Source organism: Bacillus sp. FJAT-26390, from assembly GCF_001682865.1.
Taxonomy (GTDB): domain Bacteria; phylum Bacillota; class Bacilli; order Paenibacillales; family Paenibacillaceae; genus Pristimantibacillus.
Genome location: NZ_MAQX01000001.1, coordinates 574,561 through 805,246 on the forward strand (window position 1 = coordinate 574,561; position 230,686 = coordinate 805,246).

Below are 230,686 nucleotides of genomic sequence, written 5' to 3' on the forward strand. Positions count from 1 at the left end.
CAGTTTTTTTGGTAAAGCGCCATATCTTTGAGCCATCTATCGATTTCGGAGTTGGTCAAATTCCAGTCGTTATAATCGGTGAATTGATAATGATGGGTTTGATACATGACATTGCTCCAGCCATAAGCAGAAGGAGGGGAGGCAGCAAACCAGTCGAAGAAGGCTGCGATGATGATGACATGGTTAGGGTCCTTAGCGCGAACGGCTTGGTACAGCCTATTGAAGAAATCCATCTTTTGCTTGATTTGAGCCGCGTTCTCGCCCGCTCCCATCGTGACGAGCGGCTCGTTAAGCAGGTCATAGGCGGCGACGGTCGGGTTATTGTTATAACGGGTTGCAAGCCGCTCCCAAATTTGAACGGTCCAGTTCTGATACGTGGCGTTTGTCCACATTTGGTTCGAGTTTTCTTGGCCGCAGGAATGCCAAGGGCATGCCGCGCCTGGAGCTCCATGGAGGTCTAAAATGACGTAAAGGTTGCGGTTGCCAGCCTGCGTAATAATCCAGTCCAGCTTGCGGAACGTAATCGAATCCGGCTTCATCGTCCCGTTCGTATACATAAAGTCCTCCCAGTAGAGAGGGACGCGGACGACGTTCATGCCCATATTTTTAATCATATCAAGGTCGTTTGCTTGAATCCATGTGTCTTGGTAGCCGTTAATCAACGTTTGAGCGTCCGCTTCACCGAACCGGTTAATGAGTGTCCGCCGAATCGTGTATTCATCGACAGCGCCAGCAGGCGTCATCCAATCCTCCTGCAGCAGCCAACCGCCGAGATTCGTTCCCCGCAGATTAATGACGGAGCCGGCTCCCCAATTATTTTTAAGCACAGTGCCGCTTGTTTTCAGAAAATCTCCCGATCCAAATGCCGCATTAGCAACAGTTGGCCTCGATACCGAAAACAATAAGCCAAGCAAAAGCGTACTGCAAAGCATGAGAAGCAAACTTTTTTTCAAAATCATCACGCCTCCTCGTTTTTTGTACATCGAAGTCATAAGCATCGTCGTTAGCCGCTTATCTGAAAGCGTTTGCAATTTTCGTCAGACTGTTTATCCACTCCTCTTCATACGATCATCATCCCCTCCCAAAGAATAGCATTGTAAACTTTTGCAAAAAAGTACTCATTTTTTCGATTATGTATTCAAATTATGGAAGTTTAATGGAATACGCATAAAATTGATTCCCATTGCTCGCATAGATTTTTTGAGCTTGAGACAAAATAAAATGCACGAAATAATAAGACAAAGGGGACGAGTACATGAAGAAGTTTTGGACGGTTTTTGCTGTAGTTGCATGCTTAACATTCGTAATGGCTGTACCCGCTTTTGCAGATAACATGAAGTCTGGTGCAGTGGAGAATTACAGCAATAAAGGCATGGGCAATTCCGTGCCTGATGCTGGTATGCGATACGATATCGATAGAGGTGTCGATAATACGACACGCGCACTCGATGTTAACGACCATTCCAACATACGAGACAACCAGTACCGCACAACAGCTACGGCAACAAAAAAACCGATTAATTGGAGCTGGCTTGGCTTACTCGGCTTGTTTGGATTGATGGGCTTAAGAAGCCGTGACCGCGAGCGTACTTGACGAAGGCTTTCATTAAAGCTGAATGGGAAACGCGTAGAACCCCTGCCACCCAAGGCAGGGGTTTTATTTGTTGGATGCCGCTTTTATTTTCACTGCACATAACGGCCATGCTCAGGTACGGCGATCTCTTTGAATTTTTTCGCAAGCAGCGATAAATTATCTTTGAGCGACTCGCCAAACATCGGTTCCCCGTGCCCGGTAATAGCTAAATTGGGATTGAGATCAGCCAGCTTCTTTACGGATTTCTCAGCGGCTATCCAGTCTGTCGTAAAATATTTTGGCGGACCGCTAATTTCCTGCTCCTGCGTCATCACTTTATAAAGCGATTCCTGCTTAACCGTCACAAATGCGTCTCCGGCAATTAAAGTGCCGTCCTCCTCGCGAAAGAGCGAGATATGGCCGGGCGTGTGACCGGGCGTATGGATGTATTTCCAATCGGGGAGCCCCGGCACAACCCCTTTATCAGGCAGCGCCTTTACGCGGTCATCCAGATTAATGCCGTCATGGGGGAAGTAGGAGGACATCTCCGAAATGAGCCCGCCATGAACCGAGGGGTCTGCGGGAGGATAGTCAGCTTCACCGGTCAAGTAAGGAAGCTCCAGCTTATGTGCGTATACGGGAACGCTCCAGCGCTCAATTAGCTCAATGATCGCACCAACATGATCAAAATGCCCATGCGTCAAAATAATGGCTTTAGGCGGACAGTCAAAACGTTCCTCTGCCTCTTTTATAATTTTTTTCGCCGATCTAGGCATGCCGGCATCTACGAGAAACCAGCCGTCTTGTTTTTTATTCGGATCGCCTATAAAACACACATTGACGATTTGAATGGGATAGCAATAAATATCAGGCCGATAAGCAAGACCTTCTCCACTAGCAAAAGTGGTTATCGGCAAAAAAGATTGCTCGAATGAGCTCTCCAAGCAAAGCGCCTCCTTTGTCAGTAATGTCCTCTATAAACTGTCCTAATATATGGCGCTTATTCTACTCCCGAGTCGCGGTACGATTCGTATTTATTGGTTTGCTTCGGATTCGCATGGACAAAGAATGAAACATAATCAAATGGCACAAATTAAGGTGCTATATAGACAAGGAGGAGATCAGCAATGTCAAAAAAGGATCAGTTGCCCAAATACCCGGAATCCTACTGGATTGAAACTTCATCCGAGCTTTCATCTTATCCCGCGCTTGAACAAAATCTCGAAACCGATGTTGTTGTCGTCGGCGGCGGTATCTCAGGCATAACAACGGCGTACTTGCTTGCTATAGAGGGACTTCGCGTCGTGCTCATCGAAGCGGGACGGCTTCTAAACGGAACGACGGCACATACGACGGCTAAAATAACGGCACAGCATGATTTGATCTATGATGAGCTTATCCAGCGCGAAGGAGAAGAGAAAGCAGCCTTATATTACAAAGCTAATCATGAGGCCCTTCAATTCATGAAGCAAACGATTGAGCAAAACGATATCGATTGCGGATTTTCGGTACAAGACGCCTATGTTTATACAAACTCCAACGAATACATAAATAAGCTCGAGAAGGAAATGTCCGCATACGCCGCGCTAGGGATACCAGGAGCTTATTTGGATCAAACTCCGCTGGAATTGCCTGCTAGAGCAGCAGTCGTTATGCATAATCAAGCACAGTTCCATCCGCTGCAATATTTGTCCGCCCTCGTGCTTAAGTTTGTAGAAGCGGGAGGGACGATTTACGAAAATACAACTGCCGTGGATGTCGAGCCTGGCGCGCATCCACAGGTTATAACCAGCAAAGGGCGTCGTATGACATGCAAGCATGTTGTGTCCTGCACGCACTTTCCGTTTTATGACGGGCTTGGTTTTTATTTTGCGAGAATGCATGCGGACCGCTCATACGTGCTTGGCGTCCATGTGGAAGACAAATGGTCAGAGGGCATGTATTTGAGCGCGGAGGACCCGAAACGATCCATTCGATATGTCAAAACGGCGAAGCACGAGAAATTGCTGCTTATAGGCGGCCAAAGCCATAAGACGGGGCAAGGGGTCTGTACGATCAATCACTACGAGGAGCTGCGGAAATTCGCGACAAGCCATTTTCGGCTGAAGGAAATTGCGTACCGTTGGTCTGCCCAGGATCTTGCTACAGGCGACAACATACCTTATATCGGCCGAATAACCGCTTCTTCCCCAAATGTTTTCCTCGCAACCGGTTATCGGAAGTGGGGGATGACGAATGGTACGGCGGCTGCGCTGCTCATCAGGGATTTAATCATGGAGAAGGAAAATGTTTATGAGGGTTTATATGCACCATCACGCCCCACTACGTTGGGAGCCCTTAAAAATCTAATCGTAGATAACGCAGATGTAGCCAAGCATCTCATTGCCGGCAAGCTTGAATTGGTGCACAAGCATCCCGAGGATTTGGCTGTGGATGAAGGAAGCGTCGTTAAGCTTCATGGCAAAAGAGCTGGAGCATATAAGGATTCAGAAGGGAAGCTGTTCCTCGTGGATACGACCTGCACCCATATGGGATGCGAGGTGGAATGGAATAACGGGGATCGCACATGGGATTGTCCATGCCATGGCTCCAGATTTTCATACCGCGGCGAAGTCGTTGATGGGCCTGCTGAAGAACCTTTGAAAACATTGCAGCTCTGAGTGCTGTTAAGTGCTGCTTATTTATGCGCGCAAGAACGAGAAAGGGGAGCCTTTGTGAAAAAAAAGTGGGACTTAGCCGCTTTAGCATCTATTCCTTTAATAATGACGCTCGCTAACTCCATGCTGATTCCTGTACTGCCGCTTATGCAAAAAAAACTACACATTACTTCTGTGCAATCGAGCTTGATCATTACCGTATACGCGGCAGTTTCTATCCTTTGTATCCCAATCGCAGGGTATTTGTCGGATCGTTTTGGCCGGAAAATCATTATTATAACCGGCCTCTCCATTGCGGCTATCGGAGGATTGGTCTCAGGACTCGCTGCCTGGTTAATGGAGTCGCATGTGTATGCGGTCATCTTAGCCGGCAGGTTTATTCAAGGGGTTGGGGCGGCAGGCGCATTTCCGATCGTTCTTCCTTTAGTAGGAGACATGTTTGAAAGCGAGGAGGAGGTAAGCAGTGGGCTAGGGATGATTGAGACGTCCAATACGTTTGGAAAAGTACTCAGCCCCGTATTAGGCTCGGCGCTCGCGCTGGTCTATTGGTTTCTTCCATTAGCCGTTATTCCGCTGATATCGTTGATTTCCATCATTGGCGTTATTTTTCTTGTGAAGGAGCCTAAGAAAGGCCAGAAGGATAAAGGGGATAATAGCCTCAAAAGTTTTTTCCAATCCATCAAGCGGATACTCGCCGAGAAGGGTCGCTGGCTTTATGCAACGTTTGCGATTGGCGGTATCGCGATGTTTATTATGTTCGGATTCCTATATGAGCTGTCGTCAGTCCTTGAGGACCATTATCAGATCGATGGCATACAAAAAGGACTGCTGCTTGCTATTCCATTAAGCGCCATTTGCCTAGCCTCGTTCATTACTGGGAAAATCGTCGGTGAAAACAAGGGAAGAATGAAGTGGTTTATCGTCATTGGGATGGCCGCTTTAGCGGTCATGATGTTCATTTGCGGGGTTATGAATACGAAAGGGCTTGTTTTTTTGCTTGCCTTCATGTTTGTCAGCGGCGCAGGCATCGGCCTCGCGCTTCCTAGCTTAGACGCGCTAATTACAGAGGGGATCGAAAAGAAAGAGCGAGGCACGATCACCTCGCTCTACAGCAGCACTCGCTTTATAGGGGTAGCAGTTGGTCCTCCGGTGGCGTCGCTGCTTCTGAATAAGGAAGCTTGGTTATTTTATTTGTTTGCCGCGTTTGCCGTTTTTTGCTGTGCGCTAGCTTTGTTTGTCATTAAACCGAGCAAGGAGCAATCGGCCGATTAATCGGTTTGCTTACTTGTTTTAACTGCATGCGACGCCATCTTTATCCCGGTCCAGCTTCACGCTATAACCAGGGTCGCCTTTATGTAAGGGTGCTGCGCCTGCTTCTTTTGCGGCAGCGCAATTCGCATAATAAACCGTTTCTTCCTTCACCGGCGGCTGATCAGTTGCTGCGGGTACCGCAGCAGCTGCCGAATCGCCGACTACAAATAATACCCGTGTGCCGTCCTTCAGTTCTGCGAGTTGATTGCCGATCCAGGAACCTGCTCCGCGATTATCCTTTGGCGAAACGTAAGCGATATGTGCGCCGTTCCCGCCTTCCTTGCACATAGCCATCGGCCATTCATCACGATCAAAGCCTTTTTTGGTAGCAATACCGTTTAATGATGCATCCCGATTAGCATCTGCTCCGTTTCTGTCGATCGTACAGATAGCCGATGCGCCTGCCTTAATCGCTGCTGCAATATGAGCCACCGTCTCCGGGTAACGGTCGGTGGGCAGATGAATCGTTGCATCCACATTTAAATCGTTTTTAGCAGCGTTTGGTTCTAGATTGACTGATAAGGCTCCGCAGCCAGAGAGGATAAGAGATAAGGTCAGCAATGCGGTTAATAACGATTTCATGATGATTCTCCATTTCTTGTGATTTGAAGCCATCATACTACATCTTTAAAAGTTTGGCGAAGGGAATGTGCTTTGTAGAAAGCAGCTTTGCGTAGAAGAAAATACAAAAGGCCCATATGCCGGGCCTCTTGACAAGCTATTTGGAGTAAATCAACTTTGCGCTTGTTTGGAATGTGCATGGAGATAATTTAAGGAGCTATTAATAGCCGCCGCCGAAGACCCCGCAGCTACACGCGATAATGACCAACAAAATGAAAAGGACCAGGATTGTACCAGTATTTGTGAAAACACCGCCAACATGACCGGACATTTTTCATTGCACCTCCTCGTGTGTTGAGTACACTGTAGGTTATGCACCGGTAAGATGTTCTGATTGGGTGTTTGTCACTTAGCCAAACATAATGATCAGAGAAACGCAGCGCAAAGGAAAGAGGGCCAGCAAAAGAAGGCTCTTTCCTTTGCGGTGCGTCTTACATCCGCTAGTTAGCCGCGTTGCAAAAGGATAAAACCGGATACATCTGTCGTTTTTTTGCTGACCACAATAACAAAGCCGTTCTTTTTCAAACATTTTATTGCAGGGACTAATAGCGAGTTTGGGACCAGCTTGCAACTACAAGGCCGAGCGCTTCCAATTACGCGAGCAGCGGTTACTCGACGGGCGGAGCCGGGCACAAGCGGGTTTCTTGTCCAAGAAACTAACACTAAATCTGGTTGAAGCGGAATACCTACACGAGACATATCGATCACCTCACTTTCAAGAAGCTCTCTATATCAAATGCAGAGAGGGACCGATTTGCTATAAGCTAAATGCCTTTTTAATAGAGAAAGGGTTAATTAAATAGAGACAAGGATAGATATGCAAAAGAAAAAGCCCATGTTATGGGCTGCTGGTGGAATTAAGAAACAATATTTCAATGGCTTAGTTCGTTTTTTGAACCATTGCGCTCGCTGTTTTTGAAGAGTCATCAGCTGAATCATGGCCCGGTCCAAACAGGTTCAGTACGATCACCCCAATGACGATCAGGCCAATTCCGACCATGCTTCCGGCATTGATTTTCTCTTTCCAAATGAATACAGAAATAAGAACGGTAGCGACAGCGCCAACGCCAGACCAAATCGCATAAGCAGTATTTAGCGGAATTGTCTTCATGGCTAAAGATAAAAAGTAAAATGATATCGTGAAGCTTATTAACGTTGCGATGACTGGATAAAGCTTTGTAAATCCCTGTGAGGCTTTAATCATCGAAGTTCCAATAAGCTCGCCCAAAATGGATATAGCTAAAAATAGGTATGCCATTATGTATGATCCTCCTTCGTCCATGCCATCAATTCATTAAAAATAAGCTCTCTGGCATCCTTCTCTAATGGAGCTAATCCGAACATTTCCGAGAACCATAAGCCATCCGCCGCAAGCCGGGCAATCGTAGAACGAATCGGGTTCAATCCGTCATTCTCGATATTTTTTTGCCAAACCGCATACTGCTCTTGCATCTGTTGCAGTAATTCAGGGTTTGTAAAGAGGGCTGCTGAAAGAATGGAGCTCATCTCCAATCCATCTTCAAAACCTCTGAAGGTCGATTCCACGTAGGCTCTGCTCCATCTGCCATTTGGTTGAAGATCACGGTGCACTCTGTCTTGAATATCTTCTACGAATGCGTTAGTTAAATCTTCGACCATCCCGTTTATAAGGGCATCTTTGCTTGGAAAATGGTAGAGTAAGCCGCCTTTGCTGACTCCAGCGGCTTTCGCAACCGCTTCTAGCGTTAGATGCTCTACGCCTTGCTCTCTAACAATTATCGAAGCAGCTACTAATAAACGCTTGCGTTTAGGTACTAGATTGTCGATTGCCATTGGGATTCACCTCCATCATTACTGTACCGTCTGGACGGTTTTTTTGTCAAGACGAAAAAGGTGAAGGAACGGCTGCAAGCAAGCATTATGTAAAAGGAGTGGTTATGGATGTAGGCTGGCCGACTGGGGAGCCTTTAGTGACCAAAAGGCTCATAAAATGAGCCTCTTGGTAAGCTTAAGGAATGAACGGTTAACGCATGGAGGGGTTGCATTTAGAGTGTAGATTACTATTCTTAGTAACCGCCGAAGCCGCCAAATCCACAACTACAAGCGATAATGACCAATAAGATGAATAGTACAAGAATAAAACCGATACTGTTGTGAGCACCACCAACGAATCCAGACATTAAACATTCACCTCCCAGCATCTTAAGTACCATGTAGGTTATGCGCTATTGCAGCTGAGTGATTGGATGTTTGTCACGGTGGCATTTTATCGAGGCGATAAGCCCAAATGGAAAGAATAAGAAGGGAGGCAAGAAGCGCCCCCCCGTTACCTTGCCAAACTTAACGATGTTCAACTAAATCGATTGCTCCAAGAATTACATGGGCAAGACCAAAGCCAAGGACACCGACACCAACAAGTTTGTACTTGCTATTAAGCATTTTAGCACCAGATGCAGAAACTACAGTTCCAAGAACGGCAGGAATCAAACCTTCGCGCATAAAAAGCACTCCTTTTTGGTTTCGTTTAGCAAGACATCTTATTGTGCTTCAAAATTATTTTCATATTCCTTCGTTTAGGGTGCAAATGAAACGTTGCGAACGATATACCATAATCCAATAAAACCTACATAATAAAGAAAAATAAAAACGCCAAACAAAATGATGGTTACTTTCAGTAATTTCCGCATAGGGGGTCACACCTTTTTACAATGATCATATAGCTATTTTTTGCTGGGAGAGAGTACTAACATTATGTAGTACCATGAAGATCGATTGAGGCTCACCGCAATCCATTTAATGTAAAGCATAGAAATAAGTTATTAGGAGCACCATATTATTGGTCATTAAAGAACGAAATCAATCATTATTGGAGGTTCGCTTAATGGTAAATCAAAAACAATGGGCTGCAGATCAACAGGAGATGCAGCAACTACAACAAGCGCAGCAAGAAGTCCAAGCAGCGCATCAACTGTTGCAGCTCGAAAATCAAGAATTGCTCGAAGCGGAGCAGCAGCTGCAAAGCGAGACTCAGCAAGTGTTGCAAGCGCAGCAGCAAGTCAGGCAGGAGCAGCAGGATGTTCAGCTGGCGCAGCAAATTCTTCAACAAGCACAAGCTGTTGCGTTGAATCTTCAGAACAACCCGCTTCAAGGTTCAAATGAGGTAGAAGAGTAGATTTAGCTCAAATTAAACGAATAGCTGATGATGAAAAATCCGATAGTATGGACGATCATGTCACAGAAAAAGACCTTAATCCTCTAAATCAATAGAGAATTAAGGTCTTTTTCTGCGACTGCAAGGGCGTTTATTTGAAATTGGTTTCAAATAAACGTCATTTTCTTCAACAGGGAAAGAGGAAAAGCCTGCTTTTTGGCGAAATGTGTAAAAAAGGGGCGACTTAGATGAAAATATGGATAGGCATAAAGGTTTTTTTTGCATTAATTATTGCGTTAATATTGTATGATAATTCCAAAAACCCTAATCCTCATACTAATTTTATTGCATTAAAGTTATCTAACTGGGCGGAGAGACAGTTACCGAAAAAAACATGGAAGTTTTGGACGTGGAGAAGGTAATTGTTGTCATTGATCATTCGCTTAACCTTTTGCCGTGACATACGGTTCTATGTGGATGTGGACATGAGAGATGTTGTATTTATCGAAAATCAGTTTTTCGATCTTTTCAGTAATTTCATGGCCTTCAATGATATTGAGCTGTTGATCGACGCCTATCGTTACATCGACCAATTTGTTGTTGCCATGGACACGAGCCTTTATATCAATAATTTTTTCGACGCCGTCTACTTTGTGGATGGTTTTTTTTATGGTTTGCAGCTCAGAGTCATCAAAGCCATCCGTTAGTGAATGCGTGGAATCGCTAAAAATATCAAAGGCTGTTTTACAAATGGTAAAACCAACTAGGATAGCCGTTAGTGGATCTAACCAAGGAAGGCCAAATTGTGCGCCTACAATGCCGATAAAAGCACCAATGCTTACAAACGCATCGGACCGGTTATCTTGGGCTGCTGCCATCATGGCATGACTGTTTGTTCTTTTGGCTAGTCGAATATTGTAGATGTAAACCAAATATATAATAGCTGCACAGAAGAGGGCAGTCCATGCCGCGATCATATCAGGGGATTCCGTTATGGGGGCTTTAAACTTTAATATGGATTGGTATAGTACCTGGAGTCCAACGGCAAACATAATAAATGAGGCTATAAGCGCAGCAATCGTTTCAGCTCTATAATGGCCGTATCGATGATCCTTATCCGGCGGCTTTCTAGAGATTCTCAATCCAATTAATATGGCTATGGATGCAATAATATCAGTCGAGTTATTTAACCCATCCGCTGATAAAGCTTCCGAGTGAGTAAAATAGCCAATAATTAATTTTAAGGCTGATAAAAAAACGTATGCAAAAATACTTAGTAATGCGCCTTTTTCTCCTTGTCTAATTTCATTGTAAGAGTTTTTCATTTCGTTACCTCAATTCCTTAACAAGATAAATAAAATGATAGCCGAGAAAACAGGTGTGGGTCTAGAGAAACAGTGTTGTTATCGGCCTCAAAAATAACGGAAGGCAAACTCTATTGCGCGTATCCAAAAAAGTTGTTCTGGAGAAAGCCGGGGGCTTTCTGAACGGTTCAAAACACAAAAGACCCATAAAATGGGCCTTTTGACGAGGATTTTTGTAACGGAGCCAAAAGCTGGCATTAAAATTAGTAACCGAATCCACATCTGTTGTTATGGCTGCAGATATTACTTCTGTTATTGATTCTGTCATGGTTTCTCTCATCTTTTCTATCATCTTTTCTTTCGTCGTTTCTTTCGTCTCTGCGATCATTGTGTCCCAATACGCCGCAGCTGCAAACAACAATCACTAGTAGGATGAAAAGCACCAGAATCAAACCAATTTTATTGTGCATGATTTATATGACCTCCAAATAATTTAAATACGCTAGATGTTAATAATTTAGCCAAATACGCGGCAACTGCATGCGACAATAACTAACAATATGAACAGTACCAGAATAAAACCAAGACTGTTTTTAGAACCGCATTCACTTCCAGACATCAATAACACCTCCCTATCTTGACTACCATGTAGAATATGAGTTGATAGAGCTATGTGATTGTATGTTTGTTCCGATAGGATACTAGCCTTATATGGATAACTGACACCTAAGGCGGAATGAGAGAGCAGGGTGGAGCAAAAAAGAAGAGGTTGCCCTCTTCTTGTCATTGCGCTGTCATTCATTTGCGGGGAGAGAATTATAATAAGAAACGAAGGAAAACAAAGAAAAATACGATCAGTATAATGATACTGCTGATCCTACTCATTAGAATGTAAGCATCGCTAGGCTCGGAATTACCTTTTACCATCCAACCATATCTCATATGCATCCGAATTTAGAAAAGAAAATATTAAGTGCGGCAATCAAGACAAAAAGAATAGCAAATAGCACCATAATGAACATCTCCTTAGAACGGTATGCAGCGGTGCATGATCCGGCTTTGCATCGCTTATGGTTCGGGCTGAGCGCTTCGATACGAAGCAGAGGTAGATAAAATAGTAGAAAAATAAGCATATTAAATACATAAAGATGGCATGAATTACTGGTAAGATAAGAGATGAAATGATAAAAAATATAAATATTAGTTTTGCATCCATGTAAAACCTAATAATGTAGGAGACAATCATGCCCAAGATCACGAGTGTAGAAGCTCAAAAGCGGAACAAAGATCGTGTTAATGTATATGTAGATGATCAATTTCTTGTAGGTGTTTCTGCCTATGCAGTCGCTAAACATAAGCTCCAGGTGGATCAGGAAGTGGACCCTGCAAAATTGGAGTCGGTTTTGTTTGAAGACGAGCTCGAGAAGGCAAAAGGCTATATTACGAGCTACTTGATGAATAAAACGCAGCATATCCTTATTGAGAAATTGACCAAAAAGGGATATGAAGAAGGTGTTGTGCAGAAGGCACTAGAATGGGCCAGACATTATAAATTCGTGGATGATGAAGATTACGCGCGCAAGTTTGCAAAAGACGGCTCGAACCTAAAGAAAAATGGCAAACGAATGATTGCCCAAAAACTAAAACAAAAAGGCGTTGAACAAACGAGCATTGATATGGCACTCAGCGCAATATCAGAGTCGGATGAGCTAGAGTCAGCCGCGAAAGCGCTCAAAAGTAAAATCGAAACCTACAAAAGAAAAACAAAATCAGAACGAGAGTGGAAACAAAAATGCATTCAGTTTTTGATGGGCAGGGGTTATGGGTTTGACATCGCAAAAAAAACGATGGAAATGACTGCTTATGAGGAGGAGTGATTTTTTTGGGGATTGCTTTATTGAGAGATTGGACAAGTATATAGAATGTATAATAAAAAACTTATTATATTTAAGCTTTAAACAAAAAATCGGGCGCCCCTTTCGGAGCGCCCTTTTCATGGGAGAGGAGAAACCGGACGAAGAGCTTATGGGGAAACGTAAGTCTTCTCCGCGGTTGTCTACGACATCTTGCGACGCCGATGAGTTTATCATGTCCGGTTTGCTGGGGAAATATACATCATTTGTTAGTCCGTTTTTTTGATAGGCTCTGCTTTATTGTGAAAGGGGTTCTATGGTACGATAGGCTGGAATGAGATAGAAGGGGGCAATTGGAGTGAGAGTCATTGCGGGCGAGGCCAAGGGCCGCACGCTGAAGGCTGTGCCTGGCATGAATACGAGGCCGACAACGGATAAGGTAAAGGAAGCTATTTTCAGCATGATTGGACCTTACTTCGACGGAGGACTGGCGCTGGACCTTTTTGCAGGGACAGGCGGTTTGGGCATAGAGGCTTGGAGCAGAGGGATTGAGCGTACGGTGTTTGTTGATCGGGAAAATATAAGCATCGATGTTATTCGTCAAAATGTGCAAACGGCGAAGATGGGAAGCGCTGCTGAAATTTATAGGAATGATGCGGAGCGCGCATTGAAAGCGCTAGCGAAGCGGGGGCAGAAGTTCCGGCTTGTTTTTCTTGATCCGCCATACAAAATGATTACGATGGATAGCTTGATGGCACAGCTCGTAGAGAAACAAATGCTGGAGCCGGATGCGATTATAGTCGTCGAGCATGACGCCGCTCACCGGTATTCGGAGCAGATGGAGCATTTTGAGCAGCTGAAGCATGCGAAATACGGGGATACCGCCGTGTCCATTTATCAATATACCAACAAAGAGAGTCACGACGGGAGTGTAACAGATGTCAACGAATAAACAAGAGCGAGTAGCGGTGTACCCAGGTACCTTTGATCCTGTAACTTATGGTCATTTAGACATTATTCGCAGATCCGCCAAACAATTTGATCGGCTTATTGTAGCCGTTTTGAATAATTCAAGCAAAAATCCGCTGTTCAGCGTCGAAGAACGCAAAGCGCTGCTTGCGGAAGTTACGCGGGATATTCCGAATGTAGAGATAGACAGCTTCCGTGATCTGCTCGTCCGATTTATGAAATCACGCCAAGCTAACGTTATTATTAGAGGGATTCGTTCGGTAACCGATTTTGAATACGAGCTTCAGCTCGCTTCGACGAACCATCTGCTCGATGCCGAAATCGATACGATGTTTATGATGACTAATCCTAAGTACTCTTATTTGAGCTCCAGCATTGTAAAAGAAATCGCCCAATTCCACGGGGCTGTCCATGAACTGGTTCCGCCTGTCGTGGAGACGCAATTACGCGAGAAATACAAACCGAAGAGCTGAGCAGCTTTGTGAAAACAGCCATCATTTGATCCATTGTATATCATGTTTTGCCAGCTCGGCGATATGGCAGCAATATGGCGGAAACTAGCAAGCCGATTAGGGCGAGCAGGATGCAGGCTGGCAGTGAGAACTGCCATAAAAACGGAAGATCACCGGCTTTGACCGCAACGATAGCGGAGCTGTCTGGCATGATGGAGCCGTCAGCGAATGTTGGCACGGCGCCTGGGGCAAGCAAAGGACGCAGCAGCGTCGTGAGCGGCTTCCATAGCAGCAGCATAAACAGAAGGGCGTGCAAGGCGTGAGCAATTCTCCATGCGACAAACGGGAGCAGCTTGATGTCGGTGCCGGTAATGGAATAGCCCGCCTGCAAAATGCCGCACAGACCGCTCCATGCGAGAACCGCAGCGATAGCGGCGGCGTTGCCGAGCGTTCCCGCTCCCGGTGCATTCCATATAGCAGCGGAGTAGGCGCCTAAATGACCTTCAAAAAAGGCTTGGCTGATGAAGCTAAGCCCAGCTTTGTCCAGAAGCGGGGCAATCAGCGGCTCGGACAATTTAGCGAGCACAGCGGCGAAAATCATAAAGCCGCCGATCATCATAAGCTTCTGAACGCTTGCAGTGACGGAATCGCCCAGCGCTTTGCCGAAGCTGCGGCCGTCCTGCTCCCTGCCGATGCGAAGCGCTTCGGCTGCTCGCTGAAGCATGCCGCGTGGTTGCTCGTCATCGCTCGCAGTTGGAGCGGCAGCTTTAGCGGTCTGTTCTTTACGGCTTATAATTGTCATTAGAAGCATCACCCATAGCGCGGATAACCATACAACTACAGCTATGATGGCTCCAACAATGGGCTTATGCAGAAATCCTGCGCCAACGACGACGAGCATGAACAAGGGGTTGGGCATATGCGCCAGGGCTAGCATTCGCTGGCCCTGTTGCTTTGACACGACATTCTTTTTGCGCAAGGAAGCAACCGCCTCTGCACCTGCAGGGTAGCCGCCCATCCAGCCTAGAAAGATTGCGGGCGCGGCTTCTCCTGGCAGCTTAAGCCATTTGCTCATCATCGGCTGGAGCAGTGATCCCATCGCATTTGCAAGCCCGAAGGCGGTTATCAGCTCAAATAATACGAGAAACGGCAGCAAGCCGGGAAATACGATATTCCACCATACGGTGAGTCCTTGCAGCGAGGATTGAAAGGAAGCATCCGGCTGAACAATAATAGCTGCGACAAGCAATATGGACAGGAACGCTAATAGAACCGTTTTAGCCAATGCTACTCAACTCCTTTAAGACGCTGGGGCAAAGCGTGGTCGGACTTGGCAATAAGCTTGCTGCTGTCATGAAGAAATGGACAATCCTATACGTTAAATAGTACGCATGTGCAGCGCTTGATAGACCACATGGGTTGGCGTGTACAGCCATAGAGCGTTTTTTGGTATGTCTGGTATGCAAAATGGAAGTTTGAATGGAAGTGGGGAGTGGCGGGTGAAAAAGCAACGGTCGGATATGCGGAGAATAGCTATCATTGTGCTATCGACCGCAGCATTTATGTGGATATTATTGTATGCTCCTACACCTTATGTCGTATATGAACCAGGAATTGCTGTTCCGGTTAAGCCGATGGTTAAGATAGAAGCGGGGGATCGGCTGGGCAAAGGGGAGTTTTTGCTGACGGCGGTCAAGTTGACGGAGCCGAACTTTTTGCATGCCTTCTCGTCAATGCTGAACGCAAACATGGAGGTTCATCTCAAAAAAGACGTGCTTCGGGGCTATACGAAGGAACAGTATGCAGAACGTCTGAATGTCATCATGCAGGGGTCGCAAAATAACGCCATCGAGGCTGCTTATCGCTACGCCGGTTTGCCCTATGAGCGCAGAACGGATGGCCTAATCGTATCCGACGTTCTTATGGCGGAGCATGCCGATCCAAATGCCTTCCAAGCGGGAGACAAGCTTCTTGGCATGACAAGCAAACAGCCGTTAGGCAGTATAGATGAGATGCTGGAGACGCTGCAAGCGAGCAGCAAAGATAAGCCGATTCAGTTTGACATCGACCGCGGCGGCAAACGCCTTAGCGTAATCTTTCCTGCAAACGCATTTGAATCGGATAAGACAAATGAGCAATTTTTAAAGACGCTTGGCATTGTTGGCTTAACCGAGCTTCGCAGCTTGGTCCCGACCGATCTCGATAATCAACTGACTATAACGGCTGGAGAGATCGGGGGACCGTCTGCTGGACTCGTTTTTGCCCTTCAATCACTGGATCTGCTCACGAATGGTGATTTATCCGGCGGACATCGCATTGCGGCGACTGGGACGATTACCGTAGACGGGAAGGTCGGTGCGATCGGCGGCATCAAGCAAAAAATTATTATTGCAAGCAAAAAAGGCGCTCAGCTCTTTCTGGCGCCTGCCGATAATTTCGAGGATGCAAGCGCCAAAGCCAAATCACTAGGCACCTCGATGAAGGTCGTCAGCGTTAGCACGCTGGATGAAGCGATCGATCAAATAAAAACGTTCCATGCTGCAAGTGCCAATTAACTTATAAATTTAATTTTGTTCAATCGTAATCGGCTTGTCCGTAAAGTCTCGGAACAGCGGCTGCGGAGACGCTGCCCTAGAAACACCAAGCATGTAAACGCTGCTTGCCTGCGTATCCAGCTCTAGGTAGCGGAACGGTTTTGGCGGCCTAGCTGCGCTATTTAGTACGGGCAGCGATGCGGAGCTGCGCATGCGGCGCAATAAATGCTTGCCTTTTTCCGTAAAACCGAGCACTCTTATATATTCAACACCCGAAGCGAGCTTTTGTTGCGTAAGATCAGCTTTGCTGTGTCCGAGCAGAATGGCAAGAAGCGCGCGTTGAAGCTTCGTTCGCGTGTAGCGCTTCGTTTTCAATGCTTCCAAGATGTCTTCGAATTCTCGTGACTTGAGCTTCGGAAGGGCGTTCAGCAGTCGATGCTCCAGTCCCTCTGATAGTTCATGCATGTGTGCAAGCTCCGCTGGCGAACGGGTGACGACTGCATGCAGCAACGTGTCTGTAAAGGATGCCCAGCTAATCGGGCATCTGCCAGCCGACCATTCTTGCTGCAGGATGCGATAGGTTGACTCGGGAACATATGCGCGAGCTTCATCGAGCGAGCGCTGCTCAAGCAGCAGCTTGCGAATCGCGGTCGCACTTGCGATCTGGCTGTCGGTTGCCGTATCCTGATTATATTGGGCTTTTTCACGCGTGATGGTGAAAGGCTCCATTTTGCCGCCGAGTCGTTTTAAAGCGAGCAGGTAATGGAGCGCTAAAGTATGATTTGGCAGCGAGAAAGGGAACTTCGCTGCGGAAGCATAACCTTGGTCCGATAAATAAGCGGTTATTGCGCTGCTGTAAGCGCTTGGGTAGCTCATTCCCGTTTGAAGCTGCTGCTTTAAAAGCAATTTGAACGCCTGAGGCTCATGTGCGACGATCTCGGCAGCTTGCAGCAGCGGCTCAAGTTCGCCGTTCTCGGTGCCGAAGCAGAAGCTGTCGACGACGCCAGTCGCCTCCAGCAGGGATACTGCGCCGTAGGCGAACCATTCGGCAGCTTGCGTCGCGTATGCGACCGGCAGCTCGATAACGAGATCGCAGCCGCCCTCGAGCGCCATGCGCGTTCTTGCCCACTTATCGAGCAGGGCGGGCTCGCCGCGCTGGAGGAAATGGCCGCTCATGACGGCAACGACGGCGTCTGCCTGCGTTATTTTGCGCGATTGTTGCAAATGATACAAATGTCCGTTATGAAACGGGTTGTATTCGACGATAAGTCCGACTGTGCGCATTCGCTTGGGTCCTCTCTCTGTTAAATGTTGGTCGTTTCACTATAGCATAGTGAAGGCGCTCAATCACGGGCTGCTCAAAGACTTAAGGAAAAGCAGTGTGAAAATGTTGACAAAACGGTATTCTGATAGATATAATAATCTTTGTTTGTTTGGGGTGATCTGATGCAGTTTCATATTCAAGAAACAATGTCCAAAGGGTTGAAATTGACAGTTGACGAACAGTTGGATGTCAGTGACCTGTTTAAAGGACGCCAAGATGTTTATCGTACGGGACCGCTCCATGTATCGCTTCAGGTAACTGGGCATGAAGGATTCATTGAAGTTGATGGCAAGCTGGCCATTGATCTCGAGCTTCCTTGCTCACGTTGTCTCGAACCGGTGAAGGACCATACGGTTATTCGTTTCTCGGAAGTATTCAAGCGTCCTGCGGCTGACGAAGAACGCGATGAGGATATGGAAGAGGAAGAGAATGACTTCATTGAGGTGAATGGAGAAAGACTGGACTTGAGGCCTTATGTGGAAGAAGCGCTTCAGCTGTTCATGCCTTTTGCACCGCTTTGTAGCAATGACTGTAAAGGTCTCTGTCAGACTTGCGGACAGAACTTAAATGAGCACAAATGCAGCTGCTCCAACGAAAAGATTGACGTTCGTTTTGCGGCGCTAAAGGATCTATTTAAGGAATAAGCGTAATGCTGATTGAATTTTTGAAGGAGGTGTTAAATATGGCAGTACCTCAGCGTAGAACATCCAAGACTCGCCGTGATAAACGTCGTACGCATTTCAAACTTGCAGTACCGGGCATGGTGAAGTGTGAGCAATGCGGAGAGTTGAAATTGGCTCACCACGTATGCAAAGTTTGTGGATATTACAAAACAAAAGAGATCATTTCCCAATAGTGGATTGATGTCAGAAATAGCACTTCATCTCGCGATGAGGTGCTATTTTTTGCTGTAATAGAGCATTAAGTAAGCTGTTTAACAATGTTATAAACTGTAAATTTACATGCTGGATTGCGCTCGGGCGTATTTTTTTATATACTTAATTAGTACCAGGTGATAATATCAAGCAGCATACATATACTAATCGTACCGGTTTCATGCGAGGCTGAGGCGCGATTAGAATCGTTTATGTTACTATACGGTAAAAGGTGGTGCCGAACATCGAACGAATGCCCAAACGGCAGCGGCATCAGCAGCTTGCCCGACATATTGATGAAAATCCTTTTATAACCGATCGGGAGCTCACGCGACTGCTGAAAGTAAGCATCCAAACGATTCGGCTTGACCGAATGGAGCTAGGTATTCCGGAGCTTAGAGAAAGACTTAAGCTGATGGCTGAGCGTTCTTATGATTCGGTTCGATCGTTGCCATTGCATGAGGTGATCGGTGACATCGTCGATCTGGAATTGGACAAGAGCGGCATCTCGGTGTTCGAGATTCGCGAGGAGCATGTATTCTCCAGAACCGGAATCGCCAGGGGCCATCACGTGTTTGCACAAGCGAATTCACTGGCAGTTGCTATTATAGATGATGAAATTGCGCTAACCGTAACAGCGGACATTAGGTTCATTCGTCCCGTTAAGCTTGGGGAGAAATGTATTGCCAAAGCTTATGTTCGTTCCATCTCGGGCGAGCGGAGCAAGGCAAAGGTCGAGCTGTTCACGTATGTTGGCGATGAAATGGTGTTCCAAGGTAACTTTGTTATTTTTCGGTCCGCGGGAGACACAGATACTGAAGGAGGAGACGAACGTGCGGATCGCTATTGATGCTATGGGCGGGGATAACGCTCCAAGCTTAATTGTGCAAGGAGCGCTTGATGCGGCGGCGCAGTGGCCGGATACGGAGCTGCTGCTCGTCGGCGATACGTCTGTTATCGAACCGCTCATGAAGGGGCAGAAGCCTTCTAACATAACCATATGCCATGCGGATGAGGTTATCGGAGCCGATGATGAGCCGGTTAGAGCGGTGCGCCGCAAAAAAGGAGCGTCCATGGTCGTTGCCGGACAGCTCGTACGCGAGAAGCAAGCGGATGCGATGCTCTCTGCCGGCAACACGGGCGCTTTGATGGCGACGGGACTTCTCGTTGTCGGAAGAATGGATGGCATTGAACGGCCGGCGCTTGCGCCTATGATGCCAACGATGGATGATGTAGGGATTTTGACGCTTGATCTTGGAGCGAACATGGATGCAAAGCCGGAGCATTTGCTCCAATATGCGATCATGGGCAGCATCTACCGTGCCAAGGTTCATGGCTTGGATAAACCAAGAGTAGGCCTTCTGAACGTAGGTACGGAAGCGATGAAGGGAAACGAGATGACCAAAGCGGCTTACGCTTTGCTTCAGCAAGCGCCGATTCATTTTATTGGCAATGTCGAAGCTAGGGACGTTCTCAACCGTAATTGCGATGTGCTTGTTTGCGACGGCTTTGCCGGCAACATTATGCTAAAAGCGATGGAAGGCGCGGCGGGTACGATTTTCACATCGCTTAAGGATGCTTTCGGCAAATCGTTATTAACGAAGCTTGCAGCGGCTATCATGATGCCTAACCTTCGCTCGTTGAAAAAAAGAATGGACTATAAGGAACATGGCGGCGCTCCGCTGCTTGGCCTGAACGGTCTGGTCGTGAAGTGTCACGGCTCATCGGACGCGCTTGCCGTTAAGAATGCGGTAAGGCAGGCAAGAAGCGCGATCCAGGGCCAATTGATCGAAACCATTGCAGCAGAAATAAACGGGAAGTGAGTGTGCGAAATGAGTTTACATCCTGTAGGCATTATCGGAACAGGCAAATATGTTCCCGAACGCATTTTAACGAATAAAGAGCTAGAAACTATGGTAGAAACAAACGATGAGTGGATCGTTACACGCACGGGCATCAAAGAACGCCGTCTGGCGTCCGCTCAGGAAGCAACATCAGATCTTGCGCTGCATGCTTCGCTAAAAGCTATTGCTGCTGCTGGATTAACGCCGGAAGATATTGATCTTATTATCGTTGCTACGATTACGCCGGATATGTTTTTTCCATCGACTGCATGCTTGCTGCAAGATAAGCTGGGCGCTAAGAAAGCTGCTGCCTTTGATCTGTCGGCTGCTTGCTCGGGCTTTATTTATGGGCTCGCGACAGGCTCCAGCATGGTGGCTAACGGCATGTACAAGCATGTGCTTGTCGTAGGTGCCGAGACTTTATCCCGCATTACGGATTACACTGACCGCAACACATGCATTTTGTTTGGTGACGGTGCAGGCGCCGTTGTGCTTGGGCAAGTTGAAGAGGGCCGCGGCTTCCTCTCCTTCCAGCTTGGCGCTGACGGCAGCGGCGGGGAACTGCTTAAAGTCTCTGGAGGAGGCTCCCGCACTCCGGCATCGGAGGAGAGCATTCTGACGAAGCAGCACTTTATTCATATGGCCGGCAATGATGTTTTCAAATTTGCCGTTCGAATTATGGGAAGTGTAGCTGAGGAAGCCTTGCAGAAGGCAGGGCTTGAGAAGGACGATATCGATCTTCTGGTGCCGCATCAGGCGAACATCCGCATTATTCAGTCTGCTTTGAACCGGCTTAACCTGTCGGAGGATAAAGCGATGATTAACCTCGATAAGTACGGCAACATGTCATCGGCTTCCATTCCGGTTGCGCTTGCCGAAGCGGTGGAGCAAGGCCGTTTGAATGAAGGCGACAAGCTGGTGCTCGTTGGTTTTGGCGGCGGCTTGACTTGGGGCGCTTCGGTGCTTGTCTGGTAGTATATCTGCATTTGGAACTCATTTCTATAAAATAAGTACAGATAAGCTTTTCTCTTACGGCCGGCTTATATTTTAAAGCGCGATGCGGGCTTTGGCCGCTCTTAAGCGGAGCAAACCGTTAATGTGCGCAAGGGGGAACATACTTGAGTAAAACAGCATTTGTTTTTCCGGGACAAGGCGCCCAGGCAGTTGGAATGGGCAAAGATGTCTACGAGGCATTTGACCGCTCGCGTTCGATTTTTGCGCAAGCGGATGAAGCGCTAGGCTTCTCCCTAAGCAGCATTATATTTGAAGGGCCGGATGACGTGCTTAAGCAGACGGCTAACACTCAGCCTGCTTTGCTTACCGTCAGCGTTGCTCTACTCGAGGCGCTTGAGGGACGCGGCTTGAAGCCTGATTATGTTGCGGGCCACAGCCTAGGCGAATACAGTGCGCTTGTTGCTGCCGGCGTATTGTCCTTCGAGGACGCCGTTCGTACCGTTCGCGCTCGCGGACAGTTTATGGAGCAAGCCGTTCCGAGCGGCCTTGGCGCAATGGCGGCAGTGCTTGGCGCGGAGCGCGAGACGCTCGCAGCGCTATGCGCGGCTATTACTGCCGAAGGCTCGGCTGTTGAGCTTGCAAACGTGAACTGCCCAGGACAAATCGTAGTATCAGGCACGGCAGCAGGCGTACAAGCCGTTGTTGAACGCGGCAAGGAAGAAGCCGGCGCGAAGCGGGTCATTCCGCTCGAAGTCAGCGGTCCTTTCCATTCGTCTCTGATGAAGCCTGCGGCAGCTAATCTTCAAGAGACGCTCGCTGGTCTTGTGATGAAGGATGCGTCTGTTCCCGTTGTGGCAAACGTGACAGCAAATGTTGTTACGGCCGCTGATGAGATTCGTTCGCTTCTAGTCGAGCAGGTTTATTCACCTGTGCTCTGGGAGGATAGCGTACGCTATCTAATCGATCAGGGCGTGGATACATTTGTAGAAATCGGATCAGGAACGGTGCTTGCCGGCTTGATCAAAAAAATCGACAAAAACGTTCGTGTCATTTCGATAAACAGCATCTCCGCGCTTGAAGCGCTGTAGATATTGATCATGAGGGTGGAGGGATTAGAATGTTTGCAAGCTTGGAAGGGAAGAAAGCGCTCGTAACCGGGGCGTCGCGCGGAATCGGGAGATCGATAGCCATTGCACTTGCCGAGGCAGGCGCAGATGTTGCGATTAACTACTCCGGCAGCGAGGCTGCGGCAGCTGAAACGGCACAAGCCGTCGAAGCTCTTGGTAGACGCGCATTAGTCATCAAAGCTAATGTCGGCAAAGTGGACGAATTTGAAGCGATGGTGAAGGAAGTCATCGAGCAATTCGGAGCTGTGGACATTTTGGTGAATAATGCGGGTATTACTAGAGATAATTTAATCATGCGTATGAAGGAGGACGAGTTCGACCAAGTCATTGAAACGAACCTCAAGGGCGTTTTCAATGGCATTAAAGCGGTCACTCGTTCTATGATGAAGCAGCGTTCCGGCCGCATCATTAACATTTCTTCGGTCGTTGGTGTGCTCGGAAATCCAGGGCAGGCGAACTATGTTGCGGCGAAGGCTGGCGTCATTGGCCTAACTAAGGCTAGCGCCCGCGAGCTTGCGTCACGCGGCATTACCGTTAACTGTGTTGCTCCTGGATTTATTCAAACCGAAATGACGGATAAGCTTCCGGAAGAAATGCGCCAATCCTTATCCGGCCAAATCCCGCTTGCCCGTCTCGGTGATCCGAGCGACATCGCAAACGCGGTTCGTTTTCTTGCTTCGGATGCTTCAGCCTATATGACTGGACAGACGATTCACGTAGACGGCGGCATGTATATGTAACACCAAATAATTCCGTTGTTCGGAATTAAAACGGTTACGTATGGCATTTTATCTTTAATTCTCGTATAATACCATGGAGGAGGTGAACCGGATGTCCGAAGTAGTAGATCGCGTAAAACGTATCGTCATCGACCGTCTAGGCGTAGACGAAGCGGAAGTTACACTAGAAGCTTCATTTAAAGATGACCTCGGCGCTGACTCTCTTGATGTCGTTGAATTGGTCATGGAGCTAGAAGACGAGTTTGATATGGAAATTTCTGATGAAGATGCTGAGACAATCACCACTGTGGGAGAAGTAGTTAAATACATACAATCTCATACGTAAGTTGGACAAGTCCCGTTTATTAACAAACGGGACTTCTCTCCATCTAGGTGATTTTCAATCATTACGATTGTGTACGACTATCGACTTTATACCTCCTTATATTTCGAGTGTAAAGGCTCACCCCGTTTACGAACGGCATAGCTTGGATTTACCGAGAAATATAAGCAGGGTATACGCATCACAGTAACATCGATTAGATTGGACAAGATGATGCAGCATGCACATCTATTTTGCTGGACATAGAGGTGAATCGAATGAAACAAAGAGTTGTAGTTACGGGTATGGGGGTTATTACCTCGCTCGGTTCCGATTTGGAGCAATTCTGGGGTAACCTGTTAGAAGGAAAATCTGGGGTATCGGTTGTTGAGGCTTTCGATTTCTCCGAATACCCGACACGTATTGCCGCAGAAATCAAAAATTTTAATCCCGAAGATTATGGTTTAGATAAAAAAGAAGCTCGCAGAATGGACCGTTTCGTGCAGTTTGCAGCTGTAGCAAGCCAACTAGCGGTTAAAGATGCGGATTTGCAAATAGGTCAAAATGCGGACGCTGAACGCGTTGGCGTTATGGTCGGTTCCGGTATCGGCGGACTTGGCACATGGGAAGACCAGCATAACATTTTGCTGGAAAAAGGCCCTAAGCGCGTTAGCCCATTCTTTATTCCGATGATGATCGCAAACATGGCGTCTGGCCAGGTATCGATGCTCACTGGCGCAAAAGGTCCGAACAGCACGGCTGTAACAGCATGTGCAACGGGAACGCATTCGATCGGCGATTCATTCAAGCTGATTCAGCGCGGCGATGCCGACGTGATGATCGCAGGCGGAGCGGAAGCAACGATCAGACCTACGGGCATGGCAGGCTTTTGTTCGATGCGCGCGATGTCCGTTCGCAATGAGGAGCCTGAAAAGGCAAGCCGTCCGTTCGATACGGACCGCGATGGTTTCGTAATGGGTGAGGGCGCCGGCGTACTGGTGCTGGAATCGCTAGAGCATGCGCAAGCACGCGGAGCAAAAATTTACGCGGAAGTCATTGGCTACGGCATGAGCGGAGACGCTCATCATATGACTGAGCCTGATCCAGATGGTGCTGCTCGCTGTATGGTAAAAGCTTTGAAGGATGCTGGAATTGAGCCTTCAGAGATCGATTACATCAATGCGCATGGCACATCGACTCCGGTTGGTGATCGTTCGGAAACGAAGGCGATCAAGAAAGCGCTCGGAGATCATGCTTACAAAGTCGCAGTAAGCTCAACAAAATCGATGACAGGTCACTTGCTTGGTGCGGCTGGCGGCGTTGAAGCCGTTATTCTTGGCCTAACGCTTAAAAACGGCATCATTGCTCCGACTATTAATTTGGACAATCAAGATCCAGAGTGCGACCTTGATTACGTTCCGAATAAACCGCGCGAAGCGAATGTGAAGACAGCTTTGTCTAACTCATTTGGCTTTGGCGGCCACAATGCATCGATCGTGATGAAAGTTTATGAAGCGTGATTCCTTCTATGAGCTGCAGCAGCGGCTGCAGCTCAGCTTTAAGCGGACGAAGCTGCTCAGACAGGCCTTTACCCATACCTCTTATGTGAATGAACACAAGCGCGGTTCTGCTCAGGATAATGAGCGATTAGAGTTTCTCGGAGATGCTGTCCTGCAGCTCCTTGTGTCGGAATATTTGTTCGCAACTTATCCGCAGCGTCCGGAAGGTGAGCTCACGAGAATGCGTGCATCGATCGTGTGCGAGCCTTCCTTGGCCCAATTCGCGGAACGTTTAGAGCTTGGCTCTCACGTGCTGCTAGGGCGCGGTGAAGAGCAGCTCGGCGGCAGGCAGCGTCAAGCGCTGCTTGCTGACTTGTTTGAGTCATTTGTTGGTGCGATCTTCCTTGATGCAGGCATTGAGCAGACGAGGGCATTTTTGAATGAGCACATGTTCCCATTCGTTGAGTCTAACGATTACGGCCTGCTAGTGAAGGATTCCAAGTCGAAGCTTCAGGAGCGCTCGCAGCATCATGGGCTTGGCGCCGTTGAATATCGCATCATTGAGGAACGTGGACCTGCGCATGACCGTGAATTTGTCGTTGAGGTATATCTCGGGGAAGAACGTTTTGGCGTTGGAAGCGGGAGAACGAAGAAGGAAGCGGAGCAGCGCGCAGCGGCTGAAGCATGGCGTACGCTATCGCAGGAGCAAGTCTAATCAGCGAAGAGAGTGTCCAAAGCAGGCCATACGGCCCTCTGGACGCTCTCTCTTTTTTTGCAGAAAGAAGAATGAACAAGTGTGGCGCGAGCAAGGCGAAAGCAGACGCGCAGTGGTTGTTTTTAGCCGCCATAATGGTTATCAAGGCCCATAAGATGTGGTACAATGAGGGGTGAGGTGAAAACCAAGACATGTTTCTGAAACGGATTGAATTATCAGGCTTTAAGTCTTTCGCAGATCGGACGGAAATGGAGTTTGTAACCGGGATCACTGCGGTGGTTGGGCCAAACGGCAGCGGTAAAAGCAACATTTCGGACGGCATACGCTGGGTGTTGGGCGAACAAAGCGCGAAGAGTCTGCGCGGCGGCAAGATGGAGGATATTATTTTTGCCGGAAGCGACGCTCGTAAAGCTGTTAACTACAGCGAGGTTTCGCTGACCCTAGACAATGCCGACGGTGCGCTTCCCCTTGAGTACAACGAGGTGACCGTGACGCGCCGTGTGCACCGAAGCGGCGACAGCGAATATTTAATTAACAAGCAGCCATGCAGGCTAAAAGATATTACCGAGCTGTTCATGGATACCGGTATCGGTAAAGAGGCTTATTCCATCATTGGACAAGGCCGAATTGAAGAGATTTTAAGTACGCGCTCCGAGGATCGGCGCGGTATTTTTGAGGAAGCCTCCGGCATTGTCAAGTACAAGTCGCGTAAGCGCGAGGCACAGAGGAAGCTCGACGAAACCGAGACGAATTTGCTGCGCATCCACGATCTTGTCACGGAGCTTGAGGATCAGGTTGGCCCGCTGCGCAAGCAGTCCGAGAAAGCTATCCATTTCAAGGCGCTTAAGGAGCAGCTCAAAACGAAAGAAATCTCGATGTACGTACATAACATTGAACAAATCCACGGCACATGGACGGAAGCAAACGGCAAGCTTGAGCGGTTGACGCAGGAGCAGCTTCAGCTTTCCACCGTTGTCAGCAAGCATGATGCGCATTTGGAGAAGGATCGCCAGCAGCTGCGGGAACTTGAGCAGGCGCTCGATCAGCTTCATGAAGCGATGCTGCAAATTAGCGAGGATTTTGAGAAATGCGAAGGCTACGGCGAGGTTTTGAAAGAACGCAAACGCAATTTGGAGCAAAATAAGCGGCAATTGGAGGAATCCATTGCATCGCAGGATGCCAGAATTGGCACGATGACGCAGGAGGAAGCGGAATTCCGCAGCCGTGCAGCAGCGCTTCAATTGCAGCTTGCCGATCTTCGCTCGAAAATATCCGAAGAGGAAGCTCGTTTGCTTGGCGTTGCAGGCGGCGCGGTTGCTGATGCTGAGGAGACGCTTAAGAGCGAACTGCTCGAGGTGCTCAGCGCTATGGCTCAGCATCGCAATGAAATCAGATATGCGGCGCAGCAACAGGATACATTGCAGCGGCGTATGGAGCGGATTAGCGAGGACGAGACCAAGTGGCTGGAGCAGCAAGAGAAGTTGGATGCGAGGCGTTCGGAGCTAGCGGAGGCGCTTGAGTCTACGCTTGCGCGGCTTGAGCAGGCAAGAAGCAAGACGCTTACCGAATCCGAGCAAACGAGAGCGATTTCGCAAAGCTTGGAAGAAGTAACGCTAGCGATTCGCAAGTGGGAGCAAAAGCTCGACAGCCATGTATCGAGGCGCGACACGATGAAGGAAATGCAGGATGCGCTCGACGGCTTTATGCAAGGGGTTAAAGAAGTGCTCAAAGCTTCAAGGCGCGGCAACGGCGGAATCAGCGGTGTCCATGGCGCGGTGGCAGAGCTTGTCCGTGTTCCGGAACGGATCGAAACCGCAGTTGAGACAGCGCTTGGCGGTGCCTTGCAGCATATTGTCATGGAGGACGAGAAAACAGCTCGTACCGCGATTGCTTTCTTGAAGCAGCGCCAGCTTGGACGGGCAACCTTCCTTCCGCTTGACGTCATTCGCGGCAGGCAAGTGCCCGAACATGACAAACGGACTGCGGAATCCGTAGAGGGCTTTGTTGGGGTAGCGGCAGATTTGGTCAGCTCGGATTCTCGTTACGCCGCAATCGTCAACAATTTGCTCGGCAACGTCCTGCTTGCCGAAACGCTTGAGCAAGCGAACCGGATCGCCTCAAAATGCCAATACCGCTATCGCGTCGTGACGCTTGAAGGCGATATCGTCAACGCGGGCGGCTCGATGACGGGCGGCAGCTTGCAGAAGAAGGGCGCAAGCTTGCTTGGACGTCAACGCCAGATCGACGGGCTTGATCAAGAGATTGCCGATGCACGCCGGATGGTTGAGCAGCTGCGCAGCAAGCTTAGCGATTTGCGCAAGGAGCATTCGATAAGAACTCATAATATCGAGGAGCTTCGTGCGGAAGGCGAGAAAAGCCGCATTGAAGAGCAGCAAATTAGGGCTGAGCTTCAGCAGCTTCATAATGAAGCCAAACATCTGGATGAGCAGCGGCAGCTGTATTCGGCAGACCGCAATACGCATTTATCCGAGCAAAAGGATGTGCAGGCAGCTGCAGCAGCGGCTGAGCTTCGTTTGGAGCAGCTTGTTCTCGATGAAGTAAGGCTGCAGGAAGCAATCCGCATGGCGGAGGAGCGCCGCAAAGCGAGCGAATCCGCTAAGGAAGAGCTGCAAGGCCAGCTTACCGATATTAAAATCGCAGCAGCCAAGACGGATCAGGAGAAGCTTTCGTTCGAGGATCAATCGGCGCGCGTGCGGGCTGACATTCAGCGGGCGAAGCAGGAGCTGGAAGGGCTGCGCTCGTTATCTGTTCAGCAAGAGGAAGAGATAGAAAGACATGCGAACGAGACGGTTCAGCAGATCGAGCAGCTCAATCACCTCCGAATAAAGAAGCAAGAATGCGCAGAACAGACGGATCTGAAGCGATCCGCGCGTGCACAGCGTATTGCCGAGCTTGATTTGGGCGAGAGTGAGACGAAGGAGCAGCGCGCGCAGCTCAGGCAGGTTGAGGAGCAAATGCGGCAAACCGAAATCGCCGCTAACCGGCTCGACGTTGAGCTCGATAACTTGCTTCGCAAGCTTAGCGAGGAATATGAGCTTAGCTACGAGCTGGCTAAGGAGCAGTATCCAGTGCCGGAGGATGTTCTTGGGACACAGAACGAGGTACGGGACATCAAACGCCAAATTACGTCGCTCGGCGAGGTTAACCTTGGCGCGATTGAGGAATATGAGCGGGTAAGCGAACGGTTTCAGTTTTTATCGGAGCAGAAGGATGATCTTATAGACGCGAAGACAACGCTGTATCAGGTTATCCGTGAGATGGATGAGGAGATGTCGAAGCGGTTTAAAACGACTTTTGAAGCGATTCGCGGCCATTTTGTCGTCGTATTCGCGAAGTTGTTCGGAGGAGGCAGGGCAGATCTAGTGCTCGTTGAGCCGGATCGCGTGCTTGATACCGGCATCGACATCGTTGCGCAGCCGCCGGGCAAGAAGCTGCAAAACCTGCAGCTTCTCTCGGGCGGTGAGCGCGCACTGACGGCAATAGCATTGCTGTTTGCCATTTTGCAGGTGAAGCCGGTTCCGTTCTGCGTGCTTGACGAAGTTGAAGCCGCGCTCGATGAGGCAAACGTATCCAGGTTCGCGCAATATTTGCGCGAGTTTTCGGAGCTGACGCAATTCATAGTCGTTACGCATCGCAAAGGTACGATGGAAGAGGCGGATGTGCTGTACGGCGTTACGATGGAGGAAGGCGGGGTATCGAAGCTGGTATCCGTACGCTTAGAGGATGAGGAAGAGCCGGTATCCGCATAAATAAAGACAAACCGGCAATGTGAGGATGGGGAGTTGAACCGATGAGTTTTTTTAAGAAGCTGAAGGAAAGTATCGCAACGAAGACCGAAGCGGTAACGAATATTTTTAAAGAGGGCTTGTCGAAGACGCGCACTGCGTTCGTTGAGAAGGTCGAGGAGCTCATTACGCGCCGCAAGAAGATCGACGAGCTGTTTTATGAGGAGCTTGAAGAAATTCTAATCGGCGCGGATGTCGGCGTTAATACCGTCATGCAGCTGATTGACGAGCTTCGCGTCGAGGTGAAGAAGCGCAAGATCGAGGACGCTGCCGATTTGCAGCCTATTTTGTCCGAGAAGCTGATTCAGCTAATGAAGGGTGACGATCAATCCGGCTTGCGCATGGCGCCAAGCGGAATCACCGTTATTTTGTTCGTAGGCGTTAACGGCGTCGGCAAAACGACAACGATCGGAAAGCTGGCGCATAAGTTCAAGAGCGAGGGCAAAAGCGTACTGATGGCAGCAGGCGATACGTTCCGTGCAGGAGCGATCGAGCAGCTTGAGGTATGGGGCCAGCGCGTTGGCGTTGACGTGATCAAGCAGCAATCGGGATCAGACCCGGCAGCCGTAATGTTCGATGCGGTGCAAGCTGCCAAGCAGCGCGGCGTAGATGTGCTCTTATGCGACACGGCAGGCAGGCTGCAAAATAAAACGAATTTGATGGAAGAGCTGAACAAAATTTTCCGCGTCATTCAGCGCGAGTTGCCGGATGCTCCGCATGAGGTGTTGCTCGTTCTTGACGCAACGACTGGTCAAAACGCGCTCAGCCAAGCGAAGCTGTTCGGCGAGAAGAGCGGCGTTACCGGCCTAGTGCTGACGAAGCTTGACGGGACGGCAAAAGGGGGCATCGTCATCGCGATCCGTAATGAGCTCAGCTTACCAGTGAAGCTTGTTGGACTGGGCGAGAAGATGGGCGACCTGCAGCAATTTGATTCGGAGCAGTTCATTCATGCGTTGTTCGCTGGATTAATTCAGCGCGAGGAATTGCAGGACGAGGAAAAAACAGCTGAATAAGCTGGTTTTAAGTCATGTGGAGCGGTTGTTAATGCGGCTTTTAAAGGTGACAAGGGGAAATGCTTGACAGCTGCCTATGACGTCATGTATGATAAAAGACGTTGTCAGGTGTAAAGGTATTTACCTTGTCGGTGACACAAGCTTAATAACAGGAGGGGCTGACGGGATGAAAGCAAATGAACCAGATGCCTTATCCAAAACGACCCGTATAAACTTGTTGTTCGACTTTTACGAGCCGCTCTTGACAGAGAAGCAGCGGACGTTTCTCAAATATTATTTTCACGACGACTTCTCACTTGGAGAAATCTCAGCCGAATTCGGCATAAGCAGACAAGCGGTATACGAGCATATCAAGCGTGCCGAACAGGTGCTTGAGAGCTATGAGAGCAAGCTCGGCTTGCTTGTCCGGCATGAATCGCTTCTACAATTAACCGTGCAGCTCGTGAACAGCGTGAATGAGCTTTCGATTGCCGAGCAGGACAGGCAGGCGCTCATGAGCATGATTGCACAATTTCAAATAACCGATTAAAACATAATGAGTGGAGGTGACGGTACATGGCAGCATTTGAGAGCTTATCAAGTCGGCTTCAAAATGTGTTCAGCAAGCTGAGGGGCAAAGGTAAGGTTTCCGAGGAAGATGTTAGCGAAGCAATGCGTGAGGTGCGATTGGCGCTTCTCGAGGCGGACGTTAACTTCAAGGTCGTGAAGGACTTTATCGCGAAGGTGAAGGAACGGGCTATCGGCCTCGATGTGTCAAAGAGCTTTACACCCGGCATGGTCGTCATCGATATCGTAAATAAAGAGCTGACCGAGCTGATGGGCGGCACGCAAAGCAAGCTTGCGAAGGCGAACAAGCCTCCAACCGTCATTATGATGGCGGGCTTGCAGGGTGCCGGTAAGACAACGACGACGGGCAAGCTGGCTAAGCTCCTACAGAAGAGCAATAATAAGCCGCTTCTTATCGCGTGTGATATCTATCGTCCCGCGGCAATCAAGCAGCTTCAAGTGCTCGGCGATCAAATCAATGCGCCGGTTTTCTCCTTGGGTGATCAAACCTCGCCTGTAGAAATTGCGCGTGCCGGACTCCAGCATGCCAAAGAGAACGGCAATGATTATGTCATCATCGATACCGCCGGCCGCTTGCATATCGACGAAGAGCTGATGGAAGAGCTGAAGCAAATCCATCAGGTTACGAAGCCGGATGAAGTGCTGCTCGTTGTTGATGCGATGACAGGGCAAGATGCAGTTAACGTTGCACAAAGCTTTCATGAACAGCTCGCTTTAACGGGTGTTGTGCTGACGAAGCTCGATGGCGATACCCGCGGTGGCGCGGCGCTTTCGGTTAAAGCCGTAACAGGCTGCCCGATTAAATTCGCGGCGATGGGTGAGAAGATCGACTCCTTGGAGCCGTTCCACCCGGAGCGTATGGCTTCCCGGATTCTCGGAATGGGCGATATGCTCTCCTTGATCGAGAAGGCGCAGTCGAACATCGATGCGGAGAAAGCGAAGGAAATGGAACGTAAAATGCGTACAGCAGAATTTACGTTCGACGATTTCCTGGAGCAGATGGAGCAGGTTCGCAACCTTGGGCCGCTCGATCAAATTATGGATATGCTGCCCGGCATGAACAAGATGAAGGGCATGAAGGATATGAAGGTCGATGAGAAACAAATCGGCCGAGTCGAGGCGATTGTCCGCTCCATGACGAAAGAGGAGAAGCAAAAGCCGGAGCTGCTTAATCACAGCCGTCGCAAACGTGTAGCTGCAGGCAGCGGCACGACGATCGTCGAGGTTAACCGCCTCATTAAGCAGTTTGACGACATGAAAAAAATGATGAAGCAATTCTCATCGATGATGGGGCCGAAAGGTCCGAAGGGCGGCAAGAAAGGCCTAAAGGGCATGCTCGGCAAAAATATGAAGTTCCCGTTTTAATCGCTGTTTACTCTTTGAAGGAGGTGAATTTTCATGGCAGTACGTATTCGTTTGAAAAGAATTGGTGCTCATAAAGCTCCTTTCTACCGCGTAGTAGTATCGGATTCCCGTTCGCCGCGTGACGGACGTTTTATCGAAGAGATCGGCACTTATAACCCGGTTGCACAACCGGCTCAAGTAAAGATCGATGAAGAAAAAGCGTTGAAATGGCTGCAAACAGGAGCGCAAGCTTCTGATACAGTTCGTGACTTGCTTTCCAAAGCAGGTGTTCTTAAAAAGTTCCATGAGCTTAAGCAACAGAAATAACTGTTGAATAGCGGAGGGCCTTGAGATGAAAGAATTGATTCTTGTCATAGCGAAGGCATTGGTTGATCATCCTGATCAGGTGCAAATCAATGTGAAGGATGATGACCGTGGCACGATATACGAGCTTTCGGTTCACCCCGAGGATATCGGTAAAATCATCGGTAAACAGGGACGCATTGCGAAAGCGATGCGTACGGTAGTGACTTCTGCTTCCGTCAAATCGCAAAAGCGCGTCATCGTCGACATTATGTCATGATGCACGTAATGGAGGGAAGGTTAGGATGTATGTCCTAGCCTTTTTTTAATATGCAGCTATTTTAAACACTGCGCATATCCAAACGGCTTCGTCTCCAACGTGGAACGATGCCGTTTTTGCATGTATAATAGAGGGATACACATATGAAGGGCTGGTTGTAATGAGCGAAAAATGGTTTACGGTCGGAAAGGTAGTTAATACGCACGGTATTCGCGGAGAGCTGAAAATATTGTCGCAAACGGATTTTGCGGATGTTCGCTTCGCACCCGGGAGCAAGCTGCTCATGCTGAACGAGGAAAGCGGAGCATCGCTTGAAGTGAAGGTCATTAGCGCACGGGAGAACAAAACCGTATACATACTGAAGCTTGAGGGCTTCACTGATATTAATCAGGTAGAGAAATATAAGGGCTGGGTGCTTAAGGTGTCCGAAGCCAATCTGGTTGATTTGGACGACGGCGAATATTATTATCATGAAATTATAGGCTGCCGCGTCGTGACGGAAGAAGGCGAGGAGCTTGGCACCATATCGGAAATACTAAGCCCTGGCGCAAATGACGTATGGGTCGTTGATCGTCCGAAGGGCTCCGGCAAGCAGCTGCTATTGCCTGTCATCGATGATGTTTTGATCAGCGTGAATACGAAAGAGAAAGTCGTAACGGTCCGGTTGATGGAAGGATTGATTTAAACCGATGAAAATTGATGTGCTAACGTTGTTTCCTGAAATGTTCGACGGTGTATTTAACGCCAGCATTTTAGGAAAAGCGAAGGAGAAAGGGATCGTTACGCCACAAGCGATCAACTTTAGAGCTTATTCGGGCAATAAACATAATACGGTCGACGATTATCCGTATGGCGGCGGAGGCGGCATGGTGCTTAAGCCTGAGCCGGTATTTGCAGCTGTTGAGGATCTTAAGCTCGATGACAACATTAAGCCGCGCGTCATCCTGCTGTGTCCGCAGGGCGCTCAGTTTACGCAGCAGAAGGCGGAGGAGCTTGCAAAGGAGCAGCATCTCGTGCTGATTTGCGGCCACTATGAGGGCTATGACGAGCGTATTCGCGAGCATCTCGTAACGGACGAGCTATCCATTGGCGACTACGTGCTGACTGGCGGTGAAATTCCGGCGATGGTGCTTATTGATAGCGTGGTAAGGCTGCTCCCCGGCGTGCTCGGCAATGAGACATCTGCGGTAACGGACTCGTACAGCACGGGCTTGCTGGAGCATCCGCATTATACCCGTCCGGCTGAATTCCGCGGCTGGCCGGTGCCGGATGTCCTTATTTCTGGCCATCATGCGAATATTGAGGTGTGGCGGCGCCAGCAATCGCTGCTGCGGACGCTGCAGCGCCGTCCTGACCTGCTGAAGAGTGCGGCGCTTACCGACAAGGAACGGAAGTGGATCGCTGCACAATTGAAGCAGGAGCCTAATAAAGCAGGCAAATAGAATATCGATGTTAACAAACAAAGTGGTTGAGTAAAAACCACTACATTTTCTCGGAGCAAGCAGACATCGACGAAAAAGAAAAATAGCGGTACAGGAATTGCCTCCTGCACCGCTATTTTTTATGGTTTTTAACCGATCTGTTCAAATTTTGAAAACCCTCTTTATTATAATAGAAGAAACTGACTTATTATGGCGTATAAAAGTTTTGGGTATAATATACATTATAGGTTCCCCCGACTGCGACGCCTGTACCAAGCCGCTTAAGCTTGCTGTTCAGCAGCGTCTCGCGGTGACCGTCTTTGGAATTGAGCCATCCATAGTGAGTAAAGATGCTGCTTTGGTAACCAGCGGCGATATTCTCAGCTGCAGAGTGGTATTTGACGCCCTTCGCTTTCATGCGATCAAAGGGGGAAGAGCCATCCGGGTTCGTGTGATTAAAGAAGCTTCGTTTACTCATATCGCCGCTGTGTCCATGGGCTGAAGCGGCAGCGAGCTTGTCCCATTCGAGGATTGGAATGCCGCGAACAGCTCTTTCTGCATTCGCCAGATCAAAAAGCTGCAATTCAAAAGCTGCTTCGAGTTTGGTTGTATAGGATGTTTTGATTGGTTTGGAGACAGCCTGATTCATCCGAATGATGCCGGTTATTTTGCTTCCGTCCTGCCGGTCAATAAAAAGGATGGTACGCTCGTTTCCTATTGTATAGGCATAATAGTTCTCGTTCGCCTCGGCGTTAGTAGGGCGGATAATAAGCTTTTTGGCCGCAGTGATCGTTTGGCCGATATGGATTCCGGAAGTGCTTTTCCAGCTGTCGCTGTCGTTGGAGAAAAGCGCCGTAACGCGGTCGTTTTGGACGCCAAACATCATGTAGTGGTTATAGTCGCTGTTGTAAATATGCCAGGAGAATCCATATTCGCTTGGATCGATGCGTGCCGGCTTGCCAAGCGCTTTTTGGAGCTTCTGAATAGTATCGTTTAATGCGACTCCGCCTAGCGCATTTGTTGCTTTCGGAATTTGCGCTTTTGACAACGAGCTGGAATGCTTCTTGAGATTGTAGAAAAAAGTGAGCGCCTCCGCGCGGGTAAGCTTGCCGTCAGTGGCGAAGCCGCTAACCGTTGCAGATGTTCGGCCATTTGATATTTTCTCATTCAACAGCCATTGAACAGCGCTTTGCTCCGTAAAAGCTTCGCCGCTGGCAGCCGAGGCAAGAAGCAGAGCAGCTTCTCCGCGCCGAAATTCGCTATTTTGCTGCGCGCTGCTTACCGGCCAACCTAGGTGTTCGGCATAATCGTAGTATGGCTGGAACCATGCGCTGCCGCTTGCGGGCGATTCGGTTGCTAAGCCGTAAGCACGGAGCATCATGGCTAGAAATTCTGCTTCATTAACAAGATTGTTAGGCTTAAAGGAGCCGTCGCCATACCCTTGCGTCAACTTTTGCTCGATCGCCCATGTTATGTAAGTGCCAGCCCAGTGATCCTTCGTATCCTTGAAGTTCAAGGACTCAGCGGCCGCATAGCTAGGAGCTGTAAGGGTCAATAACAAGAGTGCGGCAAACATTCCTCCTTTTTTTATGGAAAAATATTGTTTTTTATCTGGAATCAAATGTTCCACCTCGTTTTGTCGGCGTATGTCATTATTTAGTATACAATAATAATGAATAAAAAAAGCATATTGTATTATTGGGCTGGCTGTGGTAAAATTTCTAATGTTGTTCGTAAAGTCGGACGGTCCGCTATCAGCGATGAACCGGTTCATAGGAATTCGGTGAGCTTATAAGAACGTCTATGGTGGAAGGAGTGAATCAAATGAATCTTTTGCAAACTATTGCGCAAGAAAACCTGCGCCAAGGTCTACCGAACTTTCGTCCTGGTGACACGCTAAAAGTTCATGTAAAAGTTATCGAGGGAACTCGTGAGCGTATCCAATTGTTCGAAGGCGTTGTAATCAAACGTCGCGGCGGTGGAATCAGCGAAACTTTTACAGTGCGTAAAATTTCCTACGGTGTTGGTGTGGAAAGAACTTTCCCGCTTAACTCGCCTAAAATCGAAAAAATCGAAGTGGCTCGCCGTGGTAAAGTACGTCGCGCGAAATTGTACTACCTACGTAGTCTTCGCGGAAAAGCTGCTCGTATTAAAGAAATTCGTTAAGAACAAACGACAAGAGGGGCTTGCGCAAACAAGCTCCTTTTCGTTTTTTCTCAAAGGTCATTTACATATTACAGTATATGGGAAGAAGGCGAACAGAGTGGACTCACAGCAGCGTAATGATGGTCTGAACAACGATAATGATAAAGAAGTGAACGATACGTCAAACCAATCCGATTTTCAGCAAAAATTACCAGACCGTGCCGTGGCCCATGCATCCGGCTCAGGCAAGAAGGGCGGTGCTTACAAGGAAATCGTAGAATGGATCAAAGCTTTAGTCATTGCGGTCGTTCTCGTATTTCTTATTCGCCAATTTTTATTTTCACCATTTATCGTAGACGGCCCATCCATGAAGCCTAACTTCGAGACGGGCGAGCGTTTGATCGTCAATAAAATTTTATATACGTTCCGCGAACCGAAGTTTGGAGAGGTAGTTGTATTTGACGTTCCGGAGCAAGGGCGAAAATTCATTAAACGGGTAATTGGCGTGCCGGGCGATACGATCAAAGTTGAAGGCGACGACCTTTATATTAATGATAAAAAAATCGATGAGCCTTATATAAAGGAAGCGATCGAAGAAGCGCATGCGAAAGGCGAGCTGTACAATGGCGGAGGGCCAAATTTCCCGAATGCCGAAGTGCCTGAAATGACGGTTCCGGAAGGCACGATTTTTGCGCTTGGCGATAACCGCAGCGATAGTACGGATAGCCGTGTGATCGGCTTTGTAAAAGATAAGGAAGTCGTTGGCCGCGCCGATATTATTTTTTGGCCGCTGGACAAGCTAGAGTTTATAAAGCACTGGACAAAATGAGGTGAGTAAGTAAATGGCCATTCAATGGTTTCCGGGTCATATGACCCGGGCGAAGCGGCAAATACAAGACAAGCTCAAACTAATCGATCTTGCCATCGAACTATTGGATGCTCGGGTACCGCTTTCGAGCCGCAATCCGATGATAGAAGAAATTTTGAACGGCAAGCCAAGACTGATCGTGTTGAACAAATCCGATTTGGCAGATCCGAAGACGACCGAGCAATGGATGGCTTATTTCAAAAATGAGGGCCATGAATCGATAGCGATCGACTCCTCGACGGGTACGCGTGTCAATGAGGTGCCGCAAAAGGCGAAGCAGATTCTGCAAGAGAAAATTGCGCGCCAAATTGCCAAAGGGATAAATCCGCGTGCAATCCGGGGACTTATCGTTGGCATACCGAACGTTGGGAAGTCTACGCTGATCAATAAGCTGGCAGGAAGAGCAATTGCTTTAACCGGCGACCGTCCGGGTGTCACAAAGGGACAGCAGTGGATTAAGATTGGTACGGAGATGGAGCTGCTTGATACGCCTGGTATTTTGTGGCCGAAGTTTGAGGACGAATTGGTCGGCTACCGGCTAGCGATGACAGGCGCCATAAGAGAGCAAATATTGAACGTTGACGATATTGCCTTTTTTGCGATGCGTGAGCTCGTGGACCGGTACTGGCCGAACATGAAGGAGCGTTACGAGCTCGAGACGCCGCCGAAGGATGTATCCGATTCGGATGAGATCGTACGAGTGATGGAGGATATCGGACGTCGGAGAGGGTGCCTGCTTAGCGGCGGACGCGTCGATCTGGAGAAGACGTCAGGAATCATTTTGCGTGATTTGCGTTCAGGCAAGCTAGGTCGCATCACGCTGGAAGCTCCACCTTATTGATGTGAAACGGGGGAACGTAACGTGCTGCAATATGAACAGTCGTTATGGCAAGATGGCTACAAAGCGATTGCCGGCGTGGATGAGGTAGGCCGCGGCTGCTTGTTCGGAGACGTTGTGGCCGCAGCTGTCATTTTGCCGCCGGGACTCGTGATTGAGGGAGTCAATGACTCTAAGAAGCTGTCCGAGAAAAAGCGGGATCAGCTGTATGAGATTATTTTGCAGGAATGCGTTGCTTGGTCGGCTGCTCGCGTTGACGCTGAAACGATCGACCGCATCAATATTAAGCAGGCAGCTAGACTCGCAATGAAGCATGCGGTGGAATCTTTGCAGGTGCCATCGGATTATTTGCTTATCGACGCGGAGAAGGTGGATGTGTCACTGCCTCAGCAGTCGATCATCAAAGGGGACGCAACCAGCCAGTCCATCGCGGCTGCATCCATTGTCGCTAAAGTTACCCGCGATAGACTGTGTACTGGCGAGTGGGAGCAGGAATACCCTGACTATGGGCTTGCTATTCATAAAGGCTACGCAACGAAGCTGCATCGCGAGCGATTGCTGGCGACAGGGCCAAGTCCCCTGCATCGCAGATCGTTTCTCGGCAACTTGTTTACAGAGGAGCAGCTTCTGCTCTTCTAGACTTTATTGCAAAACAAACAGCATGACGCTTGATTGATTGTACGAGGCAGAGGAATGCTTCGTGTGATGATCAGGCGTTTTTTTGTTTAAATATCTTTTTGGGCAGTATCGCTTCATGCTTGGCTTACTTCGACCGATATATGGTTTATAGGTTTAACGGAGTCGAAAAAGTATAACGTATAGAGAGCGATAAGCGCATAAGAAGAAACTCGCAGATAGGCGCTGGAGCAGCGGAGGCGGATGAGCAGATGAATATTAGTCAAATGATGCGGAGTTTCCTAGGGGAATCTTCAGGAACGGATACACGGGCGATGGAACTCAAGGTTGGCCAAGTTGTACGGGGCGTCGTACTGCAGGTGATGGAAAATAACGAGGCGCTCGTTCAGATTAACGGGGTGCAGGTGCGTGCGAAGCTGGAAGCCCCGCTTCAAGTGGGGCAAACAGCCATGCTGCAGGTACAGCCGCAATCAAGCGGAGCGCTTGTGACGCTGAAGCAGGTTGAACCGGGCGCTGTAGGGCTGCCGGAGGATACCTTTAAAGAATGGGCTAAGCAGCTCGCATTGCCTGAACAGAAATGGGCGGCGCATATTGTAAAGGATTTGCGCAAAGAAGGCGTCATTCTGAACCGTGAGGTTGCGCAAGCCTTTCAACAAGCCGCAGCGGCGATGCCGGCGGGCGGCGATGCGGAGCAGTGGATGCAGGCCGCAGCTGCAACTTTTAAACGGGGGTTGCCGATGACGGGCGCAACGGTTGGTGCCATGCAGCAGGTTATGTTCGGCCGCAGCGCCCATGAACTCATTGAAACGATGCAGCAGCAGCTTTCTGCGCTCGCAACCGGTGATCCAGACGGCGCTTCGGCAGAAGCAAAGCCATTGCCGCAGGCGGCAGCTCGGGTGCAAGCGTTGCTGGTAGAAGGGATGGAACTGTTGCGCGCGGCATCGTCGCCTAATGAGCCATCCAAGGCGGCAGAGATGGGAACGAAAGAAGCTGCAATTGCAAAAGCGCAGCTCGCACAAACAGCAAAAATAGAACAGCCTCTGGGGCAGGCGAGCGCAAGTACGCTTGCAACTGCTGAAGAGGGTGCGGCTGAGCAGGCGGCGCCCCAGACAGCAAGAGTCGCGCAGTCTCAGCCCAACTGGCTCGGGCAGATGATGAAATGGATGGGCGTAGACCACGAGCTTCAGCTTGCCAAGGCGGTTGCAGGAGCACCGGATACTTCCGGAAGCCAGCCTGCGCCAGCGCCGCAAGCGGCTGAAGCAGAGACTGCTGCTTCTGCTGCTGCGAAGCCTTTGCCTGCGCAAACAGCCGCAGCTTCGACGCAGCCCGCTCCACAGGCTGGCCAAGCGGTGGAGTTGACTAGAAAAGAGGCTCCTCAGACGAATGTACACGCGCAAGGGAATGCGGAAGAGCAGGAAGAGCCGCTGCCAATAAGAATCCAAGACACAAGGCATGGCATCGAGCGAGCGGCAGCAGCAATCATTTCATCCATTGCGGATAGTGTTCCCGTTGCAGAGCCAGCTTTGCCGGCACACCAAGAGTCGCTAAAAAGCGCGCTGCTGGCGTTAGTTTCTTCCGATCAGACACCGCCCGCGATCAAAGAAACAGCGCAGCAGCTCGTTCAGCAAATTACGGGACAGCAGCTTCTGCTGACGCCAGAGCGCAACAGCTCCGTGCTAACCCATGTTACGATGTTTATTCCGCTTAATAGTCCCGATGGCAAGCAGACCGCTTCCGTTCATATCCAGACGAGAAGAGGGCGCAAAGGAGAGCTGGACTCATCCAACTGCAGGCTGCTGTTCAATTTGTCTATGAATACGCTGGGGGACACGATGGTGGACGTTAATGTGATGGACAAAATCGTCAGCTTAAATCTGTGGAATGATCACCCTGCTATCTCCATGCTGGCAGAGTCATCCCGGAATGAAATAGCAAGCAGCCTGCAGCAAGCCGGATTCCAGCTGCTATCGCTTCGAACAACGCCGCTGCCAAAGGCCGGGGCTCAGGCGGCTGAAGCGACGGCTGCTGCCGCAAAAAGCCTGCAAGTGCCGGAAATGACCGCTTTTTCCTCCAATCGCTACAAAGGAGTCGATTATCGCATATGAGCAGCGAACAAGTGAATGATCAGCCCAAATCAAAAATCAAAAAGGCTGTTGCGTTAAAATATGAGCCTGGCGAGCGCACGGCCCCGGTTATGGTTGCCAAAGGCAAAGGGCATATGGCCGACCTAATACTTGAAAAAGCTAAGGAAAACGGCATTCCAGTCCAAGAAGATTCTTCACTTGTCGAAGTGCTCTCCAAGCTTGATGTCGATCAAGAGATTCCGCCAGAGCTTTATACGCTAGTTGCCGAAATATTAAGCTTTGTTTATCGTTCTGATCGCAAAGCAAGGGACATGAAGAATGGTTGAGCGCAAGAGCTTGGCGGATGATAGAGATAAACGAGACAACAGAAAGCAAACGGGCATGTTTGGCGAAGCGGCCGCATGTGACTATTTGTTAAGCAAAAACTATTCGGTTCTCGAGCGCAACTGGCGCTGCCGCAGCGGAGAAATCGATATTATCGCGGAGCATGAAGGAAGACTTGTTTTTATCGAGGTGCGCGCGAGGAAGCAAAATGGCAGATTTGGCACAGCGGCTGAATCGGTCGATCGCCGAAAACAGCAAAAGGTAAGGGAAACGGCTCAGGTTTATTTGCGAAGCGCTGGCCGTTCAAATGCTTCCGTTCGGTTTGATGTCATAGCAATCACGATTAACCGCACGGACGAGACGATCGTGGAATGCAAGCATTACGAGGGTGCTTTTTGAATCCATACATATAACAAAGGGCTTTTGCCTAGGTTAAGAACCTAACCTAAGGTGAAAGCCCTTTAGTTATTCGATTAGGAGTGCTGCCTCTCAAGACCGCGATATTGTATCGCTTCCGCTACATGCTCCTCTATTATAGACTCGCTGGATGCAAGGTCAGCTATGGTGCGGGACAGCTTTAACATACGATCATAAGCGCGCATGCTGATACCGAGTGCCTCAAAAGCATGCTCCAGCAAGCCGATCGCATCGGGTTTAATATTTACCGCTTTGCGAAGGGAAGCTCCTGTTAATTCACCTTTGCTTTTGGATCTGTTATTAGCGTTTCTTTCCTTCTGAAAATCCACTGCATTTCTAACGAGCGCCTTCATTTGAGCAGTGTTTAAAGATGGGGAAGCGGCGGCATGATCCAAAGATATCGGTCGCGGCACCTCAAGCTGCAAATCGATTCGGTCGAGCAGAGGTCCGGATATTTTGGAACGGTAACGGCTAATGATGGATGAGCTGCAGGTGCAGCGCTTATCCCCATATTCATGACCATAATAGCCGCAGGGACAAGGGTTGTACGAAGCAGCAAGCATGATGCTGGCGGGGAACTGGAATACGGCTTTGGAGCGGGATATGGTGACGATGCGGTCCTCTAGCGGCTGGCGCAAAACCTCAAGCACCTGCCTTGGAAATTCCGGCAATTCATCTAAGAACAGCACGCCGCGATGCGCAAGCGTAACTTCCCCGGGCTTCGGGATAGAGCCGCCGCCAATTAGGCCGCCAGCGGAAACGGTATGGTGCGGGGCGCGGAAGGGAGGCTGCGCAAGCAATCCATGGGAGCTTCCGGGCAGCTTGCCTGCCACGCTGTATATCTTGGTGACCTCCAGCGCTTCTTGCTCGCTAAGGGGCGGCAAAATGCCCGGCAGCCTGCGAATCATCATCGTTTTTCCTGTGCCTGGCGGGCCGCTCAGCAAAAGATTATGTTTGCCGGCTGCGGCAATCAGCATCGCTCGCTTAGCTTGATGCTGACCGATAACATCGCCAAAATCGCCGGGATCATCGCCTGCTGTTTCCGCGAGTGTTGAGGAACTATTTTTAAAGGAAATGGATTCATGAGCTTGATCGGCGCGGATATGCTCCCAGCCGTCTTGTTCTTGCTTCTGTAAATCCAGTTCGTTAAGATGGCTGAGCGCGAACAACTCTAGGCCGGAGATCCAGCTTGCTTCCTTCACGTTGCCGATGGGCAGCAATACTCTCTGAACCCCTACCTTTTTTGCTTGCTCAAGCATTGCCAGCACGCCGGCTACCGGCCGAACGCTGCCGTTTAGCGAAAGCTCGCCCAGCAGGAGGGTGTTCTCAAAATGTACTGCACTAATTTGGCCGCTTGCCGTCAGAATGCCTGCTGCGATCGCTAGATCAAAAGACGTTCCCTCCTTGCGCAGGTCGGCCGGAGCCAAATTAACGGTAATGCGGTCCATCGGGAAGGTGAAGCCGCTGTTTTTGAGAGCAGCCCTTACCCGCTCGACAGACTCGCGGACGGCGGGGTCGGGCAATCCTACAATGTTAATCTGCGGCAACCCGCTCGCAATATCTACTTCAACCGATATCCCTTTGCCGTCAACGCCATATACGCTCGCACTCTTGATTAAACTAAACAAAACAAAAAGCACCCCCATTTTGATGGATGAAGGTGCTTCCTTACGATTCCGCATCAGTATTATGAATTTGCAAATATCATAGAGGAGGCTGCTACATATTGTCAATGTTTAAAATGATTCGGGTATTGAAAAGCAGTTTTGGTCATACTAGATGGCATAGTTCACAACACCGATAAATGGCGGCCCCATCAGGTTTTAATCCTTTAATCTCAAATTGAGATGAAACCCATATCAAAAAAGCCGTATTAATTATGTATGAAAGTAAGGTAACGGATGGGGAAAGGTGCTACAATAATAGAGGTTTGTGTACATATGACTGATTTCAGTCTGTGAAATGGAGGATTTCAACAATGAATATCCATGAGTATCAAGGGAAAGCGGTCCTTAAACAGTATGGTGTCGTCGTACCAGAAGGTAAAGTAGCCTTCTCCGTAGACGAAGCTGTTGAAGCGGCTAAAGCGCTCGGAACACCGGTAGTTGTCGTGAAGGCACAAATTCACGCAGGTGGCCGTGGTAAAGCGGGCGGAGTTAAAGTAGCAAAAAGTATCGACGAGGTACGTGCATACGCTAGCGAAATTTTAGGCAAAGTGCTCGTTACCCACCAAACAGGACCAGAAGGCAAAGAAGTTAAACGTCTTCTGATTGAACAAGGCTGCGACATTAAAAAAGAATATTATATCGGCGTTGTATTAGACCGCGGTACAGGTCGTGTCGTTATGATGGCTTCGGAAGAGGGCGGCACTGAGATTGAAGAAGTTGCTGAACACTCCCCGGAGAAAATTTTCAAAGAGATCGTTGATCCAGCTGTTGGTTTGCAAGCTTTCCAAGCACGCAAATTGGCTTATGCCATCAACATCCCTAACGAGCTGGTTAACAAAACCGTTAAGTTCATGATCTCGCTCTACACAGCTTTCGTAGAGAAAGACGCTTCCATTGCCGAAATCAACCCGCTTGTCGTAACTGGCGACGGACAAGTTATCGCGCTTGATGCGAAACTTAACTTTGATTCCAATGCTCTTTACCGTCACAAAGATATCGTTGAGCTTCGCGACTTGGAAGAAGAGGACGCAAAAGAAATCGAAGCGTCCAAATTCGACCTTAGCTACATCGCACTTGACGGCAACATCGGTTGCTTGGTTAACGGTGCAGGCCTTGCGATGGCGACAATGGATATTATCAAATATTACGGCGGCGACCCTGCCAACTTCCTAGACGTAGGGGGCGGTGCTACAGCTGAGAAGGTAACAGAAGCATTCAAAATCATTTTGTCCGATGAGAAGGTTAAAGGTATTTTCGTTAACATTTTCGGCGGCATCATGCGTTGCGACGTTATTGCTAATGGTGTTGTCGAAGCAGCGAAGCAAGTCGGTCTTGACCGTCCGCTCGTTGTTCGTCTAGAAGGTACGAACGTAGACCTCGGCAAAAACATTTTGAAAGAATCGGGATTGAACATCGTGGCTGCGGATTCCATGGCGGACGGCGCGCAGAAGATTGTCGCTCTCGTGAAATAAGATAACTTGCTGTGCGGCCTGCGGCTGCATACGAATTCATTCAGGGGATGTGAGTTAAGAGTGAGCATTTTGGTCAATAAAGATACAAAAGTCATTACCCAAGGTATTACAGGCGCTACTGGCTTGTTCCATACCAAAGGCGGATTGGAATACGGTACGCAAATGGTTGGCGGCGTAACACCTGGCAAAGGTGGCACGAACGTTGACATTACACTTGATAACGGCACGCTCGTATCATTGCCTGTATTCAACACGGTTGCACAAGCTAAAGCGGCTACTGGAGCTAACGCTTCGGTAATCTACGTTCCACCAGCATTTGCTGCTGATGCGATCATGGAAGCTGTTGACGCTGAGCTTGATCTTGTCATCTGTATTACAGAAGGCATTCCAGTGCTTGATATGGTTAAAGTAAAACGTTACATGGACGGCAGCAAAACCGTTCTTATCGGACCTAACTGCCCAGGCGTTATTACACCTGATGAGTGCAAAATCGGCATTATGCCTGGTTACATTCATACAGCTGGACATGTTGGCGTTATCTCCCGCTCAGGCACATTGACTTATGAAGCGGTTCATCAATTGACGACTCGCGGCATTGGACAATCATCTGCAGTAGGAATCGGCGGCGACCCTGTTAAAGGTTCCGAGTTCATCGACATCTTGAACCTCTTCAACGAAGATCCTGACACCTACGCGGTAATCATGATTGGTGAAATCGGCGGTACAGCAGAGGAAGAAGCTGCAGAGTGGATTAAAGCCAACATGAAAAAACCGGTTGTCGGCTTCATCGGCGGCGCTACAGCGCCTCCAGGCAAACGTATGGGACATGCAGGCGCAATCATTTCTGGCGGTAAAGGAACAGCTGCTGAAAAAATCGCAACGCTTGAAGCTTGCGGCATTAAAGTAGCTCCGACACCATCGGAAATGGGTTCAACGCTTGTTAGCGTTCTTGAAGAGCAAGGCTTGCTCGAAAAATGTATTACACGTAAATAATTCAATAGTTCGATATAAGGTAAGCAACCTTTCAACGACCCGAAAACGGGAGTTGGAAGGTTGCTTTTTTATTTGCCTGTAGCCATTATTTTATGGGTTGACTTGCAATCTTATGCTGTGTAACGCACAATAGATAAGAATGCAGGCCAGCCCAAGCCAAGAAAGGGTTGGACGAGGATGGAACAAAATAAAGATATTCGCAGGCAAATGATTATTGCTTTACACGAGATTCCCGGCATTGGATGGTTTGCCATCCAGAAGGCCGTTAAGCATCAATTTTGGAATAAGCAACTATGGAGTATAGAGGATTTACTTGCGATAGGCTTGCGCCGCGACCAAGCGCAATCAGCAGCCGAGCGTTACGCTAAGCAATCATGGATGACGGCCAATGGCCGAGCAGAAGAAGTTGCAAGAGCAAATGCAGTTGAGATTACTCCCTATGATCCCGACTATCCGAACCTTCTGAGGGAAATCGCACAGCCGCCTTGGGTCATTTATGCCAAAGGCAGGTTGGAATTGCTGAAGCGACCTGCTATTGCCATTGTTGGTACGAGAGTGCCAACCGCATATGGCAGGCATTCGGCAGCTGCGCTTGCGCAGGAGCTGTCCTCTGCGGGCTTAACGGTCGTCAGCGGACTAGCGAGAGGGATCGATAGCAAAGCCCATGAAGCGGCTTTGTACGAAGCGGGAGGGACTATTGCCGTTCTGCCGACACCAATTGATAAGTGTTATCCGCCAGAGAATTTATCCTTATTTCACAAAATTGCGGAGCACGGCTTGCTGGTCTCCGAAACTCCGATCGGTACGCCGCTGCATCCTGGGCAATTTCCTCAGCGCAATCGCATCATCGCCGCCTTATCTGTTGGAACGGTCGTTGTGGAAGGCGCTACAAAGAGCGGCTCGCTCATAACTGCGCAGCATGCATCTGACATGTCGCGTGAGCTGTTCGCCATACCCGGTCCGATTTCATCGCCTAAGAGCGAAGGCCCCAATGAACTGATTAAGCGGGGTGAAGCAAAGCTGATAAGCGGCATTCATGACATTATCGATGAGCTGAAGTGGCTGCCAGCTGCATTAGAAGCCTATAGGGAAGCAGACAATTCGGACAACGCCAAGCAGAAGACAGAAGCGGCCCAGCTAACGCTGGAAGAGAGCAAATTGATCGCCTTTTTGAGGGATCAACCGTTATCTATTAATGAATTGCATGAGCTCTCCGCCATTCCGTTTGGACATTTGAACGCACTTCTGCTAAATTTATGTATAAAACGCAAAATAGAATTGCAGCCCGGATCAATATATATTGCTTTATAGCTTGCAATGGAGAGAGGAGGCGCCTTACATGGCAGATTCTTTAGTTATCGTCGAATCACCCGCAAAAGCCAAAACGATTGGTAAATATCTAGGCAGCAAATATATCGTAAAAGCTTCCATGGGACATATTCGCGATTTGCCCAAAAGCCAGATCGGCGTCGAGGTAGATAATGATTTTAATCCCAAATACATAACGATACGCGGCAAAGGCAGCGTCCTCAAGGAATTGAAGGATGCCAGCAAAAAAGTGAAACATGTCTTTCTAGCAGCCGATCCGGATCGCGAAGGTGAAGCGATTGCTTGGCATTTGGCGCACTATCTGGAGCTTGATGAGACGGACACATGTCGCGTAGTATTTAATGAGATAACGAAACAAGCGGTTAAGGATGCTTTCAAAACGCCGCGTAAAATTAATATGGATCTAGTAAACGCGCAGCAGGCTAGACGCATTTTGGATCGGCTTGTCGGTTACAAAATTAGTCCGCTTCTATGGAAGAAAGTGAAAAAAGGTTTGTCGGCCGGACGGGTACAATCGGTTGCGGTTAAGCTGATCATCGATCGCGAAAATGAAATCGATGCATTCGTTCCTGAAGAATACTGGTCGATCACGGCTAAGCTTAGCCATTCCGGCATTCCTTTTGACGCGAAGTATTATTCCATTAACGGAGATAAGCGGGAGCTTGGCAAGGAAGCGGAAGTTGAAGAAGTGCTCAGCGCGATGAAGGGCAGCAAGTTTACTGTATCTGACGTGCGGGAGAAGGAGCGCCTGCGCAATCCTGCGCCTCCTTTCATAACGAGTTCGCTTCAACAGGAAGCGGCAAGGAAGCTGGGCTTCCGGGCGTCTAAGACGATGTCAGTCGCTCAACAGCTTTATGAAGGTGTCGAGCTTGGCAAAGAAGGAACCGTCGGTTTAATTACTTATATGAGAACGGACTCCACGCGGATTTCACCAATTGCGCAAGAGGAAGCCAAGGAATACATTACGGAAAAGTACGGCGCGACGTTCGTACCTGAGCAACCGCGGGTTTATACGAAGAAAAACAGCAATGCTCAGGATGCGCATGAAGCGATTCGCCCGACATCGATCTTGCGTGATCCAGAAACGATGAAGCCATTCCTTAGCCGCGATCAATTCCGTCTATACAAGCTTGTGTGGGAGCGTTTCGTATCCAGCCAGATGCAATCAGCGGTGTTAGATACGATGACGGTAGATCTGCAAGCAGGCGAAACGGTCTTTAGAGCTACCGGCTCTAAAGTGAAGTTTGCGGGCTTTATGAAGGTATATGTGGAAGGCAATGATGACGGCACGGTAGAAGAGCATAAATTTTTGCCGCCGCTTGCTGCGGGCGATGTGATCAACTCAGAGTCCGTTGATCCCAAGCAGCATTTCACACAGCCGCCGCCAAGGTTTACGGAGGCACGGCTTGTGAAGACGCTGGAGGAGCTGGGTATAGGCCGTCCGAGTACGTACGCACCGACGCTCGAGACGATTCAAAAGCGCGGTTATATCGCAATGGAAGAGAAAAAGTTTATGCCAACCGAGCTAGGCGATCTCGTCATACAGCTTATGGAGGAGTTTTTCCCGGAAATTCTTGATGCCGAATTTACGGCCAACATGGAAGGAAACCTTGACCATGTGGAGGAAGGTACGGAGGACTGGGTGAAGGTTCTCGCGAATTTTTATGAATCCTTCGAGAAGCGGCTAGAGGTAGCCGAAGATGAAATGAAGGAAATTGAAATTCAAGATGAGGTTTCTGACGAGCTATGTGAGAAATGCGGACGCCATTTGGTTTACAAGATGGGTCGCTTCGGTAAATTTTTAGCATGCTCCGGCTTCCCGGAATGCCGCAATACGAAACCTATCGTCAAAGATATCGGCGTCACTTGCCCGAAATGCGCCGAAGGCAAAATTATTGAGCGACGCAGCAAAAAAGGCCGTATTTTCTACGGCTGCGACCAATACCCTGGATGCGATTATGTATCATGGGACAAACCGACGAACAAACCGTGCCCGCAGTGCGATTCTAAGCTCGTAGAGAAGCGCAACCGCAGCGGCGTGAAGCTGCTCTGTCCAACGTGCGACTATTCCGAAGAGGTGCTGGACGAAGACGAGCAAGGCACAGATACTGATTAAATTTAGCTAAAGACCAACATAATCTGCAGACGAATGTTAACGATGTAGCCGTCCTCCCTCCAAACAGGGAGGACACCGTTGTTAAACGGGCAGTTAATTCACATTAAACCCTCCTGTACAGGAGGGTTTAACCAGCGTTTATGTGAAGCTGACGACTAGATAACCATTGGGCCATTAGGCAGCACGATCGAAAATAGCAGGGGATTTGCTAGCGGTATAGACTTATGGATAATTGATAATAAAGCTAACAAACGATGAAACGAATCGATAGGGTAAGCTTGTTTAAGAAGATCATATAAAGTTAGGTTATCCTACTTGTTCTTGTAGGGCTGCGGTTGTCGAGCGGAGTCTCGCTATTGCAGAAAGTGCTGCAAAAACCTCACATGACTCTATGAATGTTAGGCTGCGTTGCAGTAAGTGCAGCTTAGATGAGTGTTGCCGTTTGCGAATTCGGCTTGGCAAGTTGATTTTTTTTGAAAAAGGCATTAGGGTTTTGTAAAAGCCTTTAACGTTTTTCCATTGTTTTTTTGCATCGTGAATTATATTTTGAAAGGATTGAATACATTTTGTCACAACCACAAAAAGTAACCGTCATCGGAGCTGGTCTAGCAGGAAGCGAGGCAGCATGGCAAATCGCATCGCAGGGAGTGCCAGTCGTTCTCTATGAAATGCGCCCAGTTACGAAAACGCCGGCTCATCATACCAATCAATTCGCAGAGCTTGTCTGCAGCAACAGCCTAAGAGCAAATGGACTAACCAATGCCGTAGGCGTCCTAAAGGAAGAAATGCGCCAGCTGAACTCGCTTATTTTGAGCTGTGCGGACCAGCATGCTGTCCCGGCAGGCGGAGCGCTTGCCGTTGACCGCGATGGTTTCTCGGGCGAGGTTACGCGCAGGCTGCATGAGCATCCATTAGTCGAGGTCCGCAATGAGGAAGTTACGGAAATCCCGACAGATGGGATCGTTGTTATAGCAACAGGCCCTCTAACGGCTCCAGGCTTATCCTCTCAGATTCAAGAGCTGCTGGGCGAGGAATATTTTTATTTCTATGATGCTGCTGCTCCAATCGTAGAAAAAGATTCTATCGATATGAATAAAGTTTATTTAGCATCAAGGTATGACAAAGGGGAAGCTGCCTACTTGAACTGTCCGATGACGGAAGAGGAGTTTGAAATCTTCCACGAGGCGCTGACGACGGCTGAGAAAGCTGAAGTTAAAGATTTCGAGAAGGAAGTTTATTTTGAAGGCTGCATGCCGATCGAAGTTATGGCAAGCAGAGGCAAGCAAACCGTATTGTTTGGACCAATGAAGCCCGTAGGCCTTGTCAATCCGCATACAGGCAAGCTGCCGCATGCGGTTATTCAGCTTCGCCAAGATAATGCAGCGGGTACCTTGTACAATTTGGTTGGCTTCCAGACCCACCTCAAGTGGGGCGAACAGAAGCGTGTATTCTCGCTCATTCCAGGGCTTGAGAATGCGGAGTTCGTTCGCTTCGGAGTTATGCACCGCAATACGTTTATCAATTCCCCTCGACTGCTTAAGCCTACTTATCAGCTTAACAATCGCGACACGTTGTTCTTCGCCGGTCAAATGACCGGAGTAGAAGGTTATGTGGAGTCGGCAGCATCAGGATTGATTGCCGGTATTAACGCTGCTAAGCTAGCACGCGGCTTAGAGCCGGTTGTGCTGCCAGAACAAACGACACTAGGAAGCATGGCTAACTATATTACGACTGCCGATTTCAAGCATTTTCAGCCAATGAATGCAAACTTCGGTTTATTCCCGCCTCTGGAGAAAAAGATTCGCAGCAAAAAAGAAAAGAATGAAATGATTGCTAATCGGGCACTTGAAGGCATCGAGCAATTTAAACGGGAACATTTGCAGTAATATTTCGTAATGATGGCATGGCATTCTATTTTCAATATGGAACCTTGAGGAGGCAACGCAATGGAAATGCAATTTCACGCAACGACCATTTGTGCAGTTCGTCATGAAGGGAAAGGCGCGATTGCCGGAGACGGGCAGGTAACTTTCGGGAACAGCATGGTCATGAAAAACACAGCCAAAAAAGTAAGAAGGTTGTACCGTGGCCAAGTAGTCGCAGGATTTGCAGGATCGGTTGCTGACGCGATAACGTTATTCGAGAAGTTCGAGGCAAAGCTGGAGGAGCATCACGGCAATTTGCAGCGTTCGGCTGTCGAGCTTGCAAAGGAATGGCGCTCGGACCGTGTCCTGCGCAGGCTTGAGGCGATGATGCTCGTTATGGACAAAACCGGTTTGCTGCTTATTTCGGGCAACGGAGAGATTATAGAGCCGGATGACGGCATTTTAGCTATAGGTTCAGGCGGAAGCTTCGCTTTATCTGCTGCTAGAGCGCTTCAGCGACATGCCCCGCAGATGGAAGCGAAGGATATCGCACGCTCGTCACTTGAGATTGCTGCTGAAATTTGTGTGTTCACGAATCAAAATATTATCGTAGAAGTAATCGAATAGTGACTGTAATAAACGAATTAGCTTCGGAATGCCATAGCGAAGAATAGAAATCGGAGGGATTTTATAATGGGAAATGATGCACTGACGCCGCGCCAGATCGTAGCGGAGCTTGATAAGTATATCGTTGGACAAAAGCCGGCTAAACGTTCGGTAGCTATTGCTCTTCGCAATCGTTACCGCAGAAGTTTGCTCGATGAAACGCTGCGCGATGAAATCGTTCCGAAAAATATTTTGATGATTGGACCTACCGGAGTCGGTAAAACAGAAATCGCTCGCCGCTTGGCGAAGCTGGTCAAAGCTCCTTTTGTCAAGCTTGAGGCGACGAAATTTACCGAGGTGGGCTATGTTGGCCGCGATGTTGAATCGATGGTCCGCGACCTCATTGAAACGGCAATTCGTATGGTGAAAACCGAAAAAACCGAAAAAGTTAAAGACCGTGCCGAAAAACTAGCTAATGAGCGGATCGTAACGCTGCTGGCGCCGTCTGCCACAAAAGCCAAATCCTCAAAAAATCCATTTGAGATGCTCTTTGGCAACCAACAGCAAGCAGATGAGCCGAAGGAAGCGCCTGAGGTAGAGAATGAGCTTTATCAAAAACGGTCACAAATCAAGGAGCAGCTCGCTGCTGGCAAGCTAGAAAACGAAGTGATTGAAATCGAGGTCGAGGATTCCTCGCCTAATATGATGGATATGCTGTCCGGTCAGGGACCTGAAGGCATGGGCATGAATATGCAGGAGCTGTTCGGCCAGCTTATGCCGAAGAAACCCAAAAAACGCAAGCTGCCGGTTAAGGAAGCGCGCAAGGTGCTGACGCAAGAGGAAGCGAACAAGCTAATTGACATGGACGATGTCATATCGGAATCGATTACACGTGCTGAGCAGTCAGGCATTATTTTCATAGATGAGATTGACAAGATTGCGAGCCCATCGCGCGGTTCAGGCCCTGATGTATCCAGAGAGGGCGTTCAGCGCGACATTTTGCCAATTGTAGAAGGTTCTACGGTTATGACCAAGTATGGTCCAGTAAAAACGGATTATGTGTTGTTTATTGCAGCCGGCGCATTCCATGTAGCCAAACCTTCGGATTTGATTCCCGAGCTGCAAGGTAGGTTCCCGATTCGGGTGGAGCTGACGAGCCTAAGCTTAGATGATTTTGTAAGCATTTTGAAGGAGCCTAAAAATGCTTTAACGAAGCAATATGCAGCCTTGCTTGAGACGGAGGGCATCCAAATCGAGTTTTCGGATGAGGCGATTCATGAGCTGGCATCGATTGCTGCCGATGTAAATCGCAATACCGAAAATATTGGCGCGCGCCGCTTGCATACGATTTTGGAGAAGCTGCTGGAAGATTTATCGTTTGAAGCGCCTGAGCTCTCACTCGAGAAAATGACGATAACCCCGGAATACGTACGGGAAAAACTGGGAAGCATTGCACAAAACCGCGATTTGAGTCAATATATACTGTAGTTGTTATGAGTTTTGGGAGGCATTAGAATGACTTTACTAACAAAGACAAGAACGCTGAACCGATTGCTGCAGCGTGCGGCCGGCAAAGCGCTCAGCTTTAGGGAAATGGCGGAGGTGCTATGCACGACGATTCAAACGAATGTGTTTGTCGTTAGTCGCAGAGGGAAAATACTTGGCTGCGCGGCTGTAGATGCGTATGATCATGATTTTATGCGCTCCTTATCCGCAGATGAGCTTCGTTTCCCGCAAGAAACCAACGGCCGTTTTCTTGATATGCAGGAGTCGATGACAAACGTTAAGCCTGATTCCGGCATTTACGAAACATTTCCTAGGCTTGGCGATCAAGAAATTATGACGGTAGTTCCGATCATTGGCGGAGGAGACCGTCTAGGCACTTTGGTTCTGACTCGTTTGTCGGGTACGTTTGACGATGATGATCTTATTTTAGCTGAATATGGATCTACGATTGTAGGTATGGAGATTCTGCGTGAGCGGACAGAGGAGATCGAGCAGGAGGTACGCAGCCGTGCTGTCGTTGCCGTAGCGGTTGGTTCTTTGTCGTTCAGCGAACTTGAGGCAGTCGAACATATCTTCGAAGAGCTGGATGGCAAGGAAGGTTTGCTGGTAGCTTCAAAAATCGCAGATCGGGTAGGCATTACACGTTCAGTTATTGTAAATGCGCTTCGCAAGCTGGAAAGTGCCGGCGTGATCGAAACTAGATCTTTAGGGATGAAAGGCACATACATTAAAATATTAAATCACCAACTCTTACAAGAATTGGATAAAATTAAGTCTTAATTATAGGACGTTCAGACCATATTGGCCCTATCTTATTTCAAAGATAGGGCTTTTTTCTTATTGTAATAATTTAGGAAATTGTTGAATATTATCATGTCGGCAAAAATCGACACACGATCTCATTTTTTTAATTTTTACTGTCGAACAAAGAAGGATTGAGCATTAATCTGTTGAATACGTTAAGAAGATCTCCTATGTGAAAGTGGTGAAACTACGTGAATTTGTTGAATGGCGCAGCATTTGGAAGATTGGAAGGTGCGCTACAAGCAGCTGAAATGCGGCAGCGCGTCATTTCTAACAATGTGGCAAACGGTGATACGCCGCATTTCAAACGGTCTGAGGTTTTGTTTGAGGAATTATTAGAGCAATCGATGGGAAATCAGCAAGGGCATTTGGTTGGCAAACGAACGAATCAAAAGCATATTCCGATCGGATCAGGCTCATCTACTCTACCAGTACCCAAACTTGTTACCGATGAAACAACTTCGATGAACAACAATGAAAATAATGTTGATATCGACCGTGAAATGTCGTTGCTTGCGAAAAATCAATTAAGCTATAACTTTTATATCCAACAAATTAATCATGACGTAAGAATGATGCGCGCAGCGATTGAAGGGAGAGTCTAAACGTGAAGCTGTCAACAGGATTTGATATTAGTGCTTCTGCATTATCTGCACAGCGGCTGCGCATGGATGTTATTTCCTCCAATATCGCCAATGCAGAAACGACTCGAGGCAGTTTCGTTAACGGACAATTTCAGCCTTACAAGCGGAAGATGGTCGTCATGGAGCCGATGCAGCAGTCGTTTTCCAGCATGCTCTCTCAACAGCTAAACGGCAACTCAGCTGCGCAAGGCGTAAAAGTTACGAGAATTAAAGAAGATCAATCGCCGAACAAGCTCATTTATAACCCCACACATCCTGATGCGGATGCAAAAGGTTACGTAAATATGCCCAATGTGGATGTTACGAAGGAAATGGTTGATATGATCGCGGCAACGCGTTCCTATGAAGCCAACGTAACGGCACTCAACGCAACAAAATCCATGTTCGTAAAGGCGCTGGAAATAGGGAAATAAAAGTAATCAAACCATATAAGATGCAATGGAGGAATAATGATGATTCAATCGATGTCGCTCGGTCCGGTTCAGCCTGTCAAGCTCATTGAAACTAAATCGGTGCAAGAAGCGACTCCGGCACAATTAACTGAAACGTTTGGACAATATTTGCAAACAGCCATCGATAACGTAAGCAACCAAGAACAAAACGTTCACAAGCTGAATGACAAGTACTTGGTGGGTCAAGTGGATGTTACGAAAGTACTAATTGCTTCTGAGCAATCGCAGTTGAGCTTGCAGCTCACCTCACAAATCCGCAACAAAGTAGTCGAGGCTTATCAAGAAATGATGCGGATGCAAATTTAATCCAACTTTTGACCTAGCATAGTATTTGGGTGAGGTGACAATGTGAACGAGAGAATCGCCCAACTTAGAGGCAGGCTTGCGCAGTTCTGGGGCCAAATGGGCAGAAAACAAAAAATATGGTTGGGGGCATCCATCAGTGGAATCTTGTTGACAATAATCTTGTTGACAATCGTATTTACGAGAACGGAATACGAAATTGCTTTTCAAAATTTGGATACCACCGATGCAGCAGCCATAATGACTTACTTAGACGGAAGCGGAATTCCTTATCAACTTAGCGGCAATGGCAAAAGCATTTCAGTACCCAGCACGGAAGCATCACGAATTAAAGTGGATGTTGGCTCTCAAGGGCTAGTTCAAAATGGGTCCATCGGCTTTGAAGCTTTTAACTCTAGCTCCAGTCAGTTTGGAACGACTGAGAATGAGTTCAATGTTAAATACCTTAATGCTTTGAACGGAGAAATCCAGCAACTGCTCAATGCGATGCAGGGAGTAGACAGTTCAAAGGTTCTAGTTAATTTGCCGAAGGAAAGCGTGTTTTTGTCTCCGGAAGACGCGGAGCAAGCATCGGCTTCCATCATGATGAAGTTCATGTCAGGCTATCGGCCTAGTCAAAAGGAAATCGACGGTTATTACAACCTCGTAAAAACGTCTGTCCCTAATTTAGCGATGAAGGACATCACGATTTCCAGCCCGCAGGGAGAACTTACATATTCTGAAGTGGACGGCGGTATATCGAACAGCACGGATGCTGTGGAATCGCAATTCATTATTCAGCGGAAATATGAAACGGAGCTAAAGAAAAACATTCAACAATTTCTTGGGCCGATCGTTGGCGCCGACAATCTAGTCATTCAAATCTCGAGCAGCATGAACTTCGACAAGAAGACATCGCAAGAGTCAGTGGTGAAGCCGCTTGATAACAACAACAACAACGGTATCATCATTAGTGAACAGATCGATAACAGTACTTCAACTGGAAGTGCTGGTCAGGCCGGCGGTGTTGCAGGTACCGGGGAGACTGATGTGCCAGGCTATGAAGCTTCATCGGCAGGTCAAGGTTCTTCGGAGACAAACTCGCAAATCAGAAATTATGAAGTTACTCGGATAAACAATAATATCGTTTCGGGACCGTTTGTTTTGAAAGACCTTTCTATTAGTATCGGCATCGAGCAGTCACAAATGAATGATGAAGCTAGTAGAACAGCTATTATGACTTATTTGACAGCTTTGGTAAGAGCTCAGCTTGCAGATTCCGGACAAGATGTTAATGATGACGCATTAATGGCTAAAAAAGTTGCGGTCATCGCGAGAACATTCTCTGGAAGCAGCACTGCTAATCAAGCGAACGCGCTATCCATGCCTTGGATTATTGGTATTGGCGTCGCAGCTCTAGCAATCATCGGCGGATTAATTTATGTAATTGCCCGCAGACGCAAAAAAGCAGTAGAAGAAGAAATAGAGTTAGCTGCTCCTGCTAAGGTAGAATATCCAACGCTTGATTTGGAAAGTGTCAATAATGACAGTCAAGCCCGTAAAAATCTTGAAACACTGGCCAAACGGAAACCGGATGAGTTCGTTAATCTTCTTCGCACATGGCTTGTGGATGAATAGAGGTGGTTCAATTGTCAAAATCAATGCAAGGCTTATCAGGTCGTCAGAAAGCAGCCATTTTGCTTATTACGCTTGGACCTGAAGTTTCGGCGCAAATATTTAAACATTTACGCGATGAAGAAATTGAGCAGTTGACGCTTGAGATCGCCAACGTCCGTAAAGTAGACAGTCTGGACCGCGAAACGATATTAAGCGAATTCCATCAAATTTGCATGGCTCAAGAATATATTACGCAAGGCGGTATTTCTTACGCCAAAGATATTTTGGAGAAAGCGCTCGGCGAAGCAAAAGCGCTTGAGGTCATTAACCGGTTGACAGCTACGCTGCAGGTGAGACCATTCGATTTTGCCAGAAAAGCGGAACCTACTCAAATATTGAACTTTATCCAAAATGAGAATTCGCAGACGATTGCTTTGGTATTATCCTATTTGCAATCCGAACAATCCTCTCATATTCTATCCTCGCTTCCGCAAGAGAAGCAGGCAGAGGTTGCAAGGCGTATCGCATTGATGGATAGTACGTCGCCTGAAGTTATTTCACAGGTAGAACGTGTTCTCGAGCAAAAGCTGTCCGCAACGGTTACCCAGGATTACACGAATGCCGGCGGTATCGATTCGATCGTACAAATTTTGAACGGTGTCGACCGAGGTACGGAGCGCACCATTCTCGACGCGCTTGAAATTCAAGATCCAGAGCTTGCAGAAGAAATCAAGAAACGTATGTTTGTATTCGAGGATATTGTCAATATCGACAATCGCTCTATTCAACGGATCATTCGCGATATCGAGAATTCAGATCTTCAGCTTGCACTCAAAGTGGCGAGCGAAGAGGTTCGAGAAGCTATATTCCGCAACATGTCGAAGCGCATGGCCGAGACCTTCAAGGAAGAAATGGAGTTCATGGGCCCCGTACGCTTACGCGACGTGGAAGAAGCACAAACTCGTATCGTTGCTACCATTCGCCGTCTAGAAGAGTCAGGTGAAATCATCATCGCCCGCGGTGGAGGAGACGATATCATTGTCTAATTTGATAAAATCTTCGAGCGTGATTACTCTTGAGCAATTGAAGCAGCTGGAATGGCTGCATCAACGGAATTTTGAAATCAACGAGCCTCAAGAACAGGAAGAAGATACCGAGCCTGTTCCTGATGAAGAGACGATCACGCTGCGAGATCAAATTTTGAATGATGCTCAGCTTTATGCAGAAGAACGTCTTCGTGAAGCGGCGCTTGAGAGCGAAAAGCTGCTCGCCGAGACGCAGCAGCAAATCGATGTTTGGTGGCTGCAAAAGCGGACCGATGACGAAGCGGCTTCCGAAGCTTCACGGCAATCGGGCTATGAGCTTGGTTATGCGGAAGGTGCTGCAAACTCGGAAGCGGAGCTGCGTCAAACTTGGGAGCAGAAGCTTGCCGAAGCATCGGATGTGCTAAAAACTGCTTTCCAAATGAGAGAACAAATCATTCAGGAAGCCGAACCTTTTCTTGTTGAACTGAGCTGTGCAATTGCTGAAAAGATTATTGGCCAGCAGTTGACGTTAGCTCCAGAGATGGCGATTGAATTAATTCGCAAATCATTGTCACGTCGAAGAGAGCAGGGCGTCATTACGCTTTGCGTCGCACCTGGCCAACTCGCTTTTGTACAAGCTGCTAGAGAAGAGCTTCATTTTGCGATTGACTCGCAAGCGGAGCTGCAAATTTTGCCAGACTCGACGGTGAAGGACAATGGTTGTGTTATTCGTTCATCCTTTGGCAGCATCGACGCTCGCATCGATACGCAGTTGGCTGAGATTAAACGTGAGTTAATCCATCTTGCTCATCACAGCGGCGAAGAGCGAGGTTATTCCAATGATAGTGAATAATTTGGATGTACTGAAGTACATCGAGCATCTGCAGCCTCTCGATCCGGTAAGGATAAACGGTAAAGTGACGCAGGTTATCGGCTTAACAGTCGAATCAGAAGGTCCGGACGCAAGCATCGGCGACGTATGCTTTATCTATCCATCCAAAGGCGCGAAGCCGATTAAAGCGGAAGTCGTCGGATTTCGAGATAACAAAGTTATTCTGATGCCGCTTGGCGATCTTCATGCGATAAGCCCTGGCTGCGATGTCGTTGGTACCGGCAAGCCCTTAACCGTTCAAGTCGGATCCGAGCTGCTAGGAAAAGTGCTTGACGGCTTAGGCAATCCGCTCGACGGTTCTTTTCTGCCAAGCCGGATGCCTCATTATTCGACTCATAATGAACCCAGCAATCCGCTCATGCGCCCGCGTGTCGTTGAACCGCTTGGCATTGGCGTGAGAGCGATCGATGGTCTGCTAACGGTTGGCCGCGGCCAACGCGTAGGCATCTTCGCAGGCTCCGGCGTAGGGAAGAGCACGCTGCTTGGCATGATTGCCCGGAACACGTCCGCCGATGTTAACGTGATCGCCTTAATCGGCGAGCGCGGACGCGAAGTGCTGGAATTTATGGAAAAGGATCTTGGGCCCGAAGGCTTAGCGCGTTCCGTCGTTATTGTAGCTACATCCGATCAGCCGGCCCTAATTCGTATGAAAGGCGCGTTGATTGCGACTTCGATTGCCGAATATTTTCGCGACCGCGGCTTGAACGTCATGTTGATGATGGATTCCGTAACGCGTTATGCGATGGCGCTGCGTGAAGTAGGGCTTGCCATCGGCGAGCCTCCTGCAACACGCGGTTATACGCCTTCCGTATTCGCAGCGCTGCCTAAATTGTTAGAAAGAGCAGGGACGGGTCCTACTGGCTCCATCACCGCTTTCTACACGGTGCTCGTTGACGGCGACGATATGAACGAGCCGATTGCTGACGCTGTCCGCGGAATACTCGACGGTCATATCGTGCTAAGCCGCCATTTGGCGCATAAAGGTCATTTTCCAGCAATCGATGTTCTTGCTTCTGTCAGTCGCGTTATGAAAGAAATTGTGACCGAAGAGCAACAGGATGCCGCCAATGAATTAAAGAAAATGCTAGCTATATATAAAGATTCGGAAGACTTGATCAATATTGGGGCGTACCAACGAGGATCAAATGCAGAAATTGATAAAGCACTCCAATTTATTGAGCCCATTCAGAGCTATACGAAGCAGAAGACCAATGAAAAGGTGAGCTTAGAGGAAGCGCAAAATCGTTTAATTACCGATTTCTACAGGAGTTGAATCGATAAATGGCATCGTTTCGGTATTCATTTCAAAAGGTCATTGATTTGAAGTCGAGTGAAAAGACACAAGCAGAGTGGATGCTATCAACGGCGATCGGAGCTCTTGCGGCTGAGGAACTGTCGCTTGAGGAGCTGCGCGCGAAGCAGCATGAATGGGAAGGCAAGCTTCATGAAGCTTCAAGCATTGCTGTCTCCTTGTCGGAATTGCAGGTTATCCAGCAGTACTTGGATTATTTAGTAGCTTGCATCACCAGCAAATTGAAAGATGTGTTGCATGCACAGAAAGCGGTTGAGCAAAGCAGGCTTAAACTTTCAGATAAAATGAAGGATGAAAAAGTTTGGCTGAAAGCAAAGGACCATGCGCGTGACCGGTTTCAATATGCGATGCAAATCAAGGAGCAGAACGAATTAGATGAGCTGGCAAGCGTCCGTTTCATGATACCAACCCCATAAATTGATGCGTTATACCGGCTAGAGGGAGTGAGTGGAATTGGCGGGTACGGAAAATGAAAAGCAAGGCTACAGCACACTTGAACGAATTATGTTCTTGATGACGCCGATTTTATTCGCCATCGTGTTGCTTGGCGTATTGTACACCTTGTTCAATATTGACTTTCGCAATAAAGTGCTGGAGGCCGGAAACTCGGTTCCATTCTTAAAAGACGTGCTTCCTGAACCAAAGGTTGCAGGCGGAGCCGTTAATGACGATGTTTTGAAAACAGCGAACATGTCATCTAAGATTGCGGACCTGCAAGCACAGCTTACTGCGATTGAAAGCGAGCTGGCGGCAGCCAATCAAACGAAGTCGGCGCTGGAGCAAGAGGTTAAGGATTTGGAGAACGATAACTCCCAGCTCAAAAGCTCCAATGACGAGCAATTGCTTGAGGATGAGCAGTACCAAGCGAAAATTCAAGAATTAGCGGGCATGTTCTCCAAAATTACGCCTAGTAAAGCAGCACCTATTCTGCAAAGCATGACTTTAGATGAAATGGTGCTCGTATTTGCGAATATGCGTCCTGACGACAGAGTGCGCATTATGGAGAAGATGAATCCTCAGACTGCTGCTGACGCAGCTATGAAGCTCAAAGACAACGTGAAGGTTAAGGATCTGCAAATCGCGGCGCTGCAAGCGAAGCTGGATGCGCAGAAAACACCGCAAAAAACACAGGCTTCCTCTGTGCTTGATGAAACGCAGTTAAGCGCAACTTTCACAGCGATGGCTCCTAAAAGCGCTGCTGAGCTGCTTGTCAAGATGGTGGATGTCAGTCCAAGCAAAGTGCTTCGCATCTTGAATGCGGTTGGCGACGCGCCGAGATCAACGATTTTGTCAGAAATGTCAGCAATCAATGAAACGGTAGCCGCCCAGCTCGTAGCTAAGCTAATGTCTGGAAGTTAAGAGTTGTACCCGTAACTTTTTTAGCCCCCTATTAGAGAGGAGGTGAGAAAAATGGAAATGATGGTATCACAAACCGCTGCTCCCCAGCAGCAAGCGCAACCGACTGCGGGTGGACAAGCAAGCAAAAGTGCAGGCGGGGCGGAATTCCAAAAAACGTTAGTTCAACAAATTAACGGGGAAGCGGCTAGCAGTTCTGGCAAAACGCAGGCCGTTCAGCTTGTAGCGAATGTAGCAAAGGACGCTGCGATTGAAGGAGAGGCTGCTGCCGCTGCGCCTGCTTTATCTGATCTAATGTCGATCATTGATGGCTTGCTTGAGCAGCTTGAAGTGCCGAAAACGGAAGACGGCGAAGTGAAGGTTGAAGACGAGCAGCAGCTGAAGCAGCTAGAGGCCGTCCTTGATCAAATGAATGCGCTGCTTGCGCTTCTAGGCATTCCAGTGCCAGTCATTCAGCAGCCAAAGAACCAACTGTCTGCGGAAAATGAAAGCCTGCCTATTAATGAAGCGGCTGTAAATGTCGCAAACGTAAAGACAAGCTTGCAGGATACGCTTCTTCAATTGCAAAACATGCTGCAGGAAGGTACGACAAAGCTCATTCAACAGCAAGAGCCAACTAAGCTGGTAGCGGAGCAGCTACAAGCGCTAACAGCGATTTTGGAAGGCGAGCCGGTGGATACGAATAAGTCTCAAACGAAATCGTCAGCCTTCACACAACAACTGTTTGCCGCGCAAAATGCACCGCAAGCTGATGTCAGCACTTTGTTGCAGCGTCTATCGCAGCAAACGGTTCATCCAGCCCTATTGTCTACGGCCATTCAGAACATGGAGCAAGCGGTCGACACAGAAGCGGGAGCTCTGCCAATCGAAACGAATTCTCAGGTGCATCTCGGCACAAGCCAATCGGAAACACTTCGCGGACTTACGCCGCTTGTCGCTAATGCGGCAGCTGCCACATCATTTGTTGTTGCCGACGATTTTGCCAAGTCGATGACAGGAATGATCGTGCAGAAGTTTGATTTAACGACTATGAACGGTGTATCAGAAGCAAAGATCATGCTTTTCCCTGAGCATCTAGGTCAAGTGGACGTTAAAATCACGATGCAAAATGGCTTGTTGACAGCAATTTTCCAAACGGATACAGCGATGGCCAAGGACATGCTCGATAACCAAATGGCGCAGCTTCGATCCGCGCTACAAGCGCAAGGCTTAATGGTTGATAAGCTTGAAGTATCACAAGGACAGTCGACTGCACAGCTTTCTCAGCAGCATCAAGGGCAAGGAAGCAGAGAACAGCAATCGTCCAACCGCCATACCTTTAATGGCGATGAAGGCTCGGGCGAAGCCCATTTTGAGACCGAAATGATTGAACAAGCCGCTATTCAAGGACTTGGCTTCGGCAGAGGGATTAATGTAAAGGCTTAGCAGGGCGGTTTTATCGTTAGAGTGAACGGAGGTGATCGGATATGTCTAACAGCATTCCTTCTCGCGTGGTTTGGCCGAATTACAGCCAAGAAAACGTGCGAGCTGCAGCAAATAAAGAAAAAGACACACTCGGCAAAGATCAATTTCTAAGTATTCTAGTCACGCAGCTGCGAAACCAAGATCCTATGCAGCCGCTGCAGGACAAAGATTTTATCGCTCAAATGGCACAGTTCACCTCAGTAGAGCAGCTAATGAATATGGCGACCGAGCTAACCTTAATGCGTCAGAGCATAGGCTCCGCTTCGACTTTGATTGGTAAAACGATCGAATGGAACGAGTATAACGAAGCTGGGGAAGTCACTAAAGCAAGCGGTGTTGTGGATTCGATTATATCGAAGGATGGCATCCTGCACGCAAGAGTTGGCGGCGCAGAGGTTGCGCTGGAATATGTCACTTCGGTTTCGGAGACAAACGGAGACACGAAGCCGCCGGACGAATCGGATGATAAACCTTCTGATAAAGCGAATGCTGAGGAGGGGGCTGAGGTCTAGTGAATGATGGCGTGAAAATCGGTCATATTTTTCCGGTTAAGTCCACACCTCTGCAGCCAAGCAAATCAGCAGTCAGCCGTTCATCGCAGCCAACTCCATTTCAAGAGATGCTTGATGCAAAGGTGCTTAAGTTCAGTCACCACGCAGAGGTTCGCATGCAGCAGAGAGGCATCAAGCTGCAGCCGGAATCTTTGACGAAAATTATGAATGCCGTTGAAGAGGCCGCATCCAAAGGCGCTCAAGACTCATTAATCGTTTTTCGCGATATTGCGATGATTGTCAACGTGCCAAGCCGCACGGTTGTGACGGCGATGGATGGCGGGCAAATGAGAAGCAATGTGTTTACTCAGATAGACAGCGCTATTATTTTATCGTAAGGCTGGACCTATCAGGAAGCCTCAAGCTGCGGACCGATTGAAGCAGTTTAATGATAGTGCGTACATCCTTTTTAAGCCAAGTGAGACTAATCCATATTCCAGGAGGAATAACGAACAATGCTAAGATCGATGTATTCGGGCGTATCCGGTATGCGCGGCTTTCAAACAAAGCTTGACGTAATTGGTAACAATATTGCGAACGTCAATACGGTTGGATTTAAAGCTGGCCGCGTGATGTTTAAAGATATTCTAAGCCAGACGGTTTCGGGCGTAACCGCGCCTGAGGACGGCGTGCGCGGCGGCGTAAACGCAAAACAAATCGGTTTGGGAGTATCCATCGGTTCCATCGATACGGTACATACCGCAGGGAGCGCAATGACGACGAACCAACCGGCAGATCTTCGGCTCGACGGTGACGGCTTCTTCGTAGTAAGAGCGAACGATGATTCCGAAATGCTGCTTACACGCGCGGGCAACTTTACGTTGGATTCCAATAGGCAGCTTGTTACGGGCGATGGATACTTTGTACTAAGCGTTGACCAAGAGCCAATCGTGCTTGACGAAGCGGTCACTGCTTATTCCATCGGGCAAGATGGAACGATTATGGGCGTTACCGCTGACGGAACAGAAGCAGTTGCACAGATTGGCGTAGCCAAGGTCATTAACCCTAGCGGCCTTGAGAAGCTAGGCGGCAATATGTACCGTGTCACAGCAAATGCTAACCCTGACGCTTCGATCGAAGACTTTATGTCCTTCGCAGGTGATCCGGAGCTAGGTACTGGTGCCATCATTGCAGGCCAGCTTGAAATGTCTAACGTTGATCTAACAGCTGAGTTTACGGAAATGATCGTGGCGCAGCGCGGCTTCCAAGCCAACTCGCGTATTATTACGACTTCAGATGAAATATTGCAAGAGGTCGTTAACTTAAAACGATAGGTAAGTCATAATGAGCGGGAGGCTTAGTGCCTCCCCCTGTGTGAGGGGGTAACTGATGATTACCGTAACGCGTTTGAATGGAACAAAAGTCACGATTAATGCATTACTCATTGAAGTGATTGAAGAATCTGCGGATACTGTCATAACGCTTACGACAGGAAAAAAGCTGGTAGTAAAAGAAAAGACAGCTGATCTGTTGCTGCTTAATCAACAGTATCTTCGAACAATCGGCCTCGTTGCGGCGGCCCAGAAGAGTGAGCAAACGGAGGGTCCCTCAACATGAAAAAAATGCTACCTTGGCTAATAACCATTTTATTATCCATAACGTTAATCGCAATCGTTGCTATTATTTTATTTAAGTCCTTTTTTACTGATCCCAAGGAAACGGCGACAGAGACCAAAACGATTGAAGTGAAAGTGCTGTCGGCTGATGAACGGGTGGAAGTTACATCCGAATTAAAGGATTTCAGAAGAAACCTTAAAGACCCTGAATATGTTGTGGTGCTCAGCTTTGCTTTCCAGCTTGACAGCAAGAAAACAAAGGAACAGTTCGACAAGCTGCTAGAGATTGAAGTCCGTCCTATCATTAACCGCACGTTAGCTGATATGACTGCACAGGAGTTTCAAGGGTCTCAAGGCGAAGATGCGCTTGAATCCAAGCTGCTTAACCTAATCAATCCGATTATCCCAAAAGGTAAATTGGTTAAGGTAGAAATTACGAACTTTCTTATTACAGAGCTTTAACTGACTACGCAGACATTCCTCGAAGGAGGTGAGATATTTGGTTGATGTTTTATCGCAGAATGAAATTGATGCGCTACTCGCTGCCCTCGATTCCGGTGAAATGGATGCAGAGGATTTAAAAAAGGAAGAAACGACACGAAAAGTCAGCCTGTATGATTTTAAACGCGCCGTTCGTTTCTCCAAGGATCATATTCGAAGCTTAACTCGGATCCATGAAAACTTTGCGCGATATCTGACAACCTATTTCTCAGCGCAACTTCGCACTTTTGTTCAAATTAATGTCGTGCAGGTCGAGCAATTGCCTTATGACGAATTCATTCGTTCGATTCCTAAGATGACGATCTTGAACATATTTGAAGCGGAGCCGCTGGAAGGGCGAATGGTGCTTGAGGTACATCCGAACGTAGCCTACGCTATGCTTGATCGTATGTTGGGCGGCCAAGGCATTGCGCCTTCTAAAATTAATAATTTAACGGAAATCGAAACGATCATTATGGAGCGTATCTTTAGCCGGACATTCGAAAGCTTGCAGGAAGCATGGAGAACGATCATTGATATCTCTCCTAGGCTGGAAGCTTTGGAGACGAATCCGCAATTTATGCAAATTGTTTCACCCAATGAGACGATAGCCCTCATCTCATTCAGCACTAAAATTGGGGATACGACAGGCATGATTAATCTTTGTATTCCGCATGTCGTCATCGAACCGATCATGTCCAGACTTTCCGTTCATCATTGGTTCGTATCGCAGAAGAAAGCGCGCGCGCCTGAAGAGGTTGAAATTTTGGAACAGCGCGTTAACAAAGCAAAGCTGCCGATCGTAGCAGAGCTTGGCGAATCCTCGCTTACTATTAAAGAGTTTCTAGGACTCAACATTGGCGATGTTATCTCATTGAATAAGTCCGTCGATGATGGTCTGAAAATTAAAGTTGGAGACAAGCTTAAATTCATTGGCAGTCCAGGTTCCGTTAAGGATCGACTGGCTGTACAAGTAGATGAGATCGTCAGCGAAGGAGTGGAAGAAGATTATGACGAGTAAGGACTATTTGTCGCAAGAGGAAATTGATGCATTGCTTCGTCAATCCTCCAATGAGCCGGATCCGGTGCAGTCCTCTGATACCGGTACCCAGCTTTCAGACTTCTTATCCGAAATGGAGCAGTCTGCACTCGGCGAAATTGGAAATATCACCTTTGGCAGCGCCGCTACCGCATTGTCAACGCTGCTTGGCAAAAAAGTAGACATTACGACGCCGCAAGTTACCATTGTTAGAAAAGATGAGCTTCCGGACATTTTCCCTAAGCCTCATGTAGCGGTTAGCGTGCAATACGTCGATGGTTTCCAAGGCATTAACTCTCTCGTCATTAAGACGAAGGACGCCCAAATCATCGCTGATCTCATGCTTGGCGGCGATGGGAACAACATTACGGTAGAAGAGCTGAATGAAATCCACATTAGCGCGGTGCAAGAAGCGATGAATCAAATGATGGGTTCCTCCGCGACTTCCATGTCGACGATCTTTAATCGTTTTGTCAATATTTCGCCACCGGGAATCGATATTTTAGACGTAAACAACGGTGACGGCATGGAGCATTTGCCGCCGGTAGACATGTTTATCAAAATCTCTTTCCGACTGACGATTGGCGATTTAATTGACTCGACGATCATGCAGCTTCTCCCAATTCCTTTTGCGAAGCAGATGGTTGATATTTTGATGGGGGTAGTGGAAGAGGAACCAGCTCAGCCTGTAGCAGCGACGCCTCCAGCGGCTCCTGCAGCGCCGGCAGCGCAGCAAGCTATGGCAATGCAAGAAACGGCTGCGACGGCTCAGATGGACGCTGTGGCGCCGCAAATGCATATGGCACCGCCTATGCAGCAAATGCCGCCTATGCAGTATCAAACGCCAGCCGCTGGATACGACATGCCGATGCAGCCGCCTGGACCGCATACATATGGTCAATCAGCAAATCGAAACGTAAACGTACAGCCTGTGCAATTTGCTAATTTTGGTAATGCACCGTTTATTCAACCTGATGAAACAAACCTCAATTTACTTCTCGACATACCGCTTAAGGTCACGGTAGAATTAGGGAGGACCCAAAAGCAGATAAAGGATATTTTGGAGCTGTCGCAAGGCTCAATTATCGAGCTGGACAAGCTTGCTGGCGAACCAGTCGACATTCTGGTGAACAACAAGCTAATAGCCAAAGGCGAGGTTGTTGTTATCGATGAAAACTTTGGTGTACGCGTAACCGATATCGTGAGCCAATGGGACCGCATTCAAAAATTACAATAGCATCCTAGGAGGATAAAAAGATGGCAAACCGCATTCTAATCGTAGACGACGCAGCTTTCATGCGCATGATGATCCGAGACATTTTATCAAAGAACGGCTACGAAGTCGTCGGTGAAGCACAAGATGGCGCTCAGGCGGTTGAGAAGTACAAGGAACTAAAACCGGATTTGACAACGATGGATATTACGATGCCGGAGATGGATGGCATCTCTGCACTGAAAGAAATCAAAAAGCTAGACGGCAATGCAAAAGTTATTATGTGTTCAGCAATGGGTCAGCAAGCAATGGTTATTGATGCGATTCAAGCAGGCGCAAAGGACTTCATCGTTAAACCGTTCCAAGCTGATCGCGTTATTGAAGCGATTAAGAAAACGCTCGGATAACGGTTAGACATTATGTTTAACATACCTTCGCGCATTTCAATGGTGTCTGCTCTTGGGATGGCGATATGGCCTGGTTTTGCGGCTGCTGCTGCAACAGACGGCAGCAGCGCAAATCAAGATGGGCAGATGGTGTTTACCGGATCTAAGGATCTAGCTGGCAGCTTGGTTTGGGTCATCATCTCGCTTGCCATCGTTATCACGCTGATTATTTTCGTCATTAAATGGCTGTCTCAGCGCAACCGTACGTGGGGAACGAATCGATCGCTTCGTTCGCTCGGCGGCATTGCGCTTGGACAAAACAACTCGCTTCAAATCGTTGAAATCGCTGGCCGGATATACATCGTTGGCGTAGGAGAGAACATAACGCTGCTAGATAAGCTGGATGATCCTGAGCAAGTCAGAGCGGTTATAACCGCGCTTGAACGCCAGCAGGAGTCCGCTTGGTCAAAGGATCTTATCTCCCAATTGGTTGGCAAGCTGCGCAGCCGCAACGAGAAGACAGGTCCAGAGCCTTCCAACGAGCAATGGAATAAGGAGTCATCCTTTTCAGATCTGCTGCAAACCAAGTTAAGTGAGCAAGCAGGAAGAAAGCAACAGCTGGAATCTCTGCTGCATAACTCTAAAACAAATGAACGGTTGATGGATGATGAAAAATAAATGGTGGATATCAATCGTTGCTGTACAGCTGCTTGCACTACTCATACATAACCAAGCATTTGCGGAGCCGCTTCCTGACCTATCCATCAACATTGGCGACGGGAATGGCGATACGCCCAGTACTAGCGCATTATCCATACTTCTATTAATTACAGTATTAAGCATCGCTCCTGCGATTATGGTTCTTATGACCAGCTTTACTCGTATCGTTATCGTTCTAGGCTTTGTAAGAACATCACTCGGAACGCAGCAAATGCCTCCCAACCAAGTGCTCATTGGACTTGCGATGTTCTTAACCTTTTTCATCATGGCTCCGACATTCTCGCAAGTAAATGATGTTGCGCTTCAGCCTTATTTAAAAGGTCAAATCTCGCAAACCGAAGCTTTTAAAGAAGCTTCCGTCCCGATGAAGAAGTTCATGTTCTCTCATACGAGGGAAAAGGACCTGATGCTCTTCATGAATTACACAAAAACGGAGAAGCCTGCGTCCTTCGAGGATATCCCGATTACGGTATTAATACCTGCTTACGCAATAAGCGAGCTTAAAACCGCTTTTCAAATGGGCTTTATGATCTTTATTCCGTTTCTGGTCATCGACATGATCGTGGCAAGCACCTTGATGGCGATGGGGATGATGATGCTTCCTCCCGTCATGATATCGTTACCGTTTAAGCTGCTTCTGTTTGTATTGGTAGACGGATGGTACTTAATCGTAAAATCTTTATTGTTAAGCTTCAACACGTGATACTAGCAGGGAGGGACGTCGATGAGTACTGATTTCATTATCGGATTGGCTGGTGAAGCCGTATTCGTAGTTTTGAAAGCCAGTGCGCCAATGCTCGTTCTTGCTTTGGTTGTAGGGTTAATTGTCAGCATATTTCAAGCAACAACTCAGATTCAGGAGCAGACGCTTGCTTTTGTTCCGAAAATTGTAGCGGTCTTCGTGTCCATCATCATATTTGGCCCATGGATTCTAAATACGGTTATCGACTTCACTTACAATCTGCTGAACAATCTTCATAATTACATCGGTTAGGTTGTGAGTGGATGAACGCGATCGTACAAGGCTTTCCTATTTTTTTGCTAATCTTTTGTCGAATTACAGCGTTTTTCGTCGTAGCGCCTGTCTTTTCTTCGCGAGGCGTGCCGAATGTATTTAAAATCGGGCTTGGCTTTTTCATTTCGTTTATCGTTTTTTTAACTTATGGAATGAATCAGACGATCGTCCCGGACGCGGAGTATGTGCTCGTCGTATTGCGGGAGATTTTGGTCGGAGTTCTGATGGGTTATGTGGTCTATTTGTTTTTTACAGTCGTGCAAACCGCTGGCGCCTTTATGGATTTGCAGGTTGGGTTTGCAATGGCAAACATAGTAGACCCTCATACGGGTACGTCAGCTCCATTGCTCGGCAATTTTAAGTACATGCTTATTATCGTCATTTTCCTATTGATGAACGGCCATCACTTCTTATTGACTGGTCTCATGGATAGCTACAAATGGATGCCACTGTCAAATGATTTATTTAGCAGATTGATGAGCGGAGGCGTGACCGACTTTTTGACGAGGTTGGTTGGCAATACGTTCTTGCTGGCAATTCAAGTTGCTGCACCGTTGATCGTTGCGATGTTTTTGACGGATGTCGGCTTAGGCTTCTTGACCAAAACAGCTCCTCAATTCAACGTGTTTGTTATCGGTATCCCGCTTAAGCTGATCATTGGCATGTTTTTGCTTATCTTGCTAATGCCAAGTCTTGCCGGCATATTCGAAAGATTGTTTTCCATCATGTTTGATGCTTTGGAGCAGTTATTCGGAATCGTGCAAGGACCGCCGCCTGAGGGACAATAGGAGGATGCTGCCCATGCGTAATTACCGTTTAAAGCTTGATCTTCAGCTTTTCAGTCAGGAGAAGACTGAAGAAGCAACTCCGAAGAAAAGAGATGAAGCTAGAAAGAAAGGTCAAATTGCTAGATCCTCTGACCTTCCTGGCTCATTAATCTTGATGTTTACCTTTATGGGCTTTATCATGCTCGGCGGTTTTTATAAAGAGCATATTATGATGCTGTTTGGAAATCTGTTTGAGGACTGGTTGTTGATGGAAGTGACGACTGGAAACGTGATGTCGCTTTTCACCGATATAACCATTCAATTGCTGCTCATTTTAATGCCGATATTTGCGATAACGATCATTATCGGAATTTTAGGAAACATCATTCAGTTTGGTTTTTTGCTGACCGGCGAGCCTCTTCAAATGAAATTAAACAAGTTAAACCCAATTAACGGCTTTAAACAAATTTTTTCCGCAAAAACGATCGTTGAATTTCTGAAAAGCGTACTGAAGCTGCTTATTATAGGTGTTCTCGTATATATGGCCATTTCCAAAGAGTGGGACCGCATATTGGTATTAGCAAGCTTGCCTATTCAGCAGATCTTTAGCTTTACAGCCGGATTGACGGTTAGGTTAGGCATTGAAATTGGTGCGGTGCTTACCGTACTCGCATTCGCAGATTTTTTCTATCAACGTTATGAGCATAACAAGAGTCTCAGAATGTCCAAGCAAGATATTAAAGACGAATATAAGAAATCGGAGGGTGATCCGATCATCAAGGGCAAAATTCGTGAGCGTCAACGCAGAATGGCGCTGCAGCGAATGATGCAAGAGGTTCCTAAAGCGGATGTCATCATCACCAACCCTACACACTTTGCTATCGCATTAAAATATGATGCAACGAAGATGGAGGCGCCTAAGATTATTGCCAAAGGCATGGATCATGTCGCGCTTCGAATCAGGGAGATAGCCAAAGAGAACGGTGTTGTAACTATGGAAAATAAACCACTGGCCAGAGCGCTTTATGAACGTGCTGAGATAGGGGATGTTATTCCTCCAGACCTGTTCCAAGCTGTGGCTGAGGTGCTCGCATACGTATATAAGATGAAGGGCCGAGTAAAATCATCATAACACTACGGGAGGAGACGGCATCATGAAAGCAAAGGACTTTGTAGTACTATTTGGCGTAATTGGTATTGTGCTCATGATGATTATCCCGATCCCAGTCCTATTACTAGATATCCTAATTATTTTAAACATATCGATCGCATTGATGATTTTGCTAATCGCCATGAATACGAGGGAAGCGTTGGACTTCTCGATCTTTCCGGCCATTCTATTGATCACGACCCTATTTCGCCTAGCGCTAAACGTATCTACAACCAGAAACATTTTGTCGCATGCGGAAGCAGGGGAAGTTGTTGCCACATTCGGAAGCTGGGTTGGCGGAGGACAAATCGCAATCGGGTTTATCGTCTTCCTCATCCTCGTAGTCGTTCAGTTTATCGTAATTACGAAAGGTTCCGAGCGGGTAGCGGAAGTTGCAGCAAGATTTACGCTAGACGCGATGCCTGGTAAACAAATGAGTATCGACGCGGATCTGAACGCAGGGTTGATTAATGAGCAGCAAGCGAAAGACCGCCGGTCCAAAATCGAACGAGAAGCAGATTTCTACGGAGCGATGGATGGTGCCAGCAAATTCGTAAAAGGTGATGCGATTGCATCAATCATCATTCTAGTAATCAACTTGGTCGGCGGCTTCATCATCGGGATGGCTATCCATGATTTGAGCTTTGGCGAGTCGCTTTCAACTTTCTCTATCCTAACGATCGGTGACGGTCTAGTCAGTCAAATTCCTGCTTTGCTTATTTCAACGGCTGCTGGTTTGATCGTAACGAGAGCGGCATCCGACGGCAACTTGGCCGAGGATGTTACCTCGCAGCTGTTCAAATATCCAAAGCTATTATTTATCGCAGCTGGAACGATCGGTTTGCTAGGCTTGACGCCGATCGGACCGATTCGGACTTGGCCTTTCGCCATTATGCTCGCATTTGGCGGCTGGTATATGCAGAAGGCGATTAACAAGCAGCAGGAGCAAGAGGAAATGCTTGTTGAAGAGCAGCAGATTGAAGAGGTTCGCAGTCCTGAGAGTGTTATCAGCCTCCTGCAGGTTGATCCGATTGAATTCGAGTTTGGCTACGGGTTGATCCCGCTGGCGGATACACAGCAGGGCGGAGATTTGCTTGACCGCATTATTATGATTCGCAGGCAGTGCGCTCTGGAGCTGGGGCTTGTTGTGCCTGTCATTCGGATTAGGGATAACATCCAGCTGAAGCCTAATGAATATGTGATCAAAATTAAAGGCAATACCGTCGCTCGCGGCGATTTGCTGCTCAATCATTATTTGGCCATGAGCCCGGGTTTTGAAGACGATTCGGTTGTTGGGATTGAAACGACGGAGCCTGCCTTCGGCTTGCCGGCAATATGGATCGATGAGCAGATGAAGGAGCGCGCCGAGCTGTCAGGCTACACGGTCGTTGATCCGCCTTCTGTCGTTGCTACCCATTTAACGGAGATTGTAAAGCGCCATGCGCATGAGCTTATTGGACGCCAAGAAACGAAGCAGCTTGTGGAAAATGTCAAAGAATCCTACCCAGCTCTCGTTGATGAATTGATTCCTTCTATCCTTACGATCGGCGATGTACAGAAGGTACTAGCTAAGTTATTGCGTGAGAAGGTATCCATTCGTGATCTTGTAACGATCTTTGAAGCTTTGGCAGACCATGGAAACTATACGAAGGATCCCGATATTTTGACAGAGTATGTACGCCAATCCTTATCCAGACAAATTACACAGCAGTTTTCTTCCGGCGGCGATACGTTAAAGGTCATTACGGTTGGTCCGCAGCTTGAGAAAAAAATTGCAGAGTCCGTGCAGCAATCGGATCAAGGCAGCTATATCGCGCTCGATCCGGTGTCCACGCAGCAAATTTACCAGAAGCTAAATGAGCATGTTAATCGTCAAATCCAGTCCGGCCAACAGCCTGTCGTTCTTGCTTCGCCCACCATTCGGATGTATTTGAGACAAATTGTGGAGAGAACGATGCAAGATTTGCCCGTTCTTTCTTACAGTGAGCTTGAGCCGAACATCGAAGTTCAAAGCGTAGGGGTGGTGAACCTATGAGAGTAAAACGTTATGTCGTAAATGCGCTGCCTGAGGCTGTTTCGATGATTCGCAGCGAGCTTGGGAAAGACGCCGTTATTTTGAATACGAAGGAAATCAAGGTTGGCGGGTTTATGGGGATGTTCCGCAAGAAGAAGATGGAGGTTATTGCCGCTATCGAATCTAATCAAGCGAACGTCCCGACGCCTCAGCAGCGAACAGCTAACCCCCAAGTGGATGCGGCTGTTGAGCAGATTTTGCAGACGGCGCAGCGTACCGCTACTGCTGTAATGGAGCCGCCTGTACCGGCACCTGCGCCGGTGCCGGTGAAAGAATCAAATGATCGAAAAGAACGAGAACAGTTCATTATTGACGAGATACGCGATTTAAGGGAATACATGGTCAAGCTCTCAAAGCAGCAGCATAATCTTGCGGCTATGTCCGAGCCGTTGATTCAGCTCAAGGAGCATTTGCTTGAACAGGAAATGGACCCGGCTTGGGTCGAGCGGCTTCTGCAAGGCATTGAAGAGAAACAGCATGAAGTTGAAGGCGAATTCAGCAAAGATCAGGTTTGGGAGCTTGCTGCAGCACAAATTGACGAGTGGCTGCGGCCTTATAGCGGCAGTGGAATTAGCAGCCATGTGCGAGTCGTTCATTTTGTCGGACCAACCGGCGTAGGAAAGACGACTACGATCGCGAAGCTGGCAGCGGAGCAAACGTTAAAAAAAGGCCGGAAGGTCGGCTTTATCACTTCGGACACGTACCGTATTGCGGCGGTGGACCAGCTTAGAACATATGCTACCATTTTGAACGTGCCGCTTGAGGTTGTTTTCTCGCAAATGGATCTAACTCGTGCCTTCAAGCAGCTTGAAGAGCAGGAATTGATTTATATGGATACAGCTGGCCGGAATTTCCGCAGCGAGCTTCACGTATCCGAAGTAAACAGCTTGCTCCAAACCACCGAGCCTAGCGAAACGGTGCTTGTGCTCAGCTTGACAGGCAAGACGCGTGATATGGCGGCGGTTGCGGACCATTTTAGCAAATATGGCGTTCGAAAAGTGTTGTTTACAAAATTAGATGAAACCTCGGTTTATGGAGCGATCTTCAATCTCATTATGAATTTTGAATTTCTGCCTACATACATGGCAAGCGGACAGACCGTACCCGATGATATCGAGTTGTTTCAAATCGATGTTTACATTAACAAGCTGCTCGGGAGCAATGGCCCATGATGGATCAAGCAGAAGCATTACGTAATTTAGTGAAGCAGCAAGAGCTTCAAGAAGAAGGCCGAACGACCCGCGTTGTAACGGTTACGAGCGGGAAGGGCGGCGTCGGCAAATCGAATTTCAGCCTTAACTTTGCTTTATCGCTTCAGCGGTTGGGCAAAAAAGTGCTCGTATTCGATGCTGATATCGGAATGGCGAATATTGATGTGCTTATGGGCATCTCGTCGACCTACAATTTATATCATTTGCTTAAGCAGGAAAAAACGATATGGGAAATCGTTCAGGAAGGTCCTGAAGGGCTTAACTTTATCGCAGGGGGCTCCGGCTTTCGCGACCTGATGGATTTATCGCAGGAGCAGCTTGACCGCTTTGAAATGGAGATCAGTAAGCTGCATGGGAAGTATGACGTTATTTTGTTTGATACGGGGGCAGGGCTTTCGAAGGAAACGGTCAAGTTTATTACGGCGGCTCAAGAAACGATCGTTGTCACAACGCCGGAGCCGACTTCGATTACGGATGCGTACGCATTGATTAAGATGGTTAAATCAATGGAAGTGGACGTTCATTTCAAATTAATCGTCAATCGCGCCGCCGATCCTCGCGAAGGAAAACAAACGGCAGAAAAAATTGCCATGGTAGCACAGCGATTTCTGCAATCCGAGCTGCCGCATCTCGGCATATTGCCAGATGACCCGAATGTGTCAAAGGCGGTAAAGCGCCAAATCCCGTTTACGGTGGCGTATCCGGGAAGCGAAGCGTCCGTAGCCATCGATCGGATTGCAAGGCAATTTCTAGAGATCCCACAGAGTTCTACAGCTAACGGCGGAGTCAAAGGATTTTTGCATAAAATGTTCAGACTCTCAAGATAATCCTTTGGAAGTGAGGAGGAAATGGAATGGCTCCTTATCGCATACTTGTTGTTGACGATTCCGGATTTATGCGGAAGATTATCAGTGACCTAATCATTCGGGACCCGCAATTTACGATCGTAGCTACTGCCAGAAATGGTCAAGAAGCGATTGAAGCGGTCCGCGAATGGAAGCCGGACGCCGTCACCTTGGATTTGGAAATGCCTCTAATGAACGGAATAGAAGCATTGCAAATCATTATGAAGGACAATCCGACACCGGTCATCATGCTCTCTGGAATAAGCGAAGATAACACGAGAGAGACGATTAAAGCATTGCAATTTGGCGCGTTCGACTTTATTCGAAAGCCTTCAAGCGCCATCTCGAATGACATTCATCAGGTCGGCGAGTTTCTGCTTGAAAAATTGCGCATAGCCGTTCTGACGAAGCGCTATCAGCCCATAATTACGATCAGCGAGAAACAGGAACCGGCCGTAAATGATTCTGAACAAGCAAAGCCAGTCATAGAGGCAGCAAGAAATAAGCCTTCACAACAAGAGGAGCCGATAGCAACGCCGCTGCCTACCCCTTTCAAGGATCGGAGCAACACGGTTATTCCGAAAACGGAGGAGAAGCAGCCGCTGAAGCAAGCGGCACCCCCTTTACATACAAAACAAAAAAACAAGCTTGAGGAAGCTGCGCCAAGCAAAGCTAAATCAACGATTGTTACGCGCAAAACCGTACTTAGAGAACCGCAGCTTGAGGCTAAGCCGGTTCATGTAGAGCCACCCTCTACAAGAAAAGAAAAGGCTGGCAGTCCGATTGCAGCGTTCAAACATATCGTAGCCATCGGCACTTCAACCGGAGGACCGAGAGCGCTTCATGAGGTTATTACTTCTTTGCCGGCTGACTTTCCGGCACCTGTGCTTATCGTGCAGCATATGCCTCCTAAATTTACGAAGTCGCTTGCTCAGCGGCTGGATAGCTTTAGTGAATTGCATGTCGTGGAAGCTGAACAGGGAGAGAGAGTAACGGCAGGGGTTGTCTATATTGCGCCTGGCGGCTTCCATATGGAGCTTGCAAAGGATGCAGCCGGTTATTCGATTTTGCTGACAGAGCAGCCGCAGCGCAATGGCCATCGTCCATCTGTCGATGTTTTATTTGAATCATTGGCAACGTTTCGCGAATTAAAGCGGCACGCTGTCATCATGACCGGAATGGGCAGCGATGGTGCAAAAGGGATGAAGCTGCTGCAAGGCTGCGGCATCGAAACAACGATCGCAGAAGCAGAAGAAACCTGCGTCGTTTACGGCATGCCAAGATCTGCGATTGAGGCTGGCTGCGTAGGTCATGTATTGCCTCTTCAACTCATTGCCTCGCAACTTGTAAAGGCAGTGCTGAAATAAATAGATAGCAAACGCTTAAACATACTAACAGGAGGTGCTAGGAAATGGATATGAATGCCTATTTATCGATGTTTATCGATGAATCTAATGATCACCTGCAGTCCCTGAATGAAAATTTGCTGCGGCTGGAAAGCGAGCCTGAGGAGCTTAGTATCGTTCAAAATATATTCCGCTCAGCTCATACGCTGAAAGGGATGTCAGCTACGATGGGCTTTGAGGATTTGGCGGCGCTGACTCATGAAATGGAGAACGTGCTGGACCTGGTTCGCAACAGCAAGCTAAAGATGGACAGCTTTATTTTTGACACCTTGTTCAAAGGGCTGGACGCTCTGGAAGCGATGGTTCAGGATATTGTTGGCGGAGGGACAGGCAAGGCAGATGTCACTTCAATCGTAGTGTCCTTGCAAATTATTTTGAAAAGCGATTATAGCGCAAGCAGTGCGGCTGCCGCTCCAACAGTGGCAGCAAATGCAGCAGGCGCTTCATCCTCAAGCGCATCAGGGGCGATGCTGCTTGATGAATTCCAATCCTCTATCTTGCTACAATCGATAGAGTCAGGGCACAGCGTCTATCACATCCAAATCGCGATTCGCGATAATTGCTTGCTGAAAGCCGTTCGTGCCTATATGGTATTTGATTTGCTAGAGCGCAACGGTGAAGTCATTAAATCCGATCCTCCTGCACAGGATATCGAGCAGGAAAAATTCGATTTCAGCTTCACTGTATTTACGATTTCACAATTGGGACAGGAAGATCTCCAAACACAGTTGCTAAACATATCCGAAATTGAGACTGCAATCGTGACGTTGCTTGATGCTGAGTCGCTAGCTGTACTTAGTCAATCTAACGCCGCAGCAGCCGTAGAGGTTGTTGAAGCAGCTCCAGTTACTCCAGCAGCGCCGGTTGTAAAAGAAGAGGCAGCTGTTAAAACACAGGCACCGGCAGCGCAACCCGCAGCAGGAGCACCCGCAAATGTAGCAAGAACGATTCGTGTAGACATCGAGAGATTGGATACGCTGATGAACTTGTTCAGCGAGCTCCTCATCGACCGCGTTCGACTTGAGCAGCTTTCCAGCGAAATTAAGCGCAACGATCTGACGGAGACGGTCGAGCATATGACGCGTGTCAGCTCGGACTTGCAAAGCATCGTGCTGAAGCTGAGGATGGTTCCTGTCGACTCGGTATTCAACCGTTTCCCTCGCATGATCAGAGATTTAGCGAAATCGCTGGACAAAAAAATCGATCTAGTCATTACAGGAGCGGACACTGAGCTTGACCGAACAGTAATTGACGAAATTGGCGATCCGCTCGTTCACTTGCTTCGCAACTCCGTTGACCACGGCATTGAAACCGTAGAGGAGCGTATCGCAGCCGGCAAGCCGGAGACGGGTACGATTAACTTGCGTGCCTTCCATAGCGGAAACCATGTTTTTATCGAAGTGGAAGAGGATGGCCGCGGCATTCACCACGAGCGTGTTCTGAAGACTGCGATTAAAAATGGCGTTGTAACGGAAGAGCAAGCGAAGCTGCTGTCGCCGGACGAAATTAATATGCTTATTTTTGCAGCTGGCTTTAGTACTGCTGACAAAATTTCGGATATCTCTGGAAGAGGCGTCGGACTTGACGTCGTTCGTTCCAAAATTACATCATTAGGCGGAAACGTAACGATTGATTCTGCATTTGGCAGAGGCACTAAATTTTCCGTTCAACTGCCGCTCACCCTTTCTATTATTTCGGCGATGCTTATTAAGCTGGGCTCTGAGAAATACGCTATTCCATTATCCTCTATCGTAGAAACCGGCATCATTCGCAAGGAAAATATATTGCATGTCCACGGCAACAAAATGATTGAGTTCAGAAATTCGATCATTCCGCTAGTATCGCTTAGCAAAGTGCTCGATTCTCCTGACTTTGATGAAAATCAAGAGGAAGAAACCGAAATTGTTGTCGTTCGCAAAGGCGAGAAATGGGCTGCTGTAATGGTCGATGAGTTTATCGGCCAAAGTGAAATCGTCCTAAAATCGTTAGGCAAATATTTAACCAATATCGAAGCCATTTCAGGTGCAACGATACTTGGCGATGGTTACGTAGCATTAATTATTGATCCGAATGCACTAATTAAATAAGGGGGTTTTTACGATGGGAGAAGAATTAAAGGTTATCGTGTTCGCATTAGGCAACGAAGAGTACGGAATTGAAGTAGATAAGGTTCGCACGATCGAAAGATTATCTCCAATTACACGCGTCCCAAAAACAGCAACGTTTATTAAAGGGGTTATTAATCTGCGCGGCGTGGTCGTTCCCGTAATTGACCTGCGCGGCCGTTTTAACCTATCAGAGACGACTGCAACCGAAAATTCAAGAATTATCGTTGTAGCAGTAGCAGATCTCGAGGTTGGCTTTATCGTAGATTCCGCGAATGACGTTATTGATATCGATACCGACACGATTGATTTGCCGCCTGAAATTGTTGGAGGCATTAAAGCTAAATACTTAAGAGGCATTGCAAAGCTTGGTGAAGGTCGACTTCTCATCATGCTGAATTTGTCCGAGGTATTGAACAAGAGCGAAATCATTCAGTTAGAGCAGCTAGAGGTATAACGAGTGAGTTTATTCAATCGTTTAGAAGCGTTTGAGCTGGATGTATTAAAAGAAGTCGGCAATATCGGTGCAGGAAACGCTGCGACTGCGCTATCGCGCTTGTTGGACAAACCCGTAGATATGGCTGTTCCAAAAGTAAGCCTACTGCCCTTTGAAGAAATCGCGGAGCGAGTTGGCGGTTCTGAACAAATCGTCCTTGCCGTATTCCTTCGGGTGGAAGGCGAAGCGCCTGGCAATATGTTTTTCATTATAGAAGAAGCATCGGCTAAGCGGATTTTACGCCAGCTGCTGGCGATGAATATTGAAGAGCAGGAGGGCTATTCTGAGATGGAGCTGTCTGCGCTTTGCGAGATCGGGAACATTTTGGCAGGCTCATATCTATCCTCGCTTGCAGACTTTACCCATTTAACGATGGCCCCATCCGTTCCTGCCATAGCAGTTGATATGGCAGGAGCCGTACTAAGCTACGGTCTCATGCAATACGGAGAGATGGGAGACTCGGCCCTACTTATCGAAACGACGTTTTTGGAAGATTGTCAATCGCTAGAAGGACATTTTTTCCTTATACCTGACCCAGAGTCGTTTGAAAAAATATTTAGGGCTTTGGGAGTCGTTACCGAATGATACAACAAAACTTGGTCAAAGTAGGCATGGCTGATTTAAATATTGCAACAGATGGAGCGATACTCAAAACGACCGGCTTAGGATCATGTGTAGGTCTCACGTTGTATGACCCGATCCGAAAAATCGCCGGTATGGCACATGTGATGCTGCCGTCTTCAGAGATTGCCCGCGAGACCAAAATAAACTTGGCTAAATATGCCGATACCGCCATTCCCGAGCTGTTGGACCGAATGATAGCAGCCGGTGCTTACGTTGAGAGAATGAGAGCAAAGATGGCAGGCGGAGCACAAATGTTTGCTATGTCCGGACATACCGATTCATTAAGAATCGGTCCCCGCAACGTAGAATCCTGCACGGCGATGCTGCTAAGATTTAAAATTCCGATTATTTCGCAAGACACGGGTGGCAGCTTTGGACGCACGATAGAGTTTAATAGTGATAATGGAATGTTAAATATAAGAAGCGTGCAGTTTGGTACAAAGGAGATTTGATATGCTAGGAACATGGCGATGGAATGTCGTATTTGGAGTTTTCGGCACCGTGCTTACGGTAGCTTTCTCGATCGGAAACAATCCGATTTCTGTAATGCTGCTTAGAAGCATGTATGCTTTCATCGCTTTTTTTGTTCTTGCGTATGCAGTACGTGCAATATTGGCATACATTCTTCAGCCCCCTACTCTAGTAGGCGAGCAGATCGAGGACGATGAGAGCAAGGGCACACAGCTTGACATGCAAACCCCGGACGAGTCTGCGGACATTAACCAATTGTTAAAATCGCAGCTGATGGATGGCGCGGCGAACTCCTCTGCTGATGCACAATCTAATGAAGCAACTGGATTTCGACCGCTTACTCCACCTCAATTGTTATCTACTAAAAATACACAGCCTGAAGAATTGGTCAAAGCCATTCGTCACCTGACAGGAGAGTGAGTCGATGATTGAGCAGAAAACCCCTCATCTGACAAACTTGCAGATGTGGCAAGCATGGAGAGAACAGGGCGAGCTGGAAGCAAAGAAAAAGCTGATTGAGCAATATTTGCCGCTTGTTGATTATGTTACAAATCGTATGGCGATTGGTCTTCCGAAAAACGTCATTAAGGATGATTTGGCAAGCAACGGCGTTATGGGGCTTATCGATGCCATCGAAAAATTTGATTATTGCCGCGGCTTGCAATTCGAGACTTATGCTTCTTGGCGCATTCGCGGCGCTATTATTGATGGTTTGCGGCAAGGCGACTGGGTGCCTCGCTCCGTAAGGGAGAAAGCGAAGCGAGTGGAAGAAGCCTATCAGCATTTGGAGCAGCAGTATTTGCGCACCGTTACCGATGCTGAGATTAGCCGTTACCTGGACGTGTCGGAGAAAGAATTTACGAATATGCTTCAAGATATCGCAGTTACGACGATATGCTCGTTAGAGGATCCCATTCGAGAAGAGGAATCGGAGACCAGAATGTCATTGTTAGTAGATGACAAAGCAAAAAATCCAGATCACAAGGTACACGAGTTTTACTTAAAGGAATCGCTAGTTAAAGGAATTGAGCGCCTCACGGAAAAGGAACGCACCGTCGTTTCTCTGTTTTACTACGAGGAATTATCATTAAGTGAAATTGCTGAAGTAATGTCACTGTCACCTTCGAGAATTTCCCAGCTCCACTCGAAAGCTATTTTGCGATTGCGGGGAGCTTTGGCTAAGCATAAAGATCAACTCATGCAACATTAGGAAGGAGGGGAAAAGGTGGATAATCTACAATTAGACTCATACCTTAGCATCCAGATCTCAGCCGATAAACTATCTGCCTTCTTGACATTTAGCCGGATTACGGATGAGTTTGGATGCAGCGGCGATGATCTAGAACGTTTTGTTCGAAGCAAAGGGGTCGTCTTTGGCGTGCGGGCTGAAGTTCTGAAACAAATTGGTACGAATCCGCTTGCGTACTATAAGGATCAGACTTTGATTGCGCAAGGCGTTTCGCCCGTACCGGGCAAGGATGGTTTCATACGATTAGTATATGACATGGAGAAAAGAAACAGCGCTCCTGCCGAGCTGGAAGACGGAAAGGTCGACTTCAAAGAAGTCGTCCAGCTAAAAAATGTTAAACGGGGTCAACTGATTGCAGAACGATTTGATCCACAGCCTGGTCCATCCGGCCAAACGGTAACGGGGGAAGAGATTCCCTCTAAGCTTGGGAAGCATGTAAGATTTAAGGTCGGCAAAAATGTCGTGCTTAATGACGAGCAAACGGCTATGTACAGTGCGATTGACGGCCTTATTTCGCTGACGGAAAAAGAGAAAATTAATGTTTTCCCGGTGTATGAAGTGAACGGCGACGTTGACTACAGCGTTGGAAATATTGATTTTGTCGGCACTGTCGTTATCAGGGGCAACGTGCTCAGCGGCTTTCGCGTTAAGGCATCTGGCGATATCCGGGTAATCGGCGGCGTTGAAGGAGCAGAAATCGAATCAGATGGCTCTGTTGAAATTACAGGCGGCATCCTTGGCAGCAACAAAGGTTTCGTTAAGGCAGGGCATAATGTTCGCAGCTCCTTCATTCAAGAAGGCAATGTCATCGCCGGAGAAGAGGTGCTCGTATCCCAGAGCATCATGCACTCGCATGTAAAGGCTGGCAGAAATGTCATATGCTCCGGTGCCAAGGGATTGATCGTGGGCGGCATCGTGCAAGCGGGCGATTTGGTAAGCGCACGAACGGTCGGCAATTCCATGTCAACCGCAACAACGATTGAGGTAGGCGTTAAGCCGGAATATCGCACGGAGCTGCTTGAGCTTAGAGGACGGCTCAAACAGAATATGGAAAGCTTGGACAAGTCGGAGAAAGCATTGACCATTTTGGATCAGCTGGCGGCTACAGGCAACCTTTCGCCGGAGAAGATGGCGCTTCGCATTAAATTGACGGCAACGAAACGTCAAACGCTGCTCGAGAACGATCAAACGAAAAGCCGAATTCTTGCTATCGAGAAATCGCTTGAGGATACTGATCGTTCGAGAGTCGATGTCAGCAACATCGTGTTTGGCGGCACAAAAATTGTAATTGGCAGATACACCAAATTCGTCAAAGATTCTTCGCAGCGCGTTACCTTCCGATATTCGGAGGGGGATATCGTCTTAGTTCCTTACACAAAGTAACGGCTGCAAAAGAATTGCGCAAAGGGGGAAGCTGCAATGACATTCAAATCAATGGATTTGCAAATGTCGGTTCCGCGCACGCAGGAATTTAGCGGCATGCATGGACAAGCGATTCATAAACCTGTAGCGGATCAAAATATGCTGGCTGCCCAGACTACGAAAGATACGGAGCTTGCCAGAGGGAAAAATTCGGCGGTAGAGCAAACGAACGGCCTTAACGTACGCAGCGAGAAAGATGGCCGGCAGGAAGATGCGAACCAGCAGGGCAGGCGTAAACGTTCAGAAATAGGCGCTGCGGAAAGCGAGCAGGAGCATCCTCCAACCCACCCCTTTAAAGGGCATAGGCTCGATATAAAGCTATAAGATTTAGGCGAACATTAGAAAGGCAGGCTATGAACGATGCAGCCATACTTGCAATATATTGTATTACTCGGAGCGGTTGTCATTGTTGGCGCCTTTGTAATGCCGAGAAAGAAGCAGGAGCATTCGCTTCCTTCGCAATCGATGCAAAACATGGAAACGGCGCTGGAGCAGTTCATGGAGAACATGGAGAAGGATAATGAAGAGCTTGTTCAGTTGGTTAGAGATGCACAGCAGGAGACAAAGGTTGATGCGGAGCGTCAGGAGCAAAGGATTGCGGAGCTAGAGAGAAAGTGTGAGCAGCTTGCAGAGCAGCTGCAAATGGCGCGATCTGCTACCGCAACAATTACGCTTCAGACTGCTTCTCCTCAGCCTCTTTCGATTGATGCGGGCAAAAGCGAAGCAGCTTTTGCGAAGCTCCCAGAGCCAGTTGAAGAGGAAGCTCCACGCGCAAATACGATTCATTCCCGTTATGCGGAGCTTTTTTCACTTTATGAACAAGGCAAATCCATTGAAATGATCTCCAAGAAGCTTGGCATGAATAAGGGAGAGGTACAGCTCATTATTCAGCTCGCGAAGCAGGAGGAGGCCGCTCATGCTTAAAAACCGCTTATTTTTGATCGGTCTCGGTGCTGGCATCATTATAGGCGCATTATTATTCCAGCTCATGCTCTCAGGCGAGCAGAGCAGGCAAAAGCTAGGTCAAATGGGCACGGAGCCAAGCGGGAAGCTCTACACGCAAGTGGAGGTCGACGCATTACTTGAGGCTGAACGCGACTCGTTTAAGCTTGACCAAGAAGCGAAGGCGGGAACAAAGACGCAGGCGGAGCCTAAAACCGAGCCAGCCAAAGAAGAGCAGCCTGCTGCTACTATGGATGCTCCCTCTCCTACCGCGGAGCCCGTAAAGGAAGAAGCGGCAATTAAGCATGTCATTCGGATCGAGGCGGGATCAAACTTAACCAAAACAGCAGAGCTGCTCGCCGCTAATCACATTATAGACAACAAAACGGCGTTTATTAGCCAGATGAAGAAATCAAAAAAACTGGTACGCGCCGGTTATTTTCTGTTTCAAGAGAAGATGACGGTAGCTGAAGCGATTGTAGTTGTAACGGGTGAGCCGATTACGAAAAAAGAAGCTGATGCGATTACTTCTAGCAAAAAAGCAGGTTAACCTATCTTTTCAGAATCATTGTTGCACGAGATATATATTTATGGTATATTAATTCACGGTGTTAAAAACGCACGCAGGTCAATTTTGCCAAACGGTGCTTCCGCCCGGCGGAAGTTTTGGTGAAAGATGCGACTAGCGGAGGAGCACTAAAAAAACCATTATAGGAGGTGTTGAAGAAATGGCGGTTATTTCCATGAAACAGCTACTAGAAGCTGGGGTACACTTCGGTCATCAGACTCGTCGTTGGAACCCGAAGATGGATCGTTATATCTTCACAGAAAGAAACGGGATTTACATTATCGATTTGCAAAAAACGGTTAAGAAAGTTGATGAAGCATACAACTTTGTTAAATCGATCGCTGCAGACGGCGGCACTATGCTGTTCGTAGGTACAAAAAAACAAGCACAAGATTCCGTGAAAGAAGAAGCAGAACGTTGCGGTAACTTCTACATCAACCAACGTTGGCTCGGCGGAACTTTGACTAACTTCCAAACGATTCAAAAACGTATCGACCGTTTGAAACAGCTTGAGAAGTGGGAAGAGGACGGCACTTTCGAAGTTCTTCCGAAGAAAGAAGTTATCATTCTTCGCAAAGAAAAAGACCGTTTGGAAAAATTCCTTGGCGGTATCAAAGGAATGAAAGGTTTGCCAAGCGCGTTGTTCATCATTGACCCACGCAAAGAGCGCATTGCTGTAGCAGAAGCTCGCAAACTTGGTATCCCAATCGTTGGTATCGTTGATACGAACTGTGATCCAGACGAAATCGACTACGTAATTCCAGGTAACGATGATGCAATTCGTGCCGTTAAGTTGTTGACGTCGAAAATGGCTGATGCAATCGTTGAAGCTAACCAAGGCGAACAAACAACGGCTTAATTTAGAGGCTTTAGTTAGTCAACAAAGGGTGGTCAGATGGTGATAAACCTCTCACTGCCCTTTTTTCGAATGTAAATGACTAGAACCAACAGTATATCATTACGGGGCTACATAGGCTTCGTATAATTTATAGGAGGGCTTACAATGGCAGTTAGTGCTAGCGCGGTAAAAGAACTACGGGAAAGAACTGGGGCAGGGATGCTCGATTGCAAGAAAGCTTTGGACGAAACAAACAACGATATCGAAAAAGCGATTGCGTTCCTTCGTGAAAAAGGTTTGGCAGCTGCAGCTAACAAAGCAGGCCGTATCGCAACTGAAGGCGTAGTTGAATCGTACATTCACGCTGGCGGCCGTATCGGCGTAATCGTTGAAGTTAACTGCGAAACAGACTTCGTTGCAAAAACGGATCAATTCCGTGAGTTTGCAAGAGACGTTGCTATGCAAATCGCAGCAGCTAACCCTAAATTTGTTAGCCGTGAAGAGGTTTCTTCCGAAGAACTTGAAAAAGAGCGCGAAATTTTGAAAGCTCAAGCGCTTAACGAAGGCAAACCAGAAAAAATCGTTGAGAAAATGGTTGAAGGCCGTATCTCGAAGTACTACGAAGAGTTCTGTCTTCTTGAGCAATCGTTCATTAAAGACCCAGACAAAACGATCTCCACTTTGCTTAACGAAAAAATCAGCAAAATTGGTGAAAATATTTCCATCCGTCGCTTCGTTCGTTACGAGCTTGGTGAAGGCCTAGAGAAAAAAGTAGACAATTTCGTTGAAGAAGTAATGGCACAAGTTAAACATTAATCCGAACGCACAGGCGGGGCGGGGCGTCCGCCCCGCCTGCTTGTATGATTAGAACATATTTGAGGGACCTCATCTAATGAGGTGCATGATGGAGGTATTAACGTTGGAGCATCCTGTGTATAAACGTATCGTTCTGAAGGTTAGCGGTGAATCATTGTCTGGACAGGAAGGTTATGGCATTGAAGCAACTGTCATATCTTCGATTGCTGATCAGGTGAAAGAAGTTGTTGCACTTGGCATAGAAGTCGCTATTGTCGTCGGCGGCGGCAACATTTGGCGCGGTATTGCCGGTTCTGCAAAAGGGATCGACCGTGCAACTGCCGATTATATGGGTATGCTGGCTACTCTGATGAATTCACTCGCACTTCAAGATGCATTGGAACAAATCGATGTGCCAACTCGCGTACAAACATCAATCGCGATGCAGCAAATCGCTGAACCGTACATCAGACGTCGTGCCATTCGTCATTTGGAGAAGGGTCGCGTCGTCATTTTTGCTGCTGGAACAGGAAATCCGTTCTTCTCAACAGACACGACAGCGGCGCTGCGTGCAGCTGAGATTGAAGCAGAAGTGATACTAATGGCGAAAAATAAAGTGGATGGCGTATATTCTGCGGATCCATTTAAGGATAGCACGGCTGAGAAATTTGAGGAGCTTACATACCTCGACATGTTAAACCGCAATTTAGGTGTAATGGATTCAACTGCAGCCTCACTTTGCATGGACAATAATATTCCGCTTATCGTATTTGCAATTACGGAGAAAGGGAATATTAAACGCGTCGTACTGGGTGAGAAAATCGGAACGATAGTGAGAGGAAGTGCGAAATAATGCCACAAGAGCTGAAGAAAAACGCAGAAGAACGTATGGATAAAGCGATCTCCGCGCTTAAACGTGATTTGTCGTCTTTGCGCGCTGGCAAAGCGAACCCTTCTTTGCTGGACCGTATTCAAGTGGAATATTACGGAGCGATGACGCCTGTCAACCAACTGGCTAACATAAACACGCCTGACTCCCGCACGTTGTTTATTCAACCGTGGGACAAATCGTCGATTTCGGCGATTGAAAAAGCGATTATGAAATCCGATCTTGGCCTTACGCCTTCGAATGATGGCGTAGCGATTCGCATTTCGATTCCGCCGCTAACGGAGGAACGTCGTGCTGATCTGGTAAAAACTTCGAAAAAGTTTGGTGAAGAAGCGAAGGTAGCTATCCGCAACATTCGCCGCGACGCTAACGATGGCATTAAAAAACTTGAGAAAACGACGATCTCTGAAGACGAGTCGCGTGGACATCAAGAGGATATTCAAAAAGCAACTGACAAGTTTATTGCAGAAGTAGATAAAGTGCTGGTTGCTAAAGAAAAAGAAATTATGGAAGTATAATAATCTCTGGGCCCCTCCGCTAGGTGGGGTTTGGTTTTGATTTCGGTTGGGAGGAAGTAAGATGATCGAGCGACTTTGGGCCAAACTAGGCAAATCGTCCTTACAGCCGACTGATTCTGTGGCCTTAGAAAATGTGCCTGAGCATGTTGCGATTATAATGGACGGGAATGGTCGCTGGGCTAAAGATCGTGGATTGCCACGAATGGCAGGTCATCATTCCGGCATGAAAGCGGTCAAACGTATTACAATTGCAGCAGACCGGTTAGGCGTCAAGTATTTGACGTTATATGCGTTTTCAACGGAAAACTGGAAGAGACCGAAAGCTGAAGTGGATTTTCTCATGAAGCTGCCCCAGCAATTTCTTGAAATTGAATTAGAAGAGCTGATTGCAAACAACGTACAGGTTCGTATGATGGGCCATAAAGAGGATTTGCCATCATTTACTATAAGCGCAGTTGAAGAAGCGATTGTGAAAACTGCAAACAATACTGGACTTGTTTTGAATTTTGCTCTGAATTACGGAAGCCGTAAGGAAATGCTTGAAGCCATAAAAAGTATCGCTTCAGAAGTTCAGGAAGGGAGTTTATCCCTGGATGAAATTGATGATAAAGTGATGGCAGATCGATTGCTTACAAGCGGATTGCCCGATCCGGATTTACTCATTCGTACTAGCGGAGAGCTGCGTCTAAGCAATTTTATGATGTGGCAGCTAGCTTACAGTGAGTTATGGTTTACGGATGTGTACTGGCCGGAATTTACGGAAGCGCATTTTCAAGAGGCGATTTTGGAATATCAGCGCCGTGCACGTCGATATGGTGGATTGTAGCTTCAAGCAACGGAGTGTGACTTTTCATTGAGACAACGAATTATTACCGGAGTTGTAGCAGGTGCTGGGTTCATCGGCCTTACGATCGTAGGCGGATGGCTATATACTAGTCTACTCGTATTACTAGCAATTATCGGCTTTACTGAATATGCGCGCATGAATGGTGTAGCATGGTCGCATCCGTCTTCTTTGTTCGGATATGCGGGTGTGCTACTGTTCGTGCTTCCTTGGTCAGATTGGGGAATAACGATTCCTTCGCCGTTAGCCATTCTTTGGGTGCTTGCCTTCTTATTGCTTGCAATAACCGTAATTACAAAAAATAAAACTACAATTGACGGCGCCGCACTTATGTTGCTAGGCGCTTTATATGTAGGCTATGGCTTTTCCGCTATGGTCGAGGCACGTCAAATTGAGCAACATGGTTTAATATGGACGTTTTTGGCCTTTGGCTGTATTTGGGCATCGGATATCGGCGCATATTTTATGGGACGAGCCTTTGGGAAAACAAAGCTCTGGCCCTCGATCAGTCCAAATAAAACGATTGAAGGCGCCCTGGGAGGCGTTTTATTTTCCTTAATCGTATCTGCGGTTTTCGCTTTGGCGATTCCTGATTTTATCGATTTGCCAAAAGCGCTGCTTATAGGCTTAGTTGCCGCTGTAGCAGGGCAATTTGGGGATTTGATTCAATCAGCCTATAAAAGGGTCAGAGATATTAAGGATACCGGCACGTTGTTGCCGGGACATGGCGGCGTGCTTGACCGATGCGACAGCTGGCTGATCGTATTTCCGCTGTTGGTGCTGACCGAGCTGCTGCCCGTATAAGTCAGGAGGATTTTTGGCATGAAAAAAATAAGCATATTAGGTTCAACTGGCTCAATCGGAACACAAACGCTGGACATTATAGCCCATGATCCTGATCGGTACACGGTTGTCGGCTTATCGGCTGGCGCTAACGTTGATCTGATTATCGAGCAGGCGAATCGATTCAAGCCGTCAATCGTCAGCTTGGCTTCCAAGTCTGACGCTGACGCTGCACGGCCTCATATGCCGGCAGGAACGAAGGTCGTATTTGGCGAGGAAGGCCTTATCGAAGTAGCGGCTGGTGTGGACGCTGACGTCGTTGTAACGGCAATTATGGGCAGCAGAGGCTTGCCTGCAACACTAGCAGCCATTGACGCAGGCAGAACGATCGGTTTAGCCAACAAAGAGACACTCGTTACTGCAGGTCATATCGTCATGGAGCGCGCACGCCAGCGCGGCGTAAGCATTTTCCCGATTGATAGCGAGCATTCAGCTATATTTCAATGCTTGAACGGCGAAGATCGTAAATCGATCAAGCAAATTACGCTGACAGCCTCGGGCGGTTCCTTTCGTGACCGGACAAGAGAAGAGCTTGAAGGCGTAACCGTCGCAGAGGCGCTTAATCACCCGAACTGGTCAATGGGCGCAAAGATTACGATTGATTCCGCGACGATGGTTAATAAAGGTCTTGAGGTCATTGAGGCAAAATGGCTTTTTGACGTTACATACGATCAGATAGATGTCATTATTCATCCGGAGAGCATCATTCATTCTTATGTAGAGTTTTCCGATCACAGCGTCATCGCGCAGCTTGGGATGCCTGATATGCGCGTGCCGATCCAATACGCATTATCTTATCCGGAGCGGAACGCTACTCCAACGAATAGGCTGAATCTAGCTCAAATCGGAAGGCTGAATTTCCGTGAGATGGATTTTGACAGATACCCATGCTTAAGGCTTGCTTTTGCATGCGGCCGTATGGGCGAATCCGCGCCGTCTGTCTTTAATGCAGCCAACGAGGTCGCAGTGGCACGCTTTTTGAAAGGTGAAATTACGTTTTTGGACATTGAGCGGATATTGGAGACGGTAGTTGAACGTCACGAGGTGTCTGCTATTAATGACTTGCAAATGATTGCAGAAGTGGACGCTTGGGCGCGCCAGCTGGCAGAATCCGTATAATATCGGTCAAATTCCGGTTCTCTTGTATCGGACGGGAGAATAATGATAATCTATGTACAGGCCGTAACGAACAGGAGGCTTCAGCTTTATGCACATGATTCAGGTCGTCTTTTTGACTATACTCGTCTTTTTCGTTATCGTAACGATCCACGAATGGGGTCATTACTATTTCGCTAAACGTGCGGGCATATTGGTTCGGGAATTTGCAATTGGCTTCGGGCCGAAGCTCTTTTCGGTAAAACGCGGCGAGACTAGATATACGCTTAGGCTGGTGCCGGCAGGCGGATTTGTTCGAATGGCAGGAGAGGACCCTGAAATAGTTGATGTTCAACCAGGCCAAACGATAGCGGTTCGGCTGAAGGACAATCAAATTACTCGTTTGTATTTAGATCGTCTTGACGAGAGAAGCGGCGTTATTCGCGGCGAGATCGTTAAAATTGATTTGGAGAAGAGCCTTTCTGTAACGCTAGACGTTGAAGGAGAGAATGAGAGCTTCTCGGTACATCCACAGGCTTTGATGATCGCCAAAGGCAAGGATACGCAAATTGCGCCGCTCGACAGACAATTCGGCAGCAAGACGGTGCGGCAGCGTGCGCTTGCGATTTTTGCAGGTCCACTCATGAATTTTGTGCTCGCATTCGTATTGTTTGCGACGTATATTCAGATGGTTGGCATTCCCGTTGAATCGCCGGATAAGCTGCTTGTCAGCGATATTTCGGAAGGCATGCCTGCCGATAAGGTTGACCTAAGAAAAGGTGACGTTATCGATGCGGTTAACGGAATCAAAATCGGCGCTGATTTCGATAAAATGATCGGGATTATCGGCAAATCACCGAATGTGCCAGTCAAGATGGACATCATTCGGGACGGCAAAGCCCAGCAGATTGTCATTACGCCTGAAGCAAATGAAGCAGGGGTAGGCAAGGTGGGCATAAGCGCAGCATTGCCTACACGGCCTGCGTCATTTTCAGAGACGTTTACCGGTGCGGGCAAGCTGATGAAAAATATGACCATAAGCATCTTCGAAGGATTCAAGAAGCTTATTTTCGGAGAGTTCAAGCTTGATGATCTTGGCGGACCGGTGCGTACCGCTGAGGTAACGAGTCAAATTGCGAAGCAAGGCATTGCGCAGTTAACTTCGTGGACCGCTTTGCTCAGCTTGTATCTTGGCATATTCAATTTGCTTCCGATTCCGGCTCTGGACGGCAGCCGTCTCATTTTCCTCGGAATCGAAGCGGTTAGAAGAAAGCCAATTGATCCAAACCGTGAAAGCATGGTGCATTTTGTGGGCTTCGCGCTCATTATGCTGCTGATGCTTGTAGTAACCTATAATGATATTTTACGATTGGTAAGAGGGGAGTAAGTTGTCGCTCATGTCTAAAGATAAACAGTTTGTTACAGAAATTACGCCGCAGAGCGAAGATTTCTCCAGATGGTATATAGATGTTATTAAAAAAGCCGAGCTTATGGACTACTCACCGGTGCGGGGCTGTATCGTGTTCCGTCCTGAGGGTTATGAGCTTTGGGAAAATATTCAGCGTGACCTCGACCGTCGCTTTAAAGAAACGGGTCATCGCAATGCTTATTTCCCGTTATTTATTCCAGAGAGCTTCTTTCAAAAAGAGAAGGAGCACGTGGAAGGCTTTAATCCGGAGCTGCCATGGGTAACGGAAGCTGCCGGCGAGAAGCTGGAAGAGCGGCTTGCTATTCGTCCAACATCGGAGACGATGTTTGGCCATATGTATTCGAAGTGGATTCAATCGTACCGTGATCTTCCGTTGCTTATTAACCAGTGGGCTAACGTAGTCCGCTGGGAGAAGCGCACGATGCCGTTCCTGCGCACAAGCGAGTTTTTGTGGCAGGAAGGCCATACCGCTCATGAGACGGAAGAGGAAGCTCGTCAAGAGACGATGCAGATGCTTGATGTGTACACTCAGTTTGTCGAAGAGTTCCTCGCTATTCCGGTTATCAAGGGCGAGAAAACGCCTTCCGAGCGTTTTGCGGGTGCTGTAGATACGTACTCCATCGAAGCGATGATGAAGGACGGCAAGGCTGTTCAAGCTGGAACCTCCCATTACCTCGGCACGAAGTTTGCAGTCGCATTTGATATCAAATTCCTTGATCGTGAAAATACATTGCAATTCGCGCATACGACTTCTTGGGGCGTAAGCACAAGGCTGATCGGCGCGCTTATTATGGTTCATGGCGATGATCGCGGTCTGGCGCTGCCGCCTAAGGTAGCTCCAACCCAAGTGATCATGATTCCAATCGGACCGGCGAAAATGCGCGAGCAGGTTGTTGGCCGTGTAGACGAGTTGTATGCCGAGCTCAAAAAAGCAGGCGTTCGCGTGCGTGTAGACGACCGTGCAGACGTTAGTCCAGGCTGGAAATTCAACGAATACGAGATGCGCGGCGTTCCGCTTCGTTTAGAGCTTGGGCCTCGTGATATGGAAAACGGACAAGTTGTACTCGTTTCTCGCATTACAGGAGAGAAGCGCGTTGTTCAACAAGCGAATCTCGTTGCTGAAGTTGAAGCGATGCTGGAAGAAACCCATCATGAAATGTTCAACCGCGCGAAGCAGTTCCGTATCGATAACTCGCGTTCGGTGGATACGCTTGATGAAATGAAAAGTTTTCTCGAGGAGCAGCGCGGTTTCGTAGAAGCTGGCTGGTGCGGATCTGCTGCTTGCGAGAAGCAGGTTAAGGAAGAAACAGGAGCAACAAGCCGGAATATCCCATTTGAACCGTCTACGCATAAGAGCACATGTCTCGTTTGCGGCGATGAAGCAAAACATACTGTCGTATTTGCACGTGCTTATTAAGAACTGAAGAAGCTCGGTTCGGATCTTAAGGAGTGGAGTTTTATGAGCCAAACCGCGGACAAGCGGCAGCGTTTCGAAATGCTTTTACAGCAAACGGAGCTGCCGCAGGAACTTATACAAACTTATTTTCAAGATGGTTACATCGATCAAGTTATCGTCAGCAACAGCAATCGGGAATGGACGTTTTGCATACGCAAAACGTCCATGGTGCCTTTACAGGCCTATAATGGCCTATGCCAAGCAGCTCGAATGAAGTTCGAGCATATCGCTGCGGTCTCTTTTATTTTCATATACGACCCTATTGTCGAGACCGAATCGATTGTTTTGCAATACTGGGGTTTATTTATGGAGTGGGCACAGCGCGAGATCGCATCCGTTAACGGATGGCTTCAGAAAGCCAGCATTTCGGTCGAAGGTGACGTGCTTACGCTATCGTTGCTCGATAACACAGGGCTGGAGCTTGCTCGCAAAAAACGGTTGGATGAGGAAATCATCCGCTTTTACAATCAATATTTTCAGCGCGCATGCAAGGTGAAGATGATCATGAGCGAGTCACGGCAAGAAATCCTGGACGAGTACGCCCTTCGGATCGTGCAGGAAGAGCGTGAGTACGTGCAGGAGCTGATGGCTAACTCGCAATCGGAATCGGAGCTTGTTGATGAAGCTGAAATTAGGCTTGCCGTCGGATATGATATCCGCGAAGAGCCCGTGCCTCTAATGAATATCATCGAGGAAGAAAAGAAAATAACGGTCCAAGGCGCCGTATTTGGCCTCGACGTGAAGGAGCTTCGCAACGGAAGCACGCTCTTTACGTTTAATGTGACTGATTTCTCGGATTCCATTGCGATGAAGATGTTCGCCAAAACAAAGGACGACGTCAAAATATTAAGCCAGCTTGCCAACGGCAAATGGGTCAAAGCGCGCGGACGGGTCGAATATGACCGCTTTATGCAGGAACCGGAGCTAGTGATGATGCCAAATGATTTGCATGAGGTTAAGTCACCTCCAGATCGTATGGACAAGGCGGAGGAGAAGCGCGTCGAGTTCCACCTCCACACAACGATGAGCGCGATGGATGCGGTAACGCCGGTTGACGTATATATCAAAACGGCTGCCAAATGGGGACATAAGGCAATTGCCGTAACCGATCATAGCAATGTGCAATGTTATCCCGATGCGAATAAAGCAGCCAAAAAACATGGCATCAAAGTGCTGTTCGGCGTAGAAGCCAACGTCGTTAACGATGCCGTTCCAATGGTGCTCCAGTCGAGGCCGGAGCCGCTTGCGACAGCGACTTATATCGTATTTGATATAGAGACGACAGGTTTGTCGGTTATCAATAACAAAATCATCGAGCTTGCAGGCGTCAAGATGCGCGACGGCAAAGAAATCGATCGTTTCTCGACGCTTATCGATCCGCATGAGAAGATACCTTATCATATTCAGCAGCTGACCAATATCAATGATGACATGGTAAAAGGACAGCCCGAGATTGAGCCGAAGCTTCGTGAATTTATCGAGTTTATTGGCGACGATATTCTTGTAGCGCATAATGCGCGGTTCGATATCGGCTTCATTCAAGCGAACTGCAAAGCGTTTGGGATGCCTGAGGTGAAAAACCCGGTACTCGATACGCTCGAACTGGCTCGGTTTATTTTTCCGTCGCTCAAAAATCACCGTTTGAATACTTTGGCGGATAAATACAAGGTCAGCCTTGAAAACCATCACCGCGCGGTTGACGATTCACTTGCGCTTGGCGGTGTGCTTTACGGCTTAATCGGGGATGCTGCGGAGCGTAATATTACGGACCTGAATCAGTTGAACGACTATGTCGGCATTGACTTATCGAACTCCAGACCTTTCCATAGCAATATTTACGCCTTAAATGCAGTCGGCAAGAAAAACTTGTTTAAGCTGATTTCGTTATCGCATACGCAGCATTTTAAACGGGTCGCGACGATTCCTAAGACAAAGCTCGTCGAGCACCGTGAAGGCTTGCTCGTTATATCCGGTTGTGAGAAGGGCGAGTTTTTCGAGACGGTATTGAACAAATCGTACGAGGAAGCGCTCGAGGTTGCGCGTTTCTACGACGTTCTTGAGATTCAACCGATCGATTTTTATATGCATTTAGTCGAAAAAGGTCTTGTAGGCAGCCGGGCTGAGATTGAGCAGGCGCATCGCCGCATCTGCCAAATCGGAGACGAGCTTGGCAAGCCAGTCATCGCGACGGGGAATGTTCATTATTTGAATCCGCGTGACAAAATGTACCGGGATATTACGATTCACGGCATTACGGGCTTTAGCCCGCTGAAGAGCATTCGCAAGCCAGACGCTCATTTCCGCACGACGGAAGAAATGCTGGAGGAGTTTGCTTTTCTCGGTGAAGCAAGAGCGAAGGAAGTCGTCATTACGAATACGGTGGAGCTTGCCGAACGCTTTGAACCGTATGATATGTTCCCGACAGGCCTATTTGCGCCTAACATCGAGGGAGCGGACGAAGAAATACGCAACACTTGTTATGACACCGCAAAATCGATGTATGGCGAGGATTTGCCTCAGGTCGTTATCGACCGATTGGAGAAGGAACTTATTCCGATCATTAAATTTAAATTTTCCGCCAACTATTTGATATCGGAGAAGCTCGTTAAAAAATCGAATGCGGACGGTTATTTGGTCGGCTCAAGGGGATCGGTTGGATCGTCGGTCGTAGCTACCTTTCTCGGCATATCCGAGGTTAATCCGCTGCCAGCCCATTACTTGTGCAAAAATCCGGATTGCCGCCATAGCGAGTGGTTTTTGGACGGAAGCATTCCGAGCGGATTCGATTTGCCTGATAAGCTTTGTCCAAAATGCGAGAAGCCGATGAAGGGCGAAGGACAGGATATCCCGTTCGAGACGTTCCTTGGCTTTAAAGGCGATAAAGTTCCCGATATCGATCTTAACTTCTCGGGCGATTATCAACCGATTGCCCATAACTATACGAAGGTATTGTTTGGCGACAAGAGCGTGTTCCGTGCAGGAACAATCGGTACGGTCGCCGAGAAAACGGCTTATGGCTTCGCTAAGAAATTTGAGGAAGAGCATAGCAAAAAATGGCGCGGAGCGGAGCTAGCAAGGCTTGCGAGCGGGTGTACCGGCGTGAAGCGGAGCACAGGCCAGCATCCAGGCGGTATAGTGGTCGTTCCCGATTATATTGAAGTAGAAGACATAACGCCCGTACAATTTCCTGCAGATGATGTCAATGCGGAGTGGAAGACGACCCACTTCGATTACCATGCATTTGATGAAAACTTGCTGAAGCTCGATATTCTCGGTCATGATGATCCGACGATGATGCGGATGCTGCAGGATTTGACCGGCGTTGACCCAACTAGCATTCCGATGAATGATCCTAAAGTGATGAGCATGTTCAACTCGACGAATGCGCTCAACATACCGGGCGAGAAAATACGTTCCTCGGTAGCGACGTACGGCGTTCCCGAGATGGGAACCAAATTCGTACGGCAGATGCTTCAGGAAACGCAGCCGTCTTCCTTTGCCGATTTGCTGCAAATTTCCGGGCTGTCGCATGGTACGGGCGTTTGGCTCGGCAATGCGCAGGAGCTTATCAAGAACGGAACGTGCAACATTAAAACCGTAATCGGCTGCCGGGATGACATTATGCTTTTCTTGATTTACAAAGCGGGCATGGATGCGGGGTTGGCTTTTAAAATTACGGAGAGCGTGCGTAAAGGTAAAGGTCTGACGCCGGAGTGGATCGAAGAGATGAAGCGGTGCAAGGTACCTCAGTGGTATATCGATTCTTGCCTCCGCATCGAGTATATGTTCCCGAAAGCCCATGCTGCTGCCTACGTCATCTCCGCTGTTCGGACGGCCTTTTTCAAGCTTTATTATCCGATTGAATACTATGCGACTTACTTTACAGTCCGCGCGGACGACTTTGATTTGGAACTGCTGTGCCAAGGGTACGATGCAATCTTGCGCAAGCTGATCGAAATTGAAGCAAAAGGGTTTAACGCGCTGCCTAAAGAGAAAAACATGGTATCCCAGCTGGAAATGTCGCTTGAAATGACAGCTCGCGGATTCTCCTTTAAGCCGATTGACCTCTATCGCTCCGATGCGACGAAGTTCCTTGTAGACGGCGATTCGCTAATTCCGCCATTTGCTGCAATTGCAGGTATCGGCGATAATGCGGCACGCAATATTGCGGCTTCGAGAGACGATGGCGAGTACTTGTCGATCGAGGATTTCCAGATGAAATCGAAGGCGACGAAGACGATTGTAGAGGTGCTTGGCAACATGGGATGCTTCCGTGGATTGCCTGAATCCAACCAGCTTTCCCTGTTTTAGAAAGAGGGCTGTTAGAAAAGATTTCTTGTCACTATAGTGCGGTTATGTTATAATTTTTCTGGCAATGATGATGATAAAGACTTTGATGCAGAAGAGTGGGGAAACCCACTCTTTACGTTTTGTATTTGGCAAAATGGCATAGTGCGTATAAACAGGAGGTCAACTGAATTTGAGTATTTCCAAAATCAAAGCTGCCGTCCAGGAAATGGTTCTACCATACCTCAGCAGTAATGGATTTGAACTAGTTGATATTGAGTATGTCAAAGAGGGAAGCAATTATTTCCTTCGTATATTCGTGGATAAAGAAGGCGGCATCGATATCGACGATTGCGGCCGTATCAGCGAATTTATGAGCGAGCAGCTGGATAAGAACGATCCGGTAACTGACGCTTATTTTCTAGAAGTATCTTCTCCGGGAGCAGAAAGACCGCTTAAAAAGGAAGAGGACGTAGTTAAAGCAATCGGTAAACACGTTTACATAACGACATATGAACCGATTAGCGGCGCTAAAGAATTTGAAGGGCTGCTACTTTCATTTGACGGGGAAAATGCGGTTGTACGTACTGGCAAGAAGGAGTACACCATTCCTTATGTCAAGGTAGCCAGTGCTAGACTCGCTATCGTGTTCTAATATTCGTTTTTTATATTGAAAGGGGGAAATCCAGTCCAATGAGCATGGATTTTATTGAAGCGTTACAGGAAATAGAAAGAGACAAGGGCATTACGAAGGATGTCCTGCTGGAAGCCATTGAGGCAGCGCTTATCTCCAGCTACAAAAGAAATTTCAACACAGCGCAAAACGTTCGTGTCGATATTAACCGCCATACTGGCGTTATTAAAGTATATGCCCGTAAGACCGTCGTTGATGAGGTGCTTGACCCGCGTCTCGAAATTACAGTAGAGGCATCACGGGAAATCAACCCTCATTATCAGCTGGACGATATTGCGGATATTGAAGTAACGCCGCGCGACTTCGGCCGTATTGCTGCACAAACAGCGAAGCAGGTCGTAACACAGCGCATTCGCGAAGCAGAGCGCGGATTGATCTATAACGCTTTTATCGATAAAGAGGAAGATATCGTTAACGGTATCGTTCAGCGTCAAGATGTTCGCAATCTATTTGTAGACCTTGGCAAAGTAGAGGCTGTATTGCCGCTTACAGAGCTAATGCCTACCGATAAGTTCAAGCATGGCGACCGCGTGAAGTCTTATATCACCAAAGTCGAAAATACGACTAAGGGTCCGCAAATCATCCTGTCCCGTACGCATCCAGGTCTATTAAAAAGACTGTTCGAGCTTGAAGTTCCTGAAATCTATGACGGCGTCGTGGAAATCCGCTCGGTTGCGCGCGAAGCCGGCTTCCGCTCGAAAATTGCTGTACATTCCCGAAATTCCGAGGTTGATCCAGTCGGATCATGCGTTGGGCAAAAGGGACTGCGCGTTCAGACGATCGTAAACGAGCTTAAAGGCGAAAAAATCGATATCGTTCGTTGGTCTGAAAGCGTGGATGAATATGTTGCGAATGCGCTTAGCCCATCCAAGGTGCTAGAGGTAATCGTATTCGAACAAGAGAAGATGGCACGAGTTATCGTTCCAGACTACCAATTGTCGCTCGCGATCGGTATTAAAGGTCAGAATGCTAGGCTTGCTGCCAAGCTGACAGGCTGGAAAATCGATATTAAAAGCGAGACTCAAGCGGAGCAGGAGTATGGCCGTCCGAAATCTTTGACGACGATCATGCACCAGGATTCGGTTTCCATCGATTAATCTCTATTAGGAAAGCGTCAATTCAGCTGGCAGAGGAGGGGTGTACAATGAGACCGAGAAAAGTACCGCTTCGCAAATGCGTCGCTTGTCAGGAGATGATGCCGAAGAAGGAACTCATTCGGATTGTGCGGACACCGGCCGAAGAGGTGCAAATTGACCTGACAGGCAAAAAAGCGGGCCGCGGCGCGTATTTGTGCGGTAAAGTGAGCTGCTTTAAATTAGCAAAGAAATCCAAGGCACTTGATCGAGCGCTGAAGCAGCATGTTGGAGATCATATTTATGATCAGCTCGAGCAGGATTTTGTAGCGGTTGAGGAGCAGTTTATCGCCGGCAAGGAGCTGATAAGCGATGAAGCAGAATAAGAGCTTATCACAGCTGGGCATGGCTATGCGAGCAGGCAAGCTGATTACAGGCGATGAGATTGTTCTCAAGGCTGTAAGAAACAAAAAAGTGCATCTCGTGATCCTTGCAGGAGATGCTTCAGAAAATACGAAGAAAAAATTTCGTGACAAATGCAACACCTACGGAATACAACTCGCCGAAGCATTCGACCGTGAGCAACTAGGAAAGGCGATTGGTAAGCCAGAACGGGTTGTACTAGCGGTAACCGATGCGCAATTCGGAAAAATGATTGCGAGTCATCTGAGCCATAATACGGAGGTGGATCATATTGGACAATAAACAAGACAGCAAGGACAATAAAGATAAGCTGCGCGTTTACGAGTATGCCAAGTCACTTAATATGAGCAGCAAAGAAATCATTACAATTCTTAAACGGCTTGATTTACCTGTCAATAACCATATGAGTGTCATGGAAAACGAGATGGTAAACAAGGTCGAAGGATTTTTCCGGAATATTAAACAAAATGCTGCAGCTAAGCGGGCACAGGAAACGACAAGCGTGTCTGTATCCTCCGCTCAAACTTCCGCAAGCCGGCCGCAATCGCAGCAGCCGCAACAGCAGCAGGAACGAAAGCTTGCACCCGTACAAGAAAACAAAAATACGAATCAAGACAGACAGGGGCCTATGAATTCTATTAATACGAAACCACAAACCAACCAAACCGAACAACGACCAGCAGGACAACAATCAACGAATCGTCCTGCGCAACAGTCCAGCAACAACCGTCCTTCACAAGGAAGCTCTAACGCAAGCCGCCCAAGCCAAGGGCAAGGCGGACAAGGAAGTCGCCCAAGCTCTAGCGCGGGTTCAAGCCGTCCAGGTCAAGGCCAAGGCGGCCAAAGCAGCCGTCCGGCATCATCAGGGCAAAATCGTCCAGCACAAGGCGGCCAAGGCAATTCAGCGAGCCGTCCTAGCTCTGCTGCAAGCAGCAGCCGTCCAGCACCATCCGGACAAAGCCGCTTTGATTCCAAGCCAGCTCAAGGGCAATCGCGCGGAAATGACAACAAAAATGCAAGACCAGGCCAAAAGCGTTTTGAAGACGGCAAGCCAGGCGGCGGCTACAGAGGAAATAACAACCGGGGCCAAAAAGGCCGCGGCGGCAAATTCCAACAACAACCACCGCGCGAGAAAATCGACAATACGCCTAAAAAGATTATCGTTCGCGGTACAATGACTGTCGGCGAATTGGCTAAATTGCTTCACAAGGATGCATCAGAAGTTATCAAAAAACTGATTTTCTTAGGCGTTATGGCTACAATCAACCAAGAAATCGATATGGATGCTATCCATTTGATCGCTACGGATTACGGCGTAGAGGTTGAAGTGAAAATTCCTGTAGAGGAAGATTCCTTCGAGACGGTTGAAGAATCAGACGAAGATGAAGATTTGGTATCACGTCCTCCAGTTGTTACAATCATGGGTCACGTTGACCACGGTAAAACGACTTTGCTTGACGCGATTCGCAAAACGAACGTAACTGGCGGAGAAGCTGGCGGGATTACGCAGCACATCGGTGCTTACCAAGTTGAAATTAACCATAAAAAAATTACGTTCCTAGATACGCCAGGTCACGAAGCGTTTACGCTTATGCGTGCTCGCGGTGCGCAGGTAACGGATATTACGATTATCGTTGTAGCAGCCGATGACGGCATTATGCCACAAACGGTAGAAGCGATTAACCATGCGAAAGCTGCCGGCGTTCCCATTATCGTTGCTGTCAACAAAATCGATAAGCCAGAAGCAAATGCGGACAAAATTAAACAAGAAATGACTGAATATGAACTGGTTCCGGAAGAGTGGGGCGGCGATACCATTTTCGTTGAAGTTTCTGCTAAGCAAAGAATCGGTCTTGAAGGCCTTCTTGAAATGATCTTGCTCGTAGCAGAAGTTAATGACTACAAAGCAAACCCTAACAAACGCGCTCGCGCTACAGTAATTGAAGCTGAGCTTGATAAAGGTAAAGGTCCGGTTGCACGAATTCTCGTTCAACATGGCACGCTAAAAATCGGCGATGCTTTCGTTGCAGGCAACTGCTTCGGCCGTATCAGAGCAATGGTGAATGACAAAGGCCGCCGTTTAAAAGAAGCAGGTCCTTCTACGCCGGTAGAAATTACTGGTTTAACGGAAGTGCCGCAAGCCGGAGATCCGTTCATGGTATTCGAGGATGAGCGCAAAGCACGTGCGATCGCTGACCGCCGTTCCATTAAACAGCGCCAATCGGATATGGGTGCCAATACACGCGTAACGCTTGATGATCTGTATAACCATATCAAAGATGGTGAAATTAAAGACCTGAACGTTATTATTAAATCCGACGTTCAAGGCTCTTCTGAGGCACTTAAAGGATCGCTTGCTAAAATCGACATCGAAGGCGTACGCGTAAAAATCATCCATAGCGGTGTAGGCGCGATTACGGAATCCGACATCATTTTGGCTTCGGCATCCAATGCTATCGTAATCGGATTTAACGTTCGTCCAGATCCGCAAGCTGAAGCAACCATTGCCCAAGAAAAAGTTGACGTTCGTATGCACCGCGTCATTTACAATGTTATCGATGAAATTGAACAAGCGATGAAAGGCATGCTTGATCCAATCTTCAAAGAAGTTGTTATCGGTCACGCTGAGGTTCGTAACGTATTTAAAGTTACGAAGGTTGGCGCAATTGCAGGCTGCATGATCACTTCCGGTAAAATTACTCGTAACGCAGAAGCTCGTCTTATCCGTGGCGGCATTGTTGTCTTCACAGGTAAGATCGAATCCCTCAAGCGCTTCAAGGATGATGCCAAAGAAGTGGCACAAGGCTACGAGTGCGGTATTACACTTGACCGTTACAACGATGTTCGTGAAGGAGATACGATCGAAGCGTTTGTCATGGAATCGGTAGAGAGGTGATTATAGCATGGCAAAAATTCGCGTAGGACGGGTTGGCGAGCAGATTAAAAAAGAGCTCAGCCAAATTATACAAACAGAGCTTAAAGATCCTAGAATCGGATTCATCACCGTAACTGGCGTTGAAACGTCGAGCGATCTGTCACAAGCTAAGGTATACCTAAGCGTGCTTGGCAGTGAAGAACAGAAGGAAGCGACGCTCAAAGCACTTGCAAGCGGAACGGGCTTTATCCGCACAGAGCTTGGCAAGCGTATGCGCCTTCGTCACACGCCCGTACTGCTGTTCAAGTTCGATAGCAGTATCGAATACGGCAGCCGCATTGAATCATTGCTTGAGAATATCAATAGCGGGAATGCAAGTCAATGAAGGCACAAGGTAGCTATGTGAAGCAGCTAGATGATGCGCTGGCTTTCATGAACGAATCCGACCATTTTCTGGTCGTGTCTCATGTCCAGCCTGACGGAGATGCCATAAGCTCTACTGTTGTCATAGGCTGGCTGCTTCAAAAGCTTGGTAAATCGGCCGTTCTGATTAATGAAAGTGAATTGCCGTCGAGACTTAGCTACTTGCATCAATTTGATTCGATCGTCAACTATAAGCAAGCTGTACCGCAGCAAAAGTTCGACGCCATTATTTCGGTCGATTGCGCTGATTTCAAGCGTATAGGGGAGGTTGCGAGCAGCTTTGCTTCTGAAGCAAAGCTGCTCAATATCGACCACCATCCGACGAACAACGGATTTGGTGCCGTGAATGTCATTCGTGCCGAAGCTGCCGCAACAGTGGAAATCTTATATGACTTAATCGAAAGAGCAGAAATTTCACTTGACCTGAATTGCGCAACAGCCATTTATACCGGTTTACTAACCGATACGGGCGGCTTCCGTTATTCTAATACTAGCCCGCGTGTTTTGGAGATTGCTTCCCATTTGCTTGCCTTAGGCGTGCATGGCAACGAACTTGCTGATCATTTGCTTGAGAAGATGACGATGGCTAAACTCAAGCTGCTCCAAATCGCGTTAAACCGACTCACCTTCTCAGATAATTTGGAGATCGGGTGGGTTTTTATTGGAAAAGACGATTTGCGGGATACAGGTGCGGTACCCGAGGATCTCGAAGGTATCGTAAATTATGCTCTTAATGTTGATGGAGTAGAGGTCGGCATATTATTTAAAGAAGCAGAAGACGGTTCTGTCAAAGCAAGCTTGCGTTCGGCGGGCAAAGCCAATGTAGCTGCAATCGCTCAGGATTTTGGCGGTGGCGGACATGTTAGGGCAGCTGGCTGTCGGCTTGAAGGCTCATTAACAGATTCGATTGACAAGCTTGTGGAAGCAGTTAGAAAGGCGTTGGTTTAAACGATGGACGGCATTTTGGCAGTCTGGAAGCCTGAAGGCTGGACTTCTCATGATGTGGTTGCAAAGGTTCGCCGCATTTTGAAAATGAAGCGGATCGGACATACGGGTACACTTGATCCTATGGTGACAGGTGTATTGCCTTTATGTTTAGGGCGGGCAACCAGAGTGGTTGAATATGTACAAGAGCGGCCTAAGTCTTATGAAGCCGTTTTGCAGCTTGGTATAGCAACGGACACGGAGGACTTAACCGGTACGGTCATTGAGCAGCAATCAACAGTGACAGTTACTGAGGAAGCGATACGTGAAGTATTAAGACGTTTTACAGGCGAAATTGAACAAGTTCCGCCTATGTTCTCCGCAGTCAAGATTGATGGCAAGCGACTTTATGAGCTGGCTAGAGAAGGCAAAACGGTTGAGCGCAAATCGAGAAAAGTTACGATTCATCAGATTGATCTCATTGACGCGCAGCTTGAGCTTGAGCAGCCCAAAATTACGTTTTCCGTCGTTTGTTCTAAAGGTACATACATCCGTACTTTATGCGTAGATATTGGCAAAGCACTTGGCGTTCCTGCTGCGATGGCACATCTGACGAGAACGATGTCTGGCGGCATCACACAGGAAAACTGCTTGACGTTAGAGCAAATCGAGGAACTGCAAAATGCTGGTGAGTTAGAGGGCCATTTAATAGCCGCTGACGAAGCCATCACCCATTTGGAGCGTGCAATCGTTCCGGAAGCATTCGGCAAGCTTGCGCTGCTGGGGCAGAAGATTAATTTGTCCCATGCGGATAACCAAGCTGCAACCTTTGAAGATGGACAACTTGTACGTCTTTATAACGATAATCTTTTGTTTCTTGGTATTTTTCAGATCGATCTGGGAGCAGCTGTTTTCAGACCAGTCAAAGTATTTTCAGCTTAAATTATCGATGTAGAAAGTTAACAGGAAATGCAGGTGTTTCAGCGTTGGAAATTATACCATTAAGTTTTCCTTTAAACGGTTTGTCCACGTTATCGCTGGACAAACCGCTTTCCATAGCAATCGGTCATTTTGATGGTGTTCATCGCGGACATCAAAACGTCATTCGCCAAGCGGTGCTTGAAGCGAAGAAAGCCGAAATGCTATCAGCGGTCTTGACCTTCGATCCCCATCCGAAGGAAGTGCTCGGTCAAGGAGATCAATATTATCGTTGCCTTACTCCTCTTCAGGATAAGACTGCTTTGTTCGCAGAGCTCGGAGTCGATCTTGTGTTCATTATGAGATTTGATACGGAGTTTTCTTCCGTATCACCTGAACGCTTTGTGGATGAGGTGTTGCGGACACTGCGCGCCAAGCAGGTAGTGGTGGGCTTCGACTTCAATTTTGGACATAAAGGTTTAGGCAATACGGAAGCTCTTAAGCAGCTTGGCCAGCCCGATATTGCCGTACATGTCATTGAGCCTTTATATGAAAATGGAATAAAAGTAAGCAGCACCTATATTCGTGAAGCGCTCGAGCAGGGTGACACGGAATTGGCTGAACGGCTGCTTGGACGCCCGTATGAGGTGAAAGGCATCGTCGTTCATGGGGATAAGAGAGGCCGCACCATTGGCTTCCCAACGGCGAACCTCCAAATTAATGCTCCGTATATTTCGCCAAGATTAGGCGTCTATGCGATAACGGCTTGGACGGGAGATAAAGCTTACTCTGGTGTATTGAACTATGGCTTAAAGCCAACATTCAACCAGAAGGAGCCTCAGCCCGTTATGGAAGCACATTTGTTTGACTTCAACGGCGATATCTACGGTGAACCATTGCGTTTGCAATTTGTTTCGTTTATCCGCTCGGAGAAGAAATTCAATTCCATTGATGAGCTTATCAGCCAAATCGGCACCGATGCTCTTCGGGCTAAGGAAATACTCGGTTACAACTAAAGCGGATGTTTTTATAATCTATTACGGATCGTGATATCATACAATTTATGTGCTTGGGAGATAAACTCGACAAGCGTATATCTTATATGTTATACTATACAACGTTGTGAGTAGGCATACATCTCGTATGTCATTCTCTAAACTTAACCTTAGCTTGGGTGTCCGATCTCACCGACGGCAGCGAGGCTAATGGCGATTATCAAGAAGGAGGTGAATTAGGATGGCAATTACACAAGTACGTAAAAACGAACTGATTGAGACGCATAAGACACATGCAACTGATACCGGTTCTCCGGAGGTTCAAGTGGCTATCCTGACTGAAAACATCGTTAACTTGACTCAACATTTGCGGGAGCACAAGAAAGATCATCATTCCCGTCGTGGTTTGCTCAAGATGGTAGGTCAGCGCCGTAAGCTGCTTGCATACCTTAAAAACAATGATGTTAGACGTTACAGCGCATTGATCGAAAAACTCGGCCTACGCCGTTAAAACATGCGTAATGAGAAGCAACCTGGTTGTCCAGCCGTCCGGGAATACCGGATAAGCGGATTCGGGTTGCTTTTTGTAATAGGGAAACACTGGGAAAAACCTGTATATTACAGTGAAATAGACTAAAAAAATAACCTTTAGGAGGGATAAGATGGTACAACGAATTGAGATGATGGTAGGCGGAAGACCGCTATCCATTGAAACAGGACGACTTGCTAAGCAAGCAAATGCTGCAGTAACCGTGCAATATGGCGATACTGTCGTATTGTGTACGGTAACAGCATCCGCAGGTCCGAAGGATTTGGATTTCTTCCCGCTTACAGTTAACTATGAAGAGCGTTTGTATGCCGTTGGTAAAATTCCAGGCGGATTCATTAAACGTGAAGGCCGTCCAAGCGAGAAGGCGATTTTGTCCAGCCGACTTACGGACAGGCCTATTCGTCCGTTATTCCCGGAAGGCTTCCGCAATGACGTACAAGTGATGAATATCGTGATGAGCGTGGATCAGGACTGCCCGCCGGAAATCGCGGCAATGATCGGTACTTCTGCTGCTTTATCGATTTCCGACGTTCCTTTTGATGGTCCAATCGGCGGCGTAAGCGTTGGCCGGGTAAACGGTCAATTCGTCATTAATCCGACAGTTGAGCAAGAGCAGCAAACGGATTTGTTTGTTGTTGTAGCGGGTACGAAGGATGCTATTATGATGGTTGAAGCCGAAGCGAACGAAGTAACTGAAGAAGTTATGCTCGAAGCCATTATGTTCGGACATGATGAAATCAAAAACATCGTCGCTAAAATCGAAGAGTTGCAAGCCATTGCCGGCAAGCCGAAAATGGAAGTTAAGCTACATACGGTTAATGCACAAGTGAATGCTGATGTTCGTGCTTATGCTTCCGCTCAGTTAGTTGAAGCTATTAAAGTAGAAGAGAAGCATGCTCGTCAAGAAGCCATTGACGCGGTTAACAGCGCGGCTGTCGCACATTTTGAAGAGCAATATATCGAAACGCCAGAGCTGCTTTCCGATGTGAAGGAAGTTCTTTATGATATCGTGAAGGAAGAGGTTCGCCGCCTTATTTCTCATGACAAGGTTCGTCCTGACGGCCGTTCGCTTGAAGAAATCCGTCCGATTGACTGCGACGTCGCTCTTCTGCCTCGTACGCACGGTTCGGGCTTGTTCACTCGTGGACAAACGCAAGCGCTAAGCATTTGTACGCTTGGAGCGATGGGTGACGTTCAAATTTTGGACGGCATTTCGCCTGAGGAAACAAAACGCTTTATGCATCATTACAATTTCCCGCCGTTCAGCGTAGGTGAGGCTCGTCCTCTTCGTCCGCCAGGACGCCGTGAAATTGGGCATGGAGCACTTGGCGAGCGCGCGCTTTCCAAAGTCATTCCATCCGAAGCTGATTTCCCGTACACGATCCGCCTTGTTTCCGAAGTTTTGGAATCGAACGGTTCATCCTCACAAGCAAGTATTTGCGCAAGCACACTAGCTATGATGGATGCAGGCGTGCCGATCAAAGCTCCTGTAGCCGGTATCGCAATGGGTCTAATCAAGGATGGCGACCATTTTGCTATTCTATCTGATATCCAAGGCATGGAAGATCATCTTGGCGACATGGACTTCAAGGTTGCTGGTACGGCTGAAGGCGTAACGGCTATTCAAATGGACATCAAAATTGCCGGCATCAACCGTGCGATTTTGCAGCAAGCACTTGAACAAGCACGTCAAGGACGTATTTTCATCCTCGGTAAAATGCTTGAAAGCCTGCCGACTACTCGGACAAGCTTATCGAAATATGCACCGAAAATTTTGACGCTTCGCATTAACCCGGACAAAATCCGTGACGTTATTGGCGCAGGCGGTAAAATTATTAACAAGATCATCGAAGAAACAGGCGTTAAAATCGATATCGAGCAAGACGGTATGGTATTCATTGCTTCCTCTAACGAAGAGATGAACCAGAAAGCAAAATCGATCATCGAAGGCATCGTGAAGGAAGTTGTTGTTGGCGAGATTTATGTAGGTACAGTTAAGCGCGTAGAAAAATTCGGCGCATTCGTTGAGATTTTGCCGAACAAGGATGGACTTGTCCATATTTCGCAGCTGTCTACTGAACGTGTTGCCAAAACGGAGGATGTCGTGAACATTGGCGACCAAATCAAAGTTAAAGTAACCGAAATCGATCAACAAGGCCGAATTAACTTGTCAGCGAAAGTTCTTATGACGCCGGAAGTATCGTCGCAATAAGCGTTCAACGCTTAGGCTACAATAATAGAAAAAAAGTAGAAAAGAGCCAGATTTGATCTGTCTCTTTTTGTTTTTTTAATGGCTGCTTGGATGCATTCGCTACCGCTTGCATAATCTTGTCCCTTTTTTCATAAACATGGATTAACATGCCTCTTTAAGGTCAAGCTTAGAAGGCATGTCAGGCTGTTTATAGGAGTGGGAAATATGACGGTGAGAAAAGCTGCCACGATTGCAGCGAGTATGCTCATGGTGCTTGTATTCGTGAGCATAAATGGTGATGTGTCGCAATATCTTGCCTCATTGAAATATGGCGACGCTAAAGCTGCGTCTGCGGATATAACGTATTCCGCGGAGGAACGCCAAAGACTGCTCACGATTATTTCCGAGGAAGCCGAAAAACGCAAAATCACCCCTGAAGATGCGCGGATTGACCGCGTCTGGAAGGCGATTCCCGGTTATAATGGGGTGGAGGTTGATATAGAGAAAACGCTGGATGCGGCATTGCTTGCGCCTTCCGCAAATGCGATTCCTTATGTCTTCAAGGAAGTAGAGCCGAATATAAAGCTTAACGATCTTGGGCCTCACCCGATCTACAGAGGCAATTCGAATAAAAAAATGATCTCGTTTATGATTAATGTGGCATGGGGCAATGAATACATAGATTCCATATTAAATACGCTTAAACGAGAAAATGTGAAAGCTACTTTTTTTCTGGATGGCAGCTGGCTTAAAAAAAATGCGGACATTGCCAAAAAAATTCAAGCAGACGGACACGAGATGTCCAATCACGCCTATACGCATCCGGATATGAGGGCGCTAAGCAGGCAGGACCAGTACAATCAAATTGCAAAAACCGAGGCGCTGCTGAAATCCACTTTAAACGTCGATAACAAATGGTTCGCTCCGCCGTCCGGCTCCTTTAATCAAGCTACCGTTCAAATCGCAGAGGAGCAGGGACTCAAAACGGTGCTTTGGACGATCGACACGGTTGATTGGCAGAAGCCGCCGGCTGATTCGATTGTTCGCAAAATATCGTCGAAGCTCGAGCCGGGCGCATTAATTTTGATGCATCCGACCGCATCTTCGCGAGACGCGCTTCCAGGCATGATCGCCGCTGCCAAGGCAAAGGGCTATGCGGTCGGAACGGTCAGCGAGACGCTTTCTTCCAAGCGCCTGCCGGCTGCTGTTGAGGGGGCCGACTGATTCTGCTATAGTAAAAACATTCATGTTTAAATACGCATGCAAAAGAAGGTAGTTATGTTCGGCAAAACTTATCATCGAACCGTAATTGATTCGCTTTGCCGTACAGAACATAAGGAGGAATACCGTTGAACAAATATACTCTAAGCAATGGACTGCGTGTTGTTGTTGAATACATTCCGACCGTAAGATCCGTATCGTTTGGGATCTGGGTCAAAACGGGCTCGCGCAATGAGACGCCGGAAAATAACGGGATCTCGCATTTTATCGAACATATGCTGTTCAAAGGGACAGAAAGCCGTACATCGAAGGATATTGCTGATTTATTTGACGGCATTGGCGGCAATGTCAATGCATTTACTTCAAAGGAGTACACCTGCTATTTTGCAAAGGTGCTTGATGAGCATTTGCCGCTTGCTGTGGATGCGCTCTCTGATATGTTTTTCAACTCCCAGCTCGATCCGGAGGAGCTAGCCAAAGAGAAAAACGTGATTCTCGAGGAAATTTCGATGTACGAGGATACGCCGGATGATAAGGTGCATGATGAAGCATCGCGTGCCGCTTTCGGAGATCATCCGTTAGCCTATTCGATTTTGGGGCTTGAGGATCGCTTGACAGCAATGACCTCGGATACGCTTCGCGGATATATGAACGATACGTATACGCTTGAGAATACAGTGATCAGCGTAGCCGGTAATGTAGAAGAGCAAGGCTTGCTCGCTTTATTGGAAAAACATTTTGGAGGCTTTACGAACAGCAAGCCGGCTTCCGCAATCGTTACTCCGCCTACATTCCATGGGGACTATTTGTTCTACAAAAAGAAAACCGAACAAAATCACCTCTGTATCTCATTTCCTGGCTGCTCCATCACCGACTCGCATTTGTATGCTATGATTTTGCTTAATAATGCGCTTGGCGGCGGCATGAGCTCCAGACTGTTCCAAGAAATTCGGGAGAAGCGCGGATTAGCTTATTCCGTGTATTCCTATCATACTTCCTATGCGGATACGGGATTGTTCACGCTGTATGCGGGAACGGCGCCTAAGCAAACGAAAGAAGTGCTCGATTTGACGATGGAGCAGCTAAACGAGCTGTCCGTCAAAGGACTAGGCGAGGATGAGCTGCACCGCGGCAAAGAGCAACTCAAGGGAAGCTTGATTCTTAGCTTGGAGAGCACAAGCAGCAGGATGAATCGTTTAGGCAAAAACGAGCTGATGCTCGGTCAGCATTATACGCTGGATGAGCTTCTAAAACGTATTGATTCTGTAGATATGTCGCATGTTGTTGAAGTGACGAAGCGTATGCTATCCGTACCTTTCTCCGTTGCGATGGTTGGCTCTAACGACAAAGCAGCAGCGCAATTGGGGAGGAATCAGTTTGTATCAAGTACAGTTTAAACGATTAGAAGGCAATGAAGATATCGCAGTGCCGCGCAAAATGTCCGAATGGGCAGCGGGCTTTGATTTGCAGGCTGCCGTAGGCGAGCCTGTCATACTGGCTCCGGGCGAACGCCAGCTTATTCCTACCGGATTTGCTATGGCTATGCCAGGCGAGCTGGAAGCGCAAATTAGACCAAGAAGCGGGCTTGCATATAAGCATGGCATAACCTGCTTGAACTCGCCTGGAACGATTGATGCGGACTACCGCGGTGAAGTTAAGGTGCTTCTTATTAATTTGGGACAGCAGCCCTTTACGATTACACGCGGAGAGCGGATCGCTCAAATGGTGTTCCAGCTGGTACCGGCTGTTACGATTGTAGAAGCGGCAGAATTGCCAGAAACGGTGCGAGGCGCAGGCGGCTTTGGCCACACAGGCGTATAGCAATAATAGAAACGAAAAGATCGGGCATTTGCCCGATCTTTTTTTCTTTTTCACCCCGCTCTGGGCGCAAGCATAAGATGATCATGAGCTATTAGCAAGAAAGGAGTGAAGCTTAATGCTAACAGGCATTCAAGTGCTGTTGCTTGGCGGCGATGCAAGGCAGCTTGAGGTCATACGTAAGCTGACGGAGCTTGATGCTGCCGTTACGGTCTCAGGCTTCGACGGACTACATTCGTCATTAGACGGCGCTGTGCAGGCGGAGTTCGAAGAACAGTTGTTTGAAAATGTCGATGCGCTGCTGCTGCCGGCGGTAGGCACCGATGATCAAGGTCTAATCCACGCTGTCTTCAGCGACCGTCAAATGCAGCTGACAGATAGCCATATGGCAAAGCTGCCAAAGCACTGCACCGTTTATACGGGAATGGCCAAACCTTATTTGCGCCAGCTATGCGAGCAGCAATCACTATCGCTCGTTGAGCTATTCGACCGTGATGATGTCGCTATTTACAATTCGATACCGACAGCGGAAGGCGCGCTAATGATGGCGATTCAGAATACGGATATTACGATTCACGGTTCGTCCTCCATGGTGCTCGGATTCGGCAGAACCGGCTTCACGATGGCGCGCACGCTTCAAGGTTTAGGGTCAAAAGTGAAGGTTGGCGTAAGGCGTTCGGAGCAGTTTGCAAGGGCTTCGGAAATGGGGTTTGAGCCTTTCTACATCAGTGGTTTGTTGCAGCATGTGAGCAATATTGACTTGCTTTTTAATACAATTCCGACTATGATAGTCACAGCACAAATTATCGCAAATTTACCTTCGCGGGCCGTAATAATCGACCTCGCATCGAAGCCTGGCGGCACTGATTTCCGCTTTGCTGAGAAGCGGGGAATCAAAGCGATGCTCGCACCCGGACTACCCGGTATCGTCGCACCCAAAACAGCTGGACGTATCATGGCGGATTGCTTAACACAGTTGATTTTGGACGATTTGATTAAGCGGGGGAATGGGATATGAATTGGTCTGGTATTACAGTAGGATATGCTTTATCTGGATCGCACTGTACGTTTGCTGAGGTTATGCCTGAAATTAAGCGGTTCGTCGATGCGGGTGCCAATGTGGTGCCGATCGTTTCAAATACGCTTATGACCACGGATACTAGATTCGGAAAGTCCGAGGATTGGCAAGCGCAGCTTAAGGCGATTACAGGCAATGAGCTTATATCAACGATTGTGCAGGCAGAGCCCCTTGGGCCTTCCAAGCTGCTTGACGTTCTAGTCATAGCGCCTTGCACAGGCAACACAACGAGCAGATTGGCAAATGCGATCACGGATAGCGCAGTGCTTATGGCTGCCAAGGCGCAAATGCGTAACGGTCGTCCGCTTGTGCTTGCTATTTCAACTAACGATGGACTTGGTTTAAATGCCGCTAACATAGCGAAGCTTCTAGTGGCTAAACATATTTATTTCGTGCCGTTCGGCCAAGATAACCCTGTGCAAAAGCCTAATTCGCTGGTTGCCAGAATGGATTTAGTCTTGGAAGCATGCGAAGCGGCCCTTCAAGGCAAACAGCTGCAGCCTCTGCTTGTCGAACGTCATTCATGACACACGTTTGAGGGGGAGACGACAACAAATGTCGAATCAGAAGTCGTTTAATGTTGCTGTAGTCGGAGCAACAGGCGCAGTAGGAGAACAAATACTCAAATTACTCGATTCCAGAAACTTCCCTATTAAAGAGCTCAAGCTGTTATCGTCTGCTCGTTCGGCAGGCACAAAATTGGCGTTCAAGGGCCAAGAACTGACGGTAGAGGAAGCAACGCCGGATAGCTTTAAGGGCATTGAGATTGCTTTGTTCAGCGCCGGCGGCGACGTAACGAAGGCACTTGCTCCCCATGCGGTCGAGCATGGCGCCATTTGTATCGATAATACGAATGCGTACCGTATGGATGAGAACACACCCCTCGTCGTTCCCGAGGTGAATATCGAGAAGGTTAGCGAGCATAAGGGCATAATCGCTAACCCGAATTGTTCGACTATTCAGATGGTTGCAGCGCTTAAGCCGCTTCAAGACCGTTATGGCATTTCCCGTATTATCGTTTCCACGTAGCAAGCTGTGTCAGGTGCAGGAAGCCGGGCAATCGATGAAATGCTGCGTCAAACGCAAGCCGTGCTTAGCGGTGATGAGGTAAATCCTGCCATTCTTCCGGTAGGGGCTTTGCCTGTCAAGCATCAAATCGCGTTTAATGCGATTCCACAAATCGACAAATTCCAAGAGAATGGCTATACGCTCGAGGAAATGAAAATGGTCCGCGAGACCAAAAAAATTATGGGTGACGAATCCATTCAGGTTACCGCTACTTGCGTACGTATCCCTGTCGTTTACGGTCACTCGGAATCTCTGTATGTTGAGCTTAAAAACGACTACGATTTGGAAGAGGTTAAGCAGCTGCTGGCAGACGCGCCGGGCATTACGCTCGTTGATGATCCTGCTAATCAGCAGTACCCGCTTGCGACTGATGCTGCCGGCAAGCCGGATGTATTCGTCGGTCGCTTGAGACGCGATCTTGGCTTCGAACGCGGACTTAATATGTGGATCGTCTCAGACAACCTACTCAAAGGCGCAGCATGGAATGCTGTACAAATCGCAGAGCATATCGCAGCAGGTTCATTTATTAAGTAAGGGTATCGGCTGCTCCTTCTTGGGATCGATCACGGAGGATAATTATATGCGCATCCTGATTCAAAAATTCGGGGGCACCTCTCTATCAACCGATCATGCCAGAGAACACGTTATCCATCACATTAGCAGAGAACGCAGTAATGGCTTCGCTGTTGTCGTTGTTGTATCGGCAATGGGTCGAAAGGGTGATCCATATGCCACGGATACGCTGCTTCAGCTTATTCGTGACAATGGCGACAGATTGCCGGCTCGCGAGCGGGATATGCTGTTAGGCTGCGGAGAAATTATTTCCGCAGCCGCTTTATGCAGCTTACTCATCGCAAGCGGCATACCTTCCGTCGTTTTAACCGGCGGACAGGCGGGCATGATTACTGACGAGCAATATGGGCAAGCCCGAATTAAAGAAATTCGTCCAGATAAGGTCATAAGCCATTTACATGCAGGCACGGTCGTTATTGTGACAGGCTTTCAAGGAAGCACGGCGCATGGCGATACGACTACGCTTGGCCGCGGCGGAAGCGATACATCTGCGACTGCCCTTGGCGCTGCGCTGCGCGCTGAAATGGTTGATATCTATACAGACGTAAATGGCATATTGACAGCAGATCCGCGCATTGTCGAAGAGGCAAAGCCGCTTCCTGTCGTCAGCTACGCTGAAATTTGCAACATGGCAAGGCAAGGAGCCAAGGTGATACATCCCCGTGCGGTTGAGATTGCTCAGCAAGCTCGCATACCGCTGCGAGTGCGTTCTACCTTTTCTAACGAAACAGGCACGCTTGTAACTGATTCGGCCGAGCTAAGGGCAGCTCTATCCGTTAAGGATCGGCATGTCACAGGCATTGCTCATGTTTCTGGCATCACTCAAATATCGGTCAAGGCGATCGAAGGCCGAAATGATGTGCAGCTTCAAGTATTCCAATCGATGGCTAAGCATCGCATTAGCGTCGACTTTATTAATGTAACGCCTAGCGGCGCAATTTATACCGTATTTGATCATGATGCTGAACGTGCGGTCGATGTGTTGAAGGAGGGAGGATTTGCTCCTTCAGCCATAAACGGCTGTGCTAAAGTATCCGTAATCGGCGGTGGAATGAATGGAGAACCTGGCGTTATGGCGCGTATCGTGGAAGCGCTGACGGAACAAGGGATTTCCATCATGCAATCGGCCGATTCCAATACAACGATATGGGTGCTCGTACGTGAAGCGGATATGGCGGAGGCACTGCGTTCTCTCCACGCAAAGTTCGAGCTTCATCGATAGAGAGCAACACTTTTGGGAGGAATTCAGATGGAATTTGGAAGATTAATTACCGCAATGGTAACCCCATTCGATGCGGACGGTCACATTGATTGGCAAACGACTGGCCAATTGATTGATTATTTGATTGAGGATCAGCAAAGCGATAGTCTTGTCGTTTCAGGCACTACTGGCGAATCGCCTACGCTGTCCGATGAAGAGAAGTTAGAGCTGTTCCGATTTGCTGTTAAGCATGCGAATGGTCGTTGCAAAATTATTGCAGGTACAGGGAGCAATAACACGGCCCATTCCATCCATTTGACAAAAGAGGCAGAAGCTGCGGGTGTTGATGCCGTATTGCTTGTTGCTCCTTACTACAACCGTCCTAACCAAGAGGGACTATTCCAGCATTTTAAGGCTATTGCGGAAGCAACCGCTTTGCCTGTCATTTTGTACAACGTTGAGGGTCGCACTGGTGTGAACCTTTCTGTAGAAACGACGCTTCGTTTAGCACAAATCGACAACGTTGTCGCTACTAAGGATTGTGCATCTACCGATCAATTGACGCAAATTATTAGCGGGGCACCGGCTGATTTTAAAGTGTATACCGGTGATGACAGCGCGACTCTGCCTGCTCTGGCGATTGGCGGATATGGCACGATAAGCGTAGCAAGCCATATTATCGGAGCCGAAATGAAAGAGCTGATCCAAGCATACACAAGCGGCAACGTTCAGGAAGCTGCACGTATGAATGGACGCTTATTTCCGATTTTCAAAGGTTTATTCCAATGTCCTCATCCTGTTCCTAATCCTGTTGCAGTAAAATATGCACTTGGTTTAAAAGCATTTTCCGTAGGCGGAGTAAGGCTCCCGCTTGTTACAGTGAATGAGGCTGAAGCCGCATTCTTACGCAATTTGCTCGTATAAATAGACGTTTTCTTTGATTGCAGCCGGTGCGTCCAGCATCGGTTTTATTTTTTTGGGAAGCATATTGGAAAATAGCTTTATCGGGTTTCACTTGTATTCCAGCTTTTTCTTCATGTATAATGATTGCAAGTGACTGGGTGCGGCAAATATTTGGAAATGAACTTAACGTCAGAGCGGCATCTGACGATAACAGGGCATAGGTTTAAAAAGGTTCGGCTTCACTACACCAGGTGGGACTGTACGAAGCTATTCTGCTTTTCCATATTCAGACCATACTTACGAAGCCTATTCGCTTCGCAACAATTAAATATTACGAAGCTTTTCTGCTTCGCAAAATTTCACAAACATGTTCACGAAGCCTTTGTGCTTCGCAAAAATTTAAGAAAATGATTACGAAGCAAAAGCTGCTTCGCAAAATTTTAAGGAGGAAAGATACACTTGTCTAAGAAGAACAACCAGGATAAACTGCTCATTTTTGCACTAGGCGGAGTAGGCGAAATCGGAAAAAATATGTATGTCATTCAATATAACAACGACATTGTAGTTGTTGACTCAGGCTTGAAGTTTCCAGAAGAGGACATGCTCGGTATAGATATCGTCATACCGGATATTTCATACTTAACGGAAAATCGCGACAAAGTTCGCGGCATCATTATTACTCATGGTCACGAGGATCACATCGGCGGACTGCCATATGTATTGAAGAGCTTAAATGTTCCTTTATATGCAACTAAACTAACACTCGGACTTATTGAAGGCAAATTGAAGGAAGCGGGTTTGCTTGGAGAAACTAAACGTATTCTCATCAACGCAGACAGCGAAATTCAGCTAGGCACCATCCGTGCTTCCTTCTTTAGAACAAACCACAGTATTCCTGATTCCGTTGGCGTCAGCTTGGATACACCGGAAGGCACTGTCGTTCATACGGGTGACTTTAAATTCGATCATACGCCGGTTAACGAGCAATTCGCTGATTTGCAGCGTATCGCTGAAATCGGGAAACGCGGCGTTTTGGCGTTATTGTCGGATAGTACAAATGCAGAACGTCCTGGATACACGCCGTCTGAAGCTCAGGTAGGCGATAATCTTGAAGATATATTCCGGAAATCGTCACAGCGCGTCGTTGTTGCGACATTCGCATCGAACGTACACCGGATTCAACAAATTATTAATGCTGCAATCGCTACAAAACGCAAAATCGCTGTTGTAGGCCGCAGCATGGTGAACGTAGTTGGCATCGCTTCCGATCTTGGTTACTTGAACATTCCGGAAGGCATGATCATTGAACCGGAGGAAGTTAACAAATTGGCTGCGGATCGCGTTGTCATTTTGTGTACAGGCAGTCAAGGCGAGCCAATGTCAGCACTTACACGCATGGCGCGCTCTACTCACCGCAAGGTGGACATCTTGCCAGGCGATACGGTTATCATCGCTGCAACGCCGATTCCAGGCAACGAGAGATATGTTGGACGTACGGTTGATGAATTATTCCGTTTAGGCGCAAACGTGATTTACGGAAACGGCTCGGTATCGGGCGTACACGTATCCGGTCACGGCAGCCAAGAAGAATTGAAACTTATGCTTAACCTGATTAAGCCTAAATACTTTATTCCGATTCACGGTGAATACCGTATGCTTCGCCAGCACGCGAAGCTTGGTGAAGCAATCGGAATCGAGCGCGAAAACATTTTCGTAATTGATAACGGTGACACTGTAGAATTCCAAAACGGCAGCGGCCGCAAGGGTTCTAAAGTACAAGCTGGCAACGTATTGATCGACGGTTTGGGTGTAGGCGATGTTGGTAACATCGTACTTCGTGACCGTAAGCTGTTATCGCAAGATGGCATCTTGGTTGTCGTAGTTACGCTTAGCAAGCAAGATGGCGCCATCTTGTCTGGTCCAGACATCATTTCTCGCGGTTTCGTATATGTTCGTGAATCCGAGGGCTTGCTGGATGAAGCAAACCGCATCGTAACTTCAACGCTTACGCGCCTGATGAACGATAAAGTCAACGAATGGGCATCACTCAAAACAAATGTGAAGGATGCGCTTGGTCGCTTTTTGTACGAGCAAACTCGCCGTCGCCCAATGATTTTGCCAATCATTATGGAAGTATAATCAAATACATCAATAAACGAAGAGGATCGTTTGTCCATTCCGCATTTGCCGCGGCGGAGACAAACGGTTCTCTTTTTTGTGCTCTATATCGATTCGTGACTGTATTTGTATAAATTCGACGTCAGACCCCATACTATGACGAGCATTATTTCATTAGAGGGGGATTGTACATGAGTTGGCAAATGCAAACGGATATTACTTCAGAGCAGCAGGAACCAAGTGCAGATGAGAAAAGAAAGGCGAATGCTGTCGTCGACACAATACAGCAGCTTGGCCAGACCGCGACACCTGCGCTTAATGAGTCGAACATATTTTGCATGACGATTATTGGGCAGGTAGAGGGTCACTTAGTTCTGCCGCCGCAAAACAAAACGACCAAATACGAGCATCTTATTCCGCAATTAGTAGCGGCCGAACAAAATAATAAAATCGAAGGCGTCTTTATCGTCTTGAATACGGTAGGCGGCGACGTGGAAGCGGGACTAGCCATTGCCGAAATGATCTCATCCCTATCAAAGCCGACGGTGACGCTCGTTCTGGGCGGCGGGCATTCCATCGGCGTTCCGATCGCAGTAGCGGGCGATATGTCGTTTATTGCGGAAACGGCGACGATGACGATTCATCCGATTAGATTAAACGGTTTAGTCATCGGAGTACCGCAAACCTTCGAATATTTGGATAAAATGCAGGAGCGTGTCGTACGGTTTGTCACCTCGCATTCCAACGTGTCGGAGCATATCTTTAAAGAGCTGATGTTCAAAACGGGCGAGCTTACAAGGGATATCGGAACGACGGTCATTGGCTCCGATGCGGTAAAGCATGGGTTGATTGATGCGGTAGGCGGCCTCGGTGAGGCGTTAAGGGAGCTGAACCAACGGATTGAGGCATGGAAACGCGGAAGACTTGAGGTGGGCAGCGTATGACCATTTATACGAATATGCCGCTCGAATTGGTGCTGGAGGGATTTCATGATGAAGCGGAAAATTTGCAGGAGGTTTGGTCAAACGGCGTAAAGATGCAGGTTTTGCCGGTTGCGCCGGGCATGGGGAAGATCGTCCGCCTTATCGAGTGCAGCTTGGATGATTATTTGAAGCCAAGCTTAATGCCGGGGACGATTGTTCATTACAAGTAACAGCAAACAGATGTTCGTACGAATGTCTCATAGGAACATTTGCCCACCTATGGTATAATCTTTTACCAGAGGTGACGGAATTGGCAAAGAAAAAGAGACGAAAAAAAACAATTGGCACAAACTTAAAATACGAAGTATACGGCATATTGCTTATTACAATCTCCATCATTGCATTGTCAGGTGAAGCGGCTGTCGGGCGCTCGTTATCCAAGCTATTTGGGCTTGTGCTCGGCAAGTTTTATTTTGTGCTTGCTTTAATTGGCATCGTAATTGGACTGGCTGTCATGATCAAACGGGCTTGGCCAAAGGGTTGGACGAATAGACGCACTGGCTTGTTTATTTTAGTGCTCGCTTTCACGCTGATGAGCTCCATATCGGAAATTGATCAAAAGCTGGGCCCTACGGTCGATTTGACTGGCACGGAGATTTTTAGGCAGCTAAGCAGCGATTTGCAGCTATCATTAATTAGTGTTCCAGCAGCCAACGATTTACCGATTAGAGACAAGGAAATAAGCGGCGGCTACGTCGGAGCTATTCAATATTCGTTATTTTTCTCCTTGTTTGGCTACTATGGCGCGAAGCTGATCATGTTCGTCATGTTCGCGATTTCCATTATGCTCATGACAGGCAAGTCCTATGTGGAATTAGGAAGGCTGGCAAGCAGCAGGGGAACCCGAATGTTCAAGCTGCTAAGCGCAAAATGGGCGAAACGGACAGCAAGGCGCGCTTCTGCCGTTGCTGCTTCGAGTGCCAGCCAAACGGATATCGACGATGATGACGATACGATTGATGATGACCATGACGGTTACGTTGCAGCTCCCCCAAAAAAGAGAAAATCTTTATTTTTCTCATGGCGGCAAAACAACAATGCCGAGGAGCAAAGCGAGAAAGACGACGAGCAGGATGAATGGGTATTCGAGCCAAACAGCCTTGAAGCGCGTTCAAACAGCAAGCCTGCTTGGCAAAATGATTTTGAGCCGCCATGGGAGAAATCCGGCGAAGACTTACATACAGAGCCGCTAAATACGCTCTCCGGGCAAGAGCAAGCTGTACCTTGGGTTGAGACTCAGACCGGTCTAGTGATCGATCCTGAGCTTCCTGACGCTCCTGAAGAGGAAGAATGGAGAGGGCCGTGGCCAGTTCAGGAGCTTGCCGCTCCAGAAGCGCCCGAGCCCGATGATTCCGATGAAGATGAGCTTGAGGATGAATCGGTGCTGCAAGTTTCAGAGCTGCCAGCTACTGCCGCTGCCGAAGCATCAGAGGCGCTCATTGATGATGAAAGCGGTTCGCAGCCTGTTCCAAAACGTCCGATTGTGGAAGCCAGCACGGTGAAGCCATATCTGCTGCCGCCATTTTCGCTGCTTACGAAACCTAATTTACTAGGCAAAAACGCAGACGCAACCGACATGTACGATTCGCGCAGAAAGCTGGAGGCAACGCTTGAGAGCTTTGGCGTAAAGGCTAAAGTGCTGGATGTCGTAAGAGGCCCGGCAGTTACGCGTTATGAGGTTCAGCCTGCTACCGGAGTAAAAGTAAGCCGCATCGTTGGGCTAACGGATGATATTGCGCTTGCATTAGCGGCAAAGGATATCCGGATGGAAGCGCCGATTCCAGGGAAATCGGCAATCGGGATTGAAGTGCCGAATATGGAAGTATCGGTCGTTACGATGCGCGAGGTCATGGAAACAGCTACGTTCCAAAATGCCGCATCCAAATTGTCCATTGCATTCGGTCGTGACATTTCCGGTCAGACGATTGTCGGCAATTTGGCGAAAATGCCCCATTTGCTTGTTGCAGGTGCTACGGGTTCAGGCAAATCGGTTTGTATTAACGGAATTATTACGAGTATTTTGTACAAAGCTGCTCCCGACGAAGTGAAATTTCTTATGATCGATCCAAAGATGGTTGAGCTTAACGTATACAACGGCATTCCGCATTTGCTAGCACCCGTTGTAACAAATCCGAAGCGCGCTTCGCTTGCGTTGAAGAAAATCGTCGTGGAGATGGAAAGCCGCTATGAGCTGTTCTCTAAATCTGCAACCCGCAACATTGAAGGCTACAACACGTTGATGGCTGACAATCCGGCCGCCGTGCTCCCTTACATCGTCGTAATTGTGGACGAGCTTGCCGATTTGATGATGGTTGCCGCAAATGACGTGGAGGATTCAATCGCGAGGCTTGCCCAAATGGCGCGTGCTGCGGGTATCCATCTCATCATTGCGACGCAGCGCCCGTCAGTAGATGTCATTACGGGCGTCATCAAAGCGAATATTCCGTCTAGGATTGCGTTCGGCGTATCCTCGCAGGTCGATTCCCGGACCATCTTGGATATGGTAGGGGCGGAGAAGCTGCTCGGCCGAGGGGATATGTTATTCTTACCCGTTGGCATGTCCAAGCCTATAAGGGTTCAGGGTGCTTTTTTATCCGATCAGGAAGTCGAAACGCTCGTCAATTACGCGCGTGGCCAAGCTGAAGCGGAATACAAAGAAGACCTGGTGCCAGAGGTCGAGGAAGAATCGGCAGAGGGCAACGAAGCGGTGGATGAGCTTTACGATCAGGCGGTACAAATTATTTTGGAAGCGAAGCAAGCGTCTGTATCGCTATTGCAGCGTCGCATGCGGATTGGTTATACGAGAGCTGCAAGGCTGATCGACCAGATGGAGGCTCGCTCTATTGTAGGTCCTTACGAGGGAAGCAAGCCTAGGGAAGTGCTCATTACGATGGATGAATTTCAAGCGGGCAGAGTCAGCTCGTAAATGTTCATGATTTGGGGTAGCAGGATAAAATGCATAGAAGAGGGATGAATTTCTCATACTAAAGTTAGGTAACGCTACCTTAAGCGAACTAACTTGCAAGAGAAAGGCAGATCCCAACATGAGAAATCGTTTAATTTTGGTGACCTCGATTATCGTGCTGCTGTTGTTCGGCTCCTTTTCGTTATTGCGCGGAGAGCATAACGAAGCAACGGAGACGTTCAGCAACGCTACCCTAACGGTAGGCTCCTCTGGTCAGGACGTCTATGAATTGCAAGGTCGACTCAAGCATCTCGGTTATTTCAAGGGCACGATAGACGGAAAGTTTGGCTCCGCTACTAAAAACGCGGTAACTTGGTTTCAGTGGAAGTTTGGTCTCAAGTCGGACGGCGTTGTCGGAGCGAAAACAAAGCTAAAGCTTTGGGAAGCTTCGAAAAGCTGGAAGCCGACAGCAGCAGCTCCTCCGGCTTCTAATTCCGGCACAGGCGGCAAAGAGACGTCGACTTCGACCGGAAAAAATCCAAATGTTGCACAGTCCAATCGTCTTGGCTTGACCGATAACGATTTGCAGATGATGGCTAATGCCGTTTACGGCGAAGCGCGCGGCGAGTCTTATGAGGGACAAGTTGCCGTAGCGGCTGTTATTCTAAACCGTCTGAAATCACAAAGCTTTCCGAACACCATTTATGGCGTTATCTTTCAGCCAGGCGCTTTCACGGCGGTTGCTGACGGACAAATTTGGCTGACGCCAAATGCCAGAGCGAGAGATGCGGTGGAGGATGCAATCAACGGCTGGGATCCAACCGGCGGATGCATTTACTACTTCAATCCGGAGACAGCGACTTCCAAATGGATTTGGACTCGGACTCAAATTAAGACGATCGGCAAGCACATTTTCTGTATGTAACTATACGTTTTGCAAGAAAGGAAGCAGCCGTTACTGCCTAGCGCAGCAGTGGTTGCTTCTTCCATTTCCTATAGGTTAGAATGGTATAGTGATTTGTCAATTGGAATAGATTTACTCTATAACGCGCCGATGAAAGGAGCAAACCGAGTGACCCAATTCGAAAGAGGTCAGCTGCAGCGCATTCGCCTGCATGTGCTGCCTACAAAACGATTTAAAACGTTTGCCATTTCCTTATTTGCGGGACTTACCCTTGATGAAGCAACGGTAACGCCGGTTGCGCTCATTCCCTTCGTACTTAGAAGAGGCACAGCTAATTTGCCTGAAACGATTGCTTTCCGTGAGAAGCTTGACGATTTATATGGCGCAGGCTTTGGGTTTGACGTATATAAAAGAGGCGATTCCCAAATCGTCCAATTCCGCATGGATGTGATCAATGACGAATTTGTCTCATCCAATACCTCGCTTCTTGCGGAATCGCTTCACTTCTTAGGCGATGTGCTTACCGATCCGCTGCTCGACAATAACGGCTTCCATCATAAATATGTGGATGCAGAAAAAACGACGCTCAAGAAGCGGCTAGAGGCAATCGTGAACGATAAAATCCGATACGCAGCTGAGCGCTGCTTGGAGGAAATGTGCGCGGATGAGCCTTACCGCTTGCATCCGCTTGGCAAATTGTCAGAGATTGACGCCATAACGCCTTCCGCTTTGTATGAGCATTACGAACAATGGCTCAATAACGCCGCGCTCGACTTGTATGTCGTTGGCGATACGACGCTTGAGGAAGTGACTCAGCTCGTTACCAAAACTTTCAAGCTTAAAGCCGGAACGCCATCGGCTTATTCCGTTCCTGACGTTCAGCATACGGTTAAAGAAGTGAAAATGGTAACCGAGAAGATGGAAGTCAGCCAAGGGAAGCTGAATCTGGGACTGCGTACTGGGGTCGGCTATAGCGATGATGCTTATCCAGCCGCATTAATGTATAACGGCATTTTGGGCGGATATCCGCATTCGAAGCTTTTCTTGAACGTTCGTGAAAAGGAAAGCCTTGCGTATTACGCCGCGTCAAGGCTGGATGGACATAAAGGGCTTTGCACGATTCAATCGGGGATCGAATTTGCCAATTACGATCGTGCAGTCGCGATTATTCAGGAGCAGCTTGAGAGCATGCGCCAAGGACAGCTGTCGGAGCTCGAGATGAGCCAGACGAAAGCGATGATCTCCAATCATCTCCGCGAGCTTCAGGATTCCGCCTATGAAATGATCGCATACGACTTTAATAGCGTGCTGACCGGGAAAGAGCGAAGCCCAGAGCAGCTGCTTGAACAGGTTCAGGCGGTTACCGCAGAGGACATCGTGAAGGTTGCGGAGCGCGTGCAGCTCGATACGATATACTTTTTGCGTGATCGAAAGGAGGCATAACCGATGCAAACCCTCAGCTATCCAAATGTTCAGGAAACGTTGTACCGTGAAGTGCTAGATAACGGGCTTGAAGTTATCGTGCTTCCTAAGGAAGGCTTCAATAAAACATATGCGACCTTTTCAACGAAGTATGGCTCGGTAGACAACCGTTTTGCGGTCGGCAATCAGCCTCCTGTCAAGGTGCCTGACGGCATAGCGCATTTCTTGGAGCACAAAATGTTCGAGGAGCCTACGGGAGATATATTTGCCGTATTTGCCTCGCAAGGCGCCTCCGCGAACGCTTTTACAAGCTTCGATAGAACCGTCTATTTGTTTTCGGCAACGGAGCAGATTAACGCGAATTTGGAGACTTTAATCAACTTTGTGCAAAATCCTTATTTTACAGACGCCAATGTAGAGAAGGAAAAAGGCATTATCGAGCAGGAAATTAATATGTACCGCGATAACCCGGATTGGAGAGTGTATTTCGGCTTGATTGATGCGCTTTACCATGAGCATCCGGTTCATATCGATATTGCCGGTACGGTGGAATCCATTAGGCAAATCGATAAGGAAACGCTATACCGGTGCTATGAAACGTTTTATCACCCTTCAAACATGATTTTGTTTGTCGTTGGCGGGGTGAAAGCGGAGGAAGTGTTCCAGCTAGTGCGGGACAACCAAAACAGTAAATCTTTTGAGCCTCAGGGACCGATCGAGCGGTTTTTTGAAAAAGAGCCGGAAGCCGCCAAGATATCCCGCAAGGTGACGGAGCTTCCCGTATCGCAGCCGAAATGCATGCTTGGCTTCAAAGAAAAACACACAGGACTGACAGGCGAAGCTCTTCTTCGCCAAGAGGTGACGACCAAGCTGATGCTGGAAGCGCTCATTGGACCAAGCTCGAAGCTTTATCAGCAGCTTTATGAGAATGACCTGATTTCGGACTCCTTTGGCCACGAATACAATTCGAGCACGGGTTACGCATTCTCCGTCATCGGAGGAGATACGCCAAATCCGGATGAGCTGATTAAGCAAATACGCGCAGCCGTAGAAGGCATTTTAGCCATAGGTATTGAACCAACGGCATTTGAGAGAGCCAAACGCAAAAAAATCGGCGGATATTTACGAATGCTAAACTCCCCAGAAGCAATTGCCGGTGAATTTACGAGATACCGTTTCCGTGACAGCGATATGTTCGATGTGCTGGATTTTTATGAAAAATGCACGCTTGAAGAGGTTAATGACCGGCTCCGCGAGCATTTTGACTTTGACCAGCTATCCGTATCGATTGTGGAACAGCCTACAAAATGAAGACGCTCCAACAAATGACGGTGTTGATAACCGGGGGAAGCCGCGGCATCGGGGCAGCCATTGCCAAACGATTTGCAGCCGAGGGAGTCAATATTGTCATTCATTATTTGCAATCGCATGAGACTGCTAACGAAACGGCTCGAACCTGCATGGCTCTTGGCGCGAACGTGTTAACGATCTCTGCCGATCTGCGTTCCAAGGAACAGCTTGAGCGGATGCGGGAGAAGCTGGAGAGCCATAATATGCTTCCGGATATATTAGTCAACAACGGAGGCATTTCTCATTACGGCATGCTGATGGATGTGACTGAAGAAGAATGGGATGATGTCATGTCCGTCAATCTGAAGGGTATGTTTCTTTGCTCGCAGCTGTTCATGCCGAATATGATTGCCCAGCGTTACGGCCGTATCATAAATGTTTCTTCCATCTGGGGAATGTCCGGCGCATCGTGCGAAGTGCTTTATTCAACAACCAAGGGCGGTATGAACGCATTTACGAAGGCGCTGGCCAAAGAGCTGGCGCCAACGGGCGTTACGGTAAATGCGGTTGCGCCAGGTGCGGTCGATACCGAGATGATGGATAGCTTCAATGCGGAGGAGAAAGCAGCGATACAGCAGGAAATACCGGTTGGACGATTTGGTTCTACGGAAGAAATCGCTTCGCTCGTGTATTTTCTGGCGCTGCCGGAATCCTCGTATATTACAGGTCAAGTCATCAGCCCCAATGGCGGCTGGCATACGTAGCAGACGACCTGCTATTTTTAGAAGACAAGCCTCTTCTGCATAATTAGAAATGCTTTTACGCATGATAAGACCGTTGATGATTCTTTTCTATACCTGTAGGAGGCGAAGAAACATGTCAACTGTCCTTTCTAATTTTGCGACTTGGAAGCATTTTTTGGCAGAACGTGTAGAACAAGCAAAAAAGATTGGGATGACGGAAGAAACGATTGTTTCCTTAGCTTTTGAGATCGGTTCTTTTCTTGAAGAAAAGGTCGATCCAAAAAATGAGGAAGAACGCGTATTGAAGGAGCTATGGGATGCTGGCGACGAGGCTGAGCGCAAAACGCTCGCCTGCTTGATGGTCAAGCTAGTCCAAAAATCATAGTCCATTTTTACGATGGCGACAATTCGTCAACTGAAGCAGAAGCAGAAGAGCCTCCCTTAAGGAGGCTTTTCTGCAATGTTTCTTTTTGGGTTGCAGGATTGTGACGAAAATTGTAGAATTATGTTTTATGACAGGCACTACAATCATTTACATACTTCTATACGATCAGGTTTAGGACGGTGACAGCTTTGGAGTCGAAACAGTGGTACATGGAATACAAAATACATAAGAACCGACCAGGCTTGCTTGGAGACATCGCCTCATTGCTAGGTATGCTTGAAGTCAATATTATGACGATCAACGGTGTCGAGGACCGGACAAGGGGCATGCTTCTTCAAACCGATGATGACGAGAAGATCGAACTGCTTGGCAAAATGCTTCAAAAAGTTGATAATATTACTGTAAACAAGCTGAGAACGCCTACAATTGTTGATATTTTAGCTGTCCGTCATGGACGCTATATCGAACGGGATTCCGATGATCGCAAAACGTTCCGTTTTACGCGCGACGAGCTCGGAATTTTGGTAGACTTTTTGGGCGAAGTGTTTAAACGTGACGGAAATCAGGTTATTGGATTAAGAGGCATGCCGCGGGTAGGCAAGACGGAATCCATTATAGCAGGCAGCGTTTGCTCGAATAAGCGCTGGACTTTTGTGTCCTCAACCTTGCTTCGGCAGACGGTTAGAAGCCAGCTATCCGAGGATGAAATGCAGCCAAACAACATTTTTATTATAGACGGGATCGTAAGCACGATTCGCTCGAACGAGAAGCATTACGGCTTGCTGCAAGAAATTATGGCTATGCCGTCGACAAAAGTTATCGAGCACCCCGATATATTTATTAAGGAATCCAATTACGATTATAGCCATTTTGACATTATTGTAGAATTGCGCAATACACCAGATGAGGAAATATCTTATGAATCTTTCACAGCTAACTATACAGACGATTTCTAACCGAAAGGAGGCCGTCTCATGTCTGATTTAGGTGAACTACTTCGCAAGGCGAGAGACCAGCGCGGCTTAACGCTTGACGATATTCAAGAAACAACAAAAATTAGAAAACGGTACTTGGAAGCGATTGAAAGTGGGGATCACACGGTTTTACCGGGTCCTTTTTACGTACGGGCATTCGTGAAAAATTATTCAGAAGCAGTTGGACTCGATCCTGATGAAGTTCTACGCTTATATCAGCATGAAGTGCCTGCTGCTCCGGTGGAGCAAATATCTGAGCCGCTTGTCGTCAGAGCGCCGCGCAGAGTGAAATCCCAATCATCAGAGAGGCTTGGCAAAATCGGCTTCAGCGTGATGATGTGGTCCTTTCTTATTTTGATCGTTGTTGTCATCTGGGTTTATGCCATTAATAGAGACTCCGGCGATACAAATAAGGTAGATAACACTACCAATATTACTGACGCTTCTGAAGCGCCAACTACAAATACGGGGAATAACGCCGCTGTTGGCGAGAACACGCCAAGTGCACCGCCTGTTTCTCCTACTCCAACCATTGCGCCGACAACCGTAACGTTTGGCAGCAAAGTGGGCAAGGCAGACCAATATGACATCGGCCCAGCCGGTACGGTCCATAAAGTTGAAATTAAAGTCGTTGGCGGCCGCAGCTGGCTTGAGGTTCGCTCAGGCAGCAACAGCGGCGAGAAGCTATACTCTGCGAATGCAGAGGACGGCACGGTTGAGCCTTATGATCTTACAGGTCCTATCTACATCAATGTAGGCAGAGCCGACTTGACGGAAATTACCGTGGATGGCGTTCCGGTCCCAGACGGCGATCGGGCGGGCTCCAAGAAATTGCTGCTCAAGCCTGTTGGCGGCGATGTAACACCAACGGATGCACCGAAGGAAACACCTAAAACGGAATAATTGATTAATGTAACAAAGGAGAGGTATGAATGGCTTCAGAAAATGCTTTTGATATTGTATCCAAGGTGGATATGCAGGAGCTTGCGAATGCAATTAAACAAGCGGAGCGCGAGATTGAAACGCGCTTTGACTTTAAAGGCAGCAAGAGTTCCATCGCCCTTGAGAAGGAAGAGCTTGTTGTCGCTTCCGAGGATGATTATAAGCTAAAGAACGTGCTTGATATTTTATTGTCCAAAATGGTTAAACGAGGCGTACCGATCAAAAACTTGGATTATGGCAAAATTGAAGGCGCTTCGGGCAATACCGTTCGCCAACGAATTAAGCTAAGACAAGGAATTGAGCAGGATGTCTCGAAAAAAATCAATATTTTGATACGTGATTCGAAGCTGAAAGTGAAAAGCTTGATTCAAGGCGATCAGATTAGAGTATCGGGCAAAAGCCTTGATGATTTGCAGGCAGTCATGAAGCTGCTTAGAGAAGCAGATCTGCCGGTTGAACTGCAATTCACGAATTATCGCTCATAAAACAAAAGCTTCGTTTCATCGTAATTTGAGAAACGAGGCTTTTCGTTTTGGTGCTGCTGGCAATGAAAATTGAGGCTTTAGCCGCTTTTGACACGTGTATTTGCATGTATTATACTTGGTTAGATAGCTCTGCGGAAGGATTTGGGGGAGTACATAGATGAGAGAAAAAACAAATGCTGTTGCTCAGGGCAGTTGCTTGCCAAATGGCCTGCAGCCCGAACGGAAGGCTGATTTCAATCAGGAACAAGGAGTTCGCGTTACGCACACCTTTGAGTTAGATCGATGTAAGGAGGGAATTGCGTGAATCTGGCGAACCGCATTACACTAGCCAGAATATTTTTGGTGCCGGTCATTATGTTCTTTCTGCTCATAAAAATGGATTTGGGGTCGTTCAGCATTTCAGACTTCTCCATAACATACAATCAAATCGCAGCGGCACTCATTTTTATTGTGGCGGCAAGCACAGACGGGTTAGACGGCTATATCGCACGCAAGAACAAAATCGTTACAAACCTCGGCAAGCTGCTCGATCCTTTGGCGGATAAGCTGCTCGTAGCTGCGGTACTGATTTCACTTGTCGAAATGGACAAGCTGAACGCATTGATTGCAATCGTAATTATCAGCCGCGAATTTGCGGTAACCGGCCTTCGCCAGATCGCCCTTCTAGAGGGCTCTGTTATGGCTGCCAGCACATGGGGCAAATGGAAGACGGCCATTCAAATTACGATGATTATCGCGCTGTTGATCAACAATTTCCCATTCAATTTCATTGATTTTCCGTTTGATGTAGTCGCTAGCTGGGTCGCAGCGGCAATTACGGTATATTCGGGTATCGATTATTTCTTGAAAAACAAACATTTGATTCCGGTAGAATAATGTCAAAGCATCTTTCCGTCAAACGGGGAGATGCTTTTGCTTATATGCTTAGTATTATTCAGACATCGCACATTCGAACGCAGAGGAGAACAGGAACCATGAAAGCAGAAATCATTGCGGTCGGCACAGAGCTGCTGCTCGGCCAAATCGTGAATACGAATGCACAGTTTTTGTCGCAAAAGCTTGCGGGTTTAGGCGTTGATGTTTATTTCCAAACGGTAGTAGGGGACAACGCCCAGCGGCTGAGGCAAGCGATCGAAATCGGGAGAAGCCGTGCGGACCTGCTCGTCTTTACGGGCGGTCTCGGGCCTACGCAAGATGATCTTACGAAGGATGTATTAGCCGATTATTTGAATCGCGAGCTGCTTATTCACGAGCCTTCGATGGCTCAAATCGAGCAGTTGTTCAGCTCACGAGGCATTCACATGGTGGAGAGCAATCGCCGGCAGGCCCTTATGATCGAAGGCGGAGAGCCGCTTGAAAATACGACAGGACTTGCTGTAGGCAATGGCTTGTTAGTCGATGGCACGCATTATTTGCTGCTGCCTGGGCCGCCGCGCGAAATGAAGCCGATGATGGACGGTGCCGGCGAGGTGTGGCTGCGTTCTGTGCTTGGTACAGTAGAGCCGCTCTACTCGCGGTTGCTGAAATTCGTCGGGATTGGCGAGTCCAATCTTGAAGCAAAGCTGCTTGATTTGATTGACGGCCAGGTTGATCCAACCATCGCCCCCTATGCGAAGGAAGGCGAGGTGGCTATCCGGGTTTCCACCAAAGCGGGCACAGCGTTAGATGCGGATCGGAAAATCGATGAGACCGTCGAGAAGATTAAGGAACGGGTTGGCGAGTTTTTGTACGCGCAGCAGGACATCCCGATCGAAGAGGAGGTTGTGCACCTTCTGAGAGCCTCAAGGCGTAAGCTGGCGAGCGCGGAAAGCTGTAGCGGGGGTTTGTTCGCAGAACTTATTACAAACGTTCCTGGGAGCAGTGGAGAGTACGTAGGAGGGGTAGTTACTTATACCAATATAATGAAGCATCATCTGCTCAGCATTCCGTTGACGCAGCTTGAGGGCGAAGGCGCGCCGGGTGCAATCAGCGATTCGACCGCCGCACTGATGGCGGAGCGGGTGAGAGAGATGTCCGACGCTGACTTTGGCGTTTCTTTAACGGGCGTTGCCGGGCCGGCAGAATCCGAAGGCAAGCCGGTAGGGCTTGTCTACGTAGGCATAGCTGAGCGAGGCAAACCAACAATCGTTCACACGTTGAACCTTAGCGGCGGAAGAGGAATGATCAGGCTGCGGGCTGTAAAAGCTGCACTTTACCGACTATGGCAGGCGCTGCAAGCGCAGTAACCGGAAGCGGGGCTGACGGAATAAATAAAGTTTGTCAATTGTCGAATAGACAGCTATAATGAAGAATAGTTACCGGAAGAACCGTGGCGAAGATTACTTTGCTGCGGTTTTTTTATGCCCACTTGCGGGGGTCAAATAAAAAGGCGAATGTATGTTCGAAAAAATGCTTGTCAACCCGCCGGAAAAAAGGTATCATAACATTATAAATAAAGAAGGATGTGAGTTTCTTGTCGGATCGTCGCGCTGCACTAGAAATGGCTTTGCGTCAAATTGAGAAACAATTTGGTAAAGGCTCCATCATGAAATTAGGAGAATCTACACACATGCAAGTAGAGACCGTGCCTAGCGGTTCGCTTGCTCTCGATATCGCATTAGGAATAGGCGGCTTGCCGCGTGGACGGGTTATTGAAATATACGGACCGGAATCATCCGGTAAAACGACAGTTGCGCTGCATGCGATTGCAGAGGTTCAACGCATTGGCGGACAAGCTGCCTTTATCGATGCTGAGCATGCACTTGATCCGCTTTATGCAAGCAAGCTAGGCGTCAACATTGACGAGCTATTGCTTTCACAGCCTGATACGGGCGAGCAAGCATTGGAAATCGCCGAAGCGCTCGTACGCAGCGGCGCTGTTGATATCGTCGTTATTGACTCCGTTGCCGCACTCGTACCGAAAGCGGAAATTGAAGGCGACATGGGGGATTCCCACGTAGGACTTCAAGCACGTCTGATGTCTCAGGCTTTGCGTAAGCTTTCCGGAGCGATCAGCAAATCGAAGACGATTGCGATCTTCATCAACCAATTGCGTGAGAAAGTCGGCGTTATGTTCGGTAACCCTGAGACAACGCCAGGTGGACGCGCTTTGAAATTCTACTCCAGCGTACGTCTTGACGTACGTCGTATTGAAACGTTGAAACAAGGCAATGACATGGTCGGTAACCGTACTCGTATCAAGGTTGTTAAGAACAAAGTAGCTCCTCCGTTCAAACAAGCCGAGATCGACATCATGTACGGCGAAGGCATCTCCAGAGAAGGTACGCTAGTTGATATTGGCGTTGAGATGGACATCGTACAGAAAAGCGGAGCATGGTTCTCTTACAATGGCGAGCGCCTTGGTCAAGGCCGCGAGAATGCGAAGCAGTACTTGAAGGATCATAAGGATATCGCTGAAGTAATCGAGAAACAGATCCGTGATGCAAGCAACCTGTCGGCAGCTGCAACTCAGGCTAATTTCAAAGCTGAGGAAGAAGACGACGAAGAGTTCGAAGATCTAGAATAAATCGACCTGAAATCATACATGCTGAAGCTTCGCCGCCCCATTAGGGGCGGCGAAGCTTTGTTTAGAGAGGATGTACGGTGTGGCACATAGCAATTTGAACAAGGAAGAGCAATGGATGATTTTATCAGTTCGCCAAGATAAGAAGGAACGGAAATTATACCATCTCTTTGCAAAGTCAGAAGAGGCGATATTATCGGTTCATGAAGATATATTAATCCGTTTTCGACTGACAAAAGGGCAATTGCTAACGGAGGCTCTAATCGAAGAAATACGGATGGAAGATGAGCGCTACCGTGCTTATGTTCTGGCTATCGCTTATTTGGGTGCCAAGCCGAGAACAAGAAATCAAATCGAGCAGTATTTAAACCGCAAGTTATTTGAAGCCGACAACATTCAATATGCCCTTGACCGTTTAGAAAGGGAGCATATTGTGGATGATGAACAATATGCGCATCATTTTGCGGATAGCCGGCTTAGAAACAGCTTGAAAGGGCGTCGCTTCATTCAGCAAGAGCTGCAGCAGCGAGGCGTGTCGAAAGAAGCCGCAGCAGAAGCAACAGCAGCATTAGACCGCGAGGTAGAAATAGCATCAGCCAAAAAAGCTGCGGAGAGAAAATGGCGTTCTTCAAAAGGCGAACCAAAAGGCGGAAAACGCATGCTTATAGGCTATTTGATGCGTAGAGGCTTTCCATCTGATATCGTGAAGGAAGCTATAAAGTGGATGGATCTAAATGGGGAAGACGATGTATTCGAGGAAGATGATGGGCTTTTGCTTGACAATTGATTTTACGAAAAGATAAAATGAGGTTGTATTCCTTCATTACTGAATCAATTTTCCTTCCAAAAGTTGATTCAAAACGATTATTTTCGTCAAATTAGTAAATGTTGAAACGGTTTGAAGCCGGTTGAAAACCTAATATCATCCCAAGCAGTGCCTTGGTGTATGCAACAAGGAGGTGAACAAGATGCCTGAGATCGTTTGGATCTTGATCTGTCTCTTTGTTGGCGCAATATTCTTTGGGATTGGTTATTTTATTCGAAAGTCGATTGCCGAGGCCAAAATTTCAAGTGCTGAGCAAGCTGCGATCCAAATCGTAGAAAATGCGAAGAAGGAAGCGGAAGCTCAGAAGAAAGAAACCGTGCTAGAGGCAAAAGATGAAGTCCACAAACTTCGTTCCGAAGCCGAGAGAGACATTCGTGAACGACGCAACGAGGCTCAACGTCAGGAAAGACGTTTGCTCCAAAAAGAGGAGTCGCTGGATAAAAAGTTAGAAGCGCTAGAACGCAAAGAAGAAACTGTAGCCAACAAAGAAAAACGGATCGAAGAAACGCAAGAGGAGATTGATTCCATTTACAAGCAGCAGCTTAGTGAATTGGAACGCATATCGAGTCTAACAACGGAAGATGCGAAATCGATCATTTTATCCAATGTTGAACAGGAAGTACGACATGAGACAGCACAGATGATCAAAGAGATCGAGCAGCAAGCGAAAGAAGAGGCAGATAAGAAAGCCCGTAATATTATATCACTTGCGATTCAACGCTGTGCGGCGGATCATGTGGCTGAGACGACGGTTTCCGTTGTTACTTTGCCTAATGAAGAAATGAAAGGCCGCATTATTGGGCGTGAAGGCCGAAATATCCGTGCTTTGGAAACATTGACTGGTATCGATCTAATCATCGACGATACACCGGAAGCGGTCATTTTATCTGGTTTCGACCCGATAAGACGCGAAATTGCCCGTACTTCTTTGGAAAAGCTTGTAGCTGATGGTCGTATCCATCCTGCCCGCATTGAAGAAATGGTTGAAAAATCTCGTAAAGAAGTGGACGAGCGCATCCGTGAATACGGTGAGCAAGCTACTTTCGAGGTTGGTGTTCATGGCTTGCACCCGGACTTGATCAAAATTCTTGGTCGATTGAAGTACCGGACAAGTTATGGTCAAAACGTATTGAAGCACTCCATGGAGGTTGCTTACTTGACTGGCTTGATGGCAGCAGAGCTTGGCGAAGATATTACGCTGGCGAAGCGTGCAGGATTGCTGCATGATATCGGTAAAGCGCTAGACCACGAAGTGGAAGGCTCGCACGTTGAGATCGGCGTTGAGCTTGCGAAGAAATACAAGGAGCATCCTGTCGTTATTAACAGTATTGCCTCCCATCACGGTGATACGGAAGCGACTTCCGTTATCGCGATGCTCGTAGGAGCGGCTGATGCTTTGTCGGCAGCGCGTCCGGGAGCTCGTCGTGAAACGCTTGAAACGTACATTAAACGTCTGGAGAAGCTTGAAGATATTTCCGAATCGTTTGATGGCGTTGAAAAATCGTATGCGATTCAAGCTGGCCGCGAAGTGCGCGTCATGGTGCAGCCAGAAAAAATCGACGATACAGAAGCTTTCCGCCTCGCACGTGATATTACAAAAAAAATCGAGAGCGAGCTCGATTATCCGGGACATATTAAAGTTACGGTTATTCGAGAAACACGCGCGGTTGAATATGCGAAGTAAGCAACAAAAAAATATTAGCTTTACGGAAAAGTGGCTGCTAGTTAGCCACTTTTCTGTTTGCAGGCGTACAAAAAAGGAAGTGTACTCACATGAATGTATTATTTATCGGTGATATCGTAGGGAACGTTGGAAGAAACGCATTAAAGCGTGTGCTGCCAGCTCTTAGAAGCAAATACAACCCGCATATTATTATTGCGAACGGCGAGAATGCAGCTGCTGGCCGCGGGATTACGGCAACGATTGCGAAGGAATTTTTCGAATGGGGTATCCATGGCATTACGATGGGTAACCATACGTGGGATAATAAAGATATTTTTGAATGGATCGATGAGGAGCCGCGGATTGTCCGTCCGGCGAATTATGCAGAAGGTGCTCCAGGACAAGGCATGGCCTTTATTAAAGCCGGTGGAAAGCAGCTGGCTATCATTAACTTGCAAGGCCGTACGTTTTTGCCGCCGATCGATTGCCCTTTCCGCAAGGCAGATGAGCTAATCGAAGAGGCCAAGGAGCAGACCAACAACATTCTAGTCGATTTTCATGCGGAAGCAACCTCCGAGAAGATTGCAATGGGCTGGCATTTGGACGGCAGAGCTTCAATCGTGCTTGGCACGCATACGCATGTGCAGACGAATGACGATACGATTTTGCCTGGGGGAACGGCTTACATAACGGATGTTGGCATGGTTGGGCCAAAGGAAGGCGTACTTGGGATGGAGCGCACCGCTGTTTTGCATAAATTCATTACGCAGCTCCCGGTACGGTTTGTTGTCGATGAAGGCAGCTGGCATTTGCATGCGATATCTGTTCAAATTGACGATGCTACGGGACAAGCGCGGAAAATCGAGAAGATTCGCCTCACGGAAGATGAATGGCTTCTCATGTAACGCTTTGAATCTTTGAAAAGTTCCGACAATTCAGAACAGTTTGTTAATTACAAGAATAAAAGCAGGAATTTTTTAATCTCCCTCGAATACTATTTAAAAGTGGAATCCATCCAACAGTCCAAGGGGAGGTTCTTTTTATGGATGTATTAAAAGTTTCAGCAAAGTCCAATCCAAATTCCGTTGCAGGTGCGCTAGCTGGCGTTCTTCGTGAACGTGGTGGTGCGGAACTGCAAGCCATTGGAGCTGGTGCGTTAAACCAAGCGATCAAGGCCGTTGCTATTGCTCGCGGGTTTGTCGCTCCCAGCGGGGTGGATCTAATTTGCATTCCAGCTTTTACCGACATCGTTATCGATGGGGAGGACCGAACAGCAATCAAATTGATTGTTGAACCTCGGTAGCAAGTCCAGGCGGCGTTAACAAATAAGCCAAATGGATGAAAATGAAACGTTTCGCCTGTTTACGTCGTAGACAGGTTTTTTTGCTGCGACTCTAACGGATAGGATGGTGCGGCTATGAAAGTGGTCGATTTTCATTGCGATGTGTTATGCAAACTGTTGCTTGATGAGGAACTGACGTTTCAAGGAAGCAAGCCTGAACGATTAGATGTTACATACGAGCGCCTGAAGGCGGCTGGAACCGTTCTGCAAACATTCGCGATCTACATTCCCCAATCGATAAACGGACGGTTAGAGCCTATTTTGGAGAGCGTGGATCGCTTTCACCAGAAGGTGTTGGCTTGCAAGGATATGAGATGGGTGAGGACGGCTGAGGAGCTGGACTCTTGCATAAAGGATGGGAAGATAGGAGCGCTATTATCGCTTGAAGGAGTCGATGGGCTTCAAGGGCAGCTGTCTATGCTGCGCATTATGCATCAGCTAGGGGTACGCGCCGCGGGCTTGACATGGAATCATGCAAACTGGGCTGCTGACGGCGCGATGGAGCCTCGTGGCGGAGGCCTGACGGCAAAAGGTAGATTGTTTGTAGAAGAATGCGATAAATTGGATATACTGATAGATGTATCCCATTTGTCCGAACGCGCGTTTTGGGAGGTGGCCGAGCTATCGCAAAGACCGGTGCTTGCCTCCCATTCTAACGCAAAAGCGATTTGCGACCATCCGCGCAACTTGACGGATGCACAGATCGAACGATTAATTGGCAAGGACGGGCTCATCGGCGTCACTTTTGTGCCATGGTTTGTATCAGGTGCTGAGGTTGTCGTGATCGATGACTTGCTCAGGCATATTGAGCATATTTGCGAGCTAGGCGGGGAATCGCATCTAATGCTTGGGTCCGATTTTGACGGCATCGATCAATATATAAAGGGATTAACGCATCCCGGCGAGCTTATAGCGCTACAAGAAGCGCTGCTCCAAAGGTATTCCGCAAGCCAAACCGAGCAATTTATGTCCGGAAACGCCCTTCGTTTTTTGAGAAAAATGCTTCCCGCTCGCTAAACGGCGTTCAATCTACTTGCGGTATGGATTCAATCGAAACAAACTATGCTTTCATTAAGCGTTTACATCTTGATTTTTATGAATATGCGCTTTAAACTTGTTGTGACTGTTATGACTTATACTATATAATTGCTTAATAATATTAATTATTTGCACGTTCTAGAAAAAGAGGAGTTGGGCATTTTGATCAGTCAATTGTCTTGGAAGATCGGGGGACAACAAGGGGAAGGGGTCGAAAGTACGGATCGAATCTTTTCCACGGCTCTTAACCGCTTGGGCTATTATTTATATGGATATAGGCATTTTTCTTCGAGAATCAAGGGCGGACATACCAATAATAAAATTCGTATAAGCACGAAGCCTATTCGTGCTATTTCTGATGATTTGGATATTCTAGTCGCGTTCGACCAGGAGAGTATCGATCTGAATGCGAAGGAGCTGCGTCTAGGCGGCGTTATCGTAGCGGATGCCAAATTTAATCCGACCATTCCTGAGGGCATCGACGCAAGGCTGTTTGCGGTTCCGATTACGGCTATGGCCGAGGAGCTGGGCACTTCCTTGATGAAAAACATGGTTGCCTCCGGCGCATCATGGGCGCTTCTAGGGCTGCCGCTTGAAGTATTCAACAAAGCGGTAGAAGAAGAGTTCGGACGCAAAGGCGCAGCGATCGTTGAGAAAAACATTGAAGCGGTTAAACGCGGCGCCGAGTTTGTGCTCGAGCAAGCGGGCGGACCGCTTGATGAGTTTAAGCTGGATGCGGCTGACGGACAGCAGAAGCTGTTCATGATCGGCAATGAAGCGATCGGTCTTGGCTCAATCGCAGCAGGCTGCCGCCTGATGGCAGCTTATCCGATTACGCCGGCTTCCGAGATTATGGAATATTTGATCAAAAAGCTTCCTAAATTCGGCGGTACGGTAGTCCAAACCGAAGATGAGATCGCAGCGGTGACAATGGCGATTGGCGCCAACTATGCCGGAGTGCGCACGATGACGGCATCCGCTGGTCCTGGCCTTGCGCTTATGATGGAAGCAATCGGCCTTGCCGGCATGACGGAAACACCGCTAGTTATCGTAAACACGCAGCGCGGCGGCCCATCTACGGGACTTCCGACGAAGCAAGAGCAATCCGATTTGAACGCTATGGTTTATGGCACGCATGGTGAAATTCCAAAAATCGTAATCGCGCCTGCCTCCATCGAGGATTGCTTCTACGACACAATTGAATCGTTTAACCTTGCTGAGCAGTATCAGGTTCCGGTCATTTTGATGACGGATCTGCAGCTATCGTTAGGCAAACAATCCTGCGATGTGCTGGATTACAACAAAATTGAAATTAAACGTGGCAAGCTGGTCGAGAATGTGCCAGCGCTTGAAGGCCATGATTTATTTAAACGATATGAGCTTACGGAAGACGGCGTTTCCCCTCGCGTATTGCCAGGCGAGAAGGGCGGCCTTCATCACGTAACGGGTGTAGAGCATGATGAGACGGGACGTCCGTCCGAGAATGCATTGAACCGTCAGAATATGATGGATAAGCGTCTTGGCAAGCTGGACAATATGCTCATCAGGGATGCGATTCGCGTAGATGCTCCACATGAAACGCCGGAGCTTCTCATTATCGGAATGGGTTCAACAGGCGGCACGATTGATGAAGCGAGAAGCTTGCTTGCTCAGGAAGGCGTATCAACGAACCATATTACGATTCGCCAGATTCATCCGTTCCCGACGAAACCTCTGCTTCCTTACTTGCAAAATGCAAAAAAAGTGATCGTCATCGAGAACAATGCTACCGGACAGCTCGCAGCCCAAATAAAAATGAATGCAGGTTTCGCAGAAAAAATCGAAAGCTTGCTCAAATATGACGGCAATCCGTTCCTGCCCTCCGACGTTCACAAAGCATGTAAGGAGTTGAGTTTAGATGGCAACGTTCAAAGAGTTTAGAAACAATGTAAAGCCTAACTGGTGCCCGGGCTGCGGAGACTTCTCCATTCAAGCGGCTATTCAGCGCGCAGCTGCTAACGTAGGGCTAGAACCGGAAAACTTGGCTGTCATTTCCGGCATTGGTTGCTCCGGCCGTATTTCCGGTTACATCAATGCCTACGGCTTCCACGGCATTCATGGCCGCGTGCTTCCAATCGCGCAGGGCGTAAAGCTTGCTAACCGCGAGCTTACGGTTATCGCTTCGGGCGGAGACGGAGACGGCTTTGCAATCGGTATGGGCCACACGGTTCACGCGATTCGCCGTAACTTGAACGTTACGTATATCGTTATGGATAACCAAATTTACGGCTTGACGAAAGGCCAAACCTCGCCGCGCAGCGCCGAGGGCTTCAAAACCAAATCGACGCCGGAAGGTTCGATCGAGTCGACGCTTTCGCCGCTTGAAATTGCACTATCCGCAGGCGCTACGTTTGTCGCCCAATCGTTCTCCAGCGATTTGAAGCAATTAACGAAGCTGATCGAAGAAGGCATTAACCATGAAGGCTTCTCCTTGATCAACGTATTCAGTCCATGCGTAACCTTCAACAAAATCAACACGTATGACTGGTTTAAGGAAAATATCGTGAACCTGGAGCAATTCCCGGATTACGATCCTTCCAACCGCGTGCTTGCGATGAACAAGATTATGGAAACAAACGGTATGCTTACCGGTCTTATTTATCAGAACAAAACGCGTAAATCCTATGAGGACCTAGTAACAGGCTTCAAGCAAGAGGGCCTTGCAAAGCAGAATATCAAGATTTCCTCCGAGGAATTCGAGAAGCTTGTTGCCGAATTTAAATAAATGGTATGATAAGCATACGGCTTAACGGCTGTATGCTTTTTCATTCGAGAGTTTGGAAAAACGATTATTTTACTGCAGGAGAGTGACAACATGATACATAGGGAAGTTCCTATCGGCGTATCTGCAAGACACATTCACTTATCAGAAGAGCATGTCGAGCTTCTGTTCGGAAAAGGATACACATTAACAGAAATGAAGCCATTGTCTCAGCCTGGCCAATATGCAGCGAATGAAACCGTAGCTGTGGTTGGTCCAAAAGGGACATTTGCCAAAGTTAGAATTCTTGGCCCTACTAGAAAGCAGACGCAGCTTGAGGTGTCACGCACAGACGCGTTTGCGCTTGGCGTTAATCCGCCAGTAAGAGAGTCAGGCGATACGAAGGGTTCGGCAGGCATTAAGCTTCAAGGGCCTGCTGGAGAGGTTACGATCGAAGAAGGCGTTATTGTTGCCGCTCGTCATATTCACTTTCATACAAGCGATGCAGAGCGCTACGGCATTGCGGACAAGCAGCTGCTGAAGGTTCGTTTTGCAGGCGAGCGCGGCGTCGTGTTCGAAAATGTAGTCGCGCGTGTATCTGAGCAATATGCGCTTGATATGCATATCGATACCGATGAAGCGAACGCGGCAGGCGTAAAAAACGGAGACAAAGCAGAAATCATAGAGTAAATCGAAAGAAAAGACAGCTTCCTAGTCGTCAATGACGATTTCGGAGCTGTCTTTTTTTGATGCAAGTGAATAAGTAGTTTCGATTAATGGCCCATCATCATAGATACTTCAGGCTTATCATCAGGGTTAGCGCCGAGCTCTTGCTTCGGTCTGCGAAGCAGCAAGGCAGCGATCGCGCCGATGATCGAAATCGAAGCTAGAATGAAGAACGTATCGCCATAGGAAGAATACACGACGTTAGGTCCTGGGTTAGTTGTGCCGTAATGCTCCATTCTGCTGGCAAGAATCGTAGATAAGCCAGCGATTGCGAAGGAGGTCATGACCTGCTGCGCAGCTGCTGTTAGCGAGGTTACGCGGCTTACCAGCTCTTTTGGAGCGGACTGCATGATATGCGTGTTAAGCGGCATCATTGACAAGCCCATACCTGCTCCTAGCATGGCTAGTGGAATCATAAGCGTAAGAAGTGTCGTATCCGCAGAAATTTGGCTTAAAATAAAGCCGGCTATCGTTACGATCGTAAGGCCTGCAATAACAACGGGGCGTGCGCCAAAACGGTCAAACAGCTTGCCACCGATCGGCATGAAGATACCGGCTGCAAGTGCTTGCGGAAGCAAGATCAGGCCCGTGTCAAAAGCGGAGTAGCCTTTGGCGATTTGCAAGAAAATCGGTACGAGGAACAATGTTCCAAAAAGAGCGATTTGTACAATCCATTGCAAAATGATGCCGCGCGTGAAATTGCCTGATTTGAATACGCGAAGCTCAAGCAGCGGTTCTTTGCGGCTAAGCTCAACGATGATGAAAATAATAAGCGCGATGCCGCCTACGATCATGCCCGTAAGAGCTTCAGGGGAGGTCCAGCCGCTTCCTGCGCCGCCTTCACCGCCGCCAGCTGAGCTTACGCCATAAGCAAGCATAGCGAAGGCAAGTGGAGCGAATATCATGCCCAAGAAGTCAAGGGTAGGAACACGTTTGCGATCTACGGTAGGCAAAGTGCGAAGCCCTACGATTACGGCAACGACACCAATCGGAAGGTTGATGATAAAAATCCAGTGCCAAGATACATAATCAACGAGCCAGCCAGCCACTACAGGACCAAGAGCAGGTGCCAGCAGCATCGGAATACCGATCATGCCCATCACTGCGCCTTGTTTGCCCGGAGGGCTAAGTCTAAAGGTGAAGGCCATTGCGATTGGTGCAACCATACCGCCGCCAAGACCTTGGATAACCCGGAATACGATAAGCTGCTCAGCCGTCGTAGCCAAAGCGCATAGTCCCGAACCGAGTGTAAACATAATGATCGAGAACAAGAAGATTTGTTTGGCTCCGAAACGATCGGACATCCATCCTGCAAGCGGGATAACGGCAGCCTGCGCAAGCGCATAACCAGTTATCGTCCATTGAACGATAGACATCGAGCTGTTGAAATCTTTCATGAGCCCAGGCATAGCAACATTCATTGCGGTACCATCCAAAATAACCATAAACATACCGACAATGATGGCAATGAGCGGTGCAATAATATTGCGGATCGACATCGGATCACCACCAACGGGTGCTGCTTTTTTTGAAGCTGAAGCCATTTCATTTCCTCCTATCCAAATGTAGAGGTCTATCCTTCCTATTGTTGACCTGTGCTAACCTGTCAGGCTACAATAAAAAGATGACCGCATCTATGAGCGGACAATTGTCCGCATTACTGAATAATAAAGACGAATGAGGCAATTGTCAATCGTTTCATTTGTAAACGCGGAAAAAGGAGATTGGAACGATGGCTGCACCAGAAAACGGCAGAACGAAACAAGAACTCAGCAAAGCGATTTTGCATACTGCTAATCACTTGTTTACGGAGCATGGAGTAGAATCGGTCAGCATGCACCAAATCGCCAGATCGGTTGGCATTGGTCAAGGCACCCTTTACCGGCGGTATTCAAATAAGGGCGATTTGTGTATGGATATGATGAAAGAGAACTTCGCTATTTTCATCAATGAGATCGAAGCATATTTGACTGAGGGAACACAGTTGTCCGTTCAAGAGAGATTGAGCGGGGTTATGCGTAAAATTATTGCATTCATCGACAAAGAGTCGAGATGGCTTGGCGTCGTACATGCCTATAACAAAATCGAAGACCATAAGGGTGATTTTTTCCAATCCCCGCCTTATCTTTATTTGCATGGCGTGTTGAGCAGCCTGATTAAGGAAGGGATCGAGAAGAAGCAAATGCAATCGATTGATCCGGCATATGCGGCTCATTCCTTTATATCAGTTCAATCGCCGCATACGTTTAGACAGCTTCGCTGCGTTATGGGTTACACCTGCGAAGAAATTCAGGACAATTTTTGCAAGACCTTTATTGACCCTTTGTTTCGTTAAGCTAGTCACATTGGACTCATATTTGGGTGTTTTTGAATGATAAGGTTGGAAAGCCACTCGATCGGGAGTGCGCAGAAATACGGCTAATTTCTAGATCTAATGCTGGAAGATTAGCTTGCTTGAGAGAAAGGGGCTGTCTCGAAAGGTCAGAAATGACCTTAGGGCAGCCCCTCTTATTTTGAAACCGAACTTTTAAGACTCTCGAGTATAGCTTTGATGACTGCACCTAAGTCACCTTTATGGCTGATGCGCCGTCCGCACCGGAGTAATGATGTATAAAGCGTCGGGGCTGTTCGCCGGTTGGATGATGATCGGCTTATGCTTGCCTGAGAAACGCAAATGAACCTGCTCGCTTTCAATCGCCTGCAAAATATCCTTCATAAATTTCCCGTTAAAAAACACGGTCAAAGCTTCGCCGCTGAACGCTGGTATTTCGAGCTTTGCCGACACATCGCCGATTTCAGCTGTTTTAGCAAATAACTCAGCCTCGTTCGGTGTGATTTGCAGCCCGATAACAGGCACCTCGCGTGCGAGCAGGGTGACCCGTTGAACGGCATGAAGGAAAGAAGCCGTATCCAATGTCAATTCCGCCGTAAATTGCTTTGGGGTAAGCTTATCCACGGAGGGAAATGTGCCTTGAATAAGCAGGGATTGCATGCTGAAATTTTGCGTTTTCAAGCTAATCATGTGGTCCGCGAGCGTAATTTGTGTGGAGCTTGGGCCGTCAGGCAGCATTTTGGAATAATCGGATAGATGTTTGGCGGGAATGACAACGTTAGGAATGACCGTTGTTTGGTGTGTGATTAGATTTGCCGTGCGCGCTGCAAGCCTGATGCCGTCAGTGGCGATGAGTTTAAGCTTTTCCCCGTCTGCCTCGCATGAAATCCCCGTCAATAAGAGCTTTGACTCATTGGTCGACGCAGCAAAAGTGACTTGCTTGACCATCTTTTTCAATTCGGCATTGCCTATGTTAAAAACAGCGGACTTATCCAAGCTAAGCATATCCGGAAATGGAGAGGAATCCATTGTTGCCAATCTATAGACGGAGTTGTCGGACTCGATATGTATATAAGGATTCGCAAGCTCTTTAAGCGTAATGATACGGTCACCAGGAAAACTGCGAACGATGTCTATCAAAAAACGGGCAGGAATAACCACGCTTCCTGATTGATGAATGATTAGCTGCTCGGAGCAACAAGGTATCAAGTATTGCAGCGTTACAGAAGCGTTGGAGGCTGTAAGCGTCAAGCCGCTAGTGCCGGCATGCACCTTAATGCCTGTTAGAATGGGAGAGACTGCTTTAGCCGAGAGTCCGGCCGCAATATGCTGTAGTCCGATATGCAGCGATGGCTGAGAAACGTCAACCCACATGAGCTTCACCTGTCCTTACGTATTATGCAATGAAGCTTCAATCATGCCGCGAATAACTTCGGATTTAGACAGTCCGGATACGCTGCATCTATTTTCAAGCTCATCCCAAACTTGTTTTGTGAGCGTCAACGAAACTTTTTTCGTTTCGCCTATTCCTTTTCTTCCGGCACCAGCGCGCGGCCCGCCTCGAGAGAACATGAGCGACACTTGTCCCTCCTGATCGGGCACTGCGATTTTAATCTTTTTTCCGGTCATGGATGTTCCTCTCCTTCTTTTGAATTAAGTAACCTTATTCATAACCTCTCTATTAACTTTATCATGGAAAAAACGATAGGGCAAGGGGAGGAGTCTAGCCTTTTTTTGCTTAGGGATATGATGGATTAGGCGGGGGCGTTGTGGTATAATTTCATATTGATGTTTAAATAGATTGAAAATAATGTTTTAACGGCATTGAAAATAAAGGATGTGAGAACACAATGACGAAAGCGAACTCAACGGACTTAAAATCTGTCAAGGGTGATAAGGACTATTCCAAATATTTTGATTTCTCAGATGCGAAGGTGCTGAGTGAAGAGGATGGGAAAACGACTTTACGCATTAAGGGTCGCAACATTCAAATTAACTCTACTCCGAATCACAAGGACGAGAAAAAACGCGGCAAAGAGGATATCGAGGTTCATTATGATTTTTCGATTCCGGATGAGCTGCGTACGATCGGCGTGGGCAAGTTTTATTTAATCCAAACGTACGGCTGCCAAATGAACGAGCATGACACTGAAGTCATGAAGGGCATGTTCGAGGAGATGGGCTATCAGGCTACGGAGGATCGTTTGCTTGCTGACGTGATTTTGCTCAACACCTGCGCGATTCGCGAAAATGCGGAGGACAAAGTGTTTGGGGAGCTTGGCCACTTGAAGACGCTGAAGACGGAAAAACCCGATTTGCTGCTCGGCGTTTGCGGCTGCATGTCGCAAGAAGAGTCGGTAGTCGGACGTATTTTGCAAAAGCATTCTTTTGTCGATATGATCTTTGGAACGCATAACATACATAGGCTTCCCCATTTGCTGCAAAATGCTTACTTCAGCAAAGAGCTGGTCGTCGAGGTATGGTCCAAGGAAGGCGATATCATTGAAAATATGCCTAAGAAGCGTGAAGGCATGCGCGCTTGGGTTAATATCATGTATGGCTGTGATAAATTTTGTACGTATTGCATCGTGCCTTACACGAGAGGCAAAGAACGCAGCAGGCGTCCCGAGGACGTTATTGCCGAGGTTCGCGAGCTGGCTAGACAAGGCTTTAAGGAAGTTACGCTGCTTGGACAAAATGTTAACGCATACGGGAAAGACTTCGAGGACATCAGCTACCGTTTTGGCGATTTGATGCAGGATATGTCCAAGATCGATATTCCGCGCGTTCGTTTTATGACGAGCCACCCGCGTGATTTTGACGACCACTTGATCGAGGTGCTTGGGACAGGCGGCAATTTAGTAGAGCACATCCATTTGCCTGTACAGTCCGGAAGCACGGAAATATTAAAAAGAATGAGCCGTAAGTATACGCGTGAGATGTATTTGGAGCTGGTTCAAAAAATTAAGCTAGCTATTCCAAACGCGATGCTGACTTCAGATATAATCGTTGGTTTCCCTGGGGAGACGGATGAGCAGTTCGAGGATACGATGACGCTTGTGAAGGAAGTAGGCTTTGATTCAGCCTATACCTTCTTATACTCACCGCGCGAGGGAACGCCTGCCGCCGGCATGGAGGACAATGTGCCGCTAGAGGTGAAGAAGGCGCGTCTACAGCGCTTGAATGCACAGCTGGCTGCTAACGCAAGAGAGAAAAACGAGCTGCTTCGAGGAGAAATCGTCGAGGTGCTGATTGAAGGCGAGAGCAAAAATAACGCGAACGTCCTCTCCGGACGGACGCGCACGAACAAACTCGTTCATCTGGAAGGGCCAAAGGAATGGATCGGCCAGTTTATTATGGCGAAGGTAACCGAGGCCCAAACTTGGTACATCAAAGCGGAGTCGATTGAACAAAGCACACAAGAAGCCGTTAGCTAACGGTAAAATAGGAGAGATGTCAAATGTCAGAGCAGCATACAGCAGAAAATCAAGCGGCGCAATGCGATCATGATCACGAGCACGGAGAGGGCTGCGGCATTCCGAGCTTTCACACGCGCGATCTCATCGTTCGCGAGGATATTTCGACAAAAGCGAAGGAGCTTGCCGAACTGATTTTTACGTCGGAGGAAGTTCAGCACTATCGCCGTGCAGAGCACCAAATTAACGGCAACGAGCGCGTACAGCAGCTTATTACGCAAATCAAGAAAAAACAAAAGGAAGTTGTTGCTTTCGAAACGACTTTCAAAAACGCCGATATGGTCAAAAAAATCGAAGGCGAGATGGAAATGCTGCAGGACGAGCTTGACGGCATTCCGATCGTCTCTGAATTTCAACAAAGCCAAACGGACATCAACTATTTGCTTCAGTTAGTTGTATCCATCGTACGCGACACGGTATCTGAGAAGATCAACGTTGAGGATGCGTCGGAGCCAGCACCAGAGGAATGCAGCGATTAACAGCAAAAATTGATGATTAAAGCCGTATTTCATGCTGCTCCTTAGGAGCGCTGCATGAAATACGGCTTTTTTTTGATAAAAAGGCAGCAGCCATAATAGGTTGACAGTAAAACGGCGTATCCTTATTGATAAGAACCAATAGGGATACGCCGTCTTTTTAACTTTTATGAGGAATGAAATGAAGTTTCTTCCGTTTTGTTTTTTGCGGTTGACGTTCGAATGTAGACGATGTAAGGTGTTAGGGAAACGGCTAAAATAGTGCCTACAAGCGATTTTAAAGCATCGCCGACAATAAAGGGATAAAAACCGACCGTCATTGCTTTCTGGAAAGTAAAATCAAGGGATTGCATAAGCCATGGAATGCCTAGAATGTACGAGCATAATGAGCTGAATAGCTCAAAAATAATGAAAAAAGCGATAAAGGCTACTACTTTGTTCGCCTTCAAGCTGCTTTTGAGGAACGCACCAACAGCAAGGCTTACGAGAAGCGCACAAAACGGGAAAGCGATAATAAATCCGGCAGTTGGACCGGTTAACGTCGAAATTCCGCCTTGGCCGCTGAATAAGGGCAGTCCAATTGCAGCAAGCAGGATGACGATTACGATACTAAGAAAAGCGTTGCGCGGCGCTAAGAAGAGGCCGGCTAACAATACGCCTAATGTTTGGAGCGTAATAGGTACAAACGAGCCTCCAAGCTTAATCGTCAGAGAACTCATAACGATAAATAGCGCTGCGAATAAGGCAATGAATACAAGCGACCGGATGTTATTGGATTGCATAATGGTGAACGACTCCTTTATGTACTTGCGATTTTAATGTTAACCATTTATATTTAATTTAGGTTAACAAATCGAATTGTAGCATAGCCAATCGTTTTGGGGAAGAGGTTGGGTGAAATTTTTTTGGAGCAATGGAACCAGACACAAATTGAAATGAAGCAGGTTACGGTTACGCCGCCTGTCATGCTGGAAGGACAAAAGCTGCAGCCTATCATTAGAGACGTAACGCTATCGATACATAATGGGGAATGGATCTCTCTGCTTGGACGAAACGGAAGCGGGAAGAGCACGTTAGCAAAGGCGGCTGCTGGTTTCCGAATTGCAGGCGCGGCTGGACAAGTCATTAGAAACATTCAGACAGCTGCGCAAGGCAAGCCGATTCCGATCGTCATGCAGCAGCCGGAAGCGGCTATGATTGGAGCGACGCCTTGGGAGGACGTTGTTCTATTGCTAGAGCAAAATGAGCTGCCGTCTGCCGTTATTGCCTATGAAGCGGAGCGAGCGCTGCAAAGAGCGGGACTTGGAGAGCGTATGAATCAGCCGATTGAAACGTTATCAGGCGGCCAGAAGCAGCTGGTTGCCATTGCCGGCTGTTTGGCGATGCGCTCTCCTCTTCTCGTGCTGGATGAGGTTACGGCAATGCTGGACCCTGAGGCGGCGGGCGCTGTACTTGCGCAAGTAAGGGAGCTGCACCAAAGCGGCGTGACGATTATCTGGATCACGCAAAAGCTGGAGGAGCTGCAGGGCGGCGACCGAATTATTGCCATGAATGAAGGCTCTGTCGTATTCGATGGAGCAGCTGACGCTTGGTTTGCAAGAAGCGGCAAGGGCGCAAAGGACAGCTTGTGCGAGGAGCTAGGCTTTGAAGCTCCTTATGCCGCGCAAGTGGCATGGGAGCTTGAGGAGCAGGGCGTGAAGCTGCGTCCGTTTCCGTTTACGGCTGACATGCTGACAGAGGCGGTGTCACGATATGAGCGCTGATTGGAAGATTAGCGGCGTTCGTGTCATCGCGGACGGAGCGGATAAGAAAAAGCTGCTCAGCGATGTTGATATGCATTTTGAAGCGGGCAAGATTACGCTGCTGATCGGACGAAATGGAGCGGGGAAATCTACGCTTCTCGAGACGATGGCGGGAATTCGCTCCATACAGGAGGGAGACATCGAGCTTGGCGACGAATCGCTATGGCTGAGGGACAATCGCAGAACACGCCTTAATCAAAAGGTGGCGCTTAAGTTTGGCATTGCGATGCAAAGCTCCGAGTCGCAGTGGTTTGCCGCTACCGTTCGGGATGAGCTGCTTTACTCTCTTAAACCATATAAGCTGGATGCCGCAACTGCCGAAGAGAGGTTGCTTCGGGCACTCGCTGATGCGGGTCTGGACCAGGAGCTGCTGACGCGTGATCCGTGGACGCTCAGCGGCGGGCAGCAGCGACGGCTGTCACTTGCCTGCTTGCTGGCATGTGAGCCGGAATGGCTGCTGCTGGATGAGCCGACGGCGGGGCTTGACGCCGTCGGCATACGCCGCTTGTGCGCGGTGCTTGACGCGCATAGGGCGGCGGGGCGCGGAGCGGTCGTAGCCACGCACGACCTCGACGCGCTGCTGCCGCTGGCGGACGCGGTCGCCGTGGTTAGCGGCGGCACGGTCCGCGCAGCGGCTCCTGCGGCGGCGATTGCGCATGCCGCAGCGGCGCCGCAGGCGCTTCGCGCGCTTGCGGAGCTGCGCGCGGCGGCGGCTTTGCCGCCGGAAGCGCCGGCGCCGAGCGGCGGGGCGCCATGGCCCGCGCCGCGGGAGGTTGCGGCGGCGCTGGCAGCGGAGCTGGAGCGGCGAACGAGCGCAGACGCGGATCAGCGCTCAACAAGCAGCTCACAAGTAGCTTTGAAGCAATTAAATCGGAATCCGGCTAAAGAACAACTAACGATAGACAAACATGAGTTGGAAGCGCCAGAGCGCAGCGGCGACAAGGCACATCTGCATGCGGGAGCCCAAGCGGGGAGCTCTGCACTTCTTCGTTCCGATCGTTTTGATCCGCGCGCGCTTGTGCTTGTCTATTTATTTCTTGCGGCAAGCGTTCTCGCCCAAAAAACATTTGTGGAGCTAACGCTTGCCGCACTCGTAACGCTATCTCTATTATTTCCTTTTCGAGCGCTTATTTGGCCGTGGAATCGGATCATCCGGGCATATGCCATCATGATCGTTATTTTTTGCGTAGTTGGGGGAGTCGGTTTTGGTCCGCTCTCCTTTGATTGGGAGAAGGTATGGCCTATCACGATCCGTTTCGGCAAGCTGCTGCTTATTATGCTGCTCGGGATGCCGCTGCTTAAGCTGATGTCGCCTTACCGGCTGCAGCGCGCAATTGAGCAGTCACTTGGCTGGCTCAGCAGGCTGCGTATGCCGATCCATTCGTTTGCGCTTGTCGTTACGCTTATTTTTCGGTTTATTCCGCTGCTTACAGGGGAGTGGGAGCGGTTTGCGAAGCTCGCGCATGCGAGGGGGAAAGCGTCTACGCCGCTGAAGAAGGTGCCGTTCAAAATGATTCTTTCGGTGCTAATCCCGTATATGCGTTCTATCCTAAGGCTCGCGGAGCAAATGTCAGATGCTTTGGAGGCGCGAGGCTTTGGCTACAAAAAGCGGAAGCCATCCTATGGCTTCCGTCTCAAATTCAGCCGGTCAGATGCGTGGCTGCTCAGTATTGCCGCGGCAAGCGGCATCATTTTATTGCTGCTGGCTGCCTTTCTCTAGAAGCGGGATTATGGAAGCTACCCATTCACCTTTTTCATCAGCAAGCAGCGTTCGCCAGCCAAGCGACGCTGCTTGTTTTAAATTTTTGGCTTGATCATCGACGAATAACACATGGCTTCCGGAAGGCAAATAGGCGGCTGTCCTCGCATAAATATCCGGATGGGGCTTTCTGGACGCAGCTTCACTTGAAATCGTTACGCTTTTCAAATAAGGCAGGATCGGCTTAACGATAGGCTCTACCCATGTTGGGAGATGGTTGCTCAGCAAATGAACATCGGCAATCTCGCTCCACTCGGCTACTTTCGCAAGCGCAGGCAGCGGCTGCAGGCTGCTGTCGATAAACTTTCTAGCCTGCTTCGTGCCAAGGCGCGGCGTATACGTTTTGACCCAAACCCAAAATTGATCCTCTGATAGTTCTCCTATCCATAAACGCTCGCTGATTTGCTGCTTATACGCCGCATAAAGCTCTTCCTCGGAAACGATGGCTTCAGCTGCAAGCAGCTTCCAGAAGAGAGGGGACAGGTTTGTCGCAAGGACGCCGCCAATATCAAGCACAAGCTGTGGCCTTGTCATCCTTTTAACTCCTCTGAGCGGGTGCTCGCAATGCTAAGCCGAGACGACTTACGCTCCGCCATGTACCATACCACTACAAGTGAAAATGCCATTGCTCCGAGTAGAGAGCCAAACAGAAAGCCGCCGTTGAGGCCCCAGCTTTCATTCAACCATCCAGCTAAAAATGGCCCCGAGAACATGCCGATTGCGTATAGTGCTTGGTACAAGCCCATGGCGGTCGCGCGTCCGGGAAGCTCTACGTCACGAATGGCAAGTCCGAGCAAAAGGGGCATATGCAGCCCTTGCGCAAAACCATTAATCGCCTGCGTCATGACAAGTACGCCGAACGAGTCCGCAAAAACCATGGCAGCCGTACATATCGTGCTCAAAATAAAGCCAGTGCCAATGGTGCCCCAATAGCCAAACCGAGGCGTAAACCACCTTGCCGTTACGAGTGAAGCGAAGGCATGGGGAAGCATGAAAGCAAATACGAGCATCGTCAGCTTAAGTCCGCCCGCTCCCATTTCTTCCGCTTTGAGCGGCGTAAAGCCAAACATCGTAATGAATAGTACGCCATGAGCGAGAATGGACAGCATCGATACCTGAAGCAGCGTCTTTGTTTTCACAACACTTTTGATCATTGCAAAAGACATCCCTGGCTGATCACGCTGCTCGGTGCTCGGCTCTTTCAACATGAAAGCAAGCAGCAATCCGATTGCAGCAATTGCCGCCCCGACAGTGAAAGGGGCGTTCGGGTTAAAGCCGTCACTCAACCAGCCGCTGAGCAGCATCCCGATCATTTGGCCAGATACCGTCATGACGCTAATATTGCCCATTGCACGGCCGGTTTGCCCCGCGCCAAAATAACTGGCGTACAGCACGGTAAACGCGACCCAGGTGGAAGCGCAAACGCCTGCCATCAGCCTGCCCGCAAGCGGCCATAGCCAATGATCTGGTATAAGAAACAACAAGCAGCTGATGGCTGCAGTCAACATTCCAAGCACGATGAACGGCTTGCGTTTCCCGAACCGATCCGACAGGATGCCGAGCGGAAAACGGACGAACATCTGCACGAAGCCGTAGCTTCCGAGCACGATGCCGATAAAAGGCAATGAAAATCCCCGATCGCTTAGGTAAGGCGATAGAGTTGGCACGTATACGTACATAGAAGTCCAGTATAAAATCGTAATCGTCGTAAAAAGCAACCTTTGTGCAGCTGTGATTGGTTTCATCGCCGTAAAACATCCCCTTTCTGCTTCACTTTAGCGCAAAGCAGCCTATGTTGCCACTGTTGTTTTTGTAGGTAATCGCGCCCATTTGGGAAACTTTCACCTTCCATCGGCGTATTAAGCAAAGAACTTCCTAAGATCACAGCCTATAGCAACCAATAATTGAAGAGGTGAATGTTGATGGAAAAAGAAAAGCGTCAAACAAAAAAATGGGTCAAAGAGCTTAGAGAATGGACGGTATCGCTAAGCATTGCGATTGTTGTAGCACTGCTGTTCCAGACGTATGTATATGCGCAGTCGGAAGTTCAAAACGTATCCATGCAAAATACGCTTGTAGCGGGACAACGATTAATAGAGGACAAGTGGTCCTATCGCTTCCATGAGCCGCAGCATGGGGATATCGTTATTATTAGCGGTCCTGAGAGCGAGCTGCGCCTAATCAAACGAGTAGTAGGCCTGCCTGGCGATGTGATTGACATGAAAGATGGAGAGGTTTACATAAACGGTGAAAAAATTAAAGAGGAGTATGTCAAAGGCCAAACCTTTGCAGGCAGCATAGCGGTACCATTCAAGGTAGAAGAGGGGCAGCTCTTCGTCATGGGGGACAACCGCGAGCATAGTATGGACAGCAGGGAGCTTGGTCCGATCGCAAGGTCAAGCATCGAAGGAAAAGCAATATTCCGCATTTGGCCGTTTCCGAAGTTCGGTACGCTAAATGAATAGAAGGAGCTGTAACTAAAGCATGCCGTTTACGTTATCGCATCCCTTGTTTGCAGCGCCGCTTAAGAAAGGGATTCCTTCCTTAAGCCTAACGGGCTTAATACTTGGCAGTATGGCGCCGGATTTGGAATACTTTATCGCCATGCAGCCGTTTCGATCCATCGGCCATTCCTTTTCGGGCTTCTTTTTGCTTGCGCTACCTATCTGTGTAGCGCTTGCGTTTGCATTTCACCGCATCATAAAACCTGCACTGCCTGCGATGCTGCCAAACGCCCGTGGTGTCAATCAATTTGCCGCTTACTTGAATCGCCCTTGGAAAATGGCGACAACAGCTGAGCGGCTGTTCTTTTTATTATCGCTGTTTATCGGTTTCTATTCGCATGTGTTTTTAGATCATTTTACGCATAGCAGCGGATATTTTGTGCTAAGACTGCCTGTTTTGCAAAGCATGATCTTTGGCGATCATGTTTACCATATCCTCCAGCTGTCGTTGTCGGTTCTTGGCGCATTCGTTCCTGGTTTATATTTCATGTATAGCTATCTGAATTGGTATAAGAAACGGGATCGGAATAAAAAACATAACTACTCACGAGGCTTCTATTTACAATGGGGACTTGCTATTTCCATCACATTCGTATTGTTTTTAGGCAAACTCCTTTTCTCGGGCAACTTCTTTTCCATCAGTATTTGGGTTGTTGCGCCGATAACATCTGCATTTGTTGGTTTGTATGTGACCGCAATGCTGCAAATGGCGGTCCAGAGTCGGCAAAAAAGGTTAGGCATTCTATATGCGCTACTGCTGCTTGTCATTATTGTCGGCTATAAACTCTTCTTCTATCAGTCGGAGTTTTCAATAACCGTCTGGGTTGTATACCACTGGATATTATCTGCTGTCATTGTGGCGAGCACGTATTTAAGCCGCGGAAGAAGTAAATCCAATTAATTTAATCCATTAAATTTTTTATGGCATTAAATATATGCCGCATTAATCAAATGTAACCTAATTCCAACCAAACGTAATAATTTTGTAAGAAATGGTTCCTAGTTCGTTTAGAAATACCCTTTATGATTAACCATAGACTCAACAATAAAGTTTAAGCGAGGCGTGAACGGGATTGTCGATTCGAGTGAAGCTCTACATGTCTTACTTAGCCATGATTTTTGTGCCTCTCATTATTATGCTTGTATTTGTAGTATTCGTCTTTTACGCACGTGGGGAAGAGGATGTCCGTCAATATTTCGAAAATGAGCGCAAGGAGCCCTATCAACAAGCACTCGTCTTCGGCGAATTGTCTTATGTGTTAAAGAATGATTCAGGACAGCTGGAGAAGGAGAAGTATTTGACTGACATCCAAGAAAGGCTCGGAGAGCTTTGGGCTGGTCTTTTGATTTCCAAGGATGGGCAAATCATATCGATTGCGCCTTTCCTCGAAAATCTCGACCTGGGGCAAAATTGGCAAAAGCTGCTGGACCTTCCGCCTGAGACGGTGACCTTTCATTCATTCCGGTTCGAAACCAATGTGATGCATTTCGTTTATCCGGATGGAAGCGAAGGCAAGGTGGTGCTTTTTAGGCGAAAGAACACCGTTCCTATTCATTGGAGACCCGCAAGCAATGTATTAGGCTTGGCACTGATTGGATTAACAAGCCTTCTGCTTACCTATTTTGTATCCAGAAGCATTATTCGTCCGATTAAGAAGCTGGAAGCAGCGGCGCTGCAAATAAAGGATGGTGATTTGTCACATAAGGTTGAAGCGACGACCAAAGGGGAAATTGGACAGCTAAGCATCGCTTTTGAAGAAATGAGAGTGAGGCTGCAGCAATCCATCGATCAAAGCTTGCAATATGAAGAGAACCGAAAGATGCTGCTCTCCCATATTTCACATGATTTAAAAACGCCGATATCAGCTATCAAAGGTTATGTCGAAGGCATAATGGACGGCATTGCCAATACGGATGACATGCGCAAGCGTTACATGGAGACGATCTATCTGAAGGCAACGGATATGGACCAATTGATCGATGAGCTTTTTCTCTTCTCGAAGCTCGACCTCCAAACCGTCGCATTTGATTTCAAAGTCATCGATATCGGCCGTTATATGGCGCATTTTTTGGAAGAACAGCGCTTTGATCTGGACAAGTCGGGCGTAAAACTGCTCTATTCGGAGGATGACGCGAAATCGATCTTGATCGCCGCAGATCCTGATAAGCTCAGCCGCGTTCTCACTAATGTGTTGAATAATTGCGTCAAATATATGGGTCAGGAATCCGAGCTCGCAGACAAGGAAATTAAAGTCAGAGTGAAGGAGCAAGGGCAATACGCCCTGGTCGAGATCGAAGACACAGGTCCTGGAATTGATGCTGAGGACTTGCCGTATATTTTCGATCGATTCTATCGTGCTGAGCAATCGCGAAACTCGGAAACAGGAGGAAGCGGCCTTGGCCTCGCGATTGTCAAACAAATTATTGAAGGGCATGGCGGTGTCGTATGGGCAGAGAATGCAGAGCATGGCGGGGCCAGATTCTGTCTGAAGCTGCCGAGATCGACAACTGTTAAAACGGTGGATGAGCATGAAGAACATACTAATTATTGAAGACGAGAAGGCCATAGCCGAGCTCGAACGTGATTATTTGGAAAGCTACGGCTTCTCCGTTCATATTGAAGGGAGGGGCGATATCGGGCTGCAAAAAGCTTTAGAAGGCAAGTTTGACCTTATTATTTTGGATGTGATGCTGCCTAAAATTGACGGTTTCGAAATATGCCGTCAAATCAGGCAGTCAGTCAATATTCCAGTACTAATGGTGACAGCCAAAAAGGAAGACATCGATAAAATTAGAGGCCTCGGCCTCGGCGCTGATGATTATATGACCAAACCATTCAGCCCAAGCGAGCTCGTTGCTCGTGTGAAAGCACACTTGGCTCGATATGAACGGCTCACTGGCGATAAAGGCGAGCGAGGCGACCATATTCGCATTCGCGGCTTATTTATCGATAAGCTCTCGCGCAGAGTTATGATTCATGAACAGGAAGCGATGCTGACCTCGAAGGAATACGAGCTTCTGCTGCTGCTCGCTTCTCATCCGAATCGGGTATTCGAGAAGGAAGAGCTGTTTGAGCGGATATGGGGACTTGATTCCAACGGTGACGCAGCAACGGTTACGGTCCATATTCGGAGGCTGCGCGAGAAGATAGAGCATGATCCATCTAAGCCTCAGTATATTGAGACGATTTGGGGAGTGGGCTATCGCTTTAAAGTTTAGCAAGGCAAGCAAGGTAGATAGAAAACGAGGAGTGGAACCTATTGAAAAGTATTATCCGATTTTCGCTTAACAACAAATTTGCATTATGGATTCTAACGCTTCTTATTTTATTCGCGGGACTTTATTCGGGTATGAATATGAAAATGGAAACATTGCCGGATATTACCGTTCCGATCGTTAGCGTCACAACGGTATATCCTGGCGCTGCGCCGGAAGAAATTATGGAGAAGGTCACGAAACCGATTGAACAGCGCACGCGCAATCTAAAGGGCGTTAACGTAGTTAGCTCAACGTCCTATGAGAATGCTTCGTCGGTCGTCATCGAATATACGTATGAGACGAATATGGATGAAGCGGCTGCAGAAGTGAAAAATGTGCTAGCTGAGATATCGCTCCCAGATGGAGCGCAGGATCCCTCTGTATCCCGTATCAGCCTGAATGCTTTCCCGGTATTGTCGCTTAGCTTATCTAACGACAAAATGAACTTGGAGCAGCTTACGAAGGAAGTGCAAAACAATATTTTGCCTCGTATGCAAGGTATTGATGGCGTAGCCAGCATTCAATTGTCCGGGCAAAACGTCATGGAAGGCGAGCTTGCCTTCAAAGCGGACAAACTGAAACAAATCGGATTAACGCAGGACATGGTGAAAGGCATCATTCAAGCCTCGGCCATATCGGTGCCCCTTGGCATATATGAATTTGGCGATTCGGAGAAAGCGATCGTCGTTGACGGAAATGTTTCCAGTGAGGATGACTTGAAAAATTTAATCATCGTCCCGGGCGTCAAGCTTAGCGATATTGCGGATATCAGCATTGTCGGCAAAGCGGAATCGATCTCCAGAACGAACGGCAAGGACGCCATTGGCTTGAACGTCGTGAAATCGGCCGATGCGAATACGGTCGATGTCGTAAACAACGTCAAAGCCGAAATCAAAGAGCTGGAAAGCAAAAATGCCGGCTTGTCCATCGTAACGACGCTTGATCAAGGCAAGCCAATCGAGGATTCCGTTCATACGATGCTTAGCAAAGCGATTATCGGAGCATTGTTCGCGGTTATCATCATTATGATTTTCTTGCGTGACATTCGTTCCACGATCATTGCAGTCGTATCCATTCCACTGTCTATCCTGATTGCACTTCTGGTTCTCGGACAAATGGATATTACGTTAAACATTATGACGCTAGGCGCAATGACCGTTGCAATCGGGCGCGTTATCGATGACTCGATTGTCGTTATCGAGAACGTCTACCGAAGGATGGCGCTCTCTACTGAGAAGCTGAAAGGCAAGGACTTGATTCTCGATGCAACGAAGGAAATGTTCATACCGATCTTGGCGTCTACGGTCGTAACGATCGCAGTATTCCTGCCGCTCGGACTTGTGTCTGGCATGATTGGCGAAATGTTCCTTCCCTTCGCATTAACAATCGTTTTCGCACTGCTTGCATCACTTCTTGTTGCCATTACCGTTGTTCCAATGCTGGCGCATATGATGTTCCGCAAAGGATTGAAGCCAGGCAAAGCGCATCATGATAAGCCAGGACGTACGGCTGAATGGTACAAAAGCGTGCTTCGCTGGTCGCTAAACCACAAGCTGGTCGCTTTTGGATTGGCTGTTCTCCTTCTTGTAGGCAGCTTGTTCCTCATTCCGGTAATCGGCACCAGCTTCATCGCTGGCGACGAGCAAAAAATGATGGTCGTTTCCTACAACCCTGCACCAGGCGAAACACGCGAGCAAGTTGAGAAAATGGCACTGGACGCTGAAAATAAATTAATGGGCCGCGAAGGCATCAACGTCGTGCAATATGCGGTTGGCGGACAAAATCCATTCAGCCCGGGAGCGTCCAAGCAAGCGTTGTTCAACCTGAGCTATGACGAGAAGTTTGCTGGATTTACGGAAGAGAAAGAAAAAATAGTACCGCTGCTGCAGGAGCTTGGCGGCAAAGGCGAATGGAAGCAGCAAGACTTTGCAGGCGGCGGTCTTGGCGGATCGGGAATATCCATGCTCGTATACGGACCGGATATGAAGTCGCTTCAGCCCGTTGTTGATGATTTAATTACGAAGCTTGAAGGCAACAAGGATTTGAAAAATATTGATTCCAGCTTATCCGAAACCTATGAGCAGTACCGCTTAGTAGCTAATCAAGAAAAGCTAAGTCAAAACGGCCTAACGGCTGGTCAAATCGCGATGGCGCTGAGTCCCGTTCATGAACGTCCAGTGCTGACGACGATTGAAAAGGACGGCGAGCAATTTAATGTGTATGTGAAAGTTGAAGCCAAAACCTATACAGATAAAGCGGATCTTGAAAATGTGAAGCTGACATCGCAAATGGGTACAGAAGTTGCGCTTAAAGATGTTGTGACAATCGAGGAAGGCGAGTCGCCTAACACGATCACAAGACGTGATGACCGCATTTACGCTGAGGTCAAAGCTGATGTAACGGCATCCGATGTAGGGAAAGTATCTGCGGAAATTCAGAAGATGATAGACGATACTAAACTGCCCGCTGGCATTGACATCGATATGGGCGGCGTTACGGAGCAAATCAATGAATCGTTCACACAGCTTGGTCTAGCGATGCTTGCCGCAATTGCGGTTGTATATCTAGTGCTTGTCATCACGTTTGGCGGAGCATTAACGCCATTCGCCATTTTGTTCTCCCTGCCGTTTACGATTATCGGCGCATTGGTAGGCTTGCTCATCGCTGGCGAAACACTCAGTGTGACGGCAATGATCGGAGCGCTGATGCTTATCGGAATTGTCGTAACGAATGCGATCGTACTCGTAGACCGCGTTATTCAGAAGGAGAAAGAAGGTTTGTCCGTACGCGATGCATTGATTGAAGCAGCGGGTACGCGCCTTCGTCCGATCTTGATGACGGCGATTGCTACTGTTGGAGCATTGCTTCCGCTTGCGCTCGGATTTGAATCCGGCGGCTTGATCTCCAAAGGGATGGCGGTTACCGTTATCGGCGGCTTAACAAGCTCTACGCTGCTCACGCTCATTATCGTGCCTGTCGTTTACGAGTTCTTGAACCGCAAGAAGAAAACTCGCGCAGTCGAACAAGAATAAGAGTGAGTGATTTATGCCTAAAGGCGTAATAAAAGGCTGTTTTCAAGGTCAATGACCTTGAAGGCAGCCTTTTTGCTTGCGATTGAAAATAGGCATGATTTCCGTATCTAGGCGGATGAATCAGTAACACTAGCGGAGGTAATTTCATACGTATATGTCATGAACGATCTGCGGCATATGGCCAGTTTGAGCTGCTTGGTATACAGTTGTTCATTCTTGTCTAACCGCTTAAAAAATCATAACACATAACGGAGGCTACTGAGATGAATGAGTTTAAGAATGATCTGCAAAATTTGAATATTGACCCGTACAAAACAAGCGGAATGACGCCAAATGGCGGCCAAGGTCAAGTTGATCCTAACAATTCACGGCTATGCATCGGCTTTTGTATTGGCTTTTGCATCGGCTTCTGTTCCTGCGGCGGCTGCGGCGGCTGTGGCGGTTGTGCTCGTTGCGCGGGCTGCGCACGCTGCGGTGGCTGTGCTCGTTGCGGAGGATGTGCACGCTGTCGCTAATGCATTTTAAATAAGGCAAATGAATGAGAAAATGAGGGCGCTCCTGTAAGCGATTCAGCTGACAGGGGCTCTCTTTTTTTTCTATATAAGATCTAGCATGACGGACAAATAGCCTTACATACCTTTAAAGAAGTAATGTTGAACTGTTTGTTTTGCATAATTCACGATAAGGAGGAATGGCGTTTGGATCCTTCTATGCGTCTTAAAGTAAGAGGGGATACTTTTTTTCTCCCAAGCTCTGACGGAAGCGTCTATTTTCGAAACAATATTGGGTCATTTCGAATGGAAGGCAGCACGATCGACCAGTGGATTGAAAAGCTGATGCCCGTATTTAACGGTGAGCATTCGATGTTTGAATTGACGGAAGGATTGCCGGAACAATACCAAAAGCATGTCTATGAAATCGCGGAGACGCTATATGCGAACGGTTACGTCAGGGATGTAAGCAAGGACGTGCCGCATCAGCTGCAAGAGAGTGTGCTTAAGAAATATGCTTCTCAAATCGAATTTTTGGACAGCTTTGAAGGTTCGGGCGCGTACAGGTTCCAGCGTTTTCGCCAGTCAAGCGTACTCGCCGTTGGGTCTGGCCCTTTTTTGGTATCTTTAATCAGATCCTTATTGGAGTCTGGTTTGACCCAAATTCAAATGCTGGATACGAATCCGGAATCGACTAATCGCGAGCGAATATCGGAGCTTGCGGAGCATGCCCGCCAGGTGGACGGTGATGTTAAGTTGGACGAGATCGTATGGCAAAAGGATCGGGAGATCGATTGGCAGTCGGTCGTGCAGCCGTTCGATGCAGTGCTGCTGGTATCGGGTGAGGGTGGCATGCCGCGATTAAAAGCTCTGCAGGCGATATGCAAAGCGGAAAATAAGGTGCTGCTGCCTGCCGTGATCCTGAAGCAAGCAGGAATAGCCGGTCCGCTCATACAGCCCGATTCGGATGTTGACTTTGAATCGGCATGGCGCAGGCTCCATCAGCATGCTGTTGAAAAGGAGTCGCGGCACCACGTTGTCTCCGCAACAGCAGAAGCGATGCTCGCGAACGTAATCGTCTTTGAATGGCTGAAAACAGCTACAGAAGTTGCTGCATCCGCTTTAAAAAACAAACTATTCCTGCTTAATTTGGAGACGCTGGAAGGGGGCTGGCACGCGTTCCTCCCTCATCCGCTGGCAGGTAGTCGACCAGCTGGCGAAAGGATAGAAAATTTGAATTTGCTGCTGGAAAGGAAGACCGAAGAGAAGCTGCCGACGGGATTGATCACTTACTTTAGCGGTTTAACCTCTAGTGAAACAGGTATTCTTCATGAATGGGAGGAGGGCGAGCTGCGCCAGCTTCCACTGTCACAGTGCCGTGCGCAGGCGGTTGACCCGCTGTCGGCAGGCCCGGCAGAGGTGCTTCCAGCAATCATACGCAATGGCATTAACCATGAGGAAGCGCGGAGGGAAGCTGGCCTTGCCGGAATTGAAGCCTACTTATCGAGAATGACGGATGTGCTGTTAAATACGGAACGGGAGGGAAGCGGTGATCTTGACGGATCTCGTCCAAATGAATTCGTTGGCGTGGGAGCGGGCGAAACGATTGCCGAGGGTATTGGCCGGGCGTTGCAAACATGCTTGACTGCAGAACTTGAAAAAATGTTCGAGGCGAGCGAACCTTCTGTTCATTTAACAAACGTAAGCCAAGTGGACGATGAACGCAGCCGCTATTATATAAATGCGTTAACAACGATGCAAGGAGCGCCTGCGATTGGCTTTGGCGAGGCATTGTCTGGCTTCCCAGTCGTTTGGGTTGGAACAAGAGACCGCTGGTATGGCGCGGTTGATTTTAACCGGACGAGGGCGCTGCGCAGATCGCTGCAGCAAGCGCTGCTGGATATCCAAAACCAAGCGGCTTTCGAAACGGAAAATGCGATCAGAAAGTCTTCTGTAAGTGTGATAGGCGCTTCTATAGAGGATTTCTCAGTTCCAGCTAGCGATACTGTTGCTCATCGAGAAATTTTACAAGCTGCACTTGCTTTATTGCAAAAAAATCGCAAGCGTATTGTCGTCTATGATCTAACGGTAGAGACGTTCCTAAAAGAGGAGCTTGCCGGCGCATTCGGCGTGTCGCTTAGGGAGGAGGATGAAAGGTGAGCGCATTGTTGGCAGTTATTGGAGAAGGCCAGCTCGCAGATTTTGTTTGCGGCGAATTATGGGAAGACCATCAAATTGTAAGGCAAAAGGATCTCTCAACTGAGGTACCGGTCACCGCTGCGCTGGCGCTAGTGCTGGATGATGGCTATAACCCCGCGGATCATCTAGCTGCGGAAGAGGTATTCCAGCGCTCCGGCATTCCTTGGCTGCGCGGTTTCGTTTCGTTCGGCGAAGGTTTGATCGGGCCGCTGGTCGTTCCGGGAGTGGCTGGATGCTCGCAGTGCGCCGATCTTCGGCGCCTAATGGCGGGAAACGACCGGAAGGAAATGTGGGAGATTCAGCAGCGCCATTTTATGCAAGGCGGGACTTTTCCTGATGTATGGTCCTCTCGTTTAGGTCTTCTGCATATGGCGCAAGTGGTTGCATCGGAAGCTCGGAGAGTGCTGGCTGGCGAATACGCACTAACGGAAAATCGGCTCATGTTCATCCATCTTCAAACCTTGAATAGCTCTTCGCATTTTTTCTTGCCGGATCCGCTTTGTCCGTTATGCGGACGGATAACGGAGGATTCTGTGAGCTCGTCTCGCATAGCGCTCCAGCCAAGTCCGAAGGTCAGCGAAAACAGCTACCGAAGCCGCTCGATGACGGAGCTTAAAGGGGTGCTGGCGGATGACTATATGGATGCTCGGACGGGATTTTTGAATGGCAAAATGATCGATCTCTCTTCGCCATTTGCCGATTCAAGCATCAATCTGCCGTTGTTCTCGGGGGATGAAGGCTGCGCTGGGCGTACCCATTCCTATGCGGACAGCGAGATGACGGCGATTCTAGAAGGCTTGGAGCGGTACTGCGGCATGTCGCCAAGGGGGAAGCAAACAGCCGTTCATGACAGCTATCGACATTTGAAAGATCAAGCGCTTAATCCCGTGCGGGTAGGAGTGCATGAGAAGGGGATGTACGATAGTGCCGACTTCCCTTTTCGGCCATTTGACCCCAGCAGGCCAATCGACTGGGTTTGGGGCTATTCTTTTTTGCAGGAGCGCCCTATCCTTGTGCCGGAGCTGCTTGCTTATTATAGCTCAGGCTGCGGCCAAGGTTTTGTTTATGAAACCTCGAACGGATGTGCATTAGGCGGAAGCCTAGAGGAAGCTATATTTTACGGCATAATGGAAGTGGTAGAACGTGATTCGTTTCTGATGACCTGGTATGCGCAGCTGCAGCTTACCCCTCTAGATCCCTATTCCGCCGGAGATCTTGAATTGAATTTAATGATCGAGCGTCTGCGTGAGGTTGCCGGCTACGATATCCATTTGTTTAATTCGACGATGGAGCATGGCATTCCAAGCGTGTGGGCGATTTCAAAAAACAGGTCGGATAAAGGCGTGAATCTGATTTGCGCAGCAGGCGCCCATCCGGATCCCGTGCGTGCGGCAAAAGGCGCGATTCATGAGCTCTCGGGCATGATGCTGTCGTTGAACGAGAAATTGGAGGAGAATCGGGAGCAATACGAGCAAATGCTCCATGATCCGCTCCTAGTTCGGCAAATGGATGATCATTCCATGCTGTACAGCTTAAAGCAAGCGGAGGATCGACTACATTTTTTACTCCAAAACGGCCGTCCTCTTCGTACTTTCGCAGAGGAGTTCCAACCAAGAGTGAGGCATGCGGATTTGACTGAGGACTTAAAGGATATTCTTCATTCGTTACGTGAACGGAATCTGGAAGTTATCGTAGTGGACCAGACGACACCGGAGACGCTGCGAAATGGTCTTCATTGTGTGAAGGTATTGATTCCGGGCATGCTGCCCATGACGTTTGGACAACATCTTGTCCGCCTGACAGGTTTGGAGCGGGTGCTCCAAGTGCCCGCGGAACTTGGGTATGCGGAGCAGCCGCTTGCACCCGAACAGCTTAATTTGCACCCGCACCCATTCCCATGAGTCTGGTCTAAAGCTACGTAGCAAAGTCTTTAGGAGGAGAAGGGATGAGCTTAAAGGCTTTTTTGCATGAATTGCAGTTCGACCCAGACAAGGCGAAATCAAGCGATTGGGAGATCGACTGGGATGACGCGCCTCTCCCGTATAAGCTTTACAGGGGCTTGCCGACTTTTCCGCTCTCTGCAGAGGTGCCGCTTTCACTTACGGAGGCGCGCGTTATTGCAAAACCGAAGCTTCGGGAGCTAGGTCACTTTCTTTGGTATACGTTTGGGCTTACACGGCTAAGCCAATCTGTTTTTGGGCCGGAGGCGGGTGAGGATTGGGGAGACACGTTGCAGGTTTGCAGACGTTTCGTCCCATCAGGCGGGGGTTTGTATCCTAGCGAGCTATATCTCTATTTGAAGCTGGAGGAGCTGCCTAGCGGCATTTATCATTATGATGCTGCGCATCATCGATTGATATTGCTGCGGGAAGGCCAATTTGACGACTATCTAAGAAAGGCGCTTGGCAATCGCTGCGACATATCCGCTAGCTTTGGCGCAGCTTTTGTGTCTACGATGTTTTGGAAAAATTACTTTAAGTACAACAATTTCTCATACCGTTTGCAGGGGCTGGATTCCGGTCTGCTCATCGGACAGCTGCTGGAGGCAACCAAACGGTTTGGTTTTGAGACGGGTGTTTGCTTTCAGTTTTTGGACCGTGCCGTTAATCATTTATTAGGCTTATCAGAGCGGGAAGAGAGCGTGTATGCGGTTATTCCGCTGTCAGCGGAAACAGAAATGGAATGGTTTAACGATAAGAATGAGGATAACGGTGAAGCTCTTATTAATGCGAATGATTTATGCAGGGAGCTTGGGTCGATCCAGCCCGAGCACTATATGCGTTCAAAGAGAGTATTGGAATACCCGAAGCTCATTAAGATGAACGAAGCATCGATGCTGGACTGCTTGCGGTCTTCTCGTCAGTATGTAGGTGAAAAGCATGCTCAACACCAAGTGGCTGCTATTAAGCTTCCTGAAGCAAGCAGGCTGACTTATGATCTGGCTTCCGTGCTAAGAGAACGGTATTCGCCGGAAAATGAATTCGAATTGAGACCGGTGGGTCAGTTGAGTGCAGCCACGCTGTTAAATGAGGTCATGTCATCTTTTGCGTACCGCAATGATTTGGACGGTTCGCTGTCTAGACCGGAGGCTCGCGTTTTTCTATACGGAAGCTTTTACGGCGTGGAAGGCATCAGCGACGGCGCCTATCGTTATGACGAATCAGAGCATGCGTTGCGGCAGGTTCGCGCTGGCGACCACCGTTCATGGCTGCAGGACGGAATGTCGATGGACAACGTCAATTTGTATCAAGTGCCGCTATGCTTCCATATCGCAGGAGATAGGAACCATCTGCATGCTCAGCTGGGTTATCGCGGATATCGAATCCAGCAGATGGAGGCGGGGATGCTTGTACAACGACTGCTGCTTGCAACAACCGCTTCCCAAATGGGCGGGCGCCCATTGCTCGGTTTTGATGCAATAGGGAGCGATGAGCTGTATGGGATGACAGCGCTCGGACATACAAGCCTTATTCAGATTCCGGTCGGTTATTGCAGATGCCGTTCGCGACTTGAAGGAAGTTTGGCATACTAGCGGGTAGAAAAAGGACAGAAGGAGTGTGGCAATCCTTCTGTCCTTTTAGGTTTGAATAAAGGGTTTCGATAACCCCTTTATTCGGTTTGACCTTTTCCAGCGGGAAAACAAACGATTGGAAAGTGCGGATGATGAGGATGATGCATATGATGCATATGATGCGGATGAACCCATGGATGGAACCATTCATGATGGTAATCGATGGAAGAGAACTCCCATCCTCCTTCATGAGGGTGGTGATGATGATCATCGTACATATGGGGATCCCAGCCTTCATGCATGTCAGGATGGAAATCATGCATGGGATGGAAGTCATTCATAGGATGAAAATCATGCATCGGGTAGTAGTCGTTCATCGGATGAAAATCGTGCATAGGATGGAAGTCATGCATAGGATGGAAATCATGCATGTGGTGATAATCGTACATCGGATGTAAGTGGTGCATGTAGTGGAAATGATGCAGCTGGCTTAGATCCACGCAGCAGTGGCATTGGGATTTTTCGATGCTTTCATTTTCAATTGGTTTATTTATTTCGGGCTGTTTATTACTCGTTTGCATTTGCTGGTAGTAATCCGGCGTAACGGCCGATTGTTGCACATAGGGCTGATTTGGTATCATGGTGTGCCTCCTTTTTATCATACCTTACAATATGCCTAAATCGAAAAAAGGGCACTTATCCCTATAAATTGGGCTTAAGAATTTGATAAAAGGCATATTATGCCGTTGATTTGAAGGTTATGAATAGGACGAAACGAAGAAGGTGACGCTAATACCAACACTTTGAAAAAGACAGGTGGTCGGTGAAATGCTGCGTCATATCGTCATGAAGGCCGTATTCGTGTTGCTTAGCCTCGCTCACTCTGAGGTAATGACAACGGAAGGGGCTGCCTTACATGCAGAGCCATCCTATGCCAAGTGGGGGAAGCTGGCCATGGAGGAGACGTCCAAAACGTATGTTAACGCATCCATTATTGACTATAAATACGTAGGCAGAACCAAATTGTCAGAGGAACAAGCAGAGGAGAATTTTGTGTTATGGCTTCGCAAGGATGCGATTGAATTTGGTGTCCGGGTCAGCATTACGATACAAACGAAAACAGATGAGGTTTTGAATTTAACGATGAAGGAGCTTGAAAGCAAATAAGTGAAACATCTTGCGAGGCTGCTCCGTAATAAAAGAAAACCATATGAAACGCTTCATGATGAAGCGAGAGGAGCTAAGCGATGCTAATTTCAACTACACCAACAATCGAAGGACGGCCTATACAGGAGTATGTGGGAGTCGTTACAGGTGAAGCTATAATGGGAGCCAATGTTGTGCGCGACTTTTTTGCGTCGATTACGGACATCGTAGGAGGACGCTCCGGCGCATATGAAAGCAAGCTGAAAGAAGCTCGCGACGTTGCGATTGATGAGATGAAAAACCAAGCTTCAAGGCTGGGAGCTAATGCAATCGTCGCTATCGATATTGATTACGAGGTTGTGCGCGAGGGCATGCTTATGGTCGCTGTTAGCGGCACGGCCGTTCGTTTGTAATTGGAAAATGATGTGTGCGAAAAGCGATATGACTTCTTCGATATAAGCGATGCTTATGCGAATTAGTCATATCGCTTTTTTTGCGGGTCACACGCCTACGCTAAGGACACACGAGCGATTTTCCGTTATCCGATGAGTTAATTCCGATTATGAAAGGGACCGAAGTCCATGCCCAAGATTCTGGCGACGGTGCGTAGTTTGAAGATTCAGGTGAACAGGAGCGTAGCATAGCGGTATCGATGCTGTCGCCGGGATCGAGAGCGACGGCTGCCATTTCCTGCGGCAGTTCTTTGGCTAATGATTGCGTTAATCCTTCAATCGCAAATTTAGAAGCGCAGTAAGGCGCTACATCAGCTTCGCCAAAGCGCCCCCAATAAGAGCTTATATTAACGATGCAGCCTTTTCGCTTCTCGACCATTGACGGGACAAAGGAGCGGATGACATTTACCGTCCCATGCACATTTATATTCATAATGGATGTGAATTCCTCGGCGGATACCGTCCATAGAGGCTTGTTTTCATTAATGATAGAGGCGTTATTAATCAAAAGATCCGGAGCGCCATACCGCAGTATGATATGCTCTCCCCACTCCGCAACCTCCGCTGCGTTAGAAACATCAACTGCTTGAAAGTCATGCTCGTCACCATATTCGCTTCGAAGAGAATCCATATTGGCCCGTGACCTAGCACAGCCTGCGATAAGCCATCCCGCTTGAATAAACTCATCGATCATTGCGCGGCCAAGTCCCTTGCTTACGCCTGTGATTACTACAAGCTTCTTATTATCTCTCGTCATCGTTGTTCTCCTCGCTTATCATTTTTCGCTAACCGCTCTTTAAGCTTACCACAAAGCGATAGGGGACTTACGAGTCTGTGATAAAGAGCTGGACATAATCAACAATTGACGAATGCTGCGGCGAAGGTTAAAATTGCGGTAATTTCACAGAGGAAGGGTGTCTTTATGATGCTGGTAACGACGGAGGCGGCATTCTCACAGCTTCTCATTTCCGGAACGCTCGTTCATGAAGGCAGCTTTAAAGAAGTTCAGCAGAAATTTGGCATTCAAGTTACGCCGCATTTAGCGATTTTGATCTCGATGGATCGTTACCCTGAGCTTGCCATAGATAAATCTATAACGTGGAAAACGGAAATTGGACAGCAGCTGGTTAAAGCTGTTTATCAGACGATATCTGAGCCTTTCCTTTGGGTGTGGATTGAGGAAGGGATTTTAGCGTTGCTGCTGGAGCTTGCCTCGGATAGTCAGCAAAGCCCATCATTAAAGAGGAAGTTACTGTCGAATGTACAACAAATTCAAGGGCTGGTTGATTCGCAAGGCTTCTCTGTGTCAGCGGGAATCGGCTCTTATTATGAAAGCCCGTATATGCTTTATCGGTCCTTTGAAGAGGCGAAGGAGTCGCTTGTCGATCGTTTTTTTCAAGGCAATCGCGTTATTTATTTCTATGAAAAAAGTAAAAAAGTCGATTTGCAAGCGGAGCAGGCGGTCTCCCAAGAAGAAAAGACGGAGCTGCTTGCCCGTGTTCGAATTGGCGATATTGAGGGCTCTATTAATTATTTGAAAATGTTGCTGGCTAGAATAGCGCAAACCTATAAGTTCCACATCGACATGTTCAAGTCCGCTGCGATAGAGCTAAGCATGTCTTTATCGAGCATGGTCCTTGAAACTGGCGGGGACGTCTCTATTATTTTATCTGAAAACGCTAGGATGATTCAAAGTCTTTACAGCACCGTCCGCTATAACAACTTCGTTAATAAACTATGTGACTATTGGAGAATGCTTGCCGAGCAAATTGTAAAAGCAAACCAATTGAACGTATCCCCGATTATCCGCAAAGCGATGAATCATATTCTCGAATACCACCAAGACAAAATAAGCTTGGAAGATATAGCACAATATTGCTATGTAAGCACCTATCATTTAGCCCATTTATTCAAGAAGGAAGTAGGCGTTAGCGTTATTGATTTTTTGAACAAAATCCGGATCGAGAAAGCGGTTTATTACTTGGAAATGACTGAGATGTCTGTTAAGCAGATTGCGGGTTTGGTCGGTTTCCAGGACTCGAACTATTTTACGCGTACCTTCAAAAAAATAATGAGCTGCAGCCCTTCCGACTATCGCACAGCAAGATTGTGCTAGTGGTAAGCAACTTTGTCCATTGATTGAAAGCGTTTTCAATTCTATAATATAGGTGTGAAGTAATCTTACATCGGACGAAAAATAACTGAGAAACGGAGGTTCTATGTCACTAAATATGACATGTTAAACTATTGATTTGCAGCCCTAGAGAGGAGAGGCTCGGATGGAATATTTGTTTGAACATCTTGATAAGGTGACTGAGCTATTAATCGAACATATTTATCTCGTATCTCTTTCGCTAATTATTTCTATTTTTGTTGCTGCTTTAATTGCGGCCGTCATTTCCAGGTATGCCAAAGCACAATCCCCCGTTCTAGGCGCCCTGGGCATCATTTATACCATTCCGAGCATCGCATTATTCGCGTTGCTGATCCCCTTCCTTGGGCTTGGCGTAAAGCCGGCCGCAATTGCCCTAATCGCCTATTCCCAGATGGCGCTGGTGCGAAACATGGTTGTCGCGGTCAAAGGAATCGAGCCTTCCATCGTGGAAGCGGCTCGCGGTATGGGCATGGGCAAATGGCGGATGATTTACAAGATCTTCGTACCGCTAGCGCTGCCGGTAGTTGTAGCGGGAATCCGCATCGCGGCGGTATCTATGATTGGGATTGCGACGATTGCTGCTTTCATCAATGCGGGAGGGCTCGGAAAATTGATTTTCGAAGGCATTTATCAAGATCATTCCGGCAAAATCATAGCAGGCACTGTGGCGGTTCTGGTGCTTGTTGTTGCAACAGACTTGGCGTTCCGATTCATTGAAAAAAGGGTGAGTCTTAACACAAGGTGAATGGAGGCGGCTGAGAAATGAACGTTTTTAAAGAAGCGATCGATTATCTGGTGAGCAAGCCGGAGCTTTTCTGGGAAGCATTGAAGATTCATCTTTCGCTAAGCGTGATTGCACTTGCGATAAGTATTTTCATAAGCGTACCGCTTGGGGTTTATTTATCTAAACGAAATAAGCTGTCTATGGTCGTAATGAACGTGTTTTATCTCGGTAAAATCATTCCAAGCCTAGCGGTATTAGCGCTTACGATGCCTTATGTGGGAGTCGGCTTCACGCCTTCACTAATTGCTTTAACGATTCTTGCTTTCCCGACGATTCTTATCAATACGGTCGTTGCATTTAAGGAAGTGGACAAAAACATCATAGAAGCCGCACAGGGCATGGGCATGGATAAGCTCCGAATTATTCGGAAAATCGAGTTTCCGCTCGCTTTGCCAGTCGTTATTACGGGCATACGAACAGCCTCGGTTGAGGTCATAGCGGGAGCAGCGCTAGCTGCCTTTATCGGAGGGGGCGGGCTTGGAGATTTCATTATCAACGGCATTGCGCTGGCAAAACCTTCGATGCTGCTGGTGGGCGCGGTACCGATTTGTCTGCTTGCGATTGCAGGCGATTCGATATTTGGCCGGATTGAAAAATTAACGAGCCCGAAAATGGGTCAATAAACAGAGGAGAGTGAAGGGGTATGAAAAATATGTTCAAAAAGCTGATTTTGACTGGTGCCGTATTAGGTTTGGCTTTTAGTTTGGCAGCCTGTAGCGATTCGGGCAAAAGTAGCGGATCAGCGGATAAGCCCACGATCAAAATTGGATCAAAAAACTTCACGGAGCAATATATCCTCGGCGAATTGTACGCACAGGCACTGGAAGCAGCGGATTTTAATGTCGAGCGGAAGCTTAATCTTGGCGGTACGCAGGTGGCCTTCACAGCGCTCAAAAGCGGTGAAATCGACTTATACCCTGAATATACGGGGACGGCGCTGCAGGATGTCTTGAAGGAAGCGGCAGTCAATGATGAAACAGCTGTTTTTGAGGCGGTAAAGAATGGGTACAAACAAAAGTTTGATATCGATACGCTCAATCAAACGCCATTTAACAACACTTACGTAATCGTAACTACCGCCGAGATTGCGGAAAAATACGGATTAAAAACACTTTCTGATTTGTCTGCAAAAGCGCCAGAGCTGAATTTTGCGTTAATTCCTGAGTTTGGCGACCGGGAGGACGGCTTGCCTGGCTTGCAAAAAACGTATGGCGGCTTTGTTTTCAAATCAGCTAAATTGTTTGATATCGGCTTGAAATACAAAGCTTTAACGGATAAGCAGGTTGATGTCACGATCGGATTCGGAACAGACGGTCAAATTGCCGGTTTTAATCTGGTTTCGCTGCAGGACGACAAGAAGCTTTGGCCTCCTTACCATGCCGTTCCGCAAGTGCGCGGCGAGGTGCTGAAGAACAATCCTGAGATCGGCGAAATATTGAACAAGCTTAATGCATTGCTGACGGATGATGTTATGGCCTCTCTGAACTGGGAAGTAGACGGTGAAGCGAAAAAAGAACCGGAAGATGTAGCGAAAGCATTCCTCAAAGAAAATGGATTCCTCAATTAATAGGTATGCAAGCTATGGGAGGTGACCCAAGATGAGCGGAATTGAATTTCAACAGGTGATCAAGTTTTATCCGGGCACGGAAAAACCGGCTGTCAACGATGTTAGCTTAACTGTAAATAGCGGTGAATTTATCGTCCTGCTCGGCACTTCGGGATGCGGGAAAACGACGCTGCTTAAGATGGTTAACCGTCTTTACGAGCAAACAGCGGGCAATATTCTGATCGACGGTGTCGATACAAAAAACGTACCGGTCAACGAGCTAAGAAGACGAATTGGTTATGTCATTCAACAAAGCGGGTTGTTTCCCCATATGACGGTGGAACAAAATATAGCCGTCGTTCCGGAGATGCTCGGCTGGGACAAAGCGAAGATTAGCGCAAGAACGGATGAGCTGCTGGAGCTTGTTCATCTTGAGCCTGCATTATATCGCAAAAGATATCCGCGCCAGCTCTCCGGCGGACAGCAGCAGCGGATCGGGCTTGCGAGAGCGCTTGCGGCGGACCCGCCGTTTATGCTGATGGATGAGCCGTTCGGCGCGATTGACGCGATAACGAGAACCAAGCTGCAGGATGAATTGATCCATATTCAGAAGAAGCTGCACAAAACGATCATGTTCGTCACGCATGACGTGGAAGAGGCGCTTCGGCTCGCAGATAAAATCATTATTATGAAAGACGGAGAGGTCGTTCAATACGACTCGCCTCTCCAGCTAATCCTTCATCCCAAAAATGATTTCGTCCAGAACTTAATGGGCGGAGACGATATGATTCGTAAAATCAGCCTCATCCAAGTGAGCGCGGCCATGGAGAGAGTCAGCACATCAAATGTGAATCCGTCCATGCCTACGATTTCTGAATCGGGCGGTCTTAAGGCAGTGCTTGATATTTTGCTGCGCACAGGCGCCGAGGCTGTTCAGGTCGTAGGTGTAGTCGGTCTCGAAAATCGGGTAATCGGCAAGGTTTCACTTTCCCATATCCAAAATCTACTGACGCCTGCGTATCGGAAAACGGCAGATATATAAGCCTCATCCCGCGTGTGAAATAGCTAGTTATTGGAGGTGATTCGTTATGGGCAGCATCCTAATTGACGGCAGGACCATTCGAATAGATGACGTCGCTGCGGTCGCGAGAAAGGGATGGAAGGTAGAGTTGGCCGAGGATGTCAAAGCCAAAATCAATAAATGCCGCAGCTATGTGGATCGCTTTGTAGCCGAGCAGCGTCCTGTATACGGCATTACGACGGGACTGGGTGAATTGTGCAAAGTCAGCCTTACGCGTGAAGAAGCGGCGAAGCTGTCCAAAAACGTCGTGATGAGTCATGCATGCGGGGTTGGCGAGCCTTTGAAGGCGGATCAAGTACGAGCGATCTTGTTTGCGGCGGTCGTCAATTTCTCGCAAGGCTACTCAGGCATTCGGCTGGAGACCGTCGAGACGCTCATCCAAATGCTGAATGAAGACGTGACGCCATGGGTGCCTTCACAGGGCTCAGTAGGTTACCTGACCCATATGGCTCATATTTCACTTGTCGTGATTGGGCTAGGTGAGGCTTATTATAAAGGCCGCCTGCTTTTGGGAGCGGAAGCGATGGAGGAAGCGGGAATCAGCACGCTGGAGCTCAAAGAGAAGGAAGGGCTTAGCCTCGTAAACGGAACGGTGTGCATGAGCGGCATTAGTGCCCTCGCGATCTTTGACTGCATGCAGCTGGCAAAATGGGCGGATATCGCAGGGGCGATGAGTTTTGAAGCATTAAAAGGCACCTATTATGCGTTTGATGAGCGTATTCATAGAGTACGGCCATTTAAAGGGCAACTGAAGGTTGCAGACAATCTCCGCAGGCTAATTGCTTGCAGTGAAATTAGCGAGCAATCCAAGGATCGCAGAATCCAAGATGCGCTTAGCATCCGCTCCATTCCGCAGGTGCATGGCGCGTGCCGCGACAAAATGATGCATGCCGCAGAAATCGTGGAAATGGAGCTAAACTCGGCAACCGATAATCCGCTCATTTTCGATGACGGAGCGGGCGGCATTTCGATCTCGGCCTGCAACGCACATGGAGAGCCGCTCGCATTGACGATGGATATGACGGCGATTGCGGTAGCGGAGCTCGCTAATATTGCGGAGCGCCGAATCGATAGGCTGGTAAATCCGCATACGAGTGAGCTGCCTGCATTTTTGGTGGAAAAAGGCGGTTTAAACAGCGGTTTCATGATTACCCAGTACGTAGCTGCCTCTTTGGTTGCAGAAAATAAGGTATTGTCGCATCCGATTTCCGTCGACTCTATTCCAACGTCTGCGTTTCAGGAAGACCATGTCAGCATGGGAACGCCGGCAGCGCTTAAAGCCGTTCAAGTCATTCGCAATGCTTTCAAGGTGATCGCAATCGAGCTGCTGACCGCCGCACAAGCATTAGAGTTTCATAAACCGCTTCAGTATGGCGCGGGAACTGGCACGGCGTACGCGCTCATCCGCAACCAAGTGCCCAAATGGACAGAGGACCGCGTATTTTACCCTGATCTGCAAAAGATGTTTTCTCTGGTAGAAGATGATGAAGCGATTCGTTTGGTTGAAGCAAAAATTGGTCTTCTTTAACTCATAAATCTTGCAAACGGAGGCGTTACAGATGAGCTACTCACAACATTCGATTATAAAGGCTCCACGCGGAGCTGCTTTGAATACAAAAGGCTGGGTGCAGGAAGCGGTATTGCGCATGCTCATGAACAATCTGGATCCTGAGGTCGCAGAGCATCCTGAGAAGCTTGTCGTATACGGCGGCATCGGCAAAGCGGCTCGGAGCTGGGAGGCTTTTAACGGCATCGTCGCAGCCCTGAAGGAGCTGGAGGATGACCAGACGCTGCTCGTGCAATCCGGCAAGCCGGTAGCGGTGTTCCGGACGCATAAGGATGCGCCAAGGGTGCTGCTGGCAAATTCGAATATCGTACCAGCCTGGGCTAACTGGGATAAGTTCCATGAGCTGGACCAAAAAGGACTGATGATGTACGGCCAAATGACAGCGGGAAGCTGGATCTATATTGGAAGCCAAGGAATCGTTCAAGGCACCTATGAATCGTTTGCCGAGTGCGCTAGACAGCATTTTAATGGAAGCTTGAAAGGCACGATAACGGTAACGGCAGGCATGGGCGGCATGGGGGGCGCGCAGCCGCTTGCTGTTACGATGAATGATGGCGTTGTGATTGGCATTGATGTTGACCGGTCACGTATCGAGAAACGGATTGAGACCCGTTATTTGGATACTTTCGTAGAGTCGCTTAGTGAAGCGATTAAGCTTGCTGAAGAGGCTAAATCCAAGGGTCGAGCGCTGTCGATTGGACTTGTTGGCAACGCAGCCGAACTATTGCCGCAGATGATTAAGCTTGGATTTATACCGGATGTCGTTACGGACCAAACATCTGCTCATGATCCTCTGAACGGCTATTTGCCGATTGGCATGTCGATGCAAGAGGGACAATTGCTGCGCGAGCAGAATCCAAAGAGATACGTAGAGCGTTCCAAAGCCAGCATGGCCGTACATGTAACAGCTATGCTGGAAATGCAGAAGCTGGGCTCTGTCGTATTTGATTATGGCAACAATATTCGCCAGGTTGCCTTTGACGAGGGAGTAACAAATGCATTTGATTTCCCAGGCTTCGTACCGGCCTATATCCGTCCGCAGTTTTGTGAAGGGAAAGGCCCGTTCCGCTGGGTTGCCTTGTCCGGCGATCCCGAAGATATTTACAAGACAGATGAAGTCATCTTGAAGGAATTTGCCCATAATGAGCATTTGTGCAAATGGATCAAAATGGCGAGAGAGCGCATTGCTTTCCAAGGTCTGCCTGCCCGAATTTGCTGGCTGGGCTACGGAGAGCGCGCGAGATTCGGCAAAATCATTAATGACATGGTCGCGTCCGGCGAGCTGTCTGCTCCGATTGTCATTGGCCGCGACCATCTTGATGCAGGCTCCGTCGCTTCTCCTAACCGTGAAACGGAAGCGATGCTGGATGGCAGCGACGCTGTTGCCGATTGGCCGATTTTGAACGCGCTTGTCAATACGGCTGCAGGTGCAAGCTGGGTGTCGGTACATCATGGCGGTGGCGTTGGAATGGGTTATTCCCTCCATGCAGGCATGGTGGTCGTTGCCGATGGGACAGCGGATGCCGCGAGACGGTTAGAGCGCGTATTGACCTCAGATCCTGGCATGGGCGTTGTCCGCCATGCGGATGCGGGTTATGAGCTCGCCATAACCACAGCGAAGAACAAAGGCGTGCAAATGCCAATGCTGACATAAGGAGGGATCTATGATGAATCCAATCCTTTATATAAAAAATGCGAATCAAGTTGTAACCGTCAGCGGGGCAAGCGTAAAGCCCAAAAAAGGCAAGGAAATGGCTGAGCTGGGCTTGATCGAGCACGGAGGCATCGTCATCGGGGGGGATCGTATCCTATTTGCCGGTCCCGATGAGGAAGCGCAGGCTTTTGTAAATGATCTCACGGAAGAGCCCATCGTAATCGACGCAACGGGGAAACTTGTCACGCCGGGTCTAATCGATGCCCATACCCATCTCGTCTTCGCAGGAAGCCGGGAGAAGGAGCTGGAAATGCGGCTGCAGGGGGCGACCTATATTGAAATTTTGGAAGCTGGCGGCGGCATTCTCTATTCCACCACCCAAACCCGTCAAGCGTCGGAGGAGCAGCTGTTCGAGGAGTCCAAGAAGAGGCTAGACCGTTTTCTGCAGTATGGCGTAACGACGTTGGAAGCGAAAAGCGGTTATGGCTTAACGATTTCCGATGAGCTGAAGCAGCTCCGGGTAGCCCGAAAGCTGAATGAGTCGCATGCGATAGATATCGTATCTACGTTTATGGGCGCACATGCGGTCCCTCTTGAGTTTAAGAGCGATCCTGAGGCTTATATAAAGATCGTTATTGAACAGATGCTGCCAGCTGTAGCGGAGCAAAAGCTAGCTGTCTTTTGCGATGTTTTTTGCGAGCATGGCGTGTTTACAGTCGATCAATCGGAACGGATATTGGAGGCGGGAAAGAAGCTTGGTCTAATTCCAAAAATTCATGCCGATGAGATTGTAACCTTCGGTGGCGCAGAGCTTGCCGCGAAGGTCGGCGCGATATCGGCGGATCATTTGCTGAAAGCTTCGGATGAGGGCATAGCCAGAATGGCGGAGGCTGGCGTTATCGCCGTCCTGCTGCCGGGCACCGCATTTTTCCTCATGGAAGAGCCGGCAGATGCTCGGAAAATGATTGAAGCTGGCGTTCCCGTGGCGCTTGCCACGGATCGGAACCCCGGCTCTTGTCCTACGGAATCGCTGCCGCTTATTATGAATTTTGCCTGTTTAAACATGAAGATGAAACCGGCAGAGGTGTTGACAGCCAGTACCATTAACGCGGCGCATGCCATTGGCCTCGCAAAGGAGATCGGCAGCATTGAAGCTGGGAAGAAGGCGGATTTGGTAATTTATGACGCGCCAAACTATTTGTTTATCCAATATAACTTTGGAGTCAACCTAGTCGATACCGTTATCAAAAACGGCAAAGTAGTTGTAGGCGGAAATGACCGTGATTGATCGAATTGGCATTCGCAAAGGAGATCGGCACCCTATGATGAATCTACGTATTCAGCCTGATCGTTTGGAGAGGCAAATTCACGAATTAGGTAAAATCGGACAAAATGCACGCGGAGGCTTGGATCGTACGACTTTTACCCCTGCGGAGCTTAAGGCTCGAAGCTGGCTGATTGGCGAGCTTCAGGCGCTTGGGCTTGAAGTGAAGCTTGATCCTGCTGCGAATATATGGGCTAACCGGCAGGGCAGCGATCCCGATTTGCCGATCATTGCTTTTGGTTCGCATATCGATACCGTACCGAATGGCGGCAAATACGATGGAGCGCTTGGCGTTTTAATGGCTTTGGAAGTGATGCGCGTGCTTGAGGAAGAAGGCATAAAGACGCGGCATCCGCTTGCGCTTGTTTCGTTCAGCGCGGAAGAACCGAATCCGTTTGGTCTGTCAACCTTCGGGAGCCGGGCGGCAGCAGGGAAGTTGAAGCGGGCAGATCTTGACGGCGTGTATGACGATAAAGGCATCTCTATCGTTGAAGCACTTCATCATGCTGGAGGAGATGCTGAGCTCTTCGAAAAAACGAGGAGAGAACCTTCAGAATTCTCTGCGTTTCTAGAGGTGCATATTGAGCAAGGAAAACGTCTCCTTGCGCAAAATATTCCAATAGGCATCGTGACGGCGATTACGGGCATTTACCGGGAAGAAGTTATCGTTCACGGTCAAGCAAACCATGCTGGGACTACATTGATGAACGATCGCAAGGACGCGTTAATGCTGGCTTCGGAGCTGATGCTCGCGTTCGAAGCCGTATGCCGCAATCATCCAGCCGATGAAGTGGTCGGAACGATCGGGCGAATCGCCAATTATCCGAACGCGGCGAATATCATTCCTGAGAAGGTAACGTTTAATCTCGAAGCGAGAGGAAAGTCTTCTGGGGAAATTCAGCAGGTCATCTCCCATTGGGATGGATTAGCCGAGGACATTGTACGCCGAAGGGGCGGTAAAATGGAGCGCCGCATCGTTTTGGATCAGGCGCCAGCTAAGATGGATCAAACCATTATTGAAGTGTGCAAGGAGCAGTCAGATGCTCTGGCATACGAAAATTTATATCTAGGCAGCATGGCAGGCCATGATGCGGTTCATATGTCGTCTTTGACCCGTGCAGGAATGTTGTTTGTGCCGAGCGTAGACGGGAAAAGCCACTGTCCGGAGGAAGAGAGCTTAATGGGGGATATCGAGAAAGCGGCCAATGTGCTGCTTCACGCCATTTTATCCTTGGATAAACGATTAGAGGAGTAGGAGGATGAACATGCAGCAATTATTTATTGCCGATTATATTTATACGCAGAATGCTTTTCAGCCGAAGCAAGCCATTCTCGTAGACGATGGTTTCATTAAGGAAATCGGTCCTGAGGATAGGCTGAGCACGCGGTACCCGGCAGCTGAGAAGATTTTGTGGACCGGCAAAGCGATTGTCCCGGGAACGGTTAATTCTCATAATCATTCTTTTCAAAGCCTGCTTCGCGGCATCGCCATCGATCGGCCGTTTCTGGATTGGCGAGATGAAGCTCTTTATAAATATACGCCGCTACTGGATGAAGAGGCGATTTATACCGGAGCACTGCTAGCCTTCGGAGAGATGCTGCGGTACGGCGTTACTACGGTAAGTGATTTCTTCTACGTTCATAACGGAGGAACCGCATTTGACGAGGCAGTCATTCGCGCGGCTAACGATCTCGGCATTCGGCTCGTATTTGCTCGGACGATGTACGATTGGTCCGGCGCTCCAATCGCCTATCGGGAGACTGTTGATGATGCGGTAAAGCGGACGCGCGAGCTTGCGGTCAAATACCAAGGCAATCAAATGGTGACGGTGCATCCCGCACCGCATAGCCCTCATGCGGCTTCGCCGGAGATGATTAAAGCAGGGCACCGGCTTGCGCAGGAGCTAGACACGCCTTTTCATATTCATGTAGCGGAAGAGATGTTTGAAGTCGAAGAAACGCTGCGGGACTACGGCTTGCGCCCGGTTCATTATTTGGATTCGCTGGGTGTGCTGGATGAGAGAATGATTGCTATCCATCTTGTCTGGCTGGACGATTCCGAGATCGAGCTGCTTGGCAAACGAAACTGCTCACTCGCATATTGCCCTTCCAGCAATATGTTCCTTGCTGACGGTGTAACCCGTATCCCAGACTTGCTGAAATCAGGCGTCAACATAACGCTTGGCACGGATGGCGCATGCAGCAACAACCGAATTAGCGTGTTCGAGGAAATGCGGATGTGCGCGATGCTGCAAAAGGTAACGAGGCTGGACGGGACCTGCATAACCGCTGGCCAAGTATATGAGATGGGGACGAAGCGTGCCGGTGATATTTTACGTCTGCCGATCGGTGTTCTGGAGCAAGGCGCATATGCCGATTTTGTAGCTTTGGATGTCCATGACATGTCGCTTGCTCCAAAAAACGAGTTATTTGCCAATATGGTATACGCCATGCAGCCGGGCGCCATTTCCTACGTTGTTGTAGGCGGCAAAGTGATTGTCGATAATGGAAAGCTCACAACGGTTCCAGAGAGAAACATCGTGCATCGTGTAGATTCCTTATTTGATAAATGGTCAACGGTTAAATAACAAAAACCCCTTCTGCTCTCAAGTGTTTGAGCGGAAGGGGATTTCTTATCTTTACGATGAAGCGAATAGGGTTGCTTGAATGACAGAAGATTTCTGTTTATCGACGCTTGATAACTGAACTCGCAGCTGCTGCCGGGAATCGATTCCCGAAAGAAGCAGCATATCGCCAGCATAAAGCTTTTCAGCTGTACCGCCATCCACGCTGAAGTCGATCGTTCCGTCAACACAATAGAAGGCTTCGAATATAGGCGAAAGTTGTTCGACGGTCAAATAGGGGCCAAGCAGCATCGATTGCGGATGTTCATCGATAAACAACGCTTGCAGCTCACCTTTGTTTCCTTCGGTCAGCATGAGATTAAAATCTTTGACTTTGCCGAAGCTTTGGGTTGTCCATTCTCCGCTATAGCTATCCTGCTCGTAAGGCTTCAATACGGCTTGATGATACCCTTCATGCCTAAGGAGCATTTCGCCCTCGGTGACCATCGTTAAACGCCATATGCCGGGAAGCGGGCTGAAGGTAGATTGTTCTACCTCGACAGTAGCCGTACTGATTCGCCATGCAAAATTACGCTTCGAATAAACGGCATCTGGAGGATAAATCGCGACCTCGGTTGTCGTTCCGCCTGACCATGTTGAAGTGCGCTGCTGTTCTTTTCGGCATATGTGATAGGAAAGAGTTATGATGACCATCGCCTCTCGTACTTATATGGACTTGCATGTGAACAATTATAACATATGAATAGCCGTCTGAAATGGGGCGAGCGTGATAAAGAGCTCAGTATGGCAAGATGGACATGAACTTGCCTTCGCGCTACAATACTTAGAGACAAATAAATAATAAGCAAGACTTGAAGGGATGAGTACGATGTATCCGGAAATGACGGCAGCTGAGCTGGATGAACAGCTAAAAGCAGGCAAAACCTTAAATCTAGTGGATGTCCGTGAACCCGACGAATGGCAAGAAGGCCATATTCAAGAGGCACGCAGCATTCCTTTGTCGGAGCTTCAAGAGCGCTTGGATGAGCTTCAGCAGGGCGAGCAAGAAATCGTATTGATTTGCCGCAGCGGCGGCCGCAGCGGCAAAGCCTGCGACTTCCTGCATGCTCAAGGCTATAAAGTCGTCAATGTAACCGGCGGCATGCTTCAATGGCCAGGCGCGGTTGCTACTGGCGTATAATGGAGCGATTTTGATAAAGCTGTATTTTCAAAAAAAGTCCTCCCAAGGACTTTTTTTGTTTGTGTGCTAGTATCTGGGATAGATGCGCTGATCATCGGGCAAAATCATATCTGATTATTGACTGCTGCTACAGCAGCCCGTTTGCCAACTATTTATAACAGAAAAAGCAATAGGAAGAATAAAGAAGCAGGAAGGATGAATGGAGCATGATGATTCAAGAGCATACCGCTGAAGAAATTAGCGAGTTGATGACGATTGTGAAAAATTCGTTGTCGATGGAGCTGAGAGTAAGCAATGCAGACGTTGAGAATACAATCAAAATGATGGAAAAACATGGATTTAAATACAAGGTATCATGGGCCTCAATGGAGCTGGCAGACCATACCGTAATTGATTTTTGGAAAAAGGAGCTTATCAAAAAATCAACGCCTTAACGAGATTACACAAGCAGTACGGTCCATTCTTTTAAGCTATTCATACGACCTCCACAAGGATTGCCCGGCATGGCGTTAAAAATGAATATAGCTATTTAATCCCTTGTAGCTTAGGTGCCAAAAAAGCTATATTTGATCCAAATTGTGGGAGGTTGGTCTTATGTCACAGCTAAAGCCGAATGTATCATTAGCGGAAGTGAATGAAGTATTGCATCGTTTTTGGGGCAAAAAGGCGCAGGATATTGTTGCGGCTGAAGGCGGCAATATGAGCAGTGTCTATTTTTTTGCAGTGGATGGGAAAAGATATGTTATACGCTTCAGCTCATTAGAGGATGCGTTCGATCGGGAGCAGCAAATAGCGGCGCTTCTTACCTCGCAAGAGATTCCGTATCCGAAAATATGGGGAATAGGCAAAGCGGGTGACTTTACTTATTGCGTTTCTGAACGGGCAGAAGGCATTGTATTTGCCGACCTGCAGCCAGAGCGTAAAGCAGCGCTGCTCCCTGAAATCATACATGTCATTACAAAAATGAACCAGATTGAATTAGGAGAAACAACCGGTTTTGGTCCGATGATCGGAAGATACAATGGCGAATTTGCGTCTTGGGAGCAATTCGTTACATCGTTTTACCGCGAGGATCAGAGGGGCACCTTTTGGGAAAATTGGCATGAGCTCTTCCATTCCACGTGCTTGGAGCGGGATGTTTTTGAGGAAATTTACTCCCGCATGATTGCATATAGCGCTTATAACGAGCCACACCGGCATTTCGTGCATAACGATTGCCATCCATGGAATATCATCTCAGACGGATATCGCATTACGGGAATTATTGACGCCGGCTTCCTTTATGGCGACTTCATGATCGATATTGCTTCGTTCGAGGATGCCGTTCCAGGAGAAGATGTAGCCGAGGCATTCCGGGTTTACTATGAAGAATCGGGTAAGCCGATCGTGCATTTTGAAGAGCGATTGCTGGGGGCGCGTTATTTCAAAGGGCTCGATGCGCTCCGTTTTTATGCGAAAATGGGCTGGAATGACGCTTATGAACAATTACGCGATCGCCTGCTGCTGCTCCCTAAGGGAGCGATTTAGAGCTATTTGGGCCGCAGTAAAGCAAGCTTAGACAACAGAATTTTGGCAACAGCCTATTAACGGTTGGGCTATTGCATCATATACTACACCATACGTGCGTTCAGGAGCGCTGCCCGCGAATTCGCTCTATGGAATATTTTTTTGGCGTTAATTGGGTTATTTTTAGAAAGACTATAACTTAGAGAAAAACTTCAGGCAGCGGCGTAAATGAAGTAAAGGATTGGGTGATTGAGATGATTATAATCAAAACGCAGGAAGAAATTATGAAAATGAAAAAGGCGGGCGAAGTATTAGCAGCCTGCCATCGGGAATTGCGCGCTTTCATTCGTGCTGGCATAACGACACTCGAAATCGACCAATTTGTTGAAGCTTTCTTGGAAAAAAACGGGGCGACGCCGGAGCAAAAAGGGTTTCATGGTTACCCGTTCGCTACTTGTGCTTCGATTAACGACGTCATTTGTCACGGCTTTCCCAGTCATACCGTCCTCGTGGAAGGCGATATCGTCACAGTGGATATGGTCGTTAGGTTAGATGGCTGGCTCGCGGATTCGGCTTGGTCATATACGGTTGGAAATGTGTCGGCTGAGGCGCAGAGGCTGCTTGATGTTACGAAGGAATCGCTTTATAAAGGCATTGAACAGGCCGTAGTAGGCAACCGAATCGGTGATATTTCGCATGCCATTCAAGCATATGCGGAAGCGCAAGGCTTCTCGGTCGTCAGAGATTTTATTGGACATGGCATCGGCCAAGATATGCATGAAGAGCCACAGGTTCCTCATTACGGGCCTCCGCATAGAGGTACGCGCCTTAAGGCAGGCATGGTGCTGACCATTGAGCCGATGTTAAATACGGGCAAATACCATAGCAAAATCGATGCGGACGGGTGGACGGCTAGAACGGTAGACGGCAGCCTGTCGGCTCAATATGAGCATACGCTGGCCATTACCGATGATGGCCCGATTATTCTGACAGAGCAATAACAGTAGGTGTGAGAAGGTTTTTAGCAAGCTGGCAGTCTAAAGGCTTCCGTCATTCGACGGGGGTCTTTTTCTTGCGGACTGAAACATTAAAAGCGTATTAAGCGAATTATATATAGGGAGTTAAAGACTTCAATAAGCAGATGAAAAATGCCAAATACACATCGTATCCATTTATCTATGAGAGAGGAAATGTACTCGTTATATACTAGAGCAATAGCAAGGAACAAAACGAAATAGGCGATGCGATTGAAGCGGGGCTGCGGCAGCTGACGTGATGACTATTGTCTTGACACAGTTATCTCTATCCTGTATAAATACTTCTAAGCAATCAATTGGAAAAAAGAACATTGGTGAATGGGACAGTAATCTTTGGCGGATAGTTGCAGCGAGCCGGGTCAGTGGAAGCCGGTACGGAAGCCTTAGGCGAAGCGGACCCAGGAAATGGTTTGCCGAAGCAGCACTTGCGGAGCAGTAGGCAAATCCGGTCATGGACCGTTACGAAAACGAGGGGTCAAGCAGCTAGCAGGCTTGGCACTTAGAGTGGTACCACGGGATCTTCACGGCTCTCGTCTCTTATTTTAGAGACGGGGGCCTTTTTGCATTTTTAGACGAATGGAGGAATTGGAATGATTCATGAACAAATCATAGCGGCGATTGAGGAAACAACGCAGCGCATTCTATCGGAGGCCGGGCTGCAGCGGCCTGCAAATCTAAAGATTGCAGTGGAGCATCCCGTAAATTTGGAGCACGGCGAGTACAGCAGCAATATTGCGATGCAGCTCGCAAAGCTTTTAAAGCGCGCACCCTCGCAGATAGCGGGCGACTTCAAAGAGCAGCTGCTTGCCAACTCGGTTTTGTCCGCTTCCATTTCGCAAATCGAGGTAGCCCCGCCAGGCTTTCTTAACTTCTATGTCAATTGGTCCAATTGGGCTGATTCGTTAGAACAGCCGGTGTCTTTGAACATTGAAAAGAGCACCAAAGTGCTTATTGAGCATACGTCAATCAATCCGAATAAATCGGCTCATATCGGTCATTTGCGCAATTCCTGCATAGGCGATACGTTAGCAAGGCTGCTCAAAAGAACAGGTTATCAGGTAGAGGTGCACAACTATATCGATGATTTAGGCAATCAGCTGGCCGATACGGTGGTAGGCATTTTACAGACGACGACCGAGCAGCCTTATGAGCGTTTTGGAGATTTTTGCTGGGAAACTTATTCCAGGATCAATAAAGCTTACAAGGAGCAGCCGACTTTGCTTGAGCAGCGTACGAACGTATTAAGCAAGCTCGAGGAGGGCCGCTCCAATGTGGCATGGATGGGCCTGCTTATTGCGGAGCGTATTGTGCGTGAGCATGTCGAGGAAATGAAGCAGTTCGGCATCGGCTATGATGTGCTTGTATGGGAGAGCAGCATCGTTCGCGAAGGCTTTTGGTCGCGCTCGTTCGAGCTTCTGCAGCGAACAGACATTTTCCGCCAAGAAGAGGAAGGGAAGCTGAAGGGCTGCTGGGTGCTCAAGCAGCCGGAGAACGAGGGCGAGCCGAAGGAGCAGCCTGAGTTCCATGCGGATAAAGTTCTCGTTCGCTCGAATGGCATATTGACTTATACCGCTAAGGATATTGCTTATCATCTTTGGAAGTTTGGTTTGCTGGATAAAGATTTTCGCTATAAGAAATTTTCGGAAAAATTATGGTCCACGCATTCGAGCGGTGTAAGGAAGAAGATCGGCCATGCCGATATGGTCATTAATGTCATTGACCAGCGACAGGAGTATCCGCAAGCGATGGTAAAGCAAGCGCTGCTTGCTTTAGGCTACCAGAAGCAAGCGGAGCAGCTTAGACATGTCAGCTATGGCGTTGTTTCGTTAAGCCCTCAAACGGCAAAGGGGCTGGGCATTGATACCACTGACGGGAAGCAAGCTTATGCCATGTCTGGCAGGCAGGGAATCGGCGTCAAAATCGCTGATTTCTTGGCACACATGGAGCAAATCATAGATGCAAACCGTTCGCGTAAGGCTGGGCTTGCGAGCAGCGCTATAGCGGCAGCGTCGATCCGTTACTACTTGCTGCGTTTCCACTTGCAGACGGAGGTCGTATTTGATCTGGACCAAGCGACTGAGGTAACCGGAAATACCGGCGTCTATTTGATGTATTCCTACGCTCGCTCCAGCAGCATTTTGAAAAAATCCGGCGTTTCAGGCAGCGCAGTCCCACATGAATCATTGTCGAACGGGGAGCTGGAAGTCCAGGAACGAAGCCTGCTTAGGCAGCTTGCCTATTGGCCGGAGACGCTGCAAGCAGCTGTCAAGGAGCTTGCGCCAAACCATTTGTGCACCTATGTGTATGAGCTTTCCGCTTTATTTAATCACTTCTACGCAACCTGCCCGATACTCAAGTCGGAAGGACAGGCAAGATGCCTGCGCCTATGGCTTACGGAGCGTTACAAGCAAACGATGCAGGACGCATTAGAAATACTAGGTTTGCCCGCGCCTGCCAAAATGTAGCCGCATGTTCCATTCATGCAATTCGATTGCCCGTCATATAGTTTAACGCAGAGGTACAGGCATCGAATGGCGATGAATGGAAGGCGGGTGCAGAAATTGGAGCAGGTTATTCCGAATCATGATATAGAGCATGATGTCACGATAGATTTTGCGGTGCAGGGGATGAGCTGCTCGGCCTGTGCGGCTAGGATAGAGAAGGCTGTCGGCAAAATGGACGGCGTCCAAATGGCGGCCGTAAGCTTTCCGCTCCGCACGGCATGGGTGCAGTTTAAGCCAGGACGGCTTGGCGCTGTCCAAATTGCCGAGCGCGTCAAGCAGCTTGGATTTATGGCGCTTTTGAATGAAACGGCCAAGGAAGGGCTGCATAAGGAGCATAAGACGCTTAAGCTGAGGCTAATTGTATCTGCCATTCTTACGCTGCCCCTTCTGACGGGAATGGCCCAGCATATTCCGCTGCTTGAGCCGCTGCTGACAAGTTTGCCGACTTGGCTCATGCTGCCTTGGCTGCAGCTTGCTTTGGCAACGATTATCCAATTCGTAATCGGTTTGCCGTTTTATTTTGGCGCTTATCATGCTGTGCGCGAGCGAAGCGCCAATATGGATGTGCTTGTCGTCATCGGAACGACTGTCGCTTATTTATACAGCCATTATACGGTGTTCCAGAACGGCTTGCTCCGTCCGATTGCAACCTCAATTGCCCATTCGCCTCCGTTGTATTTTGAAACGTCCGCCGTTGTCATTACAGCTGTGCTGCTCGGCAAATACATTGAGGTCTCCGCCTCGCTTCGAGCGCAGCAGGGCTCGGAGGGCTACGGCAAGCTTCAAAGCCAGACGGCTGCGGTTGAACGGGCAGGCGAAGTCGTTCATATTCAGACGGAGTTCGTAAGGGCTGGCGACATCGTTATCGTACAGGCAGGCGAGGTCGTGCCGGTCGATGGTGTCGTGTGCGGCGGACAGTCAGCGGCGGATGAGTCCTTGCTCACCGGGGAGAGTCTGCCGATCGCCAAGCGTGAAGGCGATGCGGTGTGGGCAGGCACACGAAATGAAAGTGCGCCGCTTCGCATCCGCACGAAGGCAGCCGGACATGATACGATGCTTAACCGGATTCAGGAGCTTGTCCGGCAAGCGCAGCGCTCGAAATCGGCGATCCAGCGCAATGTCGATGCGGCTGCGGGCTTGTTTGTTCCGGCCATGCTCGTCTTCGCGCTCGCCACGGTCGTCATGTGGGGAGCTTTCCTCGAGCCTGGCAATTGGAGCAAAGCCTTCGTCTGCGCCATTGCGGTCTTATTGGCAGCATGCCCCTGTGCGCTAGGGCTAGCGGCTCCGATCTCGCTGGTCATCGCCTCCGGCAGGCTGGCAAAGCAAGGGATCATTGCGAAGGAAGCAGGGGCGCTTGAGCGATTGGCGAGAATCCAGACGATTATTTTTGATAAGACGGGGACGTTAACCGAGGGCAAGCCGCATGTTAGCGCTATGCTGGCACTCGAAGGGAGCCGGGCTTCGCTGCTGCGGATTGCCGCTGCCGCCGAGGCGGACGCTGTTCATCCGCTTGCGATCGCTATAATACGCGAAGCTAACAAGCTTGGGCTTGTTATTCCTGAAGCAAGCGAGTTTGCGTTTACGCCAGGCGGAGGTGTCGAAGCGGTCGTTCTGGATCGGCGCTTTGCAATAGGCAATGCCAGATTTGCGGCTGAGCGGGATTGGGTCGTGAGCGGTGTCGCTGCCGCATTCGCCAAGCAGCGCGAGAAATCCGGTGAAACGGTGCTTTATGCCGCTTCGGATGGACATTGCGTTGGCGTAATCGCATTTAGCGATACGATCAAAGCCAATGCGAAAAATACGATCAAAGCGCTTAAGGCGCTTGGCGTTTCATCGATGCTTGCAACGGGCGATCATGAGGCGCCTGCGCTTGCGGCGGCCAAAGCCGTTGGCATCGCTAGCGTGCATGCTTCCATGCTGCCGGAGCATAAGGTTGAGCTAGTGGAGAAGTTGAAGCGCCGAGGCAAGCGGGTCGCTATGGCAGGCGACGGCTGGAATGACGCGCCCGCGCTCGCCGCTGCGGATGTGGGGCTCGCGATGGGAGAAGGGACGGACGCCGCGCTGAGCGCAGGTCACATGACCTTGTTATTCTCACGACTGCAAGCCATCCCTGAAGCGATCAAAATAAGCCGCTTAACGATTCGAAATGTAAGGCAAAACTTAACCTTCGCTTTTATCTACAATGTAATCATCATTCCTTTTGCAGCTTTTGGTCTGCTGGAGCCTTGGATGGCGGGAACGGCTATGGCGCTTAGCTCCGTGTCGGTTGTCGCCAATGCGCTTCGGCTGACTGGCCAGCTTCGGCGCAAGGCTGGGACAAACGAATGACGATCACATGGCAGCAGGTTGGCTTTATTATTTTGACCGGATTGTTCAGCGCTCCGCATTGCATCGGGATGTGCGGGGGGATCGTGTCCGCCGTGTCGCTGAATTCTACTGCATCAGCCCAGAAATCGATGCTGCTTTATAATGCGGGACGCATCTTGTCTTATTCGCTATTAGGAGCTGTCATGGGAACGGTCGGCTCGTTTGTTGATGTAGCAGGCAAGCTGGCAGGCGTGCAGGGACTAGCGTCCATTATCGGCGGATGCTTCTTGCTGCTCTGGCTTTGGCGCAGGTTCCAGCTGCCCTTTATGAACCGATTGTCGGCCTTTCTCCACAAGCGATTGGTTGGAGGAGCGCAGCGCTCAGCGGGTCAAGAAACCGGGCATTTGCTCGCTACGGGCATCGCATTTGGCTTCTTGCCCTGCGGCTTGACTTATGCGATGCAAATGACAGCCGCCGCTACCGGCTCAGGCCTTGAAGGCGCAGCAGTCATGGCTTTGTTTGGCCTCTCCACTTTTCCGGCATTAGCTGCAGCTGCGTACATTGCTGCCTTCGCAAATAAAAAGTGGCGGCGGTTCATGCGCAAAGCGAGCGTTGCAACGGCAATTGCCGTAGGCGTCATTTCGATTTTGCGCGGGTTAGCCGTTAATGGCATCATCCCATCGATCAATCCTTGGCTTTGGTGATCTGCCGTTCAATGGATTGCCTTCAGCATCCTTACGATCGTATACGTTTGATCGCCTGTTTGAACCGTGACCGTTGCCTTCCACGTACCCGCCATTAACGGGACGCCGTCACCCGAATATTGACCTGGTGACGCTTCGGTCATTTTGAACGCATAATCACCGCACACCATATCCATCATCTCAAGGTTGACGGATAAGCTTGCACCCTGCAACGCAGCGCCGGATTCGTCGGTAAGGTCGATCAAAAAGCGATTGCCGCGCAGCACCTTAGCCGGATACGGATTGATCGACCAAATGGCATGGCCACTCCCGAGGGCGTGCTCCGTAATAGGCGGGGCTGCATCGCTTGGCTCGCTAAGCAAAGTGAATGCTGCTGCGACAAGAAGAGCTGCCCCAATGAGCAGGAAGAGGAATTTATATAGAGGCGAGGTTGATTTGGCCTTAGGCTGCATGAAGATTGTACCTCCTTTGATCCAATGGATTTGGTCGTTGCCACTAATAATGAAGAGGCTTATTACGTTACCTATGCGGCAAAAGTCAGGAGCAGAACGCGCGGTATCGGTCATCAGAGCGACATGAGCGATGTTGGACAAATTTTAAGAGACGGTGTATATTAACTACGGATAATTTTATATTGTATAAATAGGTGCTGATGCGAAGTATTCTGACAAACAAAGTTCGAAGGTCGGAAATCGCATGAAGCTTAATAGGGAAGACCGGTGAGATACCGGCACGGACCCGCCACTGTAAGGAATAGCAGCAAGCAGCATGCTGTGATGTCCGAGTCAGAAAATCTGCCTATTTACATAACGCTTATACCTACGTGGACTTGGGGAGAGTGCTTTGGAAGCTTGCCGCTTAGATGATTGAGTAGAGCGCGTATGAGAGCATTTCTGGCACTATTGTCAGAGATGCTTTTTTTATTTTATACGAAAAAAAACATATAGGGGAGTAACGTTAAAATGAATGAAAAAAAACGCAATATGACGAAGATTCTGTTTGGTTTGCTGTTAGCGATGCTGCTAGTTTTTACAGCAGCTTGCGGAGCGAGCAGCGACAAGGAGAACAAGCCTAGCAATTCACCGGCCAATACGGAGCAAACGGCTACGCCGGCGCCATCGGATAACACTACCGCATATCCGCTTACATTAAAAGACGATACGGGAACGGAGATCACGTTCGCGCAAGCGCCGACTAAGGTTGTTACGCTCGTGCCTAGTGAAACGGAAGCCATTTACGCGATTGGCTCTGGCGAGCATGTCGTAGGAGTCGATCAATATAGCAATTATCCGGAGGAAGCAGCATCTAAGCCTAAAGTAGGCGACATGACGACTAATATCGAAGCGGTAGCCGCGCTTGATCCTGATCTTGTGCTGGCTTCATCATCGATGAATACGGAAGCCATCACGAAGCTTCGCGAATTGAAAATTCCGGTGTTCGCGTCTGATCCGCTTACCTATGATGCCGTTATTGCCAAAATCGAAAATTTAGGTCATATTATGAATAAACAAACGGAAGCGGCTGCTGTCGCTGAGCATATGCGCGCAGTTAAGCAGCAGGTAACGGATGCAGTGAAAGACGCTGACAAAAAGAATGTATATCTGGAGTTTTCCGTAGGCTGGACAGTAGGTTCCGGCACTTTCCTCGATGAGCTGCTGACGCTTGCAGGAGGCAAAAACATTGCCGCCGGGTCGCCGGGCTGGTATGAAATTAGCGCAGAGGAAGTCGTTAAACAAAATCCTGAGCTCATCATCTATCCTGCTTTGAAGGAGGAGCCGAATCCGATCGTCGTTGGCATTGAAAGCCGCCCAGGCTGGGATGTCATCGATGCGGTGAAAAATAAACACATGCACGCGGTAACAGAGGACCCGCTCGTACGTGTTGGGCCTCGCCTTGCCGAGGGCTTGCTTGAGCTTGCTAAAGTCATTCACCCGGATCTCGTAAAATAATCAAATGACCTATAAATTAGTTTGGTATGGAGGAGCAGCTATGCTCCTTCTTGCTGTTTCTATCGTTGTAAGTTTATCAATTGGCTCTGCTGGCATTTCTCTCGGTGACGTGTGGGGCATCCTCGTTCATCAGCTGCCATGGCTTGCGGATAAGCCGGTTTCTTACACGCCCGGCCAAATAGCAATCGTTACCCAAGTAAGGCTCTCGCGCGTTCTGCTTGCTGTCCTCGTAGGCGCATGCCTTGCGCTTGCAGGGACCGGCTTTCAAGGCGTGCTGCGCAATCCGTTAGCCGATCCATATACGTTAGGCGTCGCTTCCGGAAGCTCAGTGGGCGCCGCATTTATCATTTTGTTCGGACTGCAAACGGTGCTTGGCATATGGTCGATCCCGCTTGTGGCCTTCGGTACCGGAACGGTCACGCTGCTTGGCGTCTTTTGGCTGTCGCGCAGCAAAGGTGTCATGCATATTGAAACGCTTATCCTCTCAGGTGTCATTATTCAATCTTTTCTTGGCGCTTTCGTTTCGTTTATGGTTTCGATGTCGGAGGGGGTTGTCAACCAGATTTTGTTCTGGTTGATGGGCTCGCTTGCGATGCGGAGCTGGGAAAATGTCTATATGCTAATTCCGTTTCTGCTCGTTGGATTTCCTCTGCTGCTCGCCTATGGCCAGCCTCTTAATTTGTTCGTGCTTGGCGAGCGGCATGCTGCCCATCTAGGCGTACGCGTCGAGCGAACGAAACTGATCGTGTTAATCAGCTCGACGCTGCTAACCGCGGCAGCGGTTTCCGTTTCCGGCGTTATTGGCTTCGTGGGGCTTGTGGTACCGCATTTGATCCGTCTGCTGGTAGGCCCCGACTATCGCTTGATAACGCCTTTGTCTGCCATCGGCGGCGGCGTGTTCGTCCTCTGGGCGGATACGCTGGCAAGAATGGCGTTGACGCCAAAAGAAATTCCGCTTGGAGTCGTTACGGCTCTGATCGGCGCCCCATTCTTCGCTTATTTGCTGCATAGACGGAAGCTTAAGCAAGGAGGGATGATATGATCGAGGCACATAACATCATACAAACCGTACAAGGAAGGATCGTGCTGAACGGGCTTTCCTGTTCCTTTCAAAAAGGACGCATGTACGGCATTATTGGTCCCAACGGGGTAGGCAAATCGACGCTGCTGCAGCTGCTCTCGGGCGTTGATCAGCCTAAGCAAGGGGAAGTGCTGCTTGCAGGGCAAAATATAGCATCATATCCCCGCAAACAGCTGGCTAAGAAGATGGCGGTGCTGGAGCAAAGCGGGCTGCCGCCCGTTGGATTCTCAGTGCGCGAGGTCGTCGGGATGGGGAGATTTCCTTTTCAAAACTGGCTTGGGGGCGAAGAGCAGGACAGCGAGTCGATCATTGACAGGGCTTTAACCGCAATGGGTCTTAAGGAGCTTGAGCATCGCAAGATGGATCAGCTAAGCGGCGGAGAAAGGCAGCGCGTAGCACTCGCAAAGCTGATGGCGCAAGAGCCTTCTATTATTTTGCTGGACGAGCCGACTACCTATTTGGATATTGGCTTTCAGGTGCAGCTGCTGGATACGGTAAGGGCATGGCAGAGAGAGCGCGAGCTTACGGTTATCGCCGTGCTCCATGACTTGAATTTGGCTTCCCTCTACTGCGATGAGCTTGTCGTGCTTCATCAAGGCAAGGTTGCTGCTGCCGGCAATCCGCATCATGTGCTGACTGCTTCACTGATCGAGCAGGTATATGAAACAACAACAGCCGTCATCGCCCACCCTGTAACGGGAGTGCCGCAAATTATGCTTCAACCAAATGGAAATAACTTTGCATTTAGTATGGGCTTGAAGGAGCTAAAGTGATGGAAAACGAAGTGTACATAGAACTAAAGAAGACGGTTAAGCAAATTAAACCGTTTCATGAAGAGGCTGCCGCACTTGCTTTGCAGCATTCTGATTCATTGACGAAGCCGCCGGGCAGCCTTGGCAAGCTCGAAGCACTCGCTAGTCAGCTCGCAGGCATCACAGGTCAGTTATGGCCCGATTTGTCGCGTAAAGCCGTCATTGTGATGGCTGGCGACCATGGTGTATGCGACGAAGGGGTTAGCGCGTTTCCGCAAGCCGTCACGCCGCAGATGGTACTAAATTTTCTAAACGGCGGGGCGGCGGTAAACGTATTGGCTAGACAAGCGGGCGCGGAAGTCGTATGTGTCGATATTGGCGTGAATGCGGATTTGGAGCATGAACGGCTCGTAAGCCGCAAAGTCATGCGAGGAACGGCGAATATGGCAAAGCAGGCGGCAATGACGCGCGAGGAAGCGATTGGGGCCATTATGGTTGGCATAGAGGTCGTGAGCGAGCAGTACCAACAAGGCTGTCGTTTATTTGCGACAGGCGAAATGGGCATAGGCAATACGACGGCAAGCGCCGCGCTTACTACGGTGTTGACGGGTCTCTCGCCAGAGGAATCGGTTGGCCGCGGAACCGGCATCAATGATGCAAGTTGGTTGAACAAGGTGGAGGTCGTGAAGCGCGCGATTGCCGTTAATGGGCTTAAAGCTGTTGCTGATGATGCTGATCCCATTGATGTGCTTGCCAAGGTAGGCGGCGCGGAAATCGCCGGGCTTGTTGGCGTTATTATCGGAGCTGCGGCGAATGGTTGTCCCGTCATCATTGACGGCTATATTTCATCGGCTGCGGCGCTTGTCGCATCGCGAATTGCTGAGCAAACGATGCCATATATGATTGCATCGCATCTTTCGCAGGAGCAAGGTCATTTGAAATTGCTTGAATCGATTGGCTTACTGCCAATGATGCAGCTGGAGATGCGCCTTGGCGAAGGTACGGGCGCCGTATTATGTTTTCATTTTATTGACGCTGCGCTTCTTCTTATGCAGGAGATGGCGACGTTCGAGAGCGCAGGCGTATCCAAAGGCTAGGTGATGGAAGATGGCAATACTGGTAACCGGCGGAGCGCGCAGCGGCAAGAGCGGCTTCGCTGAGCAATATGCGATGCGGACTGCTTCACGCGGTTTATATCTCGCAACGTGTCAGCCTTATGATGACGAAATGAGAGAGCGGATAACAAAACACCGAACGGATCGTGACTTGACCGGATTTAGCTGGGAAACGGCAGAGGATGCTTATGATGCGGCGGATTTGCTTAACCGATGGGGGAAGCAATTTACAGATGAACTGCATAGCGGCATGGAGCCGCCTGTTGTGCTGTTAGATTGCTTAACCTTATGGCTGACGAACTGGCTGATGGAGCTTGAGCAACAATTGATCGATGAGCACCGTCTTGAGTTTGAAATGGACAAGCTGCTGGAAGCGATTGCGCGTTATCCTCATCCGCTTCTAATCGTCACCAATGAAGTCGGTGACGGCATCGTTCCTGCTTATCCGCTTGGCAGGCGGTTTCGAGACGAGGCGGGACGTCTGAATCAGAAGACAGCGGCGGTGTGCGACCGGGTTTTCCTTGTGACGGCAGGCATTCCGATCGAGCTGAAATCGCAGGCTTTCAGATGGGAGCAACTATGATTTTTTATTCCATGAAGGAGCTGCTTCTGCTAGCAGCGGCAGCCATCGCGATTGACTGGATCGTCGGTGATCCCAAATGGCCGACTCATCCTGTCATTTGGATCGGAAGACTCATTCGGCAGTTGGAGCGTCTTCTTGCCCCAGATCGGTTCGTAAGTCAACCGTCTGTTGTTAGGGCATTAGGCGTTGTTTTAACCGTTGTAACGCTTGTAATTAGCTGTGGTTCGATGTGGCTGCTCGTTTGGGCAGCGGATGCGGTGCATCCGTGGCTTGGTTATGCGGTTAGCGCTTGGTTTATTTCAACTACAATAGCAGTAAAAGGCTTAAAGGAAGCGGCAATGCTGGTTTATCAGCCTCTGTTAGAAGGCAGGCTGGATGAAGCGCGCAAATATGTCGGTTACATTGTTGGACGAGATACCACGAAGCTTGACGAGAGGGAATCATCGCGGGCTGCGGTTGAGACAGTTGCGGAAAATACAGTGGACGCGCTTGTATCCCCGCTCTTATTCGCCTTACTCGGCGGCGCTCCGCTTGCTATGCTCTACCGTGCGGCGAATACGCTGGATTCCATGGTCGGTTATCGCAACGAGAAGTATACTTATTTTGGCTGGTGCTCGGCACGGACGGACGATGTGCTGAATTTTATTCCGGCTCGGCTAACAGGCGTAATGCTTACGATCTCGGCCTTTTGCTTGCCGCAAATGAAGGCTGGGCAGTCTCTGCGTGCCATTAGATCCTTCGCGCATCTTCATCCCAGCCCGAACAGCGGCATACCGGAATCTGCGGTGGCAGGCGCGCTTGGCATTGAGCTTGGCGGCACGAATATGTACTTTGGCGTCCCGAGCGAACGAGCGAGAATGGGCTGGCCGACGCGGCCTTTACAGCCTAATGATATTGTCCTTACCGTCCGCTTATTGTATAGCGTTAGCTTTATTTTGTTTATAGGAGTGATTGCAGTATGGTTCGTCGTGAGGTGAAGCTGCAGGCTCAGGCTCTAATCGCTGCTTTTCAATTTTTGACACGGTTTCCGGTACCGCTCACCGTGCCGTTTCAAGGACCGGTGCTCTCGCGCAGTGTTGCCTATTTTCCGCTTGCAGGAGCGCTTATTGGCCTTTTTTTAGCTGTTTTCTCTTGGCTGCTTCATTTAGTTGTGCCCGCATTTCCAAGCGCCGTGATCGTACTTGCCATTTGGACCGCATTAAGCGGCGGGCTGCATCTTGACGGCTGGATGGACACGGCTGACGGCGTGCTAAGTCACCGGTCCCGCGAGCGCATGCTCGAAATTATGAAGGATAGCCGGGTAGGGGCGATGGGCGTGCTTGCCGCAGTGCTGCTGCTGCTGTTCAAAGCTTCCTTATTGGCTGAACTTTTTGTTGCAGAACAACCCAATCGGTATTGGCCTTTGCTCGTGATCGGACCGATATGGAGCAGGGCTTGGATGGGCGCAGCAATCGCTTTCTGGCCATTTGCCCGTTCGGGTGAAGGAATTGCCGTTTTATTTAATGAGGTTAAAGGTTTGCAGGCGACTGCTTCGATTGTAGTGGCAGGAGCCAGCACGTGGCTCATTTTGTTTCTTGCAGGAATAAATTCGGGCACGGCGCTGGTCTATCTGATGGTTGCAGCCGGCATTACAATCTGCTGCGGCGGATTGCTTGCGGCTTGGCTGAATCGGAAGCTTGGCGGCCTGACTGGCGATACATATGGAGCAATGAACGAAGCGATTGAAGCTGTGCTGCTTTTTGCAGCTGTTATTTGGCTGCACGCTTACTAAATTAAGGAGTTGGGTTTGAAGATGTTGGAGAGATACGGTCATGGCGGCGATTTGCGGACAGCCGAGGAAGCGTTCGGGATTGCTGCGGAAAAATTTGTTGATTTCAGCTCGAACATGAATCCGCTTGGTCCCCCGGAAAGTGTAAAACAAGCACTGATGGCGTATGCGGATACGATCGGTCAATACCCTGATCCAGCCGTACGAGGACTTAGACGGAAGCTTGCTGAGCATCACCAAATCGATGAGCTATCGATAGTCGTCGGCAATGGCGCAGCGGAACTGATCGATCTGATCGTTCGCGCGCTGCAGCCTAAATTAACGACACTGGCTATCCCGTGTTTCGATGAATATGGCGATGCGGTCCGCAAAATCGGCGGGGCGGTATATGAGATTAAGCTGTCATCCGAAAATCAATTCGAATTGCATTTGGAATTGGAGCATCTATGCGAAGCAGCTGCGACCGGTTCTTTATTTATGCTCGGCTCACCCAATAATCCAACCGGACAGCTTGTTGATCCAGAGCTCATTCGCACGTTGTTGAAAAAAGGGGCTTATGTCGTCGTTGATGAAGCGTTTATGGACTTTGTGCCTGAGGAATCGCGTTACAGCCTCGTGCAGGAGGCGACAAGACATGAAAAATTGTTCGTCATTCGCTCGATGACTAAGTTTTATTCCATTCCCGGCATCAGGCTCGGTTATATTGTAGGCATGTCACGAACATTAAGCGGGCTTAGGCGTTTGCAGGTGCCATGGAGCGTTAATTCGTTGGCGCAGCTGATCGGCGAATCGGTGCTGAACGAGACGGATTATTCCGAACGGACGATGGCGTGGCTGCTAGAGGAACGTCCTTGGCTGACGAAGGAGCTGCAAGCAATCGGTTTTGAAGTTAACCCAAGCGCGGCTAACTATTTGCTCGTCCGTATCCCGAAGGATGCGGAGCTTAGCGCCAGCATGCTCCAGCTGGAGATGGGCAAGCTGGGCGTCCTAATTCGTGATGCGTCAAGATTTGCTGGCCTTGATCACACGTATATCCGGGTTGCCGTTAAGCTTCGCGAGCAAAATGAGCAGCTGGTAGCGGCATTAAAGCAATGCTTGCTTCAAAGACGCGGTGTCAAATGAGTCCATCTGAAGAAAAGGTGTACAGCATAGATACAAAGCATGGTCGGACGATTATGGTTCAGGGCACGGCATCGGATGTGGGGAAAAGCTTGATCACGGCTGCGCTCTGCCGGGTTTTCAAAACGGACGGCTGGCGCACCGCTCCCTTCAAATCGCAAAATATGTCGCTCAACTCCTATGTAACTTGGGACGGCAAAGAAATCGGGCGCGCGCAAGGGATGCAGGCGGATGCTTGCGGCATTTTGGCGACGACGGACATGAATCCGATTTTGCTGAAGCCGACGGGAGAAATGGTCTCTCAGGTTGTCGTGCACGGCAAGCCGCTGCGTGATTATGATGCAGTGGAATACCGCGAAAAATATTTACCGACAGCCGGCAGCATTGTACAAGCTTCGCTTCGGCGTTTGAGAGAGGATTACGATATCGTAGTGCTGGAAGGGGCGGGCAGCCCGGCCGAAATTAATTTGAAGGACCGCGATATCGTCAATATGCGGATGGCGGCGTGGGCGGATGCCCCTGTCATTCTAGTTGCCGATATTGATCGGGGCGGCGTATTCGCTTCCATTGTAGGCACGCTTGAGCTGCTTGAGCAGGATGAACGCGACCGCGTTGGCGGATTTATTATCAATAAATTTAGAGGCGATGTATCGCTGCTGCAGCCTGGACTGGATTGGCTGGAAGCGCGAACGGGAAAACCGGTGCTTGGCGTTATGCCGTATATGCCGGGACTAGAGCTGGAGGACGAGGATTCGTTATCGCTTAGCAAGCATCATGCACACGTCCATAAGGAAGGGAATGCCGAGCAGCGGGAGCTGGATATAGCGGTTATACGGCTGCCTCGGATTTCGAATTTTACCGATATGGACCCGCTGCGCTTCGAGAAAGACGTTCAGCTTCGTTATATTGAACATGCGGAGCAATGGGGCAATCCCGACGCGGTTATTGTTCCCGGCAGCAAAAATACAATCGCAGATTTGATATGGCTGAAGGAAATAGGGCTAGACGAGTTGATCCAGAAACATGTGTCCGGCGGTGGAGCTTTAGTCGGCATTTGCGGCGGTTATGAGATGCTCGGCACGCGGCTGTATGATCCGCTGCACGTGGAATCGGCTATAGAGGAAACGGATGGACTTGGTTTTTTTCCATTCGAGGTCCGTTTTGCGGAGCAAAAAAGAACGGTTCGTGTCGAGGGGATCAGCCGATTCCGCGGGCATGACTTGCCTGCTTTGATCGAGGGTTACGAGATCCATATGGGTGAAGTCATATGGTCTCGCGAGGATGAGACAGATTACCAGCCGTTTGAAGTTAGGGAGCATCAAGCGAATCTAGCAATAGGAGCTTCCTCCGCGTATGTCGCTGAAGGAGCTAGCAAGGCTGATGGCAAGCTGTGGGGAACGTTTATTCACGGCATTCTGCATAATGATGATTTTCGGAGGCATTGGTTGAATGGGTTGCGTGAATCCAAGGGATTGCCAGGCCTTCCCGCAGAGCTCCGCTTTCAAGAAAGACGAGAAGCAGCGTTCGATCGGTTGGCGGAGCATGCGCGCAAATACCTCAACATGCCGCTCATTTATGAGCTGCTTGGTCAGCAGAAGGAGGAGGCGCTATGACGCAACCATTTCGCCAAGGCTATCGTTTTGATTCAGCCATTTGGAGCGGAGTTAGCCTGCAGCTGCTAGCGGATCGGATTGAAGTACGCACTAAGGATCAGCTGCATGCGCTGAGCAGCGCCGTTCATCCGGGAGGTTTCTCTTATGCGAATCGGATTATTAACTGGAAGGTGCCGCTTACCTATCAATGTGATGATCCTGTGCGAGATCTCGTTCGGCAATGCGCGGAGTGGGGCAGCGACCCCGCTCACACGATTGGTTTGATTACAGCGGCTAAGCTGACGCATGCGGCGGTAACCGAGTTGGAAGGCGACAAGTTCAAGCTGCTATGCTGCACGACTGTCGGCACGCGGAATGCGGCGAGGGCAGGCTTGCCGCGCAGCACCTTCTCAGCTTATACGCCGGGTACGATTAATACGATACTGCTCGTCGACGGCCAAATGTCTGAGTCCGCTATGGTGAATGCCATCATAACGGCCACAGAAGCAAAAACGGCCGCCCTCCAGCAGCTAGGCATCGTCGAAAAAGCGACCGGCAATTCTGCGACCGGCACGACGACGGATGCGATCGTCATTGGAGTCAGTCAAGCGGCTAGCTGGAATGCGGTGCATGCTTATGCAGGCGCTGCGACTACAATCGGCTGCGCTATCGGTGAAGCGGTTTATGAGACGGTGCTTGAGGCAACCCGAACGCAGCAGGAGGAGTAAGGTAGGCGATCGAGGATTGGACGGCGAGAGCGATGGATATTTTGATACATCGATGAATATTTTCCAGAAGAATCGTTTGTGTACCTTAGGCAGTTTTAAATAGGGAACGAGCATCGGAGCAAGGGGTATGGCAGCATGATGCTGCAGCAGTTAATTAACGGCTCGTTTCAACTTGGCGCCAAAGTGAGGATAGATGTGCTGCAATCCAATCCGCGAGGACAAGGCTTTTGGGCAAAGTTCGGCTTCGAACCATACTATACGCATATGAGGCTGAACACGTAATGCCGCGTCATATGCTGCCTCATGTTGCTTGATCGTGCTCAAGGCCGCTTGTTTCAAGCGGTTTTTTTCATGCGGCATTAGATAACCGCAGCGATTAGTTGGCAAAACTAAGGTTAAAACGTTATTCATGCCATAGACTTGAGTCGTAAAAGAAGCGGCCGATACGCCAAAAATAGCGGAATGACATTACAGCGGCTAGTATTTCATGTAAAATGGATAAGTTGAACGATCAGTTATCGACTATCTAACGTGGTGAATGGGAGGACGAATCCCGTGATACGGATTATTGGCTATACGAAACAAAAAGAATGGTTGACGGATTTGACGATTGAAGAGCTGAAGACGGCTGATCTCGAATGGTATTGGGTTGATTTCAACGATCCGAAGGAAGAGGAATGCAGGCTGCTCGATACGTTTTTCCACTTTCATCCGCTGGCGATCGAGGATTGCTACCATTTGCTTCAGCGGCCCAAAATGGATCATTACGATGATGTTCATTTTTTTGTGCTGCATGAGGTTGAGGGGAAGACGTTGACGGTAAATGAAATTAATCTGTTTCTGGGGCCGCAGTTTATCGTAACATTCCATTATGAGCGGTCGCCTGAAATTGACGAAGCGATGGCCAAGCTTATGGCTAGTTCCAAAATAGGCGAGAGAGGCCAGATCTATGCGGCTTATCTCGTGATGGACAAGCTGGTCGACCAATATTTCCCTGCCGTTCATGAGCTGGAGGACCAGCTGCTTGATATGGAAATCGGCGGCGACGAAATGCAAAGCAAGACGGCGATGAGCGATATTTTCAACATTCGGTCTCGCTTGCTTCGCCTTCGCAAAACAATCGTGCCGATGCGGGATTTGCTGTACCGCCTGACGAATTCGGATCGCATTGATGGGCTGAAGCCGTATTTGGCTTTTTATCATGATATTTATGACCATTTGCTTAAGCTGTCCGAAATGATGGATTCAAGCAGAGAAATGACGGCAGATTTGCGAGACAGCTACATCTCGTTTAATTCAAACCGGATGAATTCGATTATGAAGACGCTCACCGTTATCACGACGATCTTTATGCCGCTCACTTTTCTAGCGGGCATATATGGCATGAATTTTCACTATATGCCGGAGCTGGAGTGGGACTGGGGCTATTTTGCCGTCATAACGGTCATGCTCGTCATTGGTATTGGCATGTACGCTTGGTTCAGAACGAAAGGTTGGTTTAAATGATAACAAGGCAAGGAGAATCATGAGAGATGGAAATGAAAGAGCCTGCTCGGATGAGCAAAAAGCAGCTGGTTGCCATTATCAGTATTTTGGCGGGCATCGTCGCAATTCTAGCAATCATGCTCTATTTTATGATCATGTCGCTTGGCAATAAATCGGCTTCCGACCCTTTAGCTGCTGAGAAAGGGCTGCACTATACTTATTTTTCAGAAGCTTCCTTTAACGGAATGAAGCTTCATGTGCTCCAGACGAAACCAGCGTACGTAACGCTGGAGACGATCAATAACAACGTTACGCTTGCAGGCAAAGTAGGCATTAACGGCGGATTTTTTTATGGCAATCAGCTGCTGAGCATCGGCATGGTGGACAGTCTGCCGGTTAACAAAGAGATCGGTAATTTTGGAACGGGAAATGAGAACGTAAAGTATGCGCGCGGAACGCTGGTGTGGGACGGCGCTTCGGATGCTTTGAGCGTACAGGTTGCCCGTCATGCTTCCGAGCTGAGAGTGAAGGACCATACGCGATTCTGGGCGCAGGGCGGCATTAGTATGAGCCTTGGGAATGACGACGAATGGATTCAGCAAACGATTAAGGAAAATGCCCCTTTCCCAGATGATAATCGGCTGCGTTCGGCAGCCGTATACGACAATGCGGGTGCTTTGTACTTAATTGTGAGCGAAACGAAGGGATCGTTAGCCGTGTTTCGGGAAGCGATTGTTGCCAGCATCGGCGACGGCAAGCTTGTTGACGGGATTTTTCTCGATGGTGATGGCTCCTCCCAGCTGTTCAGCAGCGAGGCTGCCTTGCCCGGCGACAACAGGCCAGTCGTCCAAATGCTGCGAATCGTGAAATAGATGGCAGATGGTAAAGGAGTAATCAGCATGAATCAACTGCAATTGCCGATTGATGCGGTGCTGCCCGAGCTGCTTGAGTCGCTCCGAAGGGGCGTTAATGCTGTGCTAGTGGCGGAACCGGGAGCAGGGAAGACGACGCGTGTTCCGCTTGCGATGCTGGATCAGCCATGGCTTCACGGCAAAAAGATCATCATGCTTGAGCCGCGCAGGCTGGCGGCACGCTCTGCTGCCCAATTCATGGCTAAATCACTGGGCGAGCAGGCGGGCGAGACGGTTGGCTACCGCGTTAGGCTTGACTCGCGGGTTGGTCCGCGCACGCGCATTGAGGTCGTCACGGAGGGCGTGCTCACTCGGATGCTTCAGGAGGACCCGGCGCTCGAAGAGGTCGGAGCGATCCTGTTCGATGAGTTCCACGAGCGTCATTTGCACGGTGATCTTGGACTTGCGTTATGCTTGCAGTCGCAGCTTCTTCTGTGCGAGGATTTGCGCCTCATTGTCATGTCCGCGACGCTTGCTGCGGAGCCGATTGCCGAGCTGCTTGGCGGAGCGCCTGTCATTCGGAGCGAAGGACGGGTATTCCCGGTTGCGACGCATTATGCGAAAGCGAAGCTTTCTGGACCAATTGAGCCGCATATGGCTCGTACGATTGTCGAAGCGCTGCGTCTACATGATGGAGATGTGCTTGCATTTTTGCCGGGAGTCGCGGAAATACGCCGGACGGCAAGGCGGTTATATGAAGCCGGCCTTCCATCCGGTGTTCGGATCGAGGAGCTGCATGGCAGCTTGCCGCTGGAGAAGCAGGATGCAGCCGTTGCGCCATGCTCAGCCGGAGAGCGCAAAATCGTGCTTGCGACTTCGATTGCGGAATCCAGCTTGACGGTTGAAGGCGTTAAGATTGTAGTAGACAGCGGGCTAATGCGCGTTCCGCGCTTTTCGCCAAGAACAGGCATGACGCGGCTGGAAACGGTGGCTGTCTCCACGGCGTCAGCCGATCAGCGCCGCGGCAGGGCGGGACGTCTGGCACCTGGAAGCTGCTACCGGCTCTGGACCGAAATTCAGCATCCCTATTTGCCTGAACAAAGCACGCCTGAGCTGCTTGAGGCAGATCTTGCCTCACTTGTACTGGAGCTAGCGATTTGGGGCATCCAAGATCCATCAGAGCTGGATTGGCTAACGCCGCCGCCCGCTGCTGCTTACGAGCAAGCTAAATCGCTGCTGCAACTGCTGAATGCGATTGATAACAGCGGCAAACCGACAGCTGCAGGAGCGAGGATGGCGCAGTTCGGGCTGCATCCCCGGCTCGGCGCGATGATTTTGCAGGCTGCAGAAATAGGAGAGACGCGAGTGGCATGCGAGGTTGCTGCCTTATTAAGCGAACGCGATTTGCTTCCGCAAGAGCGCAATGTTGATATTCAGCTGCGGCTAGAGCTTCTATACCGGTTGGCCGGGCGCACGGAACGCAAAGGTTCGAACAGCGGAAGCGCAGAGCATCCAAGCAGTGGAGCCGCTTATCGCATAATGGCACAAGCGGACCAATGGGAGCGGCTTGTTCCGAAGCGGGCATCGGCTGTGAATGAAGTGGCTCATAACCTAAAGCTCCCGCTCGGTGTTCTGCTTGGGTTTGCTTATCCCGACCGTATCGCCCAGCGCCGCAGCGACGGGCGTTATTTGCTGGCAAATGGAAGAGGCGCGGTGCTGCCAGAGCTGCAGCCGCTATCGCGATCGCCTTATCTAGCTGCTTGCGAGCTGGATGATGCCGGTACAGAAAGCCGTATGCGGCTTGCAGCAGAGCTAAGTCTGCCTATGATCGAGCAATATATGGCAAGCTACATAACGAACGAGGATGTAGTGGAATGGGATTCCCAAGCGCAGGCAGTGAGGGCGAGGAAGCGTACTCGGCTTGGCTCCATCGTAATGAAGGAGTCCATCCTGCAGAAGCCTGATGAAGAGCAGGTCGCAGACACCTTAATAACCGCGATTAAGCAGGCTGGTTTTGTTATGCTGCCAATGAGCAAGCAGGCGCAGCAGTTGAAGGCAAGGATGAAACTGATGGCTCTTGCGGGCGAGGATTGGCCGGAGGCTTCCGATGAGGCGCTGCTGGAATCGGTTGGGGAATGGTTAAAGCCGCATATTTTCGGTATGAAAAGCCGTTCGGATTTGCAAAAGCTATCGATGCTGCAGCTGCTGGAAGGCAAGCTTAGCTGGAAGCAGAAGCAAGAGCTGGATGAGCAGGTGCCGACCCATATCGTCGTGCCAAGCGGCTCGCGAATCCCGGTTGATTACAGCGATCCCGAGTCGCCCGTGCTTGCCGTCCGGCTACAGGAGCTGTTTGGCCTTAAGGACACTCCTCTGCTTGCGAGAGGAAGGCTGCCGGTTACGCTTCATTTATTGTCGCCGTCCCAGCGTCCCGTCCAAGTAACGAGAGATTTAAGAAGCTTCTGGGAGAACGCTTATTTTGAAGTGAAGAAGGATTTAAAGGGGCGGTATCCGAAGCATTATTGGCCGGATGATCCCTATTCTGCTGCACCGACAAATCGGGCGAAGCCGAGAAATACGTAATTTTGCTCGGCCGGCCCGATTATGGCCAGCAAGCTTTTTTTGAAGAGAGGATGTGGGCATGTCGTTATGGCCTTATATGTTTTAATCATTTATTTCGTACTCCTTAACTGCTATACCTTTGTGTTGATGGGCTATGATAAAAAGAGTGCGAAAAAACATCGCAGGCGCGTTCCTGAGAAGCGTTTGTTCTTGCTGAGCGCGATTGGCGGAGCGGGAGGCACTTGGCTTGCTATGAATACGTGGCGTCACAAAACGAAGCATCGTTCGTTTACAGTAGGCATTCCGTTTCTGTTCGGGCTTAATTTATTGCTTATAATCGGAGCCGTCTGGCTCATAGGCATGACTGCAAACTCCTGATTGCTTTGGGAAGCCGTCCTATGGTATATTGGGGCTTCTCTTTTTTATTTTCCAGCACATAAAACTTAGGAGGTAACTGACATGACCGTTCAAAGTGCCTATCAAGAAGAGCAAGAACGATTAACGGCGTCATTACAAGACATTCTCGCCCAGCTGCAAGCTATTGGCCCGCGCTATAAGGGCGACGATTTTACGGAGCAAATGCTCGATTTGCAGCAAGAGGAACGGAGATTGAGACTTGAAATTTCCAAGCGCGAGCCTTATTTCGGCCGCATTGACTTTCAGGAGCTGCCTATAGGCGAGCAGAAACCTTTATATATTGGAAAAGCAGGCGTCGCAAAGCAAGGCAGCAACGAGCTGCTGGTCATCGATTGGCGCGCACCGGCTGCCAGCGTATTCTATTCCTTCACAGGCGGCGAGGCGCCAGCTTCCTACGAATCGCCTGATGGTGAAATCGAAGGTTATGTGCATTTAAAGCGGAATTTCATGATTCGTCAGGGAGAGATTGTCCGTTTGGTCGACAGCTACGTACGCGGCCAGGAGGAAGGCTCGGTCACTGACGAATTTCTATTATACCGGCTTGGCGAGAACAAGGATAATAAGCTGCGGGATATCGTCTCGACGATTCAAGGCGAGCAGGACCGGATTATTCGTGCGGACCGCAACAAGGCTTTGTTTATTCAAGGGGTAGCGGGAAGCGGTAAAACGACCGTAGCGCTGCACCGCCTTGCCTTCCTGCTCTACCAATACGCCGATCGGATGCGGGCGGAGCGGATGATTATTTTCGCGCCAAACCGTATGTTTCTAGACTACATATCCGGCGTACTGCCGGAGCTTGGCGTTGGAGATATCCAGCAGACCACCTTTAGCGATTGGTCGCTAGAGCTGCTAGAGAAGACGATTGCCGTCAGCGATCCGTCCGATACGATGGCTTATTGGTTTGAAGAGAGGCGGACCGCGGATGAGATCGAGCATGCGTCCGGCCGTTTTAAAGGCCATTTGGCTTTCAAGGCGATTGTCGACGAGCGTATAGTTGATTTTGAACAGCGGATCGTACCGGCGACGCCGTTTGTGCCGATTGACGGCCTTGAGCTGTCTCCGGCGCAAATGCGCGAATGGTATGAAACCGACTACGGCGACGAGACGCTAATGAAGAAGAGGGATCGACTCGTTAGCCGTATTCGCCGCTGGTTCGAGTCTGAGCTGAAGATGAAGGGAATCGCCGATAAGAAAGTTCGGGCAAAGGCGCTCACGAAGTTTAACAGCTTTACGAAAAAAATTCCGGCCTATACATCCGTGCAGCTTTATGCGTCCCTATTCAGCGGCAAGCAGCTCGCGGCAGGCATTCCGAAGGCGATCGCAGCAGCTACCGCGGATCGGTTGAAAAAGGGAGTCGCAGCCGCCGAGGACTTGGCTCCGCTTGCTTATATCCAGCTTCAGCTCTTCGGCTTGCCGAAGCAGGCATTCGACCATATCGTCATTGACGAAGCGCAGGATTATTCACCCTTCCAGCTCGAGGTGCTCCGTCTGTGCCAAAGAACAGCGTCGATGACCGTATTAGGCGATTTGCAGCAGGGGATCCATGCATACACCGGCGTGCAAAGCTGGTCGGAGCTGACCGCGTTATTCGAAGAGGAGCAGATCGGCTTCTATGAGCTGAACCGAAGCTATCGCTCGACGATGGAAATTATTGAGTTCGCGAACAAAATATTGGGAAGCATGACTGGCGGCGTCAAACCGGCGGTTCCTGTATTCCGGAGCGGTGATGCCGTTGCCACGGAGCCTGTATCCAATGACAAGTGGCTTGAGGCGCTTGAGACGACCGTTCGGGAATGGCAAGAGAAGGGCGAATACGAGACGATTTCCGTCATCGGCCGCACGGCGCTTGAATGCGAGGAAATCCATAAGCATTTGATCGATCGCGGCTTGGAAGCATCGCTTGTGCAAAGCAAGCAGCCAGCTTATGGCGGCGGGTTGTCGGTCGTGCCTGTCTATTTATCCAAAGGCTTGGAGTTTGATGCCGTGCTGGTAGCAGATGCTAGCGAGGAGGCGTATGCGCCGCTTGATGCGAAGCTGCTCTACGTCGGCTGTACGCGTGCCTTGCATATGCTAAAGCTGTTTTACCGTGGAAATCTCACATCATTGCTGGGCGAAGAAGCTTAACTCGGATATAATAGGGAGCATTATAACGTCCAACCGGAGGTTTTCGATAAGAACGGGGACGTATGGCTGCCACCTGTGTTGCTCTGCTTATATGGCTAAGAAGCTGGGCAGTGCATGCTTACGAATGGTTATTTGATCAGCCTGACGTCTTCTCAAGGATCGCCGCGGTTATCGCGGCGGTCCTTGTTGCGTTCCCGCTCCGCAGGGGGCAGCGGGCTGCATGTGCTGCGCTAGACGATCGCAATAATCGCTTTTCCTTCGTGATGACGCTGTTTATGGGCCGCAAATTGGAACAATAATGTGAAAGACGAATCCGATTGCGGGCTGATTGCGTATTACTTGCAAACAAGGAGAGTGATGGCGTTGTCTGGTGCACTAGATACAGAGGAGAATTTGCAATTAGCGCTGCGCGAGATCGCGGCTTGGGAGAGCAGCCAGAAGGATTTATGGTTTTGGGAGAAGCTTGGGCGATTGCCGTTTATGCTGCTCGATAAAGTGACGCCAAAGTTCATCCAAGAGAAGATCGGACAAGCGGTCGACGAGATCGGCAGCTATATTCAAACGGGAGGGAAATATCTCATTTCCGAACGCTCGGTCATCGAACGGATGCAGCGCAACGCTGATCCGGCAGCTGTATTTTCCAATGAGGAAGAAGACCGGCTTACGATTGAAGATGTTGCCGGGATGCCGCTGCTCGTTATGAATAGAAGCGCGGAGCAATTATCAACAAGCCGCTCGACGCTTGCGACGCTCCAGGGAGCGACAACCGGCATTGGCGGCATTTTTACGCTGGCTGTCGATATTCCGGCTGTTCTTGGCCTGTCGCTAAAAATTATTCAAGAGATTGCGATCTGTTATGGCTTCGATCCGAAAATAAAAGAGGAGCGCGTCTTTGCGGTTAAGGTCATGCAATTCGCATCGTCTGATATCGTAGGAAAAAAAGCGATTCTGGAGGAGCTCAGCGCTTACGACAAAACGAGCCGCAGCAATCAAATGATGTCGCAGCTGCAGGGCTGGCGAGAGGTTATAACGGTTTATCGGGATAATTTTGGCTGGAAGAAGCTATTTCAAATGATTCCGGTAGCAGGTATGCTATTTGGAGCTATAATTAATCGAGGCATGCTGAACGATGTGTCGGAAGCGGCGACGATGTTATATAGAAAACGCAGAGTATTGTTAAAGCTAGCGGAGAACGAGGCGAATGAGGATGACAACAACCACGAGAAGAAAGATAGCTGAGCAAGCAACGGCTTTTTTGGGAGAAGCTTACTTTGAGCTTGGCAAGAGCGAAGAGGATGCGAAACGAAGAATTCAAGAGGTTTTGGAGCAAATTGAGCAGACTGGCGCATACACGCATACCTATGAAGAGCTGAAGCATGGCGCGAAAATGGCTTGGCGGAACAATAACCGCTGCATCGGACGTTTGTTTTGGCAGACGCTTGAAGTGTTTGATGCTCGCGATGTTCGCGATGAGCTTGGCGCAGCAGAACGCATATTCAACCATATGAGCTATGCAACCAACAGCGGAAGGATTCGGCCGGCGATTACGATTTTTCCTGCGAGCCATTCGGATAACCGCTTAAGAATATGGAATCATCAGCTAGTTCGTTATGCAGGCTATCGCAAGGAAAACGAAATCGTTGGCGATTCAGCATCGCTTGCCTTCACCGATGCTTGCCAGAAGCTAGGCTGGCGTGGAGCGGGTACTAGATTCGACGTGCTGCCGCTTGTCATTCAGCTGGAGGGAAAAGCGCCGAAGTGGTTTCCGTTGCCGCAAGAAACGGTGCTTGAGGTACCTCTGTCGCATCCGGAAAATAGTGAATTCGAGCAATTGAAGCTGCAATGGTACGCCGTTCCTTTTATATCCGATATGGCGCTGGAGATCGGAGGCATTTCCTATGCAGCAGCCCCGTTTAACGGCTGGTATATGGGTACGGAAATCGGCGCAAGAAATTTATCGGATACCGATCGCTATAATCAATTGCCAACCGTTGCAAAGCTGTTCCGGTTCGATACGGCGACGAATACTTCGCTTTGGAAGGACCGCGCGTTAGTAGAGCTGAATGCAGCGGTGCTTCATTCTTTCAAAAAACAGGGCGTCAGCATTGTTGATCATCATACGGCTGCCGAGCAGTTCCTTCGTTTCGAGAAGCAAGAGCTGGATCATGGGAGAGCGGTTACCGGGCGATGGTCATGGCTAATCCCGCCGATGTCACCCGCTACTACCGGCATTTGGCATCGCAGCTTTGATGATACGGAGCGGACGCCGGCTTACCGTTACCAAGCCGCACCTTATTAAGCATTCTTATTCATACATCCACGCGTTTCAAATCGGCGGTTATGAATCTGTTTATCGCAGCCGCCGTTTGAGATGGATCTTCACACTCCGACATTCCTCCAACAGATTGTTACAAAACACCCCCGGCTTGCGTCTTTATTTAGGATGGAATTGTTTTCTTTCCTACACCCTGCAAAGCCAGCCTTTCCGTTCAACGTGAATAACCCTTCTGATTTAAAATTGTAAAATTGGTTGAAAATAATGGCATACCTTATTGCATTACATGCTTGCACCAGCCACTCTTTAGCCCTATGCATCATGCTGCCTATGTCCGCCTAAGAGCACGCTGCAATGACGAAGTCTGCTTGCGAGGTTCTCCCGTCTGATGTCGCGAAGAGGAGAGATATGCTATCCTAAGGAGATGACATTAGTTAGCTTGGAGGAATTATCAACGTGGATTTTAATATGCAGTACTTATCATTTTTCGTCATTCATACCGATGGTGAGGAGAGCGCTGCCTCATCAGGCAAGCGATTCAAGCATTATCAAACGCTCGAAGAGGACACCTACGAGGATAGCGAAATTCAGAAGTTTTTGGATGATGAATTTAAGCGCATCGTCAAAAGGAAAGTAGAGCGCAATCCGAACTCTGCGGGCGCTCCTACCAAAATCGGCCGATTTATGGTGGAACCGGGTTATGAGCTGGGAAGCAACCAAAACTACAATTTATTTCAGAGGCTGCGTGACGCGGACTCGAAGGAGCGGTTTATCGGCATCGCGGACGAGCTTGTTCGCATTTATATGGATACGAGCGCAGTAAGGGGCGGAGCGTTTATTATTGCCTTGTCCAAGCTGAATACGTATTTCGATGAGCCGTTTTTGTTTTTGCTCAAATGTGATTTCGAGCCGAAGATCGCCCGGATTTCCGATGAGAAAAACTTGATTTCGCAAGTAGAAATGGCGATAAGCGCTCGCAGCATCAAGTCCATCCAATATCCGCATATGCCGGAGGAGGGAATGCTGGAGCACTGGGAGCTCAAAATTCATCAGGCGTCGCATGCCCGTTATTTTGAGGACTTCCTTAAATATGTATCCTATGAGAAGCCGTTGCCAGAGGTTATGGGTGAGCAGGTCGTAGAAATGGTACATCAATACATTGCCGACAAATGGCAGGAGGATGAGAGCTCCGAGCGCCGTGAAGAGGAAAATGCGGTTGAGGTATGGGCGGCGAGCGAGAAGCGTGACCTGCAGGAGTGGTGGACGCCGGAGCAAGTGGAGGTAGCTGCCGCCGCGTTAGTCGAGCAAAAGCCGGATTTGCCGTTTTCGTTTAAATTGGACAGCGTAACGGTGAAGGGGCTGCTGGCTGATTTTGGCGCTGCCATTCATTTTGCCAAACATAACGGCCGTTATGTCGTTGTCATCGAAGGAGACGCCTTCCAGTTTGAGAAGGGCATGTCGCCGGTGGAGCTCGTTCAGCCGCTGGATTTGGTCGATGTCATGCCGCGCATTGGAAGCAAAAAGCCTTCCGAGGACGCTGATTCCGGCTACAGCTACACTCCGGCAGGCGAGGGAACTAGTCCGAATGATGATGTGCCGTGGTAATGGAGCAAGCATGTATCAAATGCATAAATAAGGGAGAGGATATTTAAGTGGACAACTTATTTTTTATAGAAATTGGCATGGGATGCGATCTTCACGGTCAAAATATTACGAAGGCATCGGTGCGTGCGGTCCAAAACGCGATTCACCACAATTCGATGCCCGGACTGCGGTCTGTTCTGCCTGGCGGGTCGCTCGATAACATGAAGGTGCGAGTCAGGCTAGCGCTTCCATGCGACCATGAGCTGCTTGATATTGAGCAGGTAAAAGCGGTGCTGCCATACGGTCAGGTGACCGTTGAGCTGATGGATGGCGGCATGCTGACAACCAGCGGTATAGTCCTGCCGGATAAAGATGATAAAAACGATTTGATTTATATCGTTAATGCATCGGTTGAGGTAGGCTATTAATAGCATCTCCAGCTAGAAAAGGGAGATAACTATGGTTTTAAAACTTTTAATATTCGCGTTATTGCTCGTATTTACTGCGTTTTTTGTCGCGACGGAGTTCGCAATTATTCGAGTGCGCGCTAGCCGGGTCAATCAAATGGTAGCGGAAGGCTTGAAAAATGCTAGAGCGGTAGAGCAGGTCACGAGCAAGCTTGACGGATATTTATCCGCCTGCCAGCTTGGCATTACGATTACGGCGCTCGGGCTTGGTTGGTTAGGCGAGCCGACGGTTGAGCAAATGTTGCATCCGATATTTGACCGTCTCCATATAGAAGGCGAGCTAAGCTCGGTTCTATCGTTTGTTATATCTTTTGTAATCGTCACGTATTTGCATGTCGTGCTAGGCGAGCTTGCTCCGAAGACGCTGGCGATCATCAAATCGGAGGAGGTCAGTCAATGGACGGCTCCGATCATCATCGTTTTTTACAAGGTGATGTTTCCGTTCATATGGCTGCTTAACGGCTCGGCGAATGGATTGGTGCGACTGCTAGGACTAAAGCCCGCAAATGAGCACGAAGCGCATTCCGAAGAGGAGATCCGGATCATTTTGTCGGAAAGCTATGAAAGCGGGAAAATCAACCAAAGCGAATTCGGTTACGTGAACCGGATTTTTGCCTTTGATGAAAGGCTCGCACGGGAAATCATGGTTCCGCGAACCGATATGATCTGTTTGTATGTGGATCAAACCTCGGAAGAAAATTTAGCTACGATCAAGAAGGAGCAATATACACGGTTTCCTGTTGCCAAGGGCAGCAAGGATAATATTATAGGCATTCTTAACACAAAAAAGTTTTTTCTGCGATATGACACAGATCGGAATGTCGATGTTCATGAGCTGCTTCAGCCCGTTATGTCCATCCCAGAGGTCATGCCGATCAACAAATTGCTTCGTAGAATGCAGCTGGAACGCGTTCATATTGCGATTTTGCTCGATGAGTACGGCGGAACGGCCGGCTTAATTACGATCGAGGACATCATTGAAGAGATTGTTGGGGAAATTCGTGATGAATTTGATGCAGACGAAGTGAAGGAAATCGAATTCATTGAGAAGCAGCGGTATCTGGTTAACGGAAAAGCGTTGATCAGCGATTTGAACGATGCCGCTGGTACGGATCTGGAAAGCGAAGAGGTGGATTCGATCGGGGGCTGGCTGTTTAATCAGAAGCCGGAGCTGCCGGTAGGAGAACCGTGGACGTATGGCAATATGACGTTTATCATACGCGAGCGAGACGATAACCGTATCCGCAAAATAGAAATTGTCACCGATTTGACAGAAAATGAGATGGACGCATACGGACATGCATAAGCTTGTATAAAGCGGTTGTGAATCATTTTTTTGAGGGGGAATCGGGCGTTGGGTGATTTAATTAATGCCATTATTATGGGTATCATAGAAGGCTTGACGGAATTTTTGCCCGTATCGTCAACCGGCCACTTGATTTTGGCTGGAGAGCTGCTGAATTTTACGGGTGACAAAGCCAAAACCTTTGAGGTGGTCATCCAATTCGGGGCTGTTCTTGCTGTGCTGGTCTTATATCGAAAGCGGTTTGCAAGCTTGCTCAATTTTAATATCGGCAAAAAATCGGGATTAAACGCTTTTCACGTTATTATTGCGATGGCTCCTGCCGGAATCTGTGCCGTCCTCCTTCATTCCTTTATTAAAGGGGAGCTGTTTGTCGCGCAAAAGGTTCTGATCGGACTTGTTGCAGGCGGGATACTCATGATTATCGCGGATCGGGTGAGGAGGAAGCCTAGCGCAGAGGAGCTCGACGATATTACATATAAGCAAGCCTTTGCGATAGGCTGCTTCCAGGTGCTCGCTTTGTGGCCGGGCTTCTCGCGTTCAGGCTCGACGATTTCCGGCGGCATGCTGTTTGGCACCAGCCAGAAGGCTGCTGCAGAGTTTACGTTTATCGTCTCCGTTCCCATAATGGCCGGCGCGAGCGGGATCGATCTTTTCAAGAGCCGAGAATTCCTCACGATGTCGGATTTGCCGTTGTTCTTGATCGGTCTCATTGCCGCTTTCATCGTCGGAATGATAGCTGTAGTTACCTTCATTAATATGATGAAAAAAATCAGGCTTTCATGGTTCGCCTATTATCGGTTTGCATTGGCAGCCCTTTTTTATTTTATAATTTTTTAAATAAAGCGAAAATAACGAGAACGATTTTCATTTAGCCGCCATTTTAGTGGAAGAATAAATCGTTTAACTATCACTTTTTTATATCCAAACCATCATTTTTTCTAATAAACTAACGAAAATCAGGGCAAATAGCCCTGATTTCTTTATTTTAACGGGTAATTGGGCCGAATTGCATAAATATGGGAAATGGAGCGGCGTACAACATCGTTGAAGGTTTTGTCTGATTATGTTAGGTTAAGTAATATTATAATGCTTTTTTTTATCTGACTATTAAAATAGAAGATGATTTTATGTTTATGAGAGGTGGATATTGTTGCAACTTCAGGTAACGAACAGTCCTTTTAGTCAAGAGCAAGTCGAGCTTCTTAATCGCCTTCTGCCATCCCTAACCGAGTCTCAGCAAATATGGCTTACAGGCTATTTGTTCGCCCGCCAAACAACGGCTTTATCGACAGCAAGCACGGAGCTGCAAGCTGTTTCGGGAGAGTCAAACGCAGCGGAGGTCATCTCTATAGCAAGTCAAGCTCCCGTTTCCCGCGAGGTAACGGTGCTCTTTGGCTCCCAAACCGGCAATTGCCAAAGAATCGCAACAAGCTTGTCACGAAAGCTGGAAGAGCAAGGATTCCAAGTCACGCTAGCTGCGATGAACAAGTTCAAGACAAATGGCTTGAAAAAAGTAGAAAACCTGTTTTTGGTCGTCAGTACGCATGGCGAAGGCGAGCCGCCGGATAATGCGCGGGCTTTCCATGAGTTTGTTTATAGCAAGAGAGCGCCACAGCTTGAGAATCTGCGTTTCTCCGTGCTGTCTCTTGGAGACACGTCCTATGAGTTTTTCTGTCAGACGGGCAAGGATTTTGACCAGCGTCTTGAGGAGCTTGGCGGCAAGCGGCTAGCTCCGCGCGTTGATTGTGATCTGGATTACGATGAGCCGGTTGCTGGCTGGATCGCACAGGTTATTAGCTCACTAAATGAAGGCGCTGGCTCAGCAGCTGCTGGATCCGGTGATTCTGCTAAAGAGTCGAGCAGCAGCACAACGCCAGAGGCTTCTGTGTATTCACGGACTAATCCGTTTAAAGCCGAAGTGCTTGCTAACATCAATTTGAACGGCCGCGGCTCTGACCGGGAAACACGCCATTTGGAGCTTTCCCTTGAAGGCTCAGGCTTGCAGTATGAGCCCGGCGACAGCCTTGGCATATACCCGGAGAACCATCCGGCTCTAGTAGATGCCATTATTCATGAATTGGGCTTTGCGCCTACCGATTCCGTTGCTATTAATAAGAATGGCGAGCAAAAGTCTTTGCGCGAGGCACTGCTAAAGCATTACGAAATTACAGCTTTAACGAAACCATTGCTAACGCAAGCCGCTCAGCTCACCTCGAACACAGCTCTACAAGAGCTGCTGGCTCCAGGGCAAGAGCAAGCGCTTAAGAGCTATATCAATGGGCGCGACCTGCTTGATTTGGTTCAAGATTTCGCACCTTGGCAGTTAACGCCTAGCAGCTTTGTCGCTATTTTGCGGAAGCTTCCGGCACGCTTATATTCTATAGCGAGCAGCTTCAAAGCGAATGAGGATGAGGTTCATCTCACGGTAAGAGCGGTTCGTTACGAAGCGCATGGCCGCGAGCGGTACGGCGTTTGTTCCGTGCATTGTGCAGAGCGAGTTGAAGCGGGCGACAGCCTGCCGATCTATATTCAGCAAAATCCGAATTTCAAGCTGCCGGCTGATCCGGACGCGCCGATCATTATGGTTGGTCCGGGTACGGGCGTAGCGCCTTTCCGCGCATTCCTTGAGGAACGCGAGGAGCTCGGTGCAGACGGGAAATCATGGCTCTTCTATGGCGACCGCCATTTTGTCACGGATTTCTTGTACCAGACCGATTGGCAGAGAATGCTTAAGGATGGCGTACTCACAAAGCTCGATGTTGCATTCTCCCGTGATACGGAAGAGAAGGTATACGTGCAGCATCGCTTGCTGGAGAAGAGCCGTGAACTGTACCAGTGGCTGCAGGAAGGCGCATATGTGTATATTTGCGGCGACGAGAAGCATATGGCACATGATGTGCATGCTGCGCTGATTACAGTAATTGAGCAAGAAGGTGGCAAGAGCCAAGAAGAAGCGGCCGCTTATTTGGACGATTTGCAGCAGCAGCAGCGCTATCAGCGCGACGTGTATTAATAGATCGTTTTAAAAAACAACATGAGTATGTGAATGATTGCGAGAGGAGACAGCAGCAATGGCGAAAGAGCAATTGGTTAAGCCTATCGGCGGGCCGCCAAGCGAGGTAGAGCATATCAAGATCGAAAGTAATTACCTGCGCGGTGCGCTTGTCGAAACGTTAAGAAATCCGATTACGGGCGGGTTGCCTGAGGACGACAATCGGTTGTTGAAATTTCACGGGAGCTACATGCAAGATGATCGGGATTTGCGCAACGAGCGTGAAAAACAGAAGCTGGAGCCAGCTTTTCAATTCATGATTCGCGTAGTGCTTCCTAGCGGCGTAGCTACGTCCGAGCAGTGGCTTGCGATGGACAGTCTGGCACATAAATACGGCAATGAAACATTGCGCCTGACAACTCGCCAGACCTTCCAGATGCACGGTATTTTAAAATGGAATTTGAAGCCGACGCTTCAAAAAATCAACAGCGAGCTGATGACTACATTGGCAGCCTGCGGCGACGTCAACCGCAATGTCATGTGCAGCCCGAATCCGTTTCAATCCGATCTTCACGGCGAGGTAAGCCACTGGGCGCGCAAGGTGAATGATCACCTTGCACCGCGTACGCGCGCTTATCATGAAATTTGGCTGGACGGAGAGAAGGTTGTTGACGGTCAACAAGAAGGCGAAGTAGAGCCTATTTATGGACCTGTATATTTGCCGCGCAAATTCAAAATCGGTTTTGCGATTCCGCCGCATAACGACGTAGACGTCTTCTCGCAGGATATCGGATATATTGCTGTCGTTGAAGACGGCAAGCTGAAGGGCTTCAATATCTCCGTTGGCGGAGGCATGGGGATGTCTCATGGCGATACGGCAACGTACCCGCAGCTGGGCAAGGTTATCGGATTCTGCCCGCCGGAGCGCATTGTTGATTTGGCAGAGAAGACGGTTACGATCCAACGGGATTACGGAAATCGTTCGGTTCGCAAAAATGCACGTTTTAAGTATACGATCGACCGTCATGGCATCGACTGGTTCAAAACCGAGCTGCAAAACAGACTCGGCTGGCAGCTTGAGGCTGTGCGCCCGTACCAATTCGAGAACAATGGCGACCGTTATGGCTGGTTGAAGGGCAGCAACGGCAAATGGAATTTGACGTTGTACATCCAAAGCGGACGTATTGAAGACAAGGACGGTTATCTGCTGATGACGGGTCTTCGGGAAATCGCTAAGGCTCATAGCGGCGACTTCCGCATTACGCCGAACCAAAATTTAATTATCGGCAACGTCAGCAGCCAGAAGAAACGCAAAATTACGGAATTGGTCGAGCAATACGGACTTAATGACGGCGCTCAGCATTCTGCACTGCGCAGAAGCTCCTTGTCATGCGTTTCCTTGCCGACTTGCGGCCTTGCGATGGCAGAGGCTGAACGTTACCTGCCGACTTTGATTGACAAGCTTGAGCCAATCATTAATGAAGCTGGACTTCGCGACAAAGAGATTAACATCCGAATGACGGGATGCCCGAATGGGTGCGCAAGGCCGGCATTAGGCGAGATCTCGTTCATCGGCAAGTCAGTCGGCAAATATAATATGTATATGGGTGCGGGTTTTGCCGGAGAGAGACTGAATAAGCTGTACCGGGAAAATATCGACGAAACCGAGATTTTAGATACGTTAAAGCCGATTATCCATCAGTACGCGAAAGAACGTGAGACAGGTGAACACTTCGGAGATTTTGTCATCCGGGCAGGTTATGTGAAAGCTGTTCATGACGGACAGGAATTTCACAACTAATCTTATATAGAAAGAAAGAAGACCAGAGCATTCCGCTCTGGTCTTCTTTCTTTACCCTTATTTAAGCTTGATCGCGAAGCAGCTTCTTGTCGAGTACGAACGTTCCAAGTGGGAGGAACGCTGCAATAAAGGCTGCCGCTACCTTGAAGATCGACCAGCGGTAAGTGATCCAAACGTGAAGAAGAGCAAGCATATAAAGTACAAATAATGCCCCGTGTAGCCCGCCAACGATCGCTACCGCCTCCGGGATGTCAGCCCAGTATTTGAGCGGCATTGCGATGAGCAGCAGCACAAGGAAGGATAATCCTTCAAACAAACCGATAACACGCAATCGGCCTATAACGGTTTTTAGCATTTCATTTCCTCCAAATTATGTTTTTGTCGAATGCGCCTCAAGGCCAGTCCACAATAGTTCTACGATTTCGGCGGCCGCTTGTTCCACTGTTTTCTCCGAATTAATAATTTCTTTCCGATTTCGGACGGTGAGCATAGCTGTGAACACATGCGCGAGCAATAAAGAATCGCCGCGTTTGATTTCACTCTCGTCCATTGCCTTTTGGAAGACGCTTGCGACAAGCTCATGAATAGCGTTCTCGCTGGCACGAATTCGCGTCACTTGCTCCTCGGTCAAGCCGGTTGAAGCTTCCCGCATCATCGTCTCGAATTCAACATGAGCATTGTTCATGTGACGTTCGGCAACGGTTAGCATTCTTTCCTTGAGCGTACCTGGTCCATGTACGAGCTTAGCCGTTTGATCATAAGCCATCTTTAGAACAAATTGCAGGCATTCGGTAAAGAGGATGCTTTTGTTTGTGAAATAATAATAAACGCTTGCCTTTGTAACGCCGCAGGCTTGAGCTACGCCTTCCAGGGACACCTTCTCGAATCCTTGTTCCATAAAAAGATAGGCCGCTGTGCGTAAAATCTGCTGCATCGTCTGATCTGAGCCTGTCCCTTTGGGCCGGCCTGGTTTGCGTTTTATTTGCTCGTCGCTCATCGCCAAGCCCTCCATTCATCAAATTGTAAAAATTAAGGATTGATTAATTAACCTTTGGGTATATATAATTAATTCGTAGCATTCATTTATTTTAAACGATAAAGGTGAAGAAGTGAAATGGAGGATTTGACAAATGATCGAAAAATTAGCTGGGATCATCGCCGGACCGCGTACCAAGTGGATTACATTAGTAGCATGGATAGTTATTGCAGCGCTGCTTAGCGTCTTTCTTCCTGCGGTTGGCGATAAAGAAGAAAGCAATGCTCCCAACCTTGAGTCAGACAGTCCATCCGTCATCGCCGAACAGCTTATTAAAGACAAGTTCCCAAGCTCATCGGGCATTCCAGCTCTGGTCGTCTGGCACCGTGATGGCGGCTTAACCGAGGAAGACTTTTCTCTCATTCAGAAAACGACGCAGACTTTAATCGACAAACCGCTTAAAGAGCAGGGAGAGGTCGTACCGCTCCATCAAATGCCTGTGCCTGCCCTGCAAAAGTTCGCTTCGGAAGATGGTACGACGCTTGTGCAGCCCATATCATTCGGCGAGCAGACCGAAACAGAGATCTTAAAGGAAAACATTGAAACGATCAAAGGAATTATAAATGATGCTTCTGGCCAAAATCCGTTTGAGGTTGCCGTAGATGATTCGTCGGCGCTTAGCGTCCGTGTCAGCGGTCCGGTAGGCATCTCGGTTGATGCGACCGATCTGTTCAAAGGCGCAGATGTATCGCTGCTTATCGCGACGGTGCTGATCGTGCTTATTCTATTGCTGCTCATTTACCGCTCGCCAATTCTCGCGATCATTCCTTTAATCGGGGTAGGCTTTGCTTATGCCGTCACAAGCCCGCTGCTTGGCTGGATGGCAGGCGAGGGCTGGATAACAGTAGATGCGCAGGCGATTTCGATTATGACCGTTCTTTTGTTCGGAGCAGGCACCGATTATTGCTTGTTCTTCATCTCGCATTTCCGCCAAGAGCTCACGCGCGAGAGCGACAAAATGGCTGCGTTAAAACGGTCATTCAAAGACGCATCCGGCGCAATCGCAATGAGCGGCTTTACTGTAGTGCTTTCCTTATTAGCTTTGCTGGCGGCAAAATATGGCGCATACGATCGTTTTGCAGTACCGTTTAGCTTATCGATTCTCGTTATGGGCATCGCGAGCCTAACGCTTGTGCCGGCATTGCTTTCGATTATTGGAAGAGCTTCCTTCTTCCCGTTCATTCCACGCACTGAATTTATGGAGCAGGCGCGTGCAGGGAAAAAAGGAAAGCCTTACCGCAAGCCAAATGCCGAGAAGAAGTTCAGCTCCAAAATCGGCAATTTGGTCATTGCAAAGCCATGGATGGTTGTCATCTCATCCGTAGTGGTTTTAGGCATCTTAGCGAGCTTCTCCAGCCAAATTAAATTTACTTACGATTTGCTTTCTTCGTTCCCGAAAGATATGCCATCTAGAGAAGGCTTTGAATTGATATCCAAATCATTCACGCCAGGCGACTTGGCGCCGATTACAGTTGTCGCGCAAACAGAGGGATCGGCGCCTGACTTGGCAGGCAAGCTGGCCGAGGTTCCGCTTGTTGACCATGTTCAGGAACCGCAGCCAAGCATCGATGATCCAAACTTGCTTTCTTACAAGGTTATTTTGAACACGAACCCTTACTCTTCCGAAGCGATGGATACGATTCCGCTGCTGCATGAGGCAGCGGAGGCGGCGCTAGCTGGCGTGAATGTAGCGGATGCCGATCAGAAGGTATGGATTGGCGGACAAACCGCCACGCAATATGATTCGAAGGTGCTTACAGATCATGATAACAGCGTGATCATCCCGCTTGTTATTGGGCTTATTATGATACTGCTGCTGGCGTATTTAAGATCCATCACAGCTACGCTTTACTTAATAGGCACCGTATTGCTATCCTTTGCGGCCGCGCTTGGTCTAGGCTGGATCATCCTGCACTACTTCATGGGCGTTGATGCCATTCAAGGCGCAATTCCGCTTTACGCATTCGTATTCCTAATCGCGCTCGGCGAGGACTATAATATCTTTATGATCTCAAGCATTTGGCAGAAGCGCAAAATCATGCCTTTGAAGCAAGCGATCAAGGAAGGCGTAAGCGAAACGGGAGGCGTTATTACGTCGGCAGGGCTTATCCTTGCTGCCACGTTCTCCGTGCTTGCCACGCTGCCGATCCAAGTGCTTGTCCAGTTTGGCTTAATTACAGCGATCGGCGTCTTAATGGATACGTTCATCGTTCGTCCATTTCTAGTCCCGGCGATTACGACCTTGCTGGGCAAGAAAGCATTTTGGCCGGCTAAGGTTGAACTTATCGAAGAGTCGAAGCAAAGCTCAAAAGGGTAACAAATGGAAGGCTGTTTCTATCGCAGCGTATGCTGTTGTAGAGACAGCCTTTTTGCGCGCTCCCATCCTTGCAACATTTTCCCAGTAATATGCGTCTAAGCTTAAAGGCTACTTTTGCCTATTATAGATAAAAGTCAGGGGACTATTTATGAAAAGCATTAAGCGTTGGACCGGAATATGGCTCGTTGCAGCTGTATTTGCCGCCAGCATGCTGTTTTTTCCAAACGATGCTTCAGCATGCTCTTGTGTACGTCCAGATTCGATTGAAGAGGCCAAAAACAAAAGCGACGCCGTATTTGAAGGAACGGCCAAATCAGTAAAACCTTCCTCAATAGCCTTGTTCCGCTCGTCAGCGAAAGCGGTGAAAGCAAGCTTTCAAGTCAACGAAGTGTGGAAGGGACATGTAACGCCAACGATCGAAGTGTTAACAGCTAGCGGCAGTGACACATGCGGCTTTGTATTCCAGGAAGGCGAGCGTTATTTGGTCTACGCCGCTGCAACTGGAAAGTCGATGGAAGTGAGCCTTTGCAGCGGCACGATGCTGCACAGCAAAGCGAATGAGCATATCACTTGGCTAGGCAGCGGTTCATTGCCGCCGCAGCCAGGTTCAGACTTGCAGCAACAGGAGCAGTCATCGCCTTGGAAGCTCTATCTTGTAATCGGAGGGCTTGCCGCGATCCTAGTCGGGTACGTTTATTATCGGAAGCAAAAAAGGCCTAAATCAAGAACATAGCGACGATCGTCGTCACCGTAAGTCCAATAAGCACTGGCTTCAAATTGCGGCGCGCGAGCTCGAAAGGATCTACTCCGCAAATTGCCGCTGCCGGAATAAGCGCCCAAGGGATAATGGTGCCGCCGCCTACCCAAATGGCCGCAACCTGCCCAAGAGCGGTTAAAGTAGCTAAGCCTGATCCGATGGCATGCCCGAATAGCTGAGCGATAGAGCCCGCCAGCGATATGCCGGAGAAGCCGGAGCCGTCAAGGCCGGTGACAGCGCCTACGATTGTTAAGGTGATGGAGCCGACGACACCGTTTACCGGTACGACATGAGCAAGGGCGAGACCTAAATCATTGACGATACCATGGGAAGCTTCGGGCAGCTTCTCGCCGAACATTGCGATAAATCCCGAGTCGCCCAAATAAAAGAATGCCGCAATCGGAATGACGGGGCCAAACACTTTAAAGCCGAATAGGAAACCTTCTATCAAGTAACTGGTCGTTTTCTCGAAGCCTTTGCCTTTGTGGGTCATCATCGTAATCAGAAGCATGATTAAAATAGCGGTTCCGCCAATCAGAGCGGTTGCATCACCGCCTTGAAGATTTAGCATGAACATGGCAAGCACATCTAGCGCGAACAGGACGGGAATAATGGCAGCTAGCAGCCGTTTGGTTCCCAATGACAAGGCATTGCGGTCGGACTCTTCACTGCTGTCTGAGACACCTGTTTTCACATCCGCCGCCGCAATCAGCCCATCACGCCACGTTCCTAGCTTTTGATCCCGCCGCATAAACCAGAAAGCGGCTACCGTCGTAACGGCGCCCATTACAATGACTAGTGGAATACTGGCTTGCATGACCGAGCTGACAGGTATGCCAGCGGCATCCGCTGTAAGCTTTGGCGCTCCTTGAATAATATAATCGCCCGATAGGGCAATGCCGTGACCGAACAAGTTCATTGCTACCGCGGCTCCAAGCGCAGGCAAGCCGACTCTAATGGCAACGGGCAGCAGTACGGCACCAATGAGGGCAACCGCCGGAGAAGGCCAGAAAAAGAACGAGGTGACCATCATAATGAGCCCTATTCCCCAGAAGGCAAGCGTAGGCGTACGGAGGAAACGGGTGAAGGGTGATATCATAATTTCGTTTATGCCGGTCCGAATGAGCACGCGGCTCATGGCAACGATGATCGATATGATTAAGATTGTGCCTAGCAATTCTTTTATGGCAAAAATAAAGCTGTTAAAAATGCCGCTTACAGAACCGCTTGCCGACGTGGTTGCAAGTATGCCGATGCCTAAAATCCCCGCAATACAAATAAGCGTAGTATCGCGCCGCATCAGCATAAATCCAATAATGGCGATGATAAAGCCTAAATAAACCCAGTGAAGCGCCGATAGTTGAATAACCATCCCGATCATCTCCTTGTGACATACACGAAACCAGAATGAGCTCATTTCGTACTGTAATGTATGCATGAACAGGGATAGGCGTTCGCCCCCCCGGCGGCGCCGCCAGATAATAAGGAGGGTTCGGATGATAAAACGAAGCGTAACGCTGCTGATGCTCTCGATAATGCTTCTTACAGCCGGCTGTGGTATTATGAATGAAGTAGGCCAAACGGTAAATTTTGCAACAGAAACGACGGATTACTTACAATCGTTAACGGACTTCGGACAAGATATGAATGCACTTGCGGAGAAGGCGATGACTGACCTTGATGCAAGAACCGATTTGAAGGAGCGGCTGCTCGCTCTGAAGGAGCAGGTCGTGAATTATGAGGGGCTTCAGGTGCCAGACTACGCCAAGGATCTTCATCATTCGATTGCCGAATACAATACGACGCTTCAGAAGGGACTCGATCAAGCTCTCACGAATATAGAGCAAGGAAGAGCCGTGTTTGAATCAACGGGTATTCCGGATACAATCAACAAAATTAACGAGCTGTTAAGCCAAATCAACCAGCTCACGCCGTAACGAACAGATAGGAAGGAAGAATAGCAGTGATTAACATCAATGTATTAGAAGCATCCATGACGTATTCGAAGGAAGACGGCTACGTAGGCAAGGTTCATTTTGGAGTAGAAGGACATGTAAATGAATATGAAATCGCATTGCACAGCAAGAAAGGCAAAGAGTGGGGTTATGGCTTGTTTTTCCTGCATGAATCAGGCAAAGAAGAACAACTGCTGGCTTTAGAGGATTTGCTTGAAGAGGATGACGAGCTGTTTGACTTCCTCGTGGATACAGCCAAAGAAAAGCTAGTCAAAGACGAATAACATGCCCTAAGAAAAAAGCTCATGCTTGGACACCTTCGAGGTGAACAAGCATGAGCTTTTTTTGAGCTTAATGGCCGCTTGAAGAGGTTAAGCCGAGCTTGCGGATAATGAGCTTGCTCTCTTCGTTAAGACCGATGAACGTAACTTGCTTATTTAATTGCTCGTATTTGCTCTTGACCTTTGCAATGGCTGTCACAGCGGATTGGTCCCACACATGCGACCCGCTGAAATCAAGAGTGACCTTGCTAGGGTCCTGTTGATAATCGAAAAGGGAAACGAAGCGGCTTGTCGTACCAAAAAACAACTGGCCGGCTATTTGGTACGTGCGAGCGTTTGGTTTGTCTGCAGCGATAGAAACGCGTATTTTTGCCATCTTCCCAACAAAAACGAATGCGCTCAGCACGACGCCGGCAAAAACGCCTTTGGACAAATCATGCGTGATCAGCACGATCACGACCGTTACGACCATAATCAGCGCATCCGTGCGCGGTACTTTATGAATTTGATACACCGATTTCCAATCGAAGGTGCTGATGGCGACCATAATCATAACGCCGACCAAAGCTGCCATCGGGATTTTGTTGACGACATCGCTTAAGACCATAATGAGAAAGAGCAGGAAGGAGCCGGCCACAAAAGTGGATAGCCTTGAACGGCCTCCGGATTTCGTGTTAATGACCGATTGTCCAATTAAAGCGCAGCCTGCCATTCCGCCAAAAAAGCCTGTTGCGATATTGGCGATTCCTTGACCCCTCACTTCTTTATTTTTATTGCTGGACGTATCCGTCATTTCATCAAGCACCGAGGCCGTGAGCAGCGACTCCAAAATGCCGACGATCGATAGAGAGAACGAGTACGGTAAAATGATCCATAACGTTTTGAACGAGAACAGCACATCAGGAATGTGAAACAAAGGCAATGTACTTTCGATTAAGCCTCTGTCGCCAACGGTTTTAAGATCGGCGCCTATCGCGACCGCAATGAGCGATACGATAATAATTGCTGCGAGCGGCGACGGGATGATCTTCGTGAACTTAGGAAGCGTATAGATGATGACAAGCGTCAACGCAACGAGCGCGTACATGATCCAGCTCGCCCCTACAAAATGAACGAGCTGCGTGGTGAAGATGAGAATGCCAAGCGCATTTACAAAGCCGAGCATAACGGATTGCGGCACGAACTGAATGAGCTGCCCCAGCTTTAGAACGCCCATCACATATTGCAGTACGCCAGCGAGTATCGTAGCAGCAAACAGGTACTCGATGCCATGGTCTTTGACAAGCGATACCATGAGCAATGCCATCGCGCCTGTTGCGGCAGAAATCATTCCGGGCCTTCCGCCAACAATTGAGATAATGACGGCGATACAGAAGGATGCGTACAAGCCAACCATCGGACCTACGCCAACCATCAGCGAGAACGAGATCGATTCGGGAATGAGTGCCAAGGCAACCGTAATTCCAGCCAATACGTCGCCGCGCACGTTAGAAAACCATGATTTTTTTAGTTGTTCGAGCAAAGCAAAGAAGCCTCCTTGGATTGTTGTTTGAAAAGCTTTAGTTGATTTCGCTTGAATTGACGTTCCACTCTCAGGAAAGTCGGGGCCGATGCACACTGTGCACAATTATACAACAAATGAAGGTATGATATTTTAGGTCGGATGTCTAATTAAGCGCTTACATCATATTCTTTCATCCTCTATCGCTCGATAGCTTCTCTTTGGATAAGATGTTGAACTAATCAAAAAGAACCATCGCGATTTGCGATGGCTCTTGATAAGGAGCGGCTACATCGGCCGTTCGATCTGATCCTTCTTGTTTTTGCCCTTCATGTACCTATAAGCGATATAGCCGACAACGACCGCCGCGAGAACGTATATGATCCACATGCCGTAGCGGTATATGTGATCGGAGAGATCCTGCACTTGATCTCCAACTACGGAACCGATAATGAAGTAGATGAGCGTCCAGACCAATGCTGATGGATATGCGAAAAGGATAAAACGTTTGTAGGGCATGCGGTTCATGCCCATCACATAAGGCGTGACATGTCTCAAGAAAGGAAGGCAAAGGCTGAGGCTGATTGCATATCCGCCGTAGCGTTCGCTAAGCTGTTCAGACTTCGCGACAAATTTTCCGATATTCTTTTTTCTTTTAAACCAATCGGACAGCTTGCTTCCCGCAAACCTTCCGATGCTGTATCCAAATGTCATCGCCGAGCAAATGCCGAGGAAGGTCATGATAAAAGCGGGTATAGGCAATAAAATGCCGGATGCGCCTAATGCGCCTCCTGTCATTACAACTGCTTCGTTTGGAATGGGCAAACCGATCAAGCCCAAGCATAAAACGAGAAAGAGTGCGAAATAACCAATCTCATCTATTATATTCAATAATAAGTCATACATTAGCCAACATCCTTACTTTCCAAAAAATAGAATCTCGATTGAATCACATCAAATATGTTATCACATTCAAATCTGAAAGGATATCATTCATACGTATGACAAATGAGAAGGATTCAACTTTTACCATTCTGTAACAACTTGGTTACAACTAGCAGATACAATAGGGGAGTAGGTTTAATGCGTATGAAGGGGCGACTATTGTTATGCTTGATTTCCAGAAAAAGGTTGAAATATTAAGGGGTTACGAATCATTATGTTATACGGTATGCGTTACCTTACTAATAGATGAACAAGCTGCTTGCAAAATGGCTGAGGAAACGCTGTGCCAGCTATTTAGCGATCAAGATTTTTGGCTGATGAATGAAACCGAAAGGCCGTCCTATATTTTGCGACTATGCAAACGAGGCTGCTTGCAGTGGACACGGGTCAATTTGCTGCAAACGTCATAATTTTGAATATATACGTTGATATTTCACGCTTACAGCGATCATAATAGAAAGGATCATAATAACTTATTTTATTCTTGCTCACAGAATGACGGAAAGGATGAACAATGAACGTAAATCAAACTCGCAAAAAAGTAACGATTGCCCTTTTTGTCGCTACATTCCTTGCCGCAATCGAGGGGACGATCGTCAGTACGGCAATGCCCAGCATTACGGGGGAGCTTCAGGGCATTCAGCAGTACAGCTGGATTATTTCAATCTATTTACTAGCTACAGTCATTACGACACCGATATACGGCAAGTTATCCGACCTGTATGGACGCAAGAAGATGTTTATCGTAGGAGCGTTGATTTTTCTTGCAGGCTCGATGTTATCGGGCGTGGCGCAGACGATGAATCAGCTCATATGGTTCCGTGCGCTGCAAGGTTTGGGAGCTGGCGCGCTTACGACGATACCCTATACGATTATCGGGGATTTATATCCATTCGAGCAGCGCGCGAAAGTACAAGGCTGGATGTCAAGCATTTGGGGCATCGCAGGCATCTCTGGTCCCTTGTTAGGCGGGCTATTGGTCGATTACATATCATGGCGAGCAATCTTTTACATGAATCTTCCGTTTGGCATCGTGGCAATTTATTTGTTGTCGACATCGCTGCGGGAGAAGCTTGAGAAGAAGAAAAAACATATTGATTACCCCGGCATTATTACTTTCACGATTGCCATGTTCAGCTTGCTCTATGCGATGACGCTCGTTCGCGAAAGCGAGGCAGGGAGCGGCTCTGCTTGGACGATTGGCTTGCTGATCATAGTCTCCATCTTGTTTTTTGCTTTGTTTGCCCGGATTGAGATGCGCTCACCGGAACCGATCATTCCGTTTAAGCTATTTCGAAATCGGATTATCAGCATGGCGAATTTGGACAGCTTTTTGCTATGTGTCATCAATGTTGTCGTTATATTTTACTTGCCATTGTGGATACAAGGCGTATACGGCAAACCGGCTACTTATTCAGGGCTTGCCATGATACCGCTTTCGGTTGCTTGGCCGCTTGGCTCGATTTTGGCTGGCAATTGGATTTCCAAAAAAGGGCTGCGCTTTATCGGCGTTGTTGGGGCTTTCTTCCTGCTCGCCAGCAGCATCGGCTTCGCATTTATGACGGCCTCGACTCCGATTGTCTTGTTTATCGTTTATACGTTCTCGGCGGGTCTATCGTTCGGCTTGTCATTGACCTCCTTGACCGTTGCTGTATCGTCAGCTGTAGGCTGGGAGCTTCGCGGCTCGGCTGTTGCCAGCAATAACTTTATTCGCACGCTTGGGCAGACGATCGGCATTACCGTTTTTGGTTTGCTTCTGCATACTGGGCAAGCCGATTCGATCGAACCATCGGTTCTCGCAGGAAGCTTGCATACGATCTTCGTCTGGGTAGCCGTTCTATCGGTATTTGTTGTGTTTGTCTCCCTTGGTCTGCCAAAGCTCAAACAGTCTGAACAGCAGCAAAGAAATGCATCGTAGAAAGGTCGATTACAGCTATGAATTCGATCGATTTGGAAGGTTACCGCAAGCAGCTTTCGGAGTGGAAAATGAAGACGGTTATCGTGTTAAAAGGCGAGCGGCTTCTGGGCGAATGGTATGAGAGCGGCAAGGATTCGATGGGTCCGCTCTATTCCTGCACCAAAAGCATTTTATCGGCGTTAATCGGTATTGCCATCGATAAGGGTTTCATAGCGAGCGTGGATGAGCCGATAACGGATTTTTTGGAGCATCCTCCCGAAATTAGCGGTGCGCTGAGCCAAGTAACAATTAAGCATCTTTTGACGATGACGCCTGGATTCGACTGGCCGGACTTTGATAAGCCTTATAAAGCTTTCAAGGAAGCTAAGGACCCGATCAGATTCGTCTTCGAGCAGCCGCTCATATCCGAGCCTGGGACTGCGTTTGCCTATAACTCAGGGGGGTCGCACCTGCTGTCGGCGATTTTGACCAAAGCGGTCGGCATGCCGGCGCTGTCGTTCGCCAAAGATTATTTGTTTGGCCCGCTTGGCTTCCATAGCGCTCGCTGGATGGAGAGAGGCGGCGTTAATGAAGGCGGGACTGGACTCTCCTTGTATGGAAGGGATTTAGCAAGTATTGGCAGCCT

Annotated in this window: 221 protein-coding genes, 2 pseudogenes, 1 riboswitch and 1 other annotated feature (2 of these 225 running past the window's edge); of the genes and pseudogenes, 194 read left to right on the top strand and 29 right to left on the bottom strand. The window is 48.6% G+C overall.

The features are described from left to right. Positions 1-959: the 5' portion of a glycoside hydrolase family 5 protein gene (locus tag A7975_RS02660; protein WP_065384794.1), read on the bottom strand. 694 nt of this gene lie to the left of the window's left edge; the window shows 959 of its 1,653 coding nt (coding positions 1-959); it begins with the start codon at positions 957-959; the stop codon falls past the left edge of the window. A gap of 296 nt (positions 960-1,255) precedes the next feature. Between A7975_RS02660 and A7975_RS33955 the strand changes: the two genes are divergently transcribed. Continuing rightward, positions 1,256-1,594 (top strand): WGxxGxxG family protein, encoded by a 339-nt coding sequence (locus A7975_RS33955; protein WP_053375660.1) that lies wholly within the window; start codon positions 1,256-1,258, stop codon positions 1,592-1,594. 89 nt (positions 1,595-1,683) lie between these two features. Here A7975_RS33955 and A7975_RS02670 read toward each other — a convergent pair whose 3' ends face one another. Next, positions 1,684-2,517 carry an MBL fold metallo-hydrolase gene (locus tag A7975_RS02670; protein ID WP_065384050.1) on the bottom strand — a complete coding sequence of 278 codons (834 nt, stop codon included), beginning with the start codon at positions 2,515-2,517 and terminating at the stop codon, positions 1,684-1,686. Between the two features lie 183 nt (positions 2,518-2,700). On the opposite strand from A7975_RS02670, the gene A7975_RS02675 reads away from it, so the two are divergent. Both A7975_RS02675 and A7975_RS02680 read left to right on the top strand, forming a co-directional pair. Then, entirely contained in the window at positions 2,701-4,233 is a 1,533-nt protein-coding gene (locus tag A7975_RS02675) for an FAD-dependent oxidoreductase (RefSeq protein WP_065384051.1), read from the top strand. Positions 4,234-4,287: 54 nt separating this feature from the next. Then, on the top strand, positions 4,288-5,502 hold the full coding sequence (locus A7975_RS02680) for an MFS transporter (RefSeq protein WP_483295886.1): 1,215 nt from the start codon (positions 4,288-4,290) through the stop codon (positions 5,500-5,502). An 18-nt stretch (positions 5,503-5,520) separates the two neighbouring features. Here A7975_RS02680 and A7975_RS34640 read toward each other — a convergent pair whose 3' ends face one another. From A7975_RS34640 to A7975_RS02700, 5 genes and pseudogenes are all read right to left on the bottom strand, one after another. After that, entirely contained in the window at positions 5,521-5,652 is a 132-nt protein-coding gene (locus tag A7975_RS34640) for an excalibur calcium-binding domain-containing protein (RefSeq protein ID WP_255314206.1), read from the bottom strand. A 48-nt stretch (positions 5,653-5,700) separates the two neighbouring features. Next, positions 5,701-6,156 (bottom strand): annotated as a pseudogene (locus A7975_RS02685) (NucA/NucB deoxyribonuclease domain-containing protein); the annotation flags it as partial. An 886-nt stretch (positions 6,157-7,042) separates the two neighbouring features. Then, positions 7,043-7,420, bottom strand: coding sequence for a DMT family transporter (locus A7975_RS02690; RefSeq protein ID WP_065384054.1), 378 nt, complete (start codon positions 7,418-7,420; stop codon positions 7,043-7,045). After that, positions 7,420-7,974, bottom strand: a complete 555-nt coding sequence (locus tag A7975_RS02695) for a TetR/AcrR family transcriptional regulator (RefSeq protein ID WP_065384055.1) — start codon at positions 7,972-7,974, stop codon at positions 7,420-7,422. The genes A7975_RS02690 and A7975_RS02695 overlap by 1 nt, the downstream gene beginning before the upstream one ends. 507 nt (positions 7,975-8,481) lie before the next feature. Next, the gene (locus A7975_RS02700; RefSeq protein WP_053375666.1) at positions 8,482-8,640 is read right to left on the bottom strand and encodes a hypothetical protein; all 159 of its coding nucleotides are present in this window, start codon (positions 8,638-8,640) and stop codon (positions 8,482-8,484) included. A 337-nt stretch (positions 8,641-8,977) separates the two neighbouring features. Here A7975_RS02700 and A7975_RS02705 point away from each other — a divergent pair, with 337 nt between their 5' ends. Then, positions 8,978-9,313: a hypothetical protein gene (locus A7975_RS02705; RefSeq protein ID WP_141680182.1), complete on the top strand. Its 336-nt coding sequence runs from the start codon at positions 8,978-8,980 to the stop codon at positions 9,311-9,313. 422 nt (positions 9,314-9,735) lie between these two features. Here the strand turns inward: A7975_RS02705 and A7975_RS02710 are convergent, their stop codons facing one another. From A7975_RS02710 to A7975_RS35605, 3 genes are all read right to left on the bottom strand, one after another. Then, positions 9,736-10,617: a cation diffusion facilitator family transporter gene (locus A7975_RS02710; protein ID WP_065384056.1), complete on the bottom strand. Its 882-nt coding sequence runs from the start codon at positions 10,615-10,617 to the stop codon at positions 9,736-9,738. A 496-nt stretch (positions 10,618-11,113) separates the two neighbouring features. Next, on the bottom strand, positions 11,114-11,398 hold the full coding sequence (gene yjcZ, locus A7975_RS35330) for a sporulation protein YjcZ (RefSeq protein WP_082197944.1): 285 nt from the start codon (positions 11,396-11,398) through the stop codon (positions 11,114-11,116). 14 nt (positions 11,399-11,412) lie between these two features. Then, positions 11,413-11,544 (bottom strand): DUF6199 family natural product biosynthesis protein, encoded by a 132-nt coding sequence (locus A7975_RS35605; RefSeq protein ID WP_483295887.1) that lies wholly within the window; start codon positions 11,542-11,544, stop codon positions 11,413-11,415. A 296-nt stretch (positions 11,545-11,840) separates the two neighbouring features. Here A7975_RS35605 and A7975_RS02720 point away from each other — a divergent pair, with 296 nt between their 5' ends. The 3 genes from A7975_RS02720 (at position 11,841) to coaD (ending at position 13,891) form a co-directional block, all read left to right on the top strand. After that, the gene (locus tag A7975_RS02720; protein ID WP_065384057.1) at positions 11,841-12,473 is read left to right on the top strand and encodes a RecX family transcriptional regulator; all 633 of its coding nucleotides are present in this window, start codon (positions 11,841-11,843) and stop codon (positions 12,471-12,473) included. Between the two features lie 334 nt (positions 12,474-12,807). Further along, positions 12,808-13,401 (top strand): 16S rRNA (guanine(966)-N(2))-methyltransferase RsmD, encoded by a 594-nt coding sequence (gene rsmD, locus A7975_RS02730; protein WP_065384059.1) that lies wholly within the window; start codon positions 12,808-12,810, stop codon positions 13,399-13,401. Continuing rightward, positions 13,388-13,891, top strand: a complete 504-nt coding sequence (coaD, locus tag A7975_RS02735; RefSeq protein WP_053375676.1) for a pantetheine-phosphate adenylyltransferase — start codon at positions 13,388-13,390, stop codon at positions 13,889-13,891. Before rsmD ends, coaD begins: the two co-directional genes overlap by 14 nt. Positions 13,892-13,931: 40 nt before the next feature. Here coaD and A7975_RS02740 read toward each other — a convergent pair whose 3' ends face one another. Further along, on the bottom strand, positions 13,932-15,155 hold the full coding sequence (locus tag A7975_RS02740) for a nucleoside recognition domain-containing protein (protein ID WP_065384060.1): 1,224 nt from the start codon (positions 15,153-15,155) through the stop codon (positions 13,932-13,934). Between the two features lie 214 nt (positions 15,156-15,369). Here A7975_RS02740 and A7975_RS02745 point away from each other — a divergent pair, with 214 nt between their 5' ends. Beyond that, entirely contained in the window at positions 15,370-16,425 is a 1,056-nt protein-coding gene (locus A7975_RS02745) for a S16 family serine protease (protein WP_053375678.1), read from the top strand. A gap of 9 nt (positions 16,426-16,434) precedes the next feature. Here A7975_RS02745 and A7975_RS02750 read toward each other — a convergent pair whose 3' ends face one another. Continuing rightward, a complete protein-coding gene (locus A7975_RS02750) occupies positions 16,435-17,688 on the bottom strand; it encodes a nucleotidyltransferase (protein ID WP_065384061.1) in 1,254 nt (417 codons plus the stop codon). Positions 17,689-17,850: 162 nt separating this feature from the next. On the opposite strand from A7975_RS02750, the gene A7975_RS02755 reads away from it, so the two are divergent. The 18 genes from A7975_RS02755 (at position 17,851) to trmD (ending at position 34,538) form a co-directional block, all read left to right on the top strand. Beyond that, entirely contained in the window at positions 17,851-18,372 is a 522-nt protein-coding gene (locus tag A7975_RS02755; RefSeq protein ID WP_053375680.1) for a YceD family protein, read from the top strand. A 38-nt stretch (positions 18,373-18,410) separates the two neighbouring features. Then, the gene (rpmF, locus tag A7975_RS02760; protein ID WP_006036546.1) at positions 18,411-18,584 is read left to right on the top strand and encodes a 50S ribosomal protein L32; all 174 of its coding nucleotides are present in this window, start codon (positions 18,411-18,413) and stop codon (positions 18,582-18,584) included. Positions 18,585-18,856: 272 nt separating this feature from the next. Further along, positions 18,857-19,453 carry a transcription factor FapR gene (fapR, locus tag A7975_RS02765; protein WP_053375681.1) on the top strand — a complete coding sequence of 199 codons (597 nt, stop codon included), beginning with the start codon at positions 18,857-18,859 and terminating at the stop codon, positions 19,451-19,453. Beyond that, on the top strand, positions 19,437-20,426 hold the full coding sequence (gene plsX / locus A7975_RS02770; RefSeq protein ID WP_065384062.1) for a phosphate acyltransferase PlsX: 990 nt from the start codon (positions 19,437-19,439) through the stop codon (positions 20,424-20,426). Before fapR ends, plsX begins: the two co-directional genes overlap by 17 nt. 9 nt (positions 20,427-20,435) lie before the next feature. Continuing rightward, positions 20,436-21,422, top strand: coding sequence for a beta-ketoacyl-ACP synthase III (locus A7975_RS02775; protein WP_065384063.1), 987 nt, complete (start codon positions 20,436-20,438; stop codon positions 21,420-21,422). Positions 21,423-21,565: 143 nt separating this feature from the next. Continuing rightward, the gene (gene fabD, locus A7975_RS02780) at positions 21,566-22,489 is read left to right on the top strand and encodes an ACP S-malonyltransferase (protein WP_065384064.1); all 924 of its coding nucleotides are present in this window, start codon (positions 21,566-21,568) and stop codon (positions 22,487-22,489) included. 29 nt (positions 22,490-22,518) lie between these two features. Beyond that, positions 22,519-23,268 (top strand): 3-oxoacyl-[acyl-carrier-protein] reductase, encoded by a 750-nt coding sequence (gene fabG / locus A7975_RS02785; RefSeq protein WP_053375685.1) that lies wholly within the window; start codon positions 22,519-22,521, stop codon positions 23,266-23,268. Between the two features lie 91 nt (positions 23,269-23,359). Further along, positions 23,360-23,593, top strand: coding sequence for an acyl carrier protein (locus A7975_RS02790; RefSeq protein WP_053375686.1), 234 nt, complete (start codon positions 23,360-23,362; stop codon positions 23,591-23,593). 254 nt (positions 23,594-23,847) lie between these two features. Continuing rightward, entirely contained in the window at positions 23,848-25,089 is a 1,242-nt protein-coding gene (fabF, locus tag A7975_RS02795) for a beta-ketoacyl-ACP synthase II (RefSeq protein WP_053375687.1), read from the top strand. Continuing rightward, a complete protein-coding gene (gene rnc, locus A7975_RS02800) occupies positions 25,079-25,783 on the top strand; it encodes a ribonuclease III (protein ID WP_053375688.1) in 705 nt (234 codons plus the stop codon). Before fabF ends, rnc begins: the two co-directional genes overlap by 11 nt. Positions 25,784-25,974: 191 nt before the next feature. Beyond that, a complete protein-coding gene (smc, locus tag A7975_RS02810; RefSeq protein ID WP_065384066.1) occupies positions 25,975-29,553 on the top strand; it encodes a chromosome segregation protein SMC in 3,579 nt (1,192 codons plus the stop codon). 41 nt (positions 29,554-29,594) lie between these two features. Then, positions 29,595-30,602, top strand: a complete 1,008-nt coding sequence (gene ftsY / locus A7975_RS02815) for a signal recognition particle-docking protein FtsY (protein WP_065384067.1) — start codon at positions 29,595-29,597, stop codon at positions 30,600-30,602. 166 nt (positions 30,603-30,768) lie between these two features. Further along, positions 30,769-31,131, top strand: a complete 363-nt coding sequence (ylxM, locus tag A7975_RS02820; RefSeq protein ID WP_053375692.1) for a YlxM family DNA-binding protein — start codon at positions 30,769-30,771, stop codon at positions 31,129-31,131. A 26-nt stretch (positions 31,132-31,157) separates the two neighbouring features. Beyond that, positions 31,158-32,534, top strand: a complete 1,377-nt coding sequence (gene ffh / locus A7975_RS02825) for a signal recognition particle protein (protein WP_053375693.1) — start codon at positions 31,158-31,160, stop codon at positions 32,532-32,534. Between the two features lie 33 nt (positions 32,535-32,567). After that, positions 32,568-32,840: a 30S ribosomal protein S16 gene (rpsP, locus tag A7975_RS02830; RefSeq protein WP_053375694.1), complete on the top strand. Its 273-nt coding sequence runs from the start codon at positions 32,568-32,570 to the stop codon at positions 32,838-32,840. 25 nt (positions 32,841-32,865) lie between these two features. Beyond that, positions 32,866-33,096: a KH domain-containing protein gene (locus A7975_RS02835; protein WP_053375695.1), complete on the top strand. Its 231-nt coding sequence runs from the start codon at positions 32,866-32,868 to the stop codon at positions 33,094-33,096. 160 nt (positions 33,097-33,256) lie between these two features. Continuing rightward, a complete protein-coding gene (rimM, locus tag A7975_RS02840; RefSeq protein WP_053375696.1) occupies positions 33,257-33,781 on the top strand; it encodes a ribosome maturation factor RimM in 525 nt (174 codons plus the stop codon). Positions 33,782-33,785: 4 nt separating this feature from the next. Next, positions 33,786-34,538, top strand: a complete 753-nt coding sequence (trmD, locus tag A7975_RS02845; protein WP_065384068.1) for a tRNA (guanosine(37)-N1)-methyltransferase TrmD — start codon at positions 33,786-33,788, stop codon at positions 34,536-34,538. A gap of 187 nt (positions 34,539-34,725) precedes the next feature. Here trmD and A7975_RS02850 read toward each other — a convergent pair whose 3' ends face one another. Further along, on the bottom strand, positions 34,726-36,093 hold the full coding sequence (locus A7975_RS02850) for a CAP-associated domain-containing protein (protein ID WP_176707658.1): 1,368 nt from the start codon (positions 36,091-36,093) through the stop codon (positions 34,726-34,728). 248 nt (positions 36,094-36,341) lie between these two features. Between A7975_RS02850 and rplS the strand changes: the two genes are divergently transcribed. The 7 genes from rplS to A7975_RS02885 all read left to right on the top strand — a co-directional run bounded on the left by rplS (position 36,342) and on the right by A7975_RS02885 (position 41,811). After that, positions 36,342-36,683: a 50S ribosomal protein L19 gene (gene rplS, locus A7975_RS02855; protein WP_053375699.1), complete on the top strand. Its 342-nt coding sequence runs from the start codon at positions 36,342-36,344 to the stop codon at positions 36,681-36,683. 97 nt (positions 36,684-36,780) lie between these two features. Next, positions 36,781-37,491: a signal peptidase I gene (lepB, locus tag A7975_RS02860; RefSeq protein WP_483295888.1), complete on the top strand. Its 711-nt coding sequence runs from the start codon at positions 36,781-36,783 to the stop codon at positions 37,489-37,491. A 13-nt stretch (positions 37,492-37,504) separates the two neighbouring features. Next, on the top strand, positions 37,505-38,371 hold the full coding sequence (ylqF, locus tag A7975_RS02865; RefSeq protein ID WP_053375700.1) for a ribosome biogenesis GTPase YlqF: 867 nt from the start codon (positions 37,505-37,507) through the stop codon (positions 38,369-38,371). Positions 38,372-38,392: 21 nt separating this feature from the next. Continuing rightward, positions 38,393-39,007 carry a ribonuclease HII gene (locus tag A7975_RS02870; protein WP_065384070.1) on the top strand — a complete coding sequence of 205 codons (615 nt, stop codon included), beginning with the start codon at positions 38,393-38,395 and terminating at the stop codon, positions 39,005-39,007. Positions 39,008-39,255: 248 nt separating this feature from the next. Continuing rightward, positions 39,256-41,109: a hypothetical protein gene (locus A7975_RS02875; RefSeq protein ID WP_065384071.1), complete on the top strand. Its 1,854-nt coding sequence runs from the start codon at positions 39,256-39,258 to the stop codon at positions 41,107-41,109. After that, on the top strand, positions 41,106-41,414 hold the full coding sequence (locus A7975_RS02880; protein ID WP_065384072.1) for an EscU/YscU/HrcU family type III secretion system export apparatus switch protein: 309 nt from the start codon (positions 41,106-41,108) through the stop codon (positions 41,412-41,414). Before A7975_RS02875 ends, A7975_RS02880 begins: the two co-directional genes overlap by 4 nt. Further along, positions 41,407-41,811 carry a YraN family protein gene (locus A7975_RS02885; protein WP_065384073.1) on the top strand — a complete coding sequence of 135 codons (405 nt, stop codon included), beginning with the start codon at positions 41,407-41,409 and terminating at the stop codon, positions 41,809-41,811. Before A7975_RS02880 ends, A7975_RS02885 begins: the two co-directional genes overlap by 8 nt. Before the next feature lie 74 nt (positions 41,812-41,885). Here the strand turns inward: A7975_RS02885 and A7975_RS02890 are convergent, their stop codons facing one another. Further along, positions 41,886-43,457, bottom strand: a complete 1,572-nt coding sequence (locus A7975_RS02890) for a YifB family Mg chelatase-like AAA ATPase (RefSeq protein ID WP_065384796.1) — start codon at positions 43,455-43,457, stop codon at positions 41,886-41,888. A gap of 350 nt (positions 43,458-43,807) precedes the next feature. Between A7975_RS02890 and sucC the strand changes: the two genes are divergently transcribed. The 97 genes and pseudogenes from sucC (at position 43,808) to pduL (ending at position 142,395) form a co-directional block, all read left to right on the top strand. Continuing rightward, on the top strand, positions 43,808-44,968 hold the full coding sequence (sucC, locus tag A7975_RS02895; protein ID WP_065384074.1) for an ADP-forming succinate--CoA ligase subunit beta: 1,161 nt from the start codon (positions 43,808-43,810) through the stop codon (positions 44,966-44,968). Positions 44,969-45,028: 60 nt separating this feature from the next. Next, positions 45,029-45,961 carry a succinate--CoA ligase subunit alpha gene (sucD, locus tag A7975_RS02900; RefSeq protein WP_053375706.1) on the top strand — a complete coding sequence of 311 codons (933 nt, stop codon included), beginning with the start codon at positions 45,029-45,031 and terminating at the stop codon, positions 45,959-45,961. Positions 45,962-46,138: 177 nt separating this feature from the next. Next, positions 46,139-47,272, top strand: coding sequence for a DNA-processing protein DprA (dprA, locus tag A7975_RS02905; RefSeq protein ID WP_065384075.1), 1,134 nt, complete (start codon positions 46,139-46,141; stop codon positions 47,270-47,272). Between the two features lie 28 nt (positions 47,273-47,300). Continuing rightward, positions 47,301-49,406, top strand: a complete 2,106-nt coding sequence (topA, locus tag A7975_RS02910; protein WP_053375708.1) for a type I DNA topoisomerase — start codon at positions 47,301-47,303, stop codon at positions 49,404-49,406. A gap of 566 nt (positions 49,407-49,972) precedes the next feature. Continuing rightward, a complete protein-coding gene (trmFO, locus tag A7975_RS02915) occupies positions 49,973-51,292 on the top strand; it encodes an FADH(2)-oxidizing methylenetetrahydrofolate--tRNA-(uracil(54)-C(5))-methyltransferase TrmFO (RefSeq protein WP_065384076.1) in 1,320 nt (439 codons plus the stop codon). Positions 51,293-51,352: 60 nt separating this feature from the next. Beyond that, positions 51,353-51,898: an ATP-dependent protease subunit HslV gene (hslV, locus tag A7975_RS02920; protein ID WP_053375710.1), complete on the top strand. Its 546-nt coding sequence runs from the start codon at positions 51,353-51,355 to the stop codon at positions 51,896-51,898. Positions 51,899-51,964: 66 nt separating this feature from the next. Beyond that, the gene (hslU, locus tag A7975_RS02925; protein ID WP_065384077.1) at positions 51,965-53,365 is read left to right on the top strand and encodes an ATP-dependent protease ATPase subunit HslU; all 1,401 of its coding nucleotides are present in this window, start codon (positions 51,965-51,967) and stop codon (positions 53,363-53,365) included. A 27-nt stretch (positions 53,366-53,392) separates the two neighbouring features. Beyond that, on the top strand, positions 53,393-54,163 hold the full coding sequence (gene codY, locus A7975_RS02930) for a GTP-sensing pleiotropic transcriptional regulator CodY (RefSeq protein ID WP_053375712.1): 771 nt from the start codon (positions 53,393-53,395) through the stop codon (positions 54,161-54,163). Positions 54,164-54,378: 215 nt separating this feature from the next. Beyond that, positions 54,379-54,792, top strand: a complete 414-nt coding sequence (gene flgB, locus A7975_RS02935) for a flagellar basal body rod protein FlgB (RefSeq protein ID WP_065384078.1) — start codon at positions 54,379-54,381, stop codon at positions 54,790-54,792. Between the two features lie 2 nt (positions 54,793-54,794). Then, entirely contained in the window at positions 54,795-55,244 is a 450-nt protein-coding gene (gene flgC, locus A7975_RS02940) for a flagellar basal body rod protein FlgC (RefSeq protein WP_053375714.1), read from the top strand. A 39-nt stretch (positions 55,245-55,283) separates the two neighbouring features. Beyond that, positions 55,284-55,589 carry a flagellar hook-basal body complex protein FliE gene (gene fliE / locus A7975_RS02945; protein WP_053375715.1) on the top strand — a complete coding sequence of 102 codons (306 nt, stop codon included), beginning with the start codon at positions 55,284-55,286 and terminating at the stop codon, positions 55,587-55,589. Between the two features lie 42 nt (positions 55,590-55,631). Then, a complete protein-coding gene (fliF, locus tag A7975_RS02950; protein ID WP_065384079.1) occupies positions 55,632-57,203 on the top strand; it encodes a flagellar basal-body MS-ring/collar protein FliF in 1,572 nt (523 codons plus the stop codon). 23 nt (positions 57,204-57,226) lie between these two features. Continuing rightward, positions 57,227-58,228 carry a flagellar motor switch protein FliG gene (gene fliG, locus A7975_RS02955; RefSeq protein WP_141680233.1) on the top strand — a complete coding sequence of 334 codons (1,002 nt, stop codon included), beginning with the start codon at positions 57,227-57,229 and terminating at the stop codon, positions 58,226-58,228. Continuing rightward, on the top strand, positions 58,221-59,060 hold the full coding sequence (locus tag A7975_RS02960; protein ID WP_065384080.1) for a FliH/SctL family protein: 840 nt from the start codon (positions 58,221-58,223) through the stop codon (positions 59,058-59,060). The genes fliG and A7975_RS02960 overlap by 8 nt, the downstream gene beginning before the upstream one ends. After that, the gene (fliI, locus tag A7975_RS02965; protein WP_065384081.1) at positions 59,047-60,372 is read left to right on the top strand and encodes a flagellar protein export ATPase FliI; all 1,326 of its coding nucleotides are present in this window, start codon (positions 59,047-59,049) and stop codon (positions 60,370-60,372) included. Before A7975_RS02960 ends, fliI begins: the two co-directional genes overlap by 14 nt. Positions 60,373-60,380: 8 nt before the next feature. Beyond that, the gene (gene fliJ, locus A7975_RS02970; protein WP_065384082.1) at positions 60,381-60,827 is read left to right on the top strand and encodes a flagellar export protein FliJ; all 447 of its coding nucleotides are present in this window, start codon (positions 60,381-60,383) and stop codon (positions 60,825-60,827) included. 37 nt (positions 60,828-60,864) lie between these two features. Further along, positions 60,865-61,770 carry a MotE family protein gene (locus A7975_RS02975; protein ID WP_053375720.1) on the top strand — a complete coding sequence of 302 codons (906 nt, stop codon included), beginning with the start codon at positions 60,865-60,867 and terminating at the stop codon, positions 61,768-61,770. Between the two features lie 51 nt (positions 61,771-61,821). Further along, positions 61,822-63,192, top strand: coding sequence for a flagellar hook-length control protein FliK (locus tag A7975_RS02980; RefSeq protein WP_065384083.1), 1,371 nt, complete (start codon positions 61,822-61,824; stop codon positions 63,190-63,192). 41 nt (positions 63,193-63,233) lie between these two features. Then, positions 63,234-63,743, top strand: coding sequence for a flagellar hook capping FlgD N-terminal domain-containing protein (locus A7975_RS02985; protein ID WP_053375722.1), 510 nt, complete (start codon positions 63,234-63,236; stop codon positions 63,741-63,743). Further along, positions 63,743-64,120, top strand: a complete 378-nt coding sequence (locus A7975_RS02990; protein WP_053375723.1) for a TIGR02530 family flagellar biosynthesis protein — start codon at positions 63,743-63,745, stop codon at positions 64,118-64,120. Before A7975_RS02985 ends, A7975_RS02990 begins: the two co-directional genes overlap by 1 nt. Before the next feature lie 117 nt (positions 64,121-64,237). Further along, positions 64,238-65,056, top strand: a complete 819-nt coding sequence (flgG, locus tag A7975_RS02995) for a flagellar basal body rod protein FlgG (protein WP_053375724.1) — start codon at positions 64,238-64,240, stop codon at positions 65,054-65,056. A 55-nt stretch (positions 65,057-65,111) separates the two neighbouring features. Next, positions 65,112-65,339 (top strand): flagellar FlbD family protein, encoded by a 228-nt coding sequence (locus tag A7975_RS03000; RefSeq protein ID WP_053375725.1) that lies wholly within the window; start codon positions 65,112-65,114, stop codon positions 65,337-65,339. Beyond that, positions 65,336-65,800, top strand: a complete 465-nt coding sequence (locus A7975_RS03005; RefSeq protein ID WP_053375726.1) for a flagellar basal body-associated FliL family protein — start codon at positions 65,336-65,338, stop codon at positions 65,798-65,800. The genes A7975_RS03000 and A7975_RS03005 overlap by 4 nt, the downstream gene beginning before the upstream one ends. A 37-nt stretch (positions 65,801-65,837) precedes the next feature. Next, positions 65,838-66,839, top strand: a complete 1,002-nt coding sequence (fliM, locus tag A7975_RS03010; protein ID WP_053375727.1) for a flagellar motor switch protein FliM — start codon at positions 65,838-65,840, stop codon at positions 66,837-66,839. Further along, complete coding sequence (gene fliY / locus A7975_RS03015; RefSeq protein ID WP_065384084.1) at positions 66,829-68,094, top strand: flagellar motor switch phosphatase FliY; 1,266 nt, start codon at positions 66,829-66,831, stop codon at positions 68,092-68,094. The genes fliM and fliY overlap by 11 nt, the downstream gene beginning before the upstream one ends. Before the next feature lie 20 nt (positions 68,095-68,114). Continuing rightward, on the top strand, positions 68,115-68,477 hold the full coding sequence (locus A7975_RS03020) for a response regulator (protein WP_028611027.1): 363 nt from the start codon (positions 68,115-68,117) through the stop codon (positions 68,475-68,477). A gap of 57 nt (positions 68,478-68,534) precedes the next feature. Continuing rightward, positions 68,535-69,134 carry a flagellar biosynthetic protein FliO gene (locus A7975_RS03025; RefSeq protein WP_053375729.1) on the top strand — a complete coding sequence of 200 codons (600 nt, stop codon included), beginning with the start codon at positions 68,535-68,537 and terminating at the stop codon, positions 69,132-69,134. Then, positions 69,124-69,879: a flagellar type III secretion system pore protein FliP gene (fliP, locus tag A7975_RS03030; protein ID WP_053375730.1), complete on the top strand. Its 756-nt coding sequence runs from the start codon at positions 69,124-69,126 to the stop codon at positions 69,877-69,879. Before A7975_RS03025 ends, fliP begins: the two co-directional genes overlap by 11 nt. A gap of 21 nt (positions 69,880-69,900) precedes the next feature. After that, positions 69,901-70,170, top strand: coding sequence for a flagellar biosynthesis protein FliQ (gene fliQ, locus A7975_RS03035; protein ID WP_053375731.1), 270 nt, complete (start codon positions 69,901-69,903; stop codon positions 70,168-70,170). A gap of 11 nt (positions 70,171-70,181) precedes the next feature. Next, the gene (gene fliR / locus A7975_RS03040) at positions 70,182-70,979 is read left to right on the top strand and encodes a flagellar biosynthetic protein FliR (protein ID WP_053375732.1); all 798 of its coding nucleotides are present in this window, start codon (positions 70,182-70,184) and stop codon (positions 70,977-70,979) included. A 13-nt stretch (positions 70,980-70,992) separates the two neighbouring features. Then, positions 70,993-72,090 (top strand): flagellar biosynthesis protein FlhB, encoded by a 1,098-nt coding sequence (gene flhB / locus A7975_RS03045; protein ID WP_065384085.1) that lies wholly within the window; start codon positions 70,993-70,995, stop codon positions 72,088-72,090. Between the two features lie 22 nt (positions 72,091-72,112). Then, positions 72,113-74,143 (top strand): flagellar biosynthesis protein FlhA, encoded by a 2,031-nt coding sequence (flhA, locus tag A7975_RS03050; RefSeq protein WP_053375734.1) that lies wholly within the window; start codon positions 72,113-72,115, stop codon positions 74,141-74,143. Further along, complete coding sequence (gene flhF, locus A7975_RS03055) at positions 74,140-75,354, top strand: flagellar biosynthesis GTPase FlhF (protein WP_065384086.1); 1,215 nt, start codon at positions 74,140-74,142, stop codon at positions 75,352-75,354. The genes flhA and flhF overlap by 4 nt, the downstream gene beginning before the upstream one ends. After that, a complete protein-coding gene (locus A7975_RS03060) occupies positions 75,351-76,220 on the top strand; it encodes a MinD/ParA family protein (RefSeq protein ID WP_065384087.1) in 870 nt (289 codons plus the stop codon). Before flhF ends, A7975_RS03060 begins: the two co-directional genes overlap by 4 nt. A gap of 26 nt (positions 76,221-76,246) precedes the next feature. After that, entirely contained in the window at positions 76,247-77,605 is a 1,359-nt protein-coding gene (locus A7975_RS03065) for a protein-glutamate methylesterase/protein-glutamine glutaminase (protein ID WP_065384088.1), read from the top strand. Between the two features lie 44 nt (positions 77,606-77,649). Further along, complete coding sequence (locus A7975_RS03070) at positions 77,650-79,731, top strand: chemotaxis protein CheA (RefSeq protein WP_065384089.1); 2,082 nt, start codon at positions 77,650-77,652, stop codon at positions 79,729-79,731. A gap of 13 nt (positions 79,732-79,744) precedes the next feature. Further along, positions 79,745-80,206, top strand: coding sequence for a chemotaxis protein CheW (locus A7975_RS03075; protein ID WP_053375739.1), 462 nt, complete (start codon positions 79,745-79,747; stop codon positions 80,204-80,206). 3 nt (positions 80,207-80,209) lie between these two features. After that, positions 80,210-80,830: a chemotaxis protein CheC gene (locus A7975_RS03080; RefSeq protein ID WP_065384090.1), complete on the top strand. Its 621-nt coding sequence runs from the start codon at positions 80,210-80,212 to the stop codon at positions 80,828-80,830. Then, positions 80,827-81,321, top strand: a complete 495-nt coding sequence (locus tag A7975_RS03085; RefSeq protein WP_053375741.1) for a chemotaxis protein CheD — start codon at positions 80,827-80,829, stop codon at positions 81,319-81,321. Before A7975_RS03080 ends, A7975_RS03085 begins: the two co-directional genes overlap by 4 nt. 1 nt (position 81,322) lies before the next feature. After that, positions 81,323-81,760 (top strand): hypothetical protein, encoded by a 438-nt coding sequence (locus A7975_RS03090; RefSeq protein WP_053375742.1) that lies wholly within the window; start codon positions 81,323-81,325, stop codon positions 81,758-81,760. A 4-nt stretch (positions 81,761-81,764) separates the two neighbouring features. Then, positions 81,765-82,550, top strand: coding sequence for a FliA/WhiG family RNA polymerase sigma factor (locus tag A7975_RS03095; RefSeq protein ID WP_053375743.1), 786 nt, complete (start codon positions 81,765-81,767; stop codon positions 82,548-82,550). 15 nt (positions 82,551-82,565) lie between these two features. After that, complete coding sequence (locus tag A7975_RS03100) at positions 82,566-83,972, top strand: flagellar assembly protein A (RefSeq protein ID WP_065384091.1); 1,407 nt, start codon at positions 82,566-82,568, stop codon at positions 83,970-83,972. Between the two features lie 36 nt (positions 83,973-84,008). Then, entirely contained in the window at positions 84,009-84,335 is a 327-nt protein-coding gene (locus A7975_RS03105) for a hypothetical protein (RefSeq protein WP_053375745.1), read from the top strand. 36 nt (positions 84,336-84,371) lie between these two features. Next, positions 84,372-84,935 (top strand): DUF6115 domain-containing protein, encoded by a 564-nt coding sequence (locus tag A7975_RS03110; RefSeq protein WP_065384092.1) that lies wholly within the window; start codon positions 84,372-84,374, stop codon positions 84,933-84,935. Further along, positions 84,928-85,503: a hypothetical protein gene (locus A7975_RS03115; protein ID WP_065384093.1), complete on the top strand. Its 576-nt coding sequence runs from the start codon at positions 84,928-84,930 to the stop codon at positions 85,501-85,503. The genes A7975_RS03110 and A7975_RS03115 overlap by 8 nt, the downstream gene beginning before the upstream one ends. A gap of 178 nt (positions 85,504-85,681) precedes the next feature. After that, complete coding sequence (gene rpsB / locus A7975_RS03120; RefSeq protein WP_053375748.1) at positions 85,682-86,380, top strand: 30S ribosomal protein S2; 699 nt, start codon at positions 85,682-85,684, stop codon at positions 86,378-86,380. A 144-nt stretch (positions 86,381-86,524) separates the two neighbouring features. Further along, positions 86,525-87,175, top strand: coding sequence for a translation elongation factor Ts (gene tsf / locus A7975_RS03125; RefSeq protein WP_053375749.1), 651 nt, complete (start codon positions 86,525-86,527; stop codon positions 87,173-87,175). Between the two features lie 103 nt (positions 87,176-87,278). Next, on the top strand, positions 87,279-88,007 hold the full coding sequence (pyrH, locus tag A7975_RS03130; RefSeq protein ID WP_053377774.1) for a UMP kinase: 729 nt from the start codon (positions 87,279-87,281) through the stop codon (positions 88,005-88,007). Beyond that, positions 88,007-88,561, top strand: a complete 555-nt coding sequence (frr, locus tag A7975_RS03135; RefSeq protein WP_053375750.1) for a ribosome recycling factor — start codon at positions 88,007-88,009, stop codon at positions 88,559-88,561. Before pyrH ends, frr begins: the two co-directional genes overlap by 1 nt. Positions 88,562-88,622: 61 nt before the next feature. Beyond that, positions 88,623-89,387: an undecaprenyl pyrophosphate synthase gene (locus A7975_RS03140; RefSeq protein ID WP_065384094.1), complete on the top strand. Its 765-nt coding sequence runs from the start codon at positions 88,623-88,625 to the stop codon at positions 89,385-89,387. 27 nt (positions 89,388-89,414) lie between these two features. After that, entirely contained in the window at positions 89,415-90,209 is a 795-nt protein-coding gene (locus A7975_RS03145; RefSeq protein ID WP_065384095.1) for a phosphatidate cytidylyltransferase, read from the top strand. A gap of 18 nt (positions 90,210-90,227) precedes the next feature. Then, complete coding sequence (locus A7975_RS03150; protein ID WP_065384096.1) at positions 90,228-91,367, top strand: 1-deoxy-D-xylulose-5-phosphate reductoisomerase; 1,140 nt, start codon at positions 90,228-90,230, stop codon at positions 91,365-91,367. An 88-nt stretch (positions 91,368-91,455) separates the two neighbouring features. Then, positions 91,456-92,730 carry an RIP metalloprotease RseP gene (rseP, locus tag A7975_RS03155; RefSeq protein WP_053375754.1) on the top strand — a complete coding sequence of 425 codons (1,275 nt, stop codon included), beginning with the start codon at positions 91,456-91,458 and terminating at the stop codon, positions 92,728-92,730. A 10-nt stretch (positions 92,731-92,740) separates the two neighbouring features. Next, positions 92,741-94,189: a proline--tRNA ligase gene (gene proS / locus A7975_RS03160; protein ID WP_053377775.1), complete on the top strand. Its 1,449-nt coding sequence runs from the start codon at positions 92,741-92,743 to the stop codon at positions 94,187-94,189. Between the two features lie 42 nt (positions 94,190-94,231). Beyond that, positions 94,232-98,539 (top strand): PolC-type DNA polymerase III, encoded by a 4,308-nt coding sequence (locus A7975_RS03165; RefSeq protein ID WP_065384097.1) that lies wholly within the window; start codon positions 94,232-94,234, stop codon positions 98,537-98,539. A gap of 169 nt (positions 98,540-98,708) precedes the next feature. After that, on the top strand, positions 98,709-99,170 hold the full coding sequence (rimP, locus tag A7975_RS03170) for a ribosome maturation factor RimP (protein WP_053375756.1): 462 nt from the start codon (positions 98,709-98,711) through the stop codon (positions 99,168-99,170). A 38-nt stretch (positions 99,171-99,208) separates the two neighbouring features. Then, entirely contained in the window at positions 99,209-100,306 is a 1,098-nt protein-coding gene (nusA, locus tag A7975_RS03175) for a transcription termination factor NusA (RefSeq protein WP_053375757.1), read from the top strand. Positions 100,307-100,353: 47 nt separating this feature from the next. Next, positions 100,354-100,668, top strand: coding sequence for an RNase P modulator RnpM (rnpM, locus tag A7975_RS03180; RefSeq protein WP_053375758.1), 315 nt, complete (start codon positions 100,354-100,356; stop codon positions 100,666-100,668). Beyond that, positions 100,655-100,987, top strand: coding sequence for a L7Ae/L30e/S12e/Gadd45 family ribosomal protein (locus A7975_RS03185; protein ID WP_053375759.1), 333 nt, complete (start codon positions 100,655-100,657; stop codon positions 100,985-100,987). The genes rnpM and A7975_RS03185 overlap by 14 nt, the downstream gene beginning before the upstream one ends. Further along, positions 100,977-103,601 carry a translation initiation factor IF-2 gene (gene infB, locus A7975_RS03190; RefSeq protein ID WP_065384098.1) on the top strand — a complete coding sequence of 875 codons (2,625 nt, stop codon included), beginning with the start codon at positions 100,977-100,979 and terminating at the stop codon, positions 103,599-103,601. The genes A7975_RS03185 and infB overlap by 11 nt, the downstream gene beginning before the upstream one ends. Positions 103,602-103,608: 7 nt before the next feature. Then, entirely contained in the window at positions 103,609-103,965 is a 357-nt protein-coding gene (rbfA, locus tag A7975_RS03195; protein ID WP_053375761.1) for a 30S ribosome-binding factor RbfA, read from the top strand. Continuing rightward, positions 103,962-104,951, top strand: a complete 990-nt coding sequence (locus tag A7975_RS03200) for a DHH family phosphoesterase (protein WP_065384099.1) — start codon at positions 103,962-103,964, stop codon at positions 104,949-104,951. The genes rbfA and A7975_RS03200 overlap by 4 nt, the downstream gene beginning before the upstream one ends. A 3-nt stretch (positions 104,952-104,954) precedes the next feature. After that, on the top strand, positions 104,955-105,869 hold the full coding sequence (gene truB / locus A7975_RS03205; RefSeq protein ID WP_065384100.1) for a tRNA pseudouridine(55) synthase TruB: 915 nt from the start codon (positions 104,955-104,957) through the stop codon (positions 105,867-105,869). Between the two features lie 44 nt (positions 105,870-105,913). After that, positions 105,914-106,861: a bifunctional riboflavin kinase/FAD synthetase gene (locus A7975_RS03210; protein WP_053375764.1), complete on the top strand. Its 948-nt coding sequence runs from the start codon at positions 105,914-105,916 to the stop codon at positions 106,859-106,861. A gap of 220 nt (positions 106,862-107,081) precedes the next feature. Next, positions 107,082-107,351 (top strand): 30S ribosomal protein S15, encoded by a 270-nt coding sequence (gene rpsO, locus A7975_RS03215; protein ID WP_053375765.1) that lies wholly within the window; start codon positions 107,082-107,084, stop codon positions 107,349-107,351. 151 nt (positions 107,352-107,502) lie between these two features. Beyond that, positions 107,503-109,602, top strand: a complete 2,100-nt coding sequence (pnp, locus tag A7975_RS03220) for a polyribonucleotide nucleotidyltransferase (protein ID WP_053375766.1) — start codon at positions 107,503-107,505, stop codon at positions 109,600-109,602. A 204-nt stretch (positions 109,603-109,806) separates the two neighbouring features. Beyond that, positions 109,807-110,805, top strand: a complete 999-nt coding sequence (locus A7975_RS03225) for a polysaccharide deacetylase family protein (protein WP_065384101.1) — start codon at positions 109,807-109,809, stop codon at positions 110,803-110,805. A gap of 125 nt (positions 110,806-110,930) precedes the next feature. Beyond that, positions 110,931-112,199: a M16 family metallopeptidase gene (locus A7975_RS03230; RefSeq protein ID WP_065384102.1), complete on the top strand. Its 1,269-nt coding sequence runs from the start codon at positions 110,931-110,933 to the stop codon at positions 112,197-112,199. Then, a complete protein-coding gene (gene dut, locus A7975_RS03235; protein WP_065384103.1) occupies positions 112,180-112,623 on the top strand; it encodes a dUTP diphosphatase in 444 nt (147 codons plus the stop codon). The genes A7975_RS03230 and dut overlap by 20 nt, the downstream gene beginning before the upstream one ends. Before the next feature lie 115 nt (positions 112,624-112,738). Then, complete coding sequence (gene dpsA / locus A7975_RS03240; RefSeq protein ID WP_053375770.1) at positions 112,739-113,638, top strand: dipicolinate synthase subunit DpsA; 900 nt, start codon at positions 112,739-112,741, stop codon at positions 113,636-113,638. After that, positions 113,635-114,225, top strand: coding sequence for a dipicolinate synthase subunit B (locus A7975_RS03245; RefSeq protein WP_053375771.1), 591 nt, complete (start codon positions 113,635-113,637; stop codon positions 114,223-114,225). Before dpsA ends, A7975_RS03245 begins: the two co-directional genes overlap by 4 nt. A gap of 28 nt (positions 114,226-114,253) precedes the next feature. Next, positions 114,254-115,300 (top strand): annotated as a pseudogene (asd, locus tag A7975_RS03250) (aspartate-semialdehyde dehydrogenase). A 46-nt stretch (positions 115,301-115,346) separates the two neighbouring features. Beyond that, positions 115,347-116,561, top strand: a complete 1,215-nt coding sequence (gene dapG, locus A7975_RS03255) for an aspartate kinase (RefSeq protein ID WP_053375773.1) — start codon at positions 115,347-115,349, stop codon at positions 116,559-116,561. Between the two features lie 27 nt (positions 116,562-116,588). Further along, a complete protein-coding gene (gene dapA, locus A7975_RS03260; RefSeq protein WP_065384104.1) occupies positions 116,589-117,464 on the top strand; it encodes a 4-hydroxy-tetrahydrodipicolinate synthase in 876 nt (291 codons plus the stop codon). Positions 117,465-117,902: 438 nt separating this feature from the next. Next, positions 117,903-119,582, top strand: coding sequence for a ribonuclease J (locus A7975_RS03270; RefSeq protein WP_053375776.1), 1,680 nt, complete (start codon positions 117,903-117,905; stop codon positions 119,580-119,582). Between the two features lie 170 nt (positions 119,583-119,752). After that, the gene (locus A7975_RS03275) at positions 119,753-120,505 is read left to right on the top strand and encodes a ClpP family protease (protein ID WP_304362762.1); all 753 of its coding nucleotides are present in this window, start codon (positions 119,753-119,755) and stop codon (positions 120,503-120,505) included. After that, a complete protein-coding gene (locus A7975_RS03280) occupies positions 120,502-120,714 on the top strand; it encodes a YlzJ-like family protein (protein WP_065384105.1) in 213 nt (70 codons plus the stop codon). Before A7975_RS03275 ends, A7975_RS03280 begins: the two co-directional genes overlap by 4 nt. 80 nt (positions 120,715-120,794) lie before the next feature. Further along, positions 120,795-123,470 (top strand): FtsK/SpoIIIE family DNA translocase, encoded by a 2,676-nt coding sequence (locus tag A7975_RS03285; protein WP_065384106.1) that lies wholly within the window; start codon positions 120,795-120,797, stop codon positions 123,468-123,470. A 118-nt stretch (positions 123,471-123,588) separates the two neighbouring features. Continuing rightward, positions 123,589-124,374, top strand: coding sequence for a spore cortex-lytic enzyme (gene sleB / locus A7975_RS03290; RefSeq protein ID WP_065384107.1), 786 nt, complete (start codon positions 123,589-123,591; stop codon positions 124,372-124,374). A gap of 129 nt (positions 124,375-124,503) precedes the next feature. Beyond that, positions 124,504-125,796: an EF-P 5-aminopentanol modification-associated protein YfmF gene (gene yfmF / locus A7975_RS03295; protein ID WP_065384798.1), complete on the top strand. Its 1,293-nt coding sequence runs from the start codon at positions 124,504-124,506 to the stop codon at positions 125,794-125,796. A gap of 3 nt (positions 125,797-125,799) precedes the next feature. Further along, the gene (gene yfmH, locus A7975_RS03300) at positions 125,800-127,086 is read left to right on the top strand and encodes an EF-P 5-aminopentanol modification-associated protein YfmH (RefSeq protein ID WP_065384108.1); all 1,287 of its coding nucleotides are present in this window, start codon (positions 125,800-125,802) and stop codon (positions 127,084-127,086) included. A 14-nt stretch (positions 127,087-127,100) separates the two neighbouring features. Then, a complete protein-coding gene (gene ymfI / locus A7975_RS03305; protein ID WP_483295889.1) occupies positions 127,101-127,829 on the top strand; it encodes an elongation factor P 5-aminopentanone reductase in 729 nt (242 codons plus the stop codon). A gap of 112 nt (positions 127,830-127,941) precedes the next feature. Beyond that, entirely contained in the window at positions 127,942-128,193 is a 252-nt protein-coding gene (locus tag A7975_RS03310) for a DUF3243 domain-containing protein (RefSeq protein WP_053375783.1), read from the top strand. Between the two features lie 188 nt (positions 128,194-128,381). Then, a complete protein-coding gene (locus A7975_RS03315) occupies positions 128,382-129,149 on the top strand; it encodes a DUF3388 domain-containing protein (RefSeq protein ID WP_053377777.1) in 768 nt (255 codons plus the stop codon). Between the two features lie 18 nt (positions 129,150-129,167). Beyond that, positions 129,168-130,070 carry a helix-turn-helix domain-containing protein gene (locus A7975_RS03320; RefSeq protein ID WP_065384110.1) on the top strand — a complete coding sequence of 301 codons (903 nt, stop codon included), beginning with the start codon at positions 129,168-129,170 and terminating at the stop codon, positions 130,068-130,070. Between the two features lie 29 nt (positions 130,071-130,099). Then, a complete protein-coding gene (locus A7975_RS03325) occupies positions 130,100-130,594 on the top strand; it encodes a YajQ family cyclic di-GMP-binding protein (RefSeq protein ID WP_053375785.1) in 495 nt (164 codons plus the stop codon). Positions 130,595-130,894: 300 nt separating this feature from the next. Continuing rightward, positions 130,895-131,470: a CDP-diacylglycerol--glycerol-3-phosphate 3-phosphatidyltransferase gene (pgsA, locus tag A7975_RS03330; protein ID WP_053375786.1), complete on the top strand. Its 576-nt coding sequence runs from the start codon at positions 130,895-130,897 to the stop codon at positions 131,468-131,470. Between the two features lie 98 nt (positions 131,471-131,568). Further along, positions 131,569-132,819, top strand: coding sequence for a competence/damage-inducible protein A (locus tag A7975_RS03335; protein ID WP_065384111.1), 1,251 nt, complete (start codon positions 131,569-131,571; stop codon positions 132,817-132,819). 227 nt (positions 132,820-133,046) lie between these two features. Beyond that, entirely contained in the window at positions 133,047-134,099 is a 1,053-nt protein-coding gene (gene recA / locus A7975_RS03340) for a recombinase RecA (RefSeq protein WP_053375788.1), read from the top strand. A 79-nt stretch (positions 134,100-134,178) separates the two neighbouring features. Beyond that, on the top strand, positions 134,179-134,883 hold the full coding sequence (locus A7975_RS03345; protein ID WP_255314145.1) for a RecX family transcriptional regulator: 705 nt from the start codon (positions 134,179-134,181) through the stop codon (positions 134,881-134,883). A gap of 181 nt (positions 134,884-135,064) precedes the next feature. Then, positions 135,065-136,606 carry a ribonuclease Y gene (gene rny / locus A7975_RS03350; protein ID WP_053375789.1) on the top strand — a complete coding sequence of 514 codons (1,542 nt, stop codon included), beginning with the start codon at positions 135,065-135,067 and terminating at the stop codon, positions 136,604-136,606. 89 nt (positions 136,607-136,695) lie between these two features. Beyond that, entirely contained in the window at positions 136,696-137,490 is a 795-nt protein-coding gene (locus tag A7975_RS03355) for a TIGR00282 family metallophosphoesterase (protein WP_053375790.1), read from the top strand. A gap of 137 nt (positions 137,491-137,627) precedes the next feature. After that, positions 137,628-137,888, top strand: a complete 261-nt coding sequence (locus tag A7975_RS03360) for a stage V sporulation protein S (RefSeq protein ID WP_006036664.1) — start codon at positions 137,628-137,630, stop codon at positions 137,886-137,888. Between the two features lie 114 nt (positions 137,889-138,002). Next, positions 138,003-138,944, top strand: coding sequence for a dipeptidase (locus A7975_RS03365; RefSeq protein ID WP_053375791.1), 942 nt, complete (start codon positions 138,003-138,005; stop codon positions 138,942-138,944). 183 nt (positions 138,945-139,127) lie between these two features. Next, a complete protein-coding gene (locus tag A7975_RS03370) occupies positions 139,128-140,885 on the top strand; it encodes a 2-oxoacid:acceptor oxidoreductase subunit alpha (RefSeq protein WP_053375792.1) in 1,758 nt (585 codons plus the stop codon). Next, positions 140,863-141,729, top strand: coding sequence for a 2-oxoacid:ferredoxin oxidoreductase subunit beta (locus tag A7975_RS03375; RefSeq protein ID WP_053375793.1), 867 nt, complete (start codon positions 140,863-140,865; stop codon positions 141,727-141,729). The genes A7975_RS03370 and A7975_RS03375 overlap by 23 nt, the downstream gene beginning before the upstream one ends. 90 nt (positions 141,730-141,819) lie before the next feature. Beyond that, on the top strand, positions 141,820-142,395 hold the full coding sequence (pduL, locus tag A7975_RS03380; protein WP_483295890.1) for a phosphate propanoyltransferase: 576 nt from the start codon (positions 141,820-141,822) through the stop codon (positions 142,393-142,395). Positions 142,396-142,478: 83 nt separating this feature from the next. On the opposite strand, the gene A7975_RS03385 is transcribed toward pduL, so the two are convergent. After that, positions 142,479-143,975 (bottom strand): MDR family MFS transporter, encoded by a 1,497-nt coding sequence (locus A7975_RS03385; RefSeq protein WP_082197948.1) that lies wholly within the window; start codon positions 143,973-143,975, stop codon positions 142,479-142,481. Positions 143,976-144,163: 188 nt separating this feature from the next. On the opposite strand from A7975_RS03385, the gene A7975_RS03390 reads away from it, so the two are divergent. After that, complete coding sequence (locus A7975_RS03390; protein WP_065384112.1) at positions 144,164-144,766, top strand: TetR/AcrR family transcriptional regulator; 603 nt, start codon at positions 144,164-144,166, stop codon at positions 144,764-144,766. Positions 144,767-145,003: 237 nt separating this feature from the next. On the opposite strand, the gene dnaN is transcribed toward A7975_RS03390, so the two are convergent. Both dnaN and A7975_RS03400 read right to left on the bottom strand, forming a co-directional pair. Beyond that, positions 145,004-146,137: a DNA polymerase III subunit beta gene (gene dnaN, locus A7975_RS03395; protein ID WP_065384113.1), complete on the bottom strand. Its 1,134-nt coding sequence runs from the start codon at positions 146,135-146,137 to the stop codon at positions 145,004-145,006. A 15-nt stretch (positions 146,138-146,152) separates the two neighbouring features. Then, the gene (locus tag A7975_RS03400; protein WP_065384114.1) at positions 146,153-146,392 is read right to left on the bottom strand and encodes a hypothetical protein; all 240 of its coding nucleotides are present in this window, start codon (positions 146,390-146,392) and stop codon (positions 146,153-146,155) included. 221 nt (positions 146,393-146,613) lie between these two features. Between A7975_RS03400 and miaB the strand changes: the two genes are divergently transcribed. Continuing rightward, entirely contained in the window at positions 146,614-148,200 is a 1,587-nt protein-coding gene (miaB, locus tag A7975_RS03405; protein ID WP_053375798.1) for a tRNA (N6-isopentenyl adenosine(37)-C2)-methylthiotransferase MiaB, read from the top strand. Positions 148,201-148,223: 23 nt separating this feature from the next. Continuing rightward, positions 148,224-148,718 carry a YlbF/YmcA family competence regulator gene (locus A7975_RS03410; protein ID WP_053375799.1) on the top strand — a complete coding sequence of 165 codons (495 nt, stop codon included), beginning with the start codon at positions 148,224-148,226 and terminating at the stop codon, positions 148,716-148,718. 164 nt (positions 148,719-148,882) lie between these two features. Here A7975_RS03410 and A7975_RS03415 read toward each other — a convergent pair whose 3' ends face one another. Continuing rightward, on the bottom strand, positions 148,883-149,497 hold the full coding sequence (locus A7975_RS03415) for a biotin transporter BioY (protein WP_065384115.1): 615 nt from the start codon (positions 149,495-149,497) through the stop codon (positions 148,883-148,885). A 123-nt stretch (positions 149,498-149,620) separates the two neighbouring features. Between A7975_RS03415 and A7975_RS03420 the strand changes: the two genes are divergently transcribed. Together A7975_RS03420 and A7975_RS03425 are read left to right on the top strand one after the other, a co-directional pair. Further along, positions 149,621-150,478: an energy-coupling factor ABC transporter ATP-binding protein gene (locus A7975_RS03420; RefSeq protein WP_141680186.1), complete on the top strand. Its 858-nt coding sequence runs from the start codon at positions 149,621-149,623 to the stop codon at positions 150,476-150,478. Continuing rightward, positions 150,468-152,237 (top strand): ATP-binding cassette domain-containing protein, encoded by a 1,770-nt coding sequence (locus A7975_RS03425; protein WP_065384116.1) that lies wholly within the window; start codon positions 150,468-150,470, stop codon positions 152,235-152,237. Before A7975_RS03420 ends, A7975_RS03425 begins: the two co-directional genes overlap by 11 nt. On the opposite strand, the gene A7975_RS03430 is transcribed toward A7975_RS03425, so the two are convergent. Together A7975_RS03430 and A7975_RS03435 are read right to left on the bottom strand one after the other, a co-directional pair. After that, on the bottom strand, positions 152,211-152,810 hold the full coding sequence (locus A7975_RS03430; RefSeq protein WP_065384117.1) for an HAD family hydrolase: 600 nt from the start codon (positions 152,808-152,810) through the stop codon (positions 152,211-152,213). The genes A7975_RS03425 and A7975_RS03430 overlap by 27 nt on opposite strands. Next, positions 152,807-154,021, bottom strand: coding sequence for an MFS transporter (locus A7975_RS03435; RefSeq protein WP_065384118.1), 1,215 nt, complete (start codon positions 154,019-154,021; stop codon positions 152,807-152,809). The genes A7975_RS03430 and A7975_RS03435 overlap by 4 nt, the downstream gene beginning before the upstream one ends. 177 nt (positions 154,022-154,198) lie before the next feature. On the opposite strand from A7975_RS03435, the gene lepB (A7975_RS03440) reads away from it, so the two are divergent. From lepB (A7975_RS03440) to A7975_RS03480, 9 genes are all read left to right on the top strand, one after another. Next, the gene (gene lepB, locus A7975_RS03440; RefSeq protein ID WP_053375805.1) at positions 154,199-154,741 is read left to right on the top strand and encodes a signal peptidase I; all 543 of its coding nucleotides are present in this window, start codon (positions 154,199-154,201) and stop codon (positions 154,739-154,741) included. 19 nt (positions 154,742-154,760) lie between these two features. Continuing rightward, positions 154,761-155,681: a DUF4184 family protein gene (locus A7975_RS03445; protein ID WP_065384119.1), complete on the top strand. Its 921-nt coding sequence runs from the start codon at positions 154,761-154,763 to the stop codon at positions 155,679-155,681. Between the two features lie 172 nt (positions 155,682-155,853). Then, positions 155,854-157,332, top strand: coding sequence for a sensor histidine kinase (locus tag A7975_RS03450; protein ID WP_053375807.1), 1,479 nt, complete (start codon positions 155,854-155,856; stop codon positions 157,330-157,332). Beyond that, entirely contained in the window at positions 157,310-157,999 is a 690-nt protein-coding gene (locus A7975_RS03455; RefSeq protein ID WP_065384120.1) for a response regulator transcription factor, read from the top strand. The genes A7975_RS03450 and A7975_RS03455 overlap by 23 nt, the downstream gene beginning before the upstream one ends. 41 nt (positions 158,000-158,040) lie before the next feature. Beyond that, positions 158,041-161,070: an efflux RND transporter permease subunit gene (locus A7975_RS03460; RefSeq protein ID WP_065384121.1), complete on the top strand. Its 3,030-nt coding sequence runs from the start codon at positions 158,041-158,043 to the stop codon at positions 161,068-161,070. A gap of 323 nt (positions 161,071-161,393) precedes the next feature. Further along, positions 161,394-161,585, top strand: a complete 192-nt coding sequence (locus A7975_RS03465; RefSeq protein ID WP_231637633.1) for a hypothetical protein — start codon at positions 161,394-161,396, stop codon at positions 161,583-161,585. A gap of 183 nt (positions 161,586-161,768) precedes the next feature. Then, entirely contained in the window at positions 161,769-163,721 is a 1,953-nt protein-coding gene (locus A7975_RS03470) for a putative thiazole-containing bacteriocin maturation protein (RefSeq protein ID WP_065384122.1), read from the top strand. Continuing rightward, on the top strand, positions 163,718-165,661 hold the full coding sequence (locus tag A7975_RS03475) for a TOMM precursor leader peptide-binding protein (RefSeq protein WP_065384123.1): 1,944 nt from the start codon (positions 163,718-163,720) through the stop codon (positions 165,659-165,661). Before A7975_RS03470 ends, A7975_RS03475 begins: the two co-directional genes overlap by 4 nt. 44 nt (positions 165,662-165,705) lie before the next feature. Then, on the top strand, positions 165,706-167,292 hold the full coding sequence (locus A7975_RS03480; RefSeq protein WP_065384124.1) for a SagB family peptide dehydrogenase: 1,587 nt from the start codon (positions 165,706-165,708) through the stop codon (positions 167,290-167,292). A gap of 77 nt (positions 167,293-167,369) precedes the next feature. Here the strand turns inward: A7975_RS03480 and A7975_RS03485 are convergent, their stop codons facing one another. Further along, on the bottom strand, positions 167,370-167,912 hold the full coding sequence (locus A7975_RS03485) for a hypothetical protein (protein WP_065384125.1): 543 nt from the start codon (positions 167,910-167,912) through the stop codon (positions 167,370-167,372). 187 nt (positions 167,913-168,099) lie between these two features. Here A7975_RS03485 and A7975_RS03490 point away from each other — a divergent pair, with 187 nt between their 5' ends. Both A7975_RS03490 and A7975_RS03495 read left to right on the top strand, forming a co-directional pair. Then, on the top strand, positions 168,100-168,438 hold the full coding sequence (locus A7975_RS03490; protein ID WP_053375815.1) for a DUF3889 domain-containing protein: 339 nt from the start codon (positions 168,100-168,102) through the stop codon (positions 168,436-168,438). An 80-nt stretch (positions 168,439-168,518) separates the two neighbouring features. Continuing rightward, complete coding sequence (locus A7975_RS03495; protein WP_053375816.1) at positions 168,519-168,830, top strand: YbjQ family protein; 312 nt, start codon at positions 168,519-168,521, stop codon at positions 168,828-168,830. Positions 168,831-168,930: 100 nt separating this feature from the next. Here A7975_RS03495 and A7975_RS03500 read toward each other — a convergent pair whose 3' ends face one another. After that, entirely contained in the window at positions 168,931-169,626 is a 696-nt protein-coding gene (locus tag A7975_RS03500) for an SDR family oxidoreductase (protein ID WP_065384126.1), read from the bottom strand. A 165-nt stretch (positions 169,627-169,791) separates the two neighbouring features. On the opposite strand from A7975_RS03500, the gene A7975_RS03505 reads away from it, so the two are divergent. From A7975_RS03505 to A7975_RS03550, 10 genes are all read left to right on the top strand, one after another. Continuing rightward, positions 169,792-170,985, top strand: coding sequence for a response regulator transcription factor (locus A7975_RS03505; protein ID WP_065384127.1), 1,194 nt, complete (start codon positions 169,792-169,794; stop codon positions 170,983-170,985). Between the two features lie 163 nt (positions 170,986-171,148). Next, complete coding sequence (locus A7975_RS03510; RefSeq protein WP_053375819.1) at positions 171,149-171,769, top strand: ABC transporter permease; 621 nt, start codon at positions 171,149-171,151, stop codon at positions 171,767-171,769. 17 nt (positions 171,770-171,786) lie between these two features. After that, positions 171,787-172,431, top strand: a complete 645-nt coding sequence (locus tag A7975_RS03515; RefSeq protein WP_065384128.1) for an ABC transporter permease — start codon at positions 171,787-171,789, stop codon at positions 172,429-172,431. Positions 172,432-172,451: 20 nt separating this feature from the next. Continuing rightward, positions 172,452-173,375, top strand: coding sequence for an ABC transporter substrate-binding protein (locus A7975_RS03520; protein WP_065384129.1), 924 nt, complete (start codon positions 172,452-172,454; stop codon positions 173,373-173,375). A 31-nt stretch (positions 173,376-173,406) separates the two neighbouring features. Further along, complete coding sequence (locus tag A7975_RS03525; RefSeq protein WP_065384130.1) at positions 173,407-174,396, top strand: ABC transporter ATP-binding protein; 990 nt, start codon at positions 173,407-173,409, stop codon at positions 174,394-174,396. 46 nt (positions 174,397-174,442) lie between these two features. After that, a complete protein-coding gene (hutH, locus tag A7975_RS03530; protein ID WP_065384131.1) occupies positions 174,443-175,963 on the top strand; it encodes a histidine ammonia-lyase in 1,521 nt (506 codons plus the stop codon). 31 nt (positions 175,964-175,994) lie between these two features. After that, positions 175,995-177,656 (top strand): urocanate hydratase, encoded by a 1,662-nt coding sequence (hutU, locus tag A7975_RS03535; RefSeq protein WP_053375824.1) that lies wholly within the window; start codon positions 175,995-175,997, stop codon positions 177,654-177,656. A gap of 13 nt (positions 177,657-177,669) precedes the next feature. Beyond that, on the top strand, positions 177,670-178,944 hold the full coding sequence (hutI, locus tag A7975_RS03540) for an imidazolonepropionase (protein ID WP_483295901.1): 1,275 nt from the start codon (positions 177,670-177,672) through the stop codon (positions 178,942-178,944). 34 nt (positions 178,945-178,978) lie between these two features. Further along, positions 178,979-180,235 (top strand): Zn-dependent hydrolase, encoded by a 1,257-nt coding sequence (locus A7975_RS03545; RefSeq protein WP_065384133.1) that lies wholly within the window; start codon positions 178,979-178,981, stop codon positions 180,233-180,235. Positions 180,236-180,245: 10 nt separating this feature from the next. Then, positions 180,246-181,568 carry an amidohydrolase family protein gene (locus tag A7975_RS03550; protein ID WP_053375827.1) on the top strand — a complete coding sequence of 441 codons (1,323 nt, stop codon included), beginning with the start codon at positions 180,246-180,248 and terminating at the stop codon, positions 181,566-181,568. A gap of 51 nt (positions 181,569-181,619) precedes the next feature. Here A7975_RS03550 and A7975_RS03555 read toward each other — a convergent pair whose 3' ends face one another. Further along, entirely contained in the window at positions 181,620-182,258 is a 639-nt protein-coding gene (locus A7975_RS03555) for a HutD/Ves family protein (RefSeq protein WP_065384134.1), read from the bottom strand. Positions 182,259-182,424: 166 nt separating this feature from the next. Between A7975_RS03555 and A7975_RS03560 the strand changes: the two genes are divergently transcribed. The 7 genes from A7975_RS03560 to A7975_RS03590 all read left to right on the top strand — a co-directional run bounded on the left by A7975_RS03560 (position 182,425) and on the right by A7975_RS03590 (position 190,803). Next, positions 182,425-182,745 (top strand): rhodanese-like domain-containing protein, encoded by a 321-nt coding sequence (locus tag A7975_RS03560; RefSeq protein WP_053375829.1) that lies wholly within the window; start codon positions 182,425-182,427, stop codon positions 182,743-182,745. Positions 182,746-182,951: 206 nt separating this feature from the next. Beyond that, the gene (locus A7975_RS03565) at positions 182,952-183,179 is read left to right on the top strand and encodes a hypothetical protein (RefSeq protein ID WP_053375830.1); all 228 of its coding nucleotides are present in this window, start codon (positions 182,952-182,954) and stop codon (positions 183,177-183,179) included. 160 nt (positions 183,180-183,339) lie between these two features. After that, complete coding sequence (locus A7975_RS03570; protein ID WP_065384135.1) at positions 183,340-184,272, top strand: phosphotransferase family protein; 933 nt, start codon at positions 183,340-183,342, stop codon at positions 184,270-184,272. A gap of 233 nt (positions 184,273-184,505) precedes the next feature. Beyond that, entirely contained in the window at positions 184,506-185,252 is a 747-nt protein-coding gene (gene map, locus A7975_RS03575; RefSeq protein WP_053375832.1) for a type I methionyl aminopeptidase, read from the top strand. Positions 185,253-185,593: 341 nt separating this feature from the next. Then, positions 185,594-185,829 (top strand) — a binding site (T-box leader). Positions 185,830-185,878: 49 nt separating this feature from the next. Continuing rightward, the gene (locus A7975_RS03580) at positions 185,879-187,753 is read left to right on the top strand and encodes an arginine--tRNA ligase (protein ID WP_065384136.1); all 1,875 of its coding nucleotides are present in this window, start codon (positions 185,879-185,881) and stop codon (positions 187,751-187,753) included. Positions 187,754-187,819: 66 nt separating this feature from the next. After that, on the top strand, positions 187,820-190,120 hold the full coding sequence (locus A7975_RS03585; RefSeq protein WP_176707659.1) for a heavy metal translocating P-type ATPase: 2,301 nt from the start codon (positions 187,820-187,822) through the stop codon (positions 190,118-190,120). Next, the gene (locus A7975_RS03590; protein ID WP_053375835.1) at positions 190,117-190,803 is read left to right on the top strand and encodes a sulfite exporter TauE/SafE family protein; all 687 of its coding nucleotides are present in this window, start codon (positions 190,117-190,119) and stop codon (positions 190,801-190,803) included. The genes A7975_RS03585 and A7975_RS03590 overlap by 4 nt, the downstream gene beginning before the upstream one ends. An 8-nt stretch (positions 190,804-190,811) precedes the next feature. Here the strand turns inward: A7975_RS03590 and A7975_RS03595 are convergent, their stop codons facing one another. After that, on the bottom strand, positions 190,812-191,255 hold the full coding sequence (locus A7975_RS03595) for a FixH family protein (protein WP_065384137.1): 444 nt from the start codon (positions 191,253-191,255) through the stop codon (positions 190,812-190,814). Between the two features lie 213 nt (positions 191,256-191,468). Further along, positions 191,469-191,619, top strand: a riboswitch (cobalamin riboswitch). 146 nt (positions 191,620-191,765) lie between these two features. Between A7975_RS03595 and A7975_RS03600 the strand changes: the two genes are divergently transcribed. The 25 genes from A7975_RS03600 (at position 191,766) to cysI (ending at position 219,351) form a co-directional block, all read left to right on the top strand. Further along, a complete protein-coding gene (locus A7975_RS03600) occupies positions 191,766-192,752 on the top strand; it encodes an ABC transporter substrate-binding protein (protein ID WP_065384138.1) in 987 nt (328 codons plus the stop codon). A gap of 40 nt (positions 192,753-192,792) precedes the next feature. Further along, positions 192,793-193,794: a FecCD family ABC transporter permease gene (locus A7975_RS03605; RefSeq protein ID WP_255314146.1), complete on the top strand. Its 1,002-nt coding sequence runs from the start codon at positions 192,793-192,795 to the stop codon at positions 193,792-193,794. Further along, complete coding sequence (locus A7975_RS03610) at positions 193,791-194,606, top strand: heme ABC transporter ATP-binding protein (RefSeq protein WP_065384140.1); 816 nt, start codon at positions 193,791-193,793, stop codon at positions 194,604-194,606. Before A7975_RS03605 ends, A7975_RS03610 begins: the two co-directional genes overlap by 4 nt. After that, positions 194,606-195,682, top strand: coding sequence for a nicotinate-nucleotide--dimethylbenzimidazole phosphoribosyltransferase (gene cobT, locus A7975_RS03615; RefSeq protein ID WP_065384141.1), 1,077 nt, complete (start codon positions 194,606-194,608; stop codon positions 195,680-195,682). The genes A7975_RS03610 and cobT overlap by 1 nt, the downstream gene beginning before the upstream one ends. Positions 195,683-195,692: 10 nt before the next feature. Continuing rightward, positions 195,693-196,283, top strand: a complete 591-nt coding sequence (cobU, locus tag A7975_RS03620; RefSeq protein WP_065384142.1) for a bifunctional adenosylcobinamide kinase/adenosylcobinamide-phosphate guanylyltransferase — start codon at positions 195,693-195,695, stop codon at positions 196,281-196,283. After that, positions 196,280-197,260, top strand: a complete 981-nt coding sequence (gene cbiB, locus A7975_RS03625; RefSeq protein WP_065384143.1) for an adenosylcobinamide-phosphate synthase CbiB — start codon at positions 196,280-196,282, stop codon at positions 197,258-197,260. The genes cobU and cbiB overlap by 4 nt, the downstream gene beginning before the upstream one ends. Continuing rightward, positions 197,242-198,054: an adenosylcobinamide-GDP ribazoletransferase gene (cobS, locus tag A7975_RS03630; RefSeq protein WP_065384144.1), complete on the top strand. Its 813-nt coding sequence runs from the start codon at positions 197,242-197,244 to the stop codon at positions 198,052-198,054. The genes cbiB and cobS overlap by 19 nt, the downstream gene beginning before the upstream one ends. A 21-nt stretch (positions 198,055-198,075) precedes the next feature. Continuing rightward, the gene (gene cobD, locus A7975_RS34645; RefSeq protein ID WP_065384145.1) at positions 198,076-199,173 is read left to right on the top strand and encodes a threonine-phosphate decarboxylase CobD; all 1,098 of its coding nucleotides are present in this window, start codon (positions 198,076-198,078) and stop codon (positions 199,171-199,173) included. Beyond that, the gene (locus tag A7975_RS34650) at positions 199,170-200,783 is read left to right on the top strand and encodes a cobyric acid synthase (protein WP_065384146.1); all 1,614 of its coding nucleotides are present in this window, start codon (positions 199,170-199,172) and stop codon (positions 200,781-200,783) included. Before cobD ends, A7975_RS34650 begins: the two co-directional genes overlap by 4 nt. Beyond that, on the top strand, positions 200,780-201,490 hold the full coding sequence (locus tag A7975_RS03645) for an adenosylcobinamide amidohydrolase (RefSeq protein WP_065384147.1): 711 nt from the start codon (positions 200,780-200,782) through the stop codon (positions 201,488-201,490). The genes A7975_RS34650 and A7975_RS03645 overlap by 4 nt, the downstream gene beginning before the upstream one ends. A gap of 99 nt (positions 201,491-201,589) precedes the next feature. Continuing rightward, entirely contained in the window at positions 201,590-201,772 is a 183-nt protein-coding gene (locus A7975_RS32790) for a GNAT family N-acetyltransferase (RefSeq protein ID WP_255314209.1), read from the top strand. 273 nt (positions 201,773-202,045) lie between these two features. Then, a complete protein-coding gene (corA, locus tag A7975_RS03650) occupies positions 202,046-202,996 on the top strand; it encodes a magnesium/cobalt transporter CorA (RefSeq protein WP_053375846.1) in 951 nt (316 codons plus the stop codon). 26 nt (positions 202,997-203,022) lie between these two features. Next, positions 203,023-203,847 carry a hypothetical protein gene (locus tag A7975_RS03655; RefSeq protein ID WP_082197954.1) on the top strand — a complete coding sequence of 275 codons (825 nt, stop codon included), beginning with the start codon at positions 203,023-203,025 and terminating at the stop codon, positions 203,845-203,847. Positions 203,848-203,874: 27 nt separating this feature from the next. Beyond that, positions 203,875-206,406: an ATP-dependent helicase HrpB gene (gene hrpB, locus A7975_RS03660; RefSeq protein ID WP_176707660.1), complete on the top strand. Its 2,532-nt coding sequence runs from the start codon at positions 203,875-203,877 to the stop codon at positions 206,404-206,406. 66 nt (positions 206,407-206,472) lie between these two features. Continuing rightward, positions 206,473-206,763 carry a DUF1294 domain-containing protein gene (locus tag A7975_RS03665; RefSeq protein ID WP_065384148.1) on the top strand — a complete coding sequence of 97 codons (291 nt, stop codon included), beginning with the start codon at positions 206,473-206,475 and terminating at the stop codon, positions 206,761-206,763. Positions 206,764-206,844: 81 nt separating this feature from the next. Continuing rightward, positions 206,845-208,926: a HelD family protein gene (locus A7975_RS03670; protein ID WP_065384149.1), complete on the top strand. Its 2,082-nt coding sequence runs from the start codon at positions 206,845-206,847 to the stop codon at positions 208,924-208,926. 62 nt (positions 208,927-208,988) lie between these two features. Then, positions 208,989-209,225: a hypothetical protein gene (locus tag A7975_RS33965; RefSeq protein WP_065384150.1), complete on the top strand. Its 237-nt coding sequence runs from the start codon at positions 208,989-208,991 to the stop codon at positions 209,223-209,225. Positions 209,226-209,283: 58 nt separating this feature from the next. Beyond that, entirely contained in the window at positions 209,284-210,165 is an 882-nt protein-coding gene (locus tag A7975_RS03680) for an EcsC family protein (protein WP_065384151.1), read from the top strand. After that, the gene (locus A7975_RS03685) at positions 210,134-211,225 is read left to right on the top strand and encodes a nitric oxide synthase oxygenase (protein ID WP_065384152.1); all 1,092 of its coding nucleotides are present in this window, start codon (positions 210,134-210,136) and stop codon (positions 211,223-211,225) included. Before A7975_RS03680 ends, A7975_RS03685 begins: the two co-directional genes overlap by 32 nt. A gap of 432 nt (positions 211,226-211,657) precedes the next feature. Then, entirely contained in the window at positions 211,658-212,806 is a 1,149-nt protein-coding gene (locus A7975_RS03695; protein ID WP_082197955.1) for a DUF3900 domain-containing protein, read from the top strand. 47 nt (positions 212,807-212,853) lie between these two features. Continuing rightward, positions 212,854-213,213, top strand: coding sequence for a Lin0512 family protein (locus tag A7975_RS03700; protein ID WP_053375855.1), 360 nt, complete (start codon positions 212,854-212,856; stop codon positions 213,211-213,213). A gap of 31 nt (positions 213,214-213,244) precedes the next feature. Further along, positions 213,245-214,558: a hemolysin family protein gene (locus A7975_RS03705; protein ID WP_065384154.1), complete on the top strand. Its 1,314-nt coding sequence runs from the start codon at positions 213,245-213,247 to the stop codon at positions 214,556-214,558. Between the two features lie 48 nt (positions 214,559-214,606). Next, on the top strand, positions 214,607-215,395 hold the full coding sequence (locus tag A7975_RS03710) for an undecaprenyl-diphosphate phosphatase (RefSeq protein WP_065384155.1): 789 nt from the start codon (positions 214,607-214,609) through the stop codon (positions 215,393-215,395). Positions 215,396-215,708: 313 nt separating this feature from the next. Next, complete coding sequence (locus A7975_RS03715) at positions 215,709-217,571, top strand: assimilatory sulfite reductase (NADPH) flavoprotein subunit (RefSeq protein ID WP_065384807.1); 1,863 nt, start codon at positions 215,709-215,711, stop codon at positions 217,569-217,571. 58 nt (positions 217,572-217,629) lie between these two features. Next, positions 217,630-219,351, top strand: a complete 1,722-nt coding sequence (gene cysI, locus A7975_RS03720) for an assimilatory sulfite reductase (NADPH) hemoprotein subunit (protein ID WP_053375858.1) — start codon at positions 217,630-217,632, stop codon at positions 219,349-219,351. A gap of 61 nt (positions 219,352-219,412) precedes the next feature. On the opposite strand, the gene A7975_RS03725 is transcribed toward cysI, so the two are convergent. After that, positions 219,413-219,706: a DUF3817 domain-containing protein gene (locus A7975_RS03725; RefSeq protein ID WP_053375859.1), complete on the bottom strand. Its 294-nt coding sequence runs from the start codon at positions 219,704-219,706 to the stop codon at positions 219,413-219,415. A 15-nt stretch (positions 219,707-219,721) separates the two neighbouring features. Further along, a complete protein-coding gene (locus tag A7975_RS03730; RefSeq protein WP_053375860.1) occupies positions 219,722-220,348 on the bottom strand; it encodes a TetR/AcrR family transcriptional regulator in 627 nt (208 codons plus the stop codon). A gap of 133 nt (positions 220,349-220,481) precedes the next feature. Here A7975_RS03730 and A7975_RS03735 point away from each other — a divergent pair, with 133 nt between their 5' ends. Further along, a complete protein-coding gene (locus tag A7975_RS03735) occupies positions 220,482-222,704 on the top strand; it encodes an MMPL family transporter (RefSeq protein ID WP_065384156.1) in 2,223 nt (740 codons plus the stop codon). Between the two features lie 148 nt (positions 222,705-222,852). Continuing rightward, positions 222,853-223,437, top strand: coding sequence for a hypothetical protein (locus A7975_RS03740; protein WP_065384157.1), 585 nt, complete (start codon positions 222,853-222,855; stop codon positions 223,435-223,437). Here the strand turns inward: A7975_RS03740 and A7975_RS03745 are convergent. Continuing rightward, positions 223,421-224,833, bottom strand: a complete 1,413-nt coding sequence (locus A7975_RS03745) for a hypothetical protein (RefSeq protein WP_065384158.1) — start codon at positions 224,831-224,833, stop codon at positions 223,421-223,423. The two genes, A7975_RS03740 and A7975_RS03745, sit on opposite strands and share 17 nt — an antisense overlap. A gap of 124 nt (positions 224,834-224,957) precedes the next feature. On the opposite strand from A7975_RS03745, the gene A7975_RS03750 reads away from it, so the two are divergent. Further along, the gene (locus A7975_RS03750; RefSeq protein WP_053375864.1) at positions 224,958-225,398 is read left to right on the top strand and encodes a DUF6376 family protein; all 441 of its coding nucleotides are present in this window, start codon (positions 224,958-224,960) and stop codon (positions 225,396-225,398) included. A gap of 26 nt (positions 225,399-225,424) precedes the next feature. Next, the gene (locus tag A7975_RS03755) at positions 225,425-225,700 is read left to right on the top strand and encodes a hypothetical protein (RefSeq protein ID WP_442950619.1); all 276 of its coding nucleotides are present in this window, start codon (positions 225,425-225,427) and stop codon (positions 225,698-225,700) included. 67 nt (positions 225,701-225,767) lie between these two features. Here A7975_RS03755 and A7975_RS03760 read toward each other — a convergent pair whose 3' ends face one another. Both A7975_RS03760 and A7975_RS03765 read right to left on the bottom strand, forming a co-directional pair. Next, positions 225,768-227,219, bottom strand: a complete 1,452-nt coding sequence (locus tag A7975_RS03760) for a SulP family inorganic anion transporter (protein ID WP_065384159.1) — start codon at positions 227,217-227,219, stop codon at positions 225,768-225,770. Between the two features lie 267 nt (positions 227,220-227,486). Further along, the gene (locus tag A7975_RS03765) at positions 227,487-228,104 is read right to left on the bottom strand and encodes a DedA family protein (protein ID WP_053375866.1); all 618 of its coding nucleotides are present in this window, start codon (positions 228,102-228,104) and stop codon (positions 227,487-227,489) included. Positions 228,105-228,657: 553 nt separating this feature from the next. Here A7975_RS03765 and A7975_RS03775 point away from each other — a divergent pair. Together A7975_RS03775 and A7975_RS03780 are read left to right on the top strand one after the other, a co-directional pair. Beyond that, entirely contained in the window at positions 228,658-230,061 is a 1,404-nt protein-coding gene (locus tag A7975_RS03775; RefSeq protein ID WP_065384161.1) for an MDR family MFS transporter, read from the top strand. Between the two features lie 17 nt (positions 230,062-230,078). After that, positions 230,079-230,686, top strand: the 5' portion of a protein-coding gene (locus tag A7975_RS03780; protein WP_065384162.1) for a serine hydrolase domain-containing protein. 31 nt of this gene lie beyond the right edge of the window; only the first 608 of its 639 coding nucleotides appear in the window; it begins with the start codon at positions 230,079-230,081; its stop codon lies beyond the right edge, outside the window.

Coding starts and splice junctions, on each gene's coding strand:
- A7975_RS33955 (WP_053375660.1), top strand. CDS start 1,256: ATGAAGAAGTTTTGGACGGTTTTTGCTGTAGTTGCATGCTTAACATTC.
- A7975_RS02675 (WP_065384051.1), top strand. CDS start 2,701: ATGTCAAAAAAGGATCAGTTGCCCAAATACCCGGAATCCTACTGGATT.
- A7975_RS02690 (WP_065384054.1), bottom strand. CDS start 7,420: ATGGCATACCTATTTTTAGCTATATCCATTTTGGGCGAGCTTATTGGA.
- A7975_RS02695 (WP_065384055.1), bottom strand. CDS start 7,974: ATGGCAATCGACAATCTAGTACCTAAACGCAAGCGTTTATTAGTAGCT.
- A7975_RS02700 (WP_053375666.1), bottom strand. CDS start 8,640: ATGCGCGAAGGTTTGATTCCTGCCGTTCTTGGAACTGTAGTTTCTGCA.
- A7975_RS02710 (WP_065384056.1), bottom strand. CDS start 10,617: ATGAAAAACTCTTACAATGAAATTAGACAAGGAGAAAAAGGCGCATTA.
- yjcZ (WP_082197944.1), bottom strand. CDS start 11,398: ATGAATGACAGCGCAATGACAAGAAGAGGGCAACCTCTTCTTTTTTGC.
- A7975_RS35605 (WP_483295887.1), bottom strand. CDS start 11,544: ATGCATATGAGATATGGTTGGATGGTAAAAGGTAATTCCGAGCCTAGC.
- A7975_RS02720 (WP_065384057.1), top strand. CDS start 11,841: ATGCCCAAGATCACGAGTGTAGAAGCTCAAAAGCGGAACAAAGATCGT.
- coaD (WP_053375676.1), top strand. CDS start 13,388: ATGTCAACGAATAAACAAGAGCGAGTAGCGGTGTACCCAGGTACCTTT.
- A7975_RS02750 (WP_065384061.1), bottom strand. CDS start 17,688: ATGCGCACAGTCGGACTTATCGTCGAATACAACCCGTTTCATAACGGA.
- A7975_RS02755 (WP_053375680.1), top strand. CDS start 17,851: ATGCAGTTTCATATTCAAGAAACAATGTCCAAAGGGTTGAAATTGACA.
- rpmF (WP_006036546.1), top strand. CDS start 18,411: ATGGCAGTACCTCAGCGTAGAACATCCAAGACTCGCCGTGATAAACGT.
- fapR (WP_053375681.1), top strand. CDS start 18,857: ATGCCCAAACGGCAGCGGCATCAGCAGCTTGCCCGACATATTGATGAA.
- A7975_RS02775 (WP_065384063.1), top strand. CDS start 20,436: ATGAGTTTACATCCTGTAGGCATTATCGGAACAGGCAAATATGTTCCC.
- fabG (WP_053375685.1), top strand. CDS start 22,519: ATGTTTGCAAGCTTGGAAGGGAAGAAAGCGCTCGTAACCGGGGCGTCG.
- A7975_RS02790 (WP_053375686.1), top strand. CDS start 23,360: ATGTCCGAAGTAGTAGATCGCGTAAAACGTATCGTCATCGACCGTCTA.
- fabF (WP_053375687.1), top strand. CDS start 23,848: ATGAAACAAAGAGTTGTAGTTACGGGTATGGGGGTTATTACCTCGCTC.
- rnc (WP_053375688.1), top strand. CDS start 25,079: ATGAAGCGTGATTCCTTCTATGAGCTGCAGCAGCGGCTGCAGCTCAGC.
- smc (WP_065384066.1), top strand. CDS start 25,975: ATGTTTCTGAAACGGATTGAATTATCAGGCTTTAAGTCTTTCGCAGAT.
- ftsY (WP_065384067.1), top strand. CDS start 29,595: ATGAGTTTTTTTAAGAAGCTGAAGGAAAGTATCGCAACGAAGACCGAA.
- ylxM (WP_053375692.1), top strand. CDS start 30,769: ATGAAAGCAAATGAACCAGATGCCTTATCCAAAACGACCCGTATAAAC.
- ffh (WP_053375693.1), top strand. CDS start 31,158: ATGGCAGCATTTGAGAGCTTATCAAGTCGGCTTCAAAATGTGTTCAGC.
- rpsP (WP_053375694.1), top strand. CDS start 32,568: ATGGCAGTACGTATTCGTTTGAAAAGAATTGGTGCTCATAAAGCTCCT.
- A7975_RS02835 (WP_053375695.1), top strand. CDS start 32,866: ATGAAAGAATTGATTCTTGTCATAGCGAAGGCATTGGTTGATCATCCT.
- rimM (WP_053375696.1), top strand. CDS start 33,257: ATGAGCGAAAAATGGTTTACGGTCGGAAAGGTAGTTAATACGCACGGT.
- trmD (WP_065384068.1), top strand. CDS start 33,786: ATGAAAATTGATGTGCTAACGTTGTTTCCTGAAATGTTCGACGGTGTA.
- A7975_RS02850 (WP_176707658.1), bottom strand. CDS start 36,093: ATGTTTGCCGCACTCTTGTTATTGACCCTTACAGCTCCTAGCTATGCG.
- rplS (WP_053375699.1), top strand. CDS start 36,342: ATGAATCTTTTGCAAACTATTGCGCAAGAAAACCTGCGCCAAGGTCTA.
- ylqF (WP_053375700.1), top strand. CDS start 37,505: ATGGCCATTCAATGGTTTCCGGGTCATATGACCCGGGCGAAGCGGCAA.
- A7975_RS02875 (WP_065384071.1), top strand. CDS start 39,256: ATGAATATTAGTCAAATGATGCGGAGTTTCCTAGGGGAATCTTCAGGA.
- A7975_RS02880 (WP_065384072.1), top strand. CDS start 41,106: ATGAGCAGCGAACAAGTGAATGATCAGCCCAAATCAAAAATCAAAAAG.
- A7975_RS02885 (WP_065384073.1), top strand. CDS start 41,407: ATGGTTGAGCGCAAGAGCTTGGCGGATGATAGAGATAAACGAGACAAC.
- sucC (WP_065384074.1), top strand. CDS start 43,808: ATGAATATCCATGAGTATCAAGGGAAAGCGGTCCTTAAACAGTATGGT.
- dprA (WP_065384075.1), top strand. CDS start 46,139: ATGGAACAAAATAAAGATATTCGCAGGCAAATGATTATTGCTTTACAC.
- topA (WP_053375708.1), top strand. CDS start 47,301: ATGGCAGATTCTTTAGTTATCGTCGAATCACCCGCAAAAGCCAAAACG.
- hslV (WP_053375710.1), top strand. CDS start 51,353: ATGGAAATGCAATTTCACGCAACGACCATTTGTGCAGTTCGTCATGAA.
- hslU (WP_065384077.1), top strand. CDS start 51,965: ATGGGAAATGATGCACTGACGCCGCGCCAGATCGTAGCGGAGCTTGAT.
- codY (WP_053375712.1), top strand. CDS start 53,393: ATGACTTTACTAACAAAGACAAGAACGCTGAACCGATTGCTGCAGCGT.
- fliE (WP_053375715.1), top strand. CDS start 55,284: ATGATTCAATCGATGTCGCTCGGTCCGGTTCAGCCTGTCAAGCTCATT.
- fliG (WP_141680233.1), top strand. CDS start 57,227: ATGCAAGGCTTATCAGGTCGTCAGAAAGCAGCCATTTTGCTTATTACG.
- fliI (WP_065384081.1), top strand. CDS start 59,047: ATGATAGTGAATAATTTGGATGTACTGAAGTACATCGAGCATCTGCAG.
- fliJ (WP_065384082.1), top strand. CDS start 60,381: ATGGCATCGTTTCGGTATTCATTTCAAAAGGTCATTGATTTGAAGTCG.
- A7975_RS02980 (WP_065384083.1), top strand. CDS start 61,822: ATGGAAATGATGGTATCACAAACCGCTGCTCCCCAGCAGCAAGCGCAA.
- A7975_RS02985 (WP_053375722.1), top strand. CDS start 63,234: ATGTCTAACAGCATTCCTTCTCGCGTGGTTTGGCCGAATTACAGCCAA.
- flgG (WP_053375724.1), top strand. CDS start 64,238: ATGCTAAGATCGATGTATTCGGGCGTATCCGGTATGCGCGGCTTTCAA.
- A7975_RS03000 (WP_053375725.1), top strand. CDS start 65,112: ATGATTACCGTAACGCGTTTGAATGGAACAAAAGTCACGATTAATGCA.
- A7975_RS03005 (WP_053375726.1), top strand. CDS start 65,336: ATGAAAAAAATGCTACCTTGGCTAATAACCATTTTATTATCCATAACG.
- fliY (WP_065384084.1), top strand. CDS start 66,829: ATGACGAGTAAGGACTATTTGTCGCAAGAGGAAATTGATGCATTGCTT.
- A7975_RS03020 (WP_028611027.1), top strand. CDS start 68,115: ATGGCAAACCGCATTCTAATCGTAGACGACGCAGCTTTCATGCGCATG.
- A7975_RS03025 (WP_053375729.1), top strand. CDS start 68,535: ATGGCGATATGGCCTGGTTTTGCGGCTGCTGCTGCAACAGACGGCAGC.
- fliP (WP_053375730.1), top strand. CDS start 69,124: ATGAAAAATAAATGGTGGATATCAATCGTTGCTGTACAGCTGCTTGCA.
- fliQ (WP_053375731.1), top strand. CDS start 69,901: ATGAGTACTGATTTCATTATCGGATTGGCTGGTGAAGCCGTATTCGTA.
- fliR (WP_053375732.1), top strand. CDS start 70,182: ATGAACGCGATCGTACAAGGCTTTCCTATTTTTTTGCTAATCTTTTGT.
- flhB (WP_065384085.1), top strand. CDS start 70,993: ATGCGTAATTACCGTTTAAAGCTTGATCTTCAGCTTTTCAGTCAGGAG.
- flhA (WP_053375734.1), top strand. CDS start 72,113: ATGAAAGCAAAGGACTTTGTAGTACTATTTGGCGTAATTGGTATTGTG.
- flhF (WP_065384086.1), top strand. CDS start 74,140: ATGAGAGTAAAACGTTATGTCGTAAATGCGCTGCCTGAGGCTGTTTCG.
- A7975_RS03060 (WP_065384087.1), top strand. CDS start 75,351: ATGATGGATCAAGCAGAAGCATTACGTAATTTAGTGAAGCAGCAAGAG.
- A7975_RS03065 (WP_065384088.1), top strand. CDS start 76,247: ATGGCTCCTTATCGCATACTTGTTGTTGACGATTCCGGATTTATGCGG.
- A7975_RS03070 (WP_065384089.1), top strand. CDS start 77,650: ATGGATATGAATGCCTATTTATCGATGTTTATCGATGAATCTAATGAT.
- A7975_RS03075 (WP_053375739.1), top strand. CDS start 79,745: ATGGGAGAAGAATTAAAGGTTATCGTGTTCGCATTAGGCAACGAAGAG.
- A7975_RS03085 (WP_053375741.1), top strand. CDS start 80,827: ATGATACAACAAAACTTGGTCAAAGTAGGCATGGCTGATTTAAATATT.
- A7975_RS03090 (WP_053375742.1), top strand. CDS start 81,323: ATGCTAGGAACATGGCGATGGAATGTCGTATTTGGAGTTTTCGGCACC.
- A7975_RS03095 (WP_053375743.1), top strand. CDS start 81,765: ATGATTGAGCAGAAAACCCCTCATCTGACAAACTTGCAGATGTGGCAA.
- A7975_RS03105 (WP_053375745.1), top strand. CDS start 84,009: ATGACATTCAAATCAATGGATTTGCAAATGTCGGTTCCGCGCACGCAG.
- A7975_RS03110 (WP_065384092.1), top strand. CDS start 84,372: ATGCAGCCATACTTGCAATATATTGTATTACTCGGAGCGGTTGTCATT.
- A7975_RS03115 (WP_065384093.1), top strand. CDS start 84,928: ATGCTTAAAAACCGCTTATTTTTGATCGGTCTCGGTGCTGGCATCATT.
- rpsB (WP_053375748.1), top strand. CDS start 85,682: ATGGCGGTTATTTCCATGAAACAGCTACTAGAAGCTGGGGTACACTTC.
- tsf (WP_053375749.1), top strand. CDS start 86,525: ATGGCAGTTAGTGCTAGCGCGGTAAAAGAACTACGGGAAAGAACTGGG.
- frr (WP_053375750.1), top strand. CDS start 88,007: ATGCCACAAGAGCTGAAGAAAAACGCAGAAGAACGTATGGATAAAGCG.
- A7975_RS03140 (WP_065384094.1), top strand. CDS start 88,623: ATGATCGAGCGACTTTGGGCCAAACTAGGCAAATCGTCCTTACAGCCG.
- A7975_RS03150 (WP_065384096.1), top strand. CDS start 90,228: ATGAAAAAAATAAGCATATTAGGTTCAACTGGCTCAATCGGAACACAA.
- rseP (WP_053375754.1), top strand. CDS start 91,456: ATGCACATGATTCAGGTCGTCTTTTTGACTATACTCGTCTTTTTCGTT.
- proS (WP_053377775.1), top strand. CDS start 92,741: ATGTCTAAAGATAAACAGTTTGTTACAGAAATTACGCCGCAGAGCGAA.
- A7975_RS03165 (WP_065384097.1), top strand. CDS start 94,232: ATGAGCCAAACCGCGGACAAGCGGCAGCGTTTCGAAATGCTTTTACAG.
- nusA (WP_053375757.1), top strand. CDS start 99,209: ATGAGCATGGATTTTATTGAAGCGTTACAGGAAATAGAAAGAGACAAG.
- rnpM (WP_053375758.1), top strand. CDS start 100,354: ATGAGACCGAGAAAAGTACCGCTTCGCAAATGCGTCGCTTGTCAGGAG.
- A7975_RS03185 (WP_053375759.1), top strand. CDS start 100,655: ATGAAGCAGAATAAGAGCTTATCACAGCTGGGCATGGCTATGCGAGCA.
- rbfA (WP_053375761.1), top strand. CDS start 103,609: ATGGCAAAAATTCGCGTAGGACGGGTTGGCGAGCAGATTAAAAAAGAG.
- A7975_RS03200 (WP_065384099.1), top strand. CDS start 103,962: ATGAAGGCACAAGGTAGCTATGTGAAGCAGCTAGATGATGCGCTGGCT.
- truB (WP_065384100.1), top strand. CDS start 104,955: ATGGACGGCATTTTGGCAGTCTGGAAGCCTGAAGGCTGGACTTCTCAT.
- rpsO (WP_053375765.1), top strand. CDS start 107,082: ATGGCAATTACACAAGTACGTAAAAACGAACTGATTGAGACGCATAAG.
- pnp (WP_053375766.1), top strand. CDS start 107,503: ATGGTACAACGAATTGAGATGATGGTAGGCGGAAGACCGCTATCCATT.
- A7975_RS03225 (WP_065384101.1), top strand. CDS start 109,807: ATGACGGTGAGAAAAGCTGCCACGATTGCAGCGAGTATGCTCATGGTG.
- dpsA (WP_053375770.1), top strand. CDS start 112,739: ATGCTAACAGGCATTCAAGTGCTGTTGCTTGGCGGCGATGCAAGGCAG.
- A7975_RS03245 (WP_053375771.1), top strand. CDS start 113,635: ATGAATTGGTCTGGTATTACAGTAGGATATGCTTTATCTGGATCGCAC.
- dapG (WP_053375773.1), top strand. CDS start 115,347: ATGCGCATCCTGATTCAAAAATTCGGGGGCACCTCTCTATCAACCGAT.
- dapA (WP_065384104.1), top strand. CDS start 116,589: ATGGAATTTGGAAGATTAATTACCGCAATGGTAACCCCATTCGATGCG.
- A7975_RS03275 (WP_304362762.1), top strand. CDS start 119,753: ATGAGTTGGCAAATGCAAACGGATATTACTTCAGAGCAGCAGGAACCA.
- A7975_RS03280 (WP_065384105.1), top strand. CDS start 120,502: ATGACCATTTATACGAATATGCCGCTCGAATTGGTGCTGGAGGGATTT.
- sleB (WP_065384107.1), top strand. CDS start 123,589: ATGAGAAATCGTTTAATTTTGGTGACCTCGATTATCGTGCTGCTGTTG.
- yfmF (WP_065384798.1), top strand. CDS start 124,504: ATGAAAGGAGCAAACCGAGTGACCCAATTCGAAAGAGGTCAGCTGCAG.
- yfmH (WP_065384108.1), top strand. CDS start 125,800: ATGCAAACCCTCAGCTATCCAAATGTTCAGGAAACGTTGTACCGTGAA.
- ymfI (WP_483295889.1), top strand. CDS start 127,101: ATGACGGTGTTGATAACCGGGGGAAGCCGCGGCATCGGGGCAGCCATT.
- A7975_RS03310 (WP_053375783.1), top strand. CDS start 127,942: ATGTCAACTGTCCTTTCTAATTTTGCGACTTGGAAGCATTTTTTGGCA.
- A7975_RS03320 (WP_065384110.1), top strand. CDS start 129,168: ATGTCTGATTTAGGTGAACTACTTCGCAAGGCGAGAGACCAGCGCGGC.
- A7975_RS03325 (WP_053375785.1), top strand. CDS start 130,100: ATGGCTTCAGAAAATGCTTTTGATATTGTATCCAAGGTGGATATGCAG.
- A7975_RS03335 (WP_065384111.1), top strand. CDS start 131,569: ATGAAAGCAGAAATCATTGCGGTCGGCACAGAGCTGCTGCTCGGCCAA.
- rny (WP_053375789.1), top strand. CDS start 135,065: ATGCCTGAGATCGTTTGGATCTTGATCTGTCTCTTTGTTGGCGCAATA.
- A7975_RS03355 (WP_053375790.1), top strand. CDS start 136,696: ATGAATGTATTATTTATCGGTGATATCGTAGGGAACGTTGGAAGAAAC.
- A7975_RS03360 (WP_006036664.1), top strand. CDS start 137,628: ATGGATGTATTAAAAGTTTCAGCAAAGTCCAATCCAAATTCCGTTGCA.
- A7975_RS03365 (WP_053375791.1), top strand. CDS start 138,003: ATGAAAGTGGTCGATTTTCATTGCGATGTGTTATGCAAACTGTTGCTT.
- A7975_RS03375 (WP_053375793.1), top strand. CDS start 140,863: ATGGCAACGTTCAAAGAGTTTAGAAACAATGTAAAGCCTAACTGGTGC.
- pduL (WP_483295890.1), top strand. CDS start 141,820: ATGATACATAGGGAAGTTCCTATCGGCGTATCTGCAAGACACATTCAC.
- A7975_RS03385 (WP_082197948.1), bottom strand. CDS start 143,975: ATGGCTTCAGCTTCAAAAAAAGCAGCACCCGTTGGTGGTGATCCGATG.
- A7975_RS03390 (WP_065384112.1), top strand. CDS start 144,164: ATGGCTGCACCAGAAAACGGCAGAACGAAACAAGAACTCAGCAAAGCG.
- dnaN (WP_065384113.1), bottom strand. CDS start 146,137: ATGTGGGTTGACGTTTCTCAGCCATCGCTGCATATCGGACTACAGCAT.
- A7975_RS03400 (WP_065384114.1), bottom strand. CDS start 146,392: ATGACCGGAAAAAAGATTAAAATCGCAGTGCCCGATCAGGAGGGACAA.
- miaB (WP_053375798.1), top strand. CDS start 146,614: ATGACGAAAGCGAACTCAACGGACTTAAAATCTGTCAAGGGTGATAAG.
- A7975_RS03410 (WP_053375799.1), top strand. CDS start 148,224: ATGTCAGAGCAGCATACAGCAGAAAATCAAGCGGCGCAATGCGATCAT.
- A7975_RS03415 (WP_065384115.1), bottom strand. CDS start 149,497: ATGCAATCCAATAACATCCGGTCGCTTGTATTCATTGCCTTATTCGCA.
- A7975_RS03425 (WP_065384116.1), top strand. CDS start 150,468: ATGAGCGCTGATTGGAAGATTAGCGGCGTTCGTGTCATCGCGGACGGA.
- A7975_RS03430 (WP_065384117.1), bottom strand. CDS start 152,810: ATGACAAGGCCACAGCTTGTGCTTGATATTGGCGGCGTCCTTGCGACA.
- A7975_RS03435 (WP_065384118.1), bottom strand. CDS start 154,021: ATGAAACCAATCACAGCTGCACAAAGGTTGCTTTTTACGACGATTACG.
- lepB (WP_053375805.1), top strand. CDS start 154,199: ATGGAAAAAGAAAAGCGTCAAACAAAAAAATGGGTCAAAGAGCTTAGA.
- A7975_RS03445 (WP_065384119.1), top strand. CDS start 154,761: ATGCCGTTTACGTTATCGCATCCCTTGTTTGCAGCGCCGCTTAAGAAA.
- A7975_RS03455 (WP_065384120.1), top strand. CDS start 157,310: ATGAAGAACATACTAATTATTGAAGACGAGAAGGCCATAGCCGAGCTC.
- A7975_RS03465 (WP_231637633.1), top strand. CDS start 161,394: ATGACGCCAAATGGCGGCCAAGGTCAAGTTGATCCTAACAATTCACGG.
- A7975_RS03480 (WP_065384124.1), top strand. CDS start 165,706: ATGAGCTTAAAGGCTTTTTTGCATGAATTGCAGTTCGACCCAGACAAG.
- A7975_RS03485 (WP_065384125.1), bottom strand. CDS start 167,912: ATGATACCAAATCAGCCCTATGTGCAACAATCGGCCGTTACGCCGGAT.
- A7975_RS03490 (WP_053375815.1), top strand. CDS start 168,100: ATGCTGCGTCATATCGTCATGAAGGCCGTATTCGTGTTGCTTAGCCTC.
- A7975_RS03495 (WP_053375816.1), top strand. CDS start 168,519: ATGCTAATTTCAACTACACCAACAATCGAAGGACGGCCTATACAGGAG.
- A7975_RS03500 (WP_065384126.1), bottom strand. CDS start 169,626: ATGACGAGAGATAATAAGAAGCTTGTAGTAATCACAGGCGTAAGCAAG.
- A7975_RS03505 (WP_065384127.1), top strand. CDS start 169,792: ATGATGCTGGTAACGACGGAGGCGGCATTCTCACAGCTTCTCATTTCC.
- A7975_RS03510 (WP_053375819.1), top strand. CDS start 171,149: ATGGAATATTTGTTTGAACATCTTGATAAGGTGACTGAGCTATTAATC.
- A7975_RS03515 (WP_065384128.1), top strand. CDS start 171,787: ATGAACGTTTTTAAAGAAGCGATCGATTATCTGGTGAGCAAGCCGGAG.
- A7975_RS03520 (WP_065384129.1), top strand. CDS start 172,452: ATGAAAAATATGTTCAAAAAGCTGATTTTGACTGGTGCCGTATTAGGT.
- A7975_RS03525 (WP_065384130.1), top strand. CDS start 173,407: ATGAGCGGAATTGAATTTCAACAGGTGATCAAGTTTTATCCGGGCACG.
- hutH (WP_065384131.1), top strand. CDS start 174,443: ATGGGCAGCATCCTAATTGACGGCAGGACCATTCGAATAGATGACGTC.
- hutU (WP_053375824.1), top strand. CDS start 175,995: ATGAGCTACTCACAACATTCGATTATAAAGGCTCCACGCGGAGCTGCT.
- hutI (WP_483295901.1), top strand. CDS start 177,670: ATGAATCCAATCCTTTATATAAAAAATGCGAATCAAGTTGTAACCGTC.
- A7975_RS03545 (WP_065384133.1), top strand. CDS start 178,979: ATGATGAATCTACGTATTCAGCCTGATCGTTTGGAGAGGCAAATTCAC.
- A7975_RS03550 (WP_053375827.1), top strand. CDS start 180,246: ATGCAGCAATTATTTATTGCCGATTATATTTATACGCAGAATGCTTTT.
- A7975_RS03555 (WP_065384134.1), bottom strand. CDS start 182,258: ATGGTCATCATAACTCTTTCCTATCACATATGCCGAAAAGAACAGCAG.
- A7975_RS03560 (WP_053375829.1), top strand. CDS start 182,425: ATGAGTACGATGTATCCGGAAATGACGGCAGCTGAGCTGGATGAACAG.
- A7975_RS03565 (WP_053375830.1), top strand. CDS start 182,952: ATGATGATTCAAGAGCATACCGCTGAAGAAATTAGCGAGTTGATGACG.
- A7975_RS03570 (WP_065384135.1), top strand. CDS start 183,340: ATGTCACAGCTAAAGCCGAATGTATCATTAGCGGAAGTGAATGAAGTA.
- map (WP_053375832.1), top strand. CDS start 184,506: ATGATTATAATCAAAACGCAGGAAGAAATTATGAAAATGAAAAAGGCG.
- A7975_RS03580 (WP_065384136.1), top strand. CDS start 185,879: ATGATTCATGAACAAATCATAGCGGCGATTGAGGAAACAACGCAGCGC.
- A7975_RS03585 (WP_176707659.1), top strand. CDS start 187,820: ATGGCGATGAATGGAAGGCGGGTGCAGAAATTGGAGCAGGTTATTCCG.
- A7975_RS03590 (WP_053375835.1), top strand. CDS start 190,117: ATGACGATCACATGGCAGCAGGTTGGCTTTATTATTTTGACCGGATTG.
- A7975_RS03595 (WP_065384137.1), bottom strand. CDS start 191,255: ATGCAGCCTAAGGCCAAATCAACCTCGCCTCTATATAAATTCCTCTTC.
- A7975_RS03600 (WP_065384138.1), top strand. CDS start 191,766: ATGAATGAAAAAAAACGCAATATGACGAAGATTCTGTTTGGTTTGCTG.
- A7975_RS03605 (WP_255314146.1), top strand. CDS start 192,793: ATGCTCCTTCTTGCTGTTTCTATCGTTGTAAGTTTATCAATTGGCTCT.
- A7975_RS03610 (WP_065384140.1), top strand. CDS start 193,791: ATGATCGAGGCACATAACATCATACAAACCGTACAAGGAAGGATCGTG.
- cobT (WP_065384141.1), top strand. CDS start 194,606: ATGGAAAACGAAGTGTACATAGAACTAAAGAAGACGGTTAAGCAAATT.
- cobU (WP_065384142.1), top strand. CDS start 195,693: ATGGCAATACTGGTAACCGGCGGAGCGCGCAGCGGCAAGAGCGGCTTC.
- cbiB (WP_065384143.1), top strand. CDS start 196,280: ATGATTTTTTATTCCATGAAGGAGCTGCTTCTGCTAGCAGCGGCAGCC.
- cobS (WP_065384144.1), top strand. CDS start 197,242: ATGGTTCGTCGTGAGGTGAAGCTGCAGGCTCAGGCTCTAATCGCTGCT.
- cobD (WP_065384145.1), top strand. CDS start 198,076: ATGTTGGAGAGATACGGTCATGGCGGCGATTTGCGGACAGCCGAGGAA.
- A7975_RS34650 (WP_065384146.1), top strand. CDS start 199,170: ATGAGTCCATCTGAAGAAAAGGTGTACAGCATAGATACAAAGCATGGT.
- A7975_RS03645 (WP_065384147.1), top strand. CDS start 200,780: ATGACGCAACCATTTCGCCAAGGCTATCGTTTTGATTCAGCCATTTGG.
- A7975_RS03655 (WP_082197954.1), top strand. CDS start 203,023: ATGGAAATGAAAGAGCCTGCTCGGATGAGCAAAAAGCAGCTGGTTGCC.
- hrpB (WP_176707660.1), top strand. CDS start 203,875: ATGAATCAACTGCAATTGCCGATTGATGCGGTGCTGCCCGAGCTGCTT.
- A7975_RS03665 (WP_065384148.1), top strand. CDS start 206,473: ATGGCCTTATATGTTTTAATCATTTATTTCGTACTCCTTAACTGCTAT.
- A7975_RS03670 (WP_065384149.1), top strand. CDS start 206,845: ATGACCGTTCAAAGTGCCTATCAAGAAGAGCAAGAACGATTAACGGCG.
- A7975_RS33965 (WP_065384150.1), top strand. CDS start 208,989: ATGGCTGCCACCTGTGTTGCTCTGCTTATATGGCTAAGAAGCTGGGCA.
- A7975_RS03680 (WP_065384151.1), top strand. CDS start 209,284: ATGGCGTTGTCTGGTGCACTAGATACAGAGGAGAATTTGCAATTAGCG.
- A7975_RS03685 (WP_065384152.1), top strand. CDS start 210,134: ATGACAACAACCACGAGAAGAAAGATAGCTGAGCAAGCAACGGCTTTT.
- A7975_RS03705 (WP_065384154.1), top strand. CDS start 213,245: ATGGTTTTAAAACTTTTAATATTCGCGTTATTGCTCGTATTTACTGCG.
- cysI (WP_053375858.1), top strand. CDS start 217,630: ATGGCGAAAGAGCAATTGGTTAAGCCTATCGGCGGGCCGCCAAGCGAG.
- A7975_RS03725 (WP_053375859.1), bottom strand. CDS start 219,706: ATGCTAAAAACCGTTATAGGCCGATTGCGTGTTATCGGTTTGTTTGAA.
- A7975_RS03730 (WP_053375860.1), bottom strand. CDS start 220,348: ATGAGCGACGAGCAAATAAAACGCAAACCAGGCCGGCCCAAAGGGACA.
- A7975_RS03735 (WP_065384156.1), top strand. CDS start 220,482: ATGATCGAAAAATTAGCTGGGATCATCGCCGGACCGCGTACCAAGTGG.
- A7975_RS03740 (WP_065384157.1), top strand. CDS start 222,853: ATGAAAAGCATTAAGCGTTGGACCGGAATATGGCTCGTTGCAGCTGTA.
- A7975_RS03745 (WP_065384158.1), bottom strand. CDS start 224,833: ATGGTTATTCAACTATCGGCGCTTCACTGGGTTTATTTAGGCTTTATC.
- A7975_RS03750 (WP_053375864.1), top strand. CDS start 224,958: ATGATAAAACGAAGCGTAACGCTGCTGATGCTCTCGATAATGCTTCTT.
- A7975_RS03765 (WP_053375866.1), bottom strand. CDS start 228,104: ATGTATGACTTATTATTGAATATAATAGATGAGATTGGTTATTTCGCA.
- A7975_RS03775 (WP_065384161.1), top strand. CDS start 228,658: ATGAACGTAAATCAAACTCGCAAAAAAGTAACGATTGCCCTTTTTGTC.